The 224,973-nt window shown below is 63.0% G+C and carries 221 protein-coding genes, 5 tRNA genes, 1 other RNA gene, 3 pseudogenes and 3 riboswitches (2 of these 233 cut by a window edge); of the genes and pseudogenes, 85 read left to right on the top strand and 145 right to left on the bottom strand.

Annotation, left to right across the window (positions count from 1 at the left end; all coding sequences use genetic code 11):
* A protein-coding gene (thiL, locus tag HCR84_RS07160) for a thiamine-phosphate kinase (RefSeq protein ID WP_166983414.1) crosses the window boundary here: on the bottom strand, positions 1-228 show its beginning. 774 nt of this gene lie to the left of the window's left edge; 228 of the gene's 1,002 nt are visible here — the first part of the coding sequence; the start codon lies at positions 226-228; its stop codon lies beyond the left edge, outside the window.
* A gap of 24 nt (positions 229-252) precedes the next feature.
* On the opposite strand from thiL, the gene HCR84_RS07155 reads away from it, so the two are divergent.
* Positions 253-726, top strand: a complete 474-nt coding sequence (locus HCR84_RS07155; RefSeq protein ID WP_166983413.1) for a DUF3515 domain-containing protein — start codon at positions 253-255, stop codon at positions 724-726.
* Here HCR84_RS07155 and HCR84_RS07150 read toward each other — a convergent pair.
* From HCR84_RS07150 to HCR84_RS07090, 13 genes are all read right to left on the bottom strand, one after another.
* Positions 723-1,820 carry a D-alanine--D-alanine ligase family protein gene (locus tag HCR84_RS07150; RefSeq protein ID WP_166983412.1) on the bottom strand — a complete coding sequence of 366 codons (1,098 nt, stop codon included), beginning with the start codon at positions 1,818-1,820 and terminating at the stop codon, positions 723-725. The genes HCR84_RS07155 and HCR84_RS07150 overlap by 4 nt on opposite strands.
* Entirely contained in the window at positions 1,723-2,847 is a 1,125-nt protein-coding gene (locus tag HCR84_RS07145) for an NAD(P)H-dependent glycerol-3-phosphate dehydrogenase (protein WP_244972587.1), read from the bottom strand. The genes HCR84_RS07150 and HCR84_RS07145 overlap by 98 nt, the downstream gene beginning before the upstream one ends.
* Complete coding sequence (locus HCR84_RS07140; protein WP_244972586.1) at positions 2,837-3,619, bottom strand: lysophospholipid acyltransferase family protein; 783 nt, start codon at positions 3,617-3,619, stop codon at positions 2,837-2,839. Before HCR84_RS07140 ends, HCR84_RS07145 begins: the two co-directional genes overlap by 11 nt.
* A 7-nt stretch (positions 3,620-3,626) precedes the next feature.
* Complete coding sequence (murA, locus tag HCR84_RS07135; protein WP_235940825.1) at positions 3,627-4,997, bottom strand: UDP-N-acetylglucosamine 1-carboxyvinyltransferase; 1,371 nt, start codon at positions 4,995-4,997, stop codon at positions 3,627-3,629.
* Positions 4,998-5,017: 20 nt separating this feature from the next.
* Positions 5,018-5,614, bottom strand: a complete 597-nt coding sequence (gene leuD, locus HCR84_RS07130) for a 3-isopropylmalate dehydratase small subunit (RefSeq protein WP_166983410.1) — start codon at positions 5,612-5,614, stop codon at positions 5,018-5,020.
* A 5-nt stretch (positions 5,615-5,619) separates the two neighbouring features.
* Positions 5,620-7,053, bottom strand: a complete 1,434-nt coding sequence (gene leuC, locus HCR84_RS07125; RefSeq protein ID WP_166983409.1) for a 3-isopropylmalate dehydratase large subunit — start codon at positions 7,051-7,053, stop codon at positions 5,620-5,622.
* A gap of 119 nt (positions 7,054-7,172) precedes the next feature.
* Positions 7,173-8,171: a TerC family protein gene (locus tag HCR84_RS07120; protein ID WP_166983408.1), complete on the bottom strand. Its 999-nt coding sequence runs from the start codon at positions 8,169-8,171 to the stop codon at positions 7,173-7,175.
* A 231-nt stretch (positions 8,172-8,402) separates the two neighbouring features.
* Positions 8,403-10,088: a dipeptide ABC transporter ATP-binding protein gene (locus tag HCR84_RS07115; protein ID WP_166983407.1), complete on the bottom strand. Its 1,686-nt coding sequence runs from the start codon at positions 10,086-10,088 to the stop codon at positions 8,403-8,405.
* Positions 10,085-11,128 (bottom strand): ABC transporter permease, encoded by a 1,044-nt coding sequence (locus HCR84_RS07110; RefSeq protein WP_235940824.1) that lies wholly within the window; start codon positions 11,126-11,128, stop codon positions 10,085-10,087. Before HCR84_RS07110 ends, HCR84_RS07115 begins: the two co-directional genes overlap by 4 nt.
* A 1-nt stretch (position 11,129) precedes the next feature.
* Complete coding sequence (locus HCR84_RS07105; protein WP_244972605.1) at positions 11,130-12,188, bottom strand: ABC transporter permease; 1,059 nt, start codon at positions 12,186-12,188, stop codon at positions 11,130-11,132.
* Positions 12,189-12,306: 118 nt separating this feature from the next.
* Positions 12,307-13,938 carry an ABC transporter substrate-binding protein gene (locus HCR84_RS07100; protein ID WP_166983842.1) on the bottom strand — a complete coding sequence of 544 codons (1,632 nt, stop codon included), beginning with the start codon at positions 13,936-13,938 and terminating at the stop codon, positions 12,307-12,309.
* Between the two features lie 196 nt (positions 13,939-14,134).
* Positions 14,135-14,207: transfer RNA gene (locus HCR84_RS07095), tRNA-Glu, on the bottom strand.
* A gap of 100 nt (positions 14,208-14,307) precedes the next feature.
* Positions 14,308-15,213, bottom strand: a complete 906-nt coding sequence (locus HCR84_RS07090; RefSeq protein WP_166983406.1) for a diacylglycerol/lipid kinase family protein — start codon at positions 15,211-15,213, stop codon at positions 14,308-14,310.
* 60 nt (positions 15,214-15,273) lie between these two features.
* Between HCR84_RS07090 and HCR84_RS07085 the strand changes: the two genes are divergently transcribed.
* A complete protein-coding gene (locus tag HCR84_RS07085; protein ID WP_166983405.1) occupies positions 15,274-15,912 on the top strand; it encodes an MBL fold metallo-hydrolase in 639 nt (212 codons plus the stop codon).
* A 6-nt stretch (positions 15,913-15,918) separates the two neighbouring features.
* Here HCR84_RS07085 and HCR84_RS07080 read toward each other — a convergent pair whose 3' ends face one another.
* From HCR84_RS07080 to HCR84_RS07070, 3 genes are all read right to left on the bottom strand, one after another.
* Positions 15,919-16,401, bottom strand: a complete 483-nt coding sequence (locus HCR84_RS07080) for a hemerythrin domain-containing protein (RefSeq protein ID WP_166983404.1) — start codon at positions 16,399-16,401, stop codon at positions 15,919-15,921.
* 73 nt (positions 16,402-16,474) lie between these two features.
* On the bottom strand, positions 16,475-17,239 hold the full coding sequence (locus HCR84_RS07075; protein WP_166983403.1) for a CPBP family intramembrane glutamic endopeptidase: 765 nt from the start codon (positions 17,237-17,239) through the stop codon (positions 16,475-16,477).
* A gap of 5 nt (positions 17,240-17,244) precedes the next feature.
* Positions 17,245-17,874: a winged helix-turn-helix domain-containing protein gene (locus HCR84_RS07070; protein WP_166983402.1), complete on the bottom strand. Its 630-nt coding sequence runs from the start codon at positions 17,872-17,874 to the stop codon at positions 17,245-17,247.
* A gap of 80 nt (positions 17,875-17,954) precedes the next feature.
* Here HCR84_RS07070 and HCR84_RS07065 point away from each other — a divergent pair, with 80 nt between their 5' ends.
* On the top strand, positions 17,955-19,292 hold the full coding sequence (locus HCR84_RS07065; RefSeq protein ID WP_166983401.1) for an MFS transporter: 1,338 nt from the start codon (positions 17,955-17,957) through the stop codon (positions 19,290-19,292).
* Between the two features lie 331 nt (positions 19,293-19,623).
* Positions 19,624-21,993, top strand: a complete 2,370-nt coding sequence (locus HCR84_RS07060) for a LuxR C-terminal-related transcriptional regulator (RefSeq protein ID WP_218043622.1) — start codon at positions 19,624-19,626, stop codon at positions 21,991-21,993.
* Positions 21,994-22,020: 27 nt separating this feature from the next.
* Here HCR84_RS07060 and HCR84_RS07055 read toward each other — a convergent pair whose 3' ends face one another.
* Entirely contained in the window at positions 22,021-24,117 is a 2,097-nt protein-coding gene (locus HCR84_RS07055; RefSeq protein WP_166983399.1) for a DUF7927 domain-containing protein, read from the bottom strand.
* 288 nt (positions 24,118-24,405) lie between these two features.
* Here HCR84_RS07055 and HCR84_RS07050 point away from each other — a divergent pair, with 288 nt between their 5' ends.
* The gene (locus tag HCR84_RS07050; protein ID WP_166983398.1) at positions 24,406-24,714 is read left to right on the top strand and encodes a hypothetical protein; all 309 of its coding nucleotides are present in this window, start codon (positions 24,406-24,408) and stop codon (positions 24,712-24,714) included.
* A gap of 54 nt (positions 24,715-24,768) precedes the next feature.
* On the opposite strand, the gene HCR84_RS07045 is transcribed toward HCR84_RS07050, so the two are convergent.
* The 13 genes from HCR84_RS07045 to HCR84_RS06985 form a co-directional block, all read right to left on the bottom strand.
* Positions 24,769-24,840, bottom strand: a tRNA-Gln gene (locus HCR84_RS07045).
* Between the two features lie 81 nt (positions 24,841-24,921).
* Positions 24,922-25,848, bottom strand: a complete 927-nt coding sequence (locus HCR84_RS07040; protein WP_235940823.1) for an NAD(P)/FAD-dependent oxidoreductase — start codon at positions 25,846-25,848, stop codon at positions 24,922-24,924.
* Complete coding sequence (gene gltX / locus HCR84_RS07035) at positions 25,848-27,362, bottom strand: glutamate--tRNA ligase (RefSeq protein ID WP_166983396.1); 1,515 nt, start codon at positions 27,360-27,362, stop codon at positions 25,848-25,850. Before gltX ends, HCR84_RS07040 begins: the two co-directional genes overlap by 1 nt.
* Before the next feature lie 42 nt (positions 27,363-27,404).
* Positions 27,405-28,559 carry a hydroxymethylglutaryl-CoA synthase gene (locus HCR84_RS07030; RefSeq protein ID WP_166983395.1) on the bottom strand — a complete coding sequence of 385 codons (1,155 nt, stop codon included), beginning with the start codon at positions 28,557-28,559 and terminating at the stop codon, positions 27,405-27,407.
* Entirely contained in the window at positions 28,556-29,596 is a 1,041-nt protein-coding gene (locus HCR84_RS07025) for a hydroxymethylglutaryl-CoA reductase (RefSeq protein ID WP_166983394.1), read from the bottom strand. Before HCR84_RS07025 ends, HCR84_RS07030 begins: the two co-directional genes overlap by 4 nt.
* Positions 29,593-30,678 (bottom strand): type 2 isopentenyl-diphosphate Delta-isomerase, encoded by a 1,086-nt coding sequence (gene fni, locus HCR84_RS07020; protein ID WP_166983393.1) that lies wholly within the window; start codon positions 30,676-30,678, stop codon positions 29,593-29,595. The genes HCR84_RS07025 and fni overlap by 4 nt, the downstream gene beginning before the upstream one ends.
* Positions 30,668-31,756 carry a phosphomevalonate kinase gene (locus HCR84_RS07015; RefSeq protein ID WP_166983392.1) on the bottom strand — a complete coding sequence of 363 codons (1,089 nt, stop codon included), beginning with the start codon at positions 31,754-31,756 and terminating at the stop codon, positions 30,668-30,670. Before HCR84_RS07015 ends, fni begins: the two co-directional genes overlap by 11 nt.
* Positions 31,753-32,730 carry a diphosphomevalonate decarboxylase gene (mvaD, locus tag HCR84_RS07010; protein WP_166983391.1) on the bottom strand — a complete coding sequence of 326 codons (978 nt, stop codon included), beginning with the start codon at positions 32,728-32,730 and terminating at the stop codon, positions 31,753-31,755. Before mvaD ends, HCR84_RS07015 begins: the two co-directional genes overlap by 4 nt.
* Positions 32,727-33,719, bottom strand: coding sequence for a mevalonate kinase (mvk, locus tag HCR84_RS07005; RefSeq protein WP_166983390.1), 993 nt, complete (start codon positions 33,717-33,719; stop codon positions 32,727-32,729). The genes mvaD and mvk overlap by 4 nt, the downstream gene beginning before the upstream one ends.
* 143 nt (positions 33,720-33,862) lie before the next feature.
* Positions 33,863-34,621, bottom strand: coding sequence for a fumarylacetoacetate hydrolase family protein (locus HCR84_RS07000; RefSeq protein WP_166983389.1), 759 nt, complete (start codon positions 34,619-34,621; stop codon positions 33,863-33,865).
* Positions 34,622-34,640: 19 nt separating this feature from the next.
* On the bottom strand, positions 34,641-35,750 hold the full coding sequence (locus HCR84_RS06995) for a branched-chain amino acid aminotransferase (protein WP_166983388.1): 1,110 nt from the start codon (positions 35,748-35,750) through the stop codon (positions 34,641-34,643).
* Positions 35,750-36,838, bottom strand: coding sequence for a 3-isopropylmalate dehydrogenase (locus tag HCR84_RS06990; RefSeq protein WP_166983387.1), 1,089 nt, complete (start codon positions 36,836-36,838; stop codon positions 35,750-35,752). Before HCR84_RS06990 ends, HCR84_RS06995 begins: the two co-directional genes overlap by 1 nt.
* A gap of 73 nt (positions 36,839-36,911) precedes the next feature.
* Entirely contained in the window at positions 36,912-38,015 is a 1,104-nt protein-coding gene (locus HCR84_RS06985) for a branched-chain amino acid aminotransferase (RefSeq protein ID WP_434063558.1), read from the bottom strand.
* Positions 38,016-38,406: 391 nt separating this feature from the next.
* On the opposite strand from HCR84_RS06985, the gene HCR84_RS06980 reads away from it, so the two are divergent.
* Complete coding sequence (locus HCR84_RS06980; RefSeq protein WP_166983385.1) at positions 38,407-38,664, top strand: DUF6458 family protein; 258 nt, start codon at positions 38,407-38,409, stop codon at positions 38,662-38,664.
* An 83-nt stretch (positions 38,665-38,747) separates the two neighbouring features.
* Here the strand turns inward: HCR84_RS06980 and serA are convergent, their stop codons facing one another.
* The 3 genes from serA to HCR84_RS06965 all read right to left on the bottom strand — a co-directional run bounded on the left by serA (position 38,748) and on the right by HCR84_RS06965 (position 41,209).
* Positions 38,748-40,337 (bottom strand): phosphoglycerate dehydrogenase, encoded by a 1,590-nt coding sequence (serA, locus tag HCR84_RS06975; RefSeq protein WP_166983384.1) that lies wholly within the window; start codon positions 40,335-40,337, stop codon positions 38,748-38,750.
* A 96-nt stretch (positions 40,338-40,433) separates the two neighbouring features.
* The gene (locus tag HCR84_RS06970; RefSeq protein ID WP_166983383.1) at positions 40,434-40,769 is read right to left on the bottom strand and encodes a hypothetical protein; all 336 of its coding nucleotides are present in this window, start codon (positions 40,767-40,769) and stop codon (positions 40,434-40,436) included.
* Positions 40,769-41,209, bottom strand: coding sequence for a hypothetical protein (locus HCR84_RS06965; protein WP_166983382.1), 441 nt, complete (start codon positions 41,207-41,209; stop codon positions 40,769-40,771). Before HCR84_RS06965 ends, HCR84_RS06970 begins: the two co-directional genes overlap by 1 nt.
* Before the next feature lie 108 nt (positions 41,210-41,317).
* On the opposite strand from HCR84_RS06965, the gene HCR84_RS06960 reads away from it, so the two are divergent.
* The gene (locus HCR84_RS06960) at positions 41,318-41,695 is read left to right on the top strand and encodes a hypothetical protein (protein ID WP_166983381.1); all 378 of its coding nucleotides are present in this window, start codon (positions 41,318-41,320) and stop codon (positions 41,693-41,695) included.
* A 74-nt stretch (positions 41,696-41,769) separates the two neighbouring features.
* On the opposite strand, the gene ilvC is transcribed toward HCR84_RS06960, so the two are convergent.
* The 6 genes from ilvC to HCR84_RS06930 all read right to left on the bottom strand — a co-directional run bounded on the left by ilvC (position 41,770) and on the right by HCR84_RS06930 (position 49,275).
* Complete coding sequence (gene ilvC / locus HCR84_RS06955) at positions 41,770-42,798, bottom strand: ketol-acid reductoisomerase (protein ID WP_166983380.1); 1,029 nt, start codon at positions 42,796-42,798, stop codon at positions 41,770-41,772.
* Between the two features lie 68 nt (positions 42,799-42,866).
* The gene (ilvN, locus tag HCR84_RS06950; protein WP_195706699.1) at positions 42,867-43,376 is read right to left on the bottom strand and encodes an acetolactate synthase small subunit; all 510 of its coding nucleotides are present in this window, start codon (positions 43,374-43,376) and stop codon (positions 42,867-42,869) included.
* 2 nt (positions 43,377-43,378) lie between these two features.
* Positions 43,379-45,196 (bottom strand): acetolactate synthase large subunit, encoded by a 1,818-nt coding sequence (locus tag HCR84_RS06945; RefSeq protein WP_166983379.1) that lies wholly within the window; start codon positions 45,194-45,196, stop codon positions 43,379-43,381.
* Between the two features lie 41 nt (positions 45,197-45,237).
* On the bottom strand, positions 45,238-46,932 hold the full coding sequence (gene ilvD, locus HCR84_RS06940) for a dihydroxy-acid dehydratase (protein WP_166983378.1): 1,695 nt from the start codon (positions 46,930-46,932) through the stop codon (positions 45,238-45,240).
* A 34-nt stretch (positions 46,933-46,966) separates the two neighbouring features.
* Complete coding sequence (otsB, locus tag HCR84_RS06935) at positions 46,967-47,776, bottom strand: trehalose-phosphatase (protein WP_166983377.1); 810 nt, start codon at positions 47,774-47,776, stop codon at positions 46,967-46,969.
* Positions 47,773-49,275 carry an alpha,alpha-trehalose-phosphate synthase (UDP-forming) gene (locus HCR84_RS06930; protein WP_244972585.1) on the bottom strand — a complete coding sequence of 501 codons (1,503 nt, stop codon included), beginning with the start codon at positions 49,273-49,275 and terminating at the stop codon, positions 47,773-47,775. The genes otsB and HCR84_RS06930 overlap by 4 nt, the downstream gene beginning before the upstream one ends.
* Before the next feature lie 192 nt (positions 49,276-49,467).
* Here HCR84_RS06930 and HCR84_RS06925 point away from each other — a divergent pair, with 192 nt between their 5' ends.
* Both HCR84_RS06925 and HCR84_RS06920 read left to right on the top strand, forming a co-directional pair.
* On the top strand, positions 49,468-49,752 hold the full coding sequence (locus HCR84_RS06925; RefSeq protein ID WP_166983299.1) for a hypothetical protein: 285 nt from the start codon (positions 49,468-49,470) through the stop codon (positions 49,750-49,752).
* Between the two features lie 121 nt (positions 49,753-49,873).
* Positions 49,874-50,401: a hypothetical protein gene (locus HCR84_RS06920; RefSeq protein WP_166983376.1), complete on the top strand. Its 528-nt coding sequence runs from the start codon at positions 49,874-49,876 to the stop codon at positions 50,399-50,401.
* Between the two features lie 23 nt (positions 50,402-50,424).
* On the opposite strand, the gene HCR84_RS06915 is transcribed toward HCR84_RS06920, so the two are convergent.
* On the bottom strand, positions 50,425-51,795 hold the full coding sequence (locus tag HCR84_RS06915) for a glucose-6-phosphate dehydrogenase (RefSeq protein ID WP_166983375.1): 1,371 nt from the start codon (positions 51,793-51,795) through the stop codon (positions 50,425-50,427).
* A 74-nt stretch (positions 51,796-51,869) separates the two neighbouring features.
* The gene (locus HCR84_RS06910) at positions 51,870-53,348 is read right to left on the bottom strand and encodes an XRE family transcriptional regulator (protein ID WP_166983374.1); all 1,479 of its coding nucleotides are present in this window, start codon (positions 53,346-53,348) and stop codon (positions 51,870-51,872) included.
* Positions 53,349-53,483: 135 nt separating this feature from the next.
* Between HCR84_RS06910 and aceA the strand changes: the two genes are divergently transcribed.
* On the top strand, positions 53,484-54,800 hold the full coding sequence (gene aceA, locus HCR84_RS06905; RefSeq protein WP_195706698.1) for an isocitrate lyase: 1,317 nt from the start codon (positions 53,484-53,486) through the stop codon (positions 54,798-54,800).
* A gap of 19 nt (positions 54,801-54,819) precedes the next feature.
* Complete coding sequence (gene aceB / locus HCR84_RS06900; RefSeq protein WP_166983373.1) at positions 54,820-56,454, top strand: malate synthase A; 1,635 nt, start codon at positions 54,820-54,822, stop codon at positions 56,452-56,454.
* Positions 56,455-56,516: 62 nt separating this feature from the next.
* Here the strand turns inward: aceB and HCR84_RS06895 are convergent.
* Positions 56,517-56,592: transfer RNA gene (locus tag HCR84_RS06895), tRNA-Lys, on the bottom strand.
* Between the two features lie 103 nt (positions 56,593-56,695).
* Here HCR84_RS06895 and HCR84_RS06890 point away from each other — a divergent pair.
* Complete coding sequence (locus tag HCR84_RS06890; RefSeq protein WP_166983372.1) at positions 56,696-57,502, top strand: inositol monophosphatase family protein; 807 nt, start codon at positions 56,696-56,698, stop codon at positions 57,500-57,502.
* A gap of 71 nt (positions 57,503-57,573) precedes the next feature.
* Here HCR84_RS06890 and ssrA read toward each other — a convergent pair.
* The 5 genes from ssrA to prfB form a co-directional block, all read right to left on the bottom strand.
* Positions 57,574-57,944: a transfer-messenger RNA gene (gene ssrA, locus HCR84_RS06885) on the bottom strand.
* A 105-nt stretch (positions 57,945-58,049) separates the two neighbouring features.
* Positions 58,050-58,526: an SsrA-binding protein SmpB gene (smpB, locus tag HCR84_RS06880; RefSeq protein ID WP_166983371.1), complete on the bottom strand. Its 477-nt coding sequence runs from the start codon at positions 58,524-58,526 to the stop codon at positions 58,050-58,052.
* Positions 58,527-58,611: 85 nt separating this feature from the next.
* A complete protein-coding gene (gene ftsX, locus HCR84_RS06875) occupies positions 58,612-59,532 on the bottom strand; it encodes a permease-like cell division protein FtsX (protein WP_166983370.1) in 921 nt (306 codons plus the stop codon).
* Positions 59,529-60,494 (bottom strand): cell division ATP-binding protein FtsE, encoded by a 966-nt coding sequence (gene ftsE / locus HCR84_RS06870; RefSeq protein WP_166983369.1) that lies wholly within the window; start codon positions 60,492-60,494, stop codon positions 59,529-59,531. The genes ftsX and ftsE overlap by 4 nt, the downstream gene beginning before the upstream one ends.
* A gap of 70 nt (positions 60,495-60,564) precedes the next feature.
* Positions 60,565-61,674 (bottom strand): peptide chain release factor 2, encoded by a 1,110-nt coding sequence (gene prfB / locus HCR84_RS06865; protein ID WP_166983368.1) that lies wholly within the window; start codon positions 61,672-61,674, stop codon positions 60,565-60,567.
* Between the two features lie 58 nt (positions 61,675-61,732).
* On the opposite strand from prfB, the gene HCR84_RS06860 reads away from it, so the two are divergent.
* Positions 61,733-62,977, top strand: coding sequence for an MFS transporter (locus HCR84_RS06860; RefSeq protein ID WP_166983367.1), 1,245 nt, complete (start codon positions 61,733-61,735; stop codon positions 62,975-62,977).
* A 16-nt stretch (positions 62,978-62,993) separates the two neighbouring features.
* Here HCR84_RS06860 and HCR84_RS06855 read toward each other — a convergent pair whose 3' ends face one another.
* Genes HCR84_RS06855 through HCR84_RS06825 form a run of 7 tightly spaced genes read right to left on the bottom strand, consistent with a single transcriptional unit; the run spans position 62,994 to position 67,512 of the window.
* Positions 62,994-63,437 (bottom strand): pilus assembly protein TadG-related protein, encoded by a 444-nt coding sequence (locus HCR84_RS06855; protein ID WP_244972584.1) that lies wholly within the window; start codon positions 63,435-63,437, stop codon positions 62,994-62,996.
* Positions 63,434-63,901, bottom strand: a complete 468-nt coding sequence (locus tag HCR84_RS06850; RefSeq protein ID WP_166983366.1) for a TadE family protein — start codon at positions 63,899-63,901, stop codon at positions 63,434-63,436. The genes HCR84_RS06855 and HCR84_RS06850 overlap by 4 nt, the downstream gene beginning before the upstream one ends.
* Positions 63,876-64,271, bottom strand: a complete 396-nt coding sequence (locus HCR84_RS06845; RefSeq protein ID WP_235940820.1) for a TadE family protein — start codon at positions 64,269-64,271, stop codon at positions 63,876-63,878. Before HCR84_RS06845 ends, HCR84_RS06850 begins: the two co-directional genes overlap by 26 nt.
* 4 nt (positions 64,272-64,275) lie before the next feature.
* Entirely contained in the window at positions 64,276-64,449 is a 174-nt protein-coding gene (locus HCR84_RS06840) for a hypothetical protein (RefSeq protein WP_166983365.1), read from the bottom strand.
* Positions 64,450-64,484: 35 nt separating this feature from the next.
* Positions 64,485-65,414, bottom strand: coding sequence for a type II secretion system F family protein (locus tag HCR84_RS06835; protein ID WP_166983836.1), 930 nt, complete (start codon positions 65,412-65,414; stop codon positions 64,485-64,487).
* Positions 65,411-66,283, bottom strand: a complete 873-nt coding sequence (locus tag HCR84_RS06830) for a type II secretion system F family protein (protein ID WP_244972583.1) — start codon at positions 66,281-66,283, stop codon at positions 65,411-65,413. The genes HCR84_RS06835 and HCR84_RS06830 overlap by 4 nt, the downstream gene beginning before the upstream one ends.
* Entirely contained in the window at positions 66,283-67,512 is a 1,230-nt protein-coding gene (locus HCR84_RS06825; protein WP_166983364.1) for a TadA family conjugal transfer-associated ATPase, read from the bottom strand. The genes HCR84_RS06830 and HCR84_RS06825 overlap by 1 nt, the downstream gene beginning before the upstream one ends.
* Positions 67,513-67,646: 134 nt before the next feature.
* Here HCR84_RS06825 and HCR84_RS06820 point away from each other — a divergent pair.
* Positions 67,647-67,728: transfer RNA gene (locus HCR84_RS06820), tRNA-Leu, on the top strand.
* A gap of 48 nt (positions 67,729-67,776) precedes the next feature.
* Positions 67,777-68,508 (top strand): DedA family protein, encoded by a 732-nt coding sequence (locus HCR84_RS06815; protein WP_195706721.1) that lies wholly within the window; start codon positions 67,777-67,779, stop codon positions 68,506-68,508.
* Positions 68,509-68,517: 9 nt separating this feature from the next.
* Here the strand turns inward: HCR84_RS06815 and HCR84_RS06810 are convergent, their stop codons facing one another.
* The 4 genes from HCR84_RS06810 to murI all read right to left on the bottom strand — a co-directional run bounded on the left by HCR84_RS06810 (position 68,518) and on the right by murI (position 71,689).
* Entirely contained in the window at positions 68,518-69,426 is a 909-nt protein-coding gene (locus HCR84_RS06810) for a cation diffusion facilitator family transporter (RefSeq protein ID WP_166983362.1), read from the bottom strand.
* Positions 69,427-69,525: 99 nt separating this feature from the next.
* On the bottom strand, positions 69,526-70,113 hold the full coding sequence (rdgB, locus tag HCR84_RS06805; protein ID WP_166983361.1) for an RdgB/HAM1 family non-canonical purine NTP pyrophosphatase: 588 nt from the start codon (positions 70,111-70,113) through the stop codon (positions 69,526-69,528).
* Positions 70,110-70,841, bottom strand: a complete 732-nt coding sequence (gene rph / locus HCR84_RS06800) for a ribonuclease PH (RefSeq protein ID WP_166983360.1) — start codon at positions 70,839-70,841, stop codon at positions 70,110-70,112. The genes rdgB and rph overlap by 4 nt, the downstream gene beginning before the upstream one ends.
* Positions 70,838-71,689: a glutamate racemase gene (gene murI / locus HCR84_RS06795; protein ID WP_166983359.1), complete on the bottom strand. Its 852-nt coding sequence runs from the start codon at positions 71,687-71,689 to the stop codon at positions 70,838-70,840. The genes rph and murI overlap by 4 nt, the downstream gene beginning before the upstream one ends.
* Positions 71,690-71,726: 37 nt before the next feature.
* Between murI and HCR84_RS06790 the strand changes: the two genes are divergently transcribed.
* Complete coding sequence (locus HCR84_RS06790) at positions 71,727-73,040, top strand: nicotinate phosphoribosyltransferase (protein ID WP_166983358.1); 1,314 nt, start codon at positions 71,727-71,729, stop codon at positions 73,038-73,040.
* Positions 73,041-73,061: 21 nt separating this feature from the next.
* On the opposite strand, the gene HCR84_RS06785 is transcribed toward HCR84_RS06790, so the two are convergent.
* From HCR84_RS06785 to HCR84_RS17620, 3 genes are read right to left on the bottom strand one after another with little or no spacing between them, the layout of a single operon-like run.
* Positions 73,062-73,343 (bottom strand): DUF3039 domain-containing protein, encoded by a 282-nt coding sequence (locus HCR84_RS06785; RefSeq protein WP_166983357.1) that lies wholly within the window; start codon positions 73,341-73,343, stop codon positions 73,062-73,064.
* Between the two features lie 32 nt (positions 73,344-73,375).
* On the bottom strand, positions 73,376-74,950 hold the full coding sequence (locus HCR84_RS06780; protein WP_166983356.1) for an ABC transporter permease: 1,575 nt from the start codon (positions 74,948-74,950) through the stop codon (positions 73,376-73,378).
* Entirely contained in the window at positions 74,926-77,091 is a 2,166-nt protein-coding gene (locus tag HCR84_RS17620; protein ID WP_244972582.1) for an ABC transporter ATP-binding protein, read from the bottom strand. Before HCR84_RS17620 ends, HCR84_RS06780 begins: the two co-directional genes overlap by 25 nt.
* Positions 77,092-77,350: 259 nt before the next feature.
* Here HCR84_RS17620 and HCR84_RS06770 point away from each other — a divergent pair, with 259 nt between their 5' ends.
* The 4 genes from HCR84_RS06770 to HCR84_RS06755 all read left to right on the top strand — a co-directional run bounded on the left by HCR84_RS06770 (position 77,351) and on the right by HCR84_RS06755 (position 80,471).
* Positions 77,351-78,046 carry a phosphocholine cytidylyltransferase family protein gene (locus tag HCR84_RS06770; protein ID WP_166983355.1) on the top strand — a complete coding sequence of 232 codons (696 nt, stop codon included), beginning with the start codon at positions 77,351-77,353 and terminating at the stop codon, positions 78,044-78,046.
* Between the two features lie 69 nt (positions 78,047-78,115).
* Positions 78,116-78,919 carry an ABC transporter permease gene (locus HCR84_RS06765; protein ID WP_235940817.1) on the top strand — a complete coding sequence of 268 codons (804 nt, stop codon included), beginning with the start codon at positions 78,116-78,118 and terminating at the stop codon, positions 78,917-78,919.
* Complete coding sequence (locus HCR84_RS06760; protein ID WP_166983353.1) at positions 78,919-79,656, top strand: ABC transporter ATP-binding protein; 738 nt, start codon at positions 78,919-78,921, stop codon at positions 79,654-79,656. Before HCR84_RS06765 ends, HCR84_RS06760 begins: the two co-directional genes overlap by 1 nt.
* 59 nt (positions 79,657-79,715) lie before the next feature.
* A complete protein-coding gene (locus HCR84_RS06755; RefSeq protein WP_166983352.1) occupies positions 79,716-80,471 on the top strand; it encodes a hypothetical protein in 756 nt (251 codons plus the stop codon).
* A gap of 28 nt (positions 80,472-80,499) precedes the next feature.
* On the opposite strand, the gene HCR84_RS06750 is transcribed toward HCR84_RS06755, so the two are convergent.
* The 5 genes from HCR84_RS06750 to HCR84_RS06730 all read right to left on the bottom strand — a co-directional run bounded on the left by HCR84_RS06750 (position 80,500) and on the right by HCR84_RS06730 (position 86,290).
* A complete protein-coding gene (locus HCR84_RS06750; RefSeq protein ID WP_166983351.1) occupies positions 80,500-81,762 on the bottom strand; it encodes a CDP-glycerol glycerophosphotransferase family protein in 1,263 nt (420 codons plus the stop codon).
* A gap of 46 nt (positions 81,763-81,808) precedes the next feature.
* A complete protein-coding gene (locus tag HCR84_RS06745; RefSeq protein WP_166983350.1) occupies positions 81,809-82,693 on the bottom strand; it encodes a glycosyltransferase family 2 protein in 885 nt (294 codons plus the stop codon).
* Positions 82,680-83,495 (bottom strand): CDP-alcohol phosphatidyltransferase family protein, encoded by an 816-nt coding sequence (locus tag HCR84_RS06740; RefSeq protein WP_166983349.1) that lies wholly within the window; start codon positions 83,493-83,495, stop codon positions 82,680-82,682. The genes HCR84_RS06745 and HCR84_RS06740 overlap by 14 nt, the downstream gene beginning before the upstream one ends.
* Complete coding sequence (locus HCR84_RS06735) at positions 83,479-84,567, bottom strand: glycosyltransferase family 2 protein (RefSeq protein WP_166983348.1); 1,089 nt, start codon at positions 84,565-84,567, stop codon at positions 83,479-83,481. The genes HCR84_RS06740 and HCR84_RS06735 overlap by 17 nt, the downstream gene beginning before the upstream one ends.
* A gap of 103 nt (positions 84,568-84,670) precedes the next feature.
* Positions 84,671-86,290: a S1C family serine protease gene (locus HCR84_RS06730; RefSeq protein WP_166983347.1), complete on the bottom strand. Its 1,620-nt coding sequence runs from the start codon at positions 86,288-86,290 to the stop codon at positions 84,671-84,673.
* Between the two features lie 221 nt (positions 86,291-86,511).
* Between HCR84_RS06730 and HCR84_RS06725 the strand changes: the two genes are divergently transcribed.
* A complete protein-coding gene (locus HCR84_RS06725; RefSeq protein WP_166983346.1) occupies positions 86,512-87,708 on the top strand; it encodes an aminotransferase class I/II-fold pyridoxal phosphate-dependent enzyme in 1,197 nt (398 codons plus the stop codon).
* Between the two features lie 15 nt (positions 87,709-87,723).
* Here HCR84_RS06725 and HCR84_RS06720 read toward each other — a convergent pair whose 3' ends face one another.
* The 7 genes from HCR84_RS06720 to HCR84_RS06690 form a co-directional block, all read right to left on the bottom strand.
* Positions 87,724-88,545, bottom strand: a complete 822-nt coding sequence (locus tag HCR84_RS06720; RefSeq protein ID WP_166983345.1) for a carbon-nitrogen hydrolase family protein — start codon at positions 88,543-88,545, stop codon at positions 87,724-87,726.
* A 42-nt stretch (positions 88,546-88,587) separates the two neighbouring features.
* Entirely contained in the window at positions 88,588-89,091 is a 504-nt protein-coding gene (locus HCR84_RS06715; protein WP_166983344.1) for a mycothiol transferase, read from the bottom strand.
* Positions 89,092-89,119: 28 nt separating this feature from the next.
* Entirely contained in the window at positions 89,120-89,767 is a 648-nt protein-coding gene (locus tag HCR84_RS06710) for a TetR/AcrR family transcriptional regulator (protein WP_166983343.1), read from the bottom strand.
* Positions 89,768-89,839: 72 nt separating this feature from the next.
* Positions 89,840-90,637 (bottom strand): SDR family oxidoreductase, encoded by a 798-nt coding sequence (locus tag HCR84_RS06705; RefSeq protein WP_235940816.1) that lies wholly within the window; start codon positions 90,635-90,637, stop codon positions 89,840-89,842.
* 103 nt (positions 90,638-90,740) lie between these two features.
* Positions 90,741-90,817, bottom strand: a tRNA-Met gene (locus HCR84_RS06700).
* Positions 90,818-90,958: 141 nt separating this feature from the next.
* Positions 90,959-93,871: a UPF0182 family membrane protein gene (locus tag HCR84_RS06695; protein WP_166983342.1), complete on the bottom strand. Its 2,913-nt coding sequence runs from the start codon at positions 93,869-93,871 to the stop codon at positions 90,959-90,961.
* An 80-nt stretch (positions 93,872-93,951) separates the two neighbouring features.
* Positions 93,952-95,106, bottom strand: a complete 1,155-nt coding sequence (locus tag HCR84_RS06690; RefSeq protein ID WP_235940815.1) for a YlbL family protein — start codon at positions 95,104-95,106, stop codon at positions 93,952-93,954.
* 123 nt (positions 95,107-95,229) lie between these two features.
* Here HCR84_RS06690 and HCR84_RS06685 point away from each other — a divergent pair, with 123 nt between their 5' ends.
* A complete protein-coding gene (locus HCR84_RS06685) occupies positions 95,230-96,648 on the top strand; it encodes a zinc-dependent metalloprotease (RefSeq protein ID WP_434063556.1) in 1,419 nt (472 codons plus the stop codon).
* A gap of 731 nt (positions 96,649-97,379) precedes the next feature.
* On the opposite strand, the gene HCR84_RS06680 is transcribed toward HCR84_RS06685, so the two are convergent.
* Together HCR84_RS06680 and nudC are read right to left on the bottom strand one after the other, a co-directional pair.
* The gene (locus tag HCR84_RS06680; RefSeq protein ID WP_244972581.1) at positions 97,380-99,122 is read right to left on the bottom strand and encodes an ATP-dependent helicase; all 1,743 of its coding nucleotides are present in this window, start codon (positions 99,120-99,122) and stop codon (positions 97,380-97,382) included.
* Positions 99,104-99,997 carry an NAD(+) diphosphatase gene (gene nudC / locus HCR84_RS06675; protein WP_166983340.1) on the bottom strand — a complete coding sequence of 298 codons (894 nt, stop codon included), beginning with the start codon at positions 99,995-99,997 and terminating at the stop codon, positions 99,104-99,106. The genes HCR84_RS06680 and nudC overlap by 19 nt, the downstream gene beginning before the upstream one ends.
* A gap of 69 nt (positions 99,998-100,066) precedes the next feature.
* Here nudC and HCR84_RS06670 point away from each other — a divergent pair, with 69 nt between their 5' ends.
* Positions 100,067-101,287 carry a phosphotransferase gene (locus HCR84_RS06670; protein ID WP_166983339.1) on the top strand — a complete coding sequence of 407 codons (1,221 nt, stop codon included), beginning with the start codon at positions 100,067-100,069 and terminating at the stop codon, positions 101,285-101,287.
* Here HCR84_RS06670 and HCR84_RS06665 read toward each other — a convergent pair.
* Entirely contained in the window at positions 101,227-104,418 is a 3,192-nt protein-coding gene (locus HCR84_RS06665; RefSeq protein ID WP_166983338.1) for an ATP-dependent DNA helicase, read from the bottom strand. The genes HCR84_RS06670 and HCR84_RS06665 overlap by 61 nt on opposite strands.
* Positions 104,415-107,561, bottom strand: coding sequence for an ATP-dependent DNA helicase (locus HCR84_RS06660; RefSeq protein WP_166983337.1), 3,147 nt, complete (start codon positions 107,559-107,561; stop codon positions 104,415-104,417). Before HCR84_RS06660 ends, HCR84_RS06665 begins: the two co-directional genes overlap by 4 nt.
* Positions 107,562-107,693: 132 nt before the next feature.
* On the opposite strand from HCR84_RS06660, the gene HCR84_RS06655 reads away from it, so the two are divergent.
* Together HCR84_RS06655 and HCR84_RS06650 are read left to right on the top strand one after the other, a co-directional pair.
* On the top strand, positions 107,694-107,918 hold the full coding sequence (locus tag HCR84_RS06655; protein WP_166983336.1) for a DUF3107 domain-containing protein: 225 nt from the start codon (positions 107,694-107,696) through the stop codon (positions 107,916-107,918).
* Positions 107,919-107,927: 9 nt separating this feature from the next.
* Positions 107,928-108,215, top strand: coding sequence for a hypothetical protein (locus HCR84_RS06650; protein WP_166983335.1), 288 nt, complete (start codon positions 107,928-107,930; stop codon positions 108,213-108,215).
* Positions 108,216-108,242: 27 nt separating this feature from the next.
* Here HCR84_RS06650 and HCR84_RS06645 read toward each other — a convergent pair whose 3' ends face one another.
* Complete coding sequence (locus tag HCR84_RS06645) at positions 108,243-108,950, bottom strand: ferritin-like fold-containing protein (RefSeq protein WP_166983334.1); 708 nt, start codon at positions 108,948-108,950, stop codon at positions 108,243-108,245.
* Between the two features lie 130 nt (positions 108,951-109,080).
* On the opposite strand from HCR84_RS06645, the gene HCR84_RS06640 reads away from it, so the two are divergent.
* Complete coding sequence (locus tag HCR84_RS06640; protein WP_166983333.1) at positions 109,081-110,499, top strand: DEAD/DEAH box helicase; 1,419 nt, start codon at positions 109,081-109,083, stop codon at positions 110,497-110,499.
* Between the two features lie 48 nt (positions 110,500-110,547).
* Here HCR84_RS06640 and HCR84_RS06635 read toward each other — a convergent pair whose 3' ends face one another.
* The gene (locus tag HCR84_RS06635; protein WP_166983332.1) at positions 110,548-111,411 is read right to left on the bottom strand and encodes a PHP domain-containing protein; all 864 of its coding nucleotides are present in this window, start codon (positions 111,409-111,411) and stop codon (positions 110,548-110,550) included.
* Between the two features lie 62 nt (positions 111,412-111,473).
* On the opposite strand from HCR84_RS06635, the gene HCR84_RS06630 reads away from it, so the two are divergent.
* Together HCR84_RS06630 and HCR84_RS06625 are read left to right on the top strand one after the other, a co-directional pair.
* Positions 111,474-112,496, top strand: coding sequence for an endonuclease/exonuclease/phosphatase family protein (locus HCR84_RS06630; RefSeq protein WP_166983331.1), 1,023 nt, complete (start codon positions 111,474-111,476; stop codon positions 112,494-112,496).
* Positions 112,497-112,536: 40 nt separating this feature from the next.
* On the top strand, positions 112,537-113,955 hold the full coding sequence (locus HCR84_RS06625; RefSeq protein WP_166983330.1) for an aminopeptidase P family protein: 1,419 nt from the start codon (positions 112,537-112,539) through the stop codon (positions 113,953-113,955).
* 83 nt (positions 113,956-114,038) lie between these two features.
* Here HCR84_RS06625 and HCR84_RS06620 read toward each other — a convergent pair whose 3' ends face one another.
* Positions 114,039-114,533, bottom strand: coding sequence for a YflT domain-containing protein (locus tag HCR84_RS06620; protein ID WP_235940813.1), 495 nt, complete (start codon positions 114,531-114,533; stop codon positions 114,039-114,041).
* A 76-nt stretch (positions 114,534-114,609) separates the two neighbouring features.
* Between HCR84_RS06620 and HCR84_RS06615 the strand changes: the two genes are divergently transcribed.
* From HCR84_RS06615 to HCR84_RS06605, 3 genes are read left to right on the top strand one after another with little or no spacing between them, the layout of a single operon-like run.
* Positions 114,610-115,887, top strand: coding sequence for a magnesium transporter MgtE N-terminal domain-containing protein (locus HCR84_RS06615; RefSeq protein WP_166983329.1), 1,278 nt, complete (start codon positions 114,610-114,612; stop codon positions 115,885-115,887).
* Entirely contained in the window at positions 115,880-116,407 is a 528-nt protein-coding gene (locus HCR84_RS06610) for a DUF1003 domain-containing protein (protein WP_166983328.1), read from the top strand. The genes HCR84_RS06615 and HCR84_RS06610 overlap by 8 nt, the downstream gene beginning before the upstream one ends.
* Positions 116,388-117,554: an Mrp/NBP35 family ATP-binding protein gene (locus tag HCR84_RS06605; protein WP_166983327.1), complete on the top strand. Its 1,167-nt coding sequence runs from the start codon at positions 116,388-116,390 to the stop codon at positions 117,552-117,554. The genes HCR84_RS06610 and HCR84_RS06605 overlap by 20 nt, the downstream gene beginning before the upstream one ends.
* Before the next feature lie 4 nt (positions 117,555-117,558).
* On the opposite strand, the gene HCR84_RS06600 is transcribed toward HCR84_RS06605, so the two are convergent.
* From HCR84_RS06600 to HCR84_RS06590, 3 genes are read right to left on the bottom strand one after another with little or no spacing between them, the layout of a single operon-like run.
* Positions 117,559-118,149 (bottom strand): class I SAM-dependent methyltransferase, encoded by a 591-nt coding sequence (locus HCR84_RS06600; protein WP_166983326.1) that lies wholly within the window; start codon positions 118,147-118,149, stop codon positions 117,559-117,561.
* 17 nt (positions 118,150-118,166) lie between these two features.
* Positions 118,167-119,387, bottom strand: coding sequence for an MFS transporter (locus tag HCR84_RS06595; RefSeq protein ID WP_208322128.1), 1,221 nt, complete (start codon positions 119,385-119,387; stop codon positions 118,167-118,169).
* Between the two features lie 37 nt (positions 119,388-119,424).
* Entirely contained in the window at positions 119,425-119,799 is a 375-nt protein-coding gene (locus HCR84_RS06590) for a twin-arginine translocase TatA/TatE family subunit (RefSeq protein ID WP_166983325.1), read from the bottom strand.
* 83 nt (positions 119,800-119,882) lie between these two features.
* Between HCR84_RS06590 and HCR84_RS06585 the strand changes: the two genes are divergently transcribed.
* On the top strand, positions 119,883-120,512 hold the full coding sequence (locus HCR84_RS06585) for an O-methyltransferase (protein WP_166983324.1): 630 nt from the start codon (positions 119,883-119,885) through the stop codon (positions 120,510-120,512).
* A gap of 76 nt (positions 120,513-120,588) precedes the next feature.
* Here HCR84_RS06585 and HCR84_RS06580 read toward each other — a convergent pair whose 3' ends face one another.
* From HCR84_RS06580 to dapE, 3 genes are all read right to left on the bottom strand, one after another.
* Entirely contained in the window at positions 120,589-120,759 is a 171-nt protein-coding gene (locus HCR84_RS06580) for a DUF3117 domain-containing protein (protein ID WP_098408647.1), read from the bottom strand.
* A gap of 81 nt (positions 120,760-120,840) precedes the next feature.
* The gene (locus HCR84_RS06575; RefSeq protein ID WP_235940812.1) at positions 120,841-122,043 is read right to left on the bottom strand and encodes a hypothetical protein; all 1,203 of its coding nucleotides are present in this window, start codon (positions 122,041-122,043) and stop codon (positions 120,841-120,843) included.
* 7 nt (positions 122,044-122,050) lie between these two features.
* Positions 122,051-123,133 (bottom strand): succinyl-diaminopimelate desuccinylase, encoded by a 1,083-nt coding sequence (gene dapE, locus HCR84_RS06570; RefSeq protein WP_166983323.1) that lies wholly within the window; start codon positions 123,131-123,133, stop codon positions 122,051-122,053.
* 76 nt (positions 123,134-123,209) lie between these two features.
* Between dapE and dapD the strand changes: the two genes are divergently transcribed.
* Positions 123,210-124,172, top strand: a complete 963-nt coding sequence (gene dapD, locus HCR84_RS06565; RefSeq protein WP_166983322.1) for a 2,3,4,5-tetrahydropyridine-2,6-dicarboxylate N-succinyltransferase — start codon at positions 123,210-123,212, stop codon at positions 124,170-124,172.
* Between the two features lie 57 nt (positions 124,173-124,229).
* On the top strand, positions 124,230-126,782 hold the full coding sequence (locus HCR84_RS06560) for a penicillin acylase family protein (protein WP_244972580.1): 2,553 nt from the start codon (positions 124,230-124,232) through the stop codon (positions 126,780-126,782).
* Between the two features lie 157 nt (positions 126,783-126,939).
* Here the strand turns inward: HCR84_RS06560 and HCR84_RS06555 are convergent, their stop codons facing one another.
* The 8 genes from HCR84_RS06555 to typA all read right to left on the bottom strand — a co-directional run bounded on the left by HCR84_RS06555 (position 126,940) and on the right by typA (position 133,794).
* Positions 126,940-128,247 (bottom strand): citrate synthase, encoded by a 1,308-nt coding sequence (locus tag HCR84_RS06555; protein WP_434063555.1) that lies wholly within the window; start codon positions 128,245-128,247, stop codon positions 126,940-126,942.
* A 123-nt stretch (positions 128,248-128,370) separates the two neighbouring features.
* Positions 128,371-129,507: a succinyldiaminopimelate transaminase gene (gene dapC / locus HCR84_RS06550; protein WP_166983321.1), complete on the bottom strand. Its 1,137-nt coding sequence runs from the start codon at positions 129,505-129,507 to the stop codon at positions 128,371-128,373.
* A 7-nt stretch (positions 129,508-129,514) separates the two neighbouring features.
* Positions 129,515-129,838 carry a ferredoxin gene (gene fdxA / locus HCR84_RS06545; RefSeq protein ID WP_166983320.1) on the bottom strand — a complete coding sequence of 108 codons (324 nt, stop codon included), beginning with the start codon at positions 129,836-129,838 and terminating at the stop codon, positions 129,515-129,517.
* A gap of 35 nt (positions 129,839-129,873) precedes the next feature.
* Positions 129,874-130,332, bottom strand: coding sequence for a DUF6113 family protein (locus tag HCR84_RS06540; RefSeq protein ID WP_235940809.1), 459 nt, complete (start codon positions 130,330-130,332; stop codon positions 129,874-129,876).
* Positions 130,333-130,377: 45 nt separating this feature from the next.
* Positions 130,378-130,689, bottom strand: a complete 312-nt coding sequence (locus HCR84_RS06535; RefSeq protein WP_166983319.1) for an AzlD domain-containing protein — start codon at positions 130,687-130,689, stop codon at positions 130,378-130,380.
* Complete coding sequence (locus tag HCR84_RS06530; protein ID WP_166983318.1) at positions 130,686-131,390, bottom strand: AzlC family ABC transporter permease; 705 nt, start codon at positions 131,388-131,390, stop codon at positions 130,686-130,688. Before HCR84_RS06530 ends, HCR84_RS06535 begins: the two co-directional genes overlap by 4 nt.
* 1 nt (position 131,391) lies before the next feature.
* A complete protein-coding gene (locus HCR84_RS06525) occupies positions 131,392-131,832 on the bottom strand; it encodes a hypothetical protein (RefSeq protein ID WP_166983317.1) in 441 nt (146 codons plus the stop codon).
* Between the two features lie 54 nt (positions 131,833-131,886).
* On the bottom strand, positions 131,887-133,794 hold the full coding sequence (gene typA, locus HCR84_RS06520; RefSeq protein ID WP_166983316.1) for a translational GTPase TypA: 1,908 nt from the start codon (positions 133,792-133,794) through the stop codon (positions 131,887-131,889).
* 508 nt (positions 133,795-134,302) lie between these two features.
* Between typA and HCR84_RS06515 the strand changes: the two genes are divergently transcribed.
* The 5 genes from HCR84_RS06515 to HCR84_RS06495 all read left to right on the top strand — a co-directional run bounded on the left by HCR84_RS06515 (position 134,303) and on the right by HCR84_RS06495 (position 140,721).
* Entirely contained in the window at positions 134,303-135,286 is a 984-nt protein-coding gene (locus tag HCR84_RS06515; protein ID WP_166983315.1) for an ABC transporter permease, read from the top strand.
* 1 nt (position 135,287) lies between these two features.
* On the top strand, positions 135,288-136,208 hold the full coding sequence (locus HCR84_RS06510) for an ABC transporter permease (protein WP_166983314.1): 921 nt from the start codon (positions 135,288-135,290) through the stop codon (positions 136,206-136,208).
* On the top strand, positions 136,205-138,265 hold the full coding sequence (locus HCR84_RS06505; protein WP_166983313.1) for a dipeptide ABC transporter ATP-binding protein: 2,061 nt from the start codon (positions 136,205-136,207) through the stop codon (positions 138,263-138,265). Before HCR84_RS06510 ends, HCR84_RS06505 begins: the two co-directional genes overlap by 4 nt.
* Positions 138,266-138,374: 109 nt before the next feature.
* Positions 138,375-140,090: an ABC transporter family substrate-binding protein gene (locus tag HCR84_RS06500; RefSeq protein WP_166983312.1), complete on the top strand. Its 1,716-nt coding sequence runs from the start codon at positions 138,375-138,377 to the stop codon at positions 140,088-140,090.
* 112 nt (positions 140,091-140,202) lie between these two features.
* Entirely contained in the window at positions 140,203-140,721 is a 519-nt protein-coding gene (locus HCR84_RS06495) for a PH domain-containing protein (protein WP_166983311.1), read from the top strand.
* Positions 140,722-140,728: 7 nt separating this feature from the next.
* Here the strand turns inward: HCR84_RS06495 and HCR84_RS06490 are convergent, their stop codons facing one another.
* From HCR84_RS06490 to HCR84_RS06470, 5 genes are all read right to left on the bottom strand, one after another.
* Entirely contained in the window at positions 140,729-142,444 is a 1,716-nt protein-coding gene (locus tag HCR84_RS06490; RefSeq protein WP_166983310.1) for a dipeptide ABC transporter ATP-binding protein, read from the bottom strand.
* On the bottom strand, positions 142,441-143,379 hold the full coding sequence (locus HCR84_RS06485; protein ID WP_166983309.1) for an ABC transporter permease: 939 nt from the start codon (positions 143,377-143,379) through the stop codon (positions 142,441-142,443). Before HCR84_RS06485 ends, HCR84_RS06490 begins: the two co-directional genes overlap by 4 nt.
* Positions 143,372-144,298: an ABC transporter permease gene (locus HCR84_RS06480; RefSeq protein ID WP_166983308.1), complete on the bottom strand. Its 927-nt coding sequence runs from the start codon at positions 144,296-144,298 to the stop codon at positions 143,372-143,374. Before HCR84_RS06480 ends, HCR84_RS06485 begins: the two co-directional genes overlap by 8 nt.
* A 124-nt stretch (positions 144,299-144,422) precedes the next feature.
* Complete coding sequence (locus HCR84_RS06475; protein WP_166983824.1) at positions 144,423-146,033, bottom strand: peptide ABC transporter substrate-binding protein; 1,611 nt, start codon at positions 146,031-146,033, stop codon at positions 144,423-144,425.
* A gap of 236 nt (positions 146,034-146,269) precedes the next feature.
* Positions 146,270-148,057, bottom strand: a complete 1,788-nt coding sequence (locus tag HCR84_RS06470; RefSeq protein WP_166983307.1) for an ABC transporter family substrate-binding protein — start codon at positions 148,055-148,057, stop codon at positions 146,270-146,272.
* Positions 148,058-148,122: 65 nt separating this feature from the next.
* Between HCR84_RS06470 and HCR84_RS06465 the strand changes: the two genes are divergently transcribed.
* The 3 genes from HCR84_RS06465 to HCR84_RS06455 all read left to right on the top strand — a co-directional run bounded on the left by HCR84_RS06465 (position 148,123) and on the right by HCR84_RS06455 (position 150,984).
* Positions 148,123-148,908: a CPBP family intramembrane glutamic endopeptidase gene (locus tag HCR84_RS06465; RefSeq protein WP_166983306.1), complete on the top strand. Its 786-nt coding sequence runs from the start codon at positions 148,123-148,125 to the stop codon at positions 148,906-148,908.
* 94 nt (positions 148,909-149,002) lie between these two features.
* On the top strand, positions 149,003-149,374 hold the full coding sequence (locus tag HCR84_RS06460) for a DUF485 domain-containing protein (RefSeq protein ID WP_166983305.1): 372 nt from the start codon (positions 149,003-149,005) through the stop codon (positions 149,372-149,374).
* A complete protein-coding gene (locus tag HCR84_RS06455) occupies positions 149,371-150,984 on the top strand; it encodes a monocarboxylic acid transporter (RefSeq protein ID WP_166983304.1) in 1,614 nt (537 codons plus the stop codon). The genes HCR84_RS06460 and HCR84_RS06455 overlap by 4 nt, the downstream gene beginning before the upstream one ends.
* 60 nt (positions 150,985-151,044) lie before the next feature.
* Here HCR84_RS06455 and gcvP read toward each other — a convergent pair whose 3' ends face one another.
* The 3 genes from gcvP to gcvT form a co-directional block, all read right to left on the bottom strand.
* The gene (gene gcvP, locus HCR84_RS06450) at positions 151,045-153,900 is read right to left on the bottom strand and encodes an aminomethyl-transferring glycine dehydrogenase (protein ID WP_244972602.1); all 2,856 of its coding nucleotides are present in this window, start codon (positions 153,898-153,900) and stop codon (positions 151,045-151,047) included.
* A 65-nt stretch (positions 153,901-153,965) separates the two neighbouring features.
* Entirely contained in the window at positions 153,966-154,340 is a 375-nt protein-coding gene (gene gcvH, locus HCR84_RS06445) for a glycine cleavage system protein GcvH (RefSeq protein WP_166983302.1), read from the bottom strand.
* Positions 154,341-154,345: 5 nt separating this feature from the next.
* Entirely contained in the window at positions 154,346-155,479 is a 1,134-nt protein-coding gene (gene gcvT, locus HCR84_RS06440; protein ID WP_166983301.1) for a glycine cleavage system aminomethyltransferase GcvT, read from the bottom strand.
* Between the two features lie 47 nt (positions 155,480-155,526).
* Positions 155,527-155,613: riboswitch (glycine riboswitch) on the bottom strand.
* A 1-nt stretch (position 155,614) separates the two neighbouring features.
* Positions 155,615-155,702, bottom strand: a riboswitch (glycine riboswitch).
* A 174-nt stretch (positions 155,703-155,876) separates the two neighbouring features.
* Between gcvT and HCR84_RS06435 the strand changes: the two genes are divergently transcribed.
* The 9 genes and pseudogenes from HCR84_RS06435 (at position 155,877) to HCR84_RS06400 (ending at position 163,321) form a co-directional block, all read left to right on the top strand.
* On the top strand, positions 155,877-157,037 hold the full coding sequence (locus HCR84_RS06435) for a DUF222 domain-containing protein (protein WP_195706697.1): 1,161 nt from the start codon (positions 155,877-155,879) through the stop codon (positions 157,035-157,037).
* A pseudogene (locus tag HCR84_RS17805) lies at positions 156,967-157,119 on the top strand (HNH endonuclease signature motif containing protein); the annotation flags it as partial. The gene HCR84_RS06435 and the pseudogene HCR84_RS17805, both read left to right, overlap by 71 nt.
* Positions 157,120-157,161: 42 nt before the next feature.
* Entirely contained in the window at positions 157,162-157,338 is a 177-nt protein-coding gene (locus HCR84_RS17615; RefSeq protein ID WP_244972579.1) for a hypothetical protein, read from the top strand.
* A gap of 168 nt (positions 157,339-157,506) precedes the next feature.
* Positions 157,507-158,202, top strand: a complete 696-nt coding sequence (locus HCR84_RS06425) for an NUDIX hydrolase (RefSeq protein ID WP_166984175.1) — start codon at positions 157,507-157,509, stop codon at positions 158,200-158,202.
* Positions 158,203-158,230: 28 nt separating this feature from the next.
* Positions 158,231-159,511 carry a quinolinate synthase NadA gene (nadA, locus tag HCR84_RS06420; protein ID WP_166984176.1) on the top strand — a complete coding sequence of 427 codons (1,281 nt, stop codon included), beginning with the start codon at positions 158,231-158,233 and terminating at the stop codon, positions 159,509-159,511.
* Positions 159,512-159,513: 2 nt separating this feature from the next.
* Entirely contained in the window at positions 159,514-161,025 is a 1,512-nt protein-coding gene (nadB, locus tag HCR84_RS06415) for an L-aspartate oxidase (RefSeq protein WP_166984177.1), read from the top strand.
* Positions 161,019-161,876 carry a carboxylating nicotinate-nucleotide diphosphorylase gene (nadC, locus tag HCR84_RS06410; RefSeq protein ID WP_166984178.1) on the top strand — a complete coding sequence of 286 codons (858 nt, stop codon included), beginning with the start codon at positions 161,019-161,021 and terminating at the stop codon, positions 161,874-161,876. The genes nadB and nadC overlap by 7 nt, the downstream gene beginning before the upstream one ends.
* A 1-nt stretch (position 161,877) precedes the next feature.
* Entirely contained in the window at positions 161,878-163,011 is a 1,134-nt protein-coding gene (locus tag HCR84_RS06405) for a cysteine desulfurase family protein (RefSeq protein WP_166984179.1), read from the top strand.
* 73 nt (positions 163,012-163,084) lie between these two features.
* A complete protein-coding gene (locus tag HCR84_RS06400) occupies positions 163,085-163,321 on the top strand; it encodes a hypothetical protein (protein ID WP_166984180.1) in 237 nt (78 codons plus the stop codon).
* Here the strand turns inward: HCR84_RS06400 and HCR84_RS06395 are convergent.
* A complete protein-coding gene (locus HCR84_RS06395; protein WP_244972601.1) occupies positions 163,301-163,921 on the bottom strand; it encodes a TetR/AcrR family transcriptional regulator in 621 nt (206 codons plus the stop codon). The genes HCR84_RS06400 and HCR84_RS06395 overlap by 21 nt on opposite strands.
* A gap of 82 nt (positions 163,922-164,003) precedes the next feature.
* Between HCR84_RS06395 and HCR84_RS06390 the strand changes: the two genes are divergently transcribed.
* From HCR84_RS06390 to HCR84_RS06375, 4 genes are all read left to right on the top strand, one after another.
* Entirely contained in the window at positions 164,004-165,227 is a 1,224-nt protein-coding gene (locus HCR84_RS06390) for an FAD-dependent oxidoreductase (protein ID WP_166984182.1), read from the top strand.
* 160 nt (positions 165,228-165,387) lie between these two features.
* On the top strand, positions 165,388-167,238 hold the full coding sequence (locus HCR84_RS06385; RefSeq protein ID WP_166984183.1) for an anthranilate synthase family protein: 1,851 nt from the start codon (positions 165,388-165,390) through the stop codon (positions 167,236-167,238).
* Between the two features lie 49 nt (positions 167,239-167,287).
* Positions 167,288-167,860 (top strand): hypothetical protein, encoded by a 573-nt coding sequence (locus HCR84_RS06380; protein ID WP_166984184.1) that lies wholly within the window; start codon positions 167,288-167,290, stop codon positions 167,858-167,860.
* A gap of 120 nt (positions 167,861-167,980) precedes the next feature.
* Positions 167,981-168,661, top strand: coding sequence for a hypothetical protein (locus HCR84_RS06375; protein ID WP_166984185.1), 681 nt, complete (start codon positions 167,981-167,983; stop codon positions 168,659-168,661).
* Between the two features lie 15 nt (positions 168,662-168,676).
* Here the strand turns inward: HCR84_RS06375 and HCR84_RS06370 are convergent, their stop codons facing one another.
* The 9 genes from HCR84_RS06370 to thiO all read right to left on the bottom strand — a co-directional run bounded on the left by HCR84_RS06370 (position 168,677) and on the right by thiO (position 174,768).
* Positions 168,677-169,057, bottom strand: coding sequence for a VOC family protein (locus HCR84_RS06370; RefSeq protein WP_166984186.1), 381 nt, complete (start codon positions 169,055-169,057; stop codon positions 168,677-168,679).
* Between the two features lie 69 nt (positions 169,058-169,126).
* Complete coding sequence (locus HCR84_RS06365) at positions 169,127-169,555, bottom strand: NUDIX hydrolase (RefSeq protein WP_166984187.1); 429 nt, start codon at positions 169,553-169,555, stop codon at positions 169,127-169,129.
* Positions 169,552-170,103, bottom strand: a complete 552-nt coding sequence (locus HCR84_RS06360) for a GNAT family N-acetyltransferase (protein ID WP_166984188.1) — start codon at positions 170,101-170,103, stop codon at positions 169,552-169,554. The genes HCR84_RS06365 and HCR84_RS06360 overlap by 4 nt, the downstream gene beginning before the upstream one ends.
* Before the next feature lie 12 nt (positions 170,104-170,115).
* Positions 170,116-170,652, bottom strand: coding sequence for a hypothetical protein (locus HCR84_RS06355; RefSeq protein ID WP_166984189.1), 537 nt, complete (start codon positions 170,650-170,652; stop codon positions 170,116-170,118).
* A 19-nt stretch (positions 170,653-170,671) separates the two neighbouring features.
* Positions 170,672-171,253 (bottom strand): dienelactone hydrolase family protein, encoded by a 582-nt coding sequence (locus HCR84_RS06350; protein ID WP_166984347.1) that lies wholly within the window; start codon positions 171,251-171,253, stop codon positions 170,672-170,674.
* Between the two features lie 90 nt (positions 171,254-171,343).
* The gene (locus HCR84_RS06345; RefSeq protein ID WP_244972578.1) at positions 171,344-172,579 is read right to left on the bottom strand and encodes a ThiF family adenylyltransferase; all 1,236 of its coding nucleotides are present in this window, start codon (positions 172,577-172,579) and stop codon (positions 171,344-171,346) included.
* Positions 172,576-173,394: a thiazole synthase gene (locus HCR84_RS06340; RefSeq protein ID WP_166984190.1), complete on the bottom strand. Its 819-nt coding sequence runs from the start codon at positions 173,392-173,394 to the stop codon at positions 172,576-172,578. Before HCR84_RS06340 ends, HCR84_RS06345 begins: the two co-directional genes overlap by 4 nt.
* 1 nt (position 173,395) lies before the next feature.
* Entirely contained in the window at positions 173,396-173,644 is a 249-nt protein-coding gene (gene thiS, locus HCR84_RS06335; RefSeq protein ID WP_166984191.1) for a sulfur carrier protein ThiS, read from the bottom strand.
* Positions 173,641-174,768 (bottom strand): glycine oxidase ThiO, encoded by a 1,128-nt coding sequence (gene thiO / locus HCR84_RS06330; RefSeq protein ID WP_166984192.1) that lies wholly within the window; start codon positions 174,766-174,768, stop codon positions 173,641-173,643. Before thiO ends, thiS begins: the two co-directional genes overlap by 4 nt.
* Positions 174,761-174,861, bottom strand: a riboswitch (TPP riboswitch). Its footprint overlaps the gene before it by 8 nt.
* 12 nt (positions 174,862-174,873) lie before the next feature.
* Between thiO and thiE the strand changes: the two genes are divergently transcribed.
* On the top strand, positions 174,874-175,557 hold the full coding sequence (gene thiE / locus HCR84_RS06325) for a thiamine phosphate synthase (protein ID WP_166984193.1): 684 nt from the start codon (positions 174,874-174,876) through the stop codon (positions 175,555-175,557).
* Positions 175,558-175,575: 18 nt separating this feature from the next.
* Here the strand turns inward: thiE and HCR84_RS06320 are convergent, their stop codons facing one another.
* The gene (locus HCR84_RS06320) at positions 175,576-176,508 is read right to left on the bottom strand and encodes an aldo/keto reductase (RefSeq protein ID WP_166984194.1); all 933 of its coding nucleotides are present in this window, start codon (positions 176,506-176,508) and stop codon (positions 175,576-175,578) included.
* Positions 176,509-176,535: 27 nt separating this feature from the next.
* Entirely contained in the window at positions 176,536-177,075 is a 540-nt protein-coding gene (locus tag HCR84_RS06315) for an MOSC domain-containing protein (RefSeq protein WP_166984195.1), read from the bottom strand.
* A 227-nt stretch (positions 177,076-177,302) separates the two neighbouring features.
* Here HCR84_RS06315 and HCR84_RS06305 point away from each other — a divergent pair, with 227 nt between their 5' ends.
* Both HCR84_RS06305 and HCR84_RS06300 read left to right on the top strand, forming a co-directional pair.
* On the top strand, positions 177,303-177,506 hold the full coding sequence (locus tag HCR84_RS06305) for an RNA polymerase subunit sigma-70 (protein WP_166984196.1): 204 nt from the start codon (positions 177,303-177,305) through the stop codon (positions 177,504-177,506).
* A gap of 2 nt (positions 177,507-177,508) precedes the next feature.
* Positions 177,509-178,033, top strand: coding sequence for a Clp protease N-terminal domain-containing protein (locus HCR84_RS06300; protein ID WP_195706695.1), 525 nt, complete (start codon positions 177,509-177,511; stop codon positions 178,031-178,033).
* On the opposite strand, the gene HCR84_RS06295 is transcribed toward HCR84_RS06300, so the two are convergent.
* The 3 genes from HCR84_RS06295 to HCR84_RS06285 all read right to left on the bottom strand — a co-directional run bounded on the left by HCR84_RS06295 (position 178,030) and on the right by HCR84_RS06285 (position 181,838).
* The gene (locus HCR84_RS06295) at positions 178,030-179,514 is read right to left on the bottom strand and encodes an MFS transporter (RefSeq protein WP_166984197.1); all 1,485 of its coding nucleotides are present in this window, start codon (positions 179,512-179,514) and stop codon (positions 178,030-178,032) included. The genes HCR84_RS06300 and HCR84_RS06295 overlap by 4 nt on opposite strands.
* 102 nt (positions 179,515-179,616) lie before the next feature.
* Positions 179,617-180,300: an SDR family oxidoreductase gene (locus tag HCR84_RS06290; RefSeq protein ID WP_166984198.1), complete on the bottom strand. Its 684-nt coding sequence runs from the start codon at positions 180,298-180,300 to the stop codon at positions 179,617-179,619.
* Positions 180,301-180,440: 140 nt separating this feature from the next.
* On the bottom strand, positions 180,441-181,838 hold the full coding sequence (locus HCR84_RS06285; RefSeq protein ID WP_166984199.1) for an FAD-dependent oxidoreductase: 1,398 nt from the start codon (positions 181,836-181,838) through the stop codon (positions 180,441-180,443).
* An 82-nt stretch (positions 181,839-181,920) separates the two neighbouring features.
* On the opposite strand from HCR84_RS06285, the gene HCR84_RS06280 reads away from it, so the two are divergent.
* Positions 181,921-182,826 carry a macrolide 2'-phosphotransferase gene (locus HCR84_RS06280; RefSeq protein WP_166984200.1) on the top strand — a complete coding sequence of 302 codons (906 nt, stop codon included), beginning with the start codon at positions 181,921-181,923 and terminating at the stop codon, positions 182,824-182,826.
* An 8-nt stretch (positions 182,827-182,834) separates the two neighbouring features.
* Here HCR84_RS06280 and HCR84_RS06275 read toward each other — a convergent pair whose 3' ends face one another.
* On the bottom strand, positions 182,835-183,410 hold the full coding sequence (locus HCR84_RS06275) for a HEAT repeat domain-containing protein (protein WP_166984201.1): 576 nt from the start codon (positions 183,408-183,410) through the stop codon (positions 182,835-182,837).
* 184 nt (positions 183,411-183,594) lie between these two features.
* Between HCR84_RS06275 and nhaA the strand changes: the two genes are divergently transcribed.
* The 4 genes from nhaA to HCR84_RS06255 all read left to right on the top strand — a co-directional run bounded on the left by nhaA (position 183,595) and on the right by HCR84_RS06255 (position 187,247).
* A complete protein-coding gene (gene nhaA, locus HCR84_RS06270; protein ID WP_166984202.1) occupies positions 183,595-185,523 on the top strand; it encodes a Na+/H+ antiporter NhaA in 1,929 nt (642 codons plus the stop codon).
* Between the two features lie 114 nt (positions 185,524-185,637).
* Positions 185,638-186,285, top strand: a complete 648-nt coding sequence (locus HCR84_RS06265) for a hypothetical protein (protein WP_166984203.1) — start codon at positions 185,638-185,640, stop codon at positions 186,283-186,285.
* A gap of 83 nt (positions 186,286-186,368) precedes the next feature.
* Positions 186,369-186,587, top strand: a complete 219-nt coding sequence (locus HCR84_RS06260; protein ID WP_166984204.1) for a hypothetical protein — start codon at positions 186,369-186,371, stop codon at positions 186,585-186,587.
* Positions 186,588-186,671: 84 nt separating this feature from the next.
* On the top strand, positions 186,672-187,247 hold the full coding sequence (locus tag HCR84_RS06255; RefSeq protein WP_166984205.1) for a 1-acyl-sn-glycerol-3-phosphate acyltransferase: 576 nt from the start codon (positions 186,672-186,674) through the stop codon (positions 187,245-187,247).
* 16 nt (positions 187,248-187,263) lie between these two features.
* On the opposite strand, the gene HCR84_RS06250 is transcribed toward HCR84_RS06255, so the two are convergent.
* Together HCR84_RS06250 and HCR84_RS06245 are read right to left on the bottom strand one after the other, a co-directional pair.
* Positions 187,264-187,650 (bottom strand): hypothetical protein, encoded by a 387-nt coding sequence (locus HCR84_RS06250; RefSeq protein WP_166984206.1) that lies wholly within the window; start codon positions 187,648-187,650, stop codon positions 187,264-187,266.
* Positions 187,647-188,297, bottom strand: a complete 651-nt coding sequence (locus HCR84_RS06245; protein ID WP_166984207.1) for a YdcF family protein — start codon at positions 188,295-188,297, stop codon at positions 187,647-187,649. Before HCR84_RS06245 ends, HCR84_RS06250 begins: the two co-directional genes overlap by 4 nt.
* A gap of 129 nt (positions 188,298-188,426) precedes the next feature.
* Between HCR84_RS06245 and arfB the strand changes: the two genes are divergently transcribed.
* The 3 genes from arfB (at position 188,427) to HCR84_RS06230 (ending at position 190,821) form a co-directional block, all read left to right on the top strand.
* Positions 188,427-188,867 (top strand): alternative ribosome rescue aminoacyl-tRNA hydrolase ArfB, encoded by a 441-nt coding sequence (arfB, locus tag HCR84_RS06240; protein WP_166984208.1) that lies wholly within the window; start codon positions 188,427-188,429, stop codon positions 188,865-188,867.
* A gap of 218 nt (positions 188,868-189,085) precedes the next feature.
* A complete protein-coding gene (locus tag HCR84_RS06235; protein ID WP_338040135.1) occupies positions 189,086-190,192 on the top strand; it encodes a N(5)-(carboxyethyl)ornithine synthase in 1,107 nt (368 codons plus the stop codon).
* Positions 190,193-190,347: 155 nt separating this feature from the next.
* A complete protein-coding gene (locus HCR84_RS06230; RefSeq protein WP_166984210.1) occupies positions 190,348-190,821 on the top strand; it encodes a nuclear transport factor 2 family protein in 474 nt (157 codons plus the stop codon).
* A 48-nt stretch (positions 190,822-190,869) separates the two neighbouring features.
* On the opposite strand, the gene HCR84_RS06225 is transcribed toward HCR84_RS06230, so the two are convergent.
* A complete protein-coding gene (locus HCR84_RS06225; protein WP_166984211.1) occupies positions 190,870-191,643 on the bottom strand; it encodes an isocitrate lyase/PEP mutase family protein in 774 nt (257 codons plus the stop codon).
* A gap of 237 nt (positions 191,644-191,880) precedes the next feature.
* On the opposite strand from HCR84_RS06225, the gene HCR84_RS06220 reads away from it, so the two are divergent.
* A complete protein-coding gene (locus HCR84_RS06220) occupies positions 191,881-192,021 on the top strand; it encodes a hypothetical protein (RefSeq protein WP_166984174.1) in 141 nt (46 codons plus the stop codon).
* Between the two features lie 309 nt (positions 192,022-192,330).
* On the opposite strand, the gene HCR84_RS06215 is transcribed toward HCR84_RS06220, so the two are convergent.
* Both HCR84_RS06215 and HCR84_RS06210 read right to left on the bottom strand, forming a co-directional pair.
* Positions 192,331-192,663, bottom strand: a complete 333-nt coding sequence (locus HCR84_RS06215) for a putative quinol monooxygenase (RefSeq protein ID WP_166984212.1) — start codon at positions 192,661-192,663, stop codon at positions 192,331-192,333.
* Positions 192,660-192,785 (bottom strand): annotated as a pseudogene (locus HCR84_RS06210) (HigA family addiction module antitoxin); the annotation flags it as partial. The gene HCR84_RS06215 and the pseudogene HCR84_RS06210, both read right to left, overlap by 4 nt.
* A gap of 194 nt (positions 192,786-192,979) precedes the next feature.
* On the opposite strand from HCR84_RS06210, the gene HCR84_RS06200 reads away from it, so the two are divergent.
* The 4 genes from HCR84_RS06200 to HCR84_RS06185 all read left to right on the top strand — a co-directional run bounded on the left by HCR84_RS06200 (position 192,980) and on the right by HCR84_RS06185 (position 196,184).
* Positions 192,980-193,561, top strand: coding sequence for a GNAT family N-acetyltransferase (locus tag HCR84_RS06200; protein ID WP_166984214.1), 582 nt, complete (start codon positions 192,980-192,982; stop codon positions 193,559-193,561).
* 343 nt (positions 193,562-193,904) lie between these two features.
* On the top strand, positions 193,905-194,282 hold the full coding sequence (locus tag HCR84_RS17800) for an ArsR/SmtB family transcription factor (protein ID WP_166984215.1): 378 nt from the start codon (positions 193,905-193,907) through the stop codon (positions 194,280-194,282).
* Positions 194,279-194,986 carry an NADPH-dependent F420 reductase gene (locus tag HCR84_RS06190; RefSeq protein WP_166984216.1) on the top strand — a complete coding sequence of 236 codons (708 nt, stop codon included), beginning with the start codon at positions 194,279-194,281 and terminating at the stop codon, positions 194,984-194,986. The genes HCR84_RS17800 and HCR84_RS06190 overlap by 4 nt, the downstream gene beginning before the upstream one ends.
* 358 nt (positions 194,987-195,344) lie before the next feature.
* Positions 195,345-196,184: a MerR family transcriptional regulator gene (locus HCR84_RS06185; protein WP_166984217.1), complete on the top strand. Its 840-nt coding sequence runs from the start codon at positions 195,345-195,347 to the stop codon at positions 196,182-196,184.
* 33 nt (positions 196,185-196,217) lie between these two features.
* On the opposite strand, the gene HCR84_RS06180 is transcribed toward HCR84_RS06185, so the two are convergent.
* The 3 genes and pseudogenes from HCR84_RS06180 to HCR84_RS06170 all read right to left on the bottom strand — a co-directional run bounded on the left by HCR84_RS06180 (position 196,218) and on the right by HCR84_RS06170 (position 198,015).
* Entirely contained in the window at positions 196,218-196,622 is a 405-nt protein-coding gene (locus tag HCR84_RS06180; RefSeq protein WP_166984218.1) for an alpha/beta fold hydrolase, read from the bottom strand.
* Positions 196,619-197,353, bottom strand: a pseudogene (locus HCR84_RS17770) (nucleotidyl transferase AbiEii/AbiGii toxin family protein). Before HCR84_RS17770 ends, HCR84_RS06180 begins: the two are co-directional and overlap by 4 nt.
* A 119-nt stretch (positions 197,354-197,472) precedes the next feature.
* Entirely contained in the window at positions 197,473-198,015 is a 543-nt protein-coding gene (locus tag HCR84_RS06170; RefSeq protein ID WP_166984220.1) for a type IV toxin-antitoxin system AbiEi family antitoxin domain-containing protein, read from the bottom strand.
* 321 nt (positions 198,016-198,336) lie between these two features.
* Between HCR84_RS06170 and HCR84_RS06165 the strand changes: the two genes are divergently transcribed.
* The 3 genes from HCR84_RS06165 (at position 198,337) to HCR84_RS06155 (ending at position 200,580) form a co-directional block, all read left to right on the top strand.
* Positions 198,337-198,903, top strand: coding sequence for a TetR/AcrR family transcriptional regulator (locus tag HCR84_RS06165; protein ID WP_166984221.1), 567 nt, complete (start codon positions 198,337-198,339; stop codon positions 198,901-198,903).
* A complete protein-coding gene (locus HCR84_RS06160; RefSeq protein WP_166984222.1) occupies positions 198,900-199,844 on the top strand; it encodes a DMT family transporter in 945 nt (314 codons plus the stop codon). The genes HCR84_RS06165 and HCR84_RS06160 overlap by 4 nt, the downstream gene beginning before the upstream one ends.
* 220 nt (positions 199,845-200,064) lie before the next feature.
* Positions 200,065-200,580, top strand: a complete 516-nt coding sequence (locus tag HCR84_RS06155; RefSeq protein ID WP_166984223.1) for a tetratricopeptide repeat protein — start codon at positions 200,065-200,067, stop codon at positions 200,578-200,580.
* 91 nt (positions 200,581-200,671) lie between these two features.
* On the opposite strand, the gene HCR84_RS06150 is transcribed toward HCR84_RS06155, so the two are convergent.
* From HCR84_RS06150 to ychF, 5 genes are all read right to left on the bottom strand, one after another.
* Complete coding sequence (locus HCR84_RS06150; protein WP_166984224.1) at positions 200,672-201,109, bottom strand: bleomycin resistance protein; 438 nt, start codon at positions 201,107-201,109, stop codon at positions 200,672-200,674.
* A 137-nt stretch (positions 201,110-201,246) separates the two neighbouring features.
* Positions 201,247-202,077 carry an ornithine carbamoyltransferase gene (locus HCR84_RS06145; RefSeq protein WP_166984225.1) on the bottom strand — a complete coding sequence of 277 codons (831 nt, stop codon included), beginning with the start codon at positions 202,075-202,077 and terminating at the stop codon, positions 201,247-201,249.
* Between the two features lie 5 nt (positions 202,078-202,082).
* Positions 202,083-202,385 carry a HigA family addiction module antitoxin gene (locus HCR84_RS06140; protein WP_166984226.1) on the bottom strand — a complete coding sequence of 101 codons (303 nt, stop codon included), beginning with the start codon at positions 202,383-202,385 and terminating at the stop codon, positions 202,083-202,085.
* Positions 202,372-202,653 carry a type II toxin-antitoxin system RelE/ParE family toxin gene (locus HCR84_RS06135; RefSeq protein WP_166984227.1) on the bottom strand — a complete coding sequence of 94 codons (282 nt, stop codon included), beginning with the start codon at positions 202,651-202,653 and terminating at the stop codon, positions 202,372-202,374. Before HCR84_RS06135 ends, HCR84_RS06140 begins: the two co-directional genes overlap by 14 nt.
* 33 nt (positions 202,654-202,686) lie before the next feature.
* Positions 202,687-203,760 carry a redox-regulated ATPase YchF gene (ychF, locus tag HCR84_RS06130; RefSeq protein WP_166984228.1) on the bottom strand — a complete coding sequence of 358 codons (1,074 nt, stop codon included), beginning with the start codon at positions 203,758-203,760 and terminating at the stop codon, positions 202,687-202,689.
* Positions 203,761-203,866: 106 nt separating this feature from the next.
* Here ychF and HCR84_RS06125 point away from each other — a divergent pair, with 106 nt between their 5' ends.
* Positions 203,867-204,487: an HAD family hydrolase gene (locus HCR84_RS06125; protein ID WP_166984229.1), complete on the top strand. Its 621-nt coding sequence runs from the start codon at positions 203,867-203,869 to the stop codon at positions 204,485-204,487.
* Between the two features lie 89 nt (positions 204,488-204,576).
* Entirely contained in the window at positions 204,577-205,878 is a 1,302-nt protein-coding gene (locus tag HCR84_RS06120; RefSeq protein WP_166984230.1) for a DNA recombination protein RmuC, read from the top strand.
* Between the two features lie 72 nt (positions 205,879-205,950).
* On the opposite strand, the gene glpX is transcribed toward HCR84_RS06120, so the two are convergent.
* The gene (gene glpX / locus HCR84_RS06115) at positions 205,951-206,946 is read right to left on the bottom strand and encodes a class II fructose-bisphosphatase (RefSeq protein WP_166984231.1); all 996 of its coding nucleotides are present in this window, start codon (positions 206,944-206,946) and stop codon (positions 205,951-205,953) included.
* Between the two features lie 120 nt (positions 206,947-207,066).
* A complete protein-coding gene (locus HCR84_RS06110) occupies positions 207,067-208,011 on the bottom strand; it encodes a class II fructose-bisphosphatase family protein (protein ID WP_166984232.1) in 945 nt (314 codons plus the stop codon).
* A 99-nt stretch (positions 208,012-208,110) separates the two neighbouring features.
* On the opposite strand from HCR84_RS06110, the gene fbaA reads away from it, so the two are divergent.
* Positions 208,111-209,142: a class II fructose-bisphosphate aldolase gene (gene fbaA, locus HCR84_RS06105; protein WP_166984233.1), complete on the top strand. Its 1,032-nt coding sequence runs from the start codon at positions 208,111-208,113 to the stop codon at positions 209,140-209,142.
* 171 nt (positions 209,143-209,313) lie between these two features.
* Here fbaA and HCR84_RS06100 read toward each other — a convergent pair whose 3' ends face one another.
* Positions 209,314-209,973 (bottom strand): DUF6264 family protein, encoded by a 660-nt coding sequence (locus HCR84_RS06100; protein WP_166984234.1) that lies wholly within the window; start codon positions 209,971-209,973, stop codon positions 209,314-209,316.
* The gene (locus HCR84_RS06095; protein ID WP_166984350.1) at positions 209,970-210,977 is read right to left on the bottom strand and encodes a 4-hydroxy-3-methylbut-2-enyl diphosphate reductase; all 1,008 of its coding nucleotides are present in this window, start codon (positions 210,975-210,977) and stop codon (positions 209,970-209,972) included. The genes HCR84_RS06100 and HCR84_RS06095 overlap by 4 nt, the downstream gene beginning before the upstream one ends.
* 70 nt (positions 210,978-211,047) lie before the next feature.
* Here HCR84_RS06095 and xseA point away from each other — a divergent pair, with 70 nt between their 5' ends.
* The 5 genes from xseA (at position 211,048) to HCR84_RS06070 (ending at position 215,325) form a co-directional block, all read left to right on the top strand.
* Positions 211,048-212,265 carry an exodeoxyribonuclease VII large subunit gene (xseA, locus tag HCR84_RS06090; RefSeq protein WP_166984235.1) on the top strand — a complete coding sequence of 406 codons (1,218 nt, stop codon included), beginning with the start codon at positions 211,048-211,050 and terminating at the stop codon, positions 212,263-212,265.
* Between the two features lie 31 nt (positions 212,266-212,296).
* The gene (locus HCR84_RS06085) at positions 212,297-212,524 is read left to right on the top strand and encodes an exodeoxyribonuclease VII small subunit (RefSeq protein ID WP_166984236.1); all 228 of its coding nucleotides are present in this window, start codon (positions 212,297-212,299) and stop codon (positions 212,522-212,524) included.
* Complete coding sequence (locus HCR84_RS06080) at positions 212,521-213,180, top strand: DUF4245 domain-containing protein (protein WP_166984237.1); 660 nt, start codon at positions 212,521-212,523, stop codon at positions 213,178-213,180. The genes HCR84_RS06085 and HCR84_RS06080 overlap by 4 nt, the downstream gene beginning before the upstream one ends.
* Positions 213,181-213,193: 13 nt before the next feature.
* Entirely contained in the window at positions 213,194-213,838 is a 645-nt protein-coding gene (locus HCR84_RS06075) for a carbonic anhydrase (protein WP_166984238.1), read from the top strand.
* 92 nt (positions 213,839-213,930) lie between these two features.
* Complete coding sequence (locus HCR84_RS06070) at positions 213,931-215,325, top strand: class II fumarate hydratase (RefSeq protein ID WP_166984239.1); 1,395 nt, start codon at positions 213,931-213,933, stop codon at positions 215,323-215,325.
* A 68-nt stretch (positions 215,326-215,393) separates the two neighbouring features.
* Here HCR84_RS06070 and HCR84_RS06065 read toward each other — a convergent pair whose 3' ends face one another.
* From HCR84_RS06065 to HCR84_RS06045, 5 genes are all read right to left on the bottom strand, one after another.
* On the bottom strand, positions 215,394-216,377 hold the full coding sequence (locus HCR84_RS06065) for an aldo/keto reductase (RefSeq protein ID WP_166984240.1): 984 nt from the start codon (positions 216,375-216,377) through the stop codon (positions 215,394-215,396).
* Between the two features lie 17 nt (positions 216,378-216,394).
* Entirely contained in the window at positions 216,395-216,961 is a 567-nt protein-coding gene (locus HCR84_RS06060; RefSeq protein ID WP_166984241.1) for a prepilin peptidase, read from the bottom strand.
* Positions 216,962-217,045: 84 nt separating this feature from the next.
* Positions 217,046-218,398: an RNA 5'-3' helicase PhoH2 gene (phoH2, locus tag HCR84_RS06055; RefSeq protein ID WP_166984351.1), complete on the bottom strand. Its 1,353-nt coding sequence runs from the start codon at positions 218,396-218,398 to the stop codon at positions 217,046-217,048.
* A 205-nt stretch (positions 218,399-218,603) separates the two neighbouring features.
* Positions 218,604-219,728, bottom strand: coding sequence for an aminotransferase class V-fold PLP-dependent enzyme (locus tag HCR84_RS06050; protein ID WP_166984242.1), 1,125 nt, complete (start codon positions 219,726-219,728; stop codon positions 218,604-218,606).
* A gap of 1 nt (position 219,729) precedes the next feature.
* Positions 219,730-220,515, bottom strand: a complete 786-nt coding sequence (locus tag HCR84_RS06045; RefSeq protein ID WP_166984243.1) for an isoprenyl transferase — start codon at positions 220,513-220,515, stop codon at positions 219,730-219,732.
* Between the two features lie 60 nt (positions 220,516-220,575).
* On the opposite strand from HCR84_RS06045, the gene trhA reads away from it, so the two are divergent.
* Positions 220,576-221,307 carry a PAQR family membrane homeostasis protein TrhA gene (gene trhA / locus HCR84_RS06040; RefSeq protein ID WP_166984244.1) on the top strand — a complete coding sequence of 244 codons (732 nt, stop codon included), beginning with the start codon at positions 220,576-220,578 and terminating at the stop codon, positions 221,305-221,307.
* Here trhA and HCR84_RS06035 read toward each other — a convergent pair.
* Together HCR84_RS06035 and mca are read right to left on the bottom strand one after the other, a co-directional pair.
* Complete coding sequence (locus HCR84_RS06035) at positions 221,298-221,570, bottom strand: hypothetical protein (RefSeq protein WP_166984245.1); 273 nt, start codon at positions 221,568-221,570, stop codon at positions 221,298-221,300. The genes trhA and HCR84_RS06035 overlap by 10 nt on opposite strands.
* Complete coding sequence (mca, locus tag HCR84_RS06030) at positions 221,567-222,442, bottom strand: mycothiol conjugate amidase Mca (protein WP_166984246.1); 876 nt, start codon at positions 222,440-222,442, stop codon at positions 221,567-221,569. Before mca ends, HCR84_RS06035 begins: the two co-directional genes overlap by 4 nt.
* A 71-nt stretch (positions 222,443-222,513) precedes the next feature.
* Here mca and HCR84_RS06025 point away from each other — a divergent pair, with 71 nt between their 5' ends.
* Entirely contained in the window at positions 222,514-222,972 is a 459-nt protein-coding gene (locus HCR84_RS06025; protein WP_166984247.1) for a DUF4307 domain-containing protein, read from the top strand.
* A gap of 82 nt (positions 222,973-223,054) precedes the next feature.
* The gene (greA, locus tag HCR84_RS06020) at positions 223,055-223,543 is read left to right on the top strand and encodes a transcription elongation factor GreA (RefSeq protein ID WP_166984248.1); all 489 of its coding nucleotides are present in this window, start codon (positions 223,055-223,057) and stop codon (positions 223,541-223,543) included.
* Between the two features lie 20 nt (positions 223,544-223,563).
* Here greA and ilvA read toward each other — a convergent pair whose 3' ends face one another.
* Both ilvA and HCR84_RS06010 read right to left on the bottom strand, forming a co-directional pair.
* Positions 223,564-224,796: a threonine ammonia-lyase gene (gene ilvA / locus HCR84_RS06015; protein WP_166984249.1), complete on the bottom strand. Its 1,233-nt coding sequence runs from the start codon at positions 224,794-224,796 to the stop codon at positions 223,564-223,566.
* 3 nt (positions 224,797-224,799) lie between these two features.
* Positions 224,800-224,973: the end of an AI-2E family transporter gene (locus HCR84_RS06010; RefSeq protein WP_166984250.1), read on the bottom strand. Its footprint extends 1,074 nt past the window's final position; the window shows 174 of its 1,248 coding nt (coding positions 1,075-1,248); its start codon lies off the right edge, out of view — the gene reads right to left on this strand; it ends in the stop codon at positions 224,800-224,802.

Raw genomic sequence — 224,973 nt, 5'->3', positions numbered from 1 at the left:
GCCAAGCTGCCACGGCGTCGACCAGGCTTGCCGAAAGTCCGGACCGTGCACCATCATGTCTGTCGTCACCACGAACCGCGAGTCAGGCGCCGACATCACGGCGCAGTCATCTCCCGGGCCGACGATGGCGGCTTCGGCAGCGGGAAGCCGGGGGACGATTCGTGCGAGCACCGCGCCCTCGGTCGCATCGGCAACGCTTTGCCCGTCTGCACTGTCAGTGAACCCCATGCCATCAACGGTAGCCTGAACTCGATGCATTCCCTTGCCCGCGCCGCCTCCGCGGCGGTTCTCGTCTGCGCCTCAACGCTGTCTCTCACCGCGTGCTCCGGCACCGTCGGCATGACCCCGGCACCCGATTCGAACGATCCCGCGTGCGCCGCCGTCACCGTGCGGCTTCCCGACGTGATCGGCGAGCTCGACAAACGCGAGACGACGGCGCAGGCGACGGGAGCCTGGGGCGATCCTGCGGCTATCCTCCTTCACTGCGGCGTCGAGCCGATCGGACCGACGACAATGCCGTGCTTCACTGTGAACGGCGTCGATTGGGTGCGCGATGACAGCGAATCTCCGGTCTTTCGCTTCACAACGTACGGGCGAACTCCCGCCGTGGAAGTCGTCATCGACAACAGAGAAGCATCGGGTTCTGCGCTGCTTGACCTCTCGCCCGCCGTCAGCGTCATCGACCAGACGAGATCATGCCTCAACCCCGAAGATGTGACAGGTTAGCGTGCCCCGCGGTCGACAGCGATCTCAATGAGCTCGGTGATCAGATCGGCATAACTGACGCCCGATGCGATCCAGCATGTCGGAAACATCGAAATGGGAGTGAACCCCGGCATCGTGTTCACTTCGTTGAGCACGAAACCATCCGCGGAGAGAAAGAAGTCAACCCGGGCAAGGCCCTCGGCCCCAACGGCATCGAAAGCCCGAAGTGCAATGCTCTTCATCTCGTCAAGCTCCGCCGTGCTCAAGTTTGCCGGGCAGACGAGGTCGATGCCTGCCGCTCCACGGTATTTCGCCTCAAAGTCGTAGAAGTCACGACCCGAGACAACGATCTCTCCCGCAACCTCGGAGGTGCGCGGTGCTTCTCCCGCGCGTCCACCGAGAACGGCGATTTCGACCTCGCGACCGTCGAGGCCCTGCTCGATAAGCACAGAGTCGTCTTCGGCGAAGGCAATCTGCAGTGCCTCGGCGAGCTCGCCTGCATGCGAAACACGGCTGACGCCCACGCTCGATCCGGCTCGAGCGGGTTTGACGAACACGGGAAGCGAGAGGCCCTCGAGAAGCCCATCGACGCGAGTAGGAGCGCTCTGCCACTCCGCCCGACGCACGCGCCTCCACGGCGCAACAGAAATGCCAGCATGCTGCAGAACCGACTTGGTGAAGTGCTTGTCCATTCCGAGTGCTGAGGCGAGCACTCCGGAGCCGACGTATGGAAGGCCAGCGAGCTCGAGCAGACCCTGAATCGTGCCGTCTTCGCCATACGTTCCGTGCAGAATCGGGAAAACCACATCGATCGTGCCGAGCGAACGGGTCACGCCGTTCTGTTCAAGAGTCAGCTCGCGGCTCGTCACGTCGTCTGGCCAGCGCACCCGTGTGCCGTTGTCGGTCACCTCGGGGAGCACATCGCCGTCGAGCGTGAACGTGCGGGGGTCATCCGCTTCGAGAACGTACTGGCCAGCTCGCGTGATTCCGATCGGAATCACGTCGAACCGGTCGCGATCAATCGCTCCCAGCACTCCCCCCGCCGTTGCGCAGCTGATCGAATGCTCGCTTGAGAGCCCCCCAAACAGCACCGCCACCCGCAACTTCCGCGTCATCAGTCGTCCTCTCCCCTTGTGGCTCGTCAGAATCAGTGGTCAGGTGCGGAGCAATGCCCTTCGGGTCGAGCGTTCCATCGAGAACCTGCTTGACCTGCTGAACGATCGGCATGTTTACGCCGACCGACTCCGCCATCTCGAGTATGGGCCCGACCGAGGCCAGACCTTCAGCTGTCTGCTGCATCTGTTTGACGACCGACGAGAAACTATACCCTTGACCGAGCAGACGTCCGGCCGTGTTGTTGCGAGAGAGCGGCGATTGGCACGTCGCGATGAGGTCGCCGAGCCCCGCGAGCCCCGAGAGCGTCTCGGGCTGCGCGCCCAGAGCGACGGCGAAGTCCGTCATCTCGACGAGCCCGCGTGTGATGATCGAAGCCTTGGTGTTCTCACCGTAGCCGACACCGTCGACAATGCCGATTGCCACGGCAATGAGGTTTTTCAGCACGCCGCCGAACTCTGTGCCGATCACGTCGGTATTGACGAAGGTGCGAAAGTACGAATTGCGAGCGAGAAGCGCGATCGCCTGTGCCGTTTCAAGGCTCTGCGATGAGATGACAGCGGCGGTCGGCTGTTCCTTGGCGATTTCGAGAGCGAGATTCGGGCCGGATGCCGCGGCGACGAGTGCCGGATCCCAGTCAAGTGTCTGCTCAATCACCTGGCTCATGCGCATTCCCGAGCTGCGCTCGACGCCTTTCATGAGCGACACAACGCTCGCCCCCTGTGGAAGGTGCGGTCGAAGCTCGACGAGGTTGTCGCGAAGGGATTGGCTCGGCACGGCGACGAAGACGTGCCGCGCTCCAGCTACAGCATCCGCAAGACCGGTCACCGCGGTCATGCGCGCGGGAAGCTCGATTCCCGGCAGGTAGTCCTGATTGCGGTGGTTCTTCGCAATATCGCGGGCAACCTCGGTGCGGCGTGCCCACATGGTCACATCACTGCCGCCGTCGGCGAGAATCTTGCCGAACGTCGTGCCCCAGCTGCCCGAGCCGATCACGGCCACGCGCGCCGCCGTCGTCTTACGACTCAAAGCGTCCCGTCTCCTTCTGGTTGTGCTTCGTCGGGTCCCACCGTTCGGCTGGCGCCTTCTCGTTGCGGATGTCTTCGAGCTCTCGAGTGATGGCATCCATGATCAGGCTGGTTGCCCGGGAAAGCGCGGCGGAATCAGGTGCATGCCCATCAAGCTCTGAGAGGTCAACGACGTCGCCAACCTTGATGGTGATCTTCTTCGGCGGAAACAGGCTGACTTTCTTCGCGTAGCGCGGCATCACCCTTTGGGTTCCCCAGTGAGCAACGGGAATCACGGGAAGTCCGTGGGTGAGCGCCATGCGAGCCGCACCCGTCTTTCCGCGCATCGGCCACATGTCTGGGTCTCGCGTCAGTGTGCCCTCGGGGTACACGATCACGCCGCCTCCCGTCGTGACGAGATCGCCCGCAGCCTGAATGGGCCCCTTGCCTCGTGCCGAGCCCTCGCGTTCCACCGGAATCTGCCCAGACACCTTCAGAAGCCACCCGACGACCGGAATGCGAAAAAGCGATGCTTTGGCCATGAAGCGGGGAAAGCGCCCGATCTTCCAGGTGGCGATTCCGATCACGATCGGGTCGATCTCGCTGAAATGATTCGGGGCGAGAATGAACGGCCCCGACTTCGGCAGCTTGTGCGCATCGATGATCGTGATCTTCATCATCACGCGCGCAAGGGGGAGCACCAATGATGCGAGAACCCAAAAGATCGTTGGACGTGAACGATCCGTTCTTCGGCTCACTGGCTTCGACGGCAGCGAATCTGGAGTGTCTGACACTCCCCCATTATCCTTCAGCAGTGAAGTCGGCACCGAGCAGCTCGAGCTTCTGCAGAAAACGCTCGTAACCGCGACTGATGATTCCGACGTTCGAAACGCGTGACTCACCCTCAGCGCTCAGCGCCGCGATCAAGTGAGAGAACCCGCCGCGAAGGTCGGGAACGACGATGTTGGCGCCGTGCAGCTTGCTCGGCCCGGAGATCACAGCGGAATGGTTGAAGTTGCGCTGACCGAACCGGCACGCCTGGCCGCCGAGGCACTCCCGATGAATCTGAATCGTCGCGCCCATCTCAACGAGCGCATCGACAAAGCCGAATCGCTTCTCATAAACCGTCTCGTGAACGATCGACACGCCACGCGCCTTGGTGAGTGCCACGACGAGAGGCTGTTGCCAGTCGGTCATGAATCCTGGATGCACATCGGTCTCAATGATCACGGGGTTCAGTTCGGTGCCCGGGTGGAAGAAGCGGATGCCGTCTTCGTGGATCTCGAATCCTCCGCCGACCTTGCGGTAGACGTTCAAGAACGTGAGCATCTCAGACTGACGGGCGCCGCCGACGAAGATGTCTCCCTCTGTCGCGAGAGCTGCGGCTGCCCAGCTCGCTGCCTCGTTCCGGTCGAAGAGCGCGCGATGCGAATACCCCGTCAGCGACGCAACACCCTCGATGCGGATGACCCGGTCGGTATCGACCGAGATGATCGCGCCCATCTTCTGAAGAATATTGATGAGATCCATGATCTCGGGCTCGATCGCGGCACCGCGCAGCTCGGTGATGCCCTCAGAGCGCACAGCCGTCAGAAGCACCTGCTCTGTCGCGCCAACGCTCGGGTACGGCAGTTCGATCTTCGCGCCGCGGAGTCCCGTTGGAGCCGAGAGACGAATGCCGCTGGGGAGCTTCTCGACAACGGCTCCGAACGTGCGCAGAACATCAAGGTGGTAGTCGATGGGACGGTCGCCGATGCGGCATCCGCCGAGGTCGGGAATGAACGCCTCGCCCAGCTTGTGCAGAAGCGGCCCGCAGAACAGGATCGGAATGCGGCTTGAGCCTGCGTGAGCGTCGATATCCGCCATGTGGGCGGTTTCCACTGCGGCAGGGTCGAGGTGCAGCTCGCCGTCTTCCTCACCATCGCTGATCTTGACCCCGTGCACGTCAAGCAGTCCGCGAACAACGCGTACGTCGCTGATGTCGGGAACATCCTTCAAGACGCTCGGCGTATCGCCGAGCAGCGATGCAACCATCGCTTTCGTGACGAGATTCTTCGCGCCCTTAAGCTCGATCCGCCCGCTCAGCGGGCGTCCACCGCGAATGGTGATTGTGTCTGCATGCAGCCCCACGCGTGCCCCTGCCCCGGTAGCATCCTCAAGAAGAGTCTTCAATACGTGCCCCTGATATTCGACTATTTGACGGGCAAAGTCTGCGGCCGCCAACCTGCCCGAGTGGACTCGAAGTGCGTGATCGCCTCTTCATTTCGAAGCGTCAGAGCAATGTCGTCGAGCCCTTCGAGCAAACGCCACCTAGTGTAATCATCGATATCGAATGGCACCTGAACGTCTCCGACAGTCACCGTCTTGTCATCGAGGCTCACCGTGAATTCAACGCCGGGGTTGTCGTCGATCGCCGCCCAGAGCCGTTCGAGGTCTTCTTCGCTGATCTGCGCCGCAAGCAGTCCCTGCTTACCTGAATTACCGCGGAAGATGTCACCGAAGCGTGTGCTGAGAACAACCGAGAAGCCAAAATCGCGAAGCGCCCAGACGGCGTGCTCGCGGGACGAGCCCGTACCGAAGTCCGGCCCGGCCACGAGGATGCTCGCGCCGGCGAACTCCGGCTGGTTCAGCACGAAGTCATCGGCCTGACGCCAACCGGCGAAAAGCGCGTCTTCGAAGCCCGTCTTTGTTACGCGCTTCAGGTACACGGCGGGGATGATCTGGTCGGTGTCGACGTTCGAGCGCTTCAGAGGCGCCGCGATTCCCGTCACTGTCGTGAATTTCTGCATGATGCTCAGTTCTCCAGGTCAGAGGGGCTTGACAGCGTGCCGCGCACCGCTGTGGCTGCGGCGACAACAGGCGAGACAAGGTGAGTGCGCCCGCCCTTGCCCTGGCGCCCCTCGAAGTTTCGGTTGCTCGTTGATGCGCAGCGTTCACCTGGCGACAGTTGATCCGGGTTCATGCCGAGGCACATCGAGCATCCGGCAAAGCGCCATTCGGCGCCGAACTCCTCAACGATGGTGTCGATTCCTTCGGCCTCTGCTTCCAGCCGAACACGGGCGGAGCCGGGAACGACCATGACGCGTACGCCGTCTGCCTTCTTCTGTCCCTTGATGATCGATGCGAACGAGCGAAGATCCTCAATGCGGCTGTTCGTGCATGAGCCCATGAACACCGCGTCAACGGGGATCTCCTTGAGCTTTGTCCCTGGCTTCAGATCCATGTACTCGAGCGCACGCTCAGCAGACGACCGGTCTGTCGGGTCGTCGAATTGCTCGGGACTCGGCACCTGACCGCTCAAGGACACGCCCTGCCCCGGGTTGGTTCCCCAGGTGACGAACGGCTCGAGCTCATCGGCGTCGAGAAAGACCTCGGCGTCGAACGTGGCGCCGTCGTCTGTGGCGAGAGTGTCCCAGTAGGCGACGGCCTCTTTCCAGTCTGTTCCTTCTGGCGCGTGCGGGCGACCCTCGAGGTAGTCGTACGTCGTTTGGTCTGGCGCAACCATGCCCGCGCGAGCACCGGCTTCGATGGACATGTTGCAGATCGTCATGCGGCCTTCCATCGACAACGCACGAATGGCGCTGCCGCGGTACTCGAGCACGTAGCCCTGACCGCCGCCTGTGCCGATCTTGGCGATGACGGCAAGAATGATGTCCTTCGCCGTCACACCGGGCTTCAGCGTGCCCTCGACGTTGATCGCCATGGTCTTGAATGGCGTGAGCGGAAGCGTCTGTGTCGCCATGACGTGCTCCACCTCGCTCGTGCCGATTCCGAACGCCATGGCGCCGAAGGCTCCGTGCGTCGATGTGTGCGAGTCGCCGCAGACTACGGTGATTCCCGGCATGGTCAGACCAAGCTGCGGCCCGACGACGTGCACGATTCCCTGCTCCACATCACCGAGTGAATGAAGCCGGATGCCGAATTCTTCGGCGTTCGTGCGCAGGGTCTGAATCTGCGTGCGGCTCGTGAGATCGGCGATCGGCTTGTCGATGGCGAGCGTCGGCGTGTTGTGGTCTTCCGTCGCGATCGTGAGATCGGGGCGGCGCACCGGACGGCCGGCCATTCGCAGACCGTCGAAGGCCTGAGGGCTGGTCACCTCGTGCACGAGATGCAAGTCTATGTAGATGAGGTCGGGGGTGCCGTCCTCGCCCTTCGTGACGAGGTGGTCTGCCCACACCTTCTCGGCGAGAGTACGAGGGGCGTTCGGGTTTTCAACGTTCTGCTGCATGAGTGTTCTTCCTTGGGTGAAGTTGAACAGGCGTCACCAGACTCCGCGACGAGGATGCCTGAAGACTAGGCCTCGCCGCGGCAGCTAAGAAGCAGACCGAACAGCACGAAGCAAGGATATCACTCGCCCGAGATCTGCTGGCTCTTCTTTTCTTTGCGGCGGGCGGCGACGAGGCTGACGATCGTCGCGACCGCCATGGAGCCGATGATGACTCCGAGCGAAACCCAGGTGTTGATCTCCGGAACCCACAGCACGTTCTCGCCACCGTTGATGAAGGGGAGCTCATTGACATGCAGGGCGTGGAACACCAGCTTCACACCGATGAACGCTAGAATGAAGGCGATGCCGTAGTGCAGGTACTCGAGCCTCTCGAGCAGCCCGCCGAGCATGAAGTACAGCTGCCGCAGCCCCATGAGCGCGAAGATGTTCGCCGTGAACACGATGAACGGGCTCTGGGTGATGCCGAAGATCGCGGGAATGGAATCGATGGCGAACATGACATCGGTGACGCCGATGGCGAGGAAGACCATCACCATGGGCGTCCACATCTTTCGACCGTCGACAACGGTGCGCAGCTTTGATCCGTCGAATTCCGGCGCAACCTTCATGCGCTTGCGCATAAAGCGTGTGAACCACGACTCTCCGTCATCGTCGTCATCGTTGCTGAATGCCTGCTTCCACGCGGTGTAGAGCAGGAATGCGCCGAAGATGAAGAACACGAAGCTGAAGTTCTCAATGAGCGCTGCGCCAACGATGATGAAGATGCCGCGGAAGACGAGGGCGATGATGATGCCCACCATGAGAACTTCCTGCTGGAATTTCTTGGGCACGGCGAACTTCGCCATGATGATGACGAAGACGAACAGGTTGTCGATCGAGAGGCTGTACTCAGTGAGCCAGCCAGCAAGAAACTGCCCGGCAAAGTCGCCACCGGCGAACACAAGCATCAGGCCGGCAAAGACGAGTGCGAGCGTCACGTAGAACGCGACCCAGAGCGCAGATTCCTTCATCGACGGAATATGAGGCCTCTTGACCACAAGCAGCAGGTCGAAGAGAAGAACGAGCACGAGAACGACATAGGAGCCGATCTCAAACAGAAGCGGGAGCTCTGGGTGCATGCGTGAGTGCCTTTCGAGGAGGAGGGTGCGATGATCGCCGAAAGTCTCTTCCCCGACGGTGTCGGCGCAGCATCCGGGATCACGCCATCATGATCCGTCCTGACGGACGCTGCGAGATGGAATACTCCCCTTCGCTGTTGAATACTCTAACGGATTCACCTGCAGATATCTGAGGACACGAATGCGGTCTCGGCATCCGGTCGGATCGGAAGCCAAGGCCGCATTCGACGGTCAGGCTCTCTCGGCCGCGATGATCGCGGCAAGAGCATTTCTGCGCTCCTCCTGCTCGACGGGGTCGGGAACGGGCAGCGATGCCAGGAGGCGCTGCGTGTAGGGATCCTTCGGGTTACCGAGAACCTCTTCCCCCGTCCCCACTTCGACAAGCCGCCCGTGGTACATCACGGCGATGCGGTCAGAGAGAATGTCGACGACAGCGAGGTCGTGGCTGATGAAAAGCGCGGCGAACCCCAACTCGGCCTGCAGCTCGGCGAACAGCTCAAGCACGCGTTCCTGCACAGACACATCGAGCGCACTCGTCGGCTCGTCTGCGATGAGCAGCTCGGGGTCGAGAGCGAGCCCGCGCGCGAGGCTCGCCCGCTGCCGTTGGCCACCAGAGAGTTCGTGCGGGAACCGCTTGGCGTATGCCCGCGGCAGCTGCACGGCCTCGAGAAGCTCCGCCACTTTCGTCTCGATCTGCGCGTCGGTCATGTCGCGCCGGTGAACCCGAAACGGCTCGGCAACGCACTCTTCGATGGAGAGCAGTGGGTTGAAGCTCGATGCCGGATCTTGGAAGACGAAGCCGATGCGGGAACGCAGCTTTTTGAAATTGCGCTCCTTGACACCGTTCATCTCAGAGCCAAGCACCTGCAGCGACCCGCCTGTCACGCGAGTGAGCCCTGCAATCGCCCGACCGATCGTCGTCTTGCCCGAGCCCGATTCCCCGACCAGCCCGACGACTTCGCCCGGGGCGATTTGAAAGGAGACACCGTCAACGGCCATGAATCCCGGCTTGCCGAGTCGTCCGGGGTACTGAATGCGGAGGTCTTTGGCCTCGACAACCTGTGTCGCACTGCGGTCTGGTTCGCGACGTTCCTCGGCGTGGACGCTCTGCCCAATGCGAGGAACCGCACCGAGCAGCTTCTTTGTGTAATCGTGCTTGGGCGAGGCGAACAGCGTGCGAGCGTCGTTCTCTTCGACGATCTCTCCCTGGTACATCACGACAACACGGTCGGCGAGGTCGGCGACCACGCCCATGTTGTGGGTGATCAGAACGATCGACGTGTCGAACTCGTCTCGACAACGGCGGAGCAGGTCGAGAATCTCGGCCTGAACTGTGACGTCGAGAGCCGTTGTCGGCTCATCGGCGACGATCAGCCCAGGATTGAGCACGAGCGCCATCGCGATGACGACACGCTGTTTCTGCCCACCGGAGAACTGGTGCGGATAGTAGTCGACACGTGACTCGGGATCGGGAATTCCGACGCGCCGCAGAATATCGATCGAGGTCTCCCTCGCCGCCTTACGGCCGAGCTGTGAATTGTGCGCGCGCAGTCCCTCGGCAATCTGCCACCCAACCGTGTAGACGGGGTTGAGCGCTGTCGATGGCTCTTGGAACACCATCGATACGTCGTGGCCGCGCATCTCGCGGAGACGGTGCTTCGAGACAGAGATGACGTCGCCCGTGCTCCGCCCATCGCGGCTGCGCACCACAACGGCGCCAGAACTGGTTGCCGTGTCGGGGAGTAGACCAAGGATCGTCTTCGCCGTCACCGTCTTTCCGCTGCCCGACTCCCCCACGATCGCCACGACTTCACGAGGGCCTACCGTCAGAGAGACACCGTCGACGGCGCGAACCGCTCCGGCATCAGACGAGAATGCGACTTTCAGGTCTGTAATCTGCAGAATGTCGTCGCTCATGGCCGGTCTCCTTCGCCTCTGTCCTCGCCGTCGACGACGGCCGTTTCCTGCACTCCGGCGACGGGGACCACGCTTGTCTCGACCATTTCGCCCGAGTCGGCGGCGACTCCGCGCCGACCGCGCAGACGCGGGTCGTTGAGGTCGTTGAGACTCTCGCCCACGAGTGTCATGCCGAGCACGGCAAGCACGATGCCGAGACCTGGCCCGATCGATGTCCACCAGATTCCGCTCGAGACATCAGAGAGCGCCTTGTTGAGGTCATACCCCCACTCGGATGCCGCTGTCGGCTCAATGCCGAACCCGAGAAAACCCAGACCGGCAAGAGTGAGAATCGCCTCAGAGGCGTTGAGCGTGAAGATCAGCGGCAAGGTGCGCGTCGCATTGCGGAACACGTGTCTGCTCATGATGCGCACGTTGCTCGCGCCCAGCACCTTTGCCGACTCGACGAATGCTTCCGCCTTGATGCGGACAGTCTCGGCGCGAATCACGCGGAAGTACTGCGGAATGAACACGACGGTGATCGACATCGCTGCCGTGAGGATTCCGCCGATGAGGTTGGAGCGCCCTCCCGAAATCGCAATCGAGATCACGATCGCGAGCAAAAGGGAGGGGAACGCGTAAATGGCGTCGCAGATCACGACAAGAACGCGATCGATCCAACCGCCGAAGTACCCCGAGAGCAGACCGAGGATCACGCCGATGAAGATTGACAGTGTCACAGCGGCGATAACGACGAGCGCTGCCGTCTGCGCGCCCCAGATCACGCGAGACAGCACATCGAACCCGCCGACCGTCGTGCCGAAGAGATGCTCGACGCTCGGTGGCTGCTGTGCGCCGAATCCGCCTTTGTCATCGCTGAGCTGCGCGTAGCCGTACGGCGCGATCCAGGGAGCAAGAATAGCGATGAGCAGGAAGAGGCTCGTCAGAGCAATCCCGGCAATGAGCATGCCGCGCTGAATTCCGTAGCTTTGCCTCAGCTGGCGAAGAATGGGCAGGCGATCGAGGATCGAACGCCGGGGAGTTCCCGTGCGTGCGGTCATGTCAGTACCTCACTCTCGGGTCGATGAGCGCCGCGACGATGTCGACGATGAAGTTGGTGATGGCAACGATAATGGCGAGAAGCACGACGATGCCTTGCACGGCGACGAAGTCGCGCGACTGAAGGTACTGCACGAGCATGAAGCCGAGGCCTTTCCACTCGAACGTGGTCTCCGTCAGCACAGCACCCGCGAGCATGAGAGCGATCTGCATGCCCATGACGGTGATGATGGGAATGAGCGCCGGACGATACGCGTGCTTGCGCACGAGTCGGAATTCGCTGACACCGCGTGAGCGGGCAGCATCCACATAGTCCTTGGTCAGGGTTCCGATCATGTTCGTGCGCACGAGCCTCAAGAACACGCCCGCCGTCAGAAGGCCGAGAGCGATAGCGGGAAGCGCGGCGTGGCTCAGAACATCGCCGATGGCATCGGGGTTTCCCAACCGGAACGCGTCAATCAGATGGATGCCAGTGGGATCGTCGAGAAGCTGAATATTGAGCTCGGTTCGCGTACTCGCTCGTCCGGAGACCGGGAGAATTCCCAAGCCGACGGAGAAGATCAGTTTGAGCAGCATTCCGGCGAAGAACACGGGCGTTGCGTAGAACAGGATCGCCAGAACGCGAAGTACGGCGTCAGATGCCTTGTCACGGCGATATGCGGCCCACATGCCCAGCGGGATGCCGACGATGAACGCCACGATCAGTCCGTAGATCGCCAGCTCGAGAGTTGCGGATCCATAGGTGAGAAGAATCTCTGTGACGGGGCGGTGATCGCTGATCGTCGTGCCGAAGTCGCCGCGGAAGAGTCCGCCGAGGTATTCGATGTACTGCACGAAGACGGGGCGGTCGTAGCCGGCATCGTGGATTCGCTCAGCGAGCTGATCGGGCGTGAGCCGCCCACCAAGGGCTGCAGTAATGGGGTCGCCCGTCGTGCGCATGAGAAAGAACACGAGCGTGACGAGAATGAAGATCGTCGGGATGATCAGGAGAAAGCGCACGATGATGTATCGAAGCAGACTCCCTCCCCCGCTCGATTTCGTGGAGGGAGCGACCTGCGCGATTGTGCCGCCGGGTTGTGCGCTGGGGGAAGTCAGCGTGCCACCTGCCTAACTGGGGACGATCGGGCGTGAGACCCGACGAGGGGCGGATGCTGGGCCAGCATCCGCCCCTCGAACGTGATTACTTGTGAATTGGTGCGTATCGGAACTTGAACGAGGCATCGAGGGTGATGCCCTCAACATCTGCGCCCGAGACCGCGATCTGCGCGCCCTGCAGGTAGGGCAGGGTGGGCAGTGTCTGAGCCGCGACATCCTGAATCTGCTCGATGAGCTTTGCTCGTGCATCAGGATCACTCTCAACCAGCTGCTGGTTGATGAGATCCTGAACCTCAGCGTTGTCGTAGTGGTTCAGCAGGAAGTTGTCCTTGCTGAAGAACGGCTGCAGGTAGTTCGCCGCGTCTGAGTAGTCAGGGAACCAACCCAGCTGGTACAGCGGGTACACGTCGGCCGTGCGATCCTTCGAGTACTGCACCCACTCCGTCGTCTGCAGGTCGACGCTGAAGAGGCCGTCGGCCTCGAGCTGCGACTTGATGAGCGCGTACTCGTCAGCCGATGAGGGGCCGTAGTGGTCGTTCGAGTACTGGATGCTGAGCTTCACAGGTGTCTCGATACCGGCGTCTTCAAGACGCTGCTTCGCCTTGTCGGCATCCGGGCCACCTTCGCCGTCGCCGTACAGGCCCTTGAGCGACTCGTTCGCGCCCGTCAGTCCCTCAGGAATGTAGGAGTACAGAGGCGTGTACGTGCCCTTGTATACCTGCTCGGCGATCTGCTCGCGGTCGATCGAATCGGCCATTGCCTGACGGACGGCGAGGGCCTTCGCTTCGTCTGCTCCGTCGGCCTTTGCGCCAAACGGCATCGTGTCGAAGTTGAACACGATGTAGCGAATCTCGCCACCGGGGCCGCTCGTCACCTTGACGTTGTCTTTGCCCTTGAGGTCTTCGACGTCTGTTGCCGAGAGGCTGCGGTAGGCAACATCGATGTCGCCTTCCTGAACGGCGAGCTTGAGGTTCGACGACTCCGAGTAGTACTTGACGTTGACTACCTCGTTCTCGGCAGCACCGAGAACACCCTGGTAGTCGGGGTTCGCCTTGTACTGAATCAGATTGTTGAAGTCATAGCTGTCGATTGAGTACTGCCCGGCGAATGCCTTGCCGTCGACGATGTCTTTGTCGGGGGTCAGCTCGTCTGCCGAGAACACATCTTCGTCAACGATCGGCCCGGCCGGACTCGACAGCACCTGCGGGAACGTCTGGTCGTTCGCGCTCTTCAGCGTGAAAACGACGGTGGTGTCATCGGGCGCCTCGACGCTCTCGAGATTGTTGAGAAGCGACGACGGCCCGTTCGGGTCTGCGATCTTTATCGTGCGATCGAAGCTGAACTTCACGTCTGAGGATGTGAGCTCGTTTCCATTGGCGAAGGTGAGACCGTCTTTGAGCGTGACGGTGTATTCCTTCGGCGAGGTGAACTCCGCGGACTTCGCGATGTCGGGTTCGACATCGGGGCTGCCGTATGGGGTGTTCATGAGGAAGGGGTAGATCTGGTTCATCACGGCGAACGAACCGTTGTCGTACGAGCCAGCAGGGTCGATGGTGGTGATCTTGTCGGTCGTGCCAATCACAATCGCGCCGCCATCACCCCCCGATCCGCCAGAATCGCCTGAACTGCCTGAACAGCCGGCGAGGGCGAGAGCGGCAACTGCAAGACCTGCAGTCGTCGTCACAACGCGCCGGGTTGTGGACTTTCCGGATGCCATTGTCGGTACATCCCTTTCTTGGTTGGGAGATACGCCGCCGGCATAGGTATGCCCAGCGACGTTGCTGTACTGCATGCACTCAGCATAATCCGGTCGTGGTCGGATGCGGGCACAAATGTTGAAAACGTTGCCAACGTGAGATGACAACAAAAAAGCCCTCCAAAACTGGTGACCTTGGAAGGCTTTTTCCCGGATGTGACCCCAGCGGGATTTGAACCCGCGTTACCGCCGTGAGAGGGCGACGTCCTAGGCCGCTAGACGATGGGGCCGGAAAACAACTCCATGAGTATGCCACGAAACGACCCCCGTCAACAAATCACGGGTGCGCCGGGCACAATTCCGGGCGTGTCGGGCATCCCACTGCCCCGACTACGCGAGCACACGCAGCGCCCGCGGGAGCATTCGGATGCCCGCGGGAAGCGTTCCCAGGTTCTCGCCGTCCGCATAGAGATCTATGCCTGTTCCGGTGAGAGAGAGCCTTTCCTCACGATGAATATGCACAACATCGAGCTTCGTGTGCGTCCCCGCGAACACCCGGGGAAAGAACATCAGCAGTGTACGCCGAGAGATCGGTTCGACGCGAACGACGTCGAAGAGTCCGTCGTCGATTTTCGCCTCCGGGGCGATCGCCATGCCGCCGCCGATGAAACGGTTGTTGGCGACCGAGACGAAGGCCGCCTCGAACTCACGCGTCGTTTCGCCGACCGTCATCGCCAGCTGCACCGGCCGCAGAGACGCGAGCTCCCGCAGCGTCGCAAGAACATAGCGAGTGCCGCCGCGCGGCCAGCGCATCGCGTTCGCCCTGGCGTTCACCCGGGCGTCGAACCCCACAGAGACGACGCCGCCAAACCGCCGCTCCCCCTGCGACGTCGTGACAACGCCCACGTCAATCTCCCGGATGCCGCCCGAACGCAGCGCGCGCACTATGCGCTGCGTTGCGGCATCCGGTCTCTGCCTCGTGATTCCCAGGCCTCTCGCGAGATCGTTTCCGGTTCCCGTCGGCACGATCGCGAGAGGAACGCCGCTGTCGGCAAGCGCATTGATGGCGAGGTTCACAAGCCCGTCGCCCCCAACCGCGACGAGCGCATCAGGGGCATCACGCACCGCCGCAACTGTTGCGTCGAACAGCTTGTCTGCGCTTGCCTCAATGAGCGTGGTCACCTCGACGCCCCGGTCGGCGAGCGCTTCGACAACACGCATTCCCTTCGCGGAATGAGCACCGAAGCTCGATGCCGGGTTGATCGCAACAGCGATGCGAGGGTGTTCACGAGTCACTCTTGGATTATGGCAGGAGATGCACTTGCGGGCGTTCTGTCCCGGCGAGAGACTGACACTATGAACCTCACAAAGCTCGAGCACGCGGCATTCGTCGTCACAGACGAGGGGTCACGGCTGATCGTCGATCCCGGTTCGTTCACGACGCCCATCACGGATGCCGCCGGAACTGTCGCCGTCGTGCTCACGCACGAGCACCCGGATCACTGGACGCCGGAGCAGCTCGAGCGTATCCGCTCCATCAACCCCGACGTACGCATCTTCGGCCCGGCCGGGGTTGCGGCTGCTGCAGAGGGCTTCCCCGTTGAGGTTGTCTCAGCAGGCGACGAGATCGAGGTGGCGCCGTTCCGACTGCGCTTCTTCGGCGGCACGCACGCGGTGATCCACCCGTCGATACCGCTCGTCGACAATGTGGGGGTGCTCATCAACGACGCCGTGTATTACGGGGGCGATTCATTCACTGTTCCCGAGGATGTCGACGTTGACATCATGGCCGTTCCGGCTGGGGCCCCTTGGCTGAAGATCAGCGAGGTGATGGATTTTGCCACGGAAGTCGCGCCGAGACGCAGCTTTCCCACCCACGAAATGGTGCTTTCTCGCATCGGCAAGAACATGTCGAATCAGCGCATAGCCGACGTTGTCGAGGCCGCCGGTGGCCAGCACTTTCCCCTCGAGCCAGGCGAGTCCCTCGAGATCTGACGGCGTCTAACCTTCGGTCGCGGTGGCGCGAACGCACGTCCAGCCTTCGGGCATGTCCCCGTGCTCGAGAAAGTTCCGGAGCTCATCGCTGGCCTCGGCAGAAAGCGTCGAATCGGCCTGCGTGTAGATGATGGGCTCTTCTTTGGAATTGTGCGCATCAAGCAGCGAGAGGAGCTCGCGGCACGCCTGAGCCATGCTCTCCGCATCGTCGGTGCCCGCAAGCGACTGACCGATGCTCTCCATGCGGTCCCACAGCGCACCGTGTTCACGCTCCATCACGAAAATGGGCATCGTCAGTCCAGACTCTTTCAACGGCGGAAAGAGAAACGTCTCTTCGAGATAGATGTGGCGTCGCAATCCGTGCATTGCGCGAATGAGAGGCAAGGGGTCTGACGCGCCTCGATCCAACTGCGCCGTATATGTCTCGATGCCGCCATCGATCTCGCGGTGTTCACGTTCCAAAGCGTGCTGCAACGTCAGCTCGGCCATCAGAACCTCCTTCACAGCACTCTGCGTGCTCCTTTCGATTGTGCACCGAGAAATCGTGAAGCGCTACGGCAGATCAGAGCACTCCCGCGATCATGAGGGCAGGAAAGACGATGGCCGGTGCACTTGTGAAGACATTCACGATCACATGCGCGATGATCACGGGCAGCAGTCGCCCCTGACGGCGCACGATGATCGCCGAGCAGGCACCCCAGAGCGTGAAGGCAACGACATACACAGCCATGGCGTCGACAGTTGGAGCGAAGAATGCGTGCTGAAGCCCGAAGGCGATGGAACTGACCGCGATGGCGGCGGCCGGCGACCACGAAGCACTCAGGCGTGATTGCGCATACCCCCGAAACACGATCTCCTCGGTCGGCGCGTTGAGCGGTGCGAACGTCACGAACGTGACGATGCCGAGAACCAGAGCCGCGGCCGAGGGAATGACCGCCGCGGCATCCGGGTTGTAGAACATCGTCTCGAAGGCGTCGAACGTCTCAGCGCCGTGCAGCACGAAGGCCGTACCCATGATGCCGATAATGAACGGAATGAACAGCACGACGAGCCACAGGATGCCCCAAGCAATGTCGCGGCCGAGGGCACCGTGACGGTAACCGACGAGTTCACGGATGCTCTGCCCCTCGGCCCTCAGCATGCGGGAAGCGATCACAAGGCAGATGACGTTCACAGGCAGAAGGCTGAGTGCGGCGATCATCGGATTCGGCGGAAACGAGAGCTCGCCCGAGAGCCGGGCGACAAGCGCCCAGGCGATGACGGTGACTCCCGCGACAAGCAGAAGTCGCGTGAGCAGCAAAGCGAAGGCGCGACGAGCAGATGACACAGCGCTCACACTGTATCGTCTGCACCGAGCACGTCGATTTCCCACACGTGAACGTTGGGAGAGTCGACATCGAACGTCTCGGCGGCCTCGGTCGCCATTCTGCTGATCGTCTCGAAGAACTTTTTGGCGGTCGCAGCGTCCATGGGAACATTCAGGTGCATCATCGTGGTGTGAAGGTCCTGCGTCGACTGCCCCGCCACGTAATCACGCCACCGATTACTCGAGCGCTTCACAAGATCAAAGTGATCCTCGATCATTGTCTGCACCAGCGCGCCCGCAAGCTCAATGTCTTCGGCACCATACTCCGGCGATCCGACGTTCAGACTCCCCCGCATCGGCGTCCAGACGCGATCGCGTTTGTCTCTCGCCTTCTCGGGAGCTTCCGAAATGAGCCCGGCGTTCGCGAGCACCCGCAGATGAAAGCTCACGGAATTCGCAGGAACGTTCAGCTCCTGCGCGAGGTCAGCCGCTCGGGCGTAGATGTGTTTTGACAGCGATCGCACCAGCTGCCGCCGTAACGGATGAGTCATTGCCTTGAGCATGGCACTCGTCATCGTGTGGGCGTCGTTGCTTACCAGATTTGATGACGTCTCGGCGCCGTCAGCAGCATCCTCGCCCTGCTCTTCTCGTGACATAACGTCAGCCTAGTCCGTTGTGCAGAAACTATTGCGCAATTACAGTTGCGCATCTTATCTTGCGCATCTATTCTCGAATCATGTTCAGCACTCACGCGACTGTCCGGCTATGGCGAGTCCGGCGATACCCCACCTGGTTCGTCAGCGACGCATCGAAAGAGCTTGCGGCATCGCTGCTGGACTTCGCTGTCCCCCTCATCGCGCTCATGGTGACCGACAGCCCAGCGCAGGCGGGCATCATCGGAGCCGTTGGAGTCATAACCGCACTCGTCTTCACGCTCGTCGGCGGAGTTCTCGCCGACCGGCACCGTCGCACCGGGCTCATGCTTCTCGGCGCGCTGATTGGCGTGGCACTCGCGGGCAGCTTCGCGGTGCTTGACGCCCTCTCCGCACTCACCTTCGGTGTGCTTCTCGTTCTGAACGTCGTCATAAACGCCCGCGATGGACTTTTCGACGTTGCCGGGGAAGCAGCGCTGAAAGAAGTGGTTCCCGACGAGGCGATGGGTCGCGCACAGGCAGCAAACCAAGGTCGTGGCGCCGCCATCCAACTTGCGGGCGGCCCTCTGGGAGGAGCTCTCCTCGCCGTCGGCGGCTGGCTCGTCGCCGTTGTCGCAGGAGCGGCGTACCTCCTGTCTGTTGTGACTGCGTGGATGCTCGGGCGCACCGAGCGGCGCGCGCCCGAGCGTGACCCATCAGACCAAACCCCGCGGCGAACCAACGTACTCGCCGAAGCGCGCGAAGGGTTCGCCTGGCTGTTGTCGCGAGTCGACCTTCGAGGAGTGCTGTGGGTATCAATGATCGTCAATCTCGGCTTCAATTCCGCGATGACAACGATCATCTACTCGCTGCAGCAATCGGGCCACTCCCCTCTTGTGATCGGCACGTTGGGTTCCGTCCTCGGGGCCGTCATGCTCACGGGCGCTTTCGCGGCACCGATACTTGTTCCGCGCATTCGCGGAGGAGTCATCGTCATTGGCAGCTTGATCATGGCAACCGTGGGAACGGCTATCTTGCCCGCAGTCCACACTGTGCCCGGCATTATGGCGATCATCGGCATCTCCGTATTCCTGATACCCGCGCTTAATTCCGCGCTCATGGGCTACTTCATGGTTGCCGTGCCGACAGAGCTGCTCGGGCGCGCCAACAGCGCCAGCCGCGTGCTCAGCATGGGGGCAATGCCCCTTGCCCCGCTGATCGCGGGGTTCGGTTTGGCGTTCGTCGGCCGAACGGGAACCCTCGTCGCGTGCGCGACCCTGACCGCGCTTGGCGTCATTCTTGCACTCTCCAACCGCGCTCTCAGATCGCTCCCCGCGGAGAGTGGTTGGGCGGCGCACGCGCAGAGCTTTGCACAGCCCCGCGACAGCGAGCGCTCCGCAGAGACATCGACGACACACCCGCTGGACGAGAAGCACACGTAACGCTCTGCCAATCGACACCCCCCGTCCGGGGGCCGCGGGCCTCACCGCACACCTACTAAGCTTTGAGCGCCCGCAGGGAGAACGCTTTCCTTTGCCCTTCTAGCCGCGCGAGAGGGTGGCGACGCTGCAGCCGATACGGAGTGAAGAACCGGGGACGTCCCGGCAAAGCGTCCTGCGAACTCGGCTGCTGCACTGGCTTGATAAAGACATTCCACTCGCGATTGTGCATGGACCAGCCGGAACCGGGAAGTCTGAGCTCCTCAAACAATGGGCCGCTCGTCAGTCTGATCGCCGCATCCTTTATTTCGCTGCGCCGCCCCCCTCGCACGAGTTGAGCGCGCTGATCCCGAGAGAACAGATCTCGAGCGGTGCCGGACGAGCTCCGCTTTCCGTCATTATCGACGATATTGACTCCGCTCTCCCCGCAGATCTCGAGTGCCTGCTCTTCACCGCGCTCAGGAGCGATTCGACAATGCGCATCATCGTCGCGGGGCGGGCCGCCGAGTCCCTCGAGAAGCGCGCACAGCACAATCACATTCGAACGACGATCCGCTTCGGTGACGATCTGCGGGCAACGACCACAGACGTAGCCGCAATGGCCGAGGCCAGGGGCCAGCCGGTCGATCACCGTCGCATCGGCGAGCTCGTGAATCTCACAAATGGTTGGCTCGAGCCCGTTCGCATGATTCTCGACGAGTCGTCCCCGAGCGAACTGAATCTGAGCACGGCAAAACGGTGGCTTGAGAATGTCGCGTTTGACAGCCTCAGTGACAACGACCTCGCTCTCCTCGAACGGTTATCGCTCCTGACGTCCATCACAGTGAATACGATGTTCATCGCAGCGAATGCGCTCCCGTCAGACGCGCCCCCAAGCGATCGGTTGGCGTTGCTGCACGAGCACGGACTCGTGATGCGCACAGGAACCACGAACTGGTCGCTCGTCCCCCTCGTGAAATCAGTCATCGGTGAGCGGATCAGCGCCATGTCCGCACCCGAGAACAGAGAGATGCACGCGAAAATCGCCGCCGGAGCTTACGCCTCTGGGCCACGCCGTTTCGCCCCTGAGGTTCTCCGCCACGCTCACCGCGGACATTCGTGGAAGCTCTTAGAGCAGTTCTGGAGCGACCACGGCGAAGCCGCTATCGAGCATCCGCACGAAGCGAGCGCTGCCTACTCAGCTGTTCCAGACGCTGTCGTGAATCATTCGACGACGCTCACGGTTGCCGCTGCTCTGACGGCAGACAGTTCTGCAGAAGCCACGATTCTCGAACGGCTCTCGCAATTCAGCGTTCAGCACCGCACCCTCCAAAACCGTCATTCCGTCCGATCAATCGATGAGTTCGTCGAAGCCGCCGTCATTCGGATTCTCCAACTCCGCCACGTCGGCCGGCTCACGGAGGCAGACACGCTCGGCGACCAAACACAGCACGATCTGCGAAGCCGCATGGCAGCGGGTTCTGGAGCGCCGACGGCCATCAATTCGGCTCTTCTTCTCATTCAGAATGCGGCAACTCGGATGCTGTCGCACAATGATCACGCAGCAGCCGCCGAGCTGGCGCGTCACGCGCTTGAATTCGCCAGATCCAGCAAACTCAGTTCGTTGGAAACGGAGATCCTCGGATACGTGGACGTTATCCGAGCAGCAAACGGCTGGCTCTCTCAGTCGCAACCAACCCCGATACCCAGCGGAACGAGTGTCTCGACCAAGTCGCATGCGGAACCGGCACGGCACAACGTCGCCTTGGCGATGTCGGCCGTTGACAGTCTCGATCGCGACTGGTCCGAAACCGCACTTGACAACGCTCACAGGCATTCCTCTGATCGCGAGATCTGGCCGTTAGCGGCCCTCGCCGAAAGTCGACACGCCCTGTTCTTCGAGACGTCAGATACTCTCGACGATCGATATCGGCACATGACGTGGTCGCATCCCTACGCAGGCGAAGAATCACGAACTGGCCGGATGATCTTGGAATGGTCCGGAGTGCTCGCTGACCTGCGGGCCGGTCGTTTGGAGCACGCAGCGCATCGAATATCAGAGTCGAGCGAGCACAGTGGCTGGCTTTCCGTGCTCATCGCGCGGCTTCACCTCTCGAGACGCGAGTACGAGTCCGTTCTGACGACAACGGACTCTGCCACGACCAGCGAAGATATGGGAAACCGCGAACGCGCACAGTTTCTGTTCATGAGTGCGGCCAGTTCACTCGCACTCGGAGACGAACAGAAAGCCGTTGCCCTGTTCCGCGGAGCTCGATCGATCGCAGACACTCATGGTCTGCGCTCCACGTATCTCGCCATCTCTCGTGATCATCGTGACGGTCTTCTGTCGCTCACCCATGATCGGCTTCCGCGCAACATCGCCGAGCGGCTTGACGACCTGCCCGACGCATTCCCTGAGCGGCCGTCACCTCCTGTGCTGTCTGCGCGAGAGACGCAGATGCTTCACGGCATCGCGACAGGTGCTTCGCACCGAGAGATCGCCAGCTCTCTGTACATCAGCCTGGCGACGGTGCGCAGTCATGTGCGCACGCTCTATGCGAAGCTCGATGTGCGTGACCGCGTCGCCGCTGTAAGTCGAGCACAAACCCAGGGTCTGCTGATTCAGGCCTCCGACGCGAGCATTCCCATCAGAGGCCTGATCCTGGACGACGAAGAACCTCGACGGCTTCTCGGGCGTCGATCCGGGGGATCGACGCCCGAGTAACCCGTGAGGTTTTCCCGACTACGGCCGTCAGACTTTCGACATCTGGCGACGACGACGGAAGACCAATACCGAAAGCCCTGCCAACAGAAGGAGCCCGGCACTTCCCGCAAGAATGCCCACCCCGGCAGCGCCGGTGAAAGCAAGCTCGTCGTCGGTACTGGTATTCGCCGCTGGAACGTCGACGATCGGATTGACCGTGCAATCCATCGGAGTACAGTCCGCGGGCGGGGTGACGCCGGAGGGCAGGAGCCAGTTCACTATCGAGTTATCGCCTGTGCGATTCGCATCCGACGTTACCGTCGCCTGGTAGGTCACCGTCACCGTGGCGCCGGGAGCGACAGCTCCCGTAACTGCGAATGAGCCGTCCGTGATCTCTGAGACCGTCAGACTGTCACTCGAAGAGACAGGTGCCGAGGTGATGTCTGCGTCGTCAAGCAGATCCGTCAGCGTGTCGACGTCATCAACAGTCGCCGGAGCGAGCCCGGAGTTCGTGTATGTGAGCGTGTAGGTGAGCACTTGTCCACCGGTCACGTCGCTTCCCGACTCGGGGTCAACGGTCTTGCCTGCTGCCAAGCCCGGCAATGGAGTGTTCGTCGTCGCGCATGTCGGTTCTTCGCCCTCGTTGGGTACGCACGCGTCGTTGACGATCGAATGATTGCCTGCACTCGTCACTGTCACGTCATACGTGATCGTTGCTGTTTCCCCCGCTCTCAACGGCCCGCTCCACGTGAGAGTGTCTCCCTCGAAGACTGGCGCGTCAGAAGCTGAGTCGTTGCTGAAGGCTACTGTCGCTGTGTCGTTCCATTCAGCGTCGTCAAGCACGTCACTCAGGTTGTCCGTGAGTTCAGCTGGATTGTCAACCGTGTAGTCTGCCGTTCCATCGTTCGTCACGGCGACGGTGAATGTGACGATGTCACCGGCGACCGCTGCTCCGTCAGCACTCGACGACTTTTCTACCGCGAGATGGGGTGATACGACGACAGTTGTCGCGGAATCTGTGTCGTTCGACGAGTTCGGGTCATCTTCGTTTGCGAGGACATTCGCCGTGTTCTCAAGAGTGGTGTCGAGCGCCGGAGCTGTACCGGTGAATGAGTACGAAACGCTCTCCTCGGCGTCAAGCGGGTCGCCGATGCACGACACGGCAAGCTCTTCAACGGTGCACAGCGACGCATTCGGTCCGGTCGCCTGCACGTTTGTCACACCTTCTGGCATTTCGTCAGTGAGTGTGAATCCCGATGACCACGACGTGCTGTGATTGGTCACTGTGACGTCCCAGGCAATCAGCCCTTCGTGCGACACACTCGGAGGTGCCGTCTTCACGACGCCAAGATCAGTGGGATCACCAATCGAATTTGCACCATCGTTTCCTCCGCTCGGGGGGCCTGGAACGACGGAGACGATGCTGAATTCAGGAGCGGCGCTCGATGGATTCTCTACGTGAACCTGTGTGATGTCGCCTGAGTTATTAGATGAGAAACCCAGATTGTTGTTTCCGTACGTCCATGCGCCGCCGAGGGCCCCCGCCACATCGAGTTCGGCCACGGGAAACATATCGAGAATGCCGGTCGACGGATCGACTCGAACGATGTAACCGCCGCCCTGCTGTCCTCCCCAGAGATAGCCGGCGTATGCGGTCCAGTCTGAGGCATCAGGAGCCAACTCCCCGACCGTGTCACCAGGTGTAAGGGGCTGCTCTTCCACCTCACCTGTTTCGACATTGACGATGTACATCATGTCCATGGTTGTCGAGGAGGTAATGAGCAGACGGTCGGCGAACTCTCCTTCACCAAATGCTCCGACATTGATCCCTGGAAGGGGCAGATCAAGGGAGTGTTGAGCCACCACGCCGTCATCGCCGATTCTGACCAGCCCGTTGTCCCCTCCGATTGCCCACAGGTAGCCGTCAGAGCTGCGAAACCCCATTGCATTGAACTTCAACCCCGACTCGTCTCCCAGTTGCTCGAAGGTCACCTCACCATCAGCCTGCACGCCCTGAGAGACGGTTGTAGGTCCCCCCTGCGAGATCCAGAATGCAGGAGTTTCCAATTCGAAAGGATCGGCCATCGCCGGTGTTGCGCTGAGCCCAACCCAACCCACGACAGCAAGTCCCGTTGTCGCCGCCATCGCTATCGTTCGCCGAAGAGAATGCTGCGATCTCGCCGAATCCTCTCGAGAATGCTTTCTGAAAAATGCCACGTTGCTCTTCCCCTATTATTCGCTGTCAGAAGCCCGCAATCACTCGCAGACGGGCGCCCAGGTGCATGTCAATACTGGCCGTCCAGAGGTCGACATCGGCAGGAGTTAGCGAACTTTCAACAGGGCTCTCATCACACGTTCATCAGCCCGGAATCGGTGGCGACCCGCCGTCGGCGATGAAACACCCGACCTTTCTCTCGACAGGACTCGGCACCAGTGTCACGATGGACACAGCCGGGAGCGGGAAAGCTTCGCCCGCGATGGCGGGGGGAGAACGACAATGCGCTCGCTACTCATTCAGAACTCGAGTGGAGCGAAGTGCTGGCACCCGCTTCTCACGCCACAGTCATCGATTCGACAGGTGACGTTCACGCGGGCGACGTCGGCAACGCGCCTGTCACACGCGTGTGGGTTGTGAGGGTCGCCGATGCCAAACGGGCCGACGAGCTTGGCCGCGAACTCGCTGAAGCGCTGGGAATGCGTATTGACGTGCGGGAGTGCCTGCCCTCGTCGCAGAAGCCGTAACGCAGCGCTCGGGCAACAAAAAATCCTCACGCGCACTGCGTGAGGATGTGATTGCTGGGGTACCTGGACTCGAACCAAGAATGGCGGTACCAGAAACCGCTGTGTTGCCAATTACACCATACCCCAAGGGTGTTCGACGTAGCCGAACCAAGAGATAACTTTAGCCGACGAAAGGGCAAGCGCCAAAACGCACGCACCCGGGCGTGTCTACGGTTCGCGCCTCCAGCGCGCTTCGTCGGCGACGATCGTCGCCGAGACCATTGCACCCTGACCGGCAGCGATGGCAATCTGCTGCGGCCCCGGAGGAGTAATATCACCGGCCACGTAGATGCCCTGCCGCGAGCTGCGACCTCGCTCGTCGACGACAAGCAACCCTGCTTCATCGGCGACGATCCCGAGCCCGTCGAGAAAGCCCAGTCGAGCATTCCAGCGAGGTCGGAGGAATCCCACTCGATAATCGAGTACCCGACCGTCGGCGAGTTCGATGCCCGTCATCACTCCACGCCCACCCTGAATCTCAGAGATCCGTGTTCGATCGACGCCGATTCCTGCGGCGTCGAGCTCGCTCTCTTCCGCATCGGTGATGACGCCCGAACCATTTGTGAGCACGAGAAGCTCGTTCGTCCACTGCAAAGCTCGGAACGCCTGCTCGGCGAGGTCATCGCTCTCGCCGATGAGCACGAGCGGAGCATCCTGCTTCTCCCACCCGTCGCACTCGAGGCAGCTGTGCAGGCAGGTTCCATAGAAGGCACGTGCGTTGCCGATGTCGGGAAGAATCTCGGCGAGGCCCGTCGCGACGACGACGCGCTTGGTATGCACATCGCGATCGGGGTCGCCCTTCACACCGCCGGCGATGACCCGGTAGCCGTCGGGAAGTGACGTCACCGCCTCCACCGTTGCGAACTGCACGTCACCGTTCTCGTACGATGACACGTCTTCTCGGCCGAGCCGACGCAGCTCGAGCGGCGAGATATTGTCGCGCGTCAGAAACCCGTGTGCAAACAGCGTCGCAGCGTGGCGAGGACGGTTCGCATCCAGCACAAGCACCCGCATGCGCGCCCGCACGAGATTGAGTGCGGCGGAAAGACCAGCGGGCCCTCCCCCAATGACGACGACATCGTAGTGCTGAGTCATCACTCCCCCAGGTGCGCCACCAAGCGCTCGAGACGAGCGAGCGAATCGGTCTTTCCGAGAATCTCCATGGACTCGAACAAGGGAGGCGACACGCGACGGCCGGACACCGCGACACGCAGCGGGCCGTAGGCGATGCGCGGCTTCAGCTCGAGTCTCTCAACGAGAGCATCGGCGAGCACCTGCTGCAGAGCCTCGGCGCTCCAGTCGTCGCTGACGCGCAGAACGTCGAGCGCCGCCGTGAGCACCTCTGTCGCATTCTTCGGCAGCGACTTCAGGGCGTCGGGCTGAAACTCGATCGCGGCAGCGTCAGTGAAGAGAAAGCCGAGCATTCCCGGTGCATCCCCGAGCAGGCTCATGCGGGTCTGCACGAGCGGTGCCGCCTGCGCTAGAATCTCGCGTTGGCGGTCGCTGAGCGGCTCGGTGAGAATGCCTGCCTCGACAAGGTACGGAACACAGCGTGCTGCGAAGTCGTCGACCTGCAGCATCCGAATGTGGTCGCCGTTGATCGATTCAGCCTTCTTGAGGTCGAAGCGGGCGGGGTTGGGGTTCACATCTGTGATGTCGAATCGCTCAACCATCTCGTCGAGTGTGAAGACGTCGCGATCGGCAGAGTATCCCCAGCCAAGCAGCGCCAGATAGTTGTCGAGCCCCTCGGGAACGAAGCCGCGGTCTCGGTGGTGAAAGAGGTTTGACTCGGGGTTGCGCTTGGAGAGCTTCTTGTTGCCCTCACCCAGCACGGTGGGGAGGTGCCCGAAACGGGGAACGAACGTCGTCAGCCCGACGTCGATCAGCGCGCGGTACAGCGCAATCTGACGCGGCGTCGAGGGCAGAAGGTCTTCGCCGCGCAACACGTGCGTCACGCCCATGAGAGCGTCGTCCACCGGGTTCACGAACGTGTAGAGCGGCTTGCCGTTAGGGCGCACAACAACGAAGTCAATGAACGATCCGGCCGGGAACGTGATGTCTCCACGCACGAGATCGGTGAACGAGAGATCTTCGTCTGGCACCCGCAGACGCAGCGCCGGTTGGCGCCCCTCGGCGCGGAAAGCCGCCTTCTGCTCGTCAATGAGATCGCGGTCGACATTATCGTAGCCGTGCTCGGCCGGACGGCCAGCCGCGACATTGCGCGCCGCGATCTCCTCCGCCGTCGAAAAGCTCTCGTAGAGATGGCCGGATGCCGTGAGCTTCTCGATCACACCAGCATAGAGATCGGAGCGCTGCGACTGACGGTACGGCCCGTTTGGCCCGCCGACGTCAATGCCTTCGTCCCAGTCGATGTTCAGCCAGCGCAGTCCCTCGAGAATCTGCGCATAGCTCTCTTCGCTGTCTCTCGCGGCATCCGTGTCTTCGATGCGGAAGACGAGCTTTCCGCCCGTATGGCGGGCGTATGCCCAGTTGAACAGGGCTGTGCGAATGAGGCCGACATGCGGGGTGCCGGTGGGCGACGGGCAGAAACGCACACGTACGTCTGTGCCGGTGGCCGGGGAGAATGGGTATGAGGCTGCGAGTGACATCGTTTCGATCTTAGTCGAGCCCGATCGGTTCGGGCGCCGTCGTCAGCGCGCCTCGTACAGACGCTTGTGCTGCTCGACGCCCGCAAAGCGCACATCACCGTGTGTTTCGTCTGCGGTCTCGAAGTCGCCGACGCGATCGTAGGCAATGTGGCGGTGGCGGTATTCGTCGTAGCCGATGGGTCGGCGGGCTGCGAGCATGCTCTGCAGCTCCTCTGTGCGGAGCTGGCTCTTGTACCCGGGCACGAGCACTCCGCCGAAGAACTCACCGACAGCACCGGAGCCATAGCTGAAGAACCCGATGCGCTCCCCCGAGAGATCCGGGCCGTTGTCGAGGAGCGAGAGAAAAGCGAGATAGATGGATGCTGTATAGCTGTTGCCGATGCGCGCGTTGTACTCGACGGTGTCGGCAAGCCGATCGATGTCGGCGCTTTCGCCGTCGGGATCGGCGATGTGGGCAAGCCGCTGCTGCCCCTTCACCGCCATGCGTGTGAACGGCTGGTGGTAGCACACCCGCGCAAAGCTCGAGAATTCAGCGCCGCCGTGTGCGCGATAGTCATTCCACGCCCCTTCGAGTGATTCGAGGTACACCTGCACGGAATACCGGCCGTCGACAAGCGCCGTACTGCGATCGTTCGGGCGCCAGAAGTCCCAGACGTCGTCCGTCCAGACGCCGGAGACGGGCTCGACCTCGAGCACCGCCGGGTCGTCAGAGACCAGCATGGCCACGGCACCGGCGCCCTGAGTGGCCTCGCCACTCGAGTTGAGCTCGTACCGCGCAACATCGCTCGCGATCACAAGAACCCGCTCGTCTGGGCGTCGTGAGACGATTCCGAGGGCAAATTGAATTGCGGCTGTCGCCGAATAGCAGGCTTCCTTCACCTCGACGACCCGAACGGTGCGCGGAAGCCTGAGGAGGCGATGCAGAAAGACGGATGCCGCCTTCGACTGATCGATGCCCGATTCCGTTGCGAAGATGACGGTGCGAAGACCCTCGGTGCCATGCCTTTCGATGATGGGCGCGGCAGCACGAGCGGCCATCGTCACGATGTCTTCGTCTTCTGCCGTGAGGCTCATCTCGGTCTGGCCGATGCCACGGTGGTATTTGGCCACGTCAATGCCTTCGTGCTCTGCCAGATCTGCAAGCGCGAAGACGAGGCTGCCCGTTGCAGCCGAGATGTCGTGGATACCGGTGGTCATCGGTCGGTCCTTTCGAACTGAAGGTGGGCGGCCATGAGCTCGCCCGGGTTTGTCTGTGCGGCCATGAGCGACAGTTCTCCGCAGAGCACCGTCGCCGCGCACAGCGCGGCGAGCCGACGGGCGTTCTCGCCCGGCTCACGCTGCTCTGAGCATCCGAGTCGTCTGAGGTTCTCGGTGACGACATCGAGCCCTTTTCCATTTCCGACCGAGCCGACGATGAGGTTCGGAATCGTGCACGAGAAGTACAGGTCGTCGCCACGTACCTCGGCGTGTGTGAAACCCTGCGAGCCCTCGACGATGTTCGCGGCATCCTGGCCGGTTGCGAGGTAGAAGCCGAGCAGCATGTTCGCGTAGTGCGCGTTTGCCGAGCGCAGACTGCCAGCGATCGCGCCGCCGATGAGGTTTTTTCGAACGTTGAGCTGCGCCATCTTCTCGGCACTCGTGCGCAGGCGACGGCGGAGGATCTCCTCGGGAATGACGATCTCGGTCACAACGTTTTTGCCGCGCCCCAGAATGCCGTTCACGGCGGAGGCCTTCTTGTCTGTGCAGTAGTTTCCCGAGATCGAGCTGTAGCGAAGCGAGGTCTCTGACTGCAGAATGTGCGCCATGAGCTTGTCTGACGCCAATGTGACCATGTTGTGGCCCGCCGCGTCGCCTGTTGTGAATTCGAAGCGGAGAAACAGCAGGTTTCCCACGATCTGGTGGTGCACGTCAATCAGAGTGGCGAAGCGACTCGTCTCGCTGACAACGGCCTGAAGAGCCGCAACATCGGCCTCGATGCGGCGTGCAGCGGCGAGCGCCGCCGCCGCGTCGTCTGCCTCGAAAATGACCGAACGCGCCATGCGCTCATCGATCAATGTCGCCTGAATTCCGCCATCGACCATCGTCGACACGTGCGCTCCGCGGCGCACAGACGGCCACAGCGTGGTTTCGTACGTGGCCAGCGGAACTTCCTGCTCACCCGTCATCACGTTTCCGCTGACTCTCACGGGGCCGAGCCACCGCATCGGCACGGGAGCGAACATGGTATCCGTCATGAGCGGGGGCCTCCTCGGTTCTCGCTGCGCCGCGCGTACCGTGTCGTGTCGATACCTCGAGCGTCGCAGAAGTCGCGAACGTCTCCGCTGATCACGACGTCCGTTTCGGCAAGCCCCGACACCGACGTCTGCCCGAGCAGCGCGATGATTGAGCGAATCTGGTCGGTCCAACGCGTGATCTCCCCGATGAGAGCATCGACGCCCTCGTCTTTGAGCACCCGCAGAAAGCTGCCGGCGACGCCCACCGCCCGAGCACCGAGCGCCAGCGCCCGAACCGCGTCAAGCGGGGTGCGAACGCCGCCTGAGGCGAGAAGCGAGACGTTCGCTTCAGCCGCAGCATCCCGCGAATCAAGCAGGCCGACGATCGCCGATTGTCCCCAGCCAGAGAGGATGCTGAAGTCCGCCCCGGTGCGACGCGCGTTCTCGATCGCGGCGAAATCGGTGCCGCCACGGCCGCTGACGTCGACGATGCCGACGCCCAGCCCGGCGAGCTGCGCGACGGTGCCACCGCTCATACCGAAGCCGACCTCTTTGACGATGACGGGCACGTCGAGGGCGTCGGCAATTCGGGCGATGTTCTCGGGCCAATGCGAGAACGCACGATCACCCTCGGGCATCACGAGCTCTTGAACGCTGTTGATGTGAATCTGGAGCGCGTCGGCGCGCATGATGTCGACGGCGGCGCGTGCGTTGTCGACGCTCGCATTGGCACTCAGGTTCGCAAACACCGTGCCGTTGGGGTTCTCATCCCTGATCGCGCGGAACCCCTCGGTTGTCGACGAGTCTTTGAAGACGGGGCTCATCGACCCGGAGGCGATGGCCACGCCGGTCTCTTTCGCGACGATGCCGAGGTCTCGATTGATGAGCGCCGTTGATTCGCTTCCCCCGGTCATGCCGTTGATGTAAAGAGGAAGCGGGAGCGCGAGCGGCCCGATGCGCGTCGCCAGCGACACCGCATCAATGTCTGAAGCGCCGAGTGCGTGGTGCACGAAGCGCACGTCGTCGAATTCGTTGAGGCGGGCTCGACCCCGATTCTGCTCTGTGGCCAGACGCACATGATCGTCTTTGCGATCACCGCTCATCGAGTCCCCCTTCCGATGGATGGACCGCCAATGCGAGATGACGGATGTCACTCCGCTCCCATTCTCTCAGCAGACCTGAGATGTCGGCGTCGTGCTCTGCGAAGACCACACCGCAGTCTCCGCCGCCGGCTCCCGAAGATTTCGCGGCGGCGCCGATCGCCTCAGCTGTGTCGCTCAGCCTCGTCAACGCCGGAGTCTCGATGCCCAATCTGGCGGCACGATCCAGCTGAGACAAGGTGCGACGTGCACCCCTGATCGCATTCTTGACCCCAACTGCATCGTCGTCATCGAGCGCGCCGATGAGCGCGTCGACGTAGTGGCGGCTGTGCTCCAGAAAGTCAGAGTAGCGAATCTCCTCGACCCACCGCCGATCACGCAGATCGTCGACGAGGCGCGACGTCGACGCGGGCTCCCCCGTCCATCCGACAAGCAGCTGAAGATCGCTTGGCGGAGTGAGCTGCCGCACGCTGAAGCCGTCCCAATCGGCGCGGAGAGCGCCCGAGACCCCGTGCGCTTCACGGAGGCCAAGCGCGTACTCACGATCCGGAGCCGAATAGGCGATCCAGCCTCCGAACGTGCTCGCGGCAAGGTCACCGCCTGACGCGTGCGGAGAAACGGCTATCGTCGCGAGCATCGCAAGCTTGTAGCGCTCCCTTCGCGTCAAGTTCAGTTCGTAGAACGTGTTAAGCGCGCCGATCGTGGCGACCGTGACTGCCGCGCTTGAGCCGAGGCCGAACTTGCGCCCGCTGACATCGTCGAGTTCGCTCGACACCGACAGATCATAGAAGCGCGGGGTGATTCCCTGCTCGGCGACGTACTGCTCAACGGCCTCAATCGACGAGAGAATGTAGTCGACGGGTCGCATGTCGTGGTCGAGAACGATTCCGCGTGCATCCCGATACCAGACGAGCGGCTGACGCCCATACTGCTCGGAGTGGATGCTTCCCTTCCCGACGCTGGGGGTGAGGTCGACGCGAACGAACCTATCGACGGCGACAAGCACAGACGGGTTTCCTGCTTCGACGACGGCGTACTCTCCAGCGATGAAGAGTTTGCCCGGAGCTCTAACCGTGATCATGCGCCCTTCCCGGTGACGATATGCGAACCCGGTCCAGCGTGCGCCACGACGTATTCCGCATCGGGAATGGTCGCGGTCAGTGCATCGACGACATGCGAGGCCTGATCCGAACGGCACAACACCTTCACGTTGGGCCCCGCGTCGGCGGTGGCATAGGCGTCGATGCCGGCAGAGCGGAGCGTCACGACGGCATCGAACAGGGCGAGGCTTGCCGCGCTGAGGTAACGCACCGGTGGAACCGCGCCAAACATGCTGGCGTGCATGCGCAGAGCACTCTGCTCCGTGAGTTCCCCCACTGTCGCGAAGTCGCCCGCGGCGACGGCGTCGGACATCTGATCGAGCAGCGCCGCGCTCGACGTCACCCACGCAGAAAAGTAGGGCGACGTTTCGACAGTGCGCCGCATTGCCGTGCGACTCGACACGGCCTTGCGCTGCGAGCTGACGATCCCGACGACCATGGCGAGAGGGGGCCCGTTCCACGAAAGCGGCTCCGCATAGGAGCTTTCGTCGTCGATACCGGCGTTCCACCTGGCCACACCAGGAAAGACAGAGCGGCACGCAGAGCCTGATCCCCGGCGAGCGATTCGCGACAGCATCCGATCATCGGCGTCGAGGCCGAAGGCGTCTGCCGCGGCGGTCGCCAGCGCGGCAAACGCCGCAGCCGATGAGGCAAGCCCCGCCGCCGTCGGGACAGTGTTGGAGCTCTCAACGCGCGCGTGCCCTGTTCGGCCGCTCAGTTCTCGAATGCGATCGAGCACGGTGCGCACGCGGTTCGACTCGTCACCAGTGAGAAGAACGCCGTCAAGGCGCACGGCATCCGCACCCTCATCGCTGAGCGTGACCGATGTCGTGGTGGGAAACACGTCGAGGGTCAGAGAAAGGCTTCCCGTTGCGGGAATGATCAGCGCGTCATTTCGCTTGCCCCAGTACTTCGCCAGCGCGATGTTCGGGTGAGCTGTTGCCGTGCTCGTCACGTCGTCTCCTCCCTGCCCGTCACTGGTCTGCCTGTCACTGGTCTGCCTGTCACTGGCCAGACCCCGTGTGCGCCCGCCGCGGTGAGCGCAGCCGCAAGCTCGGGAACGGCCTCAGCGGTCGGAGCGAGTGCGATGACGCATCCGCCTTGGCCGCCTCCCGTCAGTTTGGCACCGAGAGCACCCGCGTGGCGAGCAGCTGAGACGAGAGAGTCCAGTTCGGGACTGCTGACGCCAAGGTCAGCGAGGATGCCGTGGCAGTCGTTCATGCTGTCGCCAAGGCTCGCGAGATCGCCCGAGCGCAGGTCATCTTCTGCTCGAGTGACCCGCGCGGCAATCTCATCGAGTGCCGCGTCGACACCGCGTATGTCGCGTTCTCGTCGTGCCCGCACGCTCGCGACGGCGGCACCGGTGTGGCCTCGGATTCCGGTGTCGGCGACGACGAGCGGCGGGAGCGCGTCGACAGCCACGGGACGGGCCTGTCCACGCTCGAACAGTATTGGTCCGGGCGCCATTGTCGCGTGCGCATCGAGCCCGCTTGGCGTTCCATGTGCAATGCGCTCAACGAACTGCACGAGTTCAAATCGTTCGGCATTCGACAGGTGTACGCCGTCGAGCGCTGCGACGGCGACGGCAATGGCGCTGGCGACAGCAGCGCTTGACCCAAGCCCGCGCGCTGCGGGAATCGAGCCGGTGACGGTGACGTCAACGCCGTGGTGCGGCTTCCTCAGATAATCGAGGGTGTGCCGAAGCGCCGCTTCGGCCAAATGAACTTCACGCGGAGCCGTGCCATCGTCATCGCTCGCCACCGAACCCCGATGGTAGGGGGTGTCAAGCGAGAGCCCGCTCGTAGTCGTGCGGGCGTGAGCCGTGAGCGTCAGTGATGCCAGAGGAAAGGCGATCGCTGGCCTGCCGTAGACGACCGCGTGCTCCCCAAGCAGGATCGTCTTGGCATGGGCGGATCCTTCCGCCCTGCGCTCGGGTTCGTGCATGTACTCTCTCGTCTTGATCAGTGCTCGCCCGCCGGGTCGACCGGGACGAACCTCAACATCTCGCGCGGCCGGTCAGCAACGCACGCGATGGAGGAAACGCTCGGTGAACAGTTTATCGCCACGCGATGGGGAGGCCGGGCGGCTCAGACTACAGGGTTGCTGAGAGTTCCGATGCCGTCGATCTCAACCTCAACGACGTCACCAGAGAGCAATCGCCCCACCCCAGCGGGGGTGCCAGTCAAGATGACATCGCCCGGAAGAAGTGTGAACACCGCCGAGGCATGGGCGATGATCGCCCCCACCGAGTGAATCATGTTGCTCAGCGGAGCCTGCTGACGCACCTCGCCGTTCACCCGCGTCTGAATGGTTCCGCTCGTCGGAGTGAAGTCCGTATCGACGATGGGGCCGAGCGGGCAGAACGTGTCAAAGCCCTTTGCACGCGCCCATTGACCGTCTGCACGCTGAAGATCGCGCGCCGTCACATCGTTTGCTGCGGTGTACCCAAAGATGACCGATGCGGCGTCTTCCGCGGCGACGTTGCGCGCGATCGCGCCGATGATCACGGCGAGCTCGCCCTCATGCTCTACCTGGTCGGAAAGCTCGGGAAGAATGATCCGATCACCCGGGCCGATCACCGCCGTGTTCGGCTTGAGAAACAGCAGCGGCTCTTCTGGCGCCTCTCCGCCCATTTCTTGGGCGTGATCGAGATAGTTCTTTCCGACGGCGACGACCTTCGAACGCGGAATCACCGGAGCGAGCAGCGTCGCGCTTTCGCGCGGCACGCGCTCCCCCGTCGGGTTGAATCCGGTGTACATCGGGTCGCCATCGAGTACGACGAGAGCATCGCCGTCGACGATTCCATAGTTGATGGCGCCATCGTGGCTGAAACGGGCAATCTTCACGGGTCGGTCCCCTTTGGTGTCAGGCGTCGAGTCGGTAGAGCCAGCCGTGGCGGTCTTCGGCGCGGCCATGCTGAATGTCGGTGAGTTCCTTGCGCAGCGCCATGGTGATCTCCCCGGCCGGAGCGTCGGCCGAGCCGATGGTGAAGTCAGCGCTCTTCACCTGTGCGATGGGAGTGATCACCGCTGCGGTTCCACAGGCGAATATCTCGGTGATGCGCCCCGAGTCGACGCCCTCGCGCCATTCGTCGAGGGTGATGTCGCGCTCTTCCACCGTCATGCCGCGATCCTTCGCCAGCTGAATGACGCTGTCACGGGTGACACCCTCGAGGATGCTGCCCGAGGTCGCCGGCGTGACGAGAGTGTCGCCTCCCATCACGAAGAACACGTTCATGCCGCCAAGCTCGTCGACGTGCGTGCCGGTTTCTGCATCGAGAAACAGCACCTGCGAGCATCCGTTCTTGGCTGCTTCTTCTTGTGGCAGAAGGGATGCCGCATAGTTGCCGCCGCACTTCGCCGCACCGGTTCCGCCTCGCCCTGCGCGCGAGTACTGCGTCGAGAGCCAGATGGAGACGGGAGTAACTCCACCGGTGAAATAGGGCCCGGCCGGAGAGGCGATCACGTAGTACGCAACGGTGTGTGCGGCACGAACCCCGAGGAACGTCTCGTTGGCGATCATGAACGGGCGAAGATAGAGGCTGCCGTCGTCGCCCGGCGGAACCCAGGCACCGTCGACGGAGACGATTTGCTTGAGCGAGGTGAGAAAGTCCTCGACGGGCAGCTCGGGAAGAGCGAGGCGCCTCGCTGACCGCTGAAGGCGCTCAGCGTTCTTCTCGGGGCGGAACGTCCAGATGGAGCCGTCATCGTGGCGATACGCCTTGAGGCCCTCGAAGACTTCCTGACCGTAATGCAGAACCGCCGACCCCGGGTCGAGCTGCAGCGGGCCATACGGCACAAGTCGCGCATCGCGCCAGCCGGACTCCAGCGTCCAGTCGATCGACACCATATGGTCAGAGAAGTGGATGCCGAAGCCCGGGTTCGCGAGCACGGCGTCGCGTTCCTCTGCCGTTGCGGGTGTCGGGTTGAGCGTTCGCGCAAAGGTGAGCGCGGGCGAGTCAGAAACCGTTGTCATCAGTTTTCCTCTTGTCTCGATGCGAATGCGAGTGCCTCGTCAGTGAGGCGGGCGACGATGGCGTCGCCGATCTCGGTCGTCGTGCGGGTCGCTCCAGTGCGTTCCGCGATGTCTGCCTCGACAGCCTTCGAGATGGCTGCTGCCTGCGCCGCGAGGGCGAAATGGTCGAGCATGAGCGCAACGGAGAGAATGGCCGCGGTCGGGTCGGCCTTCTGCTGGCCGGCGATGTCGGGGGCAGAACCGTGCACTGGCTCGAACATGCTCGGGAAGGTTCCCGCAGGATTGAGGTTTCCCGATGCGGCCAGACCGATTCCCCCGCTGATCGCACCGGCAAGGTCGGTGAGAATGTCTCCGAAGAGGTTGTCTGTGACGATCACGTCGAAGCGAGCGGGATCGGTGACCATGAAGATCGTTGCCGCGTCGACGTGCAGGTAGTCGACAGCGACATCGGGAAACTCGGTGCCGACAGCGTCGACGGTTCGCTTCCACAGCGACCCGGAGAAAACGAGAACGTTTGTCTTGTGCACAAGCGTCAGCCGACCTCGGCGCGACTGCGCCTTCGCAAAGGCGAAGCGAACAACGCGGTCAACCCCGTATGCGGTGTTTACCGACACCTCGTTGGCGATCTCGTTCTCGGTTCCCTGACGGATGCTGCCGCCGTTGCCGACATAGGGGCCCTCGGTGCCCTCGCGCACAACGACGAAGTCGACGTCGCCCGCGTCTCGCAGAGGACTCGGAACCCCCGGGTACACCCGAGTCGGCCGCAGATTGACGTAGTGGTCGAGGCTGAAGCGAAGCTTCAGAAGAAGCCCGCGCTCGATGTTCGCGTCTTTCAGCCGTGGGTCGCCCGGCTCTCCACCGACCGCTCCGAGCAGAATCGCGTCTTTCGCCGCGATGGCTGCCAGATCGTCATCGGTGAGCACGTCGCCGGTCTCGAGGTAGCGCCGCGCCCCAAGGGAGAATCGTTCCTTCGTCAGCGTGATGTCGCTGCCAGACAGCGCAGAATCAAGCACCTTCTCTGCCTCGGCGATCACCTCCGGACCGATTCCGTCTCCGGGAATAACGGCAAGTGACAGCGTGCGTGACATGTGGCTCCTGGGAAATGTGACGGTGTTACGGCTCAAGCCTACCGCCGTCGCGGGGGTTGGATCGTGGCGTGCGTCATTCATCGAGCCGCCACATCCACCCGTACCGGTCGGCACGGTGGCCGTGCTGGATTCCAGTGAGTTCGTCACGCAGTTCTCGCGTGACGGGGCCGACGGCAGCATCCACTCGTCCCCAGGTGCCTTCGCGGCTCTTCACCTGCGCGATCGGCGTGATCACCCCTGCCGTTCCCGTCGCGAAGATCTCGGTGATCTCTCCCCCGGCCAAACCGTCGCAGAGCTCCGAGATCAGCACGTCGCGTTCGTCGACCCGAAGTCCACGGTCTCGCGCGAGTTGAATGACGCTGTCGCGCGTGATCCCCTCAAGGATGCTGCCGGATGCCGCGGGCGTGACGAGTGAATTCTCTCGCGTCAGGAAGAAGATGTTCATGCTTCCCACCTCGTCGACACGCGTTCCCGTCTCGGCGTCGGCGAACAGCACCTGCGCGCAGCCGTTGCGCTGTGCTTCCTGCTGAGGCAGCAGCGACGCGGCATAGTTTCCGCCGGACTTTGCCGCACCGGTGCCTCCGCGCCCTGCCCGCGAGAATTCGGTTGACACCCAGATCGATACGGGCTTCACGCCCTCGTCAAAAGAGAACCCCGCGGGAGACGCGATCGCGTAGTACGCGGCGACACGAGCCGGGCGCACGCCGATGAATGTCTCGTTGGCGATAATGAACGGGCGAAGGTAGAGGCTGCGCTCGGCCCCGCTGGGAACCCATGCCGCGTCGGCCGAGACCAGAACGCGAAGTGACTCGAGAAAGTCGGCTGTGCTCAGCTCGGGAAGAGCAAGGCGGCGAGCGGAGCGCTGAAGCCGCGCCGCGTTCTGCTCGGGCCGAAACGTCCAGATCGATCCGTCAGCGTGCCGATATGCCTTGAGCCCTTCGAAGACCTCCTGCCCGTAGTGCAGCACAGCCGAAGCCGGCGACATTTCGAGTGGGCCATAGGGCTGCAGCCGGGCATCGTGCCAGCCGCGATCGCTCGACCAGTCGACAGCCACCATGTGATCGGTGAAATGCCGACCGAAGCCGGGATCCGTCAGAATGCGCTCACGGGTCTTCGTCGGGGCCGGCGTCTCTGTGAGATGACGCTGAAAGCTCAGTGGTGCCGCATCTGCGGTGATCGTCATCGGGAAGTCCTCGGTTCAGTGCCACGCAGAAACGCGTGTTTCTGGCGTGCGGAAAAAGGATGGGGTTTCAGCCGTGTCGCGGGATGCCTCAGGGCGAGGAGCTTCGTGGCGGACGTCGTGGCGTGCGATGTCGCCACGGACAGGCTGACGCCGCCGGTTGCGGAGATGGCTGCGGGATCGCAAGCGCTCAGTAACGCACCGGTCAACGTGAGAGGCAGACATTGCCTGGCCGGGTTGCGGTGCTTGTCGCACCCGCACATTCAGCCACAGCGCCGCCACACGCGATGGCAGTGGCGACAAACCTGAATCTAGCAGGTTCCCGTGCCGAACACCGAGCGAGTTGTATGGTGAAGCCGACGGTTACCATTACCGAAAGGAAGACACGATGAGCATCGGAGCAGGAATCTTTCTCATCGCCATCGGCGCGATTCTCACGTTCGCGGTGAATGTCGACGTGCAATTCATCGACCTCGACATGATCGGGTACATCCTGATGGCTGCCGGAGTGCTGGTTGTCATTCTCGGCATCGTGCTTGCCTTCCGCAAGCGCCGCACGGTTGTCACCCGCCGCCAGGGCATCGACAGGCGAACCGGCCAGCCCTACGACACCACAGAGCACGGCGACAACGGCAGCGCCCTGTAGCAACACAGAACACTGGAACGACACAGCACACGGCGGCTGGCCCGGTGAGGAGCCAGCCGCCGTGTGCTGTTCAGATGGTGCTGCTATTCCGTGATGTCGATCTCGCGGACGAGCCTCGCCTGCGTTGCCTCGGCGATCTGGTCGAGTACGCCGTCGGGAGCGGGTGAATCGATCGTGAGCACGCTGAGGGCTTCACCACCGGCTTCGTGGCGTGCAATCTGCATGTTCGCGATGTTCACTTCGGCGGCGCCGAACTGCTGGCCATACACCGCAACGATTCCCGGGCGATCGGTGTACAGCAGCACGACGTGATGCTTGTCGATCGGCACCTCGACGTCATAGCCGTTGATTTCGACGATCTTCTCGGTCTGCTTGGTTCCGGTCAGCGTTCCTGACACCGAGATCTGCGAGCCGTCACTCAGCGCACCACGAATCGTGATGATGTTTCGGTACTCCTCGCTGACGGCATCCGTGATCTGGCGCACGTCGATGCCACGCTGCTCCGCCAGAAGAGGGGCATTGACGTACGAGACGCTCTCGCTGACGACGTTTGTGAAGATTCCTTTGAGCGCCGCGAGCTTGTAAACGCTGACGTCGTAGTCATTGAGCTCTCCGTGCACCTCGATGTCAACGCTCGTGAGCGGCGAGTGCGTGATTCCGGAGAACACCTGACCGAGCTTTTCCACAAGCGGAATGCCGGGGCGAACGTATGGGTCGATGATGCCGCCCGCGACATTCACTGCATCAGGAACGAGTTCGCCCCCGAGCGCGAGCCGAACGGACTTTGCCACCGAAACGCCCGCCTTCTCCTGTGCTTCGCTCGTCGAGGCTCCCAAGTGCGGAGTGACGACGATGTTGTCGAGGGCAAGAAGCTTTGACGCTGTCGGCGGCTCTGACACGAAGACGTCGATTGCCGCTCCAGCGATGGTGTGAGAAGCCAAAGCCTCGTACAGAGCGTCTTCGTCGATGAGCCCACCGCGCGCGACATTGATGATGAACGCACTTGACTTCATCTTCGCGAGTTGGTCTGTGCTGATCATTCCCGTGGTCTCGGGAGTCTTCGGCATGTGAATTGTGACGAAGTCCGCTGTCTCGAGAAGCTCGTCGAGCGTGACGAGCTGAACACCGAGCTGCTGAGCGCGGGCGCTCGTGACGTAGGGGTCGTAGGCGACGACGGAGACGCCGAACGACTGCAGCCGTGCCGTGATGAGTGCGCCGATGCGGCCGAGTCCGATGATGCCGACGGTCTTCTCATAGAGCTCGACGCCCGTGTACGCCGAGCGCTTCCATGCACCGTTAGACAGTGAGTGATTCGCCGCCGGAATGTGACGAGCCAGACTGAGCACGTGCCCAACCGTCAACTCGGCCGCCGAGATGATGTTCGACGTCGGTGCGTTCACAACCATCACGCCCGCTGTTGTCGCTGCCTTGATGTCGACGTTGTCGAGCCCGACGCCGGCGCGTGCAATGACCTTCAGGTTCGGTGCATGCGAGATTGCCTCGGCATCCATCTTTGTCGCGGATCGGATCAGCACGGCTTGGGCGGTGTTCAGCGCCGAGAATAGGGCTTCGCGGTCGGTGCCATCCACCTTTCTGACATCGAAGTCCGGCCCGAGGGCATCGACAGTTGCGGGAGAGAGTTCTTCGGCGATCAGCACGACCGGCTGTGACACAGGCATATCCTTACGGGTTCGGCGGATGAGATGGCAACGCCGCGACGGTGAGACGAAGATGCGTCACAGTTTAGTGGACGCAAAATTCGTGTGACGTTATGCGAAGCTGATCGCGGAGACGAGGCTCAGATACGTGGCGGCAGAGACGGCAAGGCCGCACACGTAGAAGACGGCTTGAACACTGTACCGATGCGAGCGTCCGAGCAGGAGTGCCGTGATGAAAATGCCGATGGGCATCAGAATGCTGACGATCAGAACGACCCACGCCGCAGCGCTCAGCGTGATTCCGAGCTGCGAGGCCACGCCGGCGAGAGTGAGAACATTGCCGACGGCTTCCCACAGATCGTAGGCGTAGAACAGACCGAAGAGGATGCCGAGGGCGAGCGAGGGCCATTGCCTGTACCGGTCGCGAGGCGATACCGCTTGCGTCATCACAGCCCTCCGATCACGAACGGCCAGGGAATCAGCACCAGCATTCCGAGAAGGAGCCAGATGATGCGGGCTCGTGCGTGCCCGCGTGTGAACCACAAGGATGCCGCGAACCAGAGCGGTGCCGCCGCTGCGGCCAGCCAGAGACCACCCGTGTACATGATTTGGTCGATGGGAGAGGCAACGGCGTAGCTATCGCGGCCAATGTTGAGCGCCCATCCCACCGTGTACAAGAGATAGATTCCGCCGAGGATGCCCAGCACGACGAGCATCGTTGAGCCGAGCTGCTGCGATGAATCAGCGACGGCCGCCGTGGGAGCAGTGCTCCGCGCACGCTTTCGTGCGGACTTCTTCGTCACCGGATGATCGGCCGCGCCGGTCTGCAGCGTCGGATCGTCGTCCCCGGCCCAGCTCAGTGGGTCGTCGTCACGGTCACGGCTCATGCCTCAAGCGTACTCGCGTCGCAGCAGACGGGGAGAACTCCCCCTGTGCACCGCGCACGGGTCACGGCTACGATGACGAGCGCAACTGCCCGACGAAAGGATGCCCACATGGCTATGACGATTGATTACATCATCTCTGGGGATCCAGAGCAGGCAAAAGCAGTGATCCGGGAGGCACTTGCTTCACAGGGTTTCGGCGTTGAGGTCGAACCGAGTGGGAGGTGGAGCGTTGCACGCGGAAGCAAGAAGGCCACAATGTTCCTTGGCGCTCTCGCGGGGAAGAAACAGCGTTTCGCATATGGGCTCTACTTCTACGATCACAACGGCCAGCTTCTGGCGCGCCCGATGCGCGAGACGGGATCGGGCGCGATGGGCGGAGCAATCGGAGTCGCCCGGGCGAACAACGTGTTCACCGAGGTTGACCAGGCCGTTGGCGAGCTGCTCACCCAGCGCGGAATTCTGGTCAGCTCGACGCGTCAGGACTGACGAGCGCTTTCGCGTTCACAGACGCTGATGGGCTCCGGTGAACCAGCACCGGAGCCCATCAGCTTTGCGCGTGACTAGCGGGCGACGGAGCCGTCTGTGTAGTCGTCGTCGCTCGAGGAGTTCCAGGCGAAGAGCTTGCGCAGTTCGCGACCGGTCGTCTCGATCGGGTGGTTCTCGCCCTTCTTGCGAAGCTCGAGGAACTCCTTCTGACCGTTGTCCTGGTCGTCGATGAACCGCTTGGCGAACGAGCCGTCCTGAATGTCAGAGAGAACGGCCTTCATGTTCTCCTTGACGCTCGGGTCGATGACGCGCGGGCCCGACACGTAGTCCCCGTACTCGGCCGTGTCAGAGATGCTCCACCGCTGCTTGGCGATGCCACCCTCCCACATCAGGTCGACGATGAGTTTGAGCTCGTGCAGCACCTCGAAGTACGCGATCTGCGGCTGGTAGCCCGCCTCGATGAGCGTCTCGAAGCCATACTGAACCAGCTGCGACGTGCCACCGCAGAGCACGGCCTGCTCGCCGAACAGGTCGGTTTCGGTCTCTTCGGTGAACGTGGTCTTGATGCCGCCGGCACGAAGTCCGCCGATGCCCTTGGCGTACGACCACGCGAGATCCCACGCGCTTCCCGATGCATCCTTCTCGACGGCGACGATCACGGGAACACCACGTCCGGCTTCAAACTCGCGGCGCACCGTGTGGCCCGGTCCCTTCGGAGCGACCATGATGACGTCGACGCCCTCGGGAGCCTCGATGTAGCCGAAGCGAATGTTGAAACCGTGCCCGAAGACAAGAACCTTGCCATCGCTCAGCTGATCCTTGATGGAGTCAGCGTAGATCGTGCGCTGGTACTGGTCTGGAGCGAGGATGACGATCACGTCAGCCCAGGCGGATGCCTCGGCGACGGTCTTCACAGTGAAGCCCTGCTCCTCGGCCTTGGCAATCGAGGTGGAGCCTTCCTTGAGGCCGACGACGACCTCGACGCCCGAGTCGCGCAGGTTCAGCGCGTGCGCGTGCCCCTGCGAGCCATAGCCGACGACGGCCACCTTCTTACCCTGGATGATCGACAGATCGGCATCTTGGTCATAGACAATCTCAGTCACAGTGTGGGTTCTCCTTCTTGTTGGAAATAGGTCTCGACGGATGCTGCGATGCAGCGGGCCGCCCGGTGTCAGTTCTTGAAAACGCGTTCCGTTATCGACTTCGGTCCACGGCCGATGGCGAGCAGCCCCGACTGAGCAAGCTCCTTGATGCCAAACGGCTCAAGCACCCGGAGAAGCGCGCGCGTCTTGCCCGAATCGCCCGTCACCTCGATGACAACGGCATCCGTTGCCACGTCGACGACGCGAGCACGAAAGAGATTGACGGCTTCGAGCACTTGAGAGCGCGTGACGTTGTCGACCTTCACTTTGATCAGCATGTGCTCTCTCAACACAGACTGCGATGGCTCGAGTTCGACGATCTTGATGACGTTGACGAGCTTGTTGAGCTGCTTCGTCACCTGCTCAAGCGGCTGTGTGTCAACGTCGACGACGACGGTGATGCGAGAGAGGCCGCTGACCTCGCTCGCACCCACGGCAAGCGATTCGATGTTGAACCCGCGCCGGGCGAAGAGGCCGGCGACACGTGTGAGGAGGCCGGGCTTGTCTTCGACAAGAAGACTCAGAACATGTTCGGTCATCGTCAGACCTCCTCATCGAATTCGGGGCTGTGCTCGCGGGCATACTGCACGTAGCTATTGCTGACGCCCTGCGGCACCATAGGCCAGACCATGGCGTCTTTGCTCACAACGAAGTCGATGACGACAGGTCTGTCGTTTGTCTCGAGCGCGAGCTTGATGGCGTCGTCGATCTCCTCGTCTTTCGTGACGCGGATGCCGAGGCATCCGTATGCGTCTGCGAGTTTGACGAAGTCGGGAATGTGCACCGAGTCGTGACCCGTATCGAGTTCGGTGTTCGAGTGGCGTCCGTCGTAGAACAGCGTCTGCCACTGCTTGACCATTCCGAGCGACGAGTTGTTGATGATCGCCACCTTGATGGGGATCTTGTTGATGGTGCAGGTGGCAAGCTCCTGATTTGTCATCTGGAAGCATCCGTCACCATCGATCGACCACACCGGCCTGTCTGGTTCGGCAACCTTCGCCCCCATGGCCGCGGGCACGGAGTATCCCATGGTGCCGGCACCGCCCGAGTTGAGCCAGGAGTTGGGGCGCTCGTACGTGATGAACTGCGCCGCCCACATCTGATGCTGGCCGACCCCGGCGACGTAGATGCCTTCTGGCCCGGTGAGCTCTCCGATGCGCTGAATCACCTTCTGCGGCGACAGAAGTCCATCGGTCGTCTCCGCATAGCCCAGAGGGAACTGCTCGCGCAGTCCGTCGAGGTAGCGCCACCACTCGGCGTAGTCGGGCTCGTCTGCACCCGTGGCCTGCGTGAACGCAGACGTCAGATCGACGATGACGTCTTTGGCATCGCCGACGATGGGAACGTCTGCCGTGCGGATCTTGGAGATCTCTGCCGGGTCGACGTCAACGTGGACAATCTTGGCATTCGGTGCGAATTCGGAGGTCTTTCCCGTCACGCGATCGTCGAAGCGAGCACCGAGAGACACGATCAGGTCGGAGTCCTGAAGAGCGAGCACCGCCGGAACGGTGCCGTGCATTCCCGGCATTCCCAAGTTCTGCTTGTGCGAGTCGGGGAACGCGCCGCGTGCCATGAGCGTGGTGACGACGGGGATCCCCGTCGTTTCAGCCAGGGTGAGCAGCTCTTCTGATGCTTGGGCGCGAACAACGCCGCCGCCAACGTAGAAGACCGGTTTCTTCGCCTGAGCGAGCATCTGCGCCGCCGCGTGAATCTGCTTGCCGTGCGCCTTCGTCACCGGGCGGTAGCCAGGCAGGTCGATCTTGGGCGGCCATGAGAAGGGCGCACGCTCCTGCTGGGCATCCTTTGTGATGTCGACAAGCACTGGGCCTGGGCGTCCCGTCGAGGCGATGTGGTACGCCGACGCGATCGCGGCCGGAACGTCAGCTGCCTTTCTCACAAGGAACGAGTGCTTCGTGATCGGCATGGTGATGCCGACGATGTCTGCCTCTTGGAACGCGTCGGTTCCCATGAGGGTCGAGAACACCTGGCCCGTGATCGCGAGCAGAGGGACCGAGTCCATGTGCGCGTCAGCGATTGCCGTGACGAGGTTTGTCGCACCGGGGCCGGATGTTGCGATGCACACTCCGACCCGGCCGCTTGCCGACGCGTACCCCTGCGCAGCGTGCCCGGCACCCTGCTCGTGGCGCACAAGAATGTGCCGAAGCTTCTTCGAGTCCATGAGGGGGTCGTAGACCGGGAGAATTGCGCCTCCCGGCAGCCCGAAGATGTCGTCGACGCCGAGAAGCTCGAGCGTGCGGACGACAGCCTCAGCGCCGGTGAGCTCCTCAGCCTGCGAGCCGAGCGCGGGAGAAGGCGATGGGGTGGGTGTTGGCGGAGTCGGTTGGGGGTCACGTGACATAGAGATGAGTGTCCTTGATGATCGTCGGCAGAAAGAGGTATCTACCCCGTGACGGCGCCCTCTGACGCAGAGCGCACGAGTTTGGAGTATTTTGCGAGAACGCCGCGGGTGTAGCGGGGAGGAAGCGGTGCCCAGCCGTCACGGCGGGCCGCAAGCTCTGCATCGTCGACCAGTAGATCAAGTGAGCGAGCTGCGATATCGACCCGTATCAGATCACCATCGCGCACGAATGCGATCGGACCTGCGTCCACCGCTTCGGGAGCTATGTGGCCGATGCACAGGCCGGTTGTGCCGCCTGAGAATCGACCGTCCGTCAATAGTAATACATCTTTTCCCAGTCCCGCGCCCTTGATGGCCCCCGTGATGGCGAGCATTTCTCGCATTCCCGGACCGCCCTTTGGGCCTTCGTACCGAATGATGATGACGTCGCCCGCAGAGATCTGCCCCTCGGTCAGGGCGTCCATTGCCGCGCGCTCCCTCTCGAACACGCGGGCAGGCCCTTCGAATACCTCAAAGTCGAAACCGGCAGTCTTCACGACGGCGCCGCCCGGGGCCATCGTTCCCTTGAGCACGGTGATGCCCCCGGTCGGATGAATCGGGTTGTCGAGGGTGTGAAGAACCTCGCCGTCGAGCGGCTCGGGGTTGATCTCCGCGAGGTTCTCTGCAACTGTCTTGCCCGTGACCGTGAGGCAGTCGCCGTGGATCAGGCCGGCGTCAAGCAGAGCCTTCATCACGACGGGCACTCCCCCGTGCCTGTCGACATCGTTCATGACGTATTTGCCGAACGGCTTGAGATCGCCGATGTGCGGAACGGTGTCGCCGATGCGGTTGAAGTCATCGATTGTCAGATCGACATCAGCCTCGTGCGCGATGGCGAGCAGGTGCAGAATCACGTTCGTCGAACCGCCGAAGGCCATCGCCACGGCGATGGCGTTCTCGAACGCTTCCTTCGTCAGGATGTCGCGAGCGGTGATTCCCTTGCGCAGCATGCCCACGACGGCTTCGCCCGAACGATGCGCGAAATAGTCGCGGCGGCGATCGGCAGACGGCGGCGCTGCGGAGCCGGGAAGGCTCATGCCAAGGGCCTCGGCAACAGAGGCCATCGTGTTCGCCGTGTACATGCCGCCGCAGGCACCCTCGCCCGGGGCGATCGCGCACTCGATGCGCCCCAGATCTTCTTCGCTCATCGTTCCGGCCTTGCAGGCTCCGACGCCCTCGAAGGAGTCGATGATCGTGACGTCCTTCTCCGTGCCGTCCGAGAGCTTGACCCACCCCGGGGCGATCGACCCGGCATAGAGAAAAACCGACGCAAGGTCAAGGCGAGCCGCAGACATCAGCATCCCCGGAAGGGACTTGTCGCACCCTGCGAGAAGAACGGTTCCGTCGAGACGCTCAGCCATGACGACGGTCTCGACGGAGTCGGCGATGACCTCGCGGGAGACGAGCGAGAAGTGCATCCCCTCATGCCCCATCGAGATGCCGTCAGAGACGGAGATCGTGCCGAATTGCAGCGGATACCCTCCGCCGGAATGCACGCCTTCCTTCGCTCCCTGCGCGAGGCGGTCGAGCGACAGGTTGCACGGCGTAATCTCGTTCCACGACGACGCGATGCCGATCTGGGGTTTATCCCAGTCTTCGTCGCCCATTCCGACGGCGCGAAGCATACCCCGGCTCGTTGTCGCCTCGATGCCGTCTGTGACGACCCTGCTGCGTGGTTTCACGTCGATCTCTGACATGTCTTGAGTCTATGCCGTGCGTCAAACTCCCGCGTTATGCACCCAGCAGATGGTTGCGGCGATCCGAGGCGAGCACCCGAAGCATCTGCGCGACCTCGGCTGTGCCGTGCAGCCGGTGCAGCGCAACCGTGGCTCCAGCGCCCACCTTCACAGAGAGGTCTCCCGGCTCGAGAGCTGCGAAGGCATCCTCGTCTGTGACGTCGTCGCCTGCATAGAGCATCGCGGTCGCTGTCGTGTGCAGCCGCAGTCGGTGCATTGCATCAGCCTTGGTCGCGGCGACGACAGAGAACTCAAGAACGTCTTTGCCCGCCCGATGAGTGACACCGGGGAGAGTTGCACCGATCGTGCGCGATGCGTCTCGCTGCGCTGCCTGCGCGGCATCCGGAGTCAGCCCTCGCGTATGCAGCGCGAACCCTGCTGGTTTGCCCTCGACGCGAGCCTCAGGATGCCGCGAGGCGACGCCCGTGATCGCCCGCTCCAGCTCCGTGAGAGCACGCTTCTCTTCTGCGGTCAGCGCGACGCCGGCGCGACCATCGCCAAGATCGTATTCTGCACCGTGCGAACCAATCAGCAGAACGCCATCCGGTGAACCGCTGACCGCCCGGAGGCTCTCGAGCGAACGCCCCGAGACCAGTGCAACGGTTGTGCCAGAGAGCAAAACGAGGTCCGAAATCGCCTGTAGGCTCTTCGGGTCGCTCCGAGCATCGTTCGGGCGGTCAACGAGCGGGGCGAGAACGCCGTCGAAGTCAAGTGCGACGGTGAGCTGCGCCGTTTTTGCAAGCGACCGCAGCGCCTCGAGCAGAGGGCCGGGGATTCCGTCGAAAACATGTGCCTGTGCAGTCATGATGCGCCTCCGTTCGCAATCCCGCGCTTTGCGGTTGAGTTGTGCTGAAGTTCGTCGAGAAACGCAGCTGACCATTTCGCCACGTCGTTCTCAAGGACGCGCCGACGCAAAGCGCGCATGCGCCGTCTGCGCTCCGCCGTCGACATGTCGATGGCGCTGATCATTGTGTCTTTCACACCGTCGATATCGTGCGGGTTGATCAGGAGCGCCTGCTTCAGATCGTCTGCGGCGCCCGTGAACTCACTGAGAACGAGGATGCCGTCGTTGTCTGCGCGAACGGCCACATACTCCTTCGCCACCAGGTTCATCCCGTCACGCAGCGACGTGACGAGCATCACGTCGGACGCCAGGTAGAGGGCAACCATCTCTTCGCGCGGATACCCATGATGCATATAGACGACGGCAGAGTGGCCGATTGTGCCGAAGTCGCCGTTGATGCGACCGACGGTTCCCTCGATCTGATCGCGAAGGGCGATGTACGCATCGACACGCTCACGGCTCGGGCTGGCCACTTGAATCAGCGTTGTCGACTCCACATCGATGCGCCCCTCGCGAAGCAGCTCGCCATAGGCCTTCAGGCGGTGCCTGATGCCTTTCGTGTAGTCGAGACGGTCGACGCCAAGCATGATCGTCTTCGGGTTCCCGAGGTCTTTGCGAATCTGCTGCGACCGGGCGATGACGGCGGGATCCTCGGCCAGCCGTGCATATGAGGCTGAGTCGATGGAGATCGGGAAGTGCCGAGCAACCACCCTGCGCACCGGAAGTCCCTTGCGCGAGGGCGGCGATCCGGCTACCTCGTCCTTCGAGGTGTCTTCGGGAACCCAGATTCGAGTTCCCTTCGTCTCGAAGCCGAAGATGCGACGAACGGCACGCGAGAAGTTGCCGGCATCGGCCGAGCGCTGAAAGCCGATCACGTCGGCCCCGAGAAGCCCACGGACGATCTGCTTGCGCCAGGGCAGCTGCGCGAAAAGACCGTATGCCGGAAACGGAATGTGATTGAAGAAGCCGATTGTCAGGTCGGGCCGCGCTTCACGCAGCATGCCCGGGACGAGCTGCAACTGATAGTCATGCACCCACACGGTCGCCCCCGGCGCGGCGATCGCGATCGCCCGATCGGCAAAACGCCGGTTGACCTCGCGATAGGCTTCCCACCACTCACGGTGATAGGTCGGCTGCGAGATGACGTCGTGGTAGAGCGGCCAAAGCGTGTCGTTCGAAAAACCTTCGTAGTAATACTCGACGTCGAGTTCTGAGAGCTCGACGGGCTCCATTTTTATTCCATCGTGCTCAAACGGTTCAACGACGGTATCCGCCGCACCGGGCCACCCGATCCAAGCCCCGTCAACGCCGCGCATCACGGGCTCGAGGGCTGTGACGAGCCCTCCGGGCGACAGCCGCCACATCTGCGAGCCATCGGGACCTGTCACGGAGTCAACAGGCAGCCGATTTGCCACAACGACGAAATCGAATGCCGCAGACTTTCGAGATTGTGAAGCCACGATGCGCCCCTCTCCCGACCTGGCGGTCTGGTGTTTCACCAGAGTATCAGCGCACCCCGCGAAGGCAGCGCACTCGAGATCGCCAGGCCCGCCATCGACGTTTCGCGCGAGTGAGAGTCGATTGAAGCGCCGTTGCACCGTAGGCTTGAGGTGGAAAGCCAGGGCGGCAAACCGAGGCAGAAAGGGATGCGAATGCGCAAGTACCTCCTCAACACAAGTGTGCTCGGATCGATCTTCAGCGGCTGGAGTCTCTTTCAGGCAACACGCGACAGCCGACGTGATTGGCGGTTGCTCCTTCTCTGGCTCGGGTGGCTGAGTTCGGTCGCCCTGACGTTCGGGGTCGTCGCTCAGGACGCCGAGACGAAGAGACAGATCGCTGCGGGCGAATATGACCCAGACGATGACGAGCGTTCCAAGGCTGAGAAGAAGGCAGAGAAGAAGGCTGCGAAGTCCCGCAAGGTGACGCTGAGCATCTGACGCACATCGGCACCGAGCCGCATCCCCCGAAGGGGTGGCAGGTCGGCGTGTCCCGCGTCATTCCGGGCATTCGTGGGTGAGACTTGTAACGCCTTTGGAGTCAATCCTGGAAGAAGTGATCATGTTCGGATTACGCCGTCGCCACCGCAAGGTAAGCACCGCGCCCGCGGCGCTCCCGGAGCCGACGAGCGGGGATTCGAACGCGCTCGATGAAGAGCGGTTGTTTGACGCCGTGCATCAGCGACTCGAAGAGTTCATGGGCGTCGACGGCGCGTGGGCTCTGGTGCGCAGAGACCCCGAGAAGGCATCGGACGACGCGATCTTCTCATCGATGTCCACAATTCTCCTCGCCAAAGACATCACGAAGGTGTTCGTCGGCGCGGAGCAACGCTCGGCCGACGTCGAGTCTGACGCTCCCGCGGTGACAGCTCCCGAGCAGGCTGAACCCGCTGTCACACCAGCGCCGCGCGACAGCGGTCTGCGCACGATGATCCGACCTGTGCCCCGTGATGACGAGGAACGCAGCCAGGTCGATGTCGAGTTGACGACAATCGCCACCTGGGCGGACCCACAGCGCCACGACCCAGATTATGTGGATCCACAGCTGCTCTCATCGCCCACCGCTGAGCGCGAGATTCGCGGGGCCTGACGGCACCGCGGCTTGGCCGCACGTCACGCCGGCGGCCAGCTTGCTGGACCAAGCGAGCCGGTCTCGTATTCGTCGAGGGGAACCGCGTCGGTTCGCCATGCTTCGATAATCGGATCGACGATGCGCCACATCTGCTCTGCGGCATCGCCCCGCACCGACAGCGACGGATCGCCATCGAGCATGCTTTCCAGCACTTCGCCGTAGGCCTTGAGCTGCCCTTCGCCGAACGTCGCCGTCAGTTCTGCCCTGTCGAGCTCCCACGGGTCTCCGGGGCCGTTCACATTCATCGCGAGCGACATCTCGTCTGGCCCGAGGGCGATGCGCAGTACATCGGGCTCCGAGCTTCCGGTCAGGCCGACGGGAATGTGCGGAGCCGCCTTGAACGTCACAAGAATCTCGCGGCGGCGCACGCCTATCGCCTTCCCTGAGCGCAGGGTGAACGGAACTCCAGCCCACCGCCAATTGTCGATGTCGAACGTCACCTGCGCGAGCGTCTCGGTTTTCCATTCCGGGTGCACATCAGGCTCGTCTGCATACGACGGGAAGTGTCGGTCCGCGACGGTCCCCTCGGTGTACCGCGCGCGATGGCTCCAGGTGGTCGGGTCATTATCGCGAACGCGCGTTGCCCGGAGCACCGCTGACTTCGCGGCGCGAAGGTCGACAGCATCCGTCGAATATGGCGCTTCCATCGCGAAGATCGACAGCACCTGAAGCAGGTGACTCTGAATCATGTCGACGAGGGCGCCGGCGTGGTCGTAGTACCCTGCTCTCCCTTCGAGACCCAGTTGCTCATCGTAGACAATGGCGACGCTCTCGATGTGCTCGCGGTTCCACAGCGGCTCAAACACTCGGTTGGCAAACCGCAGCCCCAGCAAGTTGAGCACCGTCGAGCGACCGAGAAAGTGGTCGACCCGATGAATCTGATCTTCGGGAACAAGTCGCTGCAGCTGCTCATTGAGCCGCCGAGCCGATTCGGCGTCGACGCCGAAGGGCTTTTCCATCGCCAGCACCGTGCCCTCCGGAAGGTCGACAGATTCCAATGCGGCACACGCTTTCTCCGTCACCTGAGGCGGGAGCGCGAAGTAAATTGCCGGGGCATCGTTTGAACGCCCCAGAAGGTCGGAAAGCGCCTGTGCGTCCGTGACATCGGCCGTAACGTAGGTTGTCTCCTTCAGGAGCGCGTCAACGGAGACACCGGTCGATTCCGTCGTCTGAAACGACTCCGTGACCCGATTCTTCCACTGTTCGTCTGTCAGCGAATCGCTACCGACGCCCACAAGCGTGACTCGTCGATCCGAGTGCTCTGTGAGCAATTGACCGAGCGCGGGCATCAGCAGACGTGCGCTGAGATCGCCGCTCCCACCAAGAAGAAAGAGAGTCGTAGGCTTTGTCATAGGGGCGACGATACTCCACGCCTCGATGCGCACAAAGGCTCGAAGCGGCGCCGCCAACGCCCCGGCTGCATCTACTACGTGTGCGCGCTGTGCGATCCGGCGTGACGGTCGAGGAATTCATAGACCTCGACCTTGTCGATTCCGCTCGTCGACCCGTCAGGCATGGCGGCGAGCAACGAAGAATTCAGGCGCGCGCTCGGCCACGCCTGACCGTTCCAGTGCTCTGCTGCCTCGGCGTCCGGCTCTCGGCAGCACGTCGGGTCGGGGCAACGCGACGTGAGGCGTCGTTTCGTGTCGCGCCCCCGAAACCACTTGACGTGGGCAAACTGCGTGCCGACGCTCACAGAGAAATCTCCGTTTGCCGAAGACTGGATGCTCGACGTGCACCAATACGTTCCCACCGGCTTGTCTGTGAACTGCTGGTACGGACTGAGGCGATCTTCGACATCGAACACCTGGCGTGCACTCCACCACCGACAGACGCGTTGACCTTCGACGGACCCCAGTGGATCTGTCGGAAATTGAACGTCATCGTTCTGATATGCCTTCGAAATAACCCCGCTCGAATGCACCTTGAGAAAGTGCACGGGAACGTCAAGATGACGGGTCGCCAGATTGGTGAACCGATGTGCCGCCGTCTCATAGCCCACGGCGAAATGGTCGCGCAGATCTTCGACAGACAGTTCTCGCGCGGACTTCGCACGCGTCAGAAAATCGACGGCACTGGCCTCAGGCACGAGAAGCGCACCGGCCAAGTAGTTCGTCTCGACTCTCTGCCGAAGCAGATCACCGTAATCCTGTGGTTCGGGCTGCCCGAGCACGTAGGACGCAATCGCCTGAAGCAAGGCAGAGCGCGGATCGGTTCCCGTCTGCTTTGTGGGCAGATAGATGCGGTGATTGCGGTGATCGGTGATGCTTCTCGTGGTGACAGGCAGGTCTGGAACGTAGTGAAGTGTGAACCCGAGGTGAGACGAGAGCTCAGCGGTCGAACGCTGCGACAACGGCCCTCCCGTGTGGCCGATCGCCCGCAGAAGATCTGCCGCCGTGTGCTCAAGATCCTCGTAGTAGTTGTCTCGGTGCCGCTGCTCGGCGCGAAGCTCGGTGTTTGCCCTGCGAGCCTCTTCTGGGGTCGCTGCACGCTGCGTATGGAGGTGCTCCAATTCTTGGTGCAAACGCAGAATCGTTTCTATTGCCGCGTCGCTCAGGCCCTTGCGAATGGCGAGCGGCGGCAGGTCGAGCGACTGATAGAGCGGCCCGCGCTGCGCCCGCTCGAGCGAGATCTCAAGCTCATCTCGCCTCGAAAGGGACTCGGGTTCCAGCAGTCCGTCGAGTGTCGTTCCCAGCGCCCGGGCAAGCTTCTGCAGCTCTCCGAGCTTCAGCTCACGCTTTCCGTTCTCGATCACAGAGATCTGGGAGGCGGCGCGGCCGATGTGAGTGCCGAGCGACTCGACGGTCATTCCCCGCTCGAGGCGAAGCTGTCTGATCCGTCGGCCGATGGTCAATGTATCGAGAAACGGATCGTCGTCGTGTGCCGTGGACTGCAGTGACGTCATGTCCCTAGCGTGACATCACAGCGACTTCTACGCAACAGAAATATTGAGATATTTCTCAAGTCTTCATCGAGAAATATGTGCTTCGTACGCGTCAAGCTCGGAAAAGAACCGATATTCAGTCCGAAGGAGCGAACGATGATCGAGAACAGCACACGACAGGGTGACCAGACCCAGACGGCAGAAGAGCTGCAGACGGAATGGGACATCAACGCACGGTGGCAGAATGTTCGACGTGATTACACGGCTGACGACGTCATCGCCCTGAGAGGACCCGTCAGGGAGCACGCGACGCTTGCCCAGCGCGGGTCGGAGAAGCTGTGGGAGCTCGTTGAACGCAACGGCGAGAACCCCGATGCCTGGGTCTCGGCACTCGGTGCGCTCACCGGCAACCAGGCAGTCCAGCAGGTGCGGGCGGGACTCGAAGCCATCTACCTGTCGGGCTGGCAGGTAGCCGCCGACGCAAATCTCTCGGGGCAGACGTACCCGGATCAGAGCCTCTACCCCGCAAACTCGGTGCCCTCCGTCGTTCGTCGGATCAACAATGCTCTCCTGCGCGCAGGGCAGATCGAATTCGCCGAATCTGGCACGACAACGCGTGATTGGCAGGCACCGATCGTCGCCGATGCCGAGGCCGGCTTCGGGGGCCCGCTCAACGCATACGAGCTCATGCATTCCATGATCGGAGCCGGTGCCGCAGGGGTGCATTGGGAAGATCAGCTTGCGAGCGAGAAGAAGTGCGGCCACATGGGAGGTAAGGTTCTCATTCCCACGAGCCAGCACGTGCGCACGCTCAATGCAGCGCGACTGGCCGCGGATGTCGCCGACGTTCCGTCGCTCATCATTGCCCGCACGGATGCTCTCGCCGCGACGCTCCTCACAAGCGACATCGACGAGCGTGACCGACGCTTCCTCACCGGGACCCGCACCCGAGACGGATTCTACGAGGTGCAGAACGGGATCGAGCCGGTTATCGCGCGTGGGCACGCGTACGCACCGTACGCCGACCTGCTGTGGGTGGAATCGAGCGAACCCGACCTCGAGCTGGCACGACGGTTCGCCGAGAGCATCCACTCTGAATTCCCCGACCAGAAGCTCGCCTATAACTGCTCTCCGAGCTTCAACTGGAAGCGTCATCTCGACGACGAGACGATCGCACAGTTTCAGCGCGAACTCGCGGCGATGGGATACGCGTTTCAATTCATCACTCTCGCCGGATTCCATTCGCTTAACCACGGCATGTTCGAGCTGGCCCTCGGTTACCGCGACCGACAGATGTCGGCGTACGTGGAGCTGCAAGAAGCCGAGTTCGCTGCGGAGTCGCGCGGTTACACGGCGACGAAGCATCAGGCGGAAGTCGGCACCGGGTACTTCGACCGGGTGTCAACGGCGCTCAACCCGTCAAGCGCAACGCTGGCCCTCACCGGGTCAACCGAGTCCGAGCAATTCAGCTGACACGAAGACAGGACACCCCATGTCGAACTCACACGAAAACCGCCTTACAGTCACGGGCCCTATCGCCGATCGGTACGACGAGATCCTCACCCCGAAAGCCCTGAGTTTTCTCACTGCCCTCCACGATCGCTTTGCCGCGTCCCGCCATGATCTCCTGCGCTCACAGGCGCAGCGGCTTGCACAGGTAGATGCCGGGGCGAGACTCGACTTCTTGCACGAGACCTCAGAGATCCGCTCAGACTCGAGCTGGTGCGTCGCAGGGCCGGGCCCGGGCCTTGAAGACCGCCGGGTCGAGATCACGGGGCCAACGGACAGAAAGATGACGATCAACGCACTCAATTCGGGCGCCCAAGTATGGCTTGCCGATCACGAGGATGCTTTGAGCCCGACGTGGGAGAACATCATCGGCGGTCACATTAACCTCGCCGACGCAATTCGACGTCGCATCGATTTCGTCAGCGATGAGGGGAAGTCATACCGTGTCGGCGAGACAACTCCGACTATCGTGTTTCGCCCTCGTGGATGGCATCTGACGGAGCAGCATCTGCAGTACACCTCACCGTCAGGTGTGACGTCTCCCGTTTCTGCAACCCTCGTCGATTTTGGCCTGTATCTGTTTCACAATGCGACAGAGCTCATAGCGAACGGGCGCGGCCCGTACTTCTATCTGCCCAAGCTCGAGAGCCACAAAGGAGCCCGCCTGTGGAATGACGTCTTCACGTTCAGTGAGAGTGCGTTGCAGCTCCCCCATGGCGTCATCCGTGCGACGATCTTGATCGAGACGATTACGGCGGCGTTTGAAATGGAGGAGATACTGTATGAGCTCCGCGAGCACTGTGCAGGCTTGAACGCAGGACGATGGGATTATCTGTTCAGCATCATCAAGAACTTCCGCAATCGTGGCCGGTGTCACCTGCTGCCTGATCGTGCAGATGTGACAATGTCTGCGTCGTTCATGCGGGCGTACACCGATCTGCTTGTTTCGACGTGCCATCGTCGCGGCGCATACGCGATCGGGGGAATGAGCGCTTTCATTCCGAACAGGCGCAAGCCCGACGTGACAGCGACCGCAATGTCGCAAACGGCCGATGACAAGCGCAGAGAAGCTCGTGCTGGCTTCGACGGAACGTGGGTGGCCCATCCGGATCTCGTGGAAATCGCACGCGGCGAATTCGATGCCGTCCTCGATGGCCGCTCACATCAGGTGCATCGCACGCGTGACGATGTTCATGTCACGGCGCAGGATCTGCTCACCTTCGACGTTCCCCAGGGACACGTCACGAGCGAAGGCATCCGGCGCAATGTCTCGGCGGCTCTCCGCTATATCGAAAGCTGGCTGTCTGGAACGGGAGCCGTCGCAATCGACGACATGATGGAGGATGCCGCAACGGCGGAGATTTCGCGGTCACAGCTCTGGCATTGGATCAACCAGGGCGCCATAACGGACGATGGCCTCCCCATCGTGCGGGAGCGCGTTGAATGGTGCATCCAGAGCACGCTTGATTCGCTCCCCCGTCGAAACGACGACAATTATGACGAGGCGGCTGGTCTGCTCTGCGACCTCGTGCTGAGTGAGGAGTTCCCGCCGTTCTTGACGACACTCGCATACTCGCGCTATCTCGTGCATCAAGCTGTTCCGGCTCTCGCCGTGTAGCCATCGTCAACGAAAAGAGTCCCGCAACCAAGCACTGGCTGCGGGACTCTTTTCTGTGTTGTTGGTGCACCCCCCGGGACTTGAACCCGGAACCCACTGATTAAGAGTCAGTTGCTCTGCCGATTGAGCTAGAGGTGCGAAAATGCGGTTCAGAATAAACCCCGAACCGAGGGACAACATTAGCACCATAACGAGCGCCTGCGCCAATCGAGCACTGCTCACGAATCGTGGCCGGCACAGTATGGTTGAGAACGTGAATGCTTCTCTCTCCGATGACCTTTCGCTTGCATTGACGCTCGCGGATGCTGCAGACGAAATCTCGCTCGCCCGATTCCGTTCTGCCGACCTCGACATCTCGACAAAGCCGGATCGCACGCATGTCACAGACGCCGACCTCGCCGTCGAACGACGCCTCCGCGACATCCTCTCCGAGTTGAGGCCAGATGATGGTGTTCTTGGCGAGGAGTTCGGAACCAAGGGCAGCACTCAGCGCCAGTGGATTCTCGATCCGATTGATGGAACAGCGAATTTTCTTCGCGGAGTGCCGAACTGGGCAACACTCATCGCCCTCGCTGTCGACGGCGTACCGGTCGTCGGCGTGGCAAGTGCTCCGGCCTTCGACAAACGCTGGTGGGCAGCCACCGGAACGGGGGCATGGCTTGCCGAGAAGGGCAATGAGCCACGGCAGCTCCGGGTGTCGTCCGTCTCCGCGCTCGACGACGCGTCGGTGAGCTTTCAAAGCATCGCACAGTGGGATGAAGCCGGTTACCTCGATTCCCTCATCGATCTGTCACGCACAGTCTGGCGCGACCGCGCGTACGGCGATATGTGGTCGTATGGACTTCTCGCCGAGGGGCTCATCGACGTCGTCGCCGAGTTTGACGTGAAGGAGTACGACATTGCCCCGTTCGCCGTGATCGTCGCCGAGGCCGGAGGCACGTTCAGCGCAATCGACGGAAGCGTGAGCATTGCCAAGCGCAGCTCTCTCGCAACGAACGGGCCGCTGCACGAGGCCGTGGTCTCGAGAATTGCGCAGTCCCACGCGTAATCTCGCAGACAGCTTGAAGGGCCGCCCGATGGACGGCCCTTCATTCGTGCACAGCGTGTGACGTTGGTCGGTGGTGGAGATGGGGGGAATTGAACCCCCGTCCACTGCTGAGATTCCACGCCTTCTACGGGCGTAGCCTGTGTAAAGCGTTCTGCTCGGCCCCGACCTTTGCCACAGGCATCTAAGTCGACGGGCCCAGCCTGAAAAAAGTCCCACGCGCCGCTCAGGCGACGACGCGCAGCAAGTCCCCTTAATGACGCCAGGGTCCGTGTCGGGAACAACCACGGTCTGACGGACTATCGAGCTCGCTTACGCAGCGAGGGCGAAGTCAGTGCGCTTTGAGTTGGCACTTATTGGTTTCCAGGGAGCGTTAACGAGATAACCCTAGATCCTCGGCCCGCTTCTCGCAGTCTCACAGGCAGTGTCGAAACCGATCATCCCCATGCGCGCTCGTGAAGAGCGGACCAACATCACACGCTGTTGAGTTGCCAAATCCGGCATTCACCGGAACTGCATCGCGACGATGCAGCTTTATAGACTAACACGCTCAGTCGCCAAGGCGGTTGCGCTGCGCCATCGCCCGCTCGGCCTCACGCTTGTCTTGTCTCTCCCGCAGCGCCTGACGCTTGTCGAACTCGCGCTTGCCCTTGGCAACCGCGATCTCCACCTTCGCACGGCCGTCAGAGAAATAGATCTTCAGCGGAACCAGCGTGTAGCCGCCCGGGACGATCTTGTGGCTGATGCGAGTGATCTGCTGCCGGTGCAGCAAGAGCTTTCGTTTGCGTCGCGGCGAGTGATTCGTCCAGGTGCCCTGAATGTACTCGGGAATGTGCACGGCATCGAGCCATGCTTCGCCGTTGTCGATGTAGGCGTAGCCGTCGACGAGCGACGCCCTGCCCTCTCGCAGCGCCTTCACCTCGGTGCCCCACAGAACGAGACCGGCCTCATAGGTGTCCTCAATGAGATAGTCGTGCCGCGCCTTGCGGTTGGTGGCAACGACTTTCTCGCCTCGTTCCTTGGGCACGATGAACTCCGGGGTCTTTCAGATGCGGTCATGGATGCTGCCCGCACACTCGTGCAGGCAGCCCATCAGTATATCAGCCGGGCGCCTAAATCTTGAGGTAGCGCTTGATGGCGAAGTTGGCGCTCAACGCGGCAAGCAGAATGCCGATGATGACGAGAAGTGGAACCACGAGAAGCGAGTCGCCCACATCGACGAAGGAGATGAACAGAAGCCGTGGCGCCAGATAGCCCTGCACGAAGAAGTGCACAAGAGCCACAACGGCTCCCCCGGCAAGGATGGAGCCGATCACGGCCGAGAAGACGCCCTCGAGAATGAACGGCGTTTGAATGAATCGGTTCGACGCTCCCACGAGCCGCATGATGCCGATCTCCTTTCGGCGGGAGAACGCCGAAAGTCGAATCGTCGTCGCGATCAGCAGCACAGCCGCAATGAGCATCAAGCTCGCGATGCCGATGGCAGAGTAGCTGGCGATGTTCAGTACGCTGAAGATCTGGTCGAGATACTGCCGCTGGTCAGTGACAGACTCCACACCCGGGGTATCTGAGAACGCTTCGATGAGTACGGCGGACTGCGACGGGTCTTTGAGATTCACCCAATATGTCTGGTTGAACTGTTCAGGCGTGACGAGCTCTGTCATCTCGTTGCCCTCAAACTGCTTGGCGAAGTTTTTATATGCCTGCTCGTGATCCTCGAAGTAGTACTCCTGGATGTACCGCGACAGCGTCTCGTCTTTGAGCTGCGCTTTCACATCGGCGAGCTGCTCGTCTGTCGCGGCGCCAGCGGCACACGCGGCATCCACGGCAGCATCGGTCTCGGTGCACATGTAGATCGCCACTTGCGCACGGTCGTACCAGTAGTTCTTCATCTGGCCGATCTGCATCTGCATGAGCGCGGCCGCTCCGACGAACGTCAGCGAGATGAAGGTGACGAGAATCACCGAGATCACCATCGAGGCGTTGCGCCTCAGCCCGTTGAGCGCCTCAGAGAGCACAAGGTTCAGCCTCATCGAGTCGGCCCCACGTTCTGCTCGTCGTCACCGGACTCGTCCTGTTTACGCAGGCCAAGCCTTTCTGCAAGCGAAAGATGCTCTGAGGTGTCATCAGACGCGTCCGGCGTCTGTGCGTCGCCGGAAGATGCAGGTTCGGCATCAGGAACCGACTCAACGGTCACGGGCACCGCAACAGAATGCGTATCGGGCGTTGACGCCGCTTCCTCGGCCTCGACCTTTGCAATGGCCGCTTGTTCTCCGCGCTCGGGAAGTGGAGTGATGTCGATGATCGATGCCGTGTCCCCGTAACCGCCCTTTGTCTCGTCGCGCACGATGCGCCCGTCGACGAGCTCGACGACGCGTCGGCGCATTCTGTCGACGATTGCCGCTTCGTGGGTGGCCATGACGACTGTCGTGCCGTTGCCGTTGATGCGCTCGAGCAGCTGCATGATTCCGGCGCTGGTCGCGGGGTCGAGGTTTCCCGTCGGTTCATCTGCCAAAAGAATCTGAGGCTTGTTGACCACGGCGCGCGCAATGGCAACACGTTGCTGCTCGCCACCGGAGAGCTCGTGCGGCATCCGACCGCCTTTGCCGTCGAGGCCAACGAGCTTGAGCACGTCAGGCACAGTTTCTTGCACGAAGCCCCGCGACTTGCCAATCACCTGCAGCGAGAAAGCGACGTTCTGAAACACTGTCTTCGTCGTGAGCAGTCGAAAATCTTGAAAGACGACACCGAGATTGCGGCGGAAGTACGGAACCTTGCGATTGGAGATCGACCCGAGGTCGTGCCCAAGAACGTGGACGGTTCCCTTCGACGGTCTCTGCTCCTTGAGAATCAGCTGCAGGCAGCTCGACTTTCCTGAGCCGGAGGCGCCGACGAGAAACACAAACTCCCCGCGCTCCACCTCAAGCTGTACGCCGTTGAGCGCTGGGCGAGGGTTGCCGGGGTATTTTTTCGTGACTGCGTCGAATCGAATCATGACTCTCCGAGCCTAAGCAGAGCACACGCCATCCGGCGGAGCGACTCGCCCCGAGAACGCGCGGATTCAGCTATTCCGCAACTTTCATTGAGCGCCAACGAATGCCCGCAGCGATAAATCCGTCGAGGTCTCCGTCGAACACGTTGCTCGGGTTGTTCACTTCGTATTCTGTTCTGAGGTCTTTGACCATCTGATACGGCGCGAGAACATACGATCGCATTTGGTCGCCCCAACTCGCGGTGATGCTTCCCGCGAGCTCTTTCTTCTTCGCAGCCTCCTGCTCGCGCTGCATCAGCAGAAGCCGAGACTGCAGCACGCGCATGGCGGCCGCGCGGTTCTGAATCTGGCTCTTCTCGTTCTGCATCGAGACGACAATCCCCGTGGGAATGTGCGTAATGCGCACCGCCGAGTCAGTGGTGTTCACCGACTGACCACCGGGACCAGACGATCGAAACACGTCGATGCGAATGTCGGTGTCGGGAATGTCTACCTCTTTTGCCTCTTCCATCAAAGGAATCACCTCGACGGCGGCAAAGCTCGTCTGTCTCTTGCCTGCAGAGTTGAACGGGCTCATGCGCACAAGGCGGTGGGTGCCCGCCTCGATCGAGAGCTTGCCGAAGGCATACGACGCATCAATTTCGAAGGTCGCCGACTTGATGCCGGCCTCCTCTGCGTAACTGGTGTCGAGAACTTTTGCTGCATAGCCGTGATGCTCAGCCCACCGCACATACATGCGCAGCAGCATGTCAGCGAAGTCGGCGGCGTCGACGCCCCCGGCTCCGGCCCGGATTGTGACCACGGCGGGACGAGCGTCGTACTCGCCGTTCAGCATCGTCTGAATCTCAAGGTCGGCGATGGTCTTCTGCAGGCTCGAGAGTTCGCCGCGGGCCTCGTTGGCGGACTCTTCGTCGTCTGCCTCGTTTGCAAGCTCAATGAGCACTTCGAGGTCGTCGATCTGCTGTTCGACGCTCGCCACTCGTTTCAGATCTGCCTGTGCGTGGCTGAGGCGGCTCGTCACCTGCTGGGCCTGCTCGGGGTCGTTCCACAGATCGGGTTCGGCCGCCTTCTCGCTCAGCTCCGCAACGTCTGCGGTCAGCTTATCGACGTCGAGAACGGTACGAATGTCGGCGAACGTTGTGCGCAGCGCGGCAATGTCCGCGCTCAAATCGAGCTCTAGCATCGTGTCACAACACTACAGTGCTGCCACGAGCCCTGCCCGAGATTAGGCTGGGCTCGTTATGGCCGTCGATGATCGTGGGTTCTCGCTGCGCACTGTCGCTGCCGCCGTCTATCTGCCGACGCTCCTGTTCGGCATCGGCGAAGGCGCTCTCATCCCTCTGATTCCCGCGGCGGCGTCGAGCCTCGGCGCCACGATCGCGATTGCCGGCACCATTGCGGCAATGTTGAAGATCGGCGAGCTCATCGGCGACATTCCAAGCGGCATCCTCGTCAGTCGCATCGGCGAGAGAACGGCCATGATCACGGCTGTGGCCGTTGCTCTCATTGCCGCCGTTGTGATCATGCTCGCGCCGAACCCGGCGGTGCTCGGCATCGGCGTCTTCGTGCTCGGACTGGCCACTGCCGTGTTCGCCCTCGCCCGCCACGCGTTTATGACAACGTACGTTCCCCTTCGGTATCGGGCCAGATCACTGTCGCTTCTCGGCGGGGTCTTTCGCGGAGGGCACTTCGTCGGTCCGCTCTTGTCTGCCCCGATCATCCATCTCACGGGTGGAATGGCCGGGGTCTACTGGACGATGGTGGTGTTCTGCCTGAGCGCGGCGATCGTGCTGCTGATCCTCCCCGATCCAGAGAAGGTGCTGCGCGCCACACGCGCTGATCGAGAATCGACAACGCCGGAGATCGCCGTAGCCCCGAGCGGAATCGTCTCGACAATCAGCAGAAATCGCCGGGTTCTCGGAACCGTCGGCGTCGGTGCCGCCATTCTCTCGGCATTGCGATCGGCGCGCACGGTGATCATTCCGCTCTGGGCAGTGAGTCTCGGTGTCGACGAAGCATCCACCGCTTTGATCATCGGGCTAGCGGGCGCCCTCGATTTCGCACTCTTCTACGTGAGCGGGCACATCATGGACCGCTACGGTCGCCTCTGGGGCGCATTGCCGCCGCTCATCGGACTCGGTGCGGGATTGGCACTGCTCGCCCTCACCCACGATGTTTCGGCCGCCATCGTCTGGATGTGCATTGCGGCCGGCTTTCTCGCTGTCGCCAATGGCATGAGCAGCGGCATCCTGATGACCCTTGGAGCCGACCTCGCGGGCACCCGAAATCCCGCACCGTTCCTCGGAGCCTGGAGATTCGTGACGGATGCTGGCGCGGCAGCCAGCCCGCTGCTCATCGCCGGGATCACCGGCGTCGCATCGATCGCGGTAGCCGCGGGCTCGCTCAGTGGGCTCGCGGTGCTGGGAGTCGGAGTGATGGCGACGTGGCTCCCCCGGTACGTCGATAAACCCCGCCGGGATCAGTGACCAGCAACGGATGCTGTTAGTCGAAGACTGACCGGGCGACGCTCGTGGCTTCCACGCGGATGCCCTGCGGAACGAAGAGCGTGAGAACCGGCGGTCGCCACCAGCTCGACACGGTGACTGTCGCGCTCACGCCGTCGTTGCTCGTGGCGGTGTCGAGGGTGAGCCCGTCTACGGAGTCGAATGCCGGATCGTCGAGAAATTCCGATACCGCCGCATTCACCTCATCGGGCCGAAGCGACAGCGTCGGCCCCTCCCCGCCGCCCGCGCTAACGTCGGAAAGCGAGAAGGCCTCCGCCCCGACGAGCGACGCGGCGTCTGCGATGCTGAACAGTTGCTTGCGCTCCAGGTACAGCGATGTCACGGCCGCCACGATGAGAATGAGCAGCAGGGCAAGGGCCCCGTAGAAAATCGTGAGAATGAGAGTGGAACCCTCGTCGTCATTCACCGTCGCCCGTCTCACGGCGCCCCCCAGAACCGCGAGACCTTCTGCACGGCGCGCGCCTGAACAGGCACGCTCGACGCAGATCTGACATCTAAGACGTCGGGAACCAACGGGAGCGGAACCCTCACGTTCACGGTCACTGTCACGACTTCTCCTCGAGCGAGGCACTCGGCCCCGGCGCCCGCGGAGCACGTGACAGATACATGCGCATCGTCAGCATCCACTCCGAAATCAGCGAGGCTGACACGCACGGCAGCGTCGACGCGCTCACGAGCGTCGGCGGGTGAGTCAGCGAGCACAAACACTCGAGCCGCCTGCCTCGCCGCGCCCGTGACGGCCAGCGAGCCTCCCTGAATGTGAGCGAGGGCAATCACGAGGTATACGAGAGGAACTAAGAGAATCAGCCCCGCCGTGATGAATTCGAGTGAGGCCGACCCTCGGTCGTCGGTCGCCCTCTCAGTCCAGTGTCTCCCGCGCCGCATGACCCGATACCTCCAGACCCTTTTCGATTCCGATCAGCCCGATGATCGGCAACGTCGTCGTCACAGTCACGACGGTGCATGGCTGCCCGTTCCAGTTCGCATACCCCACGTCAATGTGCTGGGCGTAGTCGGCGCCGATGGCCGTCGTGATGAGCTGTCGCGTGCGACCGGCGCCATCTGAGAGCGTCGTGTCGGCCAACGCTGCCGTACGTGCGCCTTCTGCTGCCGCGTCCAGAACCGTATTGCGCACGAGCAGCCCGAGGCTCAGCTGAATCACGCTCATGGTGAGCAGGGTCAGCAGCCCGGCGACGAGCGAGAACTCAGCGACGGCCGAGCCCTCGTCCCCACGGATTCTCTGGCAGGCGCTCACACCGTCACATCCCGGTTACCTTTGCGATCGCCTGCTCGAATATCGCACTCAGCGCAGGACCGGCCAGTCCCCAAATGAGAATCACCAGGCCTGCCGTCATCAGTGTGATCAGCACCCAGCCCGGCACATCACCGGTGTCGTCGGTGGTGTCGAGCATCCGTCTTCTGAGTGTTTTCATGATCTCCTTGCCTTTCTTGGCTATGGTTTGCGTTGTCAGAATCCAGCGCGCAGCACGAAAATTCCCGGAAGCAGCGCGAAGGCGATGGAGAGGGGCAGAATCAGAAGCACGAGCGGCACCAGCATCGCCACTTCTTTGCGGCCAGCCGCTTCGAGGAGCGTCCGCTTGAATTCTTCTCTGGCATCTTGCGCTTGTGCACGGAGCACCAGCGAAATTGGCGACCCGTGTTCCATCGCTGCACACATCTGTTCGACAGCCCGCGTCAAGGGAGGCGAGTCAACGCGAGCGGCGCACCGCGTCAGCGCGCTCGCGACGGGGCTGCCTGCCGCGGTGTCGACGAGCGCGCGCCTCAGCTCAACGCTGAGTTCCCCCGATCCGATGTCGGCCACTCGCCGCAGAGCGTCGACGATGCCCTCTCCCGCCGAGAGCGACAGGCTGAGAAATTCGAGCACGGTCGGGACTTCTTCGCTGATTTGGGCAACACGGGACGATGCGCGGCGACGCAGCAGCAGGTCGTATCCCACAATCGCCGCAACGGCGAGCGCGAGAGGCATCAGCAGGGCGATCAGCCCACGCCCGTTCTGCACGAGAGCAACGCCGAGCCCGGCTCCGCCCACGAGCCCAGCGACTCCGGCAAGAACTTGCCGCGTGCGAAATTGCTGCACCGTGAGCGCTGACCCCGATTGCCCAAGCCACTTCTCAACGGAGACGTTGCCGCCGAGCGCAGCAGAGAGCATGCGCGCTGCGCGCCCGAGAACCGGGCCAAAGAGGCGTCCGAGTACGGGCAGCGGGTCGGCGACACGTCGTTCTGTGATCTGTCGCGCCTCGTCAGAGACATCGAGCAGGTAGGGGGCGATGCGCTCGGAGAGACGGCGAGCGCCGAGGCGCGGCACTGCCGCGGTCAGTGACCACAGTCCTGTTCCCAGGAGGCAGCCGAGAACCAGCGCGAGTCCCAGCGCGTTCATCGGAACCACCTCCGCTCCTCCGGGAGGCGACCAAGCGCGAGCATGACGCGATAGGCGATGACCGAAACAGCGGCGCCGGCGACGATGACCGTCACTCCGAGAGGCGAGTTGTACGCGGCGGCGGCTTCTGGACGAGAGGCGAGCAGAAACAGGATGAGCCAGGGTGCGGCCACCCCGAGCTTCGCTGCGTTGCGCACCCACGATTGCCGTGCGTCCACCTCAGAGCGAATTCCCGAGTCCTCGCGGATTGCCGCGGACAGACTGCGCAGCACACCCGGCAGCTCCGTACCGCCGACGTCGCGGGCCATCTTGAGCGTCTCGATGATCCGATCTGCCACGGGGTCGCCAAGCTCGCCCTTCAACCGGTCGAGTGCTCCGGTGAACGATGTCGACGTGCGATAGTCCTGCGCAAACGACCGAAACGAGCTTCTCAAAGCATCCGGTCCCGCCTCGGAGAGCTGTGCAACCGCCTCGGGCAGCGCCGTTCCCGATCGAATTGATGACACCAGGTGGTCAACGACGTCTGGCCACAGCATTCGGTGCGCCCGCCTCATCGCGTGTGCACGCCACGTCACGATCGCGGCGGGCGCTAGCGCGCTGCCGAGTCCGGCCAGCAGAGACAGAACGACGATGGCAAACGACGCATGCACAACGCCGCCCACAAGCGCCGCCATCAAGAGCGACACAGCGAGAAACGCGGGTACCGGAACAGCCCCCATGCCGGCAAGCGCCAATCTCGATCGCAGCTCGTCAGCGAACACGGGTTGGGCGGCTCGCCTGGTGAACAGCACGGTGTCGGGAAACACGACGGCGATGACAATGAGGGCAGCACCGATGCCGAGGATCGTGCCGAATCCGAGAGCAATCATCAGCTGCCTTGCACGATCAGCTCGGCGGCATCGACTCCGGCCGCCTCGTATTTGCCGAGACGTTCCGGAAGCGATCCCGTTGCGGAGAGGCCCTCTGCTGTGCGCCGGTAGATCGTCGTCGCCTCAATCTCGCCGCCGGTCGTTCGACCTGTCGGCGCGACGACCTCGATGACGCGTCGCACCCCTGCGGCATCCCGCGCGCAATGCACAACGAGGTCGATGCACGATGCAACGGTCGGAACGACGAAGGCACCGTCAATATTCGATCCCGCGAGGAGCGGCAGCGTGCAGAGCTTGCGCAGACCATCGGCAGCGGAGTTGGCATGAAGAGTGCACGCTCCAGGCACCCCCGAGTTGAGCGCAATGAGCAGATCGAGGCTCTCTGCCTCGCGAACTTCTCCCACAATGATGCGATCGGGGCGCATGCGCAGCGACTCTTTGATGAGCCGTCGAAGAGTAATCTCACCTGTTCCCTCGAGGCTCGGTTGCCTGCACTGCATTCCCACGACGTCGGCCGCCGTGATGTCGAGTTCAAATGTCTCTTCAACGGTGATCATTCGCTCGGTCTGAGAGACAGAGTTCAGCAGCGCGCCAAGAAGCGTCGTCTTGCCCGCCTGCGTCGCGCCTGAGACCAGGACGTTGCACCCCACGTGAACGCTCCGGGTGAGAAACTCCGCCGCCTCTTCGGTGAGAGCATCGCGCGAGACGAGGTCGTGGAGAGTTCGGATGCGGGAGGTGAACTTTCGAATGTTCACCGCCATGTGCCTGCGCGTGACATCGGGAATGACCACGTGAAGACGCGACCCATCGGCAAGTGACGCGTCGACGAATGGAGAGCTCACATCAACACGTCGTCCCGTTGCCTGAAGCATCCTCTCAACAAGGTCACGCACAAGAGTCTCGGTGAGAACCACATCGGTGAGCTCGGGGTCTCCGCCGCGCGCGACAAACACACGCGTCGGGCTGTTAATCCAGATTTCTTCGACATCGGGGTCATCGAGGAAGTGCTGCAGCGGGCCGAGGCCCGTCAGCGAGGCGATGATCTGCCGAGCCGCAGTGCGCTCATCGGCAATGAGCTTTCCCGTACCGCCAAGAGCTTTCTCGGAATACCGCTGCAGCTCTTCGGTGACGTAGCGTTCCGTGAGCTCAGCGTGGTGCGAGAGGTCGGTTCCGTCGCGTCTCACCCGCTCACGCACGGCTTCGGCGACGATGTCCACTGCTGTCGTCATCCCGTCATCATGCCGAAAACTGAGCATGCCCGTGAAAGTTATCCACAAGCCGCGCGTCCGTCGCAGAATCGCGCCTCTCCATGAAGCAAGCTCACAGTCTGCGTACAACAGAAAATCAATAAACTAGTACCCACGCGGGAGTGGTGAAATTGGCAGACACGCAGGATTTAGGTTCCTGTGCTTTCGAGCGTGTGGGTTCAAGTCCCACCTTCCGCACTCAGGGGCAGCCCTGTTGACCCTCGCTTGTTGGGAGCACACCTCATGATGCATGCCGGACTCATCCCCTGGCTTGACCCCGAGGTCATCATCACGGGTGCGGGCCCGTGGGCGGTTCTCGTCGTGTGCCTCATCGTGTTCGCAGAGACGGGCCTGCTTGTCGGATTTCTGCTTCCCGGAGACACGCTTCTGATCATGGCTGGGCTTCTCGCTTTCAGCCCTGGTCTCGGTTTCGATGTGTGGTGGATAGCGCTGTTCATCGGAGCCGCGGCCTTCGCCGGAGGCGAGGTTGGCTATCTGATCGGGCACCGCGCCGGCCCTCGAATATTCGAACGCAAAGAGTCCGGTCTCTTCAGCATCGAGAACGTGCATCGAACCAATGCCTTCTTCGAGAGATTCGGCCCCCTCGCCGTCGTCGTCGCCCGTTTCGTTCCCGTTGTTCGCACCTTTGCCCCGGTTGCGGCGGGCGTAGCGCACATGAGTTACCGCCGGTACAGCCTGTATAACTTCATCGGCGCGATGCTCTGGGGCGTCGGGCTTGTCTTCGTCGGATACTTTCTGAGCTATGTGCCGCCCGTCGCAGATTTTGTGCGCGACTACATCGATTTGATTCTCGTGGCGGCCGTCGTCATTACCGTCGTCCCGACGCTGTGGCACTACTTCTCGGCGCGACGCAAAGCCCGGCGATCCGCTGAGGCAGGCGGAACCGATCGAACGGATGCTGACGGAGCCGCCGAGTTGCGTCTAGATTCCTCGATCGTGAATAACCGACGTCGCTGACGCCTCGGCCTAGGAGTGCGCGATGTCTTCGGTGTCGGCGTGCTTGACGGGCTCAAGCTGGAATGTTGAGTGCTCAACGTCGAAGTGCTCGGCAAGGCACGATCCGAGGTGATCGAGCAGAGCCCCGACTCGTCCCTGTTCGAAGACATCCTGTTCGACGATGACGTGCGCTGTGAACACCGATTGGCCTGACGTGATCGACCAGACGTGCACGTCATGCACCCCGACGACTCCCGGTGCGTTTCGCACGTGCGCGCGAATGACCTCGACATCGGTGCCCGCGGGCGTCGACTCATTGAGAACGCGCCAGACGTCTCGCAAGAGCACGGCGGCACGGGGGAGGATGCCGGCGGCGATGAGCAGCGAGGCGATGGCGTCGGCCTTCGCAAACCCGGTTGTCATGATGACGATTGCCGATATCGCAACGAGAACCGATCCCAGGAGGTCGCCGAATACCTCGAGGTAGGCACCCTTCATGTTTATGGAGTTTCTGACACTCGGTCTCAGAAGAACAAGAGATATCGCGTTGATCACGAGCCCGACAAGGGCGACGAGCAGCACGGGAAGACCACTGACGTTGGCGGGCTCCGGGTCTGTGAGTCGCTGTACTCCTTCACTCGCGACAGCAACCGCGACGCTTGTCAGAATCAGACCGTTGATGAGGGCAGCGAGCACTTCCGTGCGTTGAAAACCCCAGGTGTGACGATCTGTCGCCGGCCGAGCAGCGATTCCGATCGCGACGAGCGCGATGACGAGTCCTGTGAGGTCTGAGAACATGTGACCGGCATCGGCGAGCAGAGCCAATGAGCCTGTGGCGAGTCCTCCGACCACTTCGGCGACGAGGGTCACCGACACCAGACAGATGACGACGATGAGTCGCCTTCTGTTCGTGGTTCCGTGGGAATGATCGTGCGCCATAGCTCCACGTTAGGCAGGGACGATCGCCGTTCTCAAGCGTGTCGCACAGATAGGAATGATGGCCATTCTCATTACCATCGTCGCCCGGTGTGAAGCGGCTCAGAGTCCTCGAAGAATTGGTGCCGCAGCGCGGAACGCGCGCGCCCTGTGGGAGATCTCGTTCTTCTCGTCCGGTGGCAATTCCGCTGAGCTCACGGAGTATCCCTCAGGCACGAAGATCGGATCGTATCCGAAGCCGTTCTCGCCCGTCTCCTGCAACGCCACGCTGCCCGGCCACTCCCCCCGCGCTATCTGCTCGCTCCCGGTCGATGGGTCGACAATCGCGATCGAGCAGTGAAACTGCGCCGCACGGTTCGCACCGCGAATGTCGGCGAGCTGGGCGAGCAGAAGCCGCCTATTATCGGCATCCTCGCGTGTTCCCGACCACCGGGCCGAAAAGATCCCCGGTGCACCGCCCATGATGCCGACGCTGATCCCGCTGTCATCGGCGAGCGCCACCCGTCCGGTGTGCGCGGCGGCGGCCCGTGCCTTGATGAGCGCATTCTCGTCGAAGCTGGTGCCGTCTTCGATCGGCTCCGGTCCGTCATACGCCTCGATCACGATGTCAGGAACGTCGTGACCGAGGATCTTCTGAAATTCGGCGATCTTGTGAGCGTTGTGGCTCGCAAGCACCACGTGCAGCGTCATTCGCGCTCAAGCGCCTGGCGCTGAAGCGTCGTCAGTTCCCGTGCCCCGCTCGTCGCCAAGTCGAGCAGCGCATCGAGCTCAGAGCGATCAAACGGCGCGCCCTCGGCCGTACCCTGCACCTCGACGAACAGACCTCGCCCGGTCACGACGACGTTCATGTCTGTCTCCGCGCGAACGTCCTCGACATACGGCAGATCGAGCATCGGTTCGCCATCGATAATTCCGACGGAAACCGCCGCGACGCTGTCGATGAGCGGCACCGACCTTTTGCCGATGTGTCCCTTTCCCCGCGCCCATTCCATGGCGTCGACCAGGGCAACGTAGGCGCCGGTGATTGCTGCGGTGCGAGTGCCCCCGTCAGCCTGCAGCACGTCGCAGTCAATCACGATGGTGTTCTCGCCGAGAGCCTTCATATCGACAACGGCACGCAGGCTGCGACCGATCAGGCGGGAGATCTCGTGGGTGCGGCCGCCGATCTTCCCCTTGACAGATTCGCGCCCCGAACGCTCGTTTGTCGCCCGTGGCAGCATCGCATACTCGGCTGTCACCCAACCTTTGCCTTTGCCCGTCAGCCAGCGCGGAACACCCGGCGTGAACGACGCAGTGCACAGCACTTTGGTCTTGCCGAACGAGATGAGCGCCGAGCCTTCTGCCTGCTCGCTCCACCCGCGTTCGATTGTGATCGGTCTGAGCTGGTCTGCCGTGCGTCCGTCTTTGCGTGTCGTCACGAATTTTCTCCTTCTCTGAGTGCTGCCTGAAGCGAGGCGAGGTCGATGGCTCCGGTCTGAACCAGGTTGACAGATGAGATCTCGTGCCCGATCAGTCGGTGAGCAAGCTCGAGGAACTCGTCAGCGCTCTGGCCGGTCGCCTCGTAGTTGTGAGTGGGTGGAACAAGAGCTGTGCGTGCGATGCCGCGATCGATGAGCGTGCGATACACGTCGTTTGCCGTCTCGGTGTCACTCGACACCAGGGTCACGTCTGGCCCCATAACGTAGGAAATCACGCCTTTGAGAAACGGATAGTGTGTGCATCCGAGCACGAGGGTATCGATTCCGGCATCCCTCAGGGGGCGCAAATATGCTTCAGCCACCTCAAGCACTTCGGAACCCGTCGTCACTCCGGCCTCGACGAACTCCACGAAGCGCGGGCAGGCTTGAGCGACGATCTCCAGGTCGGGAGCCGCGGCGAAGGCGTCATGATACGCACGGGAATTGATGGTGCCCTCGGTGCCGATGACGCCGACCTTGTGATTGCGAGTCGTCGTCACCGCGGTGCGCACGGCAGGCTGAATCACCTCGATCACCGGAACCGTGTATCGCTCGCGAGCATCTCGCAGCATCGCTGACGATGCCGTGTTGCACGCGATGACAATCATCTTCACGCCCTGGGCGATGACATCGTCAAGCACTTCCAGCGCGTACCGTCGTACGTCGGCAATGGGCTTGGGGCCGTAGGGCGAGTGCGCTGTATCGCCGATGTACAGCACCGACTCGTTGGGAAGCTGGTCTTGGATTGCACGAGCGACGGTGAGACCGCCGACACCCGAGTCGAATATCCCAATCGGCGCATCAGTCACGAACCAAGCCTAGCCGTCCCCCGGGTAGGCTTGCGGCGTGAACACGTCGACGGCATTTCGCACCGACCGCTACGAACTCACCATGCTCGAGGCAGCGATCGCTCACGGCACGGCGGATACGCCGTGCATGTTCGAGGCATTCGGGCGCCGGCTGCCCGGGGCGAGACGCTTCGGCGTCGTTGCCGGCATCGGGCGGCTGCTTGAGCGCATCCGCGATTTTCGCTTTGCCGATGCCGAGCTCACCTGGCTCGCCGACAACGATGTCGTGAGCGCACGCGCCATCGACTGGCTTGCCGACTATCGCTTCAGCGGCGATATCTGGGGGTACGTCGACGGCGAAGCATATTTTCCAGAATCACCGATTCTGATCGTCGAGTCGTCATTCGGCGAGGGCGTGCTGCTCGAAACGTTGATTCTCAGCATTCTGAACTACGACTCCGCGGTTGCCACGGCAGCAACCCGCATGGTGACGGCCGCAGCCGGAAGGCCACTGGCCGAGATGGGGTCACGGCGTGCAAACGAGGATGCCGCCATCGCCGCCTCCCGCGCGGCGTACATCGCCGGCTTCAGCGCGACGAGCAATCTCGAGGCGGGGCGCACATGGGGAATTCCCACAATGGGAACGGCGGCACACTCGTTCACACTGCTTCACGAAAACGAGGAGGAGGCATTCCGAGCGCAGGTTGCCGCAGCGGGCCCGGGAACGACCCTGCTCGTTGACACCTACGACGTCGCCGCGGGCGTTGAGACAGCGATTCGCGTCGCCGGAACGGAACTCGGTGCGATCCGTCTCGACTCCGGAGATCTGCCGACCCTCGTCGTCGACGTGCGTCGGCAACTCGACATGCTCGGCGCGCACAACACGAAGATCACTGTGACCAGCGATCTCAACGAGTATGCGATCGCGACCCTGCGCACGGCGCCGGTCGATTCGTATGGGGTCGGAACGTCTCTCGTGACCGGCTCTGGGTCACCCGCTGCCGGACTTGTCTACAAGCTCGTGGCTCGCCAGGTGGCCGACGGAGACTGGGTGTCTGTCGCCAAGGCCTCCGCGGGAAAGCGATCCGTGGGCGGGCGCAAATACGCTACCCGGCTGCGCGACGAAAACGGTGTCGCCAGACAAGAGAAGGTGTACATCGGGCTGGGCCCTGAGGAGGCGAAATCGATTCCGGCGTCAGAGCGCCCGCTTCTGGCCCCGCTGATCACCGCAGGCGAGATCAGCGACCGCTATCTCGGAGCTTCTGGCACGAGCATTGCCCGCGAGCACCACGCGATGGTGAGGGCAGAGCTTCCTGCGGACGCGTACAGACTCGGTCGTGGAGACCCCGCGCTTTCGACGACGTTCTCCTAGGGGAACGTCCGCGAAAACGGGCTATCCCTTGCGCATCCGCTCGTAGACCTTCTTGCACTCGGGGCAGACCGGAAACTTCTCGGGGTCGCGCCCCGGCGTCCACTTCTTGCCGCAGAGCGCACGCACCGGCTTGCCGCTGATCGCCGACTCAAGAATCTTGTCTTTCTTGACATAGTGCGAGAAGCGTTCGTGATCGCCCGGATCGATCGTCTCGTTTTCGAGCAGCTCTTCAAGCTCGCGATCGAGAACAGACGTTGACCCTCCCGTGGAGAGTGGATCTTCAGTGCGCACCTGAACGTTCATGCTCTCCAGTGTAATCCGTTCGCGCTGCGTGATCAGTGAGAAGTGGCGAACTCGATGATCTCGGGGCCGCGTCGGTCAAAGGCACGACCGCCAAGCCAAATGCCGACGACGAAGACGAGGATGCCGGTGCCCACCCCCGTCACCAGTGCCCACATCGTCGCGTCCGCGTCGCCGGCCAAACCTCTCCATGCGAAGTACAGGGTCGGAAGCGACAGAACAAACGGAATCAGCAAACCGAACGTCTGGCTGAAGCCTCCGCGTGCTCCGCTGTACTGCGGCTGCTGAAACGGGCTGTCTCCCGGCGCTGCAGCGGGGTACGGAAACCGCGTCGACAGGTAGCTTGCGACGCCGAGGGAGGCAAGCAGAAGGCATGCGGAGACTCCGAACATGCTCGGCAGCGTCGACCAGTCGCCGAAGAAGGCGATCGAGATCATTGATCCGATCACGACGATGGGAACTCCGATGAGAAGTGTCGGCGCCGTGCGCCCGAGCCGGTCAGCGTATCCCTTGACACCGGAGGCGACGTGCAGCCATACAGCGCTTGCGTCGAACGCGAGATCGTTGTGCAGCGACCAGCCGAGGAACAGGCACATGAACGGCAGAGGAATCAGCGCAAGCGGCTGCGCGGGCACGCCGGCGATCAGAAGAGGCGGAATCAGCAGAAAGGGAAGCACGGGAATGATGAGGATCGATACGATATACCGCGCGTCTCTCCCCCAGTAGCTGAGGCTGCGCGCCGCGATCGAGCTTGTTGCCCGCGCTGGCATGATGTCGAACCAGCCGAGGCTGCCGAAGCCTCCCTCGGGAATCACTCGCGGTGCGGTGCGCAGCGCACGGGCCACCAGCGCCCACCAGACCATGTACAGAACCGCTGTTGTTCCCACCGCGATGGCGAGCGTGCCGAGCGCACCGGCGACGTCGCCAAGAGCAGCCTCCCCTGGGGCCGCCCAGACTGCTCCAAACGGTGTCCAGCTCACGGCTTCTGCGGCACGCCCGAAATCGCTCACCCCGGACCTGGCGCTCCAGTCGATGCCCAAGGCGAAAATAACAGCGGGAGCGATAAGCACGAGAGTCAAAACGAGAAACACCACGCGGAGCTCGCGTGACTTTCGCGTGACAAGCGCACCGCTGGCAATGTACTCGGCAATGCGTCCAACCAGCGCACACGTGGCGACGGCGAGGATCGCGCAAAGCGACGCGACAACTGTCGCGAAGGTTCCCCGCGACCAGGTGCTGATTGTTGTGATGCTGAGCACGATCACCACAAGACTGGGAATGCTCAGAAGGCTGGCGAGCAGGGTTGCCGGAGCCAGGACAGAACTTCGGATGCCGAATGACGAAAACAACCGTGGATCGAGCGGATCCGTCACACCGAGCATTGCCGGGATGAGAAGGAAACCGAGCACGACGAACGACCCGGTGACGATGAGGAGATCTCGAACGTTTGCCGCACCGGCATCGGCGAGTCCGATGAGCCCCCGAGCGAGAAGCCATGTTGCGAGCGCCACAACGACAATGAGCAGACAAGCGCCAACGATTCGTGCCGGGCGGCCGCGAACGGCGCCGAACGCGAGCTGCAGCCTCAGTCGGAGAAGCTGTGCAACCATTCAAGGTCCTCCGTCGCCTTGCGTCCGCCAACGAGCGCGATGAAACGCTCCTCCAACGTGCTTCCATTGCGCACATCGTCGATGGTGCCGCTTGCGAGCAGCTCTCCCCCGACGATGATCGCGACATTGTCACAGACCCGCTCGATGAACTCCATGCCGTGGCTCGAGAGAATGACCGTTCCGCCGTTCTCAACGTACTTCTGCAGAATCTCGGTGATGCTCGCCGCCGAAACAGGATCAACGGATTCGAAAGGCTCGTCGAGCACCAATACCCGCGGCGAGTGGATAAGTGCGCACGCGAGGGCGATCTTCTTCGACATTCCTGCTGAATAGTCAGACACGAGGCGCCCGATGGCATCTTCGAGCCCGAATGCTCGTGTCAGGCTCTTCACGCGGGCACGTACCGTGACGTTGTCGAGGCCGCGCAGGACGCCAGAGTAGTAGAGCAGCTGTGCCCCAGTGAGCCGGTCGAACAATCGCATTCGGTCGGGCAGGGTTCCCATTGATCGCTTGGCTGCAGCAGAATCTTTCCACACGTCGATGCCGCTCACCGTCACGGTGCCCTCATCGGGCCGCAGCAACCCGGTGATCATCGACAGCGTCGTTGTCTTTCCTGCACCGTTCGGCCCGACGATCCCATAGAACGCCCCGGCTGGAATGTCGAGATCGATGGATTTCACGGCGACCGTGTCGCCGAATGCTTTGTGAAGTCCTGAAAGGGTCACGGCGCCACGAGACTTCTCGTTGACCTCCGTGTCTTCCGCGACGAGCACGTCGGCCGCCTCTTTCGCCGCTTGAGCTCGAACGGCCCGGGCCGCCGTGCGCACCGCCGAGCGTTCGGCTGCCTTTTTTCGCTCAGTCGATATGCGTTCGCGCGTGCGCGTCCAGGTGCCAATCGCCCACGCTTTCGCTGCGTCAACGGCAGTCTCCGAACCCGCTTCGGTGTCGGCGCTTTCGACAGCGGCGTCTCCAGACGAAGCATGATCTGATGTCACCTGCGGTGGCGCGCCGTCAGCGGGATCGCTGACCTCTCGCGGGGCATCCACCTGATCCGCCGCCGAAACCTGGGCCGCCATCTTCGCCGCGGAGGAAACAGCGGTCGAGATCGTGACAACCGGGGCCTTCGCGGGCTTCGACGTTGCGGATGTGGCCTGAGCAGCGGCCTTGGCTGTCGCAACAGCCGCCGCGCCAGTTGCTGCCCCACTGCTCCCTGCGGGCGTTGCTCGCTTCGGCGCTGACGTCTGTGCAGCAGCAGCCGTCGTCGAGTTCGACTTCTTCACAGCCGACCCGGATTCCTGTGCATCGGCCGACTTCGCGCGAGAGGATGCCGATTCTCCCTGTGCCGGCACCGCGGACGAGGTCTTCTTATCGGTTGAGGGCGACGTGCTCCCCTTCGCCGATGATGACGAGCCCAGTGACGAGCCGATGGCCGCGTCGCCGGCGGAGTCAACCTGAGACTGTGTCACCTTTGCCTGCGTTGGCTTAGCCTGCGTTGGCTTCGTCTGTGCTTGTTTTGCCGGCGTGGTCTTTGCCGACGTGGTCTTAGCCGGCGTGGTCTTCTTGGGTGTTGTCTTCTGCGTTGTCGACTTCGTCGTTGACGATTTCGTCGCCGTCGTCTTGGGACTCGACGCTTTCTGGGCCGCCGTTTTCTGGGCCGCCGTTTTCTGGGCCGCCGTTTTCTGGCCCGCCGCTTTCTGGCCCGCCGGTTTCTGGGCTGCCGACTTCTGGGCAGACGTCGTGCGCGTCGAGCTCGTCGTCTTCTTCTTTGCTTGAGTCGGTGCCGGCTTCTGTGTTGCTTCAGCCTGCTCGGCGCCCGCGGGCTCTGTGGCAGCCGATGCCGCTTTTGCCTTTTGCGTTGCGGAGGCCGATGCCGCCGATTTCGGCGCGCTCTTCACCGGAGCTTCCGCAACGACGGCTCGGCTGGTTGCGGGCTTCCTCTTCGCTGCCGCGCTGCCGCTCTCACTGGCCTTCGGACGTGACGCGCTGGGCTTTCGGGCGGCCGCGGGACGGGATGCTGTTGAGGTGCCATCACTGTCTTTCGGCGTCGCCTCATCCGGCGACGCCGACACTCGATCCGGTTTGCTCTCTGCGGAATCAGTCGGCGGCGTCTCATCGGGCAATGGCGAAGGCGCAGAAGTCACCCATGAAATCTACCAAGCAGTTCTGACAAGCGCCTCATCCGAGCGAAGTATTTCCCTCAATTACCGGCTGGGAGAACACCGAGTGTGTGATTACGAAACTGCAACAAGCGCCTCCTCAACCTCATTCACGCAGAGTCGTCCGCTAACGTGAAAACTGGCATAAAGGGGTGTCACAGCATTAATCGTCGAGAGAACATCGCGTTTCAAACGGGTGAACACCCACTGATGTTCGGCTCGAATCGCAACGTGAGGAGCCACCATGACCACACAGGTCGTTATTTTAGCTGCGGGGATGGGCAGCCGTCTCGGGCGCTCTCTCCCTAAGCCGCTGACCGAACTCAACGATGGTCGCACGATCATGCAGCAGCAGTTCGACAACATTCACCAGGCGTTCGGCAAGAACGTGAAAGTGTCGATCGTTGTCGGCTACAAGCTTGAGCACATCATCGAGGCGTTCCCCGACGCAAACTTCGTCTACAACGAGCAGTACGACCAGACGAACACGTCGAAGAGCCTGATGCGCGCGCTCAAGGCATCGTCAGCCGGCGGTGTCCTCTGGATGAACGGCGACGTCGTCTTTGACCCGTCCGTGCTTGAGCGCGCAGCCGCGCTCCTTGCTCGCGACCAGTCGTTCGTGACCGTCAACACGTCGCGCGTCTCTGACGAAGAGGTCAAGTACACGACGACCGCCGAGGGCTACATCAAGGAGCTCTCGAAGACCGTCAAGACCGGTGCGCTCGGCGAAGCCGTCGGCATCAACTACATTTCGCGCGCCGACAAGGTGAAGTTCATCCGTCATCTGCAGCGTGTCGATGACCAGGACTACTTCGAGCGTGGGCTTGAGCTCTCCATTGCCCACGACAATGTTCTTGTCGAGCCGATGGATATTTCGGATCTCTACGCAGTTGAGGTCGATTTCGCCGAAGACCTCGAGCAGGCAAACCTGTACGTTTGACCCGCTTCATTATGATGCCGGCACGCGCCATGCGCGTGCCGGCATCATTTTGGCATTATGTTGGAGCCTGTGACATCAGCAGCAAACCCGAGGGCTCCGCACACGAAAGCGAGCCGTTACCGTAGCGCACTATGGCTGCTGACAAAGCGCGATCTGCGCGTGCGCTATTCGACGAGCGCTCTCGGCTACGTGTGGTCGATTCTTGACCCCCTGGTCATGGCCGGTATCTACTGGTTCGTCTTCACTGTCGTCTTCGATCGCGGCGACAGCATCGGCGAGCAGCCGTACATCGTCTTCCTGCTTGCCGGACTTCTGCCTTGGATGTGGTTCACCGGAACGGTGTCGGACTGCACACGGGCCTTTCTCAAGGATGCAAAGCTCGTACGCTCAACATCGATCCCGCGCAGCATCTGGGTGAATCGCCTCGTGCTCTCGAAAGGGATCGAGTTCGTCGCGTCGCTTCCCGTTCTCGCGGCATTTGCGATCGTCTACAACGCCCCCGTTACGTGGTTCGCCCTTCTGTTTCCCCTCGGGATCGTGCTGCAGGCGACTCTCATCGTGGGAATCGGGCTCATCATCGCGCCCGCCGTTGTGTTCTTCCGCGACCTCGAGAGAGCGACGAAGCTCATTCTTCGCTTCTTGTTTTACGCCTCCCCCATCGTGTACGGCTTCTCTGACCTGCCCGAGAGCATTCAGCCGATCGCAGCGTTCAACCCGCTTGCCGGAATCATGTCGATCTATCGCTCCGCGTTTTTCGCCGACCAGCTCAATGTGTTCGCCATAACGATGTCGGCGCTCGTTTCTGTCGTTCTTCTCGCCATCGGAGTGCTCGTGTTCAGCCGCTCCGAGCGCAGCGTTCTCAAGGAGCTGTGATGACAGCATCCGTTATTTCCGTTGTTGACCTCGGCGTGCGCTTTCGCCGCAACCGACGCGGACGACGCAATTTCAAAGATCTCTTTGCCGGCAAGAATCGGCGATCTCGTCCTGGAGAGTTCTGGGCACTGCGCAATGTCTCGTTCGAGGTGGAGCGTGGCGAGGCGATTGGGGTCGTCGGTCGCAACGGACAGGGCAAGTCGACGCTTCTCAAGCTCGTGACGGGCGTTTTGCTGCCCGATGAGGGAACGGTGACCGTCACAGACGGAGTTGCGCCGCTGATCGAGATCACCGGCGGCTTCGTGAACGACCTCACTGTCAGAGACAATGTCTATCTCACGGCAGGGCTGCACGGCATGAGTCGTCACGATATCGAGGCGCGCTTCGACGAGATTATCGAGTTCGCCGAGATCAGCGACTTCGTTGATACGCCATACAAGCATCTGTCGAGTGGCATGAAGGTGCGCGTCGCCTTCGCCGTGATTGCACAGCTTGATGAGCCGATCATGCTGGTCGACGAGGTTCTCGCTGTCGGCGACAAGGCATTCCGCGAGAAATGCTACAGACGCATCGACGAGATGCTCGCTGGCGGGCGAACGCTCTTCTTCGTCTCGCACAACGAGAAGGACCTGCGCCGCTTCTGCACGCGCGGGCTGTATCTCGACAAGGGCGCGCTTGTTCTCGACGCCGCGATCGACGACGTGCTCGACCGCTACAACGAGGATTACAACAGCTGATTCGCAGGGCTCGTCCAGTCGAACGCGAAACACTGTGTTTGACGCAGTGAGGAGGCCCAATGCCGACGCAGAAACCGAGCCCGGTGCCAGAGATCGTCGCGCCTGAGATTGCCGCGATGCCACGACGCACCGAGCCGTTGCCCGCCTGGGTCAAGGCAATCGACAAGGTGCTCGCCGTGCAGCGCCCGGTTGTGGTCTCGCACCTTCGCGGACTCAGACGGCGAAACCCCGAGGCAACGAACGAACGAATGCTGCGGGTTCTCGAACGGCGCTATCTGACGGCCGTCACAGCGGGTGGTGCGGCAGTTGGCACAACCGCCGCCTTTCCTGTCGTCGGAACAGGAACGGCTCTCGCCCTCGCGGGAGCCGAAACACTCGGCTTTCTCGAGTCGACAGCGCTTTTCGCCCAGTCTGTCGCCGAGGTGCACGGTCTTCCCGTGACAGACCCCGATCGTGCGCGCGCACTCGTCGTCACAATGATGCTCGGAGGGTCAGGCAAAGAGATCCTGCGCCAGTTCTCGGGAGAGCTGATGAAAACGGCTCGCCCGCGATCGACGTTCTGGGGAGAGATGATCACGTCAAACCTGCCCCAGGCGGCCGTCGGTCCGGTGGCGGATGAGCTCACGAGGCGCTTTCTCAAGAAGTTCGTGACGACGAACGGGGCTACGATGATCGGAAAGGTCGTTCCGTTCGGCATCGGCGCCATGATCGGCGGGGTCGGCAATCACGTCGCTGGCCGCGACGTCGTGCGCAGCGCACGAAACGCTTTCGGGCCTGCTCCGTTCGCTCTTCCCGCCGAATTCGAGCCGCGCTGACCTGCTGCGGTGACGGCACGCTGATGCGTCAGTGCGGGGAATCCACCGTGCGTTCGGCCAGATCCATCTCGTGAATGCGCGCGTGCGTCTCCCACTCATCCATGAGGTGCTGAACGGTCTCGTGGAATCGCTTCGTGGCCGTGCCCGGCGTCGTGTCGCCAAAGTAGTACTGCGACCACGTGGCGATGCGCTCGACGGTCTCGGGGTCGTGGAGCAGACGATCGATCTGCTCGGTGATCTCGGCGACGTCGTCGACCTCGAGCCACTCACACGCTGACAGGTAGCCACCCGCATCGATCTTTGCTCGCTTGCTCACCGGGCGCGTCACCATGAGCGGCTTGCCTGTGGCGAGGCGATCGTAGATCATTGCCGAAACATCGCTGATGGCAACATCTGCTGCGGCGATCTGCCAACCGATCTCAGAGCCGTCATCAAAGACATGCTGCGCGCGCGGGTCCGCTTTATTCGCCGCCGAGAGCATTCCGATGATTTCACGATTTGCCTGCCCATAGAGGTTGTTCACCACGCCGGAACGAGGATGCGGGCGGTAGATCACGCGATGCCGCCCCGTCGCGAGGAGCGCACGAACCAGCCCAACACCGTGGCTCGCAATGGAGCCGTAGGCGGCAGCCGCCCGATCACCTTCCCAGGTCGGAGCGTAGAGCACGACAATGCGGTCGTCCTGCGTATAGGGAAGGGCTCCAGAGAAATGATCGGCCTGTGGCCTGCCAATCGGCAGCGCACGCTTGTCGAAGTCGTAATCCCACAGCACCCGTTCGAGGCGTGCACGAGCCGCTTCACCGGCGATCAGACTGTAGTCGTACGCCTTGAACTGGTTTGTGGTCATGTACATTTTGTCGCTCTCACCGTGATTGATGAAGACGTGCCAGCGCTGACCATAGCGGAACATCTGGAAGTTCTTCGCGTTCTGATTCACGTAGAAGACGATGCGAATATCTTGCCTGGCAACCGTCTTCTCGAGATCGGCCACGGTGCGAACGTATGTGACGGGAAGCGGCGATTCGTCGAAGAGCTGGAGCGCCGCCGTTGACCCGCGGCTCAGGATGAGAACGGGCCAGGTCTTCGCAAGCTCGATCAGAGGCTTGTACCACTGACGGATCTGGTACATGTTCACTGATTCGTCAGCGAAATAGACGGCGATCTTGAAGCGCTCGGGCTCAAGCGGCGGCTGCGACCGCACTTTCTGCCGGAGCACCATATGCGCTCGACGGTTGTCGACGAGTTTCTTACCCAGCTGTACGGCTTTTTGGGCGTCTCCGATCACATTCATCGTGCTTCACAGTATCGAGGGCAGATAACAGTTTGCTTGGAGACCATCAGATGACCGGTGGCCTTCCCGCTCGGGCCATGCGGACGACGGTGCGCCAGCTCATTGTGGAGCGGGGGCCAGGGCTCGTCGTCCAGCCTTCCCACCATCCGCCGAACCACGTTAAGAGAACGGCGGGGCGTCGCCACCAGCGAAGCAGTGTGATTCCCGTCCACGACAGAACATAGATGGGCCGCAGGATCAGCGGCAGGTTTCTGCGTGCAAGCCACACCCGATTTCGCGCATTGAGGCGATAGTAATCGTCATGTCGCGTTGGGTGAACGTAGGGGTGATTTGCGACAAGATCGCCGGCGTACCACGCTCGCCTTCCGGTATCCCACACCCGCCAGGCAAGCTCGATTCCCTCGTGTGCGTAGAAGTACTCATTCCCCCACCCACCGCACTCGTCGAAGACTCCTCGCGGCATCACGATCACCGCTTCAAGGCACGAGAAGATATTGCTCGAGTGGGTGCGCTCGCCCTTGCGGATGCGCGGAATCCACCGTCGCGGGGCGCGACCGTCCGCGGCATCCTCCAGGCGAGGTTGGATGAGACCGATATCGGGGTTCGCGGCGAACACGGCAATCGCATCGCGCAGAAATGTGGTGCTTGGCAGTGTCGCATCGTCGTCGAGAAAGAAAATGTACGTTCCGGTCACCGACGAAGCCCCGCGGTTGCGCCCCGCCGGAATTCCCACGTTTTCGGCGAGTCCGAGTCCCCGAACCCCCTCGGGGAGCCCCGTCGGCTGCCAGCCGTTGCCGACGACGACGATGTCGCAGATCACGCCCTGCTGAGCCTGAACCGATTGGATGCCTGTCGTCAGCTCATCTGGCCGCGTGCCCTGCGTGAGCACCACGACGCCGACGGACGGCTCATCCTGCTCAGCCGCGGACACGCTTGGACGTCATGATCGCGAGAAAGTGTCCGATGAGCGTCAGCACGGCGACGACGAGAAGAATGACAAGGATGCCGCGCATCGCGATCTGGTCGCCGATGAAAAGGCCAATGACTGCCGCAGCGAAGATCACCATGGTCATCTCGACGGAGTGGAAGATGCGGTGGAGCGGAATCACCCGCGCCAGTCGACGCAGTTTGGCGAGAAGACCGCCGGAGGGTGCCATTTCGTCATCGGAGTACGTCAGTTTGGGCGCCCCGAAGTTGGCGCGAGCAACGCGCACCATGTCGTTGAGCGCCTTGTTCAGCACAAGCACGAGCGCGAGTGCCAGCCCCAGGGTCGTCCAGAGGTAGTCACCGTCGGGAGTGAAGGGGTATCCGGCCGCTCTGATGGCGAGGGCAAGCGGGATGAGGGCTTCGGTGGAATAGTGCCCGACAGCATCCAGAAACGCACCGGCGGGCGACGAGGTTTTGCGCCACCGGGCGACCTCCCCATCGCAACAGTCGATGAGCATCTGCACTTGGCACATCACAAGCGCGAGGGCCGCTCCGCCGAAGCCGGGAATGAGAAGGGATGCCGCGACGGCCCAGCCGCTGAGGATCATGAGGCAGGTGACGCCGTTTGCGCTGATGGGTGTGCGCAGCAGCAGCCAGGTGACGTACGGAGACAGATCACGCAGGTAGAGCGCCGCCGTCCAGTGCTCGGCGTTCTTGCGTGCCCGGACCTCGTCAGGCTGCGCTACAGCGCGAAGCTCGGCGATCGTCCGAGGACGACGGGGGCGTTCGTCATTCGGGAGCGACACGGGAGTCCCCACCCCTCTCGTACTTCTGGGCGGCAATGTTGCTGGCGAGCAGGAGGAAGCCGGGGATGAATCCCACTCCCCAACAGAAGTGTATGCATGGAAGCACGATAATCAGCCAGCACCGCACGGCGACGCGTCGAACCCCTGGAAGGATCAGTGCGGCGCCGAGCACGGTGAGCACGTACACAGCAGGGATGGCGAATGCGAGAACGAGCCACGGTGTGATCCCCATGAACGCCTGCACAATGCCGACGATGCCGAGAACGGTTCCCAGGGCAACGCCGATCACCATGAGCGGCGGAACAAAATATCTCAGTGTATTGCGCACGGGAAAACGCCTGCTGAGTTCCCCTCTCCACATTCCGGTCGAGAAGAACTGCCTCGCCAATCGAGACAGCGATGGTCTCGGACGATAGACGACACGAAGCTCCGGAGTGAACCAGACCGAATGCCCACCCTGACGGATGCGGCGGTTGAGTTCCCAGTCCTGACCGCGTTTGATGCGCTCGTCGAAGAGCCCCACCTGCGTCAGCGCATCGCGCCGAAAGACGCCGAGGTACACGGTGTCAGCAGGCCCCTCCTTGCCGCCCACATGATGCGGTGTGCCGCCCAGCCCGACACGTGAGCCGTACGCGGCGGCGACGGCCTCCTCGAACGGCGTCGTTCCCTGTGCATCCATGATTCCGCCGACATTTCCCGCGCCCGTTCGCGTTATCGCTTCGACGGCGATGCGCGTGTAGTCGGAGGGAAGCACGGAGTGCGCGTCAACGCGCACGATGATGGGATTCTCGGTCGCGTGAATGGCGATGTTGAGACCCGCAGGCGTCGATCCGACAGGGTTGTCGATCACGCGCACGCGCGAGTCCGCCCGGGACAGCGCCTCGACAAGCTCGTTCGTTCCGTCGATGGATGGGCCGACAGCAATTGCCACGTCGAACGGCCCCTCGTAGTCTTGCGCGAGCAGACTGTCGACGGCGGCACGCACATGGGTTACGTCATTCAGCACAGGCATGACGTAGGACACGCCAGGCAGAGTGCCCGACGTGGGCACCTCTGACGCTGATGTTCCCATGTTCTCCACTCGATGTTGGGCCGGGGTTGAGCTTATCAGCAGCCGCTCGCCAGACGACGCAAGCGCCCGTGCTTTCTCAGCACGGGCGCTTGCGACTCAGATTCTATTCGGGCAGTTTCCCCAACGTGGCATCCGCCGTGTATGTCTTCCCGTTTCTCACGTAGGTGATCACGACGTCGCTGCCTGCTGCGCTCGCCTTGACCTGCGCGACGAGGTCAGAATCGCTGGTGATCGAGACGTCACCGTACTTCGTCACCACATCACCCGCGCGAAGGCCTGCCTCATCGGCAGCTCCACCCGCTGTGATGTCCTTGATGAGGGCACCGGCGACCGAGGCGTTCGGATCGCTCGCTGCGTTGGTGACTGCGGCGCCGAGCAGCCCATGGGTTGCCGTTCCCGTCTCGATGATCTCGTCTGCGATGCGCTTCGCGACGTTGGAGGGAATCGCGAAGCCGACGCCGATGCTCCCCGACTGGGAGCCGCCCTCTGAGCTTGATCCAGCGCTCGCGATTGCGACGTTCACGCCGATCAGCTCGCCGCTGTCGTCGACGAGCGCGCCGCCCGAATTGCCGGGGTTGATCGCTGCATCGGTCTGGATGACGGCGAGTGAGACGTACCCTCCGTTTGATGCATCGTCTTTCTGATCAGGAAGACCGAACGTGAACGGAGCATCTTTGTCTGAGCCGTTGTCTGGGTCTTCGGGAACCGCCGACGATGCGACGGTGATGCTGCGGTTCAGCGCGCTGACGATTCCATCAGTGACGGTGCCGCTGAGACCGAGCGGCGCACCGATTGCGACGGCCGCATCTCCGACGTTCACATTCGATGAGTCGCCGAACGTCATCGGCGTCATGTCCGACGCATCCTTGAGCTTGATCACTGCGAGATCGTAGACCGGGTCGGTTCCGACGACGGATGCCGTGTAGATATTGCCTGCGTCGTCTGTCACCTGAATATCGGCATCGGCCGACTCGCCGTCGAGAGTGACGACGTGGTTGTTGGTCAGCACATACCCGTCTTTGCTCAGCACGATGCCGGAGCCGCTTCCGGCTGCCTGGGTGCCGCGAACGGAGATCGTCACAACGCTCGGTGCTGCCTTTGCGGCGATGGCCGTCGTCGCGGTGACTTCTTTGTTGTTGTTTATCGTCACAGACGAGTTCGGAGACGAGTTTGTCACTTCGTTGCCCTGCTGGGCGCTATCGATGATCGAGAACGTTCCGGCACCGGATGCGCCGCCGACGAGTGCGCCGATGACGAGGCCTGCAACAAGCATCCGGGTACCTGTCTTCTTCTTTGCGGGCTTCTGCGGTGCGCCAGGGCTCTGCTGTGTCGGCATGGTGCCCGTCGCGTGCGCGCCGTGAGGCGCAGCGCCAGGCTGCGGCGTGCCCGGGTAGTTTCCGAAGGTCGACTGCTGACCGTACGGCTGCTGGTGAGGCATGCCGAACGCGTTGGCGTTGCCCGCACCGGGATGCTGCGGCTGAGGTTGACCCTGAGGGGGTGTGTATGCCGCGGCTGGAGCTGACCATGTGTGGGGAAGCTCTGGCTTCGGAGGCAAGGGATCAGAGTTCGCGGCGGCGCCCGTCGCGTTTGAATCAAAGACGGCCTCGCCACCGGCGTTCTGCGCGTCAGGCTGCGGTCTATTCTGCTCACCTGGTGCGCCCTGCTCGCTTCCGGGAGCGCCGGACTCGGGGGGCGTTGGGGTGTTGGAATCGTTGTCGTTCATGCTGAGTTCCTTCCAGACATCACCAGTGTGCGACTCGAAGCTATCGATCCCGCGTGCTGCGCCTATGACGGAGCTATGTCAAAACTGCGACCCTCCTGTGAAGGTGCTATCCGCAGGCTAATGCAGGCGACTGACCATTCTCCGAAAGAAGCCTGCCGATGTGCCGAGATTGGCGAGCACCGGCAGCCGACAGCGTGCGCCGTGGCGGATAGCCTAGGTGCATGCGTGATCACGGTGGATGGCGAAAAGCGGCGGCAGGAGCCGGACTTCTGGCGGCAGACGGCTCAATGGCCGAGACGATATTTGCCGAGATGACCGCCCTCGCGGCTCGCACGGGCGCCATAAATCTCGGCCAGGGCTTCCCCGACGAAGATGGCCCGGCGCATGTGCTCGAGGCCGCACGCGCGGCGATTGCGGCGGGCACCAATCAGTACCCGCCCGGCCGGGGGATTCTCGAGCTTCGGAGTGCGGTGAGCGAGCACCAAAAGAGGTTCTACGGTCTTGAGGTCGACCCTGAATCGGAAGTGCTCGCAACGGCCGGCGCAACAGAGGCCCTTGCCGCGACGATTCTTGCGTTAGTCGAGCTGGGCGACGAGGTGCTCACATTCGAGCCCTATTACGACGCATACGGCGCCCTCATCTCGTTGGCCGGCGGCGTGCACACGACGGTTCCGCTCTCCTGGCCCCACTTCGAACCCGATCTGGATCAGCTCGCACGCGCGGTCACCGACAAAACTCGACTCATTATCGTGAATGACCCGCACAACCCGACGGGGACAGTGTTCAGCGCAGAGACGCGTGAGCTCATCGTGCAGCTTGCCGAGAAGCACGGAGCGATAATCGTTACCGATGAGGTGTATGAGCACCTCACCTTCGGCGAACGCCACACACCGATCGCAACGGTTCCTGGAGCAGGGAGCCGCACGGTGACGATTTCGTCTGGCGGTAAGACATTCAACACAACGGGTTGGAAGATCGGGTGGCTGACGGCATCCGCCGATCTCGTCGACGCGATTCTCACCGTCAAGCAATACCTCTCCTACTCAAACGGCGCGCCATTTCAACCTGCCATCGCCGCGGGGCTGCGAAGTGACGATCGGTTCTTTGAGGAGCTGGCCACAAATCTCGATCGCAAACGTCTTCTTCTGAATCACGGACTGCGCTCGGCGGGGTTCGACATTGCGGAGTCGGCTGGCACCTATTTCACGGTCGCCGATGCCGCTGCTCTCGGCTTCGACGACGCCGTCGAGTTCTGCCGCATTCTCCCCGAACGTGCCGGCGTGATCGCCGTGCCGATCTCCGCGTTCGTCACGCGGAAGCACGCCCCCAAGTATCGCTCCCTTGTGAGGTTTGCGTTCTGCAAGCGCACAGAAACACTGGAGCAGGCCATCACGCAGCTCGCCAGACTCCGGCGTTGACCGGCGTCGTTTCGCTCACTCTCCGGTGCGAGCGACGATTCCGTAGCGGCGCAGCTGCAGCGAGGGGTTGACCGCGCGTGTCTCCGTGAGCACCGCACGCGAGATGAACGCGACGGCAACATCTGACTGCGTGCCGAGTGTGGCAAGCGGCACCCCAGACGGGTCGACAACCATGCTATTTCCCGCGCCGATCGACGGAGGATGGTCGGCGCCGGCCACGTACACCGTATTCTCGATCGCGCGCGCCGTGAGAAGCGTGCGCCAGTGGTGCTCCTTGAGTGGCCCACGCACCCACTCAGCGGGCACGAGCACAACATCGGCGCCCGCGTCGACGATCCGCCGCGTGACCTCGGGGAAGCGCAGGTCGTAGCACGTTTGAAGCCCGAACCGGAGGCCACCGGCTTCGAACGTCTGCGGCTCGTCGAGCTCGCCGGCGACGACCCAGTCGCTCTCTTTCTGCCCGAAGGCGTCGTAGAGGTGCTGCTTGCGGTACACCGCGACGGTCTCTTCTTCAGGGCCAACCGCCACCGCGGTATTGGCGAATCGACGCGGATCAACCGTCGTCTCGACGAGACCCGCGACGATGTGCACGCCGAGTTCACTCGCGAGCGCCTCAAGCGATCGGACGAACGGACCATCGAGGCTCTGAGCATGCCGGGCGAACGAGTCGTCCATGGGGGTCACGAAGTAGCTCGAGTACTCGGGAAACACAATGACGGATGCTCCGCGCTCCGCCGCGCGGACCGAGAACGAGCGGATCGTCGCCAGGTTCGCGTCAATGTCGGGCGTCGGCGCAAACTGGGCGACGGCAACGCCGATCGGTTCATGCAGTGTCATACCGCCAGCATATGGTTCGTTTGGCCGAGTCGGTAGTGGTCGTCAGGCGAGCGCACCTGCAGCATAGCCAGCCTGGCCAATGTGCTGCGCGGCATCGTCGATGATGCTGACGATCCGCGCTCCCCTGGTCACGGGCGGGTTCCAGTTCTCGTCGATCACCTCGCCGAGGTCGTCGTCGCTGAGCGTGCGCAGGTAAGCGAGAAGAGCGTCTGTCGTCTCGGAGAGATACTCGTAGAGCACCTCCGCGTCGTCGACGCGAACGGCCCGAGCTTCCTCTGACGTATGGCCGAAGCCCACCTCGTCGCCAGCGCTCCCCAAACCCGTCCTCTGTGCATAGTCGCGCGTACTCCACACCTCGTCGCCGCCGGAGAGTCCTGCGAGCTGAACATCGATCTCGCGCCCGGTATGCCAGAGAAGCCACGCAACAGAATTGTCGTGGCCGCCAGGATGCCCGTTCAAGACGTCAGGCCCAAGCGTCGAACGCAGACGTTCTGCTGCGTGGCGTGGGCGGTTCGCTGCTTCAATGAGAATGTCGCGTGCGTTCATGGCCGCTACAGTACACCCGTCTCGCTGGTCAGGGCCCGGTCGGACCGCGGTGCTCTTGGGCACCGCGGATCGCGTTTGCGACAAGGGCGTCGGCGAAGTCGAGGTCAAGGGGTTTGTCGGGAATGAGGAGCCGATGGTAGCAGGCGCCCCAGAGCTGGTCGACGAGCATGTCGGGGTCGACATCCTGGCGGATCTGACCGCGTTGCTGTGCGCGCCGGAAGGCCTCGACGGCCAGGGCGCGGCGCGGGCGTGAATAGGAGACGGAGAAGCTCGCTTGCAGCGTGGGGTCACTCTGAGCTGCGCCGATGATTTCGGCGGTGACCCGCCCCGCTTCGCCTGTGGTCAGCAAAGTGACGAAGGCATGGAGCTGACTGCGCACGTCGTCAGTGATATCCCCGGTGTCGGGAAACCTCAGGTCATTCTCCACGCGATCAAAGTATGCCTCAGCAGCGAGGGCGCCGATGGACGCCCACCACTTGTGCAGGGTTGTCTTGCTGACCGCGGCCTCGGCGGCGACCCGTTCGTAGCTCAGCGCCGACATCCCGTGATCGAACAGGAGCCTCGCTGTGGCGTCCAGCGCGTCGCGACGGACCTCATTCGCAGGCCGTCGCCCCCGACCTCTCCGCCGGGGGCCTTGGCGTGCTCCAGGGTCAGACACGCGTCGGTTCGTACTCATGATGTGATCCTCAGCAACTCGGCGACCCGAGCGTGATGATGGCGTCTGATCGCTCAGCGGCATGGGCGCGACTCATGCGGCGCCTCCGTTCACGAACAGAGTCTGCCCGTTGATCCACCGGGCCCGACCGGCAAGTGAAGATACAATTTCGGCGATGTCGTCCGGTTGCCCGAGCCGGCCCATGGGGTTGGCCGCCGCGATCGTGTCGATCAGTTGCTGGGGCTTGCCCTCGAGGAAAAGCGACGTCGCGACCGGGCCGGGCGCAACCGTGTTGACAGTGATGTCCCTGCCTCGCAACTCTCGGGCCAGGATCAGGGTCATGGCTTCCACCGCTCCTTTGGTCGCAGCGTAAGCGGCATAGTTTGGCGGTGCGAGCCGAGTGGTTGAGGACGAGAAATTCACGATCGCACCGCCGGCACGCAGCGAGCGCGCGGCAAGCTGATTGACGACGAACGTTCCGCGCAGGTTCGTCCGCACGATCCGGTCAAAGGTCTCCAAGTCCATCTCCGTCAGCGGCGCGAGTGGCATGATCCCCGCGGTGTTGACCACCACGTCCACGCCGCCGAACGCGTCGTGCGCCTCCGTGAACATCGCGGCCATCTGCTGCTCATCTGCGACGTCTCCGCCGACGGCGATCGCGCGTCCACCTCCGGCGGTCACCGCAGAGACAACGTCTTCGGCGCGCTGACGCCGACCGCTGTAGTGCACGGCCACAGCCATTCCGTCCGCGGCGAGACGCTCGGCTATCGTCCGACCGATGCCGCCGGATCCGCCCGTTACCACCGCGACACGGCCCTCAAAGATACTCATATGATCACTCCGTTCATATCCAATGAACGCAACAATAACACAAACGAACGCACCGTTCATATCTTTTTTCGAGATACGGGCTGTCGCCGCGGTCGCGGGCAGGAGAAGGCTAACGACAATGGCCCCGACCTGGAATGAAATTCCAGGTCGGGGCCATTGTCTTTGGTTGCGGGGGCAGGATTTGAACCTACGACCTCTGGGTTATGAGCCCAGCGAGCTACCGAACTGCTCCACCCCGCGGCACAAGAAATAACTCTACCAGAGCATTAACGCTCCCCCAAATCGAGATGGCCTCTGTCTGGCAGAGTCGGGAATCCGGTTAACGGATGCTGCCGGTCGGCGCAGAGCGTCGACCGGCAGCATCCGTGCAATTCTAGGCGCTTAGCCGTTGATCAGCTCGAGAGCCTTTTGGATGGCCTCATTGAGGCGCGTGTCTGCCTCGCCATATGCCGTCCAGTCTCCGGCCTCCATCGCGGCCTTCTTGTCTTCCATCGCCTTCTGTGCATCAGCGAGCACATCGGCAAGGTCTGACGAGGGCACGTCGGGCGTTGTGGAGCCCGAATCGCCGCCCGTGTCGCCAGAGTCACCCGAGTCATCCGGAGGCGTCTCGGTATCGTTCTCGCCGTCGGCGACGGCTTGGTCGCCAGCCTGGGCGCCAGAGTCACCGCCGAACAGTTTGTCGAGCGCTTCGTCAAGCGTGTCTTCGAACGCGATCTTATCGCCGAACGCAACAAGCACCTTCTGCAACAGCGGGTAGCTGGTTTCACCGGTCGACTGCACGTACACCGGCTGAACGTAGAGCAGACCACCACCGACAGGGAGCGTCAGGAGGTTACCGTTGAGCACCTCGGTCTGCCCCTGCTTCAGAATGTTGATCAGGTTCGATACAGCCGTGTCCGAGTTGAACGAGTTCTGCACCTGGCCCGGGCCCGGCACCGTCGTATCCTTCGGCAATCTGAGCAGCGTCAGCTTTCCGTAATCGTCGGAGACTTCGCCCTTCGTGTTGCCCGCGTTCGAGTTCGCCGACAGATAACCGGCAAGCACGCTCGACGCGCCACCGCCGCCGGGTATGAACGTCGTGTACAGAGAGTACGCCGGGTGATCCTCACCGGGCATCTGCATCGACAGGTAGTACGGGGGCTGAAGAGCGCTGCTGCCCTCCTGCGCCTGCGGGTCGGCCGGAGTCTTCCACAGGTCGGAGTCCGAGTACCACTTGTTCGGGTCGGTCACGTGGTAGCGCTGAAGCACATCACGCTGCACCTTGAAGAGATCTTCGGGGTACCGCACGTGCGACAGGAGGTCGCCGCCCATCTCCGACATCGGCTTGACCGTCGATGGGAAGATCTTCTGCCACGTCTGCAGAATCGGGTCCTTGTCATCCCACGAGTACAGCGTCACCGAACCGTCATACGCGTCAACCGTTGCCTTCACCGAGTTGCGCATGTAGTTGATGTCGTCGAGAAGGAATGACTGATTTCCGTCTTCGTTCGAGATCGCCGAGCTGAGGCTCGTCGTCTTCGAATACGGGAACGAATTCGACGTCGTGTAGCCGTCGATGATCCACACGATGCGCCCGTCGACGACGCTGGGGTACGCATCGGAATCAAGCGTCAGGTACGGTGCGACCTTCTGCACGCGCTCGCGCGGGCTGCGGTCATACAGAATCTGCGACTGTGGGTTCACATTGTCAGAGAGGAAGATCTGCTCTGACTGGAACTTGAGAGCATAGACAAGCTTGTTGAAGATGTTGTCGAGCTTGGGCCCAGCGTCACCGGAGAACGTCGTGTACGTCTCACCCGACTCGCCGGACGGGTAATCGAGTTCGACATCGCTTCCCCCCTTGGGGCCGCCGACGATGGAGTACGTCGGAGAGTTCTCACCGAAGTACACGCGCGGCTCGAACTCGCCAAGCACGCCCGTCGAGGGAATTCCCGACTGCATGAACACGGGCTCACCATCACTGGAGCGCTGGTTGCCGTACGCAGCAACGAGACCGTAGCCGTGCGTGTACACGAGCGAGCTGTTTACCCAGCTGAGGTCGTCCTTGACGCCCTCCTGGTTCATCTCGCGCACAGCAACGACGGCATCCTGTACCTCACCGTCGATTGTGTAGCGGTCGACGTCGAGCTCAGGCGAGAACTGGTAATAGGTCTTGAAGCGCTCGAGCTGCGTCACCGTCGCGCTGATGAGATCGGGGTCGATGATGCGAATGGATGCTGTCGTCTCAGCGTCCGACCGGAGTGCACCCGGCTCGGCATCCGTCGTGGCGTCGTAGGAGACCTCCTTGACGTCAGAGACACCGAAGGCGTCGCGCGTCATGTCGATGTTGCGTTCGATGTACGGCTGCTCAAGTGCGCGCTCGTTCGGCTCCACCTGGAAGCGCTGCACAACCCACGGGTAGGCGCTGCCGATGAGAAGCGCCGAGACGAGAAGCAGTGCCGTGCCGATGACCGGAAGACGCCAGCGGCCGATAAACGCGGTGACGAAGAACAAGATCGCGACAAAGGCAGCGATGCCCGCAAGAATCGCCCGTGTGGGGATCGTCGCGTTGACGTCGGTGAAGCTGGCGCCTGTGATGAGGCTGCCGGTCTCTGTCAGCGTGAGGTATTGGTCGACCCAGACGCTGATCGCCTGAATGAGCAGGTAGACGCCGGCGAGCACGGCGATCTGAATGCGCGCCGCCTTTGAGATGCGAAGCTCACGACCGACGAGTTGGATCGAACCGTAGAGGAAGGTGACCGCTGCCGTGCAGATGAGCGAGAGAAGCACAACGGCCGAGGCGAACGCGAGAATCTCACGGAAGAACGGCAGTTGGAAGAGGTAGAACGACACGTCGAGGCCAAACTGAGGGTCGCTCTGCCCCGTTGGCGTTGCATTGAGCCACATCAACACGGTCTCCCAGCTTGTCGCGGCCGAGAAGCCGGCGAACAGGCCGAGCAGCACGGGAATGCCCCACATGCCGAGTCGGCGAAGCGGCTCGACGAGCTCCTGGTAACGGTCGAGCTGCGAATTCAGCTTCGCGTAGACGGGTCGCAGCCGATACGCCAGCTGCAGCGCACCCCACACCGGAACGGCCATCGCGACGAACCCGATGAGGAACATGACGATCGTGGCGACCCACTGCGTGGTGAGCACCTGGGTATAGCCCAGCTGCTGGAACCAGAGGAAGTCTGAGTAGAAGTTCGCGAAAATGAAGAAGAGCACGACAAGCACACCGACGGAGATGAGTGTGATGGCGAGTGGTGCGCGCTTCTTGCGACCGGCATTCGAGGAACGTGCCGTGGCAGATGACATCGATTGGCCTTTTCAGTGTCGGGGGTTTAACTGTCAATCCTACGGATAAACGCCATGCTTTGCCTGTGCAGCGCAGGTGCTCAGGGCGAACAGGTCGGCAGCGACGCGGTGTCGCTGCCGCCTTCGAGCGTGTTCAGCACTGTGAGCGAGTCTTCGAGCGTTGCGACTTTGAATACCGTGAGTCCATCGGGAACATGCCCGACAACCTCGTCGCAGTTATCGGCTGGGGCGAGAAAATACTCGGCTCCCGCGTCGCGTGCGGCATAGAGCTTCTGACGAATGCCGCCAATCGGGCCGACCTGACCCTCGGCATCGATCGTTCCCGTGCCGGCGACGGATGCATCACCGGGCAGCGGTCCTGGCGTGAGCTTATCGACGATGCCGAGTGCGAACATCATGCCGGCACTCGGTCCCCCGACATCGTTGAGCTTGATGGAGACGTCGAAGGGAAACTCGTAGGTCTCGGTGGTCTGAACGCCGATCACGAAGCCCGATGTTCCGTCTGAGTACTCGACCTCGGTTGGTGTCACGTCGACGCCGAGCTTCTCGCCGTCGCGAACGACGGTCAACGTGAGCGGTTTGTCACCCCCGTGCTCGACGATCACGTCTTGCAGTCCGGCGACATCTGAGACGGCTTTTCCACCTGCATCGACGATCTCGTCCCCGACGTTCAGAACCCCGTCTGCCGGTGCATGCTCGACGATGTCGCCGACGATGAGCGACGATGTGAAATCGACGTCGAGTTCGGTGAGCGCCGCGGCGACGGCATCCTGTTGTGAATTCACCATCATGACCTGCGACTGGGCGTCACGCTCTTCGGCTGTCGTGCCGTCGGGGAAGTACAGAGACATCGGCACGACGGCTTCGCTCGGGTTGAACCATGCTGTGGCGATCTGAAACCAATTGGGCGACTGCTCGGGATTTCCGACGACACTCACCGTGAGCATGTCGAGGGTCTTTCCCACGTCGTAGGTATCGGTTCCGCTGATCGAAATGAGCGGCTCCGGTTCGTCGTCAAGCTCCGTCTCGCCGAGCACGTTGAAAACTGGTCCCGGCTGCTGAATGACGTAGGGCGAAGGCGAGAGTGCGAGAACACCGAGAATCACGAACGATGCAGCGAGACTGAACCAGCCGGTCGTCGTCGCCTTCGAGCGACGTGGTCTCGCCGGTTCGGGTTCGACAGCGGGTACGTCGGTGCCGTCTGCGCCGATCCGATCATCGCCTGGCAGCGTCACGCGGTTCCCTTTCCGAAGATGTTCGCGACGGGCGGACGAATACCACCGGCGACCACGACTAACCTCAAGCTTCAGGCACTAGCGTAGAGCGACAACACAGTCTCTCGCTGAAAGGTGGCTGAAGTGCCAGACGAGGACAAGAACCCCGAAGACGAGTTCCAGGACATGATCCGGGAGATTCTCTCGGGCAATTCCGGAGTGGATCCGAGCAAGCTCGCGGGTGCCGCGGGGCTTCCCAGCGACCCCGCGTCGCTGCAGGCCATGATGATGCAGTTTCAGCGCGCAATGCAGCAGAGTCCAGACGGCGAAATCAACTGGAACGTCTCAACAGAGCAGGCCGTCGAGATCGGGCGAAAGGATGCCGTCAGCATCACGCCGGCCGAACGATCGCAGCTTGACCAGGCGTTCCACGTCGCCGAGCTCTGGCTCGCCGACGTCACATCGTTTGCGTCCCTCACCACGTCGCCGCGCGCGCTGAGCCGCGCCGAATGGTCGAAGGCGACGATGCCGCTGTGGACGCAGCTGGCCGAGCCCGTGGCAACGAGCATTTCTCACGCTCTCACGACAGTGCTCAAAGAGCAGGCTCCCGAGCAGCTGCAAGACATGATCGGGCAGGCGACGCGCATGATCAAGGGCATCGGCGGCACCATGTTCGCCATGCAGCTTGGGCATGTCGTCGGGCAGCTCTCGACCGAGGTCGTCTCGGGCGGAGACATCGGCATTCCCCTTCTCAACGACGAGGCAGCGCTCATTCCGCAGAACGTCTCGGCGTTCGGCGAGGGCCTCGACATTCCCGCTGACCAGGTGCAGCTGTACCTCGCGGTGCGCGAACTCGCGCACGCTCGCCTGTTTCGCCACGCGCGGTGGCTGCGGCTGCACGTCATCTCGTCGATCACCGCTTTCGCCAAGGGCATTCGCATCGATACCGACGCCATCGAAGAGCTTGCGTCGGGATTCGACCCGTCGAACACGGAAGAGCTGCGAGAGGCGATGACGAACGGCTCGCTCATTCCGCCGAAGACCGACGAGCAGCTCGCGGCGCTCGAGCGTCTCGAGACGACGCTCGCGCTCATCGAGGGCTGGGTCGATGTTGTCACGGCAGACGCGACGACGCGGCTGCCCAAGGCCCACGCCGTGGCCGAGACGGTGCGGCGCCGGCGCGCAACGGGCGGTCCAGCCGAACAGGCGTTCTCAACCCTCGTTGGGCTTGAGCTGCGACCACGCCGGCTGCGCGAGGCGGCGGCCATGTGGCGAACCGTGACAGAAGCCGTCGGGTCAGCCGCGCGGGACTCCCTGTGGCAGCATCCTGACCTCGTACCCACCTCGGCCGACATCGACGACCCTGCTGCGCTCGTCGCGCGACTCGAGGCCGCCGAACGCGGCGAAGCACCCGAGCCCGATGAGTTCGACATGGCTCTCGAAGATCTTCTGCGTGCCGAAGACGATGCGGCCTCGGGCGGAGCAGAATCCGGCGACACCGGCGACACGGGGAAGAAGACCGACACAGACACGTCGCCAGACGACCCTCCCGCCGTTCCCTGACGAGTCGCCTGTGGATAACCGCTGCGTGAGGGATGCCGACTGAGGCACTATATCGAGCATGGTTATCCAGCTCGACCCACGCTTTCCGCTCGTGTGGCGCTCCCCCACGACAGTTCAGCTCGGCATCGACGATGTTCGCGTCGTCGCCGAGCTGTCGCCGGCGCTTGAGCATCTGCTCTACGCCGTGCGCCGCGGTGTGCCCCGCCACGCGCTGAGCGTGCTCGGGGAGCATCAGGGCCTGACCGAGGACGACGTCGACGCGTTTCTCGCCGTGCTCTCCCCCGCTCTCCGCGCTCCGCGCGTCGCCCACACGCCATTGCGCGTGCTGATCGAGGGAACGGGCGAAACCGCGACGAACATCGCGCGTGACGTCGACACGGCAGACGACGACGAGATTCCCGACGTCGCCGTTATCGTCTCTCACTTCGTGATCGACCCGGCGCTGTCCGTGCGATGGCTGAGCCGCGACGTTCCTCATCTGCCCGTCGTCATCTCCGATGCCGAAGCCCGCGTCGGGCCGCTCATCATCGGAGGTGAGGGGCCATGCCTGCATTGCATCGACCGCGAGCGAGTCGACAATGACCCGGCCTGGACGGCAATCGAATCCCAGCTGCTCGGTGTCTCGTCTCACCTCGATCGCGGCGCGTTTGCCCGCGACATCGCCGCTGTCGCCACCCGGATGCTTCACGAGTTCGACCGCGAGGGCCGACGGTCATCGACCGCCGTGAGCATTACGGTGTCGCCCTCCGCCCCGCAGCGGGTGGACGTGCACCGACAGCATCCGGATTGCGGATGCCGATCTCTTGAAGAAACCTCGACCGCTCGCGAGGACGACGCTGGCCCTCTTCAGACCAGGTGATCGTGAGGCGTCGGCGCGCTCGCGTGATGCCGACGTAGAGAAGCCGACGCTCCTCATCGATCTGATCGAAGCTTCGCGCATAGCTGATCGGGATGAGTCCTTCAGAGAGTCCGGGCAGATACACCTCGTCCCACTCGAGGCCCTTTGCCGAATGCAGTGTCGCGAGGGTGACCGCCTGCATCGTCGGCTCATGCTGCCCCGCCTGGCGTTCAAGCAGATCGTCGGTGAACTCTCGAAACGTTGTGCCTGGGGGCGCCTGGTCGACAAGTCCCATGAGCGCATTGAGCAGTTCCCACGCCGAACGCACGGCACCCTGGCCCTCGGGGGGAATCTGACTCCAGCCGAGCGAACGCAGCACGTCGCTCACCGATTTGAAGAGCGGCTCATCCGACACTGAAACGGATGCCCCTCGCAGCGCGAGTATTGCGCGCTTGACCTCCGGGCGATCAAAGAAGCGCGTCGACCCGCGAACGTGATAGCTCACGCCGACGTCGCCCAGCGCGGTCTCGAGCACGGCGGCCTGCGCGTTCACGCGATACAGCACCGCAATGTCCTCCGGTCGAGCCCCGGCCTCAATGCGCACCAGGATCGACTGCGCAATGCCGCGCGCTTCCGCCATATCGTTGTGATACCTCACGAGGTCTGGGTCGAGAGCTGGCTCGTCGCCCGATGCCCCTGCAGCCTTCAACGTCAGCGCTCCCGGCCGCTCACGCATGAGGCGGTTCGCCGTCGTGACGATCGGCTGGCTCGAACGGTAATTGCGCTCGAGCCGCACCACATTCGCCCCGTCGTAGCGGGCGCCGAAGCCCAGCAGAAATGTCGAGCTCGCACCCGCGAACGAGAAGATCGTCTGGCTCGCGTCGCCGACGACGCAGAGCTCTCGGCGATCGCCGAGCCACAGGTCAAGCAGCTGCTGCTGAAGCGGTGAGACGTCTTGGTACTCGTCAACGACGAAGAAGCGGTACTGCTCGCGCACCTGCATGGCGACACGCGGCTCCTGCTCCAGCATGCCGGCGCACGACAGCAGCACATCTTCAAAATCGATCAGACGCCGCTCGTCCTTGAGGTCTTCGTATGTCTGAAGCATCGCGACGGTCTGCTCGATATCCAGGCGCCCGGGCAGCGGACGCCCAGCGTCCGCGTACTGCTCGATGCTTCGACCAGACACCTTGCGCCACTCCACTTCGGCAGCAAGGTCACGCAGGGTTGCGGTGTCGACGCCGAGCTTCAGCTTTTCTGCGGCGTGGCCGAGAATACGGGCTTTGCCCTCAACGAGCCGCGGCATATCGCCGCCGACCACCTGCGGCCAGAAGTAGCCGAGTTGGCTGAGCGCCGCGGAGTGAAATGTCTTCGCCGGCACGTTTCCCGCGCCAAGATGGCGCAGACGACCGCGAAGCTCGGCAGCCGCCCTGTTCGTGAAGGTAAGCGCAAGCAGCCGGTTCGCGGCGTACGTTCCCGTGGCCACGCCGTGCGCAATGCGATGGGTGATCGCGCGTGTCTTTCCCGTGCCCGCTCCGGCGAGCACGCACACGGGTCCGCGCAGCGTCTCGGCAACGACTCTTTGGTCGTCGTCGAGATCGGCAAGCAGGCTCCGCGTCACTCGCGCACCAGCCACTGCTCGATGATGGCGTGCGCGATCGACGAGCGCCCCGGCAGCAGAACGCCACTCGTCTCGTCTGCGAGCTCGGCGCGGGTAAACCGGCGCACGTCGAGAATCTCATCGCCGTCGGGCACGGTGTCACGGGCATCCTGATCGCTCTCGAGCTGCGCTGAGTAACCCAGCATGAGCGATCGGGGAAAAGGCCAGGGCTGCGATCCCAGATACCGAGGCTGCGTCACCCGAACACCAGCCTCTTCGTGCACCTCGCGAATCACCGCGGCCTCGAGCGATTCGCCCGCCTCAACGAATCCGGCGAAAAGCGAGTAGCGCCCGGCCTCCCACGCGGAGTTCGATCCGAGAAGCAGGCGATCCTCGGCATCCGTCACACGAACGATCACTGCCGGGTCGGTGCGCGGAAAGTGTTCCGTTTCGCACGACGGGCAGCGGCGCATCCAGCCCGCGTGATCGACAATCGTCGCGGCGCCGCACCGAGAGCAGAATCCGGATGCTTCGTGCCACCCGAGCACGGCGACGGAACTTGCGGCAAGACCCGCATCGCGCTCGCTCAGCGTTGCTGCGATCTGACGCAGCGGAGCCCAGTTCGCGTCGGCGTCGTCCGCTCTCACGGCGACGACGGGCGTGCCCGTCGCAACGCCATTCTCGTCAGCCACGGTGGTGCCGAGGTACACCATCTGCTCTGTGTTCTCGCGCTGTGAGCAGAGCCGCAGGTCGAGGTTCTCACCGTCGACGGCGACGTCGCGTCCGCGCACGAGAACAGCCCGTGTTCGTGCATCGGTGCGGATGCCGTCGAGAAACCCGGGCTGGGTTCGGGCATTTCCATCGCGATCGAATGCTGTACGCGACAGCGGAAGGCTGCCGAGGGCTGTCATCGGACTCCTCACGGTTGAACGGGCGTGGCGCACGGGTCACGACGAGGTTCACGACCTAACCTAGATGCCATGGCCAGGTCTCCTCTCACTCTAGCGGCGGTCGCGGCGTCGGCCCTCCCAGGCACGGCGTTCATCGGCAGCGGCGAGCTCGGGCACCGCGAGAACGGAGCGTTCGACTCGGCGATGCTGCTCGCCGACGATGACACACGCTACGTGGTTCGCGTTCCGGCGAATCAGCAGTCTGAGACCGATCAGTCACGCGAACTCCTCGTGCTGCAGGCGATGAGTGACGGCATTCGCAGTCGACTTCCGTTCGACGTTCATCGCGTGCTCGGTCAGGCGCCAACGGGCGAGACGCGCGCCGTCGTCTATGATTTTCTTCCCGGCTACCAGGTCGAGGCAGAGGAGATTCCTCCAGGGGACGGCGTCGCCAGTTCGATGGGCGGAGCTCTCGCCGCAATTCATGCACTGCCCGGATCGTTCGTCTCTGAGTCGGGCCTGCCCGTGCAGAGTTCAACGGACAGCAGAGACGAAGCACGAAACGTGATTGAGCGCGCGGCAGCGACGAAATTGCTACCCGCTGCCGTGCGAAAGCGGTGGGCGGATGCCGCGGCAGACGACGCGCTGTGGCGCTTTCAGCCGACGGTCATCGGCGGTTCCGTCGCCGCGGATTCCTTTCTCATCACCGATCACGAAGCGGGCCCCATCGTCTCCGGGATGATCGGGTGGGGGTCACTGCGGGTCGCCGATCCGGCGCGGGACCTGCACTGGCTCTCTGCCGCAGGCGAAGCTGCGGAGAGTGTCTTTGCCGCATACGTCGCTGCGAGTGTTCGCACGCCAGACGCAATGATCCGGCAGCGCTCGATGCTCTATGCAGAGCTCGAGCTCGCTCGCTGGCTGCTGCACGGCAAGGATCTGCACGACCAGACCGTCATCGACGATGCAGTCGCGATGCTCGATGGACTCGTTGACAGCGTTCTCGGCAACCTCATGTCTCCGCTGTCGTCTTCCCCCGGGCCCGTCATGACGGTTGCCGACGTGCAGGAGATGTTGAAGAACACCCCCGAGACCTCTGCCGTTGCGGGGGCATCGGCGATTTCCCTGGACACCGATAGCTTCGACCCCGATGAATTTGAGCGCGAGCTAGCGAAGGCAGGAGACGAGGCGAAGGCTGACGACGCGTCGCCGCTTGCGCCGGATGAGCAGGCGACGGGCCCCATCGATCTCTCTCAGCTGCGTGAGAGCGACGACAGCCACAGCGACCGCAGCTCCTCCTCAGACGAGACGTGATCAGGGCGCACGATCAGGTCGTCGGCGACGTAATAGAGAACAGCATCGATGGTGTTTGGGTCGACCCCTTCCGCTTGCGCATAGGCCGCCCGGTAGAGCGCAAGCTGCAGCTGGCGATCTGCGAGTTCCCCGGCCGTGCGCGGCGGCTTCCCCGTCTTCCAATCGACGATCTGGTAGCCCTGCTCCGTGCGGTACACAGCATCGAGCTTGCAGATGATGATCTGGTCGGCGAGTACGAAGTTGATCTCACGCTCCACATCGATGGGCTTCTTGTCGCCCCATTCTGATGCCTCGAAGATTGTCTTGAGGGTGTCAAGGGTGTCGAGTTCGGCTCGCTCTGCCGGCAGCAGTGTCCCTCCGGCCTCGACCTCGAGGTCTGTGTCGAACAGATCCGAGTCGAGGGTTTCGACGGAGCCATAGAGGCCGGAGCGCTCCTCCACCCACGAATGAAAGAGCGTACCCAGCCGTGTCTGCCTGTATGGCCGCTCCGGCATCGGCCGTCGCAGCGCTGTGGCCACGGCATCCGGATCTGCCACGAAGTCTTTGAAGCGCGAGGCAGGGACGCGCTGAGGCAGTGCAACGCTGGACGCCGTGCTCAGTCTGCGTTGCCTCTCTGCGAGCAGCAGGGAGATCTCATCGTCCCACCGGGTCGGAACTGCGGCGTCTGCCTCGGTCACCGCTCGCGCTGCCTCGAGAACGACAGCCCGACGCGCGCCGAGCGGATCGCGCGGCCAGGGCAGGGGCTCCACCTCGATCGCGAGCGGATTCTCGTCGAGGTCGGATGCCGCGGGCAGGCCCTCGCTCGCCGAGGGAACTGCACGCAGAATCTCTGCGAGGAACGCGCCCGGACCACGCTGTCGCTTTTGCGTCGCCCAGAACGATCCGGTGGCAAGCAAAGCATCGCGGGCGCGTGTGACGGCAACATAGGCAAGTCGACGCTGCTCCTGCGCGCCTCGCCTCTCGATCGCCTCGGCGAAGTCGGCGTTCGCGCGAATGAAATCCTGCTGATTCTGCGCCGACCTCCAGGCGAGCTCCGGAAGGTCGAAACGGTCGCCTCTGAACGCATAGGGCAGCTCGCCGAATGACATCCACCCGCGTCTGTTGCGTGCCTTCGACGGCAGCTCGCCGTCAACGAGCCGAGGAACGGCGACGCTGTCCCATTCCAAGCCCTTTGCACCGTGGATTGTGAGAATCTGCACGGTTCCCGGTTCGGGGTCTTCGGTGCGTGGGCTGAGGTTTTCGCGCTTCTCTGCTTCGGCAAGCCACGCAAGGAACGGTCCAAGTGCGCCGCGCTCGTCGACGGCGAGATACGCCGAGATCTGGTCGGAGAAAGACTCGAGACTCGAACGGCCCAGCGGATTCGCGGCGTTCGCCGCCACCTCGATGTCGAGGCGAAGCTCCTGCACAACGAGACTCACGAGGTCGGCAAGGGCCAGCCCGGAGCGCCGGCGAAGACGCGCGATCAGCTCACCGCACGAACGCATTCGCTCACGACCGCTCTCGCCGATCTTCTCGAGCGCCCGGTGGGAGTCGGGGGCCGTGACGAGAAAATCGAGGGCGTCGACGAGAGACGCGCTGTCGTCATCGGCCACCGATTCTCGCAGCAGTCGCCGCGTCTCTTCTGGCACACGCTGCTGATGCAGATCACGATCGGCGAGCCATCGCGCCGTGTGCCTCAACCCGGCGATGTCCTTCGGCCCGACGCGCCACCGAGCTCCGGTGAGCAGTCTGATGAGCTCAGACCCGGCTGTCGGATCGTCGAGAACGCGCAGTGCGCAGATCAGGTCGACGACGACAGGCTGTTCAAGCAGACCGGCGAGCCCGAGCACGTGGTACGGAACGTCGTGGCGTTCCAGAGCCTCGGTGAATGGCCGAATTGTCTTCAGCGAGCGGCAGAGCAATGCTGCCGAACGCCCAGGCTGCCGCAGCTGTTCGGCAAGCCACGACGCGACCTGGTCTGCCTCATCGACAATCGTCTCTGGATACCGAATCTGCACGGTTCCGCGCGAGGCGAACGGCGACGGCGTCAGGGTGGTCACTGGAGCATCGCGCAGAGTGGGCAGCTCGGCGACGAGCGCATTCGCCGCATCGAGAAGCGACGCGGCATTGCGCCAACTCGTTGACAGCGAGAACCCTCGCGTACCCCCGAAGTCGGAGCTGAAGCGCGCAAGGTTGGAGGCGCTCGCTCCTCTCCATCCGTAGATCGACTGGTTCGGGTCGCCCACCGCCATCACTCCGTGACCGGCGAACAGCCTCGACAGCAGTTCGGTCTGCACGACGGAGGTGTCTTGGTACTCATCAAGAATCACGATGCGAAAGCGGTCGCGGTACTCGTCGGGAACACGCTCGATCGTTCGAGTGATCTGCAGTGCGAGCGCCACCTGGTCGCTGAACTCGATGAACCCCCGAGCACGCTTCTCGTCGTGAAAGCGACGCGCGTGCTCAAGCAGCACGGGAAGCGCGGCGACATCGCTGCACGCCGCCATCAGCGTGTCATCTGGTTTGCGCTTGCGACTCGTCTCGTCGTTGATCGGCAGATCGGCGAGGGCGGTGAACTCGTCGCAGAGCACGCCGATGTCGTGGATGCTCTCGAGCGCGTCGTTGTCGCTCAGGGCCTGAGCGACCCTCACAACGGCTGTTGTGATGGTGTCGACGCTCTTGTCGATGTCGGCAAGCCGCTCATCGTCACTCGACACAACAATGTCGCGGGCGAGCGACCATGCGGATGCCGCGCTGATGACTGTCACGTCGGGCTCGCGCCCGATGAGACGGCCGTACTCACGAAAGAGCGCGGCGGCGAAGGCGTTGTACGTTGAGATCGTTGGCGCTTCAAGGACATCGTCGTCGCGGCCGTCGCTTCCCCGAAGCTGTGCGATCCGCTCACGCACGCGGGTGGCCAGCTCACCTGCGGCCTTGCGCGTGAACGTGAGCCCTAGCACCTGCGAGACGGAGATGTACTCGTTCGCGAGCAGCCAGACGATCCGGTTGGCCATCGTCTCGGTCTTGCCGCTTCCGGCGCCGGCGACGACGAGGGCAGGTTCGAGCGGCGCCTCGATGACGACGACCTGCTCGTCTGTCGGACGTGGCAACCCGAGCCGTTGTGCAATCTCACGTGCGCTGAGTGTGCTCATTCCGATACTCCCGCGATCAGATGGATGCGATACGTGAACGCCGATGCCGGGTCGCGCTCATCGAGATCGACAGCGCCGGGAAAGGTGCTCGCCGCCATTCCCTCTCCCACGGCGAGGAGGCGTTCGACGAATGCGGCCTCCGCGTCACTGTCAGCGGCATCCTGAGCCATGATGCGATAGCGTCGCCCGTTCACGGCGCTCGAGACGAAAAGCAGCGCGGCTCCCCCGCTTGCCGCGCCCTCCGCACCGCCGATTGCACCGCGCGCGAGAGCCAGCTGATAGGCGCTCAACTGAGCGTTCGTCGCAATATCTGCCGCGCGCGGAATCGTACGCCCTGTCTTCAGATCGACGACGACGACGCGGCCGTCCGGCAATCGCTCGACGCGGTCGACGATGCCGCTGAGCCGCGCATGATCAACCTCTACCTCAAAGCGACCCTCCGCGCTGACAACCGTCTTGCCCTCCCGTTTGGCGTCGAGAAGGTACTCGGAGAGCGCGGCGACGAGGTCGCGGGCACGACGCATGTGCGCGTCGGCGATCCAGGGGGCATCGAAACGCAGTTCTTTCCATCGCCCCTCGACATCGGCCCACAGCGCCTGCGTGCCGAGCCTCTCGTCTGTTTGCTCGGGCTCAGGCAGCGCCCCGGCGTTCTCCATCGCCGAATGGATGACTGTTCCCATTCCGGCGATGACGCCAGAGGGGCTCGCCGCCATCGTGTCGATAAACCACACGAGCGGCGACTTCTCGAAGGTCTCGAGCTTCGACGGCGAGACGCGCACGTGTGCGTCGGCATCGCCGAGATCGACAAGTGGGTCGGTGCTCGACGGCTCGAGCATGCCGTACCACTGGCTGGGTTCGGCTCCGTCGACGCTGTTCTGCGCAAGCCGTGCGAGGGCGGATGCCGCGTGAGCGCGATCGTCGGCATGCGCACCGTGCGTCGCCACGCGCCGAAGCCGACCGGTGAGCCCTCTGAGCGTGAACGGGTGCTGACCCTCTCTGGCGTCACGCACGGGCGCTTGCGCGATCGGGCGAAACCGAAAGAACACACTTGGCTGCTCGTCGTCGTTGGCGCTCGCGCTCACGACGACCTGCGTCGATGCACGAGAAACGGACAAAGCGAACATGCGCAGCTCGTCTGCAAGCACGTCGGCGCGCGGGTCGAGGTCGCCGACGGGAAGTCCAGCGAGAACCGAGCTCAGCAGCTGTGGGTACAGCAATGAGCCACGTATCTGCGGGTTCGGCCATGCTCCCTCTTGCACGTGGGCGACGACAACAACGTCAACCTCAGTTGCGACAGCGGAGTTCGGCGTTCCCACCCACACGGCGTCGTACGCCGCCTGCGGCGTCAGGGAGTCTTCGGGAACGTCGGCGGAGAACACCTCGTCGAGAAAGCCCTCTGCCGGGTTCTCCGGAGAGCGTTCGACAAAGCGCTTTGCCGCGGTGAACAGCGCCATGACAGCATCCAGGTGTCGATTCGCCTCGTCGGCGGCGAGCCCCGTGCCGAGCGCCTGAGCGCCCCAGCTCTCGGCACGTCCACTCGCCGTCCAGATGGTCCACAGCACTTCCTCGATGCTCCCGCCCCCAGCGGCGCATTGCCGTGCGGAATCGAGCGCGGCGGCGAAACGCCCGGCGCGCCGGGCAGACGCGCTGTCGATCGTTGCAAACCCGTTCGGGTGCCCGAACGCCTGAACGATCAACTCCGCGGGAGTCGAGGTTCCGCCTCCGGCGATGTCTTCGTTGCGCAGCTCCCGCTTCAGCCGACGAAGCGCAACCGTGTCGACGCCGCACACGGGGCCTGTCGCCAACGACTCGACGAGTTCGACGGTGGGCTCCGCATAGCCGATCGCGAGCGAAGCCGCGTCGAGAAGCTGTCGTGACGCGTAGGCATCGCGAATGCTCAGCGCACCGATGGGCGTCTTCGTCGGCACCTCGGCAAGCGCGAGCGCCTTCGATACGGCGGGCACGAGCGCCCCCGAGCGTACGATGACCGACATGCGCGACCACGGGACGTCGCGAAACAGCCTGTGCTCGCGCAGCACGCGCGCAATCTGCCGGTATTCGGCTGCGGGCGATGTCGCCTCGATTCGTACGACGGGCGGCTCGTCCGTGCCGTCGTCTGCCGCGGCAGCGGCGCGACGGTGCTCGACTCCGCCCGCTGCGCCGATGCGTTCGGCGATGCCGCTGACGAGCTCCCGAATGCTGCGGGTGCCCCGATGAACCGTCGCGAGAGTGTGGTCGGTGACAGGGGCACCGAGACGCTCCCCCAGTCGCGCGAGGGCACCGACGTCTGAACCGCGAAATGTCGACACGGCGACGTCAGGGTCGCCGAAGGCAATGACGTCGACGCCCCGCGAGGCGAAGGCGCGAAGCAACCGAGACATTCCGGGCCCGAACTCCTGAAGGTCGTCGACGACGACGAGCCGCAGCCCGCCGATTGCGCTCCCCTCCGAGACGAGCTGCACGGCTTCGGCGAGAAGCTCAGACGAGTCGCGGAATGCCGATGCGTAACTGTCGACGACGACGCCGTACTCGTCGATCACATCGGCGGCTGCAGACCACTCGGGTCGTTCGTGAGCCGCCGCATGGGCGCGAAGCTCTGCGGTGCTCGTTCCATTCTCGACGCAGCGCATCATGAGTTCGCGCAGCTCGGTTCGAAAACCCTGCAGAGCACGGACGTCATCGCCAAGGCTCGCCGGCCAGACGGGGCCCGTTCCATCGAGCACGTGCCCCTGGAGGATCTCGGCGAGGATGTGATCTTGCTCAGCTCCGGTCAGCAGTCGAGCCGGCTCGGACCCTGTGGGCATTGAGCGCTGGACGATCTGAAAAGCGGCGCTGTTGACCGTGCGAGCGAGCGGACCGCTCGTCGGCACGCCGATACGCAGCGCGAGAGCATCGCGCAAGCGATTCGCCGCAAGCCGCGACGGCACGATGGCGAGCACCTCATCTGGCGCGATCCCGCGGTTCTGCACACGGTCGGCGATCACCTCGATGAGCGTTGTCGTCTTGCCGCTTCCCGGTGCCCCGGCAACGGCGTAGTGTCTGCCAGAGGGTGCCTCGACGACGGCGCGCTGCGACGCGTCGAGCGCGGGAGCATCCGGATGCTTGTCACCGTCGGAGAGCGGGGCGAAAATCGTCTGCGTCACAGTGAACACGGTACCGTCCCGCACCGACAGCGGCGGGGCGCGAAGCTGTTCGCTGTCGGCTGTATCGCGCGGTCTTCGGCGGTCGCTGCGGTGCCGTAGTGTTGAGCGTGTAGCACGAAGAAAGGGACACACGTGGACATTCGCATCGGAATCACCAACAGCCCCCGTGAGATCAACTTCTCGACAGACTCGGCAATCGACGACGTCAAGAAGACGATCGGCACCGCGCTCAGCGACAAGGCACCGTTCTTCGAGCTCGCTGACGACAAGGGCAACGTCTACGTGATTCCCACCGAGGGCGTCGCCTACGTTGAGCTTGGCAATGAAGAGTCCCGCCGCATCGGCTTCGTCGCATAGGCTTTCAGCATGGAACTGCTTTTCGTCATGCTCTTCGGCGTCGCCGCCGGTCTCGCCGTGCGGTACGTTCTGCCGTGGCGCCCGCAGCACGGGAGCATGCTCGTTCCCGCGATCGGCACCATTGCCTCGGCCGTCGTCTGGCTTGGCCTGACGTGGCTCGGCTGGGCATGGGACGGCGGGTGGATCTGGGTGGTCTCCATCGGCGCAAGCGTTGTCATCTCGGTGTGCCTCGATCTGCTGATCGGCTCACTGCGAAACTCGCGTGACACCGCAATGCTGGAACATCTCGGCGCCTGAGTTCGCGCTTCTCTGCCGACTGAGTCTCTATGCCGTGAGGCCGAGAGAGTCCATTCGCCGTGTGTGCGCGGCGATCAGCTCGGTGAAGACGGGCTCCACTCGCTCTTCGTTCGCGCCGTTCTCGTTTGGCACGATCGTGTGCGCGAGAAGCAGCGTGTCGCCGACGAGGCGGCGCCCCCACAGGGCGAGCATCGATGAGATCTCCGGAGTCGACTGAATGCGAGACTGCAGGTACTGGCGCAGGACATCGCGGCGATTGTCTTCCGCGAGAATCGCGGTGACGCGCTTCGAGATGTCGGAGGGAAGGCTCGACGCCAAGCCGAGAAACAGGTCATCGAGGAACCCGGCGGTCACGTAGACGGACAGAACCCGCTGTTCAATCGAGCCACCGTCTGTCTCTTCCCTGAGACGCCTCACCGAGTCTTTCGGCTGCGCCATCGCCGTTGCGGGGTCTTCCTCCCGTCGGCGAATCTCGTCAGTCAACGAGGTGTGCTTGCGCAGCGCGACAGTGGCAGCCTCGGCGACGCCGGGCGAAAACGTGAGATCGTCCATTGCCGCGCTGAGTGTCGACAGCATCTCGAACACGCTCAGCTGAAGGTAGGCCGCCTGCCCGAGATACGTACTCGTGTCTGGGTGAAGGTCGGTGAACTCCACACGAACGGCCGACGTCTCGCCGCGCCCGCGCAGGCGTGGCTGCTCCCCTGACGAGCGTCGTCTCTTGAACCCGAATTGCACCCGCCCAGCTTACGTGATGCTCACTGGGCTAAGCTCGATGCGAGCCCGGCATCGGATCGGGTGACTACGCCTTACGTGAACGAAAACAGGCGTAGACCATTTTCGGCACGGACAAGGCAGCAATTACCTCGTGACATTTTCAGAACTCGGCGTCGACAACGACATGGCCGACGCTCTCGCACGCAAAAATATTCTCGAACCATTCCCCATTCAGGAGCAGACGATTCCTCTCGCCCTGACGGGTCAGGACATCATCGGGCAGGCAAAGACCGGAACGGGCAAGACCCTCGGCTTCGGTCTGCCGCTCCTGCAGCGCATCGGCGCGCAGCCAGGGCCCGGAGTGAAGGCCCTCATCGTCGTTCCCACTCGCGAGCTCGCAACACAGGTTGCGCAAGATCTCGAGGTCGCCGCAGCAGACCGCGACGTCGAGGTTGCGATGATCTACGGCGGCAAGGCATATGAGGGCCAGATCGAACAGCTGCAGAACGGCGCACAGGTCGTCGTCGGGACGCCCGGTCGACTCATCGACTTGATCAACAAACGTGTTCTGTCTCTCACGGGTGTTCGCGAAATGGTGCTCGACGAGGCAGACAAGATGCTCGACCTCGGCTTCCTCTCCGACATCGAGAGGCTGTTCTCGGTCGCTCCGACGACGCGGCACACGATGCTGTTCTCGGCGACGATGCCCGCGCCGATCGTCGCCCTTGCTCGACGCTTCATGACGAGACCCATCCACATTCGCGCTGCTGCTCCAGATGAGGGAATCACCCAGGCGAACATCAAGCACCTGGTCTACCGTGCGCATGCCCTCGACAAAGACGAGACGATCGCCCGCATTCTGCAGGCGAACGGCCGAGGCAAGACGATCATCTTCATGCGAACGAAGCGTGCCGCTGCAAAGCTCCTCGAAGAGCTGCGCGACCGCGGCTTCCCCGCCGTCGCCGTACACGGGGACCTCAATCAAGAGCAGCGGGAGCGCGCGATGACCGCGTTCAAGGCTGGCAAGAAAGACATCATGATCGCCACAGATGTCGCCGCCCGCGGCATCGACGTCAACGACGTCACACACGTGATCAATCATACGATCCCCGACGACCATGAGTCGTACCTTCACCGTGTCGGTCGCACGGGGCGAGCAGGAAAGACGGGAATCGCCGTCACCTTCGTCGACTGGGCAGACATGCACAAGTGGACGCTCATCAATCGGGCACTCGAGCTCAACCAGCCCGAACCCACAGAGACGTACTCCTCAAGCCCTCACCTCTACGCCGATCTCGACATCGCAGAGGGAACCAAGGGTCGCATCATCGCCAAACGGCCCGAGATCGCACCGAGCGAGCGTACGTCGCGCAGCGAACCGCGAAAGCGCAGCAGGCGCCGCACCGGCGGCGCGGGCCAGGGCGCGGATCAGCACTCGTCTGCGCACCCTGAGCAGGCAGCGTCTGAGGCGTCCGGTGTGCACGACGGACACGGTCCGGAGCACAGGGACGGCAACAGCGCTCCGCGTCGGCGCCGCCGCCGGCGCTCCGCGTCGACGCCGTCAGAATAACGGGGCACCCAGCCTCACGAGGTACCCAGCCGCTGCCGCCCTTGTCCGCTACGGAATGACGGGCGACCACCCATCTGCGGCCGCGACGATGCTCTGAACGACCGGCGACGGAGTCGTATTCTCACCGAGAAGGTTCGGTTTGCCCGCACCGTGGAAATCGCTTGATCCCGTCGCGACAAGCCCGTATCGCTGCGCGTAGGCGTGAAGCAGAGTCTTGCCCTCCGGCGTGTTCTCGCGGTGGTCGATTTCCAGTCCGAACAGACCGGCGTCGACGAGTTCGCGGATGGCGCTCTCTGAGAGCATGCCGCTTCGTCCTATCGTCGCGGGGTGTGCGAGCACGGGCACTCCCCCTGCCGCGCGCACGAGTGCGACAGCAGTGACCGGGTCGGGCGCGTAGTGGGGAAAGACGTAGCCCCGTGCCGGATGGAGCATGTCGGTGAACGCTTCGGTTCGGTCGGCGACGATGCCCTTCGCAACGAGCGCGTCGGCAATGTGCGGTCGGCCGAGAGTCGAACCGGGACGCGCTTGGGCGCGCACATCGTCCCACGTGATGGCGAAGTCCGCCCCCAGATTCTCGACGATCGATTCTGCACGAGTGAGGCGCGACTCTCTGATGCGAGCGGTTTCGTCGACAAGCGCGCGATTCTCCGGGTCGACGAGGTACGCGAGAAGATGAACGCTTCTGTGCCCGTGACGTGTGCTGAGCTCCATTCCGGGAATCAGAGCGATGCCGACATCGAGTGCGGCATCGCTTGCCTCTTCCCATCCCGCTGTCGAGTCATGGTCGGTGAGCGCCAGCGTTCCGATTCCGGCTGCCGCGGCGGCCGCGACGAGCGCGCGGGGGCTTTGCGTGCCGTCGGAGACCGCCGAGTGCGTGTGCAGATCTGCCGGGCTGGGAAGCTCACGTGTCATAGGGGAATCCTACGGTCACTGCGGGGCGTTCTCTCAGTAGACCCTCGATAGTGTGTGCGGCGATGTCGAAGTTTCTTGGCGCACTCCTGACGCTCGCGATCCTCGTGGCGCTGACCGTTCTTGCCTGGCCCCAGTTCTTCGGACTGCAGACAACATGGATCATCGCGCACGCTGTTGCGCTGAGAACAGCGACGGCGCTGGGCGCCGCTGCTGTGGCGATCGTGCTGCTTCTGCTCTGCTTCGCACGCCCGCTTCGCCGGTTCGCCGGCTCGGTCGCCGCGCTGCTTCTGATCTTCAGCGTCGCCGTCGGCGGCGTTGTCACCGTGCGGGGCTTGGGCTTCGACACCACGGACGACGCTCAGACGAGTGACGTGACGGTTCTCACGTGGAACACTCTCGGAGACGCACCGGGAGCCGCCGAGATCGCGCAACTTGCCATTGACTCCGACGCTGATGTCGTGACGCTTCCCGAGACGACGAAGCAGACCGGCATCGACATTGCCCTGGCGATGCGTGACGCGGGGAACCCGATGTGGGTGCACACTGTCGCGTTTGACACCGTGTCGAAGGCCCGATCGACGACCGTGCTCATCAGCCCCCGACTCGGCGAGTATCGACAGGTCTCAACAAGCGAAGACCGCGACGATAACACGGCGGTGCTGCCCTCCGTCGTTCTCGAGCCCACAAGCGGCGACGGTCCGCGCATCGTCGCCGTGCACGCCGTCTCTCCGCTCGAAACGCAGATGGAGAACTGGCGAAACGACCTCTCGTGGCTCGCCAGGCAGTGCGCGAGCGACAACGTGATCATGGCGGGCGACTTCAACGCGACAGTCGATCACATGGCGGCGCTCGGCGAACACGGCGGCGTCCTCGGCCGCTGCAGCGATGCCGCATCTGCTGCGGGCGCGGGAGCCGTTGGCACGTGGCGAAGCGACTGGCCCGCTCTGCTCGGCACCCCGATTGATCACGTCATGGCAACGAGCAACTGGGATGTCACTGGGTTTCGCGTCGTCACGAATCTCGACGAGGCGGGGAGCGATCACCGCCCGGTCATCGCGCACCTTCGTCCTGTTCCGACATCCTGACCAGAGCTCGCCTTCAGCCAAGCGGTGAGACAATGGGGGCATGGAAACCTCCACGTCACACTCCGCCCAGACAAGCGCCACACGCGCCGAGGTCACGGGCACGTCAAACCGCTCGACGACGCCGTCGAGCACCGCATTTCAGGACTACATCGGATCGCACTGGGCCGAGCGAGCCGATCAGCTGCCGCCCGCTCGCGAGTCCGCATCATACGCGCGACACCGCCGCGACCGCGTCTCCGAACGCTTCGCTGGTCGGCGCCTCGTCGTACGGGCCGGTTCGCTCGCCGTTCGATCGAACGACACAGACTTTCCTTTTCGCGCCCATTCCGCGTTCTCACATCTGACGGGATGGGGGTCAGACGCCGAGCCTGACTCCGTGCTCGTGTTCGAGCCCGCGGCATCCGGCCACAACGTCACTCTGTACTTTCGGGAGCGCGCCGACCGCAGCTCAAGCGAGTTCTACGCCAACCCCGCAATCGGTGAGTTCTGGACGGGCGCGCGTCCGTCACTGGCCCAGGTCGCCGCAGACCTCGACATTGCCACGGCGCACATCGATACGCTGTCGACCTCGAACGACGACGTCACGCTCGATGATGGCGAGCTTGCATCGGTTCTCTCGGAGCTGCGTCTCGTCAAAGACGAGTACGAAGTCGCACAGCTGCAGGCCGCTGTCGACGCCACACAGCGCGGCTTCGACGACGTGATCGCCGACTTTCCGCGCATCGTGCGCGAACGGCGAGGCGAACGAGCGGTCGAAGGCACCTTCTACACACGTGCGCGCCTCGATGGCAACGCGGTCGGCTATGACACGATCGCGGCGGCGGGCCCCCACGCGTGCGTTCTGCACTGGACGCGCAACGACGGCCCCGTCGTTCCGGGTGACCTCATTCTGATGGATGCTGGCGTGGAACTCGACAGCCTCTACACGGCGGACATCACCCGAACGCTCCCGGTGAGCGGAACCTTCACCGACGTGCAGCGACGCGTGTACGAAGCCGTGCGCAAAGCCGCGGATGCCGCGTTCGCCATCGTTCGCCCGGGAATCATCTTTCGCGACGTGCACGCCGAGGCGATGCGGGTGATCGCAGAGAAGACCGCCGAGTGGGGCCTGCTTCCGGGCACCGCAGAAGAGTCGCTTCGCACAGAGAACCAGTTTCACCGCCGCTACATGGTGCACGGAACGAGCCATCACCTCGGCCTCGACGTGCACGACTGTGCGCAGGCGCGGCGCGAAATGTACCACGACGGCGAGGTCGCCGAGGGAATGGTCTTCACGATCGAGCCTGGCCTGTACTTTCAGCCCGATGACCTCACTGTTCCCGAAGAGCTGCGCGGAATCGGTGTGCGCATCGAAGACGACATTCTGGTCACCGCGGACGGCGCGGTCAACCTCTCCTCTGACATCCCGCGCACAGCCGACGAGGTTGAGGCCTGGATCGCGCGTCAGAACGCGAAGTAGGCAGAGCGCACGGTGGATGCTGTCGGGCGCTGCCCTGCAGCATCCGCTTTCGCCGAGCGGCGGTCAGCTGCCGCGTCGTATCGTTAGAGCGGCGGCTGCTCGACGCCGAGCTCGTGCCGCGCCTTGTTCGCCAGCTCTGGCTCGACGATCACCGAATAGGAGCTCGCCACGATCTGCGCAACGGAGCTGAAGTCGCGTCGCTTGCGGTTGACTCCGTAGGTGAACATGGTGAAGCACATGCCGAAGCCAGCGCCGATCAAGACGGCAGCGCCGACGAAGATGAGGTCGGACTGAGGGTTGATCAGAATGAGCAGCAGCCCGAAGAACAGCCCGAGCCATGCGCCGCTCATCGCACCGTTCGCCGCGGCTCGGCCATAGCTGAGCTTTCCCGTGATGCGCTCAACGCTTGTCAGACCGTTGCCGATGATCGTCACCTTCTTCACGGGAAACTCGGCGGCAGCGAGTTTGTCGACGGCGCGCTGCGCCTCGGGGTAGGACTCGAACGAGGCAATGGTGTCTCCGTGCGGGATGCCTTGGAATGACATGCGACCGCGTCCGGACGACTGTTGATAGCTCACACCAACATTGTCCCATGCCTCTCTGTGCAGTCGCGTGACGTCAGCAGAGAGAGAGCAAGCGGTCTAAGTTAGTGGTGTGAGTACCACGAGAGTCTTCGTCGCCCGCCTCGCGGGGTGCACTGTGTTCGACCCGGCAGGTGATCGGGTCGGCAAGGTTCGCGATGTGCTCGTTGTCAATCGAACAAATGACCCACCGCGCGTTGTGGGGCTCATCGTCGAGATACCCGGAAAGCGCCGCGTGTTCGTTCCGATCGGCAGGGTGACGTCGATCGGGCCTGGCCAAGTGATCACAACGGGTCTCATCAACCTCCGCCGGTTTGAGCAACGCGGCGGTGAGGTGCGGGTGATCGCTGAGATTCTCGGACGCAAGATCGACTTCGCCGACGGTTCGGGCGAGGCGACGATCGAAGACGTCGCCATCGATGAGAAGCGCCAGGGCGCGTGGAGCGTGAGTCAGTACTTTGTGCGTCGCCCGAAGACATCCGGATCGCTCTTCGCGAAGGGCCCAACTGCCTTTGCCACCTGGCGCGAGATTCGAGAGAAGATCTCCAACGAAGCGCAATCGGCAGAGCACCTCGTGGCGAGCCTCAGCGACCTCAAGCCAGCCGACCTGGCGAACACCATCCTTGAGCTGCCGCGCGAGCGCATGCTCGAGGTGGCGTCGGAGCTGCCCGACAGCCGCCTCGCTGACGCTCTCGAGGAGATGCCGGTCGACGACCAGGTGTCGCTGCTCGCCCAGATCGACGATGAGCGGGCAGCATCCGTTTTGGATCAGATGCAGCCAGACGACGCTGCCGACCTTGTGGCGCAGCTGCCAGACGATCGCCAAGAGCAGCTGCTTGGGCTGATGGAGCCCGAAGAGGCAGACGACGTGCGCATGCTGCTCGAGTACGAGCCAGACACGGCCGGCGGGCTCATGACGACGGAGCCGGTGATTCTCTCGGCCGATTCGACGGTTGCCGAAGGGCTCGCGCTGATTCGCAAGGCCGACCTGCCTCCCGCGCTGGGGGCTGCCGTGTGCATCACGCTGCCCCCCTATGAGCCGCCGACGGGGAAGCTCCTCGGCATGGTGCATTATCAGCGGATGCTGCGGCACCCACCGCACGAAAGGCTCGGCGCCATTCTCGATCAGAGCCTCGAGCCGCTCAGCGCGCAGGCATCGGCCGCTGAAGTGACGCGCATTCTTGCCAGTTACGATCTGGTGTCGGTTCCCGTCGTCGATGACGCCGACAGACTCGTCGGGGTGGTGACCGTTGACGACATCCTCGACTATCTTCTGCCCGATGATTGGCGCAGCCAAGACGAGGACGAACCCGTGAAGTCTGAGAGCGTGAGGAGGTCGTCGAATGGCTAGGTCTCCCAAAGACGACAAGCGACTCGACGCCCCCCGTGGCGTGCGCACACCGTTGTTTGCTCGCAAGGGCGAAGACCGCGACCGGTTCGGACGCTTCACCGAATGGGTGGCGCGGGCGATGGGCACGCCAGCGTTCCTGCTCGCGCTCACCGTCTTCTGCCTCGCCTGGATGGCCTGGAACACGTGGGGCCCTGAGATGGGCAGATTTGACTCGGTCGCACTGGGTTTCACGGCGCTGACGCTCGTGCTGTCGCTTCAGGCTTCCTACGCCGCACCGCTCATCCTTCTGGCGCAGAACCGCCAAGACGACCGCGACCGCGTTCAGATCGAGCAGGATCGTCAGCGTTCGGAACGCAACCTCGCAGACACCGAGTACCTCGCACGCGAGGTTGTCGCCCTCAGATTGGCAATGCGCGATATGGCGTCGAAGGACTTCATCAGACAGGAGCTCCGCGCGCTGCTTGACGAACTCGACGAGAAGATGGAGACACCCGATTCCGATGACACACACGACTCCTGACAACCTTGCCGGCTCCGTTCGCCGTGCTCTCGAGAGTGTCATCGACCCGGAGATCCGCAAGCCCATCACCGATCTCGATATGGTGCGCTCGGTCGAGGCAGATGGCTCCGGTGCTGTCTCGATCGGCATTGCCCTCACCATCGTCGGCTGCCCGGCAGCGACAGCGATCGAGAACGATGTGCGGCGAGCTGCCGAAGCTGTGGAGGGTGTCGCCGACGTCACCATCGACGTCGGTGTCATGACGCCAGCCGAGCGCACAGCGCTCATCGAACGACTGCGCGGCGCACGGCGCGAGATGCCGTTCACGCCGCAGTCGCTGACCCGCGTCATCACGATCACAAGCGGCAAGGGCGGCGTCGGAAAATCGACGATCACCGCGAACCTCGCGGTTTCGCTCGCGAAACGCGGTCTGACCGTCGGCCTTGTCGACGCCGACGTTCATGGGTTCTCCATTCCCGGCCTGCTCGGCCTCGTTCCCGGTGCCGTCGACGACGACGGAGAGCCGCTGATCGTGACGCCGACCCGTGTGGGAGACATGATTCTCCCTCCCATCGCGCACGGCGTGAAGGTCATTTCGATCGGCATGTTCGTCGACGACACGCAGACAGCCGTCGCCTGGCGGGGCCCGATGCTGCATCGCACGCTCAATCAGTTTCTCACCGACGTCTACTTCGGCGATCTGGACGTGCTGCTGCTTGACCTGCCGCCGGGAACGGGGGACATCGCGATCTCGGTCGGGCAACTGCTCCCTCACGCCGAGGTTGTCGTCGTCACGACTCCACAACCCGCCGCCGCAGACGTAGCTGAGCGCTCGGGCCGCGTCGCACGGCAGACAGGCCAGACTGTCGTTGGCGTGATCGAGAACATGGCGGGCCTCACGCAGCCCGACGGCAGCGTGCTCGATCTCTTCGGCTCCGGCGGCGGAAACGACGTGGCCAGCAGGCTCTCCACCGACGGGCACTCTGTGCCCATGCTTGCCTCGGTGCCTCTCAGCGTCGCGCTGCGCGACGGAGGCGATCGCGGCCGTCCCCTCGTTCTCGACGAATCAGACGACCCCGCGCGTGCCGCCATCGAGAAGGCCGCCGACGCGCTTCTGCGCAAGGGCAGAGATCTCGCCGGGCGTACGCTCGGTCTCTCGCCGCGGTAAGCGGTCAGGCGACCGCCGTGTGAACAGCGCACGGCATTGCGATGCCGGGAAGCACAGCAAGGCGGTACCAGTTCGCCACGAGCTGCGAGAACCCCGCCCGCGAGATCTCTGCCGTAATCTCGCGATTGTAGCGGCATCCCTTGTCGACGATTCGCGTGATCGGCGAGACGACATTCTGCAGAGCTCGTGTGCCCGTGCCTCGCGGTGCCGCCAGATGGTCGACAAGCACGAGCTGACCACCCGGAACGAGCACACGGTGAAATTCTGAGAGCGAGGCGGCAACGTCGTCGACAGAGCACATCACAAATGTCGCGACGACGCTGTCAACGGAGTTGTCCGGAAGCGGAATGCGCTCACTGCGCGCGTCGAGCACCTCCGTCTCGTGACCGCGCTCCCGTGCCGTTCGCTGCAGAGCGGAACGCGAGGCCGCGTGCGGTTCCAGGCCAATCCACCTGATTCCGTCGCCGAAGTGCTCAAAGTTGTCTCCCGTTCCCGCACCGACCTCGAGAACGGTTCCGGATGCTGTCGCGACAGCCCGGCGTCGAATGTCGTCGAACTCCGGCCAGCGCACTCGTGGTGGATCGGTCATTGCCATGGCGCGAGAATACCGAATCAGCTGCCGTCGCGGTAGCGCGTGCGCAGCGTCGCCACAGCGATCACTGCGGCGCAGAGAGCGAGGCCGACGACCATCAGCGCGGTTCCCGTCCACCCGCCGCTGGCAAGAAACACGCCACCCAACCAGCCGAAGACGCTCGATCCGGCGTAATAGGCGAGGTTGTACAGTGACGATGCCTGGGCCCGCCCCACCGTCGCCACGGCCCCCGTCCATCCAGACGCGATCGCGTGCGCGGCGAAGAACCCTGCAGTCATGACGACGAGGCCGGCGAGCACAATGACAAGCACATCGCTCAGTGTGGCGATGACGCCCGCAATCATCACGAACGTCCCACCCACGAGAACGGGCAGCCGTCCGAACCGCACGGCGAGCGCCCCGGCCCTCGACGAGGACCATGTGCCGGCAAGATAAGCGACGAAAATGAAGCTGACGATCGCCGGTGCGAGCGAGAAGGGCGCGGCCATGAGCCGAAAACTCAGAAAGTTGTACACGGCAACGAAGCCGCCCATGAGCAGGAACGCCTGCGCATAGAGGGCAAGAAGCTGGGGGGATCCCGCGGCCCCGCGAATTCGCTCGAGCACCGGCGGCCCGCTCTGCTGCCGCTTTCGCAACGGAACGAAGCCGCGGGGTGCTGGGGCGAGCACCGCAAAGCCAAGGGCGCACAGGGCGCACAGCCCGGCGACGACGATCACACCCGTCTGCCACGTGGTCTGGGCGGCGATGGGTCCCGCGATGATTCGACCACTCAACCCGCCGATCGTGGTTCCGGCGATGTACGTGCCCGCTGCGCGGGCCGCGTGCTGCTTCGTGATCTCCTCAGTCAGGTAGGCGATGGCAACGGCAGGGACCCCGCCGATCAGCAGACCTTCGACGAGCCTCCCGGCGAGCATCAGTTCGAGCGTTGGGGCGAAGGGAACGGCGAAGCCGACGGCAGTGGCGCCGCAGACGGCAACGATCATCGCTCGAACACGTCCCACGCGGTCGGCGACGAGAGACCACGGAAGCACACCGATCGCAAGGCCGAGGGTTGCCGCCGAGATGACGAGGGCCGATGTCGCCTCGGTGATCTCGAGATCGCGCGCGATGAGCGGCAGCACGGCCTGAGGCGCGTAGAGCTGTGCGAATGTCGCGATGCCGGCGAGAAAGAGCCCGAAAAGCACCCGCCGATATGCCGGAGTTCCCCGCGTGTGCCCGCTCCAGGCATTCGGCTCCATCATCGACGCTGCCGATCACTCGGCGCAGAGTGCCGTCGGATCAGGTCGACTCCGCATCGAAAGGCGGCGCCATCACCTCTTTGCCGGACTCGAGCAATTGCTGTCGAGATTCCGGCTTCGGCTCGTTCGTCGCTGGCTCGATGACCGACGTCTCAGGCTCGTCCTCGTCGAGGAGCGCCTCACGAATGATGCGACGGGGATCATACTGACGCGGGTCGAGCTTCTGCCAGTCGATGTCATCAAAGTCATCGCCCATTTCATCGCGCATACGGGACTTGGCGTCTTTCGCCATATTGCGCACGTTCTTCACCAGCTGGGCGAGCTTCGCCGCGTACATCGGCACACGCTCGGGCCCGAGAAGGAACACGGCAATGACAGCGATGATGATGATCTTGTCTGCCGTCAAACCGAACACGAATTCAGACTACCGTGTCGCGCCTCAAGGTATGCCGCCAAACGGCAACATACACTGGCAATCGAACAGATTCAGGAGCCGCCGTGTCTACACAAGAGTCGAATTGGAAGTACACCGACGACATCGTCGACGAAGCGGAGGCCATCCGCTCAGCACGTGCGCAATCGCTTGAGCTCGGCGTTGCCCCCGTGTCCCCCGGAACAGGAGCTCAGCTCGCGCTCATCGCCGCCGCGACGTCGGCGCGCAACATCATGGAGATCGGCACGGGCTGCGGGGTTTCCGGCCTCTGGATGCTGTCGGCCCAGCCGCGGAGCGTACTCACAACGATCGACTCAGAATCCGAGCATCTCGGTGCTGCGCGAAGCGCCTTCGTCGATGCTGGCATCGGCTCGGCGCGCACACGCCTCATTACGGGCAGAACCCGTGACGTGCTCCCCCGCATGAACGAAGATTCGTATGACCTCGTGCTCGTGGATGCCGACCCGGCCGACGTGATCGAGAATGTCGAACATGCTCTGCGACTCGTCCGGCTGGGCGGAACCGTTGTGGTTCCCCGCGCGCTGCACAAGGGAAAGGTGTCCGACCCGGCCCAGCGTGACGACGTGACAGCGGCCTTCCGCTCGATCATCGAGGAAGTCGCGACATCCGACGCCGTCGTCAGCGCCCTCAGCCCCGTCGGCGATGGCCTGCTGCAGGTAACGAAGCTGGGCTGAGCCAGCCAGCATCCTGAAACCGCTGTGGGCGCGCGATCACTTTCGATCGCGCGCCCACAGCGTTGCCTTGCCGCCTCTAGCTGGCTACAACGCCAGCCAGTGCGTCGTGGAGCTCTTTGGCCTCATCGTCGTTCACTGACACGACGAGTCGTCCGCCCCCTTCCAACGGCACACGGACAATGATCAGCCGACCTTCCTTTACGGCCTCCATAGGCCCATCTCCGGTCCTCGGCTTCATTGCTGCCATTCGGCTCCCCTTTCGTGCAGTGTCACCCCATTATCCCGTGAATTCCGACTCGGTGCCAATCCCCTGTCACACAGACGCAGATTACGGCGGCGTCCAGTCGTATCCGCTCACCTGCCAGCACGCCCACAGCCAGGCCCACTGCAGCGCCAGGCTCACGACGACGGCCGCCGAACGGTAGACACGCGATCGCGGAACAGCGAACGCGCCGGCGATCGGGAAGATGGGGGCGAGAAGTCGAAACGTGCTCGACTGCGGAAAGAAAACGGCGAGCAGGTAGACAAGGTACGAGACGACCCAGAGTCGAAGGGTGACGCCGAGCCGACGCGCTGGTCTGCTGAGCAGTCCGATCACGACGAGAGCGAGCACGGGTACGAGTGCGACGGCGCCGAAGCCGACGCCGAACCACCGCTCGAACCACCAGGTGGCACCGTCGATCCACGGTTCAAACGGAACGAGCGGGCCGTATCCGACGTACGACGACCTCCAGGCAAGCTCGGTATCGGTGTACGCCGTCAGGGAGCCGGTCACGCCCCAGGCGATGAGCAGCCACGCGAGCCCCATGATGGCGCTGACGATGCCGGCCACGCACAGCCGTACGCATGCCGAGAGGCTGAATGGATGCCGCGATCGCGTCGCGATGCGATGCACGAGGTGCAGCAGCAGAAACAAGGCGAAGGCGAGCCCGCTTGGGCGTGTCAGCGCCATCACACAGATGATCGGTATCGCCGTGAGGTAGCGGTGCCTCAGCACGAGCAACAGGGCAAGGCCAAGCAGCAGCAGATACAGCGATTCGGCATACGCCACCTGCAGAATCGGCGAGACGGGCGAGACGGAGAACAGCACGACCGAGAAGAGAGCGGTGCGGCGGTCGAGCACCTCGCGCATCAGCCGGTAGAACACGAGAGCGGCTCCGAAGCCGCAGGGCACGGAGACGACGAGTGCTGCGATCTCCCACGGAAGCTGAGTCAGGCCCATCACAATCCGCACGATTCCCGGATAGACGGGCATGAACGCCCAGGCGTTCTCGCCGATGTGCCCGTCATCTGTGATCGGAAGATCACTCGGGTACCCCGACAACGCAACGATCTGGTACCAGCGCCCGTCCCAGATCGAGGCGAATGCCGGGTACTCCGGCGAGGGTCCGGTCCAGGGGTTCGCCGTCTGATTCGCCGCGAACCACAGCATCATCGCTGTTGTGATGAGTCGTGCGGCGCCATAGATGAGCAGCACACGTCCCCAGTCGGGGATGCGCACCCACCGAGCGATGAGAGGCGACACGGTCACCGGTCGGTCACCGGCCGGTGAGCCAGCGTCTCAAGCCGTGCTCACATTGCGTGATCTCTGCGGTTGCGCAGCGCTCGTCATCGGCGTGCGCCTTCAGTGCGTCGCCCGGCCCATAGTTGACGGCCGGAACGCCGAGTGCCGAGAATCGAGCAACGTCGGTCCACCCGTACTTCGGCTTCGCCTCTCCCCCGACGGCCGAGAGAAACTGCTGTGCGAGAGGAGCATCGAGTCCGGGCCGGGCCGAGTCGGCACGATCCACAACGGTGATCTCGTAGTCGGGGAAGACCGAGCGCACGTGCTCGAGCGCGTGATCAATCGTCTTGTCCGGGGCGAACCGGTAGTTGACGTGGATCATGCCCTCGTCTGGAATCACATTGCCGGCGATGCCGCCCGTGATGCCCACCGCGTTAAGTCCTTCCCTGTACGCGAGGCCGTCAACGTCAACGGTTGCGGGCCGATAATCGGCGAGCGCCGTGAGCGCCGGAGCGAGTTTGTGAATGGCATTCACCCCAACCCACGAGCGACCGGAGTGAGCGCGCGTTCCGAAGGCCCGCAGCTCGACGCGGAGGCTCCCGTTGCATCCGCCTTCGACCTGCGCTGCCGTCGGCTCCCCCAGAATGGCGAAATCACCGTCGAGAAGCTCCGGCCGTGTCGCCGCAATGCGGCCGAGGCTGTTCAGCTCGGCGGCAACTTCTTCGTGGTCATACCAGATCCAGGTGAGGTCGACAATGGGATTCGACAGCTCGACGGCGAGCTTCAGCTGCACGGCAACGCCAGCCTTCATGTCGACGGTGCCGCGGCCCCACAGGTATTCGCGCCCGTCGATTGTCTCGAATCGAGACGGCACATTGTGCGTGATCGGAACCGTGTCCAGATGTCCGGCAATCACGACGCGCTGCTCGCGCCCGAGATTCGTTCGGGCAATGATCGTGTCACCGTCGCGAATCACCTCGAGATGCTCGGCCTGACGAACGGCGGCTTCGACGGCATCCGCTATCTGCTTCTCGTCGCCTGACTCCGACGGAATATCGCACAGTGCTCGCGTGATGTCGATGGATGACGCAGAGAGGTCGAGAACCGGTTGGGGCATGCTCTCAGTCTAGAGGCGCGCGAGTACCGCCCAGCGGAATGCCGAGCACCACCACGTCTTCGGTAACCTTGTGAACATGACCACTGCTTCACACGAAACTCCCACAGCTGCGTGGGGCTACGGCCTTGCCACCGTCGCCGCAGACGGGACGGTGCTCGACACATGGTTTCCCTCCCCCCAGCTGGGTTCCATTCCCACGGATCGTGAGAAGTGGATTGCACCGGCCGACATCGAGCAGCTCGCCGTTCCCGACCCGCGCCGTGCTGTCACCGTCGACATCGTGACCGTCGAAATTGATCTCGTCCAGCCCGTGCAGAGCACGTCTGACGCGTATTTGCGGCTTCATCTTCTTTCGCATCTGCTTGTGCAGCCCAACACAATCTCGCTTGAGGGCATCTTCGCTCACCTGCCCATTGTCGTGTGGACCAACGCCGGGCCGGTGCTGCCGACCGACTTCGAGCGCATGCGGCCCGCTCTGCTGCGGCAGGGCATTCACGCGGTGAGCCTCGACAAGTTCCCGCGCCTGACCGACTACGTTCTGCCCGCTCGCGTGCGCATCGGCGATGCTTCTCGGGTGCGTCTCGGCGCCCACCTCGCACCGGGAACGACGGTGATGCACGAGGGCTTCGTCAATTACAACGCCGGAACGCTCGGCTCCTCCATGGTCGAGGGACGCATCTCACAGGGAGTCATCGTCGGCGACGGCAGCGATATCGGAGGTGGCGCTTCGGTGATGGGCACGCTCTCGGGCGGCGGATCTCAGCGCATCACGATCGGCGAGCGCGCCCTCCTCGGCGCCAACTCGGGCATCGGCATCTCCATCGGCGACGACGCTGTCGTCGAGGCGGGGCTCTACGTCACCGCGGGCACGAAAGTGACAGTGATCAACCCCGCGACCTCAGAGAGGCGCTCGGTGAAGGCCGTGGAACTGAGCGGCGTCGCCGGCCTGCTGTTCCGCCGCAATTCCGTCTCGGGCGCCGTGGAAGTCCTTCCCCGCTCGGGGTCGGGCGTCACTCTCAACGAAACACTGCACGTCTAATCTCCCGTTTCGCGCAGTCCGCGCGAAGCCCGTCAGCCAAACACCTCAAGGAGCACCGTGGCTCATTCTCTCTCCCGCAGCATCGGTCGGGTGTTTCTCTGGATTCTCGTCGTGCTGCTTGTCGTCGGGCTGATCGGCGCCGGGCTGGCGTTCTGGACGGTTCAACGCTCCTTCCCGACGACGGAGGGAACGATCGAGATTCCCGGCATCGAGAGCGATGTGACGGTCACGCGCGACGCACAGGGCATTCCGCAGATCACGGCGGACACCCCGCACGATCTGTTTCTCGCGCAGGGGTATGTGCAAGCGCAGGATCGCTTCTGGGAGATGGACTTTCGTCGTCACGTGACGTCGGGCAGGCTCAGTGAGATGTTCGGCGAGAGTCAGGTGGGAACCGATACGTTCATTCGCACGCTCGGCTGGCGCGCTGTGGCTGAGAAAGAGGTGGAGGCGCTCGATGACACGTCTCGCGCCTACTACGAGGCTTACGCCGACGGGGTGAATGCGTACCTCGATACGCACTCGGGAGCCGACGTCTCGCTCGAGTATGCCGTTCTTGGCTTTCAGAACCCGAACTATTCGCCCGAACCATGGACGCCGGCAGACAGCGTCGCCTGGTTGAAGGCGATGGCGTGGGATCTGCGGTCGAACCTTGAGCAGGAGATCGACAGGTCGATCCTCGCCACAACGCTGAGCTCGAATCAGATCTCCAAGCTCTTCCCGACATACCCGTACGACACGCACCCGACGATCGTCACGGAGCCGAGCGTGCAGAGCATCACGTCGCGCTCCGAAAAGAATCAGGATGCTGCCGCAGATCCGGAGGCGCTCGATTCCGTCGCCCCTCAACTTCAGAAGCTCTCTGATCTTCTGCACGGCATGCCGACGCTTCTCGGTGACGCGGGAAGCGACATCGGCTCAAACTCGTGGGTCGTCTCGGGTGAGCACACGGCAACGGGTGAGCCGCTCCTCGCCAACGACCCGCACCTGGGGCCCGCAATGCCCTCCGTCTGGTACCAGATGGGTCTTCACTGTTCGACAGTCTCAGATGAGTGCCCGTTCGACGTAGCCGGCTTCACCTTCTCTGGGCTCCCCGGCGTCATCATCGGACACAACCAGCAGATCGCCTGGGGCTTCACCAACCTTGGCCCCGACGTCGCCGACCTCTACATCGAGAAGGTCGACACGCAAGAGGGAACATACCGTCTCGACGGCAAGGACGTTCCCCTCGATGTGCACACCGAGTCAATCTCGGTCGCGGGCGGAGACGACGTTGAGATCACCATCCGCTCAACGAAGCGCGGGCCGCTCGTGAGCGGACTGACGGGCGAGTACACGGCAATCGCCAACAATGCGGCAAATCGCGTCGAGCCCGCAGAGGGCGAAAGCCTTGCCGTTTCGCTGCAATGGACGGCCCTCACACCGGGAAACACGCCGCGGGCCGTCTTCGCCATGAACTCGGCAACAGACTGGGACTCCTTCCGCGAGGCCGCACAGCTCTTCGACGTGCCGAGTCAGAACCTCATCTATGCCGACACCGACGGCAACATCGGCTACCAAGCTCCCGGTCTCGTTCCCGTGCGCAAGGCGGGGAACGGCACAGTGCCGCTGCCCGGCTGGACGAGCGACAACGGCTGGAGCGGCTACCTCGACTTCGATCAGCTGCCCAGCGAATACAATCCCGCGAGCGGCTACATCGTCACGGCGAACAACGCCGCCGTCGGCCCCGACTATCCGGCATTCATCACGACGGATTGGGATGCCGGCTACCGCGCCGAGCGCATCACGGAACGCCTCACAGATCTCATCGACGAGGGCACACCGATCACCTCTAAAGACATGTCTGACATTCAGGCAGACAACCACAATGCGATCGCCGAAGTGCTCGTTCCATATCTTCTCGACGCAACGCCGAGCGAGCATACGCTGCAGGCACGCGCCCTCCTCGAAGACTGGGACTACTCAGACGACGTCGACAGCGCAGCATCCGCCTATTTCAATATCGTCTGGAAGAACCTGCTTGCGGAGGTCTTCGCCCCCAAGCTGCCGAAGACGCAGGCCCCACAGGGCAGCGCGCGGTGGTTCCAGGTCGTCTCGAACCTGCTCCCCCTCAGCCAGTCGGCGTGGTGGAGCGATGACACCGTGTCCACGCGCGACGAAGCCTTGGCCCGGGCGATGGACTCCGCGTGGGACGAAGCCGTCGACCTCATGGGAGATGACCCTCACGCGTGGGAGTGGGGCAGCATCCACACGCTCACTGTGCGCAATGCAAGCCTCGGTGAGTCGGGAATCGCACCTGTCGAGAAGATCTTCAATCGAGGGCCGTACTCGGTGGGAGGCGGATCAAGCGTCGTCAATGCGAACGGCTGGGACGCCGCACAAGGGTACGAGGTCAACTGGGTGCCGTCGATGCGCCAGGTGATCGACATGTCTGACTTCGACGCGTCAACGTGGATCAACCTCACGGGCTCTTCGGGGCACGCGTTTCACCCCAACTACGTCGACCAGACGCCGCTTTGGGCCGCGCATGAGACACTCCCCTGGGCGTTTACCGCCGAGGCCAGGGCGGATGCCGCAGAGCACACGCTGGTGCTCACACCGGCGTCCTGAGGCCGCCACGGAGCACGGCCCTCACCAGGCCGGTCTCCTGCGGGCATCGCGCTGAAAAAGTGAGATGCCAAGAAACGTCGCATATGCACCGCGCATTGCCGACAGTTCGTGGCATCTCAGTATGAGGCGCCGCACAGGGCGCATCAGCGCCAGCACCTCAACCCTGCGGGTACTGCCGCTCGCCTTCACCGATGTAGAGCTGCTGCGGCCGGCCGATCTTGGTCTGGGGGTCGAGGCTCATCTCGCGCCAGTGGGCGATCCAGCCAGGCAGACGACCGATCGCGAACAACACGGTGAACATGCGCGTTGGAAACCCCATCGCCTTGTAGATGACGCCCGTGTAGAAGTCCACGTTCGGGTAGAGGCGCCGCTCTTTGAAGTAGTCGTCTTCGAGCGCGATCTGCTCGAGTTCCTGCGCGAGGTCGAGCAGCGGATCGGTGATGCCGAGCGAATCGAGCACGGCGTTCGCCGATTCCTTCACAATGCGCGCACGCGGGTCGTAGTTCTTGTAGACACGGTGCCCGAAGCCCATGAGCTTCACGCCGTCTTCCTTGTTCTTGACACGCTCGACGAAGCGCCTCACGCCCTCGCCCGAGTCGCGGATCTGGCCGAGCATCTCGAGAACCGCCTCGTTCGCTCCGCCGTGCAACGGCCCAGATAGCGCGTTGATCCCCGCAGAGATCGATGCATAGAGGTTCGCACCCGTCGATCCGACGAGGCGAACGGTCGACGTCGAGGCGTTCTGCTCGTGATCCTCGTGCAGAATCAGCAGCCGCTCGAGCGCCTGCGACAGCACGGGGTTCACCTCGTAGTCCTCGGCCATGTTGCCGAAGTTGAGACGAAGGAAGTTGTCGACGAAGCTCAGGTTATTGTCGGGGTAGAGAAACGCCTGTCCCTGCGATTTCTTGTGCGCGTAGGCGGCGATGACCGGCAGCTTGGCGAGAAGCCGGATCGTCGTCATCTCGACGTGCTCCGGGTCTTTCGGGTCGAGCCCGTTCTCATAGTAGGTCGAGAGGGCGCTCAGCGCACTCGAGAGCACCGACATCGGGTGCGCCGTATGCGGCAGCGCCGAGAAGAAGTGCTTGAGGTCTTCGTGCAGCAGAGTGTGGCGACGCACACGCTCGTCGAAGTCGGCGAGCTCGTCTGCTGTCGGAAGTTCGCCGTGAATCAGCAGCCACGCCACCTCGAGGTACGTCGAGTTCGCTGCAAGCTGGTCAATCGGGTACCCGCGGTAACGCAGAATTCCCTGGTCGCCATCGATGTACGTGATGCGCGATTTTGTTGACGCCGTGTTGACGAAGCCGTAATCGAGGGTTGTCAGGCCTGACTGTCTCGTCAGCGTCGAGAGGTCAAGACTCGACGCCCCGCTCGTCGCGCCGACGTACGGCAGCTCTGCCATACCGCCCGGAAACGTCAGTGTCGCCTTGCGTGCCTGGTCATCCGTCTGGTGTCCGACGTCGCCCACGGCGCCTCCTTTTTGCATGTCTGTCACAAGTCAGTGAGAGTGTGCGGCGCACGTGGTGTCGGCGCGAAGCACTCCCCTACAGCCTAATCGTGCAAACCGGCTTCTGTCACAATCGACAATGGTTCACTGCCGTGCTTGGAGGGTTCCTCCACCGGATGCTGCGGCCCGCAGCCGCGCCGCCCCCTCGTCGATCCGCTCGTCCGACGCCGTGAGCGAGAGCCGCACGAAGTCCGGGTAGTGGTCACCGTAGAAGTGCCCCGGTCCGCCGATGATGCCCAAGCCCGCAAGCCTGTCGATGCTCTCCCAGGCGTCGCGCCCTTCGGTGACCCACAGGTACAGCCCGGCCTCGCTTCTCTCGATGCGAAACCCGGCGTCGGTGAGAGCGGGTGCGAGCACACCGCGCCGGCGTCGGTAAAGCGCCTTCTGCCGGGCAACGTGCTCGTCGTCGCGCAGAGCGACGGTCATCGCGTGCTGAAGCGGTGCGGGAACCATCAGCCCCGCGTGCTTGCGCACGGTGGTCAGCGACGCGATCACTCCTCCGCAGCCCGCAGCGAACGCGGCGCGGTAGCCCGCCATGTTCGACTGTTTGCTCAGCGAATAGATCGAGAGGATGCCGCGGCGGTTGCCGTCTGTCACGCGCCTGTCGAGAATGCACGGCGTTGGCTCGGTCGCCCAGGGTTCTTCCCACCCGAGTTCGGCGTAGCATTCGTCGTTCACAATGACCGCGTCGAGCTCGCGGGCTCGGGCGACGGCCGCTCTCAGATGCTCGATGCTGTGCACGCGGCCATCTGGGTTGCCTGGCGAGTTCAGCCAGATCAGCCGTGTTTCGTCTGGCCACTCTGCCGGGTCGTCTGCGGCAAGGGCTGTCGCGTCGCAGAGCGCTGCGCCGATGGCGTAGCTCGGGTACGCGGCTGTGGGGTGCACGACGACGTCGCCCGTGCTGAGTCCGAGCAGAAACGGCAGCAGAGCGACGAGCTCCTTTGAGCCGATCGTCGGCAGCACATTGCGGTCTTCGAGATCCGGCACGTGTCGGCGCCTCGCGTACCACTCGATGATCGCCTGCCTGAGTTCGGCTGTGCCAACTGTCGTCGGGTACGCATGGGCGTCTGTCGCATCGGTGAGGGCCCTGCGCACGATCTCCGGCGTCGGGTCGACGGGAGAGCCGATCGACAGGTCAACGACTCCTCCCGGGTGCTCTGCCGCCTTCTCCCGGTACGGAACAAGCGTGTCCCAGGGGTAGTCAGGCAGTGTCCGAGTCACGGATTCCTCAGTCGGCGGTCTGGGGAGGAAGAGCGGCGATCACGGGGTGATCGTGGTGGATCACGCCGACCTTCGCTGCTCCGCCCGGCGAACCGATCTCGTCGAAGAACTCGACGTTTGCCTTGTAGTAGTCGGCCCACTCATCGGGAAGGTCGTCTTCGTAGTAGATCGCCTCAACGGGGCATACGGGCTCGCAGGCGCCGCAGTCGACGCATTCGTCTGGGTGGATGTAGAGCATCCGGTCGCCCTCGTAGATGCAATCGACAGGGCATTCGTCGACGCACGCGCGATCTTTGACGTCGACGCACGGAAGAGCGATGACATATGTCACTGTGCTTGAACTCCTTCTCGCTGGGTTTCCCCAGTCTACGCTGAGCGCTCTGCAACAAGGCTCCGCTGCGGCACGCGGGGCCAGGCGAGCACGACGGCTGCGATCAGCGGAACACCGAAGAGCCAGATCAGCCCGGGAAGTCCCTGCGAGATCAGGATGGAGCCGCCAGGGCTCGAGAACGAGAACAAGGCGACGGTTCCGACGAGCCCGATGCCGGCGGCGACGGACGGGAGCCTCTCAGCGATCACGAGCCGAAGCCCAACAAGCAGCGCAAGCGTGCCGATCAGGCCCAGTATGAGTCCATAGGGAATGAGGATGCCGAAGGGAGTCACTGTGAGCGTATGAGCAACGGTTCCCACGGTTCCGTACACGGCTCCGAGCACAAGCGTGATCACCGCTGTGACGATGCGAGAAGTGGTGCTTGGCTCTCCATCATCGACGACGTCGTCCCGCTCGTCGATGTGCAGGTCAGGCAGTTCCGGTGCAGTGCTCACGCTCAAATCGTATCGGGACAAGCTGTGTGCACCTGGTCGATGCTCTCAGGGCATTCCCGCGAGGCGCAGCAGCGATGCGACGACCGCCGCCGCCACGACGACGACGAGAAACGGCGCCCGCAGAACAAGCAGCAGCGCCGCGACGCCGACGGCGGGAAGCCGCGCATCGATGACGATGGACTGGGCATTTCCCAGCGCCTGCACCACGATGAGCGCCGACAGCATGGCCACCGTCGTCAGATCGGCCACGCGCGAGACGATGGGCTTCTCGAGCAGGCGCGGCGGAATCGCGTAGCCCGCGAGTTTGAGCGCCGCACAGACGATGGATGCGGCGAGCACAATGTGCCAGAGGGTCATGACTCGGCTCCCCTGGCGTGGGAGAACCAGTTGAAGACCCCGACGATCACGGCGACCACGGCCGCGAGGATCACCGGGAGCCCCGGCGCGAGCACGGGAGTCAGCGAAGCGGCGACGATCGCCGAGCCACAGGCGACGGCGACGGGCTGAAGACGCGTGAGACGGGGCCAGAGCAGCGCAAGAAACGCCGCGGCCGCTGCGGCATCGAGGCCGTATGCGCGAGTGTCGCCGAGCACGTCGCCGATGAGGGCACCGATCAGGGTTGTGAGTTTCCAGCCGACGAAGACGGCGATCCCCGTCACCCAGAAACCGGTCCGGCGCGAGGCGGCATCCGTCTGAGCGAGCGAGACGGCGGTGGACTCGTCAATCGTGAGCCATGCGGCGGCAACGTTCTTCAGAGGGCCGCCGCCGACAACCGGCTTCATGCGCATGCCGTACGCGGTATTGCGAACGCCGAGAAGGGCTGCACTCGCGATGGCAGCGCCGCCCGCAGACGCGCCACCAGAGGCGAGCACACCGACGAGGGCGAATTGCGATCCGCCCGTGAACATCAGAAGACTGAGAACGCAGGTCTGCCAGATGTCGAGACCGGAGGCGACGGCGAGGGCACCGAATGAGACCCCGTATGCTGCGGTGGCTGCACCGACGGCGAGCCCTTGCCTGAGCGCAGACTGCTGCGCTGAAGCACGATCGTTCGACATCTCAGCCTCGCGACGTCACCGTGTACAGCACACTCTCTGAAGCGCTGACAACGGTGACATCGTAATCGTCGTTCGACATCGTCATGACGCTGCCGAGCTTTGCCGTCGACGCTTCCCCGTCAACGCTGAATCCAGCATCCGTGAGCTTCTTCTTTGCCTCATCTGCAGACACATCTCCGCTGACAAGCACCACCCAATGAGTGTCAGAGCCATCGGTTTGCGTTGCACCGCGGATCGAGCCGTCGATCAACGGCACGCCGTCCGTCGGGAACCCGTCGGGCACGCCTTCCGTCAATTCGACGTCGCCGCCTGTCGCCTCGCGAACAGCATCCTGAACCGTCTGGTTCACTGTCTGCTCGACAAAGCTGCACCCACTGAGCACAGGAGTGAACAGAACGCCAACAGCGATCAGGGCAACGCACGCGCGACGACGAAGACTCACGAACCCAGGGTAACCGCCGGATGCTGAGTCGAACCCGAAAACGTCAGAAGACGCTCAGGCGTCCTGACGCTTCAATCGTGCCGTGGCACGTCCACGCTCATTGGCGCCGAGAATCACCTTGCGAATGCGCACAGCGTGCGGGGTGACCTCAACGCACTCGTCCTCGCGGGCGAACTCGAGGCACTCCTCAAGCGAGAGCCGACGTGACGGCGTCATCGATTCGAAGTTGTCGGCCGTCGACTGCCGCATGTTCGTCAGCTTCTTTTCCTTCGTGATGTTGACGTCCATGTCGTCGGCTCGCGAGTTCTCGCCGATGACCATGCCCTCATACACTTCCTCGGTGGGGCTGACGAAGAACGTCATGCGCTCCTGGAGGTTGATGATCGCAAATGGTGTGACGACGCCCGTGCGGTCGGCGACGATCGAGCCGTTGTTGCGCGTGGCGATGTGCCCGGCCCATTCTGCGTACCCGTGCGAGAGCGTGTTGGCGATGCCTGTTCCGCGCGTCGTCGTCATGAACTCCGAGCGGAAGCCGATGAGGCCACGGCTGGGAATGACGAACTCCATGCGAATCCATCCGGTTCCATGGTTCGTCATGCTCTCCATGCGTCCCTTGCGAGCGGCGAGCAGCTGAGTGATCGCGCCGAGGTGTTCCTCGGGCGAATCGATCGTGAGCTCTTCGTACGGCTCATGCACTTTGCCGTCGATGGTCTTCGTGACCACCTGAGGTTTGCCCACTGTGAGCTCGTAGCCTTCACGGCGCATCTGCTCGACGAGGATCGCGAGGGCGAGTTCACCTCGTCCCTGCACCTCCCACGCATCGGGGCGTCCGATGTCGAGAACCTTGAGCGAGACGTTGCCGACCAGCTCACGGTCAAGGCGGTCCTTCACCATGCGGGCCGTGAGCTTGTGCCCCTTGATCTTGCCCATGAGCGGCGACGTGTTGGTGCCGACGGTCATCGAGATCGCCGGGTCGTCGATGTGGATCGTCGGGCGCGGTCGAACGTCGTCTGGGTCGCACAGCGTCTCGCCGATCATGATGTCGGGGAAACCGGCGACGGCGACGATGTCGCCGGGGCCTGCCTTCTCGGCCGGGTAACGGTCGAGTGCCTTTGTCATGAGCAGCTCGGTGATGCGCACGTTCGACACGGTGCCATCCCGCTTTGCCCAGGCGACAGTCTGACCCTTCGTGATGGTGCCTTGGAAGATGCGCAACAGGGCGAGACGGCCGAGGAACGGCGATGCGTCGAGGTTTGTGACGTGCGCCTGCAGCGGGTGCTGGTCGTCGTACGTCGGCGCGGGAATGTGCTCGAGAATCGCTTCGAAGAGCGGCTCGAGGTTCTCGCTGTCGGGAAGCGTGCCGTCTACCGGCTTTGTGAGCGAGGCACGGCCGGCCTTGCCCGATGCATAGACGACGGGAACGTCGAGGATCGCATCGATGTCGAGATCGGGAACGTCATCGGCGATGTCGCTCGCGAGCCCGAGAAGGAGGTCTTGGCTCTCGGCGACGACGTCATCGATTCGCGCGTCGCCTCTGTCTGTCTTGTTCACAAGAAGAATGACAGGAAGCTTCGCCTCGAGTGCCTTTCTCAGCACAAAACGGGTCTGCGGCAGGGGCCCCTCGCTCGCGTCAACGAGCAGCACAACGCCGTCGACCATGGAGATTCCACGCTCGACTTCGCCGCCGAAGTCCGCGTGCCCCGGGGTGTCGATCACGTTGATCGTCACGGGGCCGTGAACCGCGTGCTCGCCGTTGTAGGAGATCGCCGTGTTCTTCGCGAGAATCGTGATGCCCTTCTCGCGCTCGAGCTCGTTCGAATCCATCGCCCGGTCCTCGACGTGTTCGTGGGCCGAGAACGAATCGGTCTGGCGCAGCATGGCGTCAACGAGTGTTGTCTTGCCGTGGTCGACGTGCGCGACGATGGCGACGTTCCGGAGGGTTTCACGCGTGGCGAGTGCCATGGCTGTGTCCTGTCCTGCAGTGTGTGCGGTTTGTGCGCGTGGCGACGCGGTGTGCGTCGGCATCTGATCCGGCGGGCGGGTGCCTGCACCGGCGGGCGCGGGTGGGAAATTCGGCGGGTCATAACGACCCGACGTCCTATTCTACTCCCTCAGCTTCGCGGAGACTGAACATCGCTGACACTCGCCGGCCGCTGGACCCGATGCTCAGCAGGTTCGCCACCTCGCACTCACGAGGTGTTCGTTCCCCGTGAAGCTTGCGCACACGGGCCTCATAGCTCACGACGACGCGACAGACGACGATACGAATCAGCCACGGATTCGATGATAATGTGTCGAGGTCGAAGCGGCTCCCTACGCACATCGACTCACGTGCGTAGTGTGCCTCGCCATACACGACAGGGATCTCGGGTTGCTCATTCGTGAGCATTCCGAGAGAGTGAATAACAGTTCGACCCAGTGTTGTGTCGGTCGCCGAATCAGGCGTCTGTTAGAGAGAAAGAACACCAACTTGATCAAGTACCTGCTCCGCCGATTCGTGGGCTGGCTGCTGATGATCGTGGTAGCGACAAATGTCACGTATTTTCTTGCGTGGGCATTCCTCGACCCACGGAGCAATTACGTCGGCCGTCGCCCGCCACTGACTCACGACGAAGTCACCCAGCTTCTCGCACCGCGCAACTTGAGCGACACCGTCCCTCTGGTTCAGCGTTGGTGGGACTGGTTCAGCGGCATTCTCTTCCGCTGGGACTGGGGCGTCAGCGCCGTCGGCGAGTCGGTGAACGAGCAGGTCGCGTATCGCATGTGGATCAGCGCCGAGCTGGTGCTCGGCGCGACAATCCTCACAACGATCCTCGGCATCGCTCTCGGTGTGTACACGGCGTCTCGCCAATACAAGCTGGCCGACCGTGTGGGGCAGGCGACATCGGTCGTCACGATGAACATCAACATCGTTGTTGCCGCGCTGGGAATTGTGCTTCTCGCCATCGGCTTCAACGATCTCGTCGGCGCTCGCGTTTTCTTTGTCACGGGTTCCCATGGTCAAGACGTCACGGGCTTCTTTCCCGTGATCCTCGATACCCTCCAACATTTGACGCTTCCCACTCTTGCTCTCGTTCTCGTCGGTTACGCCCAATACCACTTGCTCCAGCGCACTCTGTTGCTCGACAACATCAATGCGGATTATGTGCGCACGGCGCGCGCCAAAGGCCTGACGAAGCAGAAGGCAATTCGCAAGCACGCGCTACGCACCTCGCTCATTCCCGTCGCGACTCAGGTCGCGTTCACAATTCCCGCGATCTTCACGGGCGCGATCCTCACCGAGCGCATCTTCGGTTGGAACGGCATGGGCCGGTACTTCCTTGACACAATCTCTAAAAACGACGTTCACGGTGTCGTTGCCGTTGCGGCGTTCGGCGCGCTATTGACGGCAATCGGAGCGATCCTCTCAGATATCGCCATTGTCGTCCTCGACCCGAGAGTGAGGGTGAGCTGACATGTCTCTCGATCAGATTCAACCGCCCGTCGGCCCCGAAACAACAGCATCGCGCATTCCGCGCAAGCGCATGTCATTGTGGAGCCTCTACACGCGTCGCTTCATGCGCAATAAGCCCGCCGTCGGCGGCATCGTCATTTTCGTTCTGCTTGTGCTGTTCGCCGTCATCGCCCCCTTCATCGCGAAGTACGATCACATCGAACTCGACTTCCTCAACCTGAGCACAGGACCGTCTGCTGAGCACTGGTTCGGCACGACGAGCGCGGGAAATGACACGTTCGCACAGGTCGCTATCGGTCTGCAGCGCTCCTTGATGATCGCTGTCTCGGTATCTGTGGGAACCACAGTTCTGTCGGCCATCGTCGGTACCGCAGCCGCCTACTTCGGCGGGTTCATCGAGCGCGGCATCCTGCTTGTCATCCACTTCCTCATGGTGATCCCGACGTTCCTGATTCTCGCTCTTATCTCCAACGACGCCGGCGGTGACTGGCGGGTTATTACACTCATCCTCATCTTCACTGGGTGGTTCTTCCCCGCCCGTGTGATCTGGACGATGGCGCTGCCTCTTCGCGAAAGCGAGTACGTGAACGCCGCCCGCTACATGGGCGTTCCCGGAATGAAGATCGTGATGCGGCACCTGATCCCCAACATCGGTTCGCTGCTCGTGATCAATTTCGCACTCGGTGTCGTCACCGCGGTGATGGCCGAGACCGGGCTGTCGTTTCTTGGATTCGGCGTGAAGATTCCTGACGTCTCACTCGGTTCACTCATCGGCTACGGCGCGAACACAATCTCGAGCGCACCGTGGCTGTTCTATTTCCCCGCGGGAGCGCTCACGCTCCTGACCGTCTCCATGGCGCTCGTTGCCGATGGTCTTCGCGACGCACTCGATCCCACCTCTGCGGCAGGAGGACAAGCATGACCGCCCCGCTTCTCTCAGTTCGTGATCTCAACGTCAGCTTCGCCTCAGAGGCCGGCACCGTCAATGCGGTGCGCGGTGTCACCTTCGACCTCGAACCCGGGCGAACGCTCGGCATCGTCGGTGAGTCCGGATCGGGAAAGTCCGTCACATCGATGTCGATCATGGGACTCCTCGACGAAAACGCGAAGGTCACGGGTTCTGTCGAGTTCGACGGACAGCAGTTGCTCGGCAAGACCGACAAGCAAATGTCCGAGATTCGCGGCAATGACATCGCCATGATCTTCCAAGACCCGCTCGCGGCACTCACGCCGGTGTTTACCGTCGGCGACCAGATCGTCGAGGCGCTTGTGACGCACCAGAAGAAGTCGCAGAAAGAGGCATGGGAGCGCGGAATCGAGCTGCTCAAACTCGTGGGAATCCCAACTCCCGAGCGCCGGATGAAGTCGTTCCCTCACGAGTTCTCCGGCGGCATGCGCCAACGCGTCGTCATTGCGATGGCGATCGCGAACGACCCGAAGCTGATCATCGCCGACGAGCCGACAACGGCACTCGACGTCACAATCCAGGCGCAGATTCTCGACCTCATCGGCACGGCTCAGCGTGAGACAGGTGCCGCCGTCGTCATGATCACGCACGACATGGGTGTTGTCGCGAAGACCGCAGATGACGTGCTCGTCATGTATGCGGGAAAGCCCGTTGAGCAAGCGCCAGTCGGCGAGCTGTTCCACCGCACACGGATGCCGTATTCAATCGGCCTTCTCGGCGCAATTCCCCGCGTCGACAAGGCAGAGAAGCAGCCCCTCATTCCCATCAAGGGAAACCCGCCGCTGTTGGTGAATCTCCCCGATGCGTGCCCGTTTGCCCCGCGCTGTCCGATCGCCATCGACGCGTGCGTGCACGGCGAGCCGCCGCTGCGGCCAGCCAACACAGACGCAGAAGATCGCCACAAGGTCGCCTGCATCCGTGCCGATGAAATCGATGACGACGGCATGATCGACGGCGAGCTTGTCTACCCGGCGCCGCCCATTCCCGAGAGCGCACTGGAGCGCATTCCTCGCGAAAAGCGCGACATCACCCTCGAAGTCGACAATCTGACAAAGACGTTCCCGCTGCTCAAGGGGGCGTTCCTGAAGCGTCGCGTCGGCGACGTGCACGCCGTACGCGGCATCTCCTTCGATATTCGCAAGGGCGAGACGATGGCGATCGTCGGCGAGTCCGGTTGCGGCAAGACCACGACGCTTCTGCAGATCATGGAGATGGTCAAGCAGTCGAATGGCGAGATCACCATCGGCGGGCAGAAGGTCTCTGAGCTTCACGGTGGTCGCCAAGAACGGGAGCTGCGACGCAACATTCAGATCGTGTTCCAAGACCCCATGGGGGCCCTGGACCCGCGCATGACCGTCGCCGACGTGATCGCCGAGCCACTGCGCGCCATCGGTCGTTCTCGCACCGAAGCGGATGCCCGGGTCGACGAGCTCATGGATCTCGTCGGTCTTGACCCGACGCACAGCACACGCTTCCCCTCCGCGTTCTCCGGTGGGCAGCGTCAGCGCATCGGCATCGCGAGGGCCCTCGCGACGAATCCGCAGATTGTGGTGCTCGACGAACCGGTATCGGCACTCGATGTCTCGATCCAGGCCGGTGTCATCAACCTCCTCGACGAGCTCAAGGTCAAACTCGGTCTGTCGTATCTCTTCGTCGCTCACGACCTGTCCGTCGTTCGGCATATCGCCGATCGCGTTGCCGTCATGTACCTCGGCGCGTTTGTCGAGCACGGCGATGTCGACAGCGTGTTCGACGATCCGCAGCATCCGTACACCCAAGCACTGCTCTCGGCGATTCCGGTACCCGACCCCGACATCGAGCGCACGCGCGAGCGCATTGTTCTCGAGGGAGACCTCCCGAGCCCCACGGAGTGGCGCGAAGGGTGTGCCTTTGTCTCGCGGTGTCCCCTCTACCAGACGCTCACACCCGAGGGACAACGACGCTGCGAGACCGAAGAGCCGCAACTCACGGGAAACGAAGGCGTGCACGTCAACGCCTGCCACTGGCGATAACGGTTGCGAAACAGTTTGCTGAATCCAGCAGGGTCCGCAGTTTATGACCCCTAACTGGATATAGTCTGCTTTCAACCCTGAAAGAGCCGAAAGGCAACAAAGGAGCACCATGAAAAGGCACCAGAAGCTGATGAGCATTGTTGCTGTCAGCGGCGCCCTCGCACTCGTCATGAGCGGTTGTGCGTCGGGCGACACCGGTGGAGACAACTCCGGTGATAAAGAAAAGAAGACAGAGGTATCGCAGGCGGATTACAACCCGCAGCCGCGAGAGAACCTGAAGAAGGGTGGGGACGTCACCTTCGCGATCGACGAAATCACGCCCCAAATGAACCCCTTCCACGGCGACGCGAGCGCAGATACCACGAGGCTCGCCTCGTGGTACACACCGCAGGTCTTCCTGATGGATCCAGACGGCACACCCACGCCGAATCCCGCATATCTTGATTCGTGGGAGATCGGCGAAGACGGCGGAAACACCGTCATCAACGGCACAATCAATGAAGATGCTGTCTGGAACGATGGATCCCCGATCGACTGGACTGCCTTCGAGCAGACCTGGATCGCCAACCGTTCGTACGATGAGGGCTACACCCCCAACGCGACGGATGGTTACAAGGAGATCAAATCGGTTGAGCAAGGCGACAGTGAGAAAGACGTCGTCGTGACATTCGACGGCGAGTTTGCCTGGCCCCAGATGGTCTTCCTCACCGGCATCGTGAACCCGAACGTGAACACCCCGGAAATCTTCAACGAGGGATTCATCGAAGAACCGCACGCTGAGTGGGGTGCCGGCCCGTACAAGATCGACGAGTTCGATTCCAAGGGCCAGATCGTCTCGTTCGTTCCGAACGACAAGTGGTGGGGCAACGAGCCCATGCTCGACAAGGTAACGTTCCGCGGTCTTGACGATTCTGCCTCGATCAACGCTTTCAAGAACGGTGAGATCGACCAGGTTGGCGTGGCTACAAAGGACCGTCTTGAGCAGGTCTCGGACATGGACGGCATCACCATCCACCGTGCGCAGCAGACGGCAAACACGCTCCTTGAGGTTGACTCAGAGAAGCCGCAGTTCAAGGACCTCGAGGTTCGCAAGGCCTTCTACATGGGTCTCAATGTCAAGCAGCAGATGAAGATTGCCTGGAACGGCCTCGATTACACCGAGGATCCGGGTGGCTCGTTCATTCTGTATTCGTTCCAGCCGCACTTCACCAACTCCGTCGTTGACGCGGGTTGGGAGTACAACCCCGACGAGGCAAACAAGATCCTCGACGAGGCTGGCTGGGCTCTGAACGACGACGGCGTGCGCGAGAAGGACGGCGTGAAGCTTGAGGTTACCTACCCGATCTTTGGCGACGACCCGACCTTGAAGGCCGGCGCGCAGTCACTGCAGCAGATGATGAAGGAGATCGGCTTCAAGGTAAACATCGACGTGCGTTCGCCTCAGGACTTCTCGAGTGATTACACATCGAAGAACTGGGACATCATGTCGCTGCGCTTCACGTCCTCTGACCCGTTCGGTGCAGCCTGGTTCTGCCAGATGTACTGCTCGGACAGCGGCCTGAACCTCTCAGCTACCGGCACTGAGGAGATCGACACCAAGATCCATGAGGACCTCGAGTCGATCACCGATTCTGAGAAGAACACGGTGAAGGCCATGGAAATGGAGTCGGAGATCATGAAGCAGACCTGGGGAATCTTCCCGCTGTACAACGGTCCGACAATCATGGCTGTCACGGAAGGTCTTGCCAACCTGACCCCTGAGCCCTACGTGGGTCTCGACCTCTTCGGCGTCACACCCGTTGAGAACGTGGGTTGGGAGAAGTAAGCACTTCTCGCACAACGACGGCGGGGCCGGTGGATGATCCACCGGCCCCGCTTTCGTTGTCAGCTGACCTTTCGTTGTCAGCTCCCCCGGGGGCGCGCGATACCCTGGATGGATGCCGCAGCGCTCCATCACCTACCGTTCATCGTTCAGTATCGGCCTCGTCATCATCGTCGCGCTCCTCGCAGCGTTTCTCACAATTGACGCAGCGGTACGTGGGTTCTGGGGCATTGCCGTGATCACCGCACTCTGGTCGGCCGCCATCGTCGCTCCCCTGTCGCTCTTCCTCGCCCTTCCACGCCTCACAGCAGACCAGGAGGGACTCACCTGTGTTGGGCCACTCACGACCTGGGTGATCCCGTGGAGCAAGGTCGACACGGTTCGCACGCGGCGCCTCCTGCTCGTTGAGACAACGGACGGGAAGGTCATCACGCTGTTCTCCGTGCCCAGCCGCCCCATGGGCATGCGGTCGGTGCACGCCACAGACTTGGGCGACGAGATCGAAGCGATTCGTCGAGACTGGGAAGGACACAGCGACCCCGAAGCGAAGGCCACCCGCCGCGTACACGTGCGGGGAATCTCCATTGTCGGGGTCGCCGTCGTCGCCGCGATTATCGCGACGATCGTGCTCTAGGCTTCGCTCACACCGCGAGCGGAATATTCGCTCCGGGAATCGCGTCGAGCAGGTTCTTTGTGTACTGCTCGCGTGGGTTTCCGAACACGTCGTCCGTCGTTCCGGTCTCGACAATCTCACCCTTCTGCATGACAACCACGTTGTCAGCGATCACGCGCACCACGGCAAGATCGTGGGTGATGAAGAGGTACGTGAGACCCAGTTCCGACTGCAGCTCGGCGAGCAGCTGCAGAATCTGCGCCTGTACAAGCACGTCCAGGGCAGACACCGCCTCATCGAGCACGACAATGTCGGGCTTGAGCGCAAGCGCACGGGCGATCGCGATGCGCTGACGCTGACCCCCGGAAAGCTCGTTCGGGTAACGGTTGATGAGCGCCTGCGGCAGCGCCACCTGGTCGAGCAGCTCGTGCACGCGTGCACTGCGCTCGGCAGCGCTCCCCACCTTGTGAACCCGAAGGGGCTCCCCGATGATGTCTCCGATGTTTCGCATCGGGTCGAGCGAGCCATACGGGTCTTGAAAGACGGGCTGCATCCGACGTCGCAGCGCCATCAGGCCCGAGCGCTTCATCGACGCAAGGTCGGAGCCCTCAATCGAGATGCTGCCGCTCGTGATGCTTTCCAAACCAAGAGCCATCTTCGCGATCGTCGATTTCCCCGAGCCCGACTCCCCTACCAAAGCGGTCGTCGTGCCCTTTGCGACGGTGAAGTTGACGTTGTTCACGGCCACGAAGTTTTCGGAGCGGAAGTTGCCGCGCCGAATTTTGAACATCTTCGTCAGGTTTGCCACCTCGATAACCGGTGTCTGATCCCGCGCCGTGGCTGAATCCACCTGGTCAGCGCGCTCCTCCGCCGTGTGGGCGAGATCGAACTCGCCTCCGAGTTCGTCCGTGCTCTTGTGCTCGACGGCGGCCTGAATGCGGTGTGAGGCAAGGCTCGGGGCCGCAGCGACAAGTCGCTGCGTGTACGGATGCTGCGGGTCTTGAAGAATCTCTCGGCTGTCACCCGCTTCAACGATATTTCCCTTGTACATCACGATGAGCTTCTCTGCGCGCTCGGCAGCCAGACCGAGGTCGTGTGTGATGAACAGCACCGCGGTGTTATTCAGCATCGTCAATTCGGCAAGGTTGTCGAGAATCACCCGCTGCACCGTCACGTCGAGTGCGGATGTCGGCTCGTCCGCAATGAGCAGCTTCGGGCGTGCCGACAGTCCCATGCCGATGAGAACACGCTGGCGCATTCCTCCGGAGAACTGGTGAGGAAACTGTTTGAGGCGGCGCTCGGCATCATCGAGGCCCGCCTGCTTCAGCACCTCGATTGCCTGCTTCTCGACATCCCGCCGTGACGACGCTACGCCATTGGCTCGAATCGCCTCCTTCACCTGAAAACCGATCGACCACACGGGGTTGAGGTTCGACATGGGATCTTGCGGAATGAAGCCGATTTCACGCCCGCGAACGTGCTCGATCTGGTTTTTCGACAGCTTCGAGAGATCTCGTCCCTCAAAGAGCACCTCGCCACCCGTGATCTTCCCGTTGTCGGGCAGCAGGTTGATGATGCCGTGCGCCGTCGTTGACTTGCCAGATCCGGACTCGCCGACAATCGCGACGGTCTCACCGGGCATGACGTCGAACGAAACGCCGTGAAGAGCTTCTGCGAAGCCGTGCTGCGTCGAGAATCCCATGGTCAGATTGCGGATGCTCAGCAGTGGTTCTGAGGCGTTCATCGCGTCCTCGCTTTCGGGTCGAGGGCGTCGCGCAGAACTTCGCCCAGCATGATGAATGCCAGAACGGCGACGGTGAGGGCAATCGACGGGTAGATCAACGCCATGGGCGCTGTGCGCAGCGTCGTCTGAGCGTCGCTGATGTCGTTGCCCCATGACATCACTGACGAGTCCATACCGACGCCAAGGAATGACAGCGTCGCTTCACCCACCATCGCGAGACCCAAGTTGAGGGTCGTCACGACGATGACGGGCATGAGCGAGTTGGGCAGCACATGCGACATCATCGTTGTGAACCGCGTACGGCCCAGCGAGATCGCCGCCATCACGTAATCCTGGTTCTTAACGCGAAGCACTTCGGAACGCAAAATACGAGCGACGGATGCCCAGGCGAAGCCACCGATCGCCAGAGAGATCGTCCACACGTTTCGGTAATCAGAGAGCACCGACATGACGACGACCGCCGCGAGGATGTAGGGAATCGAGAAGAAGATGTCTCCGACGCGCGACAGTACAGAATCGAGCCATCCGCCGTAGAACCCGGCGAAGATGCCAAAGAGAACCCCGAGGATGCTACCGAGCAGCGTTGAGATGATCCCCACTGCGAGGGAGGTCTGTGCTCCCCAGACGATCCGAGCCCAGATGTCGCATCCTTGACGTGTGAAGCCGAGAATGTGATCGCCACTCGGGCCGGCATTGCTGTTCGCGAGCGTGCACCCCTGCGTCGGTGAGACCGGCGTGAAGAGCGTGGGGAAAAAGGCCATCACAATGAATACGAGCGCGATGATAGCCGATGCGTAGAACAGCGGGCGCCGGCGCATCGAGCGCCAGGCGTCTCGCCACATGCTGCCCGGCTTTTCTCCGAGCGTGACGGAGTCCACCTCAGCGATCGGGGTCTTGTCGACGGGTGCGACGAAGTGCGGTATTTGCTTAGACATAGCGAATCCTGGGGTCGAGCACGGCGTAGAGCAGGTCTACGAGAATATTGAGAAGCACATACACAATCACCAGAACGGTGACGAACGACACGACTGTCGGCCGTTCTCCGCGCACGATCGCCTGAAAGAGCGTGTTTCCGACACCGGGAACGTTGAAGATTCCCTCGGTCACTGTGGCACCAACGATGAGGATGCCGAAGTTTGTCGCCGAGTTGGTGACAACCGGGATCAGCGAATTTCGCAGAACGTGTACGGGAATGACACGGCGCCGGCTCAACCCTTTCGAATACGCGGTGCGCACGAAGTCGTTTCCCAGGGTCTCAACGGTGGAGCCGCGCATGAGACGCATGCTCGTGGCGTACAGGCTCAACGCAAGAACAATCGCGGGCAGAAGCATGTTCAACCATGAGGTGTCTCCGCCGACCGTCGGGCTTGCCCAGCCCCACTGGATTGCAACGAAGAACTGCGCGAGAAACGCAATGACGAAGATGGGCAGCGACATCAGAACAAGGCTGAGGATCAGCATCGCGTTGTCGAAGAATTTGCCCTTGCGGATGCCGCTGAACAATCCGATCGAAATGGAAAGGATCAGCTCAAGGACAACCGCCATGACGGCAAGCTTGAGTGTGACGGGGAACGTCTTGACGAGGATCGCAGAGACCTCGCGGCCCGAATAGCTGATGCCGAAGTTGCCCTGGAAAATATCACCGATGTACAGAAGATACTGAACGATGAAGGGCTTATCGAGGTTGTACTGGGCTTTCAGCGATTCGAGAAGTGCTGGGTTCGGGGTCTTGTCGCCGAACATTGCCAGAATCGGATCTCCGGGCATAGCGAAGACCATGAAGTAGATGAGGAAGGTCGTTCCGAAGAAGACGGGCACTGCCTGCAGAATTCGAAGCAGGATATATCTGAGCATGTAGCGCTCACCGTGCCGTTCGTTGTGGGCTCATAGAAGTGGTGCCATTTCGAAAGAGAGAGGGTCGGGCTCGAAGGTGGGGTGATGCAGCCATGCTGCACCACCCCACGCATCGTCAGGCTGGTTAGGCCTTCTTTGTGATCTGGTAGTACAGCGGTACCGAGTTCCAGCCAAACTCGACGTTGTCGACGAGAGTCGAGTAACCGCCGACGACGTTCTGGTACCAGAGCGGGATCGCCGGAAGATCCTGCAGAAGCACTTCCTGTGCCTCCTGGAACTTCTGGTTGGCGACCTCGGGATCGGTGGCGCTGATGCCCTCCTGAATCAACGAGTCGAACTTCTCGCTTGAGTAGTCACCGTCGTTGGAGCCGGCACCCGTCGCATACAACGGCCCGAGGAAGTTGTACAGACCGGGGTAATCCGCCTGCCAACCGCTGCGTGTCGCCGTGGTGATTGTGCGATTCGTCACCTTCTCGCGAAGCTCGGCGAACGTCGGGTAAGCGTCACCCGATGCCTTGATGCCGAGAACGTTCGAGATACTGTTGCACACTGCGTCGACCCATGCCTGGTGGCCTCCGTCGGCGTTGTAGCCGATCTGGAACGTGCCTTCCCACGGGCTGATCTCGTCGGCCTGCGCCCAGAGATCCTTCGCCTTCTCTTCGTTGTACGTGAGGACGTCAGCGCCCTCGAGGTCGTCGCTCCAGCCGTCGATCACCGGTGAGGTGAAGTCACTGGCCGGTGTACGGGTGCCCTGGAAGATCACGTCAGTGATCTCGTCTCGGTTGATCGCCATCGAGAGTGCTTTGCGACGGAGGTTTCCCTCTTCGCCGTCGAAGTGCTCAATGTAGTTTCCGATCGTGAACGACTGGAACAGCGCAGAAGGCTGGTTAACAGCACGGTCGCCGAGGTCGCTCTCGTACGAGCCGAACGCCGAGTCAGGAATCTGATCGAGCACGTCGAGCTGGTCGGCCAGCAGGTCGGAGTACGCGGCGTCCTGGTTGGCGTAGAACTTGATGGTCAGTCCACCGTTCTTCGCCTCACGATCGCCCTTGTAGTCCTCGTTCGTGACCAGGTCGATCTTGACGTCGTGCTCCCAGGCATCCTCCCCGGCGAGCTTGTACACGCCATTGCCGATGGGGTTCTCGCCAAATGCCTTCATGTCTTCAAAAGCGACAGACGGAAGCGGGTAGAACGCCGAGTAGCCGAGGCGCTGACCGAAGTCTGATGCCGGGTGTTTCAGTGTCACGGTGAAGTGGTAGTCGTCAATGATCTTGAGACCGGTGAGTTCGCTGTCTTCATCCCAGCTGAAGCCCTCGATATCTTCGAAGAAGTACGACGAAAGCTGTTCATTGCTGAGAAGCGCGCCGTAGTTCCAGGCGTCGACGAATGACTTGGCTGTGACCTCTTCGCCGTTCGTAAACTTCCAGCCCTCATTGAGCTGGATGTCCCAGACCGTGGCGTCGTCGCTCTCGATAGATTTGGCTACTTCGTTGTGCTCTTTGCCATCAGCGTCGTAGTAGATCAGACCGGCGAAGATGGAATCGAGGATCTTGCCCCCGCCAACTTCGTTGGTGTTTGTGGGAATGAGCGGATTCTGCGGCTCATTTCCATTCGTGGTGATGATCGCAGCGTCATCGCTCGATCCACCGCCCTCGCTGCCGCCGCCGTTTGAGCAGCCGGCGAGCGCGAGAGCTGCAACGCTTGCCACCGCTGTTGCGGTGAGCAGGCGTCGCATCCGCGACGTCGTATTTCTCACTGTTCCTCCTGTGCAAGGTGAATTGCCGCAGCGCCATTTTGGCCACACTGCCGCAAAGTAATATCACGACACTAGGCGCTGCCGACAGGCACGCACAACGCGCACCGTCGGGAATGTTACCCCGAGTTAATAAATTTGAAAGAATCTTGTGGGCTATGCACGATTACTGCGAGCTTCACATCATTCTACGAAGATGATTCGTGAAGGCGCCGGACTTACTCGAACGAACGCCACTCCCAAAGGTTCCATGTGAGCGTCGGTGCGATGACACGAGGGGTGACGCCGGTGACGTGATCGGGATCAAACGCCGTGATTGACGGAAACTGATAGAGCGGGGCTCCGTAGAAGTCAGCGCGCAGCTCGGAGTCGACGTCGGCGAGCAGCTCACTGCGCTCGCCAGCATCCGCAGTCTCACTCATGTCGCGGAACAGCGCGTCAACGGTCTCGCTTGAATAGCCGTTGAGATTGTTCCGTGCCTTAGTCGCGTATCTGCTCTCGGAATCGACGGCGCCGAGGCTTGAGGATTCCCACGCGAAGATCGCCGCGTCATACTTGCCAGGAACGCCGAGGAGCTGACGCCACTGATCGGTGCCGCAGTCGGTGATCGAGAACCCGGCTTTGGCCGCAGATTCTGCAATCAGGTCGAACTCGGCTGCTCGTCGCGGGTTGTTTGCGGCATACAGAACACACACCTCGGGCTCGACGGCGCCCGCCTTCTCGAGCAGGGCCTTCGCGCCGGCAATATCAACGGATGAGAACGCCGCGTCGGACGCTGATTCGTCGTACCCCGGCGTTCCCGGCGTGAAGACGAAGGAGTCGCGGGTGTGGGCCCCAGACCCGACAATCGGCTTGATGAGCTTCTCGACGATCGCCTGCCGAGGAACGGTCTTCAGAAACGCTTCGCGCACGAGCGGATCGTCGAATGTTCCGTTGGCCGAGGCACCGAACTGCAGATCGATGTGTTCGAAGCTGGCGACAAGACCCGTGAACGTCTTCTTATCGTCGAGTGCGGCGAGCTGTTCAGCAACGGCCGGAGTGGCCTGCGGCGCGATCACATCGACATCACCGTTCTCCAGTGCCGTCACCTGCGCGGCCGGATCATCGAGATATCGCAGGTGTACTGTCGCGATCGACGGCGCGTGCGCCCCGTCGTACTCGGGATTTGCCGACAGCGTGACGCCCTCGACCGGGTCGATCTCGTCGATCACATAGGGTCCGCTCGACACGTAGGTGCTTTGTGGCGAGTCGACGTTATCGAGAGCGAACCCGGTGTTCCAGAACGAGGAGATCTTCGAGAGCGCCTCGGAATCCTTGTGTGTCACGGCATCGATGACTGCGTGCGCGGCTTCCTCTGACGACTCCACCCCGAGGGCTTTCTGCCCGACGACGTGAGCGGGCAGCGGCGGCGGCAGGGCGATTCGCCAGTCGGCCACCGGCTGCGAGTACGTGAGCGTCATGGAGCGGCCGTCATCGCTCAGCTGCGGCATCTCTGAGGCGAGTCCGAGGCCAGAGTCTGGCCGCGCTCCTGAGTCGAAGAAGACGACGTCATCGGGCAGCTCGGCCGCGCCGCCCTCAGAGGTTGCGGCCCGATAGTCTGCCGGGTCAAAATCTTCGGTGTTCAATGCTCCCGAATGAGCAGCCCAATCAAGCAGCAGATCAGCAGCGTCAACAGGCGTTCCATCAGACCAGGTTGCCGTGTCGCTCACTGTATAGCGCACCACGAGGGGATCGTCGGCGATCTTTTCCACCGTGCCGAATGATGTGTCGGGCGCAACCTCGAGACTCTCGTCATACGCTGTGAAGTTTGACAGCGTCAGCGCCGTGATGTCGGCATTTCCGGATGCTGAACCAGACGGCGTTGTCGTGTTGTACGACGTGAAGCGATCGCTGGTTCCGATCGCAACGGACGACTCAGCATCCGGCCCCGTCTGAGCACAGCCAGCCAAGCCGAGAACTCCCGCAATGAGCGCACCGCCGGCGATGATCTTTCGTGCCTGTCGCATTCGTCCTCCCCGACGAAAACGCTACACTGACGCCAGGCCACAACCCTGGATGGACCCTTACCTCAATGACCGATTCTGCGCCCGCGATCCCCCGGCAGACACGAACACAGCTGTGGTGGGAGATCGGCATTGTCCTCGCGCTCTCTCTCGGAGCATCCGCCGTCTATTCTGTTCTCACGATTGTTCGCCGAGTGCTCGCCGAGACCGCACTTGCCGATCAGTCAGCCGGGCTCAACCCCTCGCAAAGTCCGCAGCCGTGGATCGATCTGACGTATCAGCTGCTCGGAATCGCTTTCGGTCTCGCTCCTGTCGCGCTCGTTCTCTATCTGCTCTGGGTCCCCCGAGAGTCGGCTTTCGCCCGCGTGGGACTTGATCGAACGAGGCCAGGTCAAGACATCGGGAGAGGGATGCTGCTGTTTGCAGCGATCGGCGTGCCAGGGATCGCCTTCTATGTCGTCGGACGCATGCTCGGGATCACCGTCGATGTCAGTACGTCGGGACTCGGCGACTACTGGTGGAGCATCCCCGTGCTGATTCTCTCGGCGTTGCGCGCCGCTCTGCTCGAAGAGGTCATCGTTGTCGGGTACCTGTTCACGCGGCTGCGCCAGTTTGGCTGGAATCGGTGGGTGATTATCATCTCGGCCGCCGTGCTGCGCGGCAGCTACCACCTGTACCAGGGGTTCGGCCCGTTCCTCGGAAACGTCGCGATGGGCCTGCTGTTCGGGTGGATGTACACACGCTTCGGACGCGTCGCTCCGCTGGTCGTGGCGCACCTGCTTCTCGATATCGTGTCGTTTCTCGGGTATCCTCTCGCGGTCGTGCTCATGCCCGGAATCTTCGGCACCGCCTAGTTTCGAAATCAGGCCTTCCCCTCGAACGGGGGGTCAGGTAGTGTGCCTGGAATGTTGTGCCGCCCGAGAGGGGCGCACATGATCAAGGAGGATCATGGTTCCAGCAACCGACCCGCCTCGCGATGCGCAGGCTTCGATCGATTACCCGGCCGTTCAGAACTCCGAACAATTCCGTGAACTGCGAAAAACGCATCGCAGCTTCGCATTTCCACTCGCTGTCGCATTTCTCGTCTGGTACTTCGCCTATGTGCTGCTCGCCGACTATGCGCACGACGTCATGTCGACCCCCGTTATCGGCAACATCAACCTGGGAGTCATTCTCGGGCTTGCTCAGTTCGTGACGACATTCGGCATCACCATGTGGTACGTGAGCTATGCCAATCGCAAGCTCGACCCACGTGCAACGTCCATCAGAGAAGATCTTGAAGAACGCGAACGTGCAGCTCAGGTGGAGGTCGATTCATGAACGAGATGATCATCGCGGCCGCCGAACACGAATCGATCGGCGAACCGCTCCTCAACATCGGCATCTTCGCCGCCTTCGTCGTCATCACGCTTATCGTCGTGCTGCGCGCAAGCCGCAATAACAAGACAGCGGCGGACTACTACGCGGGCGGCAGGTCTTTCTCCGGTGGCCAGAACGGAACAGCGATCGCGGGCGATTACCTGTCTGCTGCCTCGTTCCTCGGCATCTGCGGCGCTATCGCTGTGAATGGCTACGACGGATTCTTGTATTCAATCGGCTTTCTCGTCGCCTGGCTCGTCGCGCTGCTGCTCGTTGCGGAGCTGCTGCGCAATACCGGCAAGTTCACGATGGCCGACGTGCTGAGCTTCCGACTCAGGCAGCGTCCCGTGCGCATGGCCGCAGCGCTGTCGACACTTGCTGTGTGCCTGTTCTACCTGCTCGCACAGATGGCGGGGGCAGGCGGACTCGTCTCTCTACTTCTCGGCATCCATGAAGAAATCGGGCAGTCGATCGTGATCGCCGTTGTCGGCACCCTCATGATCCTGTACGTGCTCATCGGCGGTATGAAGGGAACAACCTGGGTGCAGATCATCAAGGGCGCGCTGCTGATCGCCGGAGCTGCCGTGATGACCGTGTGGGTTCTCGCCCTCAATGGGTTTAACCTCTCGGAGCTTCTCGGCAACGCGGCGGCCGTTGCGGGCCCCGAAATTCTCGAGCCGGGCATGAAGTACGGTGCAACAGACTCGTCGAAGCTCGACTTCATCTCGCTTGCGCTCGCTCTCGTGCTGGGCACGGCGGGACTCCCCCACGTGCTCATGCGCTTCTACACCGTTCCCACGGCAAAGGAAGCACGCCGGAGCGTCGTGTGGGCGATCTGGCTCATCGGGCTCTTCTACCTGTTCACGCTCGTTTTGGGTTACGGCGCCGTGGCGCTCGTCGGCGCTGACCGCATTCTTGCCGCCCCGGGTGGTGTGAATTCGGCTGCACCGATGCTGGCGTTCGAGCTGGGCGGCGCGTGGCTGCTCGGAATCATCGCCGCCGTCGCCTTCGCGACGATTCTCGCCGTTGTGGCCGGACTGACGATCACGGCTGCCACGTCATTCGCACACGACATCTACACAAACGTCATCAAACGCGGAAAGACGTCGCAGGGCAAAGAAGTCAAGGTTGCTCGGGTCACAGTTGTCGTGATCGGCCTTCTGGCGATCATCGGCGGCATCGGCGTGCAGGGCCAGAACATCGCGTTCCTCGTTGCGCTTGCATTTGCGATTGCCGCAAGCGCCAACCTGCCGACGATTCTCTACTCGCTGTTCTGGAAGCGATTCACGACGCGGGGCGCGCTGTGGAGTATGTACGGTGGCCTCGGTTCCGCGCTACTGCTCATTGTGCTCTCGCCGGTTTTCTCGGGAACGGAGACGTCGGTGTTCGCCGACGCGAACTTCGCGATCTTCCCGTTGCAGAACCCGGGAATCATCTCGATTCCGCTGGGCTTTGCGCTCGGCTGGCTCGGCACGATCACGACGACGAAGCCAGAAGACCCGCGGATCGCCGCAGAGATGGAGGTGCGCTCTCTGACCGGACACGGTTCGGAGAAGGCTGTCGAGCACTGACGCGCGTCACGAGCGAGTGCGGGTCTGAAACGATGTTTCGGACCCGCGCTCGCTGTCAGGTCAGGCGAACGCCTCGATGGGCGGGCACTCGCACATGAGGTTGCGGTCGCCGTATGCCTGGTCTATGCGGCGCACGGGCGGCCAGTACTTCGCGTGCACGAGCGCGCGCACGGGGTACACGGCCTGCTCCCGTGAATACGGATGCGTCCACTCCGACGTCGCAATCGACTCAGCCGTGTGCGGGGCGCCGACAAGCACGTTGTCGTCTGCCGGGTACTCGCCCGCTCCGACAGCATCCGCCTCGGCCTTGATTCCGATCATCGCATCGACGAATCGATCGAGCTCCGCAATGTCTTCGCTCTCCGTCGGCTCGACCATGAGCGTGCCCGGCACAGGGAACGACATTGTCGGCGCATGGAAGCCGTAGTCGATGAGCCGCTTTGCCACGTCATCGACTGAGATGCCCGTCTGCTTGGTGAGCGGCCGCAGGTCGAGAATGCACTCGTGGGCGACAAGCCCGTTGTCTCCGGTGTACAGAACGGGGAAGTGATCGCGCAACCGAGCGGCGATGTAGTTGGCGCTCAGCACGGCCGCACGTGTGGCGCGGGCGAGACCTTCAGCTCCCATCATGCGAATGTACGCCCACGTAATCGGCAGAATGCTCGGGCTGCCGAACGGCGCTGCCGAGACCGGGCCGCCATCGTGGGTGAGGCCCGAGTGAATGTTTGTCTGCGCCATCGGATGCCCGGGGAGGTACGGCGCCAAGTGCGACTTCGCCGCGACGGGGCCGACTCCGGGGCCCCCGCCTCCGTGCGGAATGCAGAACGTCTTGTGCAGGTTGAGGTGCGAGACGTCTCCCCCGAAGTCGCCAAAGCGCGCATAGCCGAGCAAGGCGTTGAGGTTGGCGCCATCGATGTACACCTGTCCGCCCGCATCGTGCACGGCCTCGGTGATGCGAACGACGTCGTGCTCGTACACGCCGTGCGTTGAGGGATACGTGATCATGAGGGCAGCGAGCTGGTCGGCATGCGCTTCGATCTTTGCGCGCAGGTCGGCAAGCTCGACGTTGCCGTTGTCGTCACAGGCGACGACAACCACCTTCATGCCAGCCAGAACGGCGGATGCCGCATTTGTGCCGTGTGCGCTCGAGGGAATGAGACACACGGTGCGCTGATCGTCGCCGTTCGCGCGGTGGTAGCCACGGATCGCGAGAAGGCCGGCAAGTTCTCCCTGGCTTCCCGCGTTGGGCTGCAACGACACGGTGTCGTACCCAGTAACGTCGGCGAGCCACGTCTCGAGCTGCGCGATGAGCTCGAGTGTTCCTGCCACGTCTGCTGCGGGCGCAAACGGGTGAAGCCCCGCGAACTCCGGCCACGTGACAGCATCCATCTCTGTCGCCGCGTTGAGCTTCATCGTGCAGCTGCCCAGCGGGATCATGCCGCGGTCAAGTGCGTAGTCTTTATCTGCGAGCCTCTTCAGATAGCGCATCATCGCCGTCTCGGAATGATGCGTGTTGAAGACCGGATGCGTCAGGTACTCGCTCGTTCGCGCGAGAGTCTCGGGGTACTGTCGCAATCCCAGCGGTGCATACGCCCGTGCTCCGCGGTCACCCCCGAGAGGCATGACCGCCCTCTGTTCTGGAACCGGAAGCGGGTCGCCGTGTTCTTCGGCGAATGCCTCAACGAGACGCGCGGTGACGTCGGAGTCCTGCGCGCTCGCCTCGTCGAAGCTGAAGCGCACCGTCTGCTCGTCGACTTTGTACAGCAGCAGCCCAGCCGCGGCAGCCCGCGCGAGAACGGCATCGGCGTCTGTGACGGCGACGGAGAGCGAATCGAAGTACTGCTTCGTCGTCACGCGAACGCCGTGCTCGAGCAGAACGCGCTGGGCCATCACCGTTTTCGCGTGCACGGACTGCGCGATCGAGCGTATGCCCTGCGGCCCGTGGTACACCGCGTACATCGCCGCCATTACGGCGAGAAGCACCTGCGCCGTGCAGATGTTCGACGTCGCCTTCTCACGGCGAATGTGCTGCTCGCGAGTCTGCAGGCTCAGTCGGTAGCCGGGTTGCCCCGTGGCATCTTTGCTCACGCCGACGAGGCGGCCAGGGAGTTGGCGCTCGAGGCCCTTGCGCACAGCCATGTAGCCGGCGTGCGGGCCGCCGAAGCCCATCGGAACACCAAAGCGCTGCGTCGTGCCGACGGCGACGTCTGCACCATGCTCGCCCGGCGAGGCGACGAGGGCGAGAGCGAGCAGGTCGGCCGCGACGACAGCGATGCCCTTCTGCTCGTGGCTCGCCTCGATGATGGATGCCGGGTTCCAGAGCTCTCCGGACGCCGCCGGGTATTGCACGAACACGCCGAAATGCTCGGGGAGCTCTGCTCCGCCACGAAGGTCGGCGATGACGAGCTCGATGCCGACGGCTGCGGCGCGGGCTTCGAGAAGCGCGAGCGTCTGCGGAAAGGCATCAGCATCGGCAACGAACACGTTCGACTTTGCCTTGGAGGCGCGCCGAGCGAGCAGCATCCCCTCGACGACCGCCGTTCCCTCATCGAGCATCGACGCATTCGCTGTGTCGAGCCCCGTGAGGTCGGAGACCATCGTCTGAAAGTTGATCAGAGCCTCGAGGCGTCCCTGTGAGATCTCCGGTTGGTACGGCGTGTAGGCGGTGTACCACGACGGATTCTCGAGCACGTTGCGGGTGATGACCGCCGGCGTGATCGTGTCGTAGTAGCCCTGCCCGATGAGGCTCGTGCGCACCGTGTTCTGGGCGGCGAGCGCCCGCAGTTCGGCGAGCGCTTCACGTTCGCTCGCGGCATCCGGAATCAGGCTCTCGAGACTCTCGTCAACGCGAATGCCCGGCGGAATCGCCGAGCTGACGAGATCGTCGATGCTCCGAAAGCCGAGCGTCGAGAGCATCTGCTGGCGTGCCGCGTCATCGATGCCAATGTGGCGGTCGGCGAATACGTCGCCCGGGTGCGGCGTCACTCGCTCACCAGCTTCGCGTAAGCGTCGGCGTCGAGCAGACCTGCGGGAAGCTCGGGCGACTCGATGGTCATCATCCATCCGTCGCCGTACGGGCTCGAGTTGACGAGCGACGGGTCATCGACGACGGCGTCATTGATCGCGGTGATCGTACCGGTGACGGGAGCGAAGAGCTCTCCGACCGACTTCGTCGACTCGATTTCGCCGACCACAGTTCCGGCTTCGACCTCGTCGCCCACATCGGGCAGCTCGACGAAGACCACATCGCCGAGCTTCTCTGCGGCATAGTCGGTGATGCCGACGGTGACAGATGAGCCGTCGATGTTGAGCCACTCGTGCTCGTCGGTATAAGACAGTGCGCTGGTCTCGGTCATGGCGTTTACTTCTTCCGTGAATAGAAGGGCAGGGTGGTCACTGTTGCAGCGATGCGCTTGCCGCGCACCTCGATGTCGAGTTCGGTGCCGGCCTCGGCGACGTCGGGAGCGACGAGAGCCATAGCGATGGGGTGTCCAAGGGTCGGTGACAGGATGCCGCTCGTCACTGTTCCGACCTCAGAATCACCGGACAGAACGGGGTAACCCGTGCGGCCTGCACGACGCCCATCCGAGACCAGGCCGACGAGAACGTGCGCGCCCTCATCAGGTTCGACGGCGTCCTTGCCGACGAATGTCTCTTTGGCCGCAACGACCACGCGACCGAGGCCCGCTTGCGCCGGCTTCAGCTCGCGCGACAGTTCGTGGCCGTAGAGGGGCATCCCCGCTTCGAGCCGAAGCGAGTCACGGGCAGCAAGCCCCGCGGGAACAAGTCCGAGCGCTTCTCCGGCGAGCGTGACGGCATTCCACAACGCCGCCGCTTCGCTCGTCTTCACGAGCAGCTCGAAGCCGTCTTCCCCGGTGTACCCGGTGCGAGCGAGAAGCAGCGACGACGTGCCGAAGCGGGCCGCGGCCCACGCGAAGTACTTCTGTTCCCTCCAAGGAACGGAGAGTTCGCGAATCTCACTCGTCCCGGCGAGGATCGACTCAGCATTCGGCCCTTGAACGGCGATGAGCGCGTAGTCGTCGCTGACGTCGGAGACGCTGGCATCAAAGCCGGTTGCCCGCTCTGCGAGTGAGGTGCTGACAGCATCACGGTTGCCCGCATTGGAAATGATCAGGTATTCGGCGTCCTGCAGTCGATAGACGATGACGTCGTCGACCACTCCTCCCGCCGCTGTGAGCAGAAGAGAATACTTCGCACGACCGACGGCGAGCGCCGAGAGTCGGCCCGCGAGCGCGTAGTCGAGATACTCCCCCGCCGAGGCCCCCGTGACGGTGAATTCGGCCATGTGAGATATGTCGAAGATTCCTGCGGCCTCACGCACGGCCTTGTGCTCGGCGAGATCGCTCGAGTAGCGAACGGGCATCTGCCAGCCGGCAAAATCGGTGAACGTGGCACCGAGCGACTCGTGCACAGTGTGAAGGGGGCTGTGACGCGCGGCATCCGCGTCGGTGTTTGTCTGGTCTTGATCAGGCACGAGTTCTCCAATGTCGCCGTGCGCACAGCGTGCGATGGTGTGGGAACTCCCCCTCTGTCATGAGCCTGAGAGCTTCGCCGCTGGGAAGCGACTTTCACCGTGGGCGGGAGCAGTCGCTCCGCTTTTCAGAGTGGCCAGAACGATGCGGTATGGAACCTGAGAGATTGGCGGGGAGGCTTGCTCCTTCGGTGCTCGAGGTGACGAGCTCTCCCGCATCGTGTGTGGGCCTGATATTCAGTTGCACTCACAGCTTATCCTGCCGCGTTCGAAAACTCGATGACGTCCGATGTACTGGTGGTTGTCCACAAATTGAATGCGTATTTATCTTCGAATCTTAGTTATCCACAGATTGCAATTCAGTCGAATACATGTCGGTGTTTGGTGGCAAAATTGGTGCATGGATGATTACAGAGAACCTCCGGATGAACCCGACGAGTGGGTGCCGTCGGAGGACCATGAGAGATCCCATCAGCCGCCACCGACACCGCCACCGACTCCGCCAGCGGACTCTCCGAAGTCTCGCGAAGGCGACGTTGGCGACGATGCTGTCGTGGGTGCGCTTCGTGCCCGTCTCGACGGTGTTGTTGATGATTCGCAGCTGATTGCGGCGGCGGAGGCGTCCCGGCTGCGTGGCACGTATGCGATGCTGCAGGATGCCCTTGAGCACCCGGGGGTGTTCATTCCGAATGCCGCCGGGCTCACGCGTGCCGACCTGACGGGTGAGTCGCAGGGGTGGGTGCGTTCCTCCCTCGCTCAGGAGGTCGGTGCCGCTCTCGGTATCACGAAGAGCCAGGCTGCCGGACTCATCAACGATGCTGAAGCGCTCTGCGAGACGCTCCCGGAAACACTCGACGCATTAGATGCCGGCGAGGTCACTCGGCAGCATGCTGATGCGATGATTCGCCAATCAATCGGATTGAACGCGGACGAGGTCGCAGCGTTTGAGGCGAAAGCGTTGCCGAAAGCCATCCAGCAGTCACCGACGCAGTTCTCCCGCGCTGTGGTGAAGATTCGCGAGGCCCTGTTTCCCGAGAGCATCAGTCAGCGGCGCACCGACGCGGTCACGAAGCGTCGTGTGGAGTGTTACGGCACCCAGGACGGCATGGGGGTACTCAGTGTGAGTGCTCCGATCGAGGTGGTGCAGAGCTTACGCAATGCTGCCCGTCTGACAGCGCGGGCGTTGAAGGCTGCCGGGGATGACCGCACGGTGGCGCAGATCGAGACCGACGCCATCATCGATGCACTCATGATCGGGTTCACCACCGAACCCGGTGACAAGCCCGGTGTCGGCGCATCCGGTGTCGGCGCTGACCGGCTCGGCAGCATCCGACCCACCGTGTATGTCACCGTCCCCGTCATGACTCTCCTTGGACACTCCGACGAGCCCGCGCATTTGGACGGATACGGGCCCACCCCCGACATGGCACGCGAGTTGGCGGCGCAGGCACCGAGTTTCACCCGGCTGCTGACACACCGAGACCGGGGCTGTGCTCTCCATCGGCCGGCACAGCTACGCTGTCCCGGCAGATCTGAAACGGGCCGTGCAGTTACGAGATGAAACCTGCATCGGCATCGGCTGCGACAGATCAGCCACCACCTGTGACCTCGACCACCGGAAAGAATGGCAGCGCGGCGGCGAAACCAGCCTCAGCAATCTCCAAGCAGCATGCGAACAACACCACATGATCCGACACCACACCCAATGGGACGTTACCGTCACCGACGACAATCACATCGAATGGGTCTCACCCCTCGGGAAGACCTACCGGGTGCCCCGCACCTCCAACGTGCAATTCGCTCAGGCAAACGCGGCGAACAACGACGAGCGAATGGAGCTTCCCGACGCACCACCATTCTGACGCGGCGGTCTCGGCGAAAGCCGGAGCTCACCGGCAGCGTGCGAAAACTCGATGACGCGCTGCACCAATTGTTACGCCGCGTCGGCACAGCGCATTTCACGTTCTGGTCAGAATGACACTAAGATGGAGAACCAGTAAAGGTCACACTGACTTTAACAGGAGGTGACAGTGGCGGCATCCATCACCCTCGCGGTGTCGACGGTCATCTTCGCCCTGCGCCCACACCCCGACACAGGACATCTGGCACTCTGGCTCCCCCTCGTTCGGCGCATCCGATCCCCTCACAAGGGGCACTGGGCCCTGCCAGGCGGACCCCTTCGCGCTGACGAAGATCTTGCAGCATCCGCTGGCAGAAACCTGCGCGACACGACTGCGCTCACTCCGCGCTACCTCGAGCAGCTTTTCGCCTTCGGCCGCCCTGATCGCTCTGCCGACCGGGCCGCACCGCAGAACCGCACAGTATCGATCGTGTATTGGGCTCTCGTTCATGCCGACGTCGCAAGCGCTGGCGTTGAAAGCGACAACGTTCATTGGTTTCTGGCCGAAGACGTGCCGACTCTCGCGTTCGACCACAACCAGATCATCGAGTACGCGTTGTGGCGCCTGCGCAACAAAATGGAGTACAGCCGCATCGCCGCCGCCTTTCTCGGCGATACCTTCACGCTCTCGGAGCTGCGGGAGGTTCACGAGGTAGTGCTTGAGCGCACCCTCGATCCGGCGAACTTTCGACGCCAGATCGAGACCGCGCGTGACGTCATCTCCACAGACGAATTTCGCATGGGCGGTCGCCACAGACCGGCCCGTCTCTACCGACACAACCATTCGATCGAGCTCGCCGACAACGGACCACTCACCGGGCGCTGATCTGCCCTCTTTCTCAAAGGACAACGCTATGACCACAACGGCATCCGTCGACCTCACAATTCGCGACATCACAGCGACCTCTGCTGACGCCGTCTGCACGACTGACCTCCTGACCGCGCCGTGGGACGTCGACGTCTCCCCCGGCTACGGCCCCGGCGCATCAATGGACGACGAGATTCCCGCCGAGACACCACGCCAGGGCGAGCTGCCCGCCGAGTACCGCGAGGCCTCGGATGACGAGCTTGACCGACGCATCCGCGCGGCACAGCAGACGCTCGGTGACCGCGTCGTCGTGCTCGGTCACTTTTACCAACGCGATGAGGTCGTGCAGTACGCGGACGACGTCGGCGACTCGTTCCAGCTGGCGAACGCGGCAAAGGCGAGAACGGATGCCGAGGCCATCGTGTTCTGCGGCGTGCACTTCATGGCCGAAACCGCGGATCTGCTTTCCGGAGCAGACCAGCGCGTTATTCTGCCGAACCTCGCTGCCGGATGTTCCATGGCAGACATGGCCAACATCGACCAGGTTGAGGAATGCTGGGAGCAGCTGGCCGAGGTCTATGGCACCGAGCCGGACGCCACGGGACGCGTCCCCGTGATTCCGGTCACGTATATGAATTCGTCGGCCGCGATCAAGGGCTTCTGCGGCCGCAATGGCGGAATCGTCTGCACCTCGTCGAACGCCGAGACCGTTCTCGAGTGGGCATTCGAGCGCGGGCAGCGCGTGCTGTTCTTCCCCGATCAGCACCTCGGCCGCAACACGGCAAAGCACATGGGAGTCTCTCTCGAGCAGATGCCGCTGTGGAACCCGGCACGGCCCCTCGGGGGTAATGCCGAGGCTGAGCTGCAGGATGCCCGTGTGATTCTCTGGCAGGGTTTCTGCTCCGTTCACAAGCGCTTCACCACGGCGCAGATCGAGAAGGCACGGCACGATGACCCGAATGTGCGTGTCATCGTGCACCCGGAGTGCCCCATGGAGGTCGTCGACGCTGCCGATGAGTACGGCTCGACCGACTACATCACCAAGGCAATTGCCGGTGCGACGACTCCGACGACATTCGCCATCGGCACCGAGATCAACCTCGTGCAGCGGCTTGCAGCGCAATACCCGCAGCACACCATCTACTGCCTCGACCCGATCGTCTGCCCCTGCTCGACGATGTACCGCATTCACCCCGGCTACCTGGCGTGGGTGCTCGAGCGACTCATCGATGGCGTCGTCGAGAACCGCATTGCCGTCTCGCCCGATGTCGCCGAGCCAGCACGCGTCGCCCTAGAGCGAATGCTGGCCGCGAAGCCGAAGGTCTGACGATGTCTCGCGTGATCATCGTGGGATCCGGCATCGCCGGGCTCACGGCAGCCCTGCGCTCCGCCGATGAGCACGACGTCACGATCATCACGAAAGATGCTCTCGGTGACGGAAACACGGCGCGCGCTCAGGGCGGCATCGCCGGAGTGCTCTTCGACGACGATTCGATCGAGTCCCACATCGCCGACACGCTCGCGGTCGGAGCAGGGCTCTGCGACGAGGATGCCGTTCGCGTGCTCTGCACCGAGGGGCCGCAGCGCATTCGAGATCTCTCAGCCGCAGGTGTTGACTTCGACAGCGAAGCGGGCAGCTACGCGAAGGGGCGCGAAGCCGCTCACTCGTACCCGAGGGTCGTGCACGCCGGAGGCGATGCTACAGGTCGGGCGATCGCCCGAACGCTCGCTCAGCGTGTGCGGGAGCGCCGCATTCTCGTTCTCGAGAACACGGTTCTCATCGATCTCGTGACCGAGCTCGATTCAGTGATCGGCGTTGACGTGCTCACGCCTCACGGGCCGATCAGGATGCTCGCCGACACGACGATCATCGCCACGGGAGGTTCGGGGCAGCTGTACGCACGCACGACGAACCCCGCGGCAGCCACGGGCGACGGTGTCGCCGCCGCACTTCGGGCCGGGGCAGACATTGCCGACGCCGAGTTCTATCAGTTTCATCCGACGGCGCTTGTCGACAGCGGATTCCTCGTCTCCGAGGCGGTCCGCGGCGCCGGCGCCGTGCTGCTCGACGACAACGGCCGTCGTTTCATGCTCGACATCGATCCCCGCGGCGAATTGGCGCCGCGCAATGTTGTCGCGCTCGCGCTCGCCCGAACCATGTCGGCGCAGAACGGCCGGCCCGTCATGCTGGATGCCACGGGGGTTCCGAGGCTTCGAGAACGGTTTCCCACGATCACGGCCGCCGTCATGCACACGGGTGTCGACTGGACGCACGAGCCCGTCGCCGTCACGCCAGCGGCGCACTATTGGATGGGCGGAATCGCCACAGACCAGATCGGCCGCACGAGCATAGACGGACTCGTGGCGATCGGCGAAGCTGCCCGCACGGGAGTGCACGGCGGCAATCGCCTTGCGTCGAACTCTCTGCTCGAGGGCGCAGTGTTCGCCCAGCGGGCCGCCGCCGCTCTTTCGCGGGGCTCCGACCTCGGGCATCCGTCTGACTCCCCCATCGACACTCACCTGACGGCGCCCACTGTCGACCGAGGCGAGCTTCAACGGCTCGCATGGTCAGCGCTCGGCGTCGAACGCAGCGAACAACAGCTGACGTCGGCCATCGAGCACTTCGACGAGTGGGACTCAGCATCAGCTCCGACGCCGGCGAGCCGCACGGCAATCGAAAACCGCAACCTGCTGCTGATCGCCCGCGTCATTGCCCGCCAGGCCCTGGCACGCCGCGAAAGCCGCGGTGCTCATACACGGATCGACTACCCGAGAGCCGATCCAACGCAAGCGCACTCTGCGCGTGCCACCGCTCCCGCTGCGGAGGCACTCGTATGCTGACCGATTCCCACATCGACCGGGTTGTGCAGCTCGCGCTGGACGAAGATGCACCGTGGGGCGACATCACGAGCGAGACGTTCATTCCCGCCGATGCCGTTGCGACGGCCATCTTGAGTGCCCGCGAACCGGGGGTGCTCGCGGGGTCGACCGTCTTCGACGCTGCCTTCCGACTGACGGATGCCGCCACACGCGTCGACCTGCACGTGGCGGATGGCGAGCGGTTCGACGCCGGCGCGACGCTCGCAACGGTGTCGGGGCCCGCGCGCGCACTTCTGCGTGCCGAACGCATCGGTCTCAACTTCTGCCAGCGACTCTCAGGCATCGCCACGGCAACTCGCGCCTTCGTCGATGCCGTCGAGGGCACCGGAGTGCGCATCGCCGACACCCGAAAGACGACACCAGGGCTGCGCGCGCTCGAGCGGCACGCTGTGCAGTGCGGTGGCGGGCGCAATCATCGCTTCAGCCTGTCTGATGCGGTGATGGCGAAAGACAATCATCTCGCCGTTCTCACGGCCCGCGGAATGTCGGTCACCGACGCGATCTCCACGGCACGCTCGCGCCTGGGCCACACGACGTCGATCGAGGTGGAGGTTGATCGACTCGACCAGATCGAGCCGGTGATCGCCGGCGGCGTCGACATCATCATGCTCGACAACTTCACGTTGGACGAGCTGCGCACCGGCGTTGATCTCGTCGCCGGTCGAGCCGTCGTCGAAGCAAGCGGAAACGTCACACTCGAGACCGTGCGCAGCATTGCCGAGACGGGCGTCGACGTCATCTCTTCTGGCGCGCTCACGCACAGCGTCCGCTCGCTCGATCTCGGGCTCGACGTGACGCTCGAAGGAGTCTGACGTGTATCTCGACACCGCAGCCACCGCTCCCGTTCGCCGCGAAGCGCTCGAAGCTGCATGGCCCTTTCTCACGGGAGAGTTCGGCAACCCATCGAGCCATCATCAGGTCGGCGAACGGGCAGCGGCAGCCCTCGACGATGCGCGCGCCCGCGTCGCCCGCGTGCTGGGCATGCGCTCGGGAGACATCTCGTTCACCAGCGGCGGAACCGAGGCAGACAACCTCGCCGTGATCGGCGTGAGCCTTGCGTCGTCGCGGGGCCGTCATCTCGTCACGTCTCCCACTGAGCACGAGGCGGTCTTGGAGTCGGCCGATTACCTCAGGCGCCGTCACGGATTCGACGTGACCTACGTCGACGTCTCGCCCGACGGAACGGTGACGCCCGAGGCGTTGAGAGCGGCGCTGCGCGAGAACACGGCTCTCGTGAGCCTCTCGTACGCAAACAACGAGATCGGCACCATCGCCGATGTGCCCGCCCTCGCGGCCATCGCACGCGGGCACGGCGTGCCGTTTCACACCGATGCCGTACAGGCCGCAGGCTGGCTGCCGCTCGCCGGTTTGGGCGCCGACGCGGTAACGCTCGCCGGCCACAAGGTCGGCGCTCCCAAGGGCATCGGCGTCGCCGCCATCCGTGGACGTGTGCCCGTCGAGCCGATCATTCACGGAGGCGGGCAAGAGCGTGGCCGCCGCTCGGGCACCGAGAACGTCGCGTTTGCCGTCGCCCTTGCCACTGCCCTCGAGCTCGCCGAATCAGAGCGAGAGGATGCCGCGTCAGGCGCCCGCGCCGTGCGGGACGCCTTCATCTCCCGCGTTCTCACGGACGCCCCCGGCGCATTTCTCACGGGGAGCGCGTCGTCGCGTCTGCCCAACCACGCGTCGTTCTGCTTCAGCGACACCAGCGGCGAGGCTGTGCTGCTTGAGCTGGAGCGCCGTGGCATCACGGCCTCCTCGGGATCCGCGTGCGCCGCGGGAAGCGATGAGGCATCGCACGTGCTCACCGCCATCGGCATCGACGCCGCCATCGCGCAGACCAGCGTTCGCTTTACCTTTCCTGCAGGCGCGTCGCCGCAGCACGCCGAGTCTGCGGCAACCGCTGTCGCGGCATCCGTTCGCTCCCTTGCACGGTCGTTCACGTGAGCTCGGTGCGTGTTCACCGCGACTCGCTGTGAAGCCGTTGTCGCTTCTCGCGGGCCGGAGTACCGTAAGAAATATGAGCACGGCAGAAGAGCCGGTTCGCCGGCACGAAACAGCGGAGCAGAGCACAGACCTGCACGAACCGCAGGTCTCGAGTTCGGAGTTGGCCTCTTTTCGGTCATGGCTTCCGGTGGCAACGCCAACCGAGGGTCAACCGTATAAGACGATGAAGGAGCTCAAGGAGCATCCGCCAAGCGATCAGCCTCACGTCGTGCACCCGCGTGGAATCGACTCACACGGTTCGCTTTTCTGACGGCGACGAGGGCGCGAAGAGCCTCCGCAACGCTGCCAGCTGCGCGTCGACGAGCGCTGTCAGCTGGTCGGCGGGAATCGTGTCGAGGTTATTCACGCTCCACTCGTCAAACGTGCGCAGCATCGTGAAGGCGAGTTCGCCCTGCAGAGAGATCGGCAGATCGTCGCGGACTGCTCCACACTCACGCCCAACGCGCACAACCTCGCGAATCCACTCGCCTGCCGCGTCGAGAATACGACCCGCCTCGTTCGGTTCGTCCGGAGCCTGCGTGTCATAGAGCATCTGCGCCAAATCAGCGTAGACGTCGTCGCTCGTGAGCACCTGCGTGAGTCGCACAATCACATCGACGATGCGCTGCCAGTACGCGTCGCCCCCAAACGTCGCGGGGGCTGGTAGCGCGAGTTCCGCTGTGAGCTGCTGTGCAACGTCGATCACCACGAGATCGTAGAGCGCGAGCTTTGAATCGAGGATGTTGTAGAACGAGCTCTTGCTCAGACCGCACTCGCGAATGATCGCATTGAGTGACGCCCGCTGGTACCCGGAGGCGGCGAATTCCCGCGCTGCCGTGCGTACAAGAGCTGTTCGTCGTTCGCCAATCATCGCCACATCGCAACTCTACTCGCTCTGGACCGAGTGGTCCAGAGCGAGTAGAGTTGGACTGAGCAGTCCAAAAGGAGCATCAATGTTTACAGAGGCAGCACTTTCCGACCAGTTGCAGGCAAACGCGCATGACCCGCTGCGCATCCTCGTCGTCGGCGCGGGCATCGGCGGCACGACAGCAGCGCAGCTGCTCCGCGCCCGCGGGCTCCACCCCGTGCTCATCGATCGCGTCACCTCGTTCGATGACGCCGGCTACATGTTGGCACTCATGCCGATGGTGGATGCCGCGATCGACGCTCTCGATGTGCGCGACGCGTATGTGAGCGCCAGCACGCCGATGGATCGCTATCGTCTGCTCAATCACCGCGGCGCGCAGATTCGCGAAGACTCCGTCAGTGAGCTGCTGCGCGACTACGGAGATTATCGAGGCATCAGCCGCGGAGCACTTCTCGACGTGCTCACACAGACGGGGGCGCCCGTGACCCTCGCAACGACGGTGCGCTCGCTCAATGACGGGGAGGCTTCGGCGCACGTGCGATTCGACACGTCGGATGGGGCCGCTGAGGCGACGTTCGACGCGGTCATCATCGCCGACGGCATTCACTCACACACCCGGCGCTTCACGCCAGGCGGTGTGAAACCAAACGAGACGCTCACGGGCTGGGGCGGGTGGGTCGTCTGGACCGACCCCGATGACGATACCGACCTCGGAGAAGAGCTGTGGGGCAACGGGTTCTTCGTCGGAAGCTATCCGGTCGCAGGCGCAATCGGCGCGTTCATCGGAGGGCCGCGTGACGATACGGCTGTCGGGCCGCAGGCGTTCGTCGACAGCATCCGGGCACGCCTCAGCTCGCGCACGTCACGACTCGACAACATACTCGATGCGGTGAAGACGGCAGACGAGCCGTTCTACTGGGTGCTCGACGACGTGCGTACGAAGCGCTGGTCAAGTGGACGCACCGTGCTGCTCGGCGATGCCGCGGCCGGGTTTCTGCCGACAGCGGGAATCGGAGCGGGAATGGCCATGGAGTCCGCCTGGGTGCTGTGCGGCACGCTCGCTGACGCGACGAGCGGCGACGTTGCTGCGGCGCTCACGGCGTACGAAGCCGCACAGCGTCCCCGCGTCGAGACAGCACAGGCAAACTCGCGACAGCTCGCCAGGCTCATGTTTCGCCGAAGCACACTGCTTGCGCACGCGAGGAACAGTGCAATGCGCATGATGACGATCAAGGCCGCGCTCGGCCCCACCGAGAAGCTCCTGCAGAAGCCCGCACGCGTTCCCGAGGTGACAGCCGCCGCAGACTGATGCGCTACCATCAAGTCATGCGCATCGAATCGACAATGCAGTGGTGGACCGCCTGAGAGGCGGTTCTCTCGACGTTTCGACGCAAAACGACCGCCCCTCGAGGCGGTCGTTTTGCATGTGCAGACGGCGGTCAGCGAGGGACCAGACCAGAAAGTGAACAATGCAACCGTGCTCGCGACTCTTTCCCCGAATCCTCGCCGATGATCAGCCGTTCGCCCTGCTCCGCCGCGAAGACGAGCCGACGATCGACATTCTCGTCGGAACCGTCGTCGACGTCGATTCCCTCTCAGACATCCCGCTGACGGGCGACGAGGTGCTCACGCTTGTTCCGTTCCGGCAGGTGGCCGAGCGTGGGTATGCCGCACACGACGACGGCTCCCCGCTGCGGTGCCTCGTCGTCACCGATCGTGAGACGCTCGACGTGCAGCAGGCGCTCGAGGCTCTGCCGCAGCATCCCTCCGATGTGTCAGATGTCGCCGTCGACATCGACGACGATCTATACGCCCACACCGTGCGCACGGTCATCGATGACGAGATCGGCCGAGGCGAGGGCGCCAACTTCGTCATCCGCCGCGACATCACCGCGCGCTTCTCAGACAAGCCGGTCACTGCGCTTCTCAGCTGGCTTCGAGAGCTGCTCGTCAGCGAGCATGGCGCGTATTGGACCTTCGCGGTGCGCACGCCGGGAATCTCGCTCGTCGGGGCGACGCCCGAGCGCCACGTGAGCGTGACAGATGGCGTTGTCGGCATGAATCCGATCAGCGGAACCTACCGACACCCGGCGAGCGGACCGACGACCGAAGGCATGCTGGAGTTTCTCGCTGATGTGAAAGAGAGCGAAGAGCTCGTCATGGTTGTGGACGAGGAGCTCAAGATGATGAGTGCTGTGTGCGCAGAAGGCGGGCGCATGAGGGGGCCCTTCCTGAAGCGCATGTCTCGCCTGACCCACACCGAGTACTTGTTGGAGGGCTCGACTCCGCTTGACGTGCGCGATGTGCTGCGTCTGACGATGTTCGCCCCAACGGTGACCGGCTCCCCCATGCAGAACGCCTGCCGTGTCATCACCCGCCACGAGTCGAGCGGCCGACGCTACTACTCCGGCGTGCTCGCGCGATTCATGCCGACCGCCGACGGCTACGATCTCGACGCGCCCATTCTCATCAGGGCAGCGCACCTCGACGATGACGGCACGGTGACGGTGTCGGCCGGTGCGACACTCGTGCGCCATTCGACGCCAGAGAACGAAGTGGCCGAGACCCGCGTGAAGGCATCGGGGGTCCTCAGCGCACTCGGTGTCATCCCTCGAGGCGCCACGGCGCAGCCACTTCACGACGACCCTCGCTTCGACGAGCTGCTCGCCGCGCGCAATCACGACCTTGCAGCGTTCTGGCGTCAGCCGCAGCGCCCGCAGGCCGAGCGCGGGCTGTCTGCTCTGGTCATCGACACGGGCGATGACTTCACCCGGATGCTTGTGCACCAACTCACACATCTCGGCTTCGCCGCCCGCGTCGTCGATTGGGAACACGCACATCCCACACCAGACGACGACCTCGTGGTCTTTGGCCCTGGCCCAGGCGACCCGCGCTCAACAGAGCAGCGCATCGGCCGCCTTCGCCGGTTGATCAGCGATCGCGTCGCGTCAGGGCTGCCCATGATCGCCGTGTGCCTCAGCCATCAGATCCTGTCGCTCATGGTCGGGCTGAGGATTGAGCCCCTGCCTGCTCCACGCCAGGGCGTGCAGCGCACCGTTGACATCTTCGGCAGCCGCGCGCGGATCGGCTTCTACAACACTTTCGCGGCCGTCGCCGGTGGCCGAAGCCACACACCACGGCTCTCCCTCGAGATCGCGCATGATCCCGAAACGGGATCGGTGCAGGCCCTTCGCGGAGCACGCATCGCGTCGGTGCAGGGCCATCTTGAATCTGTGCTGTCACCCGATGGCCTCGACGTGCTTGATCGACTCGTTTCTGCAGTAATGGTTCCCCATGCGGCCCCAATCCAGACACAATAGAGGGGTGTCACTATTCTCCCGTCTTCGGCGCCGCAGGCGCACCCGTGACGTGGGACGATACATTCCGCCGAAGTCGACGGTGCTCGCGCCGATCGAGCGAGTCGTCGACGAGGGCGTGATGATTGCGCTGTCGTCTGTGCGCATGGCTGTGAAGAACACACTGATCGTCAATGCGATTCGCAATGACGAGCGGTTTGACGTCGAGAAACTCACCGATTCCGCTCGGCGACATGTTCTCTCCCTCGCGGCGGAGAACGACCAGACGGCGTCGCGACTGGAGAGAGCTCGAGGATTTCGCAAACCGGGCCCAGACGACGATGAAGCACACCGCAGAAGGCCCCAGGTTCACCGGATGCTGGCGGAGCAGCTGCGCGAGCGAGCAGACGATGACGCTGAGATGGCTGGCATCATCGAACGTGCGCGCACGGACGCGTGGGAAGACATCGGCCGCGAAGTGCGCAAGCGTGTGGGCCCACCCGGATTCATTCCCGACCAAGACGATGTCTACGACCGCATGCGCAAGAGTCGCATGAAACGCCTCGTCGACGTTGACCTCGCCTCGCTCGCGCGCGAGAAGAAGCGCGCGGCGAAGGACAAGGAGAAGGAGAAGGAGACGAGCTGACCGCCGTCTCTTGTCCACAGCCACGCGCTTCGTTGCGTTATCCACAGTCGTCCGATGCCGGCGCATCCCCGCACCGGTGACGCGCCACACTGGGGCTGTGCAGACGAGAGGAGCGAGACGATGACGACTATGTCATTCCCACAGCAGCAGGTTTCACGACACCAGGGTTCACGACACGGAGAGCCTTGGAACGACGACGACTACGAGGCGCTGATCTCAGAAGTGCGCGAGGGGAGTGACGATCAGCGCATCGCCGCGGCGATCGGCCGGGCGCGCGGTACGATCCTGACCCGCGTGCGAAAGCTTCTTCCCGTCGACATGCGCGGGTGCCCTGCCGACCGCGTGCTCCCTGCGGCGCGCGTGGAGTTCGCTCGTGACGATTACGACTGGCGTGTCACGATACTTCAGTCCCCTCCCCCTGCCCCCATCGTGACGCCGCCCGCTATCGTTCGCCACGGCATCGCCGGGCTGAGCGCAGACGACCTCGGAACGATCGCGTTCTCGCTCGCGCTGACGGGCGGCACCCAGTGCGCAGAGCTGCTCGCGCGAGTCTGCGCTGAACTCCCCACAGCGCCTGGCTCCCGCCGCATCGCTGAAGATCTTGCAATCCAGTGGCTCCGCCGTTCAGGCGCGCTTCTCCACGGAGACGAGCATGCCGTGCACGCGGCCAACGAATGGTTGGCGTCAGCAGACGGATGGTCGCGGGAGTATGCGCGCCGGTACAGTTGGGAACCCGATACGGCATGGGATCCGGAACCGTGGGATGCGCCGTTACCGGGGTGGGCAGGCGAACCCGCATAAACGCAGCGCCGACAGCTACGCGAGTGGGGCTTTCAATCCGATGAGATTGCCATCGGGATCTGCAATGACGGCATACCGGCAGCCGAAGAAGGTGTCATTCGGCGACTGTCGCGCCGTCGCGCCGGCTTCGACGAGTGACGAGAACGTCGCATCAACGGCTTCCGAATCGTCGCAATCGACATCGATCACGGAGCTACCTCCGCGGGCGCCGCGATAGCCGCTGTCCCATGCCTGAGCAAACTCAGGAAGGTGAAATGCGACGATGAGATCGTCACCGGAGAAGCGGGCGGCGCGGTCACCCATCGCCAGCAGATCCCAGCCGAGGTGTTGGTAGAACTCCCGAGTGCGCGCGAGGTCCGACACGATGAGATTGACCTGGACGACGCTGTGTGGCATGCGATCTATGCTTGTCGCCCAGAGCCGTTCCGTCAAGCTGAAACGAGCGGCAATCGGAGATTGCTGAGGCTACTCGATGAGGGCGATGAGATTCTGCGGATAGATGGTCTCGGTGCTCGATCGAAGTTCTGTGAGGCTCCACCACCGCGCCTTCCCCAGAGCATGGCGCTCACGGTCGGTCCAGCCGTCGGTCGTGATGGAGAATGCGGCAACGGTTGCTGTGAAGAACAGCTCATGCTGCACGTAGTCGGTCCCCGCGAAGGAAAACGAGAGAGTGTGCTCAAAAACCGGGCCCTCCACAGAGTCGAGGTCGAGTCCCGTCTCCTCGCGCACTTCGCGCTTGGCCGCGTGTTCGTGAGATTCGCCTCGTTCCAGTCCTCCGCCCGGTGTGAACCACCACGCCGGCGACCGTGGTTTCTCGGGGTCGCTTCCGTGCAGAAGCAGCACCCGCCGGCTCTCGTCGAGCAGGATGACGCGCGCCGCCTCGCGTCGAGTCACCGAGGCACGGGCCCGGGGTATGCCGTGGGAACGAGGAAGCGCAGCTTTGTTTCGTCGTCTCGCACAGCCCGCGGTCGTCGCTCGTCAGGGCGCCCGCCCATGCGCTCGGTGACGCCGCGCGAGGCCACGTTGTCTTCGTCGCACGTCACGAGCGCGCGCTCGACGCCGCGAGCCGCCAGTGAGTCAAGGCCGCTGCGCAGAAGCGCTGACGCGACTCCCCGTCGACGGAATCGCGGCACGACGCCGTACCCGATGTGGCCGCCGACATCCGCAAGATAGTCGTTTAGCTCGTATCGCACAGAGACACGGCCGGCGATGCGGTTCTCGACAACTCCGACGAGAAATGCTGCGGGAACGCGCCCGGGTGCCAGCTGCTCTCCGCGTTCGATCATCGCCAAGCGCTCCACGAAATTGCCCCAGCTTTCGCCCTCGACGTGCTCAAGCAGAAAGTTGAATCCATCAGCGACAAGCGCGTGGTGAGCGGCGAGCGCCTCGGTTTCGTCTCCACGGGCAAGATGACGAATCGTCACGTCGGAAGCGGCTAACATGCCATCATCTTTTCACGCTCCGTCGACCGGGTGCAGCAGCAGCTCGGTGCGCTCGGCAAGATATCTGCCAAGCGGCAGAGCCTGATCGTCGGTGACGTGCGAAGACCATCGCACCCGCACGTGGCCGTTACGGAGAAAGACGGGGCCCTCGGCGCCCGTCAGTGACTCGACTGACACATCGATTGGCCTCGCGTTGATATTGATCGTCGAGCCCTCGGGGAACCTGCCGCGCATCGCGGCGCCTCGATACTCGCGTCGCACCTCCATCGACTGCGCCTGGTATTGCGGCCAGCCCGGATCAACGGCTCGCGTCGTCTCTCCGGCGGCAAAGAGACCGGCCTCGCCATCGATGAGCAGAACGCCGAGCCGCCACACACGCCCGGTCTCGACGAGCTGCGAATCACGGCGAAAGACGAGGGCGATCCGTCGCGCCGGAACAAACTCGGCAAGCGGCTCCGCCACGACATGGGTGTCAGTGAGCTGCTGAACGATGACTGCCAGCTGGGCGCGCACTGCGGCGACGGCGGCGTCAGCATCCGATACGCTCATGTGCTCCAGAATATCGCCGCTAATTCGACACAATCTCCAGAGACGTCAAGAACGAATCGATACGACTCAACGCAAGCTCAGCGGCATCCGCGTCATAGTCGTCGTGGCCGCGCTCGAGAAAGAGATGGCCGCTGCCCGGGTAGAGAAACAGACTCACCTTCTCGTGCGCGGCGTCCAATGCTTTTGCCGCATCGGCGTCATCGACGAAGAAGGGGTCGTCTTCCATCGCGTGGATGTGGACGGGAACCCTGTCTGGCCAATCGCCGAAGACCTCGGGAGCGACACAGCCGTACATGAAGATGCCGCCAGCTGCTCCCTCTCTGTTCTGCACGAGGTACTGCGCGAGTGCGGCGCCCAGCGAAAATCCGAGGTACACAACGTCAGCGGGCAGGCTCTGCACTTCGGCAACGGCTTTGCTCAGGAGCTCTTCGTCGTCGATGGATTCGACGAACGTCTTTCCCTCGTCGACGCTCTCGAACGTGTGCCCGTCGAAGAGGTCGGGCATATGCACCTGGTGCCCGGCGGCGCGCAGCCGCTCGGCAATCTGCTCGAGGGCGACTGTGCGCCCGAGCACATGGTGAAACATCACGATTTCTGTCATGGTCACGTCCAATTCACGTCGTCGCGGCTGCCTGGATTGACGAATCACCTTCACGCTAGAGCACTCGGTTGACGGTGTCGAGGGATGGCGTCAGTCCCTCCCCGGGGCACAGCTGGCATCGCTCGCCGACGTGAGCCGCCAGGCGTTGATCCCTCCAGCCAGTGAACTGAGCGTGATGCTCGCGGGCGCCGCGTCTGCGAGCCGGTCGCGGGCGCGCGCTGACCGCACCCCGCTTGTGCAGTACAGAACAATATGTCGCGCGTCGCCGCGAATCGCCGCGATCGCCTTCCATCCCTCTGCCTGAACGCGATCGAGAGGAATGTGAATGGAATCGGGAATGGCATCGAGCTCCCGTTCCCAGCCCTCGCGCACGTCGACGACGAGAAGCGCTTCAGCAGCATCTGATGCCGCGTCGCGAAACGCGTCGAACGAGGCGACATCGAGTTCGTGCGCGTTCGTGCGCCCCGCGGCATCCGCTTGCGCGTTCACGGCCGCGCAGGCAATCGTCACCTCATCGAGATTCGTCACGGCTGGTCTGCTCTCGTCGACGGAGAAACGCAACGTTGAGTACTCGGCTTCGCCCGCGTCGTAGCGCAGCAGACGGCCGAGAAGCGGCGTGCCGATGCCGCAGATGAGCTTGATGGCTTCGGTGGCCATGGCAGAGCCGATCGTGCCGCACAAGACCCCGAGCACCCCTCCATCAGCGCAGTCCGGCACCGAATCCGCGTCGGGAATGTCGGGAAACAGGTCGCGCAGCATCGGCCCTCTGCCGGGCCAGAACACGCTCACCTGCCCGACGAAGCGAAAGATCGTTCCCCAGACGAGCGGGGTCCCGGTCAGCTCGGCCGCGTCGTTCGAGAGATAACGCGTGGCGAAATTGTCTGCCCCGTCAATGACGATGTCGTGCCGTGTGAAGAGCTCGCGGGCGTTATCCGGCGTCAGGCGCTCGTTCAGCGCAGTGACGGTGATGCGCGGGTCGAGTCGCCGCACCGCGTCACGCGCCGAGTCCACCTTCGGCCGCCCGATGTCTGCGTCACGATGCAGCACCTGTCGTTGCAGATTTGACGCTTCGACGACATCGTCATCGATCACGGTGAGCTGTGCGATTCCCGCCGCCGCGAGGTAGTGCAGAATCGGGGCTCCGAGGCCGCCCGCGCCGACGACGAGCGCTGACGCGTTGCGCAGCCGACGCTGCCCGAGTTCACCGAAATCGGGAAGGCTGAGGTGCCTCGCGTAGCGGTCGATCTCATGGGGTGCCAGTGCGGGCCCCGGCTCGACGAGCGCGGGCGCCGCGGGTCGGGTTCCGAGCGCGGCGTGCACAGTCACAGGCCCGCTTCCGAGGGACGATGGGTCACCATACCGTCGAACGACGACGACGCGCGAGCGAGCGAGCGCTTCGGAATGCGGCCGGCGAATCGCGCCGTGCGTCCGGCATCAACGGCAAGGCGCATTGCCCGCGCCATGGCGCCCGCGTCGTGTGCACGCGTGACGGCGCTGGCCAGCAGCACGGCGTCGCATCCCAGCTCCATGGCGAGTGCAGCATCCGATGCCGTACCGATTCCGGCATCGAGAACGATGGGAACGCTTGCGCGATCGACGATCGTCTCGATGTTGTGCGGGTTGAGAATGCCGAGACCGCTGCCGATAGGCGATCCCGCCGGCATCACCACGGCGACGCCCGCGTCTTCGAGCCGTTTGGCGAGCGCCGGGTCATCGTTTGTGTAGGCGAAGACGGTGAAGTCCTCGAGAACAAGCTGCTCCGCCGCCGAAAACAGTTCGACGGGGTCGGGAAGCAGCGTATCTTCGTCGGCGATCACTTCAAGCTTGATCCACGACGTTCCCAGTGCCTCACGGGCAAGCTGTGCGGTGAGAATGGCATCTCGGGCCGTGTAACAGCCTGCCGTATTGGGCAGAACGCGAATGCCACGTCGCTCGAGCAGCGCAAACACCGAGTCTCGCGATTCCGCGTCGAAGCGACGAATCGCCACGGTGGTCAGTTGCGTCTCCGATGCGACGAGCGCCTCTTCGAGCGTCGTGAGCGATGTCGCTCCGCCCGTTCCCATAATGAGGCGCGAGGTGAGCGCCTCCTCGCCGATCTGCAGCGGATCGGCCGCTGCCGTGTGCGTTGTCGTTGTGGTCATGTCAGCCTCCCTGAACCGCGGTGACGATGTCGATCGTCTGTCCGCTCTCGAGTGTGTGCGTGGTCCACCCGCCGCGGCGCACGACCGCCCCGTCAACGGCTGCTGCGATGCCGAGTTTCGATCCGTCTGCGGGGGAACCATCGTCCGCCAGCGTCTTGCCGGTGATTTCGGCAACCAGGTCTCGAAGTGTGTCTCCGACGGCGAGAGCGCGTGCGTCGCCGTTCACAGTGACGTCGATCGTCTGTGTCATCGTGAGTCTCCTTTGCGTATGTCCTGAGCGAATCGTGAGGGGTCGACGGCGGTCAGCATGTCGGCGTCCCCCGACTCGCCTCTTGTGAGATCTGCGGTCAGCTGGGCGCCGAGAGGCGCGAGCAGGATGCCGTGGCGGAAGTAGCCGGTCGACACGACGCATCCCTCGTCGATGCGCCCGATCAACGGCAGATCATCGGGCGACCCGGGGCGTGCGCGCGCCGTCACATCAGTGATCTCGCATTCAAGCACGCTGGGGACGACGCGTTCTATGTCGCGCAGCAGCTGGTGCACGCCACCGGCGCTGATGCCGTCGACCCCGTCTTCGCGAACGCTCGCGCCGAGGACGAGGGTCCCGTCAGGGCGCGGAACGAGGTAGACAGGACGTCCGCGCACAAGGCCCCGGATGGTGCGGGTGACGATCGGCTGCAGCCGCCGAGGCACCGAGAGACGCACGACGTCGCCCCAGACGCTGCGCAGGGGAAGCCGCGGCATCCCTTCGATTGTTCCCGTGTCGGCTCCCGCGCAGACGACGACTTGGTCGGCGACAATGTTCTGACCGTTCGCGAGCGCAACACCGCGCGTGCGGCTTCCGTCAGAGGCCAGAGCCGCGACTCGGCGTCGCACGATGCTCTCGGTGAGCAGTGCCTGCAGCGCGTCAGTCATCCGCCGCGGGTCGATTGAGTGGTCTCCCTCGATCCTCACGGCCGCGGTGACGCCGGGGCCGAGAGCCGGTTCGAGAGCGCGCGCCTGTGTTCCGGCGATGAGCTCGAGGCTCAGGCCGAGCGATGTCTGCAGTGCGCAGAGCTCGCGCAGGCTCTGTCGGTCTGCGGCATCGCTGGCGCAGACAAGCGTCTCGGTCTGCGCGTAGCCGAGGTGATGGCCGGATGCTGTCGCGAGCTCCTCCGCGAACGTCGGGTAGAGCTGCGCTGCCGCGATCATCAGCGAGTACAGGGGCGACTGGCCCCAGACGACCTCCGACGCCGGCGCCAGCATTCCCGCCGCGGCGTAACTCGCGCCATTTCCGGGTGTCGGATCGACGATCGTCACCGACCAGCCGTCTTTCTTCAGCCGCCAGGCCGTGGCGAGCCCGATGATTCCGGCCCCGATAACGACAGCGTGCACGTGCGTTTCTCCCTCCGGCGGCATGATCCGCATCAGGTATAGCGGTCGGCACATGGCCCTCTCAGCCTCCAGGAGGCTCCCGCGAACTTCCTCTACTCTAGGCACATGCCCTCACATCTGCGACCCGTGATCTCCGCTGACGATTCCGTCCGTGCCGTGCGTCAGGCGGCACTCGAGAGCGCGCGGCTGTATGTCTGTACGGACGCGCGCCGGGATCGCGGCGATTTTGCGCGGTTTCTCGACTCGGCCTATGCCAACGGCGTCGACATCATTCAGCTTCGCGACAAGTCGCTCGAGGCGCGCGACGAGATTGAGGCCCTCGAGGTGCTCGCGGCCGCGGCAAAGCGGCACGGCAAGCTGTTCGCCGTGAATGATCGCGCCGATGTCGCAGCGCTGGTGGGCGCCGACGTCTTCCATGTCGGCCAGGGCGATCTGCCGAGTGAGCACGCTCGAGCGATTCTCGGTCCCGACGTGATCCTCGGCCGCTCAACGCACTCCATCGGCCAGGCTGAAGCGGCAAACGACGACGCCGACATCGACTACTTCTGCGTCGGTCCGGTGTGGGAGACCCCGACGAAGCCCGGTCGGGATGCCGTCGGACTCGACCCGGTACGGCGGGCCGTCGAGATCGCGAGCAAGCCATGGTTTGCCATCGGGGGCATCACCGGCGGAATGCGGCTCGACCGCGTCGTCGGCGCGGGCGCGTCACGCATCGTCGTCGTGCGCGCTGTCACCGATGCAGACAACGTCGGCCGAGCGGCACGAGCGTTGCGCGACCGGCTCGCCTGACCGCCCGACGCGAGACGGTCAGGGAACGCGGTGTCCCGCTGCCCTGGCCAGCTCGTACCACTCCGAATGTGTCAGGGGAATGTCTGAGCCGGCCGCAGCATCCGAGACCCGCTGCGGCGTCGTCGTTCCCAGCACGACCTGCATGCGAGCCGGATGCCGCGTGATCCACGCTGTCGCGATCGCGATCGGCGTGACGCCATAGGCCGCAGCGAGCCTGTCGATCACGGCGTTCAGCTCGGGGTACTCCGATGAGCCGAGAAACACGCCTGTGAAAAATCCGGCTTGAAACGGCGACCAGGCCTGCACCGTGATGTCGTGGAGGCGACAGTAGTCGAGCACGCCGCCATCGAGCATCACCGACTGCTGCTCCCCCGCCATGTTCGCGGCGAGGCCCTGTGCGATCAGCGGCGCGTGCGTCATCGACAGCTGCAGCTGATTTGCGACGATCGGCTGCGTCACAGACCGTTTGAGCAGCTCGATCTGCATCGGCGTGTGGTTTGACACTCCGAAGGCGCGCACTTTTCCCGCGCTCTGCAGCTCATCGAATGCCCGTGCGACCTCGTCTGGCTCGACCAGAGCATCGGGGCGATGCAGCAGCAGAATATCGATGTAGTCGGTCTGCAGGGCGGCGAGTGAGCCGTTCACGGAGTCGACGATGTGCTCATACGAGAAGTCGAAATACGGGCCATCGGGCACGATGCCGCATTTCGTCTGCAGCGTCAGGGCGTCGCGCTGCGATGGCGTGAGCGCCATCGCCTCGGCGAACCGCCGCTCGCACGCGTGCGGTGTCGGCCCGTAGACGTCCGCGTGATCGATGAAGCCAATTCCCGCCTCGCGCGCCGTCGCCACCAGCTCGCGCACCTCGGCATCTGTCTTGTCGGCGATTCGCATGGCGCCGAGCACGACGTTTGGTGCGGTGATGTCTGTTCCGGGCAGTGGGAGAGTCTTCATTCGTGTGGTTCCCTTCGAGAGCTGTGGCTAAACAGTTGTGAGCGCATGGTGCGGCCCGGTCGGCAGAGTCACCGCAACGACGTCGCCGGCCCGCACGGTTCCCCCGCGAGACACGATGCCCATCACTCCCGCCAGCCGCACGGTGTGGCCGTCGCCGTCTGCGAACACCATCTGCTTCATCAGACCGGGCTGATAGTCGTTGATCTGCGAACAGGGGTTGCGCAATCCGGTGATCGTGATCACGACGTCCCCGATCGCCAAACGGGTTCCGACGGGAAGCCCGAGCAGGTCGATGCCGCTCGTCGTGATGTTCTCACCCATCTCCCCCGGCTTCACCGTGTACCCCGCATCCGCCACCTGGTCGAAGAGCTCCCGGTGAATCAGATGCACCTGGCGCACGTTCGGCGTCGACGGGTTCTTCTTCACACGCGAACGGTGCTTCACCGTTGTGCCGGAATGAGCGTCGCCAGCGACACCGATTCCCTCGACAAGCGTGATCTCATCGACAGTCGGCTTGCTGAAGGAATGAGTATCGCTTCTGCTCACAGCCACAACGGATGCTGTCATTTTTGTCGCAACCCTCATTCCTGGTCTTACCTCCGAGCATGTTCGGGAGCTTCCGCTTCCGTCGCTTTCGATCTTTCCACAGCGCAACGCACAGCAGAAGCATGACGATGACAAACGGCACGGCCGAGACGATCGTGATGTTCTTGAGTCCGTTGAGAGCCTCAACAGAGTGGTCTCCTGTCAATTTTGGTTGACACATTCCAGGAACGTCAACTATTGTTGACAGCATGATCGAGAATCCAATGGATGCCGCGACAAGCAGCGACCCTCGCATCGGACTGCGCGCCGTGCGCTCCCTGCGCGAGCTTGCCGACAGGCTCGAGTCGCTTCACGTGAACCGGGCCCGAACACTCGACATGTCGTGGCAGGAAATCGCCGATGCCCTCGGGGTTTCGCGCCAGGCCGTACACAAAAAACATGGCAGGAGATAGAGATGTTTGAGAAGTTCACAACCAGCGCCCGCGAGATCGTTGTTGGGGCGCAGAGCACGGCACGCGCTGAGCGAGCATCGCAGATCGATTCGCGGCATCTGCTTCTGGGAGTCCTGGATGCTGGTGGAGAAACCGCGTCGACGATCATCGATGCGATTCCGGATGCCGCCGCCGCGCTCAACCGCATTCGACACGCCAACGCACCCTCCGGACTCGACGCTGAGGCACTCGCCTCCATCGGCATTGACATCAGCGGCGTCACCGCCCGCGCCGACGATGTTTTCGGCGAGGGGGCGCTGCAGAACGCGGGAACGACAAAACGCCACATTCCGTTCCGCAACGAGGCGAAGAAGGTGCTCGAGCTGGCCCTTCGCGAAGCGATCCGCCTGAACGAGAAGTCGATCGGTGCCCGGCACATCCTTCTCGGGATTCTGCGGGCGCGTGGCACAGCATATGACGCACTCGTCGCCGAAGGCGTCGACGTCGGGGCGCTTCGTGCGTCGCTCGACGGCCTTGCCGCGGCCTAGCGAGTGCCGATTCGCGCCCGATACCGCAGATCGACAATGGCGACGATGAGGGCGGCGACAACGACAACGGCAATCAACGTGAAACCGATCGCCATCGCGACGGGCCATTCTGTGAACGCGAGAGAGGCGAAGACGGCAGCGGTGACAACGGCGATGCCGACGGACGTGCCGATTCTCTGGCCGGTCTGCATGATGGCACCGGAGCTGCCCGCGTAGCTCAGCGGAACATCTGCGAGCGTGAGCGTCTGGTTGGGGCTGATGACGACGCCCTGAGCGATGCCGATGAACGCAAGCGACAGCAGCAGCCACCACTCGTTGGCGAGCCCAACCTGATTGAGGAGCACGACAGCAACTGTCGATGCCAGCCCAAAGAGCGCGATCAGAAGCCCAGCCACGACGATCTTGCGCCCATACACCGCGACTCTGCTGCCCGCCCAGTGCGCAGAGAACGCCGAGAGGATGGCCGAGGGTATGCCGACGAGGCCTGCTTCGAAAGCCGAGTGCCCCAGGCCGTCTTGCATGTAGAGGGCGATGAGCACCCACACGCTCGTCATCCCGAGAAAGTACAGCGTCACGATCGTCGTTCCGTTTGCAAAGCTGCGGGTCGCGAAGATCTTGAGATCAACCATCGGACTGTGCCCGAGCCGTGCATACCGACGCTCCCACAGCACCCAGGCGGCGACGAGCAGAATGCCGACGGGCAGCAGAAGCCAGACGAAGGCGGAAACACCGCTCTCGACAAACGGGAAGAGCAGAGAGAGCACGGCGAAGCCGAGAAGAAGAGCGCCGACGAGGTCCATCGAGCGACTGCGCTTCGCCGGTTGCTGTGAGTCGACGGGCGCTTTCGCTCCCCAGCTGATGAGCGGACGCGGAAACCAGAGGAGCGCGAGAACAATGGCCACAATGCCGACGGGCACATTGACGAGGAAGGTCAGTCGCCACCCGAGCTCTGCTCCGCCGAGATTGATCAGCAGGCCGCCGAGCACCGGGCCGATCGCAACGGAGACGCCGACGACGCTGCCGAAGTACCCGAACGCCTTGCCGCGCTCCGCGCCGCGAAAGTAGTGCTGAATCATACCGAGGCCCTGAGGGTTCAGAAGTCCTGAGCCCACGCCTTGCACGAAACGGGTGACGTTGAGCCACTCGGCATTCGGTGCGAGGCCAGCGACGATCGAGGATGCGGTGAAGACGACGACTCCGACGATGAAGATGCCCCCGCGCCCCAGGACGTCGCCGGCACGACCAGCGGCGACAAGCACGATGCCGAACGTCAGCGCGTACCCGGAGAGCACCCACTGAATGTCAGATTGAGACGCGTCGAGGCCGCTCTGGATCGATGGAAGGGCAACGTTGACGATGCTGACGCTGATGAGCGACATGAAGATCGCAACGAGCAGCACAGCCAGAATGCGCCAGCGATTCGGATCCGGTGGCTCCTGCACGGCATCCCCGCCCGATTCGAATGTGCTTCTCGCCGACATAGTCCTCCGTGTGTGTCCACAACAGACCAACGCATCGTGCGGCTATTTATTCCGGCGTGCCCCGCCACGCGGGTGAGGACGCCCCGGGGCACACATCGCGAGTCAGACTATTGCGTCGGCGATTGCTGTGTCTCCATCGTAGAAGTTCACTGTCTTCTTCACCGCGGCCTTCGTCGCCAGAACGTGAACGATTGCCTCGGCGACGTTCTCGCGAGACGTCACCTTGTCGTCGTCAGAGCGCCCGCCCTCGACGACATTGCCTGACTCGTCCGCAAGGGTGATGCTCCCCGTTGCCGGTTCGAGCGTCAGCCGCCCAGGCCCGAGGATCGTGTAGTCGAGGCTCGACTCTCGCACGGCGACATCGGCGTCGTGCTTGGCCTTCGCGTAGGTGTAGAAGGAGCTCTCCGGGTCGATGTTCTCGATGTCGACGCTCGCTCGCGCATACGACACCATGACGTAGCGAGAAACACCGACGCCCTCAGCCGCGGTTATGGTGCGCACTGCCGCTTCAAAGTCGACGGCGCGCGTGCGATCCGGATTGCCGCCGCCAGCTCCGGCAGAGAAGACGATCGCTTCTGCTCCGGCGAATGCGCCCGAGAGCGCACCGACGTCGGCCGTCTCGATATCAAGAACCACCGGTTCGGCTCCAGCGGCTCTGATCTCCTCCGACTGGTCGGCGTTGCGAATCAGCGACTCAACGCGATAACCCGCGGCGACAAGCTTCGGGGCGGCGAGCAGGGCGATCTTGCCGTGTCCTCCGACGATGACCACTCGTTTGTCCGTCATATGAACCTCCTTCTGCGCCGTCTCCGACGCCGGTCGTCGCTGTCCGCATGCGCATTGCCGCGGCAGCATCCGTCTCCACTGTCAACCGGTGTGAGTCGACGATATTCCACCGAGCATGGCACGTGAGCAATGCAACTCGCTCACCGAAGCACTCCGAGCACCTCGTTGAGAGCCTCGGTCGCTGACGGGTGCGTGTAGATCGAGTCACGCAGCGCGCTCGCGCTGATGCCATGTCGCATCGCGAGTGACACGAGGTTGATCACCTCTTGCGAATGCACGTGCATGAGCGCTGCACCGAGCACGAGGTCGGTTTCGCGATCGACGACGACTTTGACGATACCTCTTGGGTCGCCCTCGATCTTCGCCCGGGGCGCCGCGGCGATATCGGCCATCTGCTTCGCCCCCACCAGCACGTCATAGCCGCGCTCCCTGGCCTGCGCTTCGGTCAGGCCGACCCGCGCGAGGGGCGGCGTGAGAAACATGGTGTACGGAACGGCATTCCGATCCGCCGTTGAGCGTGTCCCCTCACCAAAGAGCTGATCGGAGACGATTCTGTTGTCATCAAGCGAAATGTAGGTGAACTGCGGGCCGCCGTTGACGTCACCAAGTGCGAAAACCCCGTCAGCGCTCGTGCGCAGGTGCTCATCAACGACGATGAAGCCATTGTCGTCGCTGCGCACTCCGGCGCGGTCGAGACCGAGCTCTGCCGTTTCGGGGGTACGCCCGAGCGCGAGCAGCACAGCATCAGCATCCACTGTCGTCAGCTCCCCCGCTATGTCGTAGGTCACGTGCGCGGCATCCTCGCTGTCAGAGACAGAGACAACGGATGCTCGTGAGACGATCGCGATTCCATCGTCGCGAAGAATCTCGGCGGCTGTCTCTGCCACATCACCATCTTCGTTTTTGAGCGGCCGCTCTCCGCGATCAAGCACCGTGACCCGCGAACCGAAGTGGGCGAACATCGATGCGAACTCCAGCCCGACGTAGCCGCCGCCCACGACGACAAGGGATCTCGGCATGGGAGACACATGCTGCAGGGTCTCGGAATTATGGATGCGGCCGCCGACGACGGCACCGTCGATCGGCGGGACGGCTGGCGAGGTTCCGGTATTCACAAGAACGGTGTCTGCGGTCAGCGTCAACGTCTCGCTTCCGCCCGTCACCCGCACCTCGCGCTCCGTCGTGAAAGTGGCTCGACCGCTGACAAGCAGAACGGAGTCGAGCTGATCGAGCATCGAAAAGTTCATTGCGCGCATGGCGCTCGTGAGCGTATCGCGCCTCGTCACCGCCGAAGCGAAGTAATCGTCGACGTCATCGGAGCTGCGCCGCTTCTCGGCATCGTGAACGAGAATTTTGGTGGGCACGCACGCGACGTTGATGCAGGTGCCGCCAACGCGATCATCCGACTGCTCGACGAGCGCGACGCGCTGCCCCTGTCGGGCGGCCGTCCCAGCTAGAGTCTTGCCGCCTTTTCCCCACCCGATGACCAGAATGTCGACGTGCTCAGTGTGTTCGGTCTCACCGTGATTATCTGACATAGCACCCGCCTCTTCGTCTGTCCCCACAGCGTACGCCGGACAGCTACACGCATGTATACGTCTCCTGTGAGACTCTAGGACGATGGTTGACACTCCGCCCGCAGATGCCTCCAGCATCCGAGATCTTGCCGCCGAGCACGGCCTTAATGTCGATGAATCATCGATCATCGTCAACGATGCCGGACTGGACTTTCGAGTGGCGATTGCTCAGGCGACCAACGGCGAGACTTGGGTTGTCCGTATGCCACGTCGACACGACGTGCTCGAACGCGCCGCTGTCGAGGAACGCCTGCTTCGTGCTGTTGCACCCCGCCTCTCCGCGCACGTACCGGACTGGCGAATCGTCTCGGAGCGGCTCATCGCCTACCCTCTACTTCCAGGGATACCCGGGCTGACGCTTGACGATTCGGGATCGCCCGTCTGGGCCTACGACATCGCATCCAGCACCTACGCCACGTCTCTCGGAGACCTGCTCTCAGAACTGCACGCCATCGACGCTTCTGAGGTCCGTGGAACCGGCATTGAGGTGCGCACCCCATCCGATGTGCGGGAGAAGTGGCGCGCAGATATCGACACAGTGAGTGCCGAGTTCGAGATTGCGCACCATCTGAACTCACGGTGGCATGCCTGGCTCGCCGACGACACATATTGGCCGGACTGGTCGGTGCTCACCCACGGTGAGATCTATCCCGCTCATACGCTGCTCGAGGGCGAACGCATCACAGCAGTGCTCGACTGGACCACGGCGGAGGTCGGCGACCCGGCGAGAGACTTCATGTTTCATCAGGCGTTTGCGCCACAGGAAACATTTGATCTGACCGTTCGCCGCTATGTCGAACTCGGCGGTCGCGTCTGGCCACGCCTCTCAGACCATTGCGCCGAGATGTTTGCAACCAGTCCCCTCGGCTACGGGCTCTTCGCACTGATGAGCGGCGAACAAGAGCACCGGAGCACAGCGGCGGCACTGCTCAATCCGGCGACCGATTAGGTATCCAGTCAGGGGCGAAGCGGGCGGTCGAGCCGCTCCTCCATCGCCCGCAGGGTGGTGCTCGCGTCGGCACCAATTTCATCATCGTCGAGGGAATCGAGCACTGCTCCGGCATGCTCTGACTCACCGATAACGGCAAGCGCGCGCAATGCCGCGATTCGTACACGGGAGTTGGCATCTGTCCTGACGATGCGCGCGCAGGCGTCTCCCGCCTCTCCGATCTCGTGACTGGCCACAACCTTGGCGCACATTTCCCGTACTCGCCAACTCTGGTCGGACAGACCGCCAATGATCTCCCCGCGCGCACCATCGTCGCCGATGTGAAGTAGGGTGCGCGCCGCCCAGACTCGAGGCCAGTAGTCGAGGTTGCGCTCCGGCCAGGTTCGAGCGGGCCCCCAGCGCTCCCACTGCCTGCCGGCGAGCCACCGTGGATCGGGAACGTCGTCGGCCGACGACGAATCGATGTGAACGCGCCCGGCCAGGACATCGCCGCACCAGTGCGCGAGCAGATCCCCTCCGATCTCGGCTCTCGCTGCCTCTGCTCGCTCCTGTGGCGAGGCCCTCAGCCAATCTTCCGCACCCATTTGTCGACTCTATCCGACGACGATCTCTAACTTTTCGCGACGAATCGGGAATAACCTGTCCGCGGCGAGCGCTTACTGTGAACACTTCTGTGTAACGCGGATGTCGGCCGCGCCGTTGACGTCTGCTGCGTCACTCACTGACCCGACACCACGCGCTAATCGAACGAGCGGAAGGCTCCTGCCGATGAATGCTCCCCCGCCGCCCTCGCCGACCACCCAGCATCCTGACTTCGGTTTGACCGTCATCACCCGGTCGCCCAATCCCACGAGGATCGACAATGAGCCGCCCAGACGTGCGCCGCTGTCAGAACGCATCCAGGCTATGGGTCAAAGCCGCCTCGGCGCACTGCTCTTGCTCATTGCGACGGCAATCGCGATCATTTGGGCGAATATCTCGTACGCATCGTATGAGCAGGTGTGGGGAACACACCTCGTCATTGGCGTCGAAGACCTGCAGCTGAGCTTCACCTTGCACGCGTTCGTCAATGACGCGATCATGGCGGTCTTCTTCTTCACCGTCGGCCTCGAAGTGCGTCGAGAATTCGCAATCGGTGAGCTGACGACGTGGTCTCGAGCGATGGTTCCCGTGCTGGCCGCACTTGCCGGCCTCGCGGTTCCCGCCCTGCTGTTCGTCGCGATCGCAGTCGGCACAGGAGCTGAGGATGCCTGGGGCGTGGTCATCTCGACAGACACTGCCTTCCTCGTTGGCGCCCTCGCACTTGTCGGGCCGCGCGCTCCAGGACGACTTCGCGTGTTCCTGCTCACGATGGCCATCGTCGATGACATCGGCGCACTCGCGATCATCGCGCTCGTCTACACCGATTCGCTGCAGGTTCTGCCACTTGCACTTGCCGCCCTCGGGCTCACGGCGATCTTCTTTACGCGCTATCTGAGTTCCGGACGAGGCCCCACATACGCAATTCTTTCCATCATTGTGTGGCTCGCGTTCTTGGCATCTGGTGTGCACCCCACCCTTGCCGGAGTCGCCATCGCACTGCTCGTCCCTGTTTATCGGCCGAGCCGCAGAGATGTCGAGCACGCCCTCAGTCTCACGCAGACATTTCGGCAGTCGCCGAACTCCCGGTACGCGCGTGCGGCAGCAAATAGCCTGCGTGAATCCATCTCGATCAATGAGCGTCTTCAGTCGGCGTATGCGCCGATCGTGGCGTACGCGATCGTTCCACTTTTCGCCCTCGCGAATGCGGGAGTGAGGATCAACGGGGAGATCCTCTCCGACGCTGTACGGTCACCGATCATGTGGGCCATCGTCGCCGGGCTGGTTGCCGGAAAGTTCATCGGCATCTTCGGGTCGATTTGGACCATGAAGGTATTCAGGGTTGGCAGTCTCGGACCGGGTCTGACACTGCGACGCATCGCAGGAGGAAGCCTGCTCTCGGGAATCGGATTCACGATCTCCCTCTTCATCGTCGACTTGGCGATCGCCGACCCGGAGCTGCAGAACATCGCGCGCGTCGGCGTGCTGACAGCATCCATTATCGCCTTCGCACTGTCTGCGCTCTTCTTCCGAATCTCCGAGCGCACGTCGCCGACGTCCGAGGCTGGCCACCGCCTCGTCCGCCCCGTCGATCCGACCCGCGACCACGTCTATGGGCCAGAGAACGCCCGCTACACGCTTGTCGAGTACGGCGATTTTCAGTGTGAATTCTGCTTGAAGGCGACGGGCGCGGTCGGCGAGGTTCAGAAACGGCTCGGCAACGACGTGCGCTATGTCTGGCGTCATGCACCGCTGGCAAGCTATCACCCCAATGCCATCGCCGCAGCCGAGGCGGCTGAGGCAGCCCACCGGCAGGGAAAATTCGGCGAGTTCATGCGCAGCCTCTTCGCGGATCAGGCAAACCAGCAACCCGCAGACATGCTGCGGCGCGCAGACGAGCTCGGCTTGGACGTCGGTCAATTCGAATCGGATCTGAGTTCAGCCGAGGTGGCGGCCCGGGTTCGAGATGACGCTCTCGATGCGGAATCCATGGAGATCTCAGCGGTTCCGACATTCTTCGTCAACGGCGTGCGCCATGTGGGCCCGTTCGACGCGGCTTCCTTGATCCGCTCGCTTGAATCGACCGCGCCGAGCACCCCAAAGGGCGCAGACCGCTAAGTCGTCACGACGAGCGGCTCGGCCGAACAGCGCGCGGCTCCATCCGAAACCAGATCTTCGGGTGGGGCCCGCTCCCCATCGCCGCCCAACATCCCCTGACGTAGTGTGACGGTGATGGAACCCGTACTGACATATGCCCAGGCCACAGCTACCTTGCAATCCACCGGCAGCGTCACGATGACCGGAAAGCCCGCACTCTGGTCCGGCGCGCTTCGATGGCTGTTTCTTGTGCTCATCATTTTGGTGCTGCTCCTCGTCGTCGTCGTCGGCCCGATCGGCATCATCGCCGCTCTGGTCTCCGGCGTCGACGTCACGGCCGGCACGGTTATCGGCGTCGTTGTCGTATACGCGATGCTGGCCGGCGTGATGGCACTGCTTGTCTTCGGTTACCGGCGACAAGGCGCGTACAAGCAGATTGAGCTCAGCGAGGTACGGCTGAGCCCGCAGGGGCTGACTCTGCGCGGCGTCGGTCCGATTCCCTGGATCGATTTCGCTCCCGCTCAGCGCATGTTGGTTCCCGCTGAGCGCAGTAATGGATACGTTTCACGAGCCGTCATGCCACTGTCGCAGTCTGGATTCGCCACCGTGAATCAGGGTCTGCCCCCGAATCTGCGCGGTCGAGTGTGCCCGGCAACCGGACCGATCTGGAATCACGTGCATCGTTACATCTACGTGCCTGGGGTGGAGGGCCTGTCGCAGTCCGAGGTCATGCAACTGATCAACAGGGCACATTGGATGTTCGAGGGAACTCGACAGGTCTGAAGGTAGCGCCTGGCTCCGCGAGACTCTTTGGACTCGCACGAGTCGGCATTGCGCGACCCGCTCACGTCGGGCACTCTTGAAATATGGGTCACGCAAGCGGATTCGAATATGAGGTTCGCTCCGACGGCAGCGTAAAGGTCACCCACTTTGGACGAAAAGCCGCGATTCTGCGCGATGCTCGGGCAGAGGAGTTCCTCGAGGAGGTCGCGTCTGACCCTCAGGGATCGATGGCGCGGTGGACGGGAAATTACAAACGCGGCAATGAACGCGTCGCCAAGAAGCATCCGCGCAATCAACGGTAGTTAATCACGTGGCTGTGCTCAAGAGAGACGCGACAGCGCTGAGACATACGCCCACGCGCATATGAGCTCACTTAGCGTTGAGCCATGCTCCGACGTCTCTTCTCGCGCGCCTTCTGGGGGTTGAGTCGATGGAAGCTGACCGGCGAGCCTGCCCCTGATCGGCCCACTATTCTGGTTGGCGCTCCGCACACATCGAACTGGGACTTCGTTCTGATGCTCGCGATTGCATGGCGCCTCGGAATCGATGTGCGCTGGCTCGGCAAGAAGAGTCTCTTCGACGGCTGGCGTGATCCGATCATGCGACGACTCGGCGGCATTCCTGTCGACCGCAATGAACCCGGTCGCGTCGTCTCCGACGTTGTTCACCAGGTGCATTCGGGCGCCGTCTTCGGTCTCGTCGTCACTCCGGATGGCACTCGAGGCGCCCATACGCATTGGAAGTCCGGCTTCTACCGCATTGCTCGTGAGACAGGAATGTCAGTGACACTCGGCTTCGTCGACCGAACGACAATGACGACGGGCCTCGGACCCACTTTCGAGCTGACGGGCGACGTGAAGCACGACATGGATCGCATACGCGCCTTCTACGCCGATAAGTCTGGCCTCCGGCCTGCACGCAGGGTCGAACCGCGACTCCGGGAGGAAGAATCTCGTACGTGACAGGCTCACGCGATGATTAACGCTTCGATTCGACCAGGAACGTGCGAATCTCGGAGATTCTGGCGGTTTTCGCGGCCCCGGTGAATCGGATCATGTGGCAGAAATCGACGCGAGATTCACCGCTAGTGATGTATCCCTCGCACGCAGCGAGCTTTCCGTGAGTCACGGTAGAGAGAATCTCGACGAGTTCGGGATCGATTGTTGGCCAGGGAATCGTCGATTCCTGCCGGCCGCCCTCGTTTTCGTCGCCGACCACCACCCAGCGGCTTCCCTGGGCCAGGCGCTCCACGACAGCATCCGCGTCTGTCATGGCCCATGCTGCCGAAAACTCGCTGACGATGATCAGTCGCGGCGAGTTGCCGCAATCGGTCGGGAACACGATGTCCGCACCGTTCATTTTCACCAGGAACCTCCAGCTCTGCATGATCGTGGCCTACAACCTACATGGCGTCTGGCGATTTTCTTCTCCAGAAGCACAGCGGCCTCGACGACGGTGCCCAGTGGAATCAGGATGCTCCAGCGACCCGACCGAACATCGATCGTTCTGACGAGATGCGAAGCTCGGTCTGGCCGGAGCGTCCTGAGCATCTTTCGCGCCCGATACGCGTGGAACGGATTGGAGACGATGGCGATTCTGTCCGCCGCATCGAGAAACGGCATTGAGTTGCGAAGATTCTCTTCGGTCGTGCGCGATTCACCTTCGATCTCAACGTCGCCACGATAACCGAGCTTCTGAGCGTATGCCGCCATCATCTCGGACTCGCAGAATCCGGCCGGATCACCACCCGAGAACACGATCACATCTGCTCGATAATGCTCAGCCGTCGCAATCCCCGACCTGACCCGCCAACGGTTGACAGGATTAATCGCTTCACTCCGGTTCGCGAACCCGAGAACGATGACGACGGTGCGGCCCCCGCGATCATGACCCAGCACTCTCGATGCCAGAACGCGATTGACCGTTTCAGCCGAGCCGAGGATCAAAGAGCAGATGCCACCGGCTGTGAGAAGCGCACGCGTCAGCTGAGAGAAACACTGTCGTCGTGCCATTGACGCCTCCTGCATCGGGAGCTGCCACATGTGACTCTGCATACACTGCGTGATCCCGAGCCTATCGCTGGTCGAAGGTCGCACACTCCACCTCACGCGGCGAAGGCGAATATGCGGGAGACTCGGTGCATGGACGATCTGCACGTGCCCGCTGGCCCCGGTGCGCCCCTCGGGCTCAGAATTCCTGCAGGTGAGCTGGCCGAACAATTTTCGCACGCGTCAGGTCCCGGTGGACAGGGTGTCAACACAGCAGACTCGCGCGTACAGCTGAGCCTGGATCTCGGCTCGACGACCGCGCTGAACGATGTGCAACGCGCACGTATCCTTGACCGGCTCGCCGGACGACTCTCGGGCACGGTGCTGACGATCAGTGCTGCCGAGCATCGATCCCAACGACGAAACCGCACAGCGGCACGGGAACGCCTCGCGACCCTGCTCCGCGATGCCGTGGCTCCCGAAATCGCGCGTCGCGCGACTCGGCCCAGCAGAGGATCACGCGTGCGGCGTCTGGAAGCAAAACATCAGCGCTCCGAAACCAAGCGCAATAGAAGACCACCACACTCCGAATGACGCCCACGGGCACGATAGAAGTCTTGGGCCCTCTCGTCGACGAAGGCGACCCACTCAGCCTGCCCGTGAGCACTCGACGTACACTCGAACCAGGAGCTAACTTCGGTTCCCCGATGATGGGAGTCCGGATGACCGGCACCGCTCAATCTTCCCCCTCTGCCTCTGACAGACGGTCGGAAAACAATTTGCTTACCCTCGGATTGCTTGCGAATTCCTCGATGGAGAACGAGCGACGGCTGCCGATTCACCCGCGTCACTTGGACAGAATCGATCCGGCCCTTCGCGCACGGATGACTGTCGAGCGTGGCTACGGAGCCGACTTCCAATTGGACCCCGGTTACATCGAATCTCGCGTGGGCAAGGTTGCGGAACGCGCCGAGGTGATTGAGTCCGCTGATGTGCTGCTGCTGCCGAAACCGCAAGCAGCAGACGTGGCATCGCTTCCCGAAGGCCGCGTTCTCTGGGGGTGGCCGCACTGTGTGCAGGATACCGCGATGACGCAGACAGCGATCGATCGTCACCTCACGCTGATTGCCTTCGAGGCGATGAACCATTGGACCGGGCGAGGCGATTTCAACCTGCACGTTTTCCATCAGAACAACGAGCTGGCCGGCTATTGCTCGGTGTTGCACGCGCTCAGTCTCATCGGGTCGAATGGTGATTATGGGCCGCGGCTCAGCGCCGTCGTCATTGGCTTCGGCGCGACGGCGCGAGGTGCCGTGACCGCGCTCAAAGCCCAGGGCATCCACGACATCCAAGTGCTCACGCAACGCGGTGTCGCCGCCGTCGGCTCGCCGATCCACAGTGCTCACATCACTCAGCTCAATACTGACGGAGGTGCGCCCCACCTCAGCAAAGTCAGCACGAAAGACGGTGACGTCCTGCTCCCCGCATTCCTGGCATCGCACGACATCGTCGTCAATTGCACGCTCCAGGACGTCGCCGCACCGTTGACCTATCTACGAACCGAGGACCTCGGCGAGTTCGCCTCGGGAAGTCTGATCATCGACGTCTCGTGTGACGAATCAATGGGGTTCGAGTGGGCCAGACCCACAGGGTTTGACAACCCGATGTTCACGGTTGGCAACGGGGTGAACTATTACGCCGTCGATCACAGCCCGTCATACCTGTGGAATTCGGCCACGTGGGAGATCAGTGAGGCGCTCCTGCCGTTCCTGCGCACGGTCATGGAAGGTCCGGCCGCGTGGGCAGAGGACCTCACGATCTCTCGCGCGATCGAGATCCGCGACGGCGTCATCAATAACCCGAGCATCCTCAGTTTCCAGGGCCGCGAACCGGGCTATCCCCATGCCCGGACTACTTAGATGAGTGATTCGTCGCGTGCCATGAACGACCTGTTCACGCCACCAGCAGGCACCGCGATGTGACAATAAAACCGGAACCCCAACTGAGTGGCACCGCTATTCCTACCGTCGGGCCCTCCCTGGCGCGTTCTCCGGAGTGGGCGCATGATTGCCCCATGAACAACACAGAAAATGCAGCTGCACTTACTCGCCTGCTGGACGAAGCGGCTATCCGCGATGCAACCGCCCGCTTCGCCGATGCCTCGACTCACGCCGACTACGACGGTTTTCGCGCGTTGTGGGCCAACGATTCCGAGTGGGTACTCGGAGGCACCGAAAATCAGCCCTTCGAGAGTCGCGCAAAGGGGGTAGACAACATCGTGTCGATGCTGCGCGCGCTTCGGGATGAGAGAGACTACTTCATTCAATTCACGGTACAAGGCTCCATCGAGATCAACGGCGATGAGGCCACCGCCCGCAGTATGTGCCACGAGGCCGCGCGCGGTCCTGGAGAGAGCTACTATCAGAACACCGGCGTGTGGACCGATCGCCTACGACGCTCGGGTAATGGCTGGGTGTTCACGAGTCGTAGATTTCGGTACTCGTGGGTCGACTTCTCCCCCTTTTCTGGAGAAATCTTCCCCCTCTGACGGAGACGACCTGATCGAAACACCAGGATTGGGCGGCCAAATTGTCATTCAACCGTTCGATGACCATGAGGCCAGCTGAGCCGACGACAGGGCGGCAAGCCACTTCTGCCACAACGGGCCAAACGAAACGCGGCGCACGCCCAACGCGGTGAGTGCCGCCAGGTCCCCGGCGCCGTGAACGTCGACGGGATGCGCCGTGACATTGACCGGGACTGAGACGGCCTCGACGAGACGCGTCACCTCGTCGGCGGTCGTCAGCCCTACCGGGTAGACGGAGCGGGCGCCTGCCTGCTCCATCAGCCTCAGGCGCTCGGCGGCTTCCGAGAGAGGGTCAGAGAAAACATCAGTGCCGAGCTTGACAGCATCCGTTCGCCCATTGATCACGAAGGGGATGTCTGCTTCGTCGGAAGCGCGGCGCGCAGCGGCAATGTAATCTGCATGCTCAGCGCGATCGCGCACGCGTTTGCCTTCAGAATGAACGACGTCCTCGATGTTCGCCCCGACCGCGCCGACCTCGAGAAGCCGCCCAATCAGCTCGTCAGGCACCAACCCATAACCAGACTCGACATCGGCACTCACGGGAACCTCGACCGCGTCGACGATGCGTTTGACGACGGCGAGGTATTCGGTGAAGTCCATGTTCTCGCCATCAGCGCTCCCGATCGCGTCGGCCACAGGGTGGCTTCCGATTGTGATCCCCTCGAAACCGGCATCCACCGCTAAGCGAGCGCTCCAGACGTCCCACACCGTGGGAAGCACGACGACACGACCGGACTCGTGCGCTGAAGCCAATGTGTGTGCGCGTTCGCTGACGTTCGGCATCCCAATCTCCTTCAGTCTGGCGGCTGACGCCGGGACGGCGTCGCCTACCGCTCATCGTAGTTACGTGGTAGTCGCTTCCGGTTAATGTGACGTGCGAAGACCCATCAGGGAGCTATTGCGCGTACAACGCGATCTGAAATCGGCAGACCTCGTGATCAGCACCACCTTCATGATGGTGAGAGCCGTAACGGACGATCGCGACGTTCATAATCGCGGCCTGTGTACCCGAAATCAGTCGTGACCCCGACTATGGTCTTCGACGTCCGGTTCCGCCCGAAGCTCGTCGGCGATTTCTTCCTCCGGCCGCGGTGCGACCGTCTCATCTGCCTCGAGTTCGGGGACCAATCGCTCACCTGGAGCTGGAACCTGCTCATCTGATGAAACTTCGTCTGGGACAGACATGTCGATGCCTCCCTCAATTTGGTCGCCTCGATAAAGAGAATACGCCCCCACGGGTTGGAGGGGAACCACTCTGACGCGGATGCCGCATATGCATCTTGCAGGGCCATTGGATGCGGGCCGGAGGTACGAAATACCACGCACTCCCCCGCATCCACGGCGATTAGTACGGCGCTCATGGCCAGCGGCGTGCACGACACCTCGTGGGATGGAACGTGGCGCCCTACGCGCGCTGGCCGAAAGCTTGGGCCGCGTTCTGCGCGGCCCAAGACATCTATGAGGTGTGAATCAGGTCTGTGGCCCCATATCCAGTTCGTCCGTAATGACGGCAGCAGGTTTTCTGCCGCCAGACGACACCGTGTATTCCCGTTTGATGCCAGCAGTAGCTCGACCCCACTCACTATCCGCGAGCCTCGTTTGATGCGCAGCGAAGGACTCCTGTCCCGCAAACTTCTCCGCGACAGACCACACGAGCGGGTCCCCGGTCGGGCGCACTTCGAACAAAAGGCAGCCAGGCTCCTCTCGCGTAAGCTCGATGTGTCGGGTCAGGTGACGTTCAATTGTGGCCGCCTCCGCTCGGTTCGCGCAGACGAGGCGTCCGCGGAGCTCGACGCAGCTCACGCAACCTCCAGCGGCGAGATCGCGGCGACATTGTTCCGCAGCATGCGACGCTCCAGCCTCAGCTCGAAATTGGACTGCAGGTTCATCCAGAATTCCTCGGATGAGCCGAAGTCATTGACCAAGTAGCGAGCATGCATCCCCTGGGCCAGCTTGCGCCAGACGGCCAACTGGGCCTCCGCGATGTGTTCCCCACCCAACATATCCATGGACGGGAGACTATCGAGGATCTGCTCCAGCCGCCACGTATTGGCAATGGACCGTGCAGAATACTCCGAACCAGGTGCGGATGTCCGTATGAGGTGTTTAAATTGGCGGCATGGCGACAAACGGATACTCGATTCAGCCATTGACCGCGCACACTTGGGACGCGTTCTCCGCACTGGTGGAGCGGCACAACGGGATCTTCGGTGGGTGCTGGTGCATCAACTTCCACCCCGACTGCGCCGAGCGAGGGCAGGGTCACGAGGGTAATCGCGCTCTCAAGAAACGGCTGGTCGAGGCCGGACAGGCTCACGCGGCGATGGTGATGATTGGCGATGAGGCGATCGCGTGGGCGGAGTACGGCACTCCAGAGGAGTTGCCGAGCATCCATCACAGAAAGCAGTACCTCGCCGAGGCCGACGTCACACCCGACTATCGCGTCACCTGCATCTTCGTCGATAAGCGGTATCGCAAACAGGGGTACGCCAAGTCTGCTCTGGCCGGTGCGCTCGAACAGATCGCCGCCAGGGGTGGCGGTGTCGTCGAGGGATATCCGCACGAGATCGGTGAGAAGAGGATGAACAACTCGTTCGTCTACAACGGGACACGCACGATGTACGAGGATGCCGGCTTCGAGTTCGTCCGCTCTAAGGGGCTGAAGAACACCGTCATGCGCCGCACGATCGAACCCTCCTGAACCTGAATCTCAGTATTGTGCCCGACGGACGCGGTGGCAGCTGCATTCACCCGTAAGTGGTGACGATCGAAACCTTTTGGTCCAGCCCAGCATCTAACGCAGACCGTCATTAACGCTCGACGTTAAACCGAAACTCCACTATGTCGCCACGGTTACCGAACGTGTGGCGCTCCAGGCCGATCCGACCTGACGAGGCCGAGTTGTGCCGTCATGCTCGAACGAGCTCAGGCCCAGAACCACTTCTGCGTCGCATGAGGACCACGCCTTATGTACACAGGAGAGCGAACATGGGCTAACATGTACGTCTGTACGCATACATGCACGAGAACTCGAGGAGCCATTAATGGCAAGCCGACTCGCTCGCCCCCTGTTGGCCCCAACGGAGGACGAGATCGATCTGTTCGCCGTGATTTCCGCGCTGTCAGACCCCGTGAGACGGGCAATCGTCTCCCACATCGCGTCCCATCCGGGTGGCGCATGCAGCAGCTCCGACTTCGGTGTGTCGAAGTCTGCGCTCACGCGGCATTGGAGGATCCTGCGCGAGTCCGGACTCATCAGTCAGGAGGTCGACGGGACGCGTCACCGCAACTGGCTCCGCACAGACGCACTCGCTCGTCGCTTCCCAGGCCTGCTCCCCCTAGTACTCGATGCCATCGACGCCGAAACCACCCCACAAGAACGAGAAAATCCGCCGCATGGCGGTAGCAAGGACATGCAATGAACCAGATCGGAATCATCGGCAGCGGAGCCATCGGCGAAGCCATCGCGCGTCTCGCGGTCGATGCAGGCATCCAGGTGACGATCGCCAACTCCCGCGGCCCCGAGACCCTCACCGATCTCGTGGCGGGCTTGGGCGCGAACGCTCAAGCCGGCACAACGCAAGAGGCCGCCGCGTTCAGCGACCTCGTCGTCCTCGCCATTCCGCTCGCCGCGTACGAGCGGCTCCCGCATGCCGTTCTGCACGGCAAGATGATCCTGTCCACGGGCAACTACTATCCCCATCGCGACGGGCGCATTCCGACCCTCGACACACGAGAGACGACCACTGCCGAGCTTGAGCAGGCGCTGCTGCCCGACACGCGACTGGTCAAGGCATTCAACAATATCGTGGCTCACCACATCCCCCTGCTCGCGAACTCAGAGCCGCGGACGGCACTGCCCGTGTTCGGAAACGATGCCCAGGCCAACGATGAAGTCAGCGAACTGGTGCGAACGCTCGGCTTCGATCCGATCGACGCGGGACCGCTCAAAGAGTCCTGGCGAGCCGAGCCCGAATCCGGCGCATACACCGCGATCTACGCAGAAGGTCCAGACGGGTTCGGCGATGACTACCTGGCAGACCGTGGTCGCCCCTTGATCGCCGGCGAGCTCGAGAGGCTGCTGGCAGCTTCACACCGACCGGACGTCGCAGCTCGCAAGTTCTGACCAAGGCCCTTCACACGCTGCACCCACGCCCAGCCCTCTGAGAGTTGCAGCAACGAGAAATCTCGCTCTGCAGCCGTGTCGAGCAAAGCGCATCAGAGGTTCAGTTCGAGAAGCGGAACTCGACCACGGCGAGACTGTTTTCGTCCCCAGCCACGTCCTGGATGCGCAGGCGCTGGAGAATTTGGTAGCGAACGGTATGCTGCCCACCGAGGCGGTCCAACCGACGATCTCCTGCACTTGCACGCCCTACCGCGCAGGCGGTTGAGCGTCCGGCGATGAGGGATTTGGAGTTGCACCTTCCGTAGCATTCTGTGGTCCGATGGACTCACGTCACGCTCTGCTCAGGAAGGCCTCGCTCATGCATTCGTCCCTTATTCCGCCGCGTCAGGTCACGATCGGTGACGCGGCATCGTTCGTCGGCACGACACCGCGGACGATCCGTCACTACCACGAGACTGGCCTGCTCCCCGAGCCTGAACGGGGCAGTGACGACCGCCGCCTATACGGTTACGAAGACATGATCCGGCTGTTGTGGATCCACAAGATGGCCGACGCCGGGATCGCCTTGGACGACATCCGTGACGCCTGTGCTGACACGGCTCCTGCTGGTGCCGTCAGCGACCACGACGTCGCTGTCGTGCCGCGCATGCGCACCCCAGACGGCAAGATGGATCTGCTCTCCGACTTCGTCGCCAGCCGCCTCGAGGGCCTGCCAGAGGGCTCCCTGCGCCAGGCGGACCTGGACAACCTCCTGGTCATCGAGCGGATCTTCAGCCCGCTCAGTGCGGCCGTCAACGCCTCCCGATACATCGCCTTGGCCACCCGCCCGGGTCTGCGGGAGGAATCCGACCGCGTTGAGGCCGCCGAGGAGGCACTCGACGACACGATTGCTGTCGACGACCCCCGTGTGGCACAGGTGGCTGCCGAGCGGCACGCCTTCGAACAGGCATTGAATGCCGTCATCGAGGATTCCGGCCTGGCGGAAGCCGATGATGCGATTTTCGACTCCTGGGATGCTCTGCACCCCGCTCCCGCTGATGAAGGCGAGGACGAGGCCCACCAAGACCCTGGCATGGGGCAAGAGTCCATGAGCGTCGTCGAAGCCATGGGAAAGATGCCCTACGACTACTCCCCGGCCCGCCTGCGTTGCATGGAATTGACCCAAGAACTCGCCGCCCACGAGCCACCCGCTTCTTAAACAAGGCCTAACGTCCTGAGTCAGGAAGTCTGTTCAGATATCCGGCGAGTCGTTCGACGGTCTCGTCGGTGATCCTGGATCAGATGTAGGCCTTGGGGCCAGCATGGCAATGGGCCTGTCCGAGAAGATGTCCGCTTCACGACTGGGCGATTGCGGCGGGCGGTCCTCGTCGGAGGTGGCGTCCTGAGCAATGCGCTGGTAGGTGTGCGCACCCATCGACTGACCGACGAGAAGACACCTCTCCCCCGGCGCGAAGGCATCCATGACCGCCACGACACCACCCACGAATGCGGCACACGACAGATGGTCGGCAATAGCTCCCCGGGAGCTTCCTGCCAAGCCGTGGAGCAGAACCACCGTCGGTCCGTCACTACCGAGGGCTGTGACCGAGATCGTCGCCCCGCGGTGTTCGAGCATTCGTGTCGTCGCGATGGTCATCGGCGATTATGCTCAGCGGTGGTCGCAGACCCGGCCGAGGCGATTCGCCGAATGAAGTCATTCACCCATATGACGGCTTCGTCGACGGAATGCAGTGCATCCACGCCGTCAGCAGCCTCGGCATACAGCGGATGCCATTGCTCCACTGCTGTAATGACCGGCGGCCACTGCTGTTGCCGCCGGTACTCGAAAAGCCGTACGCATGTCTCCCCGACCTGTCCGAGGTTCAGATTCTCACGACTTTCGAGCAGCTGGAGATCTACGAGATCGCGTGCGCGCTCACTGCCCTCGGCGGATAGTGCGTGCAGCTTCTGTGCAATCTAATGGTCTGCGCGCATGACACGAACAGGTGTCGGTGCTTCGAGGCCGACCTCCGTGAACATGATTGCGAGATCGTCCGCGAGGTGCAGCTCGGGCTCTTCAGCGTCGCCGATCTCGTTATGGCCAAGCTCGAACTTCACCGTGCACCACGCCCGGCCCCGGTAGTCGAGCTTCACTTCGAAAGGCTGCATGACATACGCCGTGGGCACCGCTGCCGGGCTCGGCGCCGCTTTGTGCACGAGCCTGCCGGTGAAGCCGCCCCAACCACGCGCCAATGCCTCCTCGAACTCAGCACGGAACGCTGCGAGCGAGCCGGTCCTCGCGGCATCGAGATCACGGGTGAATCGCGTGCTCCGTCCGAATCGGAGCGCCATCGCGCTGCCGCCTTTGATAGCCCCGGCGGGGAGCATCTGGCCGACGACAACCAGAGCCATGCTGATTCTGCGCCTTTGCGCCAACGCGTCGTCTCCTTCGAGATTCCGGATGCGCTGTTCCAAAGAACGCACGCTGGTCGGCGCACCCGCGTAACTCATGACGCGATCTCCTTGCGCACCCGCTGCCACTCGGCAGTGGTCAACAGCCCCTCGCCCCGAGCCTGCTCAGCAGCGTTGAGGAGTTCCTGCGTCTCGATGCGCCCACGGCATTCGAGGAGAGCATCCGCGACAGATTGCGACGCAAGCCCCTCGTAGAACCTAGCGGAAGCTCCAACCCGCACCTTTGTCAGCTCCACAAATGCAGGAAGTCGAGGGCGGGCTCGCCTCCTCGTCGCGACTTTGATCCGCCGGGGGTTGACGTCACCGAGTCCGAGCAATGCGAGCACAGACTCGCCGTGAAGATAGGCACCCTCGCCTACACGAAGCAGCGCTTCGGCGAACTGGTCATACGGCGTAGGAAGAGCATCGGGCACACGGTACAACCCGTATGCGACATTCTCGAGCCCGCCTCGCGCCGCCAGCTTGGGCAGCTCTACAGCGGGGACACCGGCCTCGGTCGCGTCTCGCGTCGTGACATACCCGTACTGATCCAGTGCGATCTCGCGCACAATGTCCCGGTACTTCGTCTCGCCAGCCATGTCACAACTATACCAAAAACGGTATTATTGTGACAGTTCAACTTCGAGCATGAAGAGGTTGAACCGGAACGCGACTACACATTGAAGCGGAACTCCGCCGCACTCCGGCACGGAGCAACCACTGCGCGTGCTCAGCTTCCCAGACCTCGTCATGCCGTCTCGCCGCAGCCCGCTCGAGGAGAACGATCCTCATCTCGGGCTCGCGCAGGCCGTTAAGACCTCGCACCCGTGCTCGGAAGCATCCAAGCGTGCAGAGACTGAAGCACCTCCAGGTCGGTCAGTCGGTAGGTAGACTGACCTACCTACCGACGGGAGGGTGACATGAATCAAGGATCAGCGCGAGAGCGGTTGCTCGATGCTGCGGCGAGACGCTTCTACGAGGACGGCGTGCACGCGACAGGGATTGACACGATCACTTCCGAGGCCATGGTCGCGAAGAAGAGTCTCTACAACAACTTCTCATCGAAGGCAGCGCTCGTCAGCGCCTACATCGACGCCCGCCACGAAGAGTGGCTCGACCTGTATCGGGAGCGCTCTGCGAAAGCTTCGACAGTCACGGACCGGGTCGTGGCAGTCTTCGACGCCTACATCGACCACGCGAACGACGCCTACGGCAAGGGCTTCCGGGGCTGCGGGCTGCTCAATGCTGCCGCCGAGTTTCCGGCCGGACACCCCGCCCGCTCGTCCGTGCGCGCACACAAGGAGCAGGTGGAGAAGATTCTCGCCGAGAACCTGGAATCCGTGGCCACCGAAGCCGAGGCGCTGGAGCTGGCCGAGCACTTCAGCTTCCTCCTCGAAGGAGCCGTCGCGCGGGCAGGCCTCGAGGGCACCCCGGAGCGCCTGGAGCACGCCCGGGCCATCGCATCGCGGATGCTGGCGGCACTGTGAAGCGAGGCTCCCCCACCGGCATCTTCGCGGTGCTCGCCGCCGCCTTCCTGTGGGGCACCACGGGGACTGCGGCGACGTTCGCACCGTCAGTCGGGCCGCTGGCCATGGGCGCGGCCGCGCTCGGCATTGGCGGCATCCTGCAGGCAGCCATCGCTGCCCCCGCGCTCCGCCGGGAACGTCACGCACTGTCTTCGCAACGTGGGACAGTGATCGCCGGAGGCGCAGCCGTGTTGATCTACCCGCTGGCCTTCTACAGCTCGATGCATCTGGCTGGCGTCGCGGTCGGCACTGTCGTGTCCCTCGGCTCTGCCCCGATCGCCTCTGGCCTTCTGGAACGGGTGATCGAGCGACGCAGGCTCAGCGGCTGGTGGATGCTCGCATCGGTTCTCGGCATCGCGGGGAGCACAGTGCTGTGCGTTGCGAAGATGCACGACGCGCCGAGCGAGACGCTCCCCACGGTCGCCGGCGTCATTCTCGGTCTGGTTGCTGGCGCGACCTACGCCATGTATTCGTGGAGCGCTCACCGCCTCATGAACCGCGGCGTCGGGCGCGCGGCAGCGATGGGCGCTGTCTTCGGCCTGGGCGGCATTGCCCTGATGCCCGTACTTCTGATCACCGGCGCACCGCTCATCGCTTCGGCCCAGCCCATGATGGTCGGGCTCTACATGGCACTGATCCCGATGTTCCTGGGCTATCTGCTCTTCGGGTACGGCCTCACACGCGTCAATCCAAGCGCCGCGACTACGCTCACCCTCACTGAACCCGCGATCGCCGCCATTCTGGCCGTGGCCATCGTCGGAGAGCGCCTCCCCGCCATCGGATGGGCTGGGCTCGCGGGCATCTGCGCCTCGCTCCTGGTTCTCTCGCTCGCACCTGCGACACAGGCGCGTGCCGTTGAACCGTCGCGTTCGAGCGAGCTCCCGCTCGGTCAGGAAGTCTGAATCAGTCAGCCAGAGATGGACATCGGGCAAGACGTGGAGATCCGCCCCAGTATCGGGATCAAAACACTTGGTGCGGCCCAATAAGTTCTGTGGAGAGGTTAAAGCACAAACCTCTATTCCACCGCGTTCCGGCACAGACCAACCTTTGGGCCGTCTGTCGCTGGTGTCGCCCGTCCGATCACGATGCCCACGAGCTTCGCGTCGTGGCAGAGTTGGCGCTATGACACCAGCAGTTGAACAGTGGGAAGCCTCCGTCGCTGATCTCTGGGAGCGCTTCGCCTCGTTGGATTGCGATGACGGCGTGGCTGCTATGCGCGACGTGGCCGCGGCATGCCCTGCCACCGATGGCAGGGCCGCATTCGAACTCGCAGGCATGTACGACTCCGTGGGATTCGAGGCTGAGGCCGGTGCCGAGTACGAGCGCGCTCTCGAACTCGGCCTCGACGCAGCCAGACATGCGCAGCTCGCAGTCCAGTACGGATCGACCCTTCGCAATCTCGGCCGCCTCGACGAGGCAATCGCCGTCCTTCAAGCTGCGCCGACGCATGAATCGACGGGCTCCGCACCCCGCGTCGTCTTGGCTCTGGCACTCCATAGCGCCGGACGCAAGGATGAAGCACTGCGGGTCGCCATCGAAGCGCAGATAGGAACGTTGCCCCAATACCAGCGCTCGATGCGCAACTACGCCGCCGCGCTCACTGAGTCGGCGACTTCAGACGATCCGGCTAAACGTTGAAGCGGAACTCGACGACATCCCCACACGGGCCAACCTCTAATCTGTCCGGGCGCGCACCTGCTCCTTCGCCACGGAGCTTGTGCTGGTTTCCCTAGCGAGCGACGGACCGACGACCGATCGAGCTCTGGAATCGAATCAAGTACCCGTCGGGATCGGTCACGAGGAACTGCCTTACCCCTGCTTCCTCGCTGTCGCTCACGCGGTACCACTTCGTCTCTGGCTGCATGAACAGCGACCACTTCGCGTTCGCAAGTGCGGCGAGGATCGGCTCGAGGTCAGGTACGCCGATCTGGAAGTTGATTCCTCGCCCGAATGGTGGATCAAGCTCCTGGGTCAGCCAGTTCCGACCGGCTCCACGTTGCTCGAGCATGACGTGTGCGCGTCCGCGGGTGACGTACGCGAAGCCCTCGTCAGGACGATCGTATGAGACCTCGAAACCACAGACGTTGCACCAGAAGTCGATACTCCTCGCCACGTCGTTGACGAGAAGTTCAGGAACGAGATCGGGTTCGCAGTCAGTACGGGCCATCCGGACATTCTCTCAGCCGTTGGTGTACCGCCCGCGTCCACCGGCGAGAGGTCGACGCGATCCACCTGAGAGGTTGAACCGCAATGCGACTAGACGTTAAACCTAAACTCCACCACGCCGCCGCAGATACCAACCTCTTAAGACAAGAGCGACCGCGCCATCACCGCTTGTTGCACGGACTTCAATGATCGCTTGAACTCGTATCCAACGAAGGAGCGATGTGTAATCGCATCCGCGCTGATCTCACGCCCCCGCACAAATGGCGGGCACGGGGCAAACCGAACACCATGCGGTGCAAGATTCAGCAGTTCGCCCGTTATCTGATACGTGCCGAGGAGTTCGGCATGACGCCCTGGACCATCGGTGAGAACAACGTCAGCGGTCGGGATTACGTGGCGCAAATCTTCCTCCCACGGCATCCCAACGACGCGCAACTCAGACGGACAGCTCTGGCGAACATCTAGACCAAACGCCTGAGCCGCTTCCCACCATGCCCGCGCGATGTTCCCATCCGCGCCGACGAACACGTAACGCAGCTGCGTAATGTCGGCATCGCGCGAAAGTGCGTAAAGATCAGACAGTACCTCGCACGGATGATTCACGCTGGTCATTGCGTTGACAACGGGCAAAAAACCTGGTGCAGCCAGCTGCTCCAGCACGTCCATTTCCGGGTGCCGAACAACGACGAGATCGGCCCACTGCGCAAGATATCCGGCAACGTCAGCCAGATCTTCATCTTTGTCTAGCGTCTCCGGCGGCAAGGTAATCGACTGGAGTCCGATCTCGGCAGCACCCCGCTCGAACGAGAAACGAGTGCGCAGGCTCGATGGCGGAAAAAACATAGCGACTGCGCTGTCGAAGCTCGGCCCAGAACCAGCTTCGTACCGATCCACGAGCTCAAAGAAGGCGCTGAGCCCAGCGCTGTCCCATCCCCGCAAAGTAAGCAGGTGCTGTCCTTCGGCGGTCATCGCACTTACGCGACCGTCAACGGTGTAATCGCGGCAATCTGATCCGCCACGCGATCCTCAGCACGGTCTAGGTCGTAATGCGCCTGCAGATTGATCCAGAACTGCGCTGACGTGCCGAAATATTTGCCAAGCCGCAACGCGGTGTCAGCCGTGATCGCGCGCTTGCCATGCACGATCTCGTTAATCCTGCGCGGGGGCACCCCAATCGAGACCGCCAATTTGTTCTGAGTAATGCCGAAGCCCTCGATGAAGTCCTCCATGAGAACTTCGCCAGGATGGATCGGCTCGATCTTGTCAGTGATAGTCAACGATCTCCACCTCCTCTGGCCCAGCGACTGTCCACACAAAGCAGATCCGCCACTGGTCATTGATCCTGATGCTGTACTGACCGGCCCGATTGCCTTTCAGCGCTTCAAGTCGGTTCCCCGGTGGGACACGGAGATCATCGAGCGACTCCGCGGACCCCACCTGACGAAGCTTGCGCAGCGCCACCGAATGAATCCGAGGATCGATCGACGGCACCCGCTCGCGACGCCACAGTCGTTCGGTGTCCTTACTCCCGAACGATCTGATCACGACACCAACATATAACGCACTGCGTCATTAACGCTAGACGTTAAAGCGGAACTCCACCACGTCGCCGTCCTGCATCGCGTAGTCTTTGCCCTCCATGCGGGCCTTCCCATGCGAGCGCGCTTCCTGCACGGAGCCAGTCTCGACAAGGTCCTCGAATGAAATCACCTCGGCCTTGATGAAGCCCTTCTCGAAGTCAGTGTGAATGACGCCCGCGGCCTGCGGCGCCTTCCAGCCCTTGCCGATCGTCCATGCGCGGGCCTCTTTCGGCCCCGCCGTGAGGTAGGTCTGCAGCCCGAGCGTGTCGAAGCCCACGCGCGCGAGCTGGTCGAGCCCCGATTCGTCTTGCCCTGTGGAGGCCAGCAGCTCCGCGGCATCCTCAGGATCCAAATCAATCAGCTCCGACTCGATCTTCGCGTCGAGGAACACAGCCTCGGCCGGGGCGACGAGTGCGGCGAGCTCCTGCTTCTTGGCAGCATCCGTCAAAATCTCTTCGTCAACGTTGAAGACGTAGATGAACGGCTTCGATGTCAGCAGGCCGAGTTCTCTGATGGGGTCGAGATCGACGGATGCCGCTGACAGCGGCGTTCCTGCCTGCAGAACCTCGAGCGCTTCCTTTGCCGCAGCGAGTACTTCGGGGCCGATCTTCTTGCCGCGCGCCTCTTTCTCATAACGCGTGATGGCACGCTCGAGCGTCTCGAGATCGGCGAGGATCAGCTCGGTGTTGATGGTCTCCATGTCGGACTTCGGGTCGATCTTCCCATCGACATGCACGACATCACCGTCGTGGAACCCACGAACCACCTCGGCGATCGCGTCAGCCTCGCGAATGTTGGCGAGGAACTTGTTGCCGAGCCCCTCCCCTTCACTCGCGCCGCGCACGATTCCGGCGATGTCGACGAACGACACCGTCGCCGGCAGAATGCGCTCGCTGCTGAAGAGCTTTGCGAGAACGTCAAGCCGTGAGTCGGGAAGGCTGACGACGCCCACGTTCGGTTCGATCGTTGCGAACGGATAGTTCGCCGCGAGAACATCGTTTTTGGTGAGCGCGTTGAACAGGGTTGATTTGCCGACATTGGGGAGTCCGACGATTCCGATAGTGAGAGCCACGAGGCTCTATCGTACCGGTGCGAAGCCGCGCGTGCTTTCACGGTCAGGTGTGTAGGTTTGTGCGGTGGGCGGCGATGCCCGCCTACGCTCACGAGGAGGAACGCACGTGCAGATCAAAACCGTGTGCTGGGACTGGAACGGAACGCTGCTTGACGACGTCGAGATCTGCCGCGTGACCATGAACCAGGTGCTCCGCGAATGGGGCCTCGACGAACTTACCGACCGTGACGCCTACCGGCGCCGCTTCACCTTTCCCATTCGCTCGTTCTACGCCGCAGTCGGTATCGCCGACCATGAGTTCGCTCCGGCGGCGCATCGCTACCTTGAGCTGCTTGCTCCCGCGGTATCGAACGCACCACTGCGGAGCGAAGCTCGCGCAACGATCGCGCACATTCACGAACGCGGAATGCATCAGGTGCTGGCATCCGCCACGCTCGCCGATCCGTTGAACCGCCAGATGGCACCGCACGCGCTTGGCGAAAGCTTCGATGAGATTCTCAGCATCGATGACGCACTGAACGCATCGAAGCACGAGGTCATCGCAAACTGGATTCACCGCACAGGGGCGGCGCCCCAGAGCGTCGTGATGGTCGGCGACACAAACCACGACCACGAGATCGCGGCGAGCCTTGGCACTCGATTCGTGCACTACGCCGGCGGCCACCAAGAGCTCACGGCGTCGGCGCAGCGCATTGACACCCTCGACGAACTGCTTGATCTACTCTGATCGCCACGTCTCGCCAGTCCGCGAGATTGCGCACACCGGCATCCGGCGTGCTCTGCCAGAATGTCGGCGGCGCCTGCGACACTGACAGCATGGACGCAGCTCTCCCCCTCATCATCGGCTTGATCATCGGCGCGGTTGTCGGCGCCATGCTTGCGTGGGCCGTGTTTCTCATCCGGTCGAAAAATGGGGCGGATGCCGCGTCGCCTGCGCTCCTCGACGCGCGCCACCAGCAGCAGCTGCAGGCTGTGCGTGCTGAAGAGTCGTCTGCTCGGGCAGAGCTCCACGCCGATCTCGCGCGCATGGAGGCGACGGCCGAGCAATTGAACGCGCAGGTGACGCAGCTCACCCGCGAACGTGAACAGCGGGCCGAGCGAGACAAAGCAGAGAACTCCCTGCTGCAGGCGATTGCTCCCGTGCGGCAGAGCCTGCACGACATGCAGCAGACTGTTGCGACGCTCGAAGAACAGCGGCAGAAGCAGCACGGCGAGCTCTCTCAGCAGTTGCGCACGGCAGCGCAGTCCGAGGAGCATCTGCGCAAGACAGCCGATAGCCTCGCCGCGGCGCTCAGCAACAATTCCGTGCGCGGTGTGTGGGGCGAGACGCAGCTGCGCAGCGTCGTCGAGGCGGCAGGTCTCATTGAGCGCGTCGATTTTGACGTGCAGACCTCTATCTCGTCGGATGCTGGGGCAGGGCGGCCCGACATGGTCATCCATCTGCCGGGAGGCAAGAGCATCGCTGTCGACGCGAAAGTGCCGATGGGCTCGTACCTCGAGGCCAGCGCAATTCCGGTGACCGCGACCGGCGAAGAGGGTGCTCGGCGTACGGCCTTGCTCGCCGCGCACGTCAAAGCGGTTCGTGACCACATTTCCGCCCTCGGCGGCAAGGCCTACTGGGACGGGCTCGAGGCGAGCCCGGAGCTTGTCATTGCGTTCATTCCGAGCGAGTCGCTCGTGTCGAGCGCACTTGAGGCCGACCCCACGATCATGGAGTATGCGTTTGGCAAGCGCGTTGCCCTCGCTTCCCCCGTCACACTCTGGTCTGTGCTGAAGACCGTGGCGTTCAGCTGGCAGCAAGAACTCGTCACCGCTGAGGCGAAAGATCTGTTCGATCTCAGCCGCGAACTGTACTCCCGACTCAGCACCATGGCCGGGCACATCGACAAGCTCGGTCGCTCTGTGCGGGCAACCGTCACCGATTACAACCGGTTCGTCGGATCGCTTGAGCGCACCGTGCTTCCGTCGGCCCGCAAACTCAACAAGGTAGACGAGTCGAAGATCATTCCTGCCCTAGGCGAAGTCGAAGAGGCGCCACGTGAATTGGTCGCCGACGAGCTCGTCGCAGAGCTCGACGCCGCGGCACCAGACGAACGTGCCCGCACAGCATCCGACTAACCGGCAGCATCCGATTAACTGATCGGGGCCGCAATCCAGAAGGATCGCGGCCCCGACAGAAATTCGAACGCGTTACTCGTTGTCGAGCCACTTCTTGGCCAGGTGATCGGCTGTGATGCGACGAATCGTTCCCGACTTCGACCGAAGCACGACACTCGATGTGCGAATGATGGGGCCGAGGCGACGGACGCCCTCGACAAGACCACCGTCTGTCACGCCGGTTGCCACGAAGAACGTGTTGTCGCTGTTCACGAGTTCGTCTGCCTCGTACACGTAGTCCATCTTGAGACCCGCGTCGATGCCGTGCTGACGCTCGTCGTCGTCTTTTGGAGCCATCCGCCCTTGAATGAAGCCGTCGAGTCCCTTCAGCGCGCACGCCGTAACGATGCCCTCGGGGCTGCCCCCGACGCCGACGCACATGTCGATGCGCGTTCCGTAGCGCGCCGCGTTGATTCCACCCGCGACGTCTCCGTCGAGCATGAGGCGTGTGCCGGCTCCCGCCGCACGAATGTCGTCGATCAGCTGTTCGTGACGCGGACGGTCGAGCACGGCGACGGTGAGGTCTTCGATGCTCTTGCCCTTCGCCTTCGCGAGGGCGCGCAGGTTCTCGCCGATCGGCTTGCGAATGTCGACGACGCCGCGCCCCTCGGCGCCGGTGACGAGCTTGTCCATGTAGAACACGCTTGACGCGTCGAGCATGGTGCCGCGGTCTGACACGGCGATCACCGACACGGCGTTCTGACGCCCGGCCGCCGTGAGGCTCGTGCCGTCGATGGGGTCAACGGCCATGTCGCAGTGCGGCCCAGAGCCGTTGCCAACAATCTCGCCGTTGAACAGCATGGGGGCTTCGTCTTTTTCCCCCTCGCCGATCACGACGCGGCCGTCGAAGTTGACGGTGCCGAGAAAGGCGCGCATGGCGTCGACGGCTGCCTTGTCCGCGGCGTTCTTGTCGCCGCGCCCGATGAACGGAACGGCGCGAATCGCCGCAGCCTCTGTGGCGCGCACGAGTTCAAGTGCGAGGTTGCGGTCGGGGTGACGGTAGTGGGATGCGGAGTCAGTGGTGCTCACGGTTTCCTTGTCAGATCGGCGATGGAACGAAGTGGCCGGACGTTCGCGCCGTCATCAGCCTAGCCCCAGGCCACCCTCCCGCACAGTTCTACCAAGCACTCTGCACGAGTGTGCACGCCATCACGGCACCATCGGATGCCGGCGCACGACGGTGCGCGGTTCCGCGACGCCGTCGATGACGATGCTCTCGGTCACGACAGCACCGTCGACAACGTGCGGGGCTGCGAGGCCAGCGGCATCCGTCACTGCCGTGAGCACGAAGACACCCGGTGACGCGACGAGGTCATCGAGTCGAAGAATCGCTCCGTACGGCTGCCCAGCAGCATCCGCGCGGTCGCGCTCCCCCGCCGTCTGCGGGCTGAGCCGCGCCTGCATATGCCCACCGGATGCCGCGACGGCAACGGCCGTCAGCACGCCCTCGGGCGCCCCGCCGATTCCGATGAGCAGATCGACGCCCTCGCCGCGAGCCGCCCGAAGCGACTCGACGACATCGCCGTCGGCAAACGGCACGACGATCGCTCCGGCAGCGCGCACCTCGTCGATGTACCGCTGATTGCGTTGCCGCGTCTGCACGGCAACGCGAAGCTGGCTCACCGGCCGACCGAGGTCTGAGGCGAGAATCGACAGATTCTCTGTGAGCGACCGCTCGAGAGAGAGCGTCGCACCTGCTGCCAGCGAAATGAGCTTCTCCATATAGAACACGTTTGCCGGGTCGAAGAGAGCTCCTCGCGGTGCCACAGCCATCACCGCGACGGAGCCGGGCAGCGCCTCGGCGGCAAGCCGCGTGCCGTCTACCGGATCGACGGCAACGTCGATCTCGGGGCCGCCCGTGCCCAGCATCTCTCCCCCGTAGAGCATTGGCGCTTCGTCTTTCTCGCCCTCCCCCACGACGATGCGCGCGGCAACCGGTGCTGACGCGAATGCTTGTCGCATCGCACGCACCGCGGCGCCGTCTACCGCCAGCTTGTCTCCCGATCCCACAAGATCACGAGCAGCCACAGCGGCACGCTCTGTAATGCGCACAAGGTGATCTTGCAGCGCGCGGTCGCTCGGCACAAAAGTCATAGGCCCATGATCTCGCACCTGACGAGCATGTGTGCGCGGGCGGCATCCGGGTCAGTAAGCTGTGGGGGCAAGCAAAGTCACGCCCCGCTAGGAGAAGTCATGCCCATTGCAACCCCGGAGCAGTACGCTCAGATGCTCGACAACGCCAAGTCGAAGGGCTTCGCGTTTCCGGCTTTCAACGTCTCGAGCTCGCAGACCATTCACGCTGTGCTGCAAGGCCTCACGGAGGCAGGCTCCGACGGAATCATTCAGGTGACGACGGGCGGCGCAGACTACTTCGCCGGTCACACCGTCAAAGACCGCGCAACCGGCGCCCTTGCCTTCGCGCGGTTTGTCACCGAGGTCGCCAAGAACTACCCCATCACAGTGGCTCTGCACACCGACCACTGCCCCAAGAATGCTCTCGATGACTTTGTCATGCCGCTCATCGCCGCAAGCGAAGAAGAGGTGAAGGCCGGGCGCGATCCGATCTTCCAGTCGCATATGTGGGACGGCTCGGCTGTTCCCCTCGACGAGAACATCCAGATCGCTGAAGACATGCTGAAGCGCACCAAGGCGATCAACGCGATTCTCGAGGTCGAAATCGGCGTCGTCGGCGGCGAAGAAGACGGAGTGAAGCACGAGGGAACCAACGACGCCCTCTACACAACGGTCGCTGACGTCACAAAGGCCGTCGAGGCGCTCGGCCTCGGCGAAAACGGACGCTACATCTCGGCTCTCACGTTCGGAAACGTTCACGGCGTGTACAAGCCGGGCAACGTCAAGCTGCGCCCCGAACTGCTCGGTGAGATTCAGTCGGGCATCGCCGAGAAGTTCGGCACGGGCGCCAAGCCGCTCGACCTCGTGTTCCACGGCGGCTCCGGTTCGACAGACGCCGAGATCGCCGAGGCCGTGCGCAACGGTGTCATCAAGATGAACATCGACACCGACACGCAGTACGCGTTCACTCGCTCGATCGCCGGTTACATGTTCGAGAACTACGACAGCGTGCTCAAGGTTGACGGCGAGGTCGGAAACAAGAAGAAGTACGATCCGCGCGCGTGGGGCAAGGTCGCCGAGACCGCCATGGCCGCCCGCGTCGTCGAGTCGACGCGCCACCTCGGTTCACACGGCAACTCGCTCACCATCTAGGGTCGCCAGAAACGCACAACGGCGGATGCTGTCGGACATGGTTCGACAGCATCCGCCGTTCCGTCTGTAAAAGTGAGATGTCGAAAACTGTCGCCACCTGGCGACCACTGAGCGACGTTTTCTGGCATCTCACCTTCAGGCGCGATCACGGCAACACCGGAGCAGCGAATGTCAGCCGTTCATTCCGTTGACGTACTGCATGAACGCGGGGTCATTCACCATCGCAACCGTCAGCAGAATCAGGTAGATGACGTTCGCAACGACGCCGACGACGAACGGAACCCACCACGTTCTCTTGCGCGCGGCGAGGCGGCGCAGCGACAGCAGCAGCGCAGCGACCCAGAGGCCCGCGTACACAATGAGAATTGTCCACCCGATCGTGGTGCCAAACGACGTATTCGTGTACTCGCCCATGCCGAACTGCGCGTACGCCTGCGTGAGCATCTGCGGAAGCTGAAGCAGCGACGGCGCCGTCGAGATCACGCTGAACAGGCCGACTCCGAGCAGCAGAAATGTCGAAAAGCGGTCGGTGCGCCTTCGGGCCTCGACGATCGGGGCGTTGTTTGCCGCCGAGGGTTTCTTGGGCTGCCGGTTCGTCGGCATGTGCACGTGATGACGGGCAGTGTCTTCTGACGACTTCTTCTCGTCGCCGTGACTCTCGATCGGCACCGACTCGTTGTCTTCGGTGGCCGGCACGCGAATTGCCGCACGCTGCTCTTCCGGTGAGGCATACTCACCGAACTGCGGACGAGCGGGCTTCTTCTCGTTCGCGTACTCGCCAAACCTCGGCCGAGCTGGCCGGGTGGAATCAGATGGTTCGCTGTCGCTCATCGTGCTCCGCGCCCTTTGAGATCGCTGCGCAGCTCCTTCGGCAGCGAGAAGATGAGGTCTTCCTCGGCCGTTGTCATCTGCTCGACGTCGCCGTAGCCCGCCTCGGCGAGAGCCTCGAGCACCTCCTGCACAAGCACCTCGGGAACGGATGCCCCGCTTGTTACGCCGACCGTGCGCACGCCGTCGAGCCACTCCTGCTTGAGCTCATACGCGTAGTCGATGCGGTGTGCCGCTCGGGCGCCGTGCTCGAGCGCTACTTCGACGAGCCGCACGGAGTTTGACGAGTTCGCCGATCCGACGACGATGACCAGCTCAGCATCCGATGCCACTTTCTTAATTGCCACCTGGCGGTTCTGCGTTGCGTAGCAGATGTCGTCGCTCGGGGGGTCTTCGAGGTTCGGAAAGCGCGCGCGCAGCCGATCAACAGTCTGCATCGTCTCGTCGACAGACAATGTGGTCTGCGACAGCCACACCACCTTGTCTGGGTCTCGAACCTCGACGGTGTCTGCTTCGTCTGGGCTGCCGACGAGCGTGACGTGCTCCGGAGCCTCGCCCGCCGTTCCTTCGACTTCCTCGTGGCCGTCGTGGCCGATCAGCAGAATCTCATAGTCGTTCTTCGCGAAGCGCACCGCCTCTTTGTGCACCTTTGTCACAAGTGGGCAGGTCGCGTCGATGGCGCGCAAACCACGATCGGATGCCGCATTGACGACGGCAGGCGATACCCCGTGCGCGCTGAAGACGATATGCTCGCCCTCGGGTACCTCGTCCACCTCGTCGACGAAGACCGCTCCCTTCGCCTCGAGCTCGGTCACAACGTGAATGTTGTGCACGATCTGTTTGCGAACGTAGACGGGCGAACCATACTTTTCCAACGCCTTCTCAACGGCGATCACGGCGCGATCGACTCCGGCGCAGTACCCTCGCGGTGCGGCGAGGAGCACGCGCTTGCTGCCGTCTACCGCGATATCCTTGAGCTTCGACGAAGCACCGGGAATTCTCGGCATCGGTAGGTTGATTGTCACGTCGCTCACGACTCCAATTCTAGGTGCGACTGACTGAGGAAGGCCCCAGAACATGGCAAACGCTCCGGCGACAATGGAGAACCCGTGGCCCGTCGCGCAGCTCGGGCACAGTCTTCACGAGTACATCGAACGGCTCGGCACCGTGTGGGTCGAGGGCGAGATCACACAGTGGGGCGTTTCGGGCCGCAACGTGTACGGCAAGCTCAAAGACGTCGCCGCCGATGCAACGGTGAGTTTCACCATCTGGCAGTCGGTAAAACAGAAGATTCCGGCCGATCTGAAGCAGGGAGACCGTGTCGTCGCCCTGGTCAAGGTAAATTTCTGGGTCAGGGGCGGAACGCTCACCGTGCAGGTTCTGCAGATGAAGCACGTCGGGCTCGGCGACCTGCTCGAGCGCCTCGAGCGGCTGCGCGCACAACTCGCCTCCGAGGGGCTTTTCGACGTGGCGCGCAAGAAGCGGCTGCCGTTTCTGCCTGACTGCGTTGGCCTGATCACGGGGAAGGGCTCGGATGCTGAGAAAGACGTGCTGCGCAATGCCCAGCTGCGCTGGCCTGCCGTCGAGTTTCGCGTGCGCCACGCCGCCGTTCAGGGCGAGCGCATCGTCGCAGACGTGATCGCGGCGATCGCCGAGCTCGACGCCGACCCGGCTGTCGATGTCATCATCGTGGCGCGAGGCGGCGGGGACTTTCAGAATCTCCTCGGGTTCTCAGACGAAGCGGTGGTGCGGGCCGCAGCGGCGTGCAGCACTCCCCTCGTCAGCGCCATCGGTCACGAAGCAGATCGCCCGCTTCTCGACGAGGTAGCCGACCTTCGAGCATCCACTCCGACAGATGCCGCGAAGCGCGTCGTCCCCGACGTCGCCGAGCAGCAGCTCATCGTTCAGCAGGCACGAGCGCGCATCGCGGGCCGCATGACAACGCTCATCACACACGAAATTGGAGCGCTAGAGCAGCTTCGCTCGCGCCCGGCATTCGCCACGCACACCTGGATCGTCGATCAGCGCGCCGACGAGCTCACGCGCTACGTTGCGCGCGGCGCCGAGCTGATTGACCGCCGGTTGGAGCGCGAGCAGACGCGCACACGTGAGCTTGCCGCCTCGGTGCGGGCGCTGTCGCCGCAGCGCACGCTCGATCGCGGGTATGCGATCGCGCAGACAGCCGACGGGCAGGTTGTGCGCACGACACAGGATGCTCCCGAGGGCACGCCGCTCTCCCTCACCCTCGCTGACGGCGCGATTGCCGCCGTCTCCCGCGGTGCCACGGAGCGCTGACCACCCCACAAACCGCCGTTAGGATGGACCCATGCCTTCTTCCCCCGACGTATCAGCCCTGAGCTACGAGGAAGCCCGCGACGAACTGGTTCGCGTTGTCACGGAGCTGGAGCAGGGAGCGTCGACGCTCGAGCAGTCGCTCGCGCTGTGGGAGCGCGGTGAGGCTCTTGCCGCGCGCTGCGAGGAGTGGCTGCTCGGGGCGAAGAAGCGCCTCGAAGCCGCGCGTGTCGCCCAGAACGACGCCGCAGACGACGAATGAGCCGTCAGCAGAAGCCGCCGCGCGTCGTCGCGGAGCTGGGCCGCCCCGAGACGCCGGAAGAGACGGCGGCTCGCAAAGCGGTAGATTCGCACAACTACCGCGCGCGCAAAACCGTGAGCAACCTCGTCTATGCGCTGCTCGCGACCCTCGCGATCGTTCTCATCATCATTCTGATCGTGCCCCGCACAAACACCTCCCTGTTGAAAGACGTCGATTTTCATTCGGCGGCGGCAGACGCTCAGGCTTCCCGCGACGACGTGATCATCGACCCGCAGCTCCCCGGCGGCTGGACAAGCAACAAGGCGAAGCTGAGCGCGGTGCGCGACCCGCAGATCTCGTACTGGTACATCGGCCTTCTCACCCCAAACGAGCAGTTCATCGGCATCAAGCAGGGGTTCGACGCCAATGCCACGTGGCAGGCGCAGCAGCTCGAAGGGGCACGTGCCGACACCACAGTGACGATCGAGGGCATCACGTGGACCGTGTACGACAACCGTGACGGCTCCGGCCCAAGCGACCCGGGCAACATCGAGTACGCCCTCGCCACCGAGTCCGGCTCCAGCACAATCCTCATCTACGGAACTGCAACGACAGACGACATCCGCACTGTTGCGGAGGCCATTGCCGAGCAGGTCAAGGCCAACGCACAAAAGTGAGAGGAACCAGCTAATGCCACAGAAGCGTCCGGGAAAAGCATGGGCAGAGATGATGCGTGGCAACGCACGGTTTGTTGCTGGAGAGCCTCGTCACCCCCGCCAGGACATTGGCCGGCGGGAGTCGCTCGCTCATGTGCAGCACCCTGACGTCGTGCTGTTCGGCTGCTCGGACTCGCGACTCGCAGCTGAGATCATCTTCGACAAGGGGCTTGGTGACCTCTTCGTTGTGCGCAATGCCGGACAGGTCGTCTCTGAATCGGCGATCGGCTCGCTCGAGTACGCCGTCGGCATTCTGAATGTCCCCCTTGTCGTTGTGCTCGGTCACGACAGCTGTGGGGCCGTCGCCGCGGCGATTGACTCACAGAAACCGGATGCCGCTCCGCTGCCGCCCGCCATTGACAGCCTTGTGCAGCAGATCGTTCCCTCGGTGCGCGAGGCTGCTGCTGCGGCATCCGTCAAGCCAGGCGAAGCCGACCCATTCGAAGCGGGACGCCTGCATATTCGCCGCACCATCACGGAGCTACTTGAACGCTCAGAGATGATCAGCGCAGGCGTGGCGAACAACACGCTGGGCATCGTCGGCGCCAATTACAAACTTGCGGAGGGTCGCGTCGTCGCTGATGCGATGGTGGGAATCTCCGAGCTGCCCGAAGACTGAGTGCCCAGGCACCTGAGTCAACACGACGGCAGAGCGAAACGCCCCACACACATCAACCGCGCAGGGATGCGCAGACCATAGAGGAGGAACCCGTGGCCGACACCGAGTACCGCATCGAACACGACACGATGGGCGAAGTTCGCGTACCTATCACCGCGCTCTACGGCGCACAGACGCAGCGTGCCGTGCAGAACTTCCCGATCTCTGGCTCGGGGCTTGAATCTGCGCAGATTTCGGCGCTTGCGCGCATCAAGAAGTCAGCCGCGCTTGCGAACAAGCAGCTCGGCGTGCTTGACGGCGCCATCGCCGATGCCATCGCCTCGGCCGCAGACGAAGTCATCTCAGGTGCCCACGACGATCAGTTCCCCGTTGACACGTATCAGACCGGCTCGGGCACGTCATCGAACATGAACATGAACGAGGTGCTCGCGACACTTGCTACGCAGCGGCACGGCAGCACAGTTCATCCGAATGACCACGTCAACTGCTCGCAATCGTCGAACGATGTCTTCCCGACGTCTGTGCACATCGCGGTGACGGGTGCCCTCATCGATGAGCTCGTTCCCGCCCTCGATCACCTCGCCGTCGCCCTCGAGGCGAAGGCCGAGCTGTGGAAAGATGCGGTGAAGTCGGGGCGAACCCACCTCATGGATGCCACTCCCGTGACGCTGGGGCAGGAGTTCGGCGGGTACGCACGTCAGATTCGGCTGGGAATCGAGCGCGTTCGCGCGTCGCTGACCCGCGTTGCCGAGGTTCCACTGGGCGGCACTGCTACCGGCACGGGAATCAACACGCCGAAGGGGTTTCCTCAGCTCGTCATCTCACTGCTGCAAGACGAGACAGAGCTGCCGATCACCGAGGCAGAAGACCACTTTGAAGCGCAGGCAAACCGCGACGGACTCGTCGAAACGTCCGGGGCGCTTCGCTCGATCGCTGTGAGCCTGACAAAGATCTGCAACGATCTGCGGTGGATGGGCTCGGGCCCTAACACGGGACTCGGCGAGCTTCACATTCCCGACCTGCAGCCCGGGTCATCGATCATGCCGGGCAAGGTCAACCCCGTCATCCCCGAGGCTGTCCTCATGGTCGCGGCACGTGTTGTCGGAAACGACGCGACGATCGCGTGGGGCGGTGCCTCAGGGGCCTTCGAGCTCAACGTGCAGATCCCGGTCATGGGAACAGCGCTCCTCGAGTCGATTCGCCTGCTGTCGAACGCGTCGCGTGTTCTCGCAGACAAGACGGTCGACGGTCTCGAGGCGAACACCGAGCGGGCTGCTGAGCTGGCGGGAATGTCGCCGTCGACGGTGACGCCGCTCAACAAGATCATCGGCTACGAGGCCGGATCGAAGATTGCGAAGCACTCGGTCGCCAAGAGCATCACGGTGCGCGAGGCCGTCATCGAGTTGGGCTACGTCGAGCGCGGGGAGATCACCGAGGAGCAGCTTGATTCCGCCCTCGATCTTCTGTCGATGACGCACCCGAACTAGCATTCAGCGTCAACGAGGGCGGAGGAGCCGATGCTCTTCCGCCCTCGTTGTCGCGTATAGCCTCCGTCTCACCAGCGGTCGTGCACTGTTGCCCTGAAGTTCACGTCGTAGAGTTCAGCCACGCGCTGTAGGTATGCCTCGGGCAGCGGCCCGAGACTCCCAGCGGCCGCGTTCGCCTGCGCTTGAGCGACGGAGCGCGCGCCGGGAATCACTGAGCTGACTCCGGACTGCTGCGCCACCCAGGCGATCGCTGCTTGAGCCGGTGTGGCTGCGTCAGGAGCCAACGCTGCAAGCTCCCTGGCTGCACGCACACCATCGGCGTAGTCCACGCCAGCGAACGTCTCTCCCACATCGAAGGCCTCGCCGTGACGGTTGAAGGTGCGGTGGTCGTCTGCCGCGAACTCGGTGTCGGCGCTGTACCGCGCCGTGAGCAGACCCGAGGCGAGCGGCACACGAGCGATGATCCCGACTCCGGCCTCAATTGCCGCCGGAAGAACGCGGTCAAGCGGCTTGAGCCTGAACGCGTTGAGAATGATCTGAACCGTCGCCGTTCGTGGTCGCGCAATCGCGGCGAGCGCCTGGTCTGCCTCCTCGACGCTCACTCCGTAATTCGCGATCGCCCCGTCATCGACGAGCGTATCGAGTGCATCGAAGACTTCGTCACTGTGAAAAACCGGCGTCGGCGGGCAGTGAAGCTGCACGAGGTCGAGCCGGTCCACACCGAGGTTGCGGCGTGACCTGTCCGTCCAATCGCGGAAGTTCTGCAGAACGTAGTTCTCAGGGAGCTGCTCGGCCCTGCGCCCCATCTTCGTGGCAACGGTCAGTGGCAGATCGGGGTTTGCGGCACGAAATCGCCCGATGATCGCCTCGCTTCGCCCGTCGCCGTACACATCGGCGGTGTCGAAGAACGTCACCCCAGCTTCGGCCGAGGCGTCGAGCACTGCGAGCGCCTCATCTTCTGATACCGCGCCCCAGTCGGCGCCCAGCTGCCATGTGCCGAGGCCGACTGTCGATACAGTGCGTCCCGTGCGTCCCAAGATTCGTTGTTCCATGCAACGATCCTATGGCGTCATCCGTGTCGAAGCACCGGTGCGAGCACGCCGAGCCAGAAGCCGACGAGCAGAAAGGGCCCGAACGGGATGCGGTGAGTCGCCCCCCTGCGCTGCGTCGCCATCGCCCAGGCTCCCGCGACAGCGCCGAGCAGAAACGCCGAGGCGAGCCCGACCGTGAGGGCCGTGAGGCCGAGTGAGCCCAACAGGAGTCCCAGCACTCCGACGAGTTTGACGTCGCCCATTCCCATGCCTCCCAGAACGTGCATGAGGGTAAAAACCACGATGCAGCCGAGACTCGACACGATCGCGAGAACGGGAGAGGCGCCCGTGGTGATGCTGTGGAGCGCAAGGCCGACAACGGCCGCCGGGTAACAGGGCAGCACGATCTTGTTCGGCAGCCGGTGTTCCGAGATATCGGTGCCAACGAGCGGCCAGGTCGCGACGGCGACAGCGACGAAGCCAACAAGCAGCCAGCTCCAGCCGACAGACAGCGCAAGCACGATCGCCGTGACGAGAAGGGTGGCCGCCCGCAGCATCCACTGCACGCGCGGGCGCGAAATCTCCCCTGCGCGAACCTCAACCATGACGAGGACTCTAACGTCCAGGCGAGTCGGGCGAGCGAGTTATCCACAGGCCGGGACGTCACATCGACGCCCGGCCCGCGGAGGTTAGGCGATGTCGGTACCCTCAAGCAGCTCGGTGACGAGTGCGGCGATGGCACTGCGCTCTGACCGGGTGAGCGTGACATGGCCAAAGAGCGCCTGCCCCTTAAGCGTCTCGATCACCGAGGCGACACCGTCATGACGACCGACGCGCAGATTATCGCGCTGAGCGACGTCGTGGGTGAGCACCACCCGTGAGTTCTGCCCGATGCGCGAGAGCACGGTGAGCAGCACGTTACGTTCAAGCGACTGCGCCTCATCGACGATCACGAACGCATCGTGGAGTGAGCGGCCGCGAATGTGCGTGAGCGGAAGCACCTCGATGAGTCCTCGCTCGAGTACCTCGTCGACGACGTTCTGAGAGACAACGGAACCGAGCGTGTCATAGACCGCCTGTCCCCAGGGGTTCATCTTGTCACCCTGGTCCCCGGGCAGGTACCCGAGTTCTTGCCCTCCCACGGCGTACAGCGGCCGGAAGACCATGATCTTGCGGTGCATCTGGCGTTCGAGCACCGCCTCGAGTCCCGCGCAGAGGGCGAGAGCAGACTTCCCCGTCCCGGCTCGCCCACCCATCGACACGATCCCCACGTTTGGGTCGAGGAGCAGGTCGATGGCGATGCGTTGCTCGGCCGAGCGACCGCGGAGTCCGAACACCTCGCGATCACCGTTGATGAGCCGCGCCGTGCCGTCAGAGGAGATGCGGCCGAGTGCTGACCCACGTTCGGAGTGTATGACGAGCCCGGTGTTCACAGGCAGATCATCTGTGTGCGTCCCCGGCAGCACGTCGGTGTCATAGAGCGTCGCCATGTCGTCGGCACCCACGTGCACCTGCGCAAGTCCCGTCCAGCTTTCATCGACGGCGAGCTCGGCTCGGTATTCCTCTGCCGCGAGTCCGATCGATGACGCCTTCACGCGCATCGGCAGGTCTTTCGAGACGACGGTGACGTCGAGGCCGTCGTTCGCCAGGTTCTGAGCGACGGCGAGAATTCTCGAGTCGTTGTCTCCCAGCTGCAATCCGCTGGGCAGAACGTTGATTGCACTGTGGTTGAGCTCCACACGAAGGCTGCCGCCGTCTCCGACGGGCACCGCGAAATCGAGGCGGCCATTCTTCACCCGGAGATCATCGAGAAGTCGCAGCGCCTGCCTGGCGAAATAGCCGATCTCGGGATCGTGCCGCTTTTTCTCAAGCTCGCCGACAACGACGACGGGAATCACGACCGAATGCTCCGCGAAGCGGAACATCGCCCGCGGATCAGACAGCAGAACGCTTGTATCGAGCACGTATGTGCGCAGCGCCTGAATCGAGGGAGATCCGTGGTCTGTGCGGGTGTCTGATTGCCCTTCTGTCGACGGTGTCATCTGCGTGGTTTCGCTGGCAGTCACGTCAGGCTCCAACCCCGAGCGAACGCGCTCGGCTCTCTTGGCGAGTCGCCCGGGTTGGTGGTTCGAGTCGCGCTCCCGGCCGGCTCGATCAGGCAATTCACCTGATACGCCTGACGCTACGACGCACTGCAGCCGATCCGCTCACGCCACGCCGAAACAGGTGTGGTCGGCGCGGTGAACGTTACGTATCTGTCGATGACCGATAGACGAGCAGTGCCTGCTTCAGCATCCGAAATGTCGAATCGATCGTTCCCGCATGCACGCTGAATCGCACGGTCCCCTGTCGGGCTGTCGTCGTCAGACCGGTGTTGTGCATGGCGGCGCCCAGCGCACCGAGGCGCCCTTCGGCCGGCCGCACGACGACGATGCCCGACTGCTCGTCGCGCTTGCGCGGCGAAACGAGGGGAAGCTCAGCGGCGTCGAGCATCGCGATCACCTCGTCTGCCCGATCGAGAACTGCTGCCTCGACCTGGGGGATGCCGAGCGCGGTGATCTCTTCGATCGCGGCGGAGAGCCGTGCTTCGGCAACATAGTCCGGCCCGGCGACGGTGAAGGCCGAGGCGCTGCCTCGCGCTGCGTCGGGGACGGTGCCCCACGGCTCGTATTCGGCGGTGCCGGTATAGCCGGAGATCACGGGATCGAGACGTTCGAGTGCATGGTCGCTGAACGAGAGAAACCCGGTTCCCCATCCGGCCCGCAGCCATTTCTGGCCGCCCGTGGCGACGACATCGGCGGCGGCGTAGTCTGCATCGATCACGCCAGCGCCCTGAATCGCGTCGACGATCAGCAGACGATCCCCGATCACATCGCGAATCGCAGAGAGGTCAGCCCGGTACCCTGTGCGCGCATCGACGAGGGTGACGGCGACCGCTGTGATGTCGTCGTTGAGCGCCTGAGTGAGCACGTCAGGGCTGACGCGACCGTCGGCGCCGTCGATCCAGGTGATCGACAGCCGGTCGAGTGCGCCCTGTGCGCGCACGGCGGCCACCGGAAGGCTCGGAAACTCGTCGCGTGACATCAGGATGTGACCGGACAGGCCGAACAGCACGCGCAGCAGGCCTGTGCTCGTGTTGGGCTGCGCAATGATGTCCGCACCGCTGTGACCGGTCATCGCGCTGACAGCATCCGCCAATCGGTCATCGTGCGTTCGCGTGCGGTCCCCCGCACCAAAGCGCATGCGCGTCAGGGAGTCGTATTCGGCACGAAGTTCGTCGCGAACGGTTGCCGAGACCGGGCCGATCGAGGCGTAGTTGAGGTACCCCGGCTCTTCGAGGAATGTGTCGCGAAACTGCTCGAGCGTCGTCATGTCAGCCCCCAAACCGGCGCGATCTGCCAACGTAGTCGCGAAGCGCGCGCAGAAAGTCCACCTCGCGCAGATCGGGGCCGAGCGCCTCAACGAAGTAGAACTCGCTGTGCGCGCTCTGCCAGAGCATGAAATCCGAAAGACGCTGCTCGCCTGACGTGCGGATGACGAGGTCGGGGTCGGGCTGGCCCCCTGTGTACAGATGCTCGCCGATCATGTCGGGCGTGAGCATGTCTGCGAGCTCCTCGAGGCTGCGGCCCTCAATCTCGTGTTCGCGAACAATCTTGCGCATCGCATCGACGATCTCGGTGCGGCCACCGTAGCCGACGGCGAGATTGATGTGGAGGCCCTTCTTGCCCTCGGTGCGGTGCTCGGCCGCCTCGAGCGACTGGATCAGCTGCTCCGGAAGGCAGTTCGAATTTCCCACGTGCTTGACCCGCCAGTCGCGAAAGCGCGACACATCGTCGGCGAGGTCGGCAATGATCTCGAGCAAGTCTTTGATCTCGTCACTCGCGCGGTGGGCGAGGTTGTCGGCCGACAGAAGGTACAACGTCACAACGTCAATGCCCAGGTCGTCGCACCAGGTGAGAAACTCCCGCATCTTCGCGGCGCCCGCCCGGTGCCCGTGAGCCGCCGTCTGGTACCCCAGCTGCTTTGCCCAACGCCGATTTCCGTCGATGATCATGCCCACGTGGTGGGGCATCATTTGCGGCGTCAGGGCTCGACGGAGGCGCTTCTGGTACAGGTTGTACAGCAGCCCGCGCCCGATCGGTTCCGTTCTGGTATTCACACAATTACGTTAGTGCACGGATGCCGCTGGCTTCACAGCCGTCTGCCGTACTATTGCTTCATGCCGCGTCGTGACCCCTCACAGCCCTCTGACACGAGCACACCCGAACTGCCGAGCGTTCCGATTATCGAGGATGCCGCGGAGCACCCGCTCGACGCGAAACCGCGGTGGCGGGGATGGATTCACGCGGGCACGTTCCCCGTCGCGCTGGCTGCAGGAATCGTGCTCGTCGTGCTGGCTGACGGCGCGCCCGCGAAATGGGCGAGCGCCGTATTCATGACGACGTCTCTTCTGCTCTTCGGAATCTCAGCGCTGTACCACCGCATCCCGTGGAAACCGAAGACGCTCCTCGTCTTTCGTCGCCTCGACCACGCGAACATCTTTCTGCTGATCGCCGGAACGTACACGCCCCTCGCCGTGATCGCCCTCCCACCGTCGAAAGGCATGCTGCTGCTGGTGATCGTCTGGGCCGGAGCTCTTCTGGGCATCGGGTTCCGCGTGTTCTGGACGAGCGCCCCACGGTGGCTCTACGTGCCGCTGTACCTCGCGCTCGGGTGGGGCGCCGTCGCCTACCTCGCCGACATCGCGCACGCCAACCTCGCCACGATGATTCTCGTGATCACCGGCGGGCTGCTCTATTCGGCGGGAGCCGTCGTATATGGCATCAAACGCCCCAACCCGTGGCCGGGAATCTTCGGCTTTCACGAGATCTTCCACGTGTGCACAGTGCTCGCGTTTCTGTGCCACTGGAGCGCGATTCTGCTGATCGCCCTCGATCCGCTCTACGTCTGAGGGTTGTCGGGTCGCTCCGTGTCGTCGCCGCCGTCGCGGTCGCCGCGTTCACGCTCTTCGGCGTCGAGCTGCTCGTTCACCTGCGCACGATAGTTCACGCGCCTCACTCGACGCACCATGTCGAGTATCAGCAGCACGACGAGCAGGGCGACGACGAAGATGGCAATGAAGCCGATCACTCCCGGCGTCACGGCGTTCGGATCGAAGCCGGGCGTCGGCGTCGGGGACGGCGTCGCCGCCCTCAGCAGAAGCTCTGCGATCACCGGTCGTCCTCGATTCCCGCGAAGAAGTCGTTTTCGTCTTCGGGTGTGCTCAGTCGCGTCTGCGCAAGCTCGAAGTCTTCATACGGCCAGGCCTGTCGCTGCAGGTCGTTCGACCAGAAGAAGAACGGGCTGTCTGCGGGAACCTGTGAGGCATGTGCCTTCAGCGCAGCATCCCGCTTCTCAAAGAAGTCGCCGCAGGGAATGTGCGTTGTCGTGCGGTCATCCGTTCCGTTGCGCTCTTCGCGCCAGCTCAGCATCTCGCCGAGCCGTTCGGCGAGCGGATCGTCCGGAGCCGTCTTCACCAGCATGTCGTAATTCGCTTTGACGCGCGCGAAATTGAAGATGTGGTCGTAGTACAGCTTCGACACCGACCATGGCTCACCGGCATCCGCGTACCGCGCCGGGTCTGCCGCAGCCTCGAACGCCTCGACCGAAACCTGGTGGCAGCGAATGTGATCAGGATGCGGGTACCCGCCGTTCTCGTCATACGTGATCATCACGTGTGGCCGAAACTCTCGAATCACGCGCACGAGAACGCCAGCGGAGATCTGCAGCGGTATCGACGCAAAAGAGCGTGCGGGGTGCGTTCCGTCATCGTTTGCCATTCCCGAGTCGTGATAGCCGAGCCACCGATGCTCGGTGTCGAGAACCTCGCGCGCCGCCGCCATCTCGCGGCGCCGGTAGCCGGCCATGTCGCGCTCGATCATCGCGACATCGGCCAGTGCCGGGTTGAGAAGGTCGCCGCCCTCTCCCCCTGTGCAGCTGACGACCATCGTCTCGGCCCCCTGCGCCCGGTAGTAGGCAAGGGTGGCCGACCCTTTCGACGACTCGTCATCCGGGTGCGCGTGAACGGTGAGGAGACGATGGGTCACGTGGCCTGCTTTCAGGTGGGAGCGAATAACCTAGTACAAGAATAATCATGCGAGACGTGTGGGTGGGCTGAATGACTGATCGGCGGGCTTCATCGGATGCTGCCGCCAGCACGCGAGCAGACGGCACGGCTGCCGCCTCGCAACGTCTCGACGAACGTTACGGCAACAGCCGGGCTTCGCGCATTCGCCTGAGAGCTCTGATGTGGTCGCTCGGAGCATTCATCGTCGTGGTCTTCGGCGCGTGGGTGCTGTGGGCGGGGCTTCTCGCGCCGGCCGCAAATGTGAATGCCGTCGACGTTGCGCACACGGTCGTCGACGAGCACACTGTCGATGTGACGTATCAGCTCACCGTCGATCCGGGTACCGCTGCGATGTGCGCACTTCAGGCGCAAGACGATCAGCATTCGATCGTCGGGTGGAAGATCGTCGAGATCCCGGCATCCGATACGCGAACACGTGAACTCACCGAGAGCGTCAGAACTGTCGACACGGCCGTCACCGGTTTGATTTACCGCTGCTGGCTGCCTTAAGATCTTCTGATACCCACGTGGTGGGTTGGATCATCGCGCCCTGACGGACGTCAGGGCGTCTGTTCATGTTAGGGAGTTCTCAATGACTGACGCTTCGCAGGTCACTTTCCTCACGCAGGAGGCATACGACCGCCTTCAGGCCGAGCTTGAGCACCTGTCAACAGTCGGGCGAGACGAGATTGCCAAGCGCATCGAGGCTGCACGCGAAGAGGGCGATCTCAAAGAGAACGGCGGCTATCATGCCGCGAAAGATGAGCAGGGCAAGCAAGAGGCGCGCATCCGCACGTTGACGGAGCTGCTGCGCACGGCGACGGTGAGTGCGGCTCCCGAGGTCGACGGCACCGTGCAGTCCGGCACCGTGGTCAGCGCCGTCGTGGCCGGCGGCGACGAGAAGTTTCTTCTCGGCAGCCGCGAGATCGCCGGAGATTCCGACCTCGACGTGTACAGCGAGCAGAGCCCTCTCGGCGAGTCCATCATTGGCCTGAAGGTCGGCGATTCGACGAGCTACGAGGCGCCGAACGGCAAGTCGATCTCGGTGAAGATCACGGGCGTCGAGGCCTACACCGGCTGAGGGTCAGCACTTGCTGAGGGTCAGCCCTGCACGATCGCGGGGTCGTAGCCTGCCGAGCGCAGCGTCTCGACGACGCTCGCCTTGTGGTCGTCTCCACGCGTTTCGACGCTCAGGTCGATCATGACTTCGCTGATCTGCATTCCCTGGCCATGCCTGGTATGCAGAACCTCGACGACGTTCGCGTTCGCCTGGGCGAGAATTTCGGCGATGCGCGCAAGCTGCCCCGGTCGATCGGGCAGCGGAATGCGAAGGGTCATGTAGCGCCCGGCCGCTGAGAGGCCGTGTGAGACAACGCGCTGCATCAGCAGCGGGTCGATGTTGCCGCCAGAGAGAATCGCAACCGTGGGACCCGTTGCCGTGACCTTGCCCTCGATGATGGCGGCAACACTCACAGCTCCCGCCGGCTCAACAACGAGCTTCGCGCGCTCGAGCAGCAGCAGCAGTGCCTTGGCAATCTCGTCTTCGGTGACGGTGACGACCTCGTCGACAAGCTGCTGAATGAGATCGAAGTTGAGCGATCCCGGCCGGCTGACGGCGATGCCGTCGGCGATCGTCGGCTGAATCTCGACGTCGACCGGATGCCCCTCGGCGAGGGACGGCGGGTACGCCGCCGCGTTCTGGGACTGCACACCGATGATGCGCATCTCTCGTCCCTCGCGCGCTGCGCGCTGCTTTGCCGCAGCGGCCACTCCGGCAATCAGCCCTCCGCCTCCAATGGGAACGACGATTGTCGTCGCATCGGGAACGTCATCGAGAATCTCGAGACCGAGGGTTCCCTGGCCTGTCACGACGTCGACATGGTCGAACGGCGGAATGAGCACGGCACCCGTCTTCTCCGCGTACTCCGCAGCGGCCTTGAGCGGTTCGGTCACCGTGTGCCCCCGCAGAACCACGTCAGCGCCGTAGCGACGCGTCGCCTGCAGCTTCGGCAGCGGAACGCCGACGGGCATGAAGATCGTCGCGGCGATCCCGAGCTCACGCGCGGCGAATGCAACCCCCTGAGCGTGGTTTCCCGCTGACGCGGCAACGACACCCTTTGCCTTCTCTTCATCGGTCAGCTGTGCGAGACGGTTGAATGCGCCTCTGATCTTGTACGATCCCGTGCGCTGCAGGTTCTCGCATTTGAGGTACACCGACTGCCCCAGCACTTCCGTGAGGTAGCGCGAACTCTCCATGGGCGTGTGCTGCGAGACACGCGCAACCACCTGCTGAGCGTGCTCGATCGATTCAAGCGAGGGAATGGTGTGCGGCATTCGCTAATCCTTGTCTGTGGACGGGGTTTCACGGCGCAGTCGGCCCTCGGCGGGGACCGTGCGCCAGATGAGATCGGCTTTGTACGTGGCGGCTGGGTCTTTCCACGCGCCGGAGGTGACGTAGCCGATGACGACGTTGACGACAGCGGCGACGGGCACGGCAAAGAGCGCGCCGGG

It is taken from the genome of Paramicrobacterium fandaimingii (genome assembly GCF_011751745.2).
Lineage (GTDB): Bacteria > Actinomycetota > Actinomycetes > Actinomycetales > Microbacteriaceae > Paramicrobacterium > Paramicrobacterium fandaimingii.
Note: the sequence above shows the minus strand (reverse complement) of the source record. Positions and strands in the feature narration are given on the sequence as shown.

What these genes read in the sequence shown, in the direction of transcription:
- HCR84_RS06530 (WP_166983318.1), bottom strand. Translation starts at nt 131,390, where the DNA reads ATGTCGAACGATCGTGCTTCAGCGCAGCAGTCTGCGCTCAGGCAAGGG.
- mvk (WP_166983390.1), bottom strand. Translation starts at nt 33,719, where the DNA reads ATGCACGAACCCGAGCGCAGGGCGGAAGGATCCGCCCATGCCAAGACG.
- HCR84_RS06350 (WP_166984347.1), bottom strand. Translation starts at nt 171,253, where the DNA reads ATGACAGAAATCGTGATGTTTCACCATGTGCTCGGGCGCACAGTCGCC.
- HCR84_RS06370 (WP_166984186.1), bottom strand. Translation starts at nt 169,057, where the DNA reads ATGCCACACAGCGTCGTCCAGGTCAATCTCATCGTGTCGGACCTCGCG.
- HCR84_RS06705 (WP_235940816.1), bottom strand. Translation starts at nt 90,637, where the DNA reads ATGAACGGTGCGTTCGTTTGTGTTATTGTTGCGTTCATTGGATATGAA.
- aceB (WP_166983373.1), top strand. Translation starts at nt 54,820, where the DNA reads ATGTCGAACTCACACGAAAACCGCCTTACAGTCACGGGCCCTATCGCC.
- gcvH (WP_166983302.1), bottom strand. Translation starts at nt 154,340, where the DNA reads ATGACCGAGACCAGCGCACTGTCTTATACCGACGAGCACGAGTGGCTC.
- HCR84_RS06025 (WP_166984247.1), top strand. Translation starts at nt 222,514, where the DNA reads ATGACTGATCGGCGGGCTTCATCGGATGCTGCCGCCAGCACGCGAGCA.
- prfB (WP_166983368.1), bottom strand. Translation starts at nt 61,674, where the DNA reads ATGCTAGAGCTCGATTTGAGCGCGGACATTGCCGCGCTGCGCACAACG.
- HCR84_RS06375 (WP_166984185.1), top strand. Translation starts at nt 167,981, where the DNA reads ATGACGACTATGTCATTCCCACAGCAGCAGGTTTCACGACACCAGGGT.
- HCR84_RS06600 (WP_166983326.1), bottom strand. Translation starts at nt 118,149, where the DNA reads ATGGCAATGACCGATCCACCACGAGTGCGCTGGCCGGAGTTCGACGAC.
- HCR84_RS07055 (WP_166983399.1), bottom strand. Translation starts at nt 24,117, where the DNA reads ATGGCGGCGACAACGGGACTTGCTGTCGTGGGTTGGGTTGGGCTCAGC.
- HCR84_RS06120 (WP_166984230.1), top strand. Translation starts at nt 204,577, where the DNA reads ATGGACGCAGCTCTCCCCCTCATCATCGGCTTGATCATCGGCGCGGTT.
- HCR84_RS06275 (WP_166984201.1), bottom strand. Translation starts at nt 183,410, where the DNA reads ATGGGTGCGGAAGATTGGCTGAGGGCCTCGCCACAGGAGCGAGCAGAG.
- nadB (WP_166984177.1), top strand. Translation starts at nt 159,514, where the DNA reads ATGTCTCGCGTGATCATCGTGGGATCCGGCATCGCCGGGCTCACGGCA.
- arfB (WP_166984208.1), top strand. Translation starts at nt 188,427, where the DNA reads ATGGACGATCTGCACGTGCCCGCTGGCCCCGGTGCGCCCCTCGGGCTC.
- HCR84_RS06355 (WP_166984189.1), bottom strand. Translation starts at nt 170,652, where the DNA reads ATGAGCGTATCGGATGCTGACGCCGCCGTCGCCGCAGTGCGCGCCCAG.
- HCR84_RS06995 (WP_166983388.1), bottom strand. Translation starts at nt 35,750, where the DNA reads ATGACAACGGTTTCTGACTCGCCCGCGCTCACCTTTGCGCGAACGCTC.
- fbaA (WP_166984233.1), top strand. Translation starts at nt 208,111, where the DNA reads ATGCCCATTGCAACCCCGGAGCAGTACGCTCAGATGCTCGACAACGCC.
- HCR84_RS06295 (WP_166984197.1), bottom strand. Translation starts at nt 179,514, where the DNA reads ATGTCGGCGAGAAGCACATTCGAATCGGGCGGGGATGCCGTGCAGGAG.
- ilvN (WP_195706699.1), bottom strand. Translation starts at nt 43,376, where the DNA reads ATGACCGAACATGTTCTGAGTCTTCTTGTCGAAGACAAGCCCGGCCTC.
- HCR84_RS06500 (WP_166983312.1), top strand. Translation starts at nt 138,375, where the DNA reads ATGAAAAGGCACCAGAAGCTGATGAGCATTGTTGCTGTCAGCGGCGCC.
- HCR84_RS06300 (WP_195706695.1), top strand. Translation starts at nt 177,509, where the DNA reads ATGTTTGAGAAGTTCACAACCAGCGCCCGCGAGATCGTTGTTGGGGCG.
- HCR84_RS06610 (WP_166983328.1), top strand. Translation starts at nt 115,880, where the DNA reads ATGGCTAGGTCTCCCAAAGACGACAAGCGACTCGACGCCCCCCGTGGC.
- xseA (WP_166984235.1), top strand. Translation starts at nt 211,048, where the DNA reads ATGGCAAACGCTCCGGCGACAATGGAGAACCCGTGGCCCGTCGCGCAG.
- ftsX (WP_166983370.1), bottom strand. Translation starts at nt 59,532, where the DNA reads ATGAGGCTGAACCTTGTGCTCTCTGAGGCGCTCAACGGGCTGAGGCGC.
- HCR84_RS17800 (WP_166984215.1), top strand. Translation starts at nt 193,905, where the DNA reads ATGGCAAGCCGACTCGCTCGCCCCCTGTTGGCCCCAACGGAGGACGAG.
- HCR84_RS06180 (WP_166984218.1), bottom strand. Translation starts at nt 196,622, where the DNA reads ATGACCATCGCGACGACACGAATGCTCGAACACCGCGGGGCGACGATC.
- HCR84_RS06340 (WP_166984190.1), bottom strand. Translation starts at nt 173,394, where the DNA reads ATGACCACAACGACAACGCACACGGCAGCGGCCGATCCGCTGCAGATC.
- HCR84_RS06400 (WP_166984180.1), top strand. Translation starts at nt 163,085, where the DNA reads ATGAGCACGGCAGAAGAGCCGGTTCGCCGGCACGAAACAGCGGAGCAG.
- HCR84_RS07030 (WP_166983395.1), bottom strand. Translation starts at nt 28,559, where the DNA reads ATGACCACCGGTATCCACGACATCTCGGCTGCAACGGGCAGCCTCGTC.
- HCR84_RS06280 (WP_166984200.1), top strand. Translation starts at nt 181,921, where the DNA reads ATGGTTGACACTCCGCCCGCAGATGCCTCCAGCATCCGAGATCTTGCC.
- fni (WP_166983393.1), bottom strand. Translation starts at nt 30,678, where the DNA reads ATGAGCGGTGATCGCAAAGACGATCATGTGCGTCTGGCCACAGAGCAG.
- HCR84_RS06815 (WP_195706721.1), top strand. Translation starts at nt 67,777, where the DNA reads ATGCATGCCGGACTCATCCCCTGGCTTGACCCCGAGGTCATCATCACG.
- HCR84_RS06200 (WP_166984214.1), top strand. Translation starts at nt 192,980, where the DNA reads ATGGCGACAAACGGATACTCGATTCAGCCATTGACCGCGCACACTTGG.
- HCR84_RS06080 (WP_166984237.1), top strand. Translation starts at nt 212,521, where the DNA reads ATGAGCCGTCAGCAGAAGCCGCCGCGCGTCGTCGCGGAGCTGGGCCGC.
- leuD (WP_166983410.1), bottom strand. Translation starts at nt 5,614, where the DNA reads ATGCAGAAATTCACGACAGTGACGGGAATCGCGGCGCCTCTGAAGCGC.
- HCR84_RS06665 (WP_166983338.1), bottom strand. Translation starts at nt 104,418, where the DNA reads ATGAGCACACTCAGCGCACGTGAGATTGCACAACGGCTCGGGTTGCCA.
- HCR84_RS06470 (WP_166983307.1), bottom strand. Translation starts at nt 148,057, where the DNA reads ATGCGACAGGCACGAAAGATCATCGCCGGCGGTGCGCTCATTGCGGGA.
- HCR84_RS06170 (WP_166984220.1), bottom strand. Translation starts at nt 198,015, where the DNA reads ATGGCTGGCGAGACGAAGTACCGGGACATTGTGCGCGAGATCGCACTG.
- HCR84_RS06235 (WP_338040135.1), top strand. Translation starts at nt 189,086, where the DNA reads ATGGAGAACGAGCGACGGCTGCCGATTCACCCGCGTCACTTGGACAGA.
- HCR84_RS06760 (WP_166983353.1), top strand. Translation starts at nt 78,919, where the DNA reads ATGACAGCATCCGTTATTTCCGTTGTTGACCTCGGCGTGCGCTTTCGC.
- HCR84_RS06260 (WP_166984204.1), top strand. Translation starts at nt 186,369, where the DNA reads ATGGGTCACGCAAGCGGATTCGAATATGAGGTTCGCTCCGACGGCAGC.
- HCR84_RS07040 (WP_235940823.1), bottom strand. Translation starts at nt 25,848, where the DNA reads ATGACTCAGCACTACGATGTCGTCGTCATTGGGGGAGGGCCCGCTGGT.
- HCR84_RS06285 (WP_166984199.1), bottom strand. Translation starts at nt 181,838, where the DNA reads ATGTCAGATAATCACGGTGAGACCGAACACACTGAGCACGTCGACATT.
- HCR84_RS06360 (WP_166984188.1), bottom strand. Translation starts at nt 170,103, where the DNA reads ATGTTAGCCGCTTCCGACGTGACGATTCGTCATCTTGCCCGTGGAGAC.
- HCR84_RS06785 (WP_166983357.1), bottom strand. Translation starts at nt 73,343, where the DNA reads ATGAACGTTCAGGTGCGCACTGAAGATCCACTCTCCACGGGAGGGTCA.
- HCR84_RS06185 (WP_166984217.1), top strand. Translation starts at nt 195,345, where the DNA reads ATGCATTCGTCCCTTATTCCGCCGCGTCAGGTCACGATCGGTGACGCG.
- HCR84_RS06830 (WP_244972583.1), bottom strand. Translation starts at nt 66,283, where the DNA reads ATGATTGCTCTCGGATTCGGCACGATCCTCGGCATCGGTGCTGCCCTC.
- HCR84_RS06990 (WP_166983387.1), bottom strand. Translation starts at nt 36,838, where the DNA reads ATGTCACGCACGCTGTCACTTGCCGTTATTCCCGGAGACGGAATCGGT.
- HCR84_RS06095 (WP_166984350.1), bottom strand. Translation starts at nt 210,977, where the DNA reads ATGCCGAGAATTCCCGGTGCTTCGTCGAAGCTCAAGGATATCGCGGTA.
- trhA (WP_166984244.1), top strand. Translation starts at nt 220,576, where the DNA reads ATGCCGCGTCGTGACCCCTCACAGCCCTCTGACACGAGCACACCCGAA.
- HCR84_RS06395 (WP_244972601.1), bottom strand. Translation starts at nt 163,921, where the DNA reads ATGATTGGCGAACGACGAACAGCTCTTGTACGCACGGCAGCGCGGGAA.
- HCR84_RS06305 (WP_166984196.1), top strand. Translation starts at nt 177,303, where the DNA reads ATGATCGAGAATCCAATGGATGCCGCGACAAGCAGCGACCCTCGCATC.
- HCR84_RS06245 (WP_166984207.1), bottom strand. Translation starts at nt 188,297, where the DNA reads ATGGCACGACGACAGTGTTTCTCTCAGCTGACGCGTGCGCTTCTCACA.
- HCR84_RS06460 (WP_166983305.1), top strand. Translation starts at nt 149,003, where the DNA reads ATGGTTCCAGCAACCGACCCGCCTCGCGATGCGCAGGCTTCGATCGAT.
- HCR84_RS06485 (WP_166983309.1), bottom strand. Translation starts at nt 143,379, where the DNA reads ATGTCTAAGCAAATACCGCACTTCGTCGCACCCGTCGACAAGACCCCG.
- HCR84_RS06490 (WP_166983310.1), bottom strand. Translation starts at nt 142,444, where the DNA reads ATGAACGCCTCAGAACCACTGCTGAGCATCCGCAATCTGACCATGGGA.
- nhaA (WP_166984202.1), top strand. Translation starts at nt 183,595, where the DNA reads ATGAATGCTCCCCCGCCGCCCTCGCCGACCACCCAGCATCCTGACTTC.
- HCR84_RS07120 (WP_166983408.1), bottom strand. Translation starts at nt 8,171, where the DNA reads ATGCACCCAGAGCTCCCGCTTCTGTTTGAGATCGGCTCCTATGTCGTT.
- HCR84_RS06755 (WP_166983352.1), top strand. Translation starts at nt 79,716, where the DNA reads ATGCCGACGCAGAAACCGAGCCCGGTGCCAGAGATCGTCGCGCCTGAG.
- HCR84_RS06960 (WP_166983381.1), top strand. Translation starts at nt 41,318, where the DNA reads ATGGCTATGACGATTGATTACATCATCTCTGGGGATCCAGAGCAGGCA.
- HCR84_RS06085 (WP_166984236.1), top strand. Translation starts at nt 212,297, where the DNA reads ATGCCTTCTTCCCCCGACGTATCAGCCCTGAGCTACGAGGAAGCCCGC.
- HCR84_RS06735 (WP_166983348.1), bottom strand. Translation starts at nt 84,567, where the DNA reads ATGGGAACATCAGCGTCAGAGGTGCCCACGTCGGGCACTCTGCCTGGC.
- HCR84_RS06980 (WP_166983385.1), top strand. Translation starts at nt 38,407, where the DNA reads ATGAGCATCGGAGCAGGAATCTTTCTCATCGCCATCGGCGCGATTCTC.
- HCR84_RS06625 (WP_166983330.1), top strand. Translation starts at nt 112,537, where the DNA reads ATGGAAACCTCCACGTCACACTCCGCCCAGACAAGCGCCACACGCGCC.
- HCR84_RS06725 (WP_166983346.1), top strand. Translation starts at nt 86,512, where the DNA reads ATGCGTGATCACGGTGGATGGCGAAAAGCGGCGGCAGGAGCCGGACTT.
- HCR84_RS06945 (WP_166983379.1), bottom strand. Translation starts at nt 45,196, where the DNA reads ATGTCACGTGACCCCCAACCGACTCCGCCAACACCCACCCCATCGCCT.
- HCR84_RS06920 (WP_166983376.1), top strand. Translation starts at nt 49,874, where the DNA reads ATGTTCGGATTACGCCGTCGCCACCGCAAGGTAAGCACCGCGCCCGCG.
- HCR84_RS07115 (WP_166983407.1), bottom strand. Translation starts at nt 10,088, where the DNA reads ATGAGCGACGACATTCTGCAGATTACAGACCTGAAAGTCGCATTCTCG.
- HCR84_RS06455 (WP_166983304.1), top strand. Translation starts at nt 149,371, where the DNA reads ATGAACGAGATGATCATCGCGGCCGCCGAACACGAATCGATCGGCGAA.
- HCR84_RS06650 (WP_166983335.1), top strand. Translation starts at nt 107,928, where the DNA reads ATGGAACTGCTTTTCGTCATGCTCTTCGGCGTCGCCGCCGGTCTCGCC.
- HCR84_RS07065 (WP_166983401.1), top strand. Translation starts at nt 17,955, where the DNA reads ATGTTCAGCACTCACGCGACTGTCCGGCTATGGCGAGTCCGGCGATAC.
- HCR84_RS06835 (WP_166983836.1), bottom strand. Translation starts at nt 65,414, where the DNA reads ATGAACGCGCTGGGACTCGCGCTGGTTCTCGGCTGCCTCCTGGGAACA.
- HCR84_RS06255 (WP_166984205.1), top strand. Translation starts at nt 186,672, where the DNA reads ATGCTCCGACGTCTCTTCTCGCGCGCCTTCTGGGGGTTGAGTCGATGG.
- HCR84_RS06100 (WP_166984234.1), bottom strand. Translation starts at nt 209,973, where the DNA reads ATGAGCGACAGCGAACCATCTGATTCCACCCGGCCAGCTCGGCCGAGG.
- HCR84_RS06145 (WP_166984225.1), bottom strand. Translation starts at nt 202,077, where the DNA reads ATGACCGCCGAAGGACAGCACCTGCTTACTTTGCGGGGATGGGACAGC.
- HCR84_RS07015 (WP_166983392.1), bottom strand. Translation starts at nt 31,756, where the DNA reads ATGATCACGGTTAGAGCTCCGGGCAAACTCTTCATCGCTGGAGAGTAC.
- HCR84_RS07025 (WP_166983394.1), bottom strand. Translation starts at nt 29,596, where the DNA reads ATGACGGATACCATGTTCGCTCCCGTGCCGATGCGGTGGCTCGGCCCC.
- ilvA (WP_166984249.1), bottom strand. Translation starts at nt 224,796, where the DNA reads ATGCCGCACACCATTCCCTCGCTTGAATCGATCGAGCACGCTCAGCAG.
- HCR84_RS06060 (WP_166984241.1), bottom strand. Translation starts at nt 216,961, where the DNA reads ATGGTTGAGGTTCGCGCAGGGGAGATTTCGCGCCCGCGCGTGCAGTGG.
- HCR84_RS06850 (WP_166983366.1), bottom strand. Translation starts at nt 63,901, where the DNA reads ATGCGGCGCGGGAGACACTGGACTGAGAGGGCGACCGACGACCGAGGG.
- HCR84_RS06580 (WP_098408647.1), bottom strand. Translation starts at nt 120,759, where the DNA reads ATGGCAGCAATGAAGCCGAGGACCGGAGATGGGCCTATGGAGGCCGTA.
- HCR84_RS06970 (WP_166983383.1), bottom strand. Translation starts at nt 40,769, where the DNA reads ATGACGCAAGCGGTATCGCCTCGCGACCGGTACAGGCAATGGCCCTCG.
- HCR84_RS07085 (WP_166983405.1), top strand. Translation starts at nt 15,274, where the DNA reads ATGAACCTCACAAAGCTCGAGCACGCGGCATTCGTCGTCACAGACGAG.
- leuC (WP_166983409.1), bottom strand. Translation starts at nt 7,053, where the DNA reads ATGCAGCAGAACGTTGAAAACCCGAACGCCCCTCGTACTCTCGCCGAG.
- HCR84_RS06710 (WP_166983343.1), bottom strand. Translation starts at nt 89,767, where the DNA reads ATGAGTACGAACCGACGCGTGTCTGACCCTGGAGCACGCCAAGGCCCC.
- HCR84_RS06480 (WP_166983308.1), bottom strand. Translation starts at nt 144,298, where the DNA reads ATGCTCAGATATATCCTGCTTCGAATTCTGCAGGCAGTGCCCGTCTTC.
- HCR84_RS06505 (WP_166983313.1), top strand. Translation starts at nt 136,205, where the DNA reads ATGACCGCCCCGCTTCTCTCAGTTCGTGATCTCAACGTCAGCTTCGCC.
- HCR84_RS06730 (WP_166983347.1), bottom strand. Translation starts at nt 86,290, where the DNA reads ATGAACGACAACGATTCCAACACCCCAACGCCCCCCGAGTCCGGCGCT.
- gcvP (WP_244972602.1), bottom strand. Translation starts at nt 153,900, where the DNA reads ATGCTCTCGACGCTCGGCTTTCGGAGCATCGACGATCTCGTCAGCTCG.
- aceA (WP_195706698.1), top strand. Translation starts at nt 53,484, where the DNA reads ATGATCGAGAACAGCACACGACAGGGTGACCAGACCCAGACGGCAGAA.
- HCR84_RS06720 (WP_166983345.1), bottom strand. Translation starts at nt 88,545, where the DNA reads ATGACACTGCATGAACCGATCGGCGTTGCCGTCGCCCAGTTTGCGCCG.
- HCR84_RS06265 (WP_166984203.1), top strand. Translation starts at nt 185,638, where the DNA reads ATGGAACCCGTACTGACATATGCCCAGGCCACAGCTACCTTGCAATCC.
- nadC (WP_166984178.1), top strand. Translation starts at nt 161,019, where the DNA reads ATGCTGACCGATTCCCACATCGACCGGGTTGTGCAGCTCGCGCTGGAC.
- greA (WP_166984248.1), top strand. Translation starts at nt 223,055, where the DNA reads ATGACTGACGCTTCGCAGGTCACTTTCCTCACGCAGGAGGCATACGAC.
- ftsE (WP_166983369.1), bottom strand. Translation starts at nt 60,494, where the DNA reads ATGATTCGATTCGACGCAGTCACGAAAAAATACCCCGGCAACCCTCGC.
- HCR84_RS06840 (WP_166983365.1), bottom strand. Translation starts at nt 64,449, where the DNA reads ATGAAAACACTCAGAAGACGGATGCTCGACACCACCGACGACACCGGT.
- HCR84_RS06390 (WP_166984182.1), top strand. Translation starts at nt 164,004, where the DNA reads ATGTTTACAGAGGCAGCACTTTCCGACCAGTTGCAGGCAAACGCGCAT.
- HCR84_RS06635 (WP_166983332.1), bottom strand. Translation starts at nt 111,411, where the DNA reads ATGACACGTGAGCTTCCCAGCCCGGCAGATCTGCACACGCACTCGGCG.
- HCR84_RS06695 (WP_166983342.1), bottom strand. Translation starts at nt 93,871, where the DNA reads ATGTCATCTGCCACGGCACGTTCCTCGAATGCCGGTCGCAAGAAGCGC.
- HCR84_RS06630 (WP_166983331.1), top strand. Translation starts at nt 111,474, where the DNA reads ATGTCGAAGTTTCTTGGCGCACTCCTGACGCTCGCGATCCTCGTGGCG.
- HCR84_RS07110 (WP_235940824.1), bottom strand. Translation starts at nt 11,128, where the DNA reads ATGACCGCACGCACGGGAACTCCCCGGCGTTCGATCCTCGATCGCCTG.
- nadA (WP_166984176.1), top strand. Translation starts at nt 158,231, where the DNA reads ATGACCACAACGGCATCCGTCGACCTCACAATTCGCGACATCACAGCG.
- HCR84_RS06750 (WP_166983351.1), bottom strand. Translation starts at nt 81,762, where the DNA reads ATGAATGTGATCGGAGACGCCCAAAAAGCCGTACAGCTGGGTAAGAAA.
- HCR84_RS06290 (WP_166984198.1), bottom strand. Translation starts at nt 180,300, where the DNA reads ATGACGGACAAACGAGTGGTCATCGTCGGAGGACACGGCAAGATCGCC.
- HCR84_RS06385 (WP_166984183.1), top strand. Translation starts at nt 165,388, where the DNA reads ATGCAACCGTGCTCGCGACTCTTTCCCCGAATCCTCGCCGATGATCAG.
- HCR84_RS07150 (WP_166983412.1), bottom strand. Translation starts at nt 1,820, where the DNA reads ATGACGCGGAAGTTGCGGGTGGCGGTGCTGTTTGGGGGGCTCTCAAGC.
- dapE (WP_166983323.1), bottom strand. Translation starts at nt 123,133, where the DNA reads ATGCCCCAACCGGTTCTCGACCTCTCTGCGTCATCCATCGACATCACG.
- rdgB (WP_166983361.1), bottom strand. Translation starts at nt 70,113, where the DNA reads ATGACGCTGCACGTGGTGCTTGCGAGCCACAACGCTCACAAGATCGCC.
- HCR84_RS06890 (WP_166983372.1), top strand. Translation starts at nt 56,696, where the DNA reads ATGGTTGAGAACGTGAATGCTTCTCTCTCCGATGACCTTTCGCTTGCA.
- phoH2 (WP_166984351.1), bottom strand. Translation starts at nt 218,398, where the DNA reads ATGACACCGTCGACAGAAGGGCAATCAGACACCCGCACAGACCACGGA.
- HCR84_RS06475 (WP_166983824.1), bottom strand. Translation starts at nt 146,033, where the DNA reads ATGCGACGCCTGCTCACCGCAACAGCGGTGGCAAGCGTTGCAGCTCTC.
- gltX (WP_166983396.1), bottom strand. Translation starts at nt 27,362, where the DNA reads ATGTCACTCGCAGCCTCATACCCATTCTCCCCGGCCACCGGCACAGAC.
- HCR84_RS06810 (WP_166983362.1), bottom strand. Translation starts at nt 69,426, where the DNA reads ATGGCGCACGATCATTCCCACGGAACCACGAACAGAAGGCGACTCATC.
- HCR84_RS07100 (WP_166983842.1), bottom strand. Translation starts at nt 13,938, where the DNA reads ATGGCATCCGGAAAGTCCACAACCCGGCGCGTTGTGACGACGACTGCA.
- ilvD (WP_166983378.1), bottom strand. Translation starts at nt 46,932, where the DNA reads ATGTCAGAGATCGACGTGAAACCACGCAGCAGGGTCGTCACAGACGGC.
- HCR84_RS06225 (WP_166984211.1), bottom strand. Translation starts at nt 191,643, where the DNA reads ATGCCGAACGTCAGCGAACGCGCACACACATTGGCTTCAGCGCACGAG.
- HCR84_RS06230 (WP_166984210.1), top strand. Translation starts at nt 190,348, where the DNA reads ATGAACAACACAGAAAATGCAGCTGCACTTACTCGCCTGCTGGACGAA.
- HCR84_RS06065 (WP_166984240.1), bottom strand. Translation starts at nt 216,377, where the DNA reads ATGGAACAACGAATCTTGGGACGCACGGGACGCACTGTATCGACAGTC.
- HCR84_RS06535 (WP_166983319.1), bottom strand. Translation starts at nt 130,689, where the DNA reads ATGACCCTCTGGCACATTGTGCTCGCCGCATCCATCGTCTGTGCGGCG.
- HCR84_RS06770 (WP_166983355.1), top strand. Translation starts at nt 77,351, where the DNA reads ATGACCACACAGGTCGTTATTTTAGCTGCGGGGATGGGCAGCCGTCTC.
- HCR84_RS06605 (WP_166983327.1), top strand. Translation starts at nt 116,388, where the DNA reads ATGACACACACGACTCCTGACAACCTTGCCGGCTCCGTTCGCCGTGCT.
- HCR84_RS06190 (WP_166984216.1), top strand. Translation starts at nt 194,279, where the DNA reads ATGAACCAGATCGGAATCATCGGCAGCGGAGCCATCGGCGAAGCCATC.
- HCR84_RS06670 (WP_166983339.1), top strand. Translation starts at nt 100,067, where the DNA reads ATGGCCAGGTCTCCTCTCACTCTAGCGGCGGTCGCGGCGTCGGCCCTC.
- HCR84_RS06320 (WP_166984194.1), bottom strand. Translation starts at nt 176,508, where the DNA reads ATGAAGACTCTCCCACTGCCCGGAACAGACATCACCGCACCAAACGTC.
- HCR84_RS06860 (WP_166983367.1), top strand. Translation starts at nt 61,733, where the DNA reads ATGGCCGTCGATGATCGTGGGTTCTCGCTGCGCACTGTCGCTGCCGCC.
- HCR84_RS06510 (WP_166983314.1), top strand. Translation starts at nt 135,288, where the DNA reads ATGTCTCTCGATCAGATTCAACCGCCCGTCGGCCCCGAAACAACAGCA.
- typA (WP_166983316.1), bottom strand. Translation starts at nt 133,794, where the DNA reads ATGGCACTCGCCACGCGTGAAACCCTCCGGAACGTCGCCATCGTCGCG.
- HCR84_RS06925 (WP_166983299.1), top strand. Translation starts at nt 49,468, where the DNA reads ATGCGCAAGTACCTCCTCAACACAAGTGTGCTCGGATCGATCTTCAGC.
- HCR84_RS06165 (WP_166984221.1), top strand. Translation starts at nt 198,337, where the DNA reads ATGAATCAAGGATCAGCGCGAGAGCGGTTGCTCGATGCTGCGGCGAGA.
- HCR84_RS06915 (WP_166983375.1), bottom strand. Translation starts at nt 51,795, where the DNA reads ATGACAAAGCCTACGACTCTCTTTCTTCTTGGTGGGAGCGGCGATCTC.
- HCR84_RS17615 (WP_244972579.1), top strand. Translation starts at nt 157,162, where the DNA reads ATGATCCGACACCACACCCAATGGGACGTTACCGTCACCGACGACAAT.
- HCR84_RS06315 (WP_166984195.1), bottom strand. Translation starts at nt 177,075, where the DNA reads ATGACAGCATCCGTTGTGGCTGTGAGCAGAAGCGATACTCATTCCTTC.
- HCR84_RS06155 (WP_166984223.1), top strand. Translation starts at nt 200,065, where the DNA reads ATGACACCAGCAGTTGAACAGTGGGAAGCCTCCGTCGCTGATCTCTGG.
- HCR84_RS06075 (WP_166984238.1), top strand. Translation starts at nt 213,194, where the DNA reads ATGCCACAGAAGCGTCCGGGAAAAGCATGGGCAGAGATGATGCGTGGC.
- HCR84_RS06465 (WP_166983306.1), top strand. Translation starts at nt 148,123, where the DNA reads ATGACCGATTCTGCGCCCGCGATCCCCCGGCAGACACGAACACAGCTG.
- HCR84_RS07080 (WP_166983404.1), bottom strand. Translation starts at nt 16,401, where the DNA reads ATGGCCGAGCTGACGTTGCAGCACGCTTTGGAACGTGAACACCGCGAG.
- HCR84_RS06715 (WP_166983344.1), bottom strand. Translation starts at nt 89,091, where the DNA reads ATGAACGCACGCGACATTCTCATTGAAGCAGCGAACCGCCCACGCCAC.
- otsB (WP_166983377.1), bottom strand. Translation starts at nt 47,776, where the DNA reads ATGACTGCACAGGCACATGTTTTCGACGGAATCCCCGGCCCTCTGCTC.
- HCR84_RS06435 (WP_195706697.1), top strand. Translation starts at nt 155,877, where the DNA reads ATGGATGATTACAGAGAACCTCCGGATGAACCCGACGAGTGGGTGCCG.
- HCR84_RS07155 (WP_166983413.1), top strand. Translation starts at nt 253, where the DNA reads ATGCATTCCCTTGCCCGCGCCGCCTCCGCGGCGGTTCTCGTCTGCGCC.
- dapD (WP_166983322.1), top strand. Translation starts at nt 123,210, where the DNA reads ATGACCACTGCTTCACACGAAACTCCCACAGCTGCGTGGGGCTACGGC.
- HCR84_RS06965 (WP_166983382.1), bottom strand. Translation starts at nt 41,209, where the DNA reads ATGAGCCGTGACCGTGACGACGACCCACTGAGCTGGGCCGGGGACGAC.
- HCR84_RS06110 (WP_166984232.1), bottom strand. Translation starts at nt 208,011, where the DNA reads ATGACTTTTGTGCCGAGCGACCGCGCGCTGCAAGATCACCTTGTGCGC.
- HCR84_RS06780 (WP_166983356.1), bottom strand. Translation starts at nt 74,950, where the DNA reads ATGGTTGCACAGCTTCTCCGACTGAGGCTGCAGCTCGCGTTCGGCGCC.
- HCR84_RS06150 (WP_166984224.1), bottom strand. Translation starts at nt 201,109, where the DNA reads ATGGCCCGTACTGACTGCGAACCCGATCTCGTTCCTGAACTTCTCGTC.
- nudC (WP_166983340.1), bottom strand. Translation starts at nt 99,997, where the DNA reads ATGACAGCCCTCGGCAGCCTTCCGCTGTCGCGTACAGCATTCGATCGC.
- thiE (WP_166984193.1), top strand. Translation starts at nt 174,874, where the DNA reads ATGCCCTCACATCTGCGACCCGTGATCTCCGCTGACGATTCCGTCCGT.
- thiS (WP_166984191.1), bottom strand. Translation starts at nt 173,644, where the DNA reads ATGACACAGACGATCGACGTCACTGTGAACGGCGACGCACGCGCTCTC.
- HCR84_RS06495 (WP_166983311.1), top strand. Translation starts at nt 140,203, where the DNA reads ATGCCGCAGCGCTCCATCACCTACCGTTCATCGTTCAGTATCGGCCTC.
- HCR84_RS06910 (WP_166983374.1), bottom strand. Translation starts at nt 53,348, where the DNA reads ATGACGTCACTGCAGTCCACGGCACACGACGACGATCCGTTTCTCGAT.
- HCR84_RS07070 (WP_166983402.1), bottom strand. Translation starts at nt 17,874, where the DNA reads ATGTCACGAGAAGAGCAGGGCGAGGATGCTGCTGACGGCGCCGAGACG.
- HCR84_RS06825 (WP_166983364.1), bottom strand. Translation starts at nt 67,512, where the DNA reads ATGACGACAGCAGTGGACATCGTCGCCGAAGCCGTGCGTGAGCGGGTG.
- HCR84_RS06595 (WP_208322128.1), bottom strand. Translation starts at nt 119,387, where the DNA reads ATGATGGAGCCGAATGCCTGGAGCGGGCACACGCGGGGAACTCCGGCA.
- HCR84_RS06050 (WP_166984242.1), bottom strand. Translation starts at nt 219,728, where the DNA reads ATGACGACGCTCGAGCAGTTTCGCGACACATTCCTCGAAGAGCCGGGG.